Source organism: Stagnimonas sp. FW305-C-60, assembly GCF_058782965.1.
Genome location: NZ_JBYSYF010000001.1, coordinates 1 through 222,343, shown reverse-complemented (window position 1 = coordinate 222,343; position 222,343 = coordinate 1). Strand labels below are relative to the sequence as shown.

Here is a 222,343-nt window from a genome sequence, read left to right as displayed (position 1 = left end):
AGCAGATCGTAGTCGCCGGCCAGCCAGCCGAACTCGTGGATCAAGGGGCCGAGCGCCACCGCGCTGTCGACGCAGCGGCCGGTGAGCACGATATCTGCGCCGCCATCCAGCGCCTGCGCGACGGGAAAGGCGCCGAGGTAGGCATTCATGCTCCACAACTTGGCCGGCATCGCCTCGCCGCTGAACATCTCCCTGGTCTCAGCGAACTCGGCCGCGCGCGGCAGCAGGTCGTCACCGGTGACGATGGAGACCTTCAGTTCGATACCGAGGGCCTTGAGCTTCTCGTCGATGGCTGCCTTGCAGGCCTGCGGATTGACGCCGCCGGCATTGGTCACCACCTTGATGCCGCGTTCTTTCAGCTTGGGCGCCAGTGCCGCGACCACGGCCGGGAAGTCGGTGGCGTAGCCGGCGTTCGCGTCCTTGATCCGCGCGCGCGCCAGCAGGCTCATGGTGATCTCGGCCAGGTAGTCGAGCACCAGGTAGTCGATCTCGCCGGACTCGACCAGCTGCTTGGGCCCTTCGGCGCTGTCGCCCCAGAAGCCGGCGCCGCAGCCGATGCGGACGGCTTCGCGTGAGGTGCGGGGAGTGAGGCGTGAGGCACTCATCTCAAGTCCCCGTGAAATTCGGCGAACGCTTCTCCTGGAAGGCGGCCATGCCCTCCTTGGCGTCGTTGGTGCTGGACATCACCGGCACCATCGCCTGCGCGTACTCCAGCGCCTCGCGCAGACCCATATCGCGCGTCGCATTGAAGGCCTGCTTGCCGAGGCGGATCGCGGTCGGCGACTTGTCGGTGATGCGCGAGAGCAGCCAGTCGAGCTTGCTGTCGAGTTCGGCGCGCGGCACCAGGTAGTTGAGCAGGCCCCAGTCGTAGGCCTCGGCGGCGCTGAACTGCTCGCCGGTGATGCACATCTCCTGCAGCTTGCGCGGCGGCAGCACGCGCAGCATGTAGGGCAGGATCATCATCGGCGTGACGCCGATCTTCGACTCGGTGGTGCCGATGCGGATGTCGTCGGCGGCAATCGCCATGTCGCAGGCGCAGAGCAGGCCGAAGCCGCCGGCCATGGCGTGGCCGTTGACGCGGGCGATCACCGGCAGGGTGCATTCCTGCAGGCGCTTGAACAGATCGACGATGTAGTGCTTGGGCCGGGCGAAGTCGACCGCGAACGCAAAACCTTTGGTGCCCTTGGCGAGATCGGCGCCGGCGCAGAAGGCCTTGTCGCCGGCGCCGGTGATGACGATGGCCTTCACCTCGCCACCCTCGACCGCTTCCTTGATGCCGCGGTCGATCGTGCGGACGACGTCCTCGTTGAGCGCGTTCCGGCGCTCCTCGCGATTGATGATGATCCACTGCACCGCGCCGCGGTGCTCGATCAGGACTTGCTCAGACATTCCCAGGCTCTCCTTGAGGCTAGGGCGCAAGCCTGAGGCAAGCCTGGTGAGTCGGCCTCACCCATTTATGGGAGCCGCCAGTGGCCTGGGTCGGAATGGGCTGGAGTCACGGCTTGGAGTCAGGCCTGGGCGCTTAGCTTCAGGCGGCACTGAGCAAAGACCAAATCGGTCTAGCGGCCTGCATAGGCATTCAGGTTGTTGCGCGCTTAGAGTGCGGCGCTCCCCGAGCTTCGGGGCGGCGGCTCGCGTTCTCGCCGGAGCCGGTTTTTTCCACTACTGCAGGCCTTGTGAAGACCATGTCGAACCCGCACAAGTTTGAAACCCTCGCCGTCCACGCCGGCTACAAGCCGGACCCGACCACGCATGCGGTGGCGGTGCCGATCTACCAGACCGTGGCGTTCTCCTTCGACGACACCCAGCACGGCGCCGATCTCTTCGACCTGAAGGTGGCCGGCAACATCTACAGCCGCATCATGAACCCGACCAACGACGTGCTGGAGCAGCGTCTGGCCGCGCTCGAAGGCGGCATCGCGGCGCTGGCGCTGGCCTCGGGGCAGGCGGCGGTGACCTATGCGATCCAGACCATCGCCCGCGCCGGCGACAACATCGTCTCGGCCAGCACGCTCTACGGCGGCACCTACAACCTGTTTGCGCACACCCTGCCGCAGTTCGGCATCGAGGTGCGCTTCGCCGATCCGCGCGCGCCGGAAAGCTTCGCCGGCCTGATCGATGCGCGCACCAAGGCGCTGTTCGTCGAGTCGATCGGCAACCCGCTGGGCAACATCACCGACATCGCCGCGCTGGCCAAGATCGCGCACGCCGCCGGCGTGCCGCTGATCGTCGACAACACCGTCGCCACGCCCTATCTGCTGCGGCCGTTCGAGCACGGCGCCGACATCGTCGTCCACTCGCTCACCAAATACCTCGGCGGCCACGGCACCAGCCTGGGCGGCGCGATTGTCGATTCCGGCAAGTTCCCCTGGGCCGAGCACGCGGCGCGCTTCCCGCAGCTCAACGAGCCCGACCCCAGCTACCACGGCGTGGTCTACACCCAGGCGCTGGGCCCGGCGGCCTACATCGGCCGGGCGCGGGTGGTGCCGCTGCGCAATACCGGCGCGGCGCTGTCGCCGTTCAACGCCTTCCAGATTCTGACCGGCATCGAGACGCTGGCGCTGCGCATGGAGCGGATCACCGAAAACGCCCTGCGCGTCGCCCGGCACCTCAGGAGCCATCCGCGCGTGCAGTGGGTCAACTACGCCGGCCTGGAGGATCACCCCAGCCACGCACTCGCCCAGCGCTATTTCGGCGGCCGGCCCTCGGGCCTGCTCACCTTCGGGGTGCAGGGTGGCCGCGAGGGTGGCGCCCGCTTCCAGGACGCGCTGCAGCTGTTCACCCGGCTGGTCAACATCGGCGACGCCAAGTCGCTGGCGGCGCACCCGGCCTCCACCACCCACCGCCAGCTCTCGCCCGAGGAGCTGGTGAAGGCCGGCGTCACCGAGGACACCATCCGGCTGTCGATCGGCATCGAGCACATCGACGATCTGATCGCCGACCTCGACCAGGCGCTGGCGGCGGTCTAGCCCGCCGGGGTTTGCTCGGCCTCGCTTCTCCTGCATTTGGAGGGGCGGGGCAGGCCCGGTGACGTGCTAGCGTCGGCGCGTCTTTGGCCAGCGGAGCAACAAGCCCATGAGCGCGTCCCCATCCACGGTAATGATCACCGGCGCCGCCGGCAGCCTGGGCCAGGCGGTGGCCGCGGCCTTCGCCGCCGAAGGTGCGCGGCTGGTGCTGGTGGACGTCAGCACCCAGGCGCTGGCGGCGCGTTATCCGGGCGAGTCGCCGCAGCGGCTGTGCCTGGCGGTGGACCTGCTCGACGAGGCGGCGGTGCAGGCGGCGGTCGCCCAGGCGCAGCAGCGCTTCGGCGGCATCGACGTGCTCTGCAATATCGCCGGCGGCTTCGACATGGGCACGCCGGTGCATGCCACACCGGCGCCGGCCTGGCAGAAGATGCAGGATCTCAACGTCGGCACCCTGCTCAACACCGTGCGCGCGGTGGTGCCGCTGATGCAGGCACAGGGCGGGGGGCGCATCGTCAATGTCGCCGCCGGTGGCGGGCTCAAGGGCCAGGCGCTGATGGGCGCCTACAGCGCCGCCAAGAGCACGGTAATCCGCATCACCGAGGCGATGGCGGCGGAACTGCGCGAGCAGGACATCAACGTCAACGCCGTGCTGCCGAGCATCATCGACACCCCACCCAACCGCGCGGCGATGCCCAAGGCCGATCCCGGCAAATGGGTGGCGCCCGCGGACCTGGCGGCGGTGATCCGCTTCCTCTGTTCAGACGCGGCGCGTGCCATCCATGGCGCGGCGCTGCCGGTGGTGGGCCTGAGTTGAGTGGCCGCTCCTATCCCGCCGCTTGTGAGTGCTTACGGAGCAGACCATGACCATTAAAAGCCGCGAGCAGCAGCTCGACGAGTTGCTCGACAAGCAGGCGATCACCGAGCTGGTGATGGCCTATGCCAATGCCGCCGACCGCCACGACCACGCCAAGATGCGGGCGCTGTACCACCCGGACGCCATCGACGATCACGGCCATTTCGCCAAGGGGCCGGCGATGGATTTCATCGCCAAGCTGCCGGAGATCCAGAAGGCGATGGCGATCCTGCACCACAACGTCACCACCGTGAACCTCAAGCTCGATGGTGACAGGGCCGAGGGCGAGATCTACATCCTCGCCTTTCACCAGGTGCAGGCCGAAGACCGCCTCTACGACGTGCTGATCGGCGGCCGCTACTTCGACAAGTACGAAAAGCGCGACGGCGTCTGGAAATTCAGCCACCGCGCCATCGTCGCCGACTGGGCCTATCCGGCCGATCCCTCGGCGGTGCGGCTGGACCACCCCTTCCTGAGCGGCGCCTATCTGGGCAAACCGGGGCCGGCCGACCCTTCCTACGCGTTCTTCTCACTGTTCCGGCGCGGCGAGCGCTAAGCCCCGGCCGCCGCCGGACCGACGGTCGGCCTTGCGCCGACCGGCGGATATTCGTGTTCGCCTGGGCTGGCCGATACCATGACTCAGGGCGCAGGCCGACTTGGGGCCACGGCTGGTCTGGCGCTGCGTACACCGTCTGCTCCCAGCCGCGTTGCACTCGGCTGCTGAGCCCCACCATCAATGGCAGGAGAACCAGGGTGGCCGATGATCATGGCAAATGAACACCCCGGGCGCGCCTGCCTCCTGGCCCTGTTGCTGATTGCTACGCCCCCGGCGCGGGCCGGCGTAGTCGGCACCGGACAGCTGGCCGACCTGGAGCTGGAGCAGCTGCTGGGGCTGGAGGTCTATGCCGCCTCGCGCTTCCCCCAGCCGCAGGCCGAGGCGCCTTCGGCAATCACGGTCATCACCGGCGAGGACATCCGCCAGTACGGCTACCGCACGCTGGCCGACGTGCTGCGCTCCATCGCTGGCCTGCACATCAGCTCCGATCATGTCTACGACTACCTGGGCGTGCGCGGCATCCGCCGGGCCGGCGACTACAACGCGCCGGTGCTGCTGCTGATCGACGGCCGGCGCCAGAACGACAACGTCTACGAGGCCGCCGCCATCGGCCGCGAGCTGCCGGTGCCGATCGAGCTGATCGACCGCGTCGAGTTTGTGCGCGGGCCGGGCTCCTCGGTATTCGGCAGCAATGCGCTGTTCGGGACCATCAATGTGGTGACCCGCGCGCCGGCCGCGCAGGCCGGGCTGCGGCTGCTGACCGAGGTGGGCAGCGCCGGCCTGCGGCGCGGCTATCTGCAACTGGACCGCCCGCTGGCGCCCGAGACCCGGCTGCAGCTCTCGGCCGCCTACGGCCAGCGCAAGGGCGAGGATCTGCAGCTGCCGGGGCTGGCCGCCTCGCCCGATGGGCAGGGCAATTTCCGGGATGTCGATGGCGAGCTGTTCCAGAACTACGCGGCCAAGCTGGTCTCCGGCCCCTGGACCGTGCAGGCGGTGCACGGCGAGCGCCTCAAGCAATCGCCGCTGCCGATCTATGGCGCCGATCCCGGCGACCCGGGCAATCGCTACCGCGACCGCCAGGGTCATCTTGGCCTCAACTACGAGGGTAGTGCCGGGCGCGACTGGCTGCTGCAGGCGCGCCTGTTTGGCGGCTATTACGACTTTCGCGGCGATCTGGTCTACGACGGCGTGCTCAACCGTGATCGTGCCGAGGGGCGCTGGTGGGGCGGCGAGCTGAACGCGGTCTACGGCGGCATCCGCCGCCACCGCCTGTTGCTGGGCGTCGACTTGCAGCGCGACCAGCGCCAGCGGCAGTACAACTACGACGTCGATCCCTATCTGCTGTACCAGGACACGCAGCAGCGCGGCCTGCGCACCGGGATCTACGTGCAGGACGACTGGCGGCTCAGCCAGCGGCTGAGCCTGGACCTGGGCCTGCGCTACGACAGCTATAGCGACTTCGACGCGGTGACCACGCCGCGGGTGGCGCTGATTCTCAGGCCTTGGTCGCGGCAGACGGTGAAGCTGATCTACGGCCGGGCCTACCGGGTGCCGAGCAGCTACGAGCGCTATTACGAGGTGGAAGGCTATGAAGCCAATCCCGACTTGGTGCCGGAAGTCGCCAGCAACTGGGATCTGATCTGGGAGAACCGGGTCAGCGACAGCCTGCGCGTACAGACCGCCGCGCAGTACCTGCGAGTGCACGACTTCATCGTGCAGAGCAGCGATCCGGCCTCGCCGCAGTTCACCAACCGCGAGCGCGCCGAGGCCTATGGGCTGGACCTGATGCTCGACAAGCACTGGTTCAGCGGTGTGCGCAGCCGCGCCAGCCTGAGCCTGCAGCGCGCCCGCGACGAGACGCGAGATTTCGAGGATGCGCCACGCTGGCTGGCCAAGCTGCACAACAGCCTGCCTCTGGTCGCCGGCTCGCACCTGGGACTGGAGCTGCTTGGCACTGGCCGGCGCCGCACCGCCCTGGGTTCCAGCGCCGGCTACTGGCTGCTCAACCTCACCGCCTCCGGCATCCGCCTGCGACCGGGCCTGGAGCTGGCGGCCTCGGTGGACAACCTGTTCGATGAGCGCTACGCGGATCCCGGCTCGCCGGATCTGGCGGCGGTTGGCATCGACGCGGTGCCAGGCGCCGGCCGGCAATTCCGGTTGCGGCTGGAGGCCGAGTTCTAGCATGGCCAAGACGCTGCTCCTGATCCTGTTGACCAGTCTGCTGGCGCCGCTGTGGGCGGCGCCGGTGCTGGACGATCAGGTGAAGGCGGCGGTGATCTACAAGGTGATGCTGTTCACCCACTGGCAAACGCTGCGGGAGCCGGGCGCGGAACTGGTGCTCTGCGTCATCGGCCGCGACGAGGTGGCCGCGGCGCTGCCGGATCTGCAGGGCCGCAGTGTCGGCGAGCGTCGCCTAGCGGTGCGCAGCGTCAACAACTGGGGCGCGCTGGCGGACTGCGATGTCGCCTACTTCGCCGGTGCCGAGCGGCAACGGCTTGCCGAGCTGGCGGAGCCGGCGCATGTCGATGGCCTGATGACGGTGGCCGATTGCGGCCTGGGGCTCTGTGCCTCCGGCGCGGTGCTGTCGCTGGCGGTGGAGGACGGCCGCCCGGTGTTTGCCCTCGACCGCAGCCGCGCCGAGCGCCAGGGCCTGGCGTTCAGCGCCCAGGTGCTGCGGCTGGCGCGCCCGGTGCCCAGCCCATGAGCCCGGCCGCCCGGCTGTTGCGGCGTCTGGCGCGGATGCCGATCCGGCGCCAGCTGGGTCTGGGCGCGGCGCTGGTGGTGACGGTGACCGCGCTGCTGTCGGGGGCGGTCACGGTGTACAGCGAGTACCGCGCCAGTCGCCGGGCGCTGCTCGCCGATCTTCAGGTACAGGCGCAGATGATCGCCGCCAACAGCAGCGCCGCCCTGGTGTTCGACGACGTCGAGGCGGCGCGCGAGATCCTGCAGGCGCTGCGTGCCTCCGACGATGTGCTGGCGGCGCGCCTGCTGGGCGCCGACGGGCAACTGGTGGCGGAGTATCGCGGGCGCTTGGTGACGCGACCGGGCGCCGAAGTGCTGCGGCTCAGCGAGCCGGTGCGCTATCAGGGTCGCGACTACGGCCGGCTGGTGATCGATGCCCATCTGCACCGCCTGAACCAGCGGCTGCTGACCTATGCGCTGGGCGCGCTCGGGGTGCTGGTTCTGGCGGTGGCGCTGGCGCTGCTGCTGTTCGCGCGGGTGGCGCGCTTCATCACCCGGCCGCTGCAGGAGCTCACCGCGCTGATGCGGCAGGTGGCGCAGGAGGGCGACTACTCGCGCCGCAGCGGCATAGCCTCCGGCAACGAGATCGGCGAGATCGCCCGCAGCTTCGACGCCATGCTGGGCGAGATCGAGTTGCGCCAGCAGGCGCTAACCCACGAATTGCAGGAGCGCAGCCGCACCCAGGCGGCGCTCGATCATCTGGTCCGCCACGATGTGCTGACCCAGCTGGGCAACCGCCATGCCCTGGCCGAGCGCATGAAGGAGGTGGCGGCGCAGAACGACGCCGACGCGACGCCGCACTGCGGTCTGGTGCTGCTCGACCTGGACAACTTCAAGCTGGTCAACGACACCCTGGGCCACCAGGCCGGCGACGAGCTGCTGGTGAAGTTCGCCACCCGCCTGCGGGAGATGATGGAAGAAGACGTGGCGATCTTCCGGCTTGGCGGCGACGAGTTCGCCACCCTGCTGGTCGGCGAGGGGCTGCAATGGCGCTGCCGGCAGCTGTCCGATCGCCTGGTCGAGCGCACCCGCCCGCCGTTTCGCGTCGATGGCCACGAGGTGTATGTGACCGTCTCCGCCGGCTTTGCGCTCTACCCGGAGCATGTCGGCGAGCTGACCCAGCTGTTGCGGCACGCCGACCTGGCGCTGTACGCCGCCAAGAACCAGGGCCGCAACACCTGGCGGCCGTTCACGCCGGATCTGCAGGCGGTTGCCGAGCAGCGGTTGCGCATGGAGGCCGATCTGCGGCGGGCGCTGGAGCGGCAGGAGTTCTATCTGGTCTACGAGCCGCAGCTCGATCTCGCCAGTGGCCGCCTGTGCGGTGTCGAGGCCCTGCTGCGCTGGCGCCATCCGCAGCGCGGCATCGTCGGCCCCAAGGACTTCATCTCGCTGGCGGAGGAAACCGGCCTGATCGTGCCGATCGGCAAATGGGTGCTGCACCAGGCCTGCGCGGACGGCGCGCGGCTGCTGGCGCTGGGGGTGGCCGAGGACTTCCGGCTCGCGGTCAATCTGGCGCCGCGTCAGCTCAGCGAAGTGGAGATCGTGGCGACGGTCGCCAGCGCGCTGGCCGAGACCGGCTTTGCCGCCCGCCACCTGGAGCTGGAGGTCACCGAGAGCGTGATGACCGAGCGCATCGAGCTGGTGGCGGAACGCATGCACGCCATCGCCGGCTCCGGAGTCAGCTTCGCGGTGGACGACTTTGGCGCCGGCGCCTCCTCGCTCAGCTATCTGCGCCGTCTGCCGCTGCGCAAGCTCAAGATCGACCGCAGCTTCGTCGACGATATTCCCGGCTCTGCCAGCGACTGCGAGGTGGCCGCCGCGATCATCGCGATCGGTGCCCGTCTGGGTTTGCAGGTGCTCGCCGAGGGTGTGGAAACCGCCGAGCAGCTGGAGTTTCTGCGCCGCGAGGGCTGTGCGCTGGGGCAGGGCTATCACTTCGCGCGGCCACAGCCGCTGGAAGCCTTCCTTGCCGATTGGCAGCGGCGCCTGAGCGCCGCGGCAGGCCGGAACGAGGCGGCCGCCCCTGACGATTGCGGCGGTCTGGCGGCCTGAACCCAGCAAAGGCGCGCGCCTGCATTAAGCTCGTATGCATGTCTGCCGCCCTCGCCACGCTGCCCACCATTTCCGCCGCCGAGCTGGCGGGTCTGGCGCAAGACCCGGCCGCGCGCAGCCGGTTTTCTGCGCTAGGCGAGTCGCCCTGCCTGCTGTTGGACGTCGCCAGCGCCGCTGGCGCCGAGGTGCGGCCGGCAGTGCTGGCCTGGTTGCGCGCGCTGCCGGCGCCCAGCATCGCCGTCGGTGGCGGGTCTAGTCCGCTGGCGGCGGCCTGCGATGTGCAGCTGGCGACCTTGCCCGAGGCGGCGCCGCTGATCGAGGGCATCCGCCGCACACCGCTGGCGGCCTGTGTGCTGGTGCAGTTGCTGCGCGCCAGCGAGGGCCTGCCGCTGGAGTCGGCGCTGTTCGCCGAGTCGCTGGCCTATTCCAGCCTGCAGACCGGGCCGGAGTTCCGCGCCTGGTTGCAGGCCAACCGCGCGGCGCAGCCCTTGGCGCACCGCGACCAGGGGCCGGCGGTGCGGATCGAGCGCGAGGGCGGGATGCTGCGTCTGCGCCTCAATCGTCCCAGCCTGCGCAATGGCATGAGCGTGGAGATGCGCGACGCCTTGATCGAGGCGCTGCAACTGGTGCTGGCCGATGACAGCCTGGAGGCGGTTTCGCTCGCTGGCGAGGGCAAGTGCTTCTCCACCGGCGGCGATCTCAGCGAGTTCGGTAGCGCGCCGGACCCGGTGACCGCGCACCTGGTGCGCAGCCTGGCGCTGCCGGGGCGGCTGCTCGCCGCCTGCGCGGCGCGCGCGACGGTGCGCTTGCACGGCGCCTGCGTCGGCTCCGGCATCGAGTTCCCGGCCTTCGCCGGGCGCCTGGTCGCCAGCGCCGATGCCTGGTTCCAGTTGCCGGAGCTGAAGTTCGGGCTGATTCCGGGCGCTGGCGGCACGGTGAGCATCGCCCGCCGCATCGGCCGCCAGCGGCTGGCCGGCTGGGTGCTGTCGGGCCGGCGCATCGACGCCGCCACTGCGCTGGCCTGGGGGCTGGTCGATGCCATCGAGTTCTGAGCGGTGAACTTTCTCGCCCACCTCTGGCTCGCCGACCAGACCAAGACCTCGCTGGCCGGCTCGGTGCTGGGCGATGTCGTGCACGGCCCCGATCTCTCCGCCTATCCGCCGGAGATCGTCGAGGGCGTGCGCCTGCACCGGCGCATCGACGCGCTCACCGACCAGCATCCGCGCAGCCTGGCGCTGCGCGCGGCCTGGCCCGACGGCGGCCGCCGCTATGCCGGCATCCTGCTCGATCTGGTCGCCGACTACCGCCTGGTGCAGGACTGGCCGCAGTTTTCCGAGGAGCCGCTGACCGCGTTCTGCCGGCGCGCCGGCCAGGCCATCGAGGACGCCAGCGACTGGTTCCTGCTCGCCGGTGGCCGCAGCAGCAGTGCCGCATCTTTCACCGCGCTGCTGCATTCCTACGGCGAGCCGGCCGGCATCGATCTGGCGATCCGCCGTACCGCCGCGCGTCTGCGCAAGCCGGAGCCGCTGCTGGCGGCGGCGGCGCACTGGCCGCAGGGCGCCGAGGCGCTGCGGCCGCATCTGGCCGAGTTGCTCGGCGACCTGCGGCAGTCGGCATTGCAACTGCTTGCCGCCGGTCTGAGCGAGACCCGCGCCGCTGCCATGGAGATTTCCGCGTGAACCTGTTCGACCCTTTCAAGCTGCGCGGACTGACCCTGCGCAACCGCATCGCGGTGTCGCCGATGTGCATGTATTCCTGCGTCGATGGCCTGGTCAACGACTGGCATCTGGTGCACCTGGGCAGCCGCGCCGTCGGTGGCGCCGGCCTGGTGATCGCCGAGGCCAGCGCGGTGAGCCCCGAGGGCCGTATCTCGCCAGCGGATGCCGGCCTCTACCGCGAGGAGCACGTTGCCGCCTGGGCGCCGGTCACTGCCTTCATCCGCGCCCAGGGCGCGGTACCGGGCGTGCAGTTGGCGCATGCCGGCCGCAAGGCCAGTACCGCGCGGCCCTGGCTGGGCGGCAAGCCGGTGGGGCCCGAGGCCGAGGGCTGGTCGCCGCTGCTGGCGCCCAGCGCCATCGCCTTCAACGAAGCCTCGCAGACGCCGCAGGCGCTGGATCTCGCTGGCATCGAGGCGATCAAGGCGAGCTTCGTGCAGGCGGCGCGACGGGCGCTGGCGGCGGGCTTCGAGCTGGTGGAAGTGCATGCCGCGCACGGCTATCTGCTCCACGAATTCCTGTCGCCGCTGAGCAACGCGCGCGAGGACCACTACGGTGGCAGCTTCGACAACCGCACCCGGCTGCTGCGCGAGATCGTCAGCGTGGTGCGCGCGGTCTGGCCGGAACACCTGCCGCTGCTGGTGCGGATCTCCGCCACTGACTGGGCCGAGTCCGGCGGCTGGGAGATTGAGCAGAGCATCGCGCTGGCGCGGCAGATCAAGGAGCTGGGGGTGGATCTGATCGACGTTTCCACCGGCGGCAACCTGGCGCGCGCGGCGATTCCGGTGGCACCGGGCTTCCAAGTGCCGTTCGCGGCGCGTATCCGCCGCGAGGCGGGCATCGCCACCGCCGCCGTCGGCCTGATCACCGAGCCGGCGCAGGCGCAAGCCATCGTCGCGGCCGGTGAGGCCGATCTGGTGCTGCTGGCGCGCGCGCTGCTGCGCGATCCCTACTGGCCGTATCACGCCGCCAAGGCCCTGGGCCATACGCTGGCGGTGCCGCCGCAGTACCAGCGGGCCTGGTAGGGGTAGGCGGCGACGAAACGTGCAATCTGGTTCAGGTACGTTGAAAATATGCGCAACCGGTACTCGTTCGTGCCGGCTTGTATCGTCGAGAACCCCGATGCGCGCACCCTCCCTGCTGCTGATCCTCATCGCTCTGCTGGCCGCGCCGGTGGCGCAGGCGAGTTCGTCCTGCAAGGCGTCCAGCGTTCTGGGCATCGACATGCTGCGCTGCCAGTACCGTACGCAACAGGTGCCGACCGGTGGCCAGGGCACGCGCACGGTGGAATACCAGTTGCCGGACGGCACGCCGCCTGCCGGTGGCTGGCCGGCGGTGGTCTGGTACCAGACCGGCGTGTTCCCCAACTACTGGAACGGCAACAGCGCCATGCTGGCCGGCTTCCAGTACGAATCAGAGACCTTCGCCAAGCTGCTGGATGCCGGTTACGCGGTGATCGCGCCGACCGTCAATCAGGCGCGGCTGCTCCAGTACTGGGACACCAATGCCTACGGCGTCGATACCACCCAGCCCTATACCGACACCGAGGACTACCGGGTGCTGACCGCAGTGCTCGACGGCCTGGGCGCCGGCCAGTTCGGGCCGATCAACAGCCACCGGCTCTACGCCACCGGCATGTCCAGTGGCGGCTACAACACCTCGCGGATGGCGGTGAGTTTTCCGGGGCGCTTCCGCGCGCTGATCGTCCAGTCCGGCTCCTACGCCACCTGCAACGGCAGCACCTGCACGCTGCCGGCGCAGCTGCCGAGCAATCACCCGCCGACGCTGTTCCTGCACGGTGCCGACGACACCATCGTGCCGCCCGCCACCATGCAGCTCTACCACGACCGGCTGAAGGCAATGGGCGTGGAAGTGGGCTTGTTCCTGGCGCCGGGCGTGCGGCACGCAATCCTGGCGGAGTCGCCGGCGCTGGTCCTGGACTGGGTGCGCCGGCACTGAGTCGCCGGGGCTGCTCGGCGGCCCTCACCAAATCGGACGAAGCCCAGCGGGCGGGCGCTGTCTAAGCTCTTCGGTAAGTCAGACTCACCAAGAGCACCGTCCCATGTCCAGCAGCGAGCGTCCCAGCGTCCTCCAAGCCTTCACCGGCCTCTCCACCGACGAGATGGAGATCCTCAACCAAGCCGACCACTTCGCCCAGAGCGAGATGTACCCGCTGGCGCAGAAGATGGACGACGAGGAATGGTGGCCGAAGGACATCTTTCCCAAGATCGGCGCCACCGGCTACTTCGGCATCACCGCGCCCGAGCAGTACGGCGGCTCGGGGCTGGACGTGTTCACCTCGGGCCTGATCCTGCAGGCCTTCGGCCGCTGGAACCATGCGCTGGCGCTTTCCTGGGTGGCGCACGAGAACTTGTGCCTGCACAACATCCTGCGCAACGCCAACGAGGAGCAGAAGGCCAAGTACGTGCCGGGCCTGGTCAAGGGCACCGCCATCGGCGCGCTGGGCCTCACCGAGCCGGGCGCCGGCTCCGACGCCATCGGCTCGATGCGTACTACCGCGCGCCGCGAGGGTGACAACTACATCCTCAACGGCCGCAAGATCTACATCACCAACGGCCCGGTCGCCGACGTGCTGCTGGTCTATGCCAAGACCGACAAGGACCGTGGCAATCAGGGCGTCTCCGCCTTCATCGTCGAGAAGGATTTCCCCGGCTTCAAGGTGGCGCAGAAGCTGGTGAAGATGGGCTTCCGTGGCAGCCAGACTGCCGAGCTGGTGTTCGACGAATGCAAGGTGCCGGCGGCCAATCTGGTCGGCGGCGAGAACCGTGGCGTGAAGGTGGTGATGTCGGGCCTCGACCTCGAGCGGGCGATGATCTCGCCGATCTGCTTAGGGATAGCCGAGCGCGCCTTCGCGCTGGCCCTGGACTACTCCAAGCAGCGCAAGCAGTTCGGGCGGGCGATCAGCGATTTCCAGATGGTGCAGGCCAAGCTTGCCGACATGTATACCCGCGTCGAGTCGATGCGTCTGTTCACCTACCAGGTGCTGCGCGCGGCGAACGTGATCGGCGAGGAGGACGGCGGCCGTGGCGAGATCCACAAGCTCACCGCCGCCGGCGTGCTCTACGTCGCCGAGACCATGAACCAGGTGCTCAACGATGCCGTGCAGGTGCATGGCGGCACCGGCTACATCTGGGAGAGCGAGATCAACCGCCTGTACCGCTCGATCAAGCTGCTGGAGATCGGGGCCGGCACCAGCGAGGTGCGCAAGATGATCATCAGCAAGGAATTGCTGAGCGCTTGAGAGTGAGTCCCCTCTCCCCTGGTGGGAGAGGGTTAGGGAGTGGGGTGCGCGGCTCAGCCGCGTGCTGGCTGATCACAAGATTGAGGCCCCCTCTCCCCCAGCCCCTCTCCCACCAGGGGAGAGGGGAGCCAGAGGCCACATTCCATGTCCCCCGAAATCGCCGCACTCAACAACCCCGAAAATCTCTGGGCCGCCGAAACCGTGTACCGCCCCGATCTGTTCAAGGGCAAGGTCGCGCTGGTCTCCGGTGCCGGTAGCGGCATCGGCCGCGCCTGCGCGCTGCTGTTCGCGCGCTTGGGCGCCAAGCTGGTGATCTGTGGCCGCACGCCGGAAAAGCTCGACGCCATCGCCGAGTTCGTGCGCGGCAAGGGTGGCGAGGTGCTGTGCGTGCCGACCAATGTCCGTGAGCCGGAGCAGGTCGACGAGCTGTTCAGGAAAGCCCAGGCACACTACGGCCGCATCGACTACACGGTGAACAACGCCGGCGGCCAGTTTCCGCAGAACGCCATCGACTACGCGCCCAAGGGCTGGAACGCGGTCATCAACAACAACCTCAACGGCACTTGGCTGATGATGCAGCGCGCCGCCCAGCACTGGCGCGACCACGGCGGGCCGGGCTCGATCGTCAACATCGTGGTGGTGATCGAGCGCGGCATGCCGGGCGTCGCGCACACCGTCGCGGCGCGCGCCGGGATCATCGGCGCCAGCCGCACGGTGGCGGTGGAATGGGCGCCCTTGGGCGTGCGGGTGAACTGCGTGGCGCCGGGGCTGACCGCCACCGAAGGCCTCGACGTGTATCCACCCGAGGCGCAGAAGGAATTTCCGCTGGCGAACCCGCTCAAGCGGCCGGGCACGCCGATGGAGATCGCGGAATCGGTGATCTACCTCAGCGCCTCGTCCGGTAGCTTCATCACCGGCGAGGTGCTCACCGTCGATGGCGGCGGCAAGCTCTGGGGCGAGCTGTGGACCGCCGGCCGGCCGGACTACTACCGGCACTAGCCCCTAGGCGGCCGCCTTGGCCGCCTGGGCCGTGCAGTCGCCGCAGAGGTCGGGAAACAGCTCGCGGCTGACCCGCAGGATCAGCGCGTCCAGCGCGGCGTCGTCGGCGATGTCCACCAGCGGGTTCCAGCCGTAGCCATTGAGCAGGGTCTGCAGGTGCCGGCAGAACAGCCGGTAGGGATCGCGGACATTGAAGTCGTCCATCACGCCTTCCGCGTGCACCAGGTTGTGGGTGCCGATGGTCAGCGCCCAGACGCCCACCGAAACCTGTTCGGGAGTGAGGCCGCGCAACTCCAGATCGCCGGCGTCCACCGCCTCGCTGATCAGGCCCACCACCAGGGCCCCGATCGGGTCGTTGGCCTCCAGCAGCTCGGCGCGACGCTCGGCGGAGGCGGCGTTCCAGACCACTTCGGTGAACACGTATTGGCCGATGCGGAAATGCTCGGGGTTGCGGCGCACGAACAGCATGTCGGCGACGCCAAAGGCGAACATCCGCTCGCGCGAGGAAGCCTCCCAGCGCGCCACCCGCAAGAACAGCTCGACGTGCTCGCGCACCTGCTCGATGGTCAGCGCCAGCAGCAGGTCTTCCTTGGAAGCGAAATGCAGGTAGAGCGTGCCGACGGCGTACTCAGCGCGTTCGGCGATGCGGCTCATCTGCAATTTGAGCAGACCTTGCTCGCGAATCAGCTCTCGCGCGGCGGCTAAAAAACGCTGTTCGCGCGCCTCGAATTCCCGCTGCTTGCGTTGCTTGGTGCTCAAAGTGCTTCCGGTCTGACCGAGGAGGGCTGAAATTGGAATCCGGTTTTAATCTTGAATCAGATTCACAAACCGGTCAATAATGGCGCCCATCAGCCCTGCTCCGGCCGCCCCTGGCGGCTCTTTTGCCTAGAGAACCCCATGCGTCCGGTCCTCCTGCCCCTACCCGCTGCCGCCCTGGCGCTGGCCTCCCTGTTGTCCGCCTGCGCCCTTGGGCCGGACTACCAGGCGCCGGCTGCGGCTGGCGGCGAGCGCTACGGCGCCGATCCCCTGCCCGCCGAGACCGTGGCCACTCCGGTTCCCGGTGGCGAGGCCCAGAAGTTCCTCGCCGGCAAGGAAGTCCCGGACCGCTGGTGGACGCTGTTCGGCTCCGAAAAGCTCAATGCCCTGGTCAACGAGGCGCTCGCCAACAGCCCCAGCGTCGCCTCGGCGCAGGCGGCATTGCGGGTCGCGCAGGCCAATGCCCAGGCGCGTGGCGCTGACCGCTATCCAAGCGTCGACGCCAGCGCCAGTGGCACCCGCCAGAAGATCGATACCAGCAGCTTCGGCAATCCCGGAGGCGGCAGCACCATCTACAACCTTTACAACGCCTCGGTCGACGTCTCCTACGGCATCGACCTGTTCGGCGGCACCCGCCGCGGCATCGAGGCGGTGCTGGCGCAGGCCGAATTCCAGCGCTACCAGAGCGAGGCGGCCTACCAGACCCTGGTCGCCAATGTGGTGACTGCGGCGGTGCAGGAGGCGCAGTTGCGCGCGCTGGTGCAGGGCCAGGAGGCCATCCTCGCCGACCAGGAAAAGACCCTGAAGGTGAGCGAAACCCAGTTCGACCTGGGCGCCATCGGCAAGGCCGAGCTGCTCAATGCCCGCTCGCTGCTGGCCGCCGAGCGCGCCAAGCTGCCGCCGTTGCGCTTGCAGCTGAGCCAGGTACAGAACCAGCTGGCGGTGTATCTCGGCAAGCTGCCCAGCGAGCGCGTCGCCAGCAACTTCGAGCTGCAGGAGCTGAGCCTGCCGCAGGAGCTGCCGGTGTCGCTGCCCTCGACCCTGGTGCAGCGCCGGCCCGACGTGCTGGCCGCCGAGGCCGCATTGCGCACGGCTTCCGCCAATGTCGGCGTCGCCGCCGCTAACCGCTTTCCCAAGCTCACCTTGAGCGCCAGCTACGGCAGCCAGTCGTCCAAGATCGAGAACCTGTTTGACGGCGACGTCTGGAGCCTGGGCGCCAATCTGAGCGCGCCGATTTTCCACTTCGGTGCACTGTCGGCGCTCTACAAGGGCTCGCAGGCGGCCTACGAGCAGTCGGCCGCCGATTACAAGCTCACCGTGCTCAACGCCTTCCGCAACGTCGCCGACGCCCTCCGCCAGGTGGAAACCGATGCCGAGCGCCTGCAGTCGCAGCACGAGGCCGCTGCCGCTGCCGACGAGGCACTGAAGCTGGCGCAGCTGCAGTACCAACTGGGGGCGGCGAGCTATCTGCAGCTGCTCAGTGCCCAGCAGCAGCAGATCCAGGCCCGCACCGCCTACGTGCAGGCGCAGGCGGCGCGCTACCAGGACAGCGTCGCGCTGTTCCAGGCGCTGGGCGGCGGCTTCACCTCCCGCGATGCCGGAGCGGGCACCGCGACCGCGGTCGCTGCCCCTTAATAAATCAGTTCTCGTTTTCTAAAAACCCTCTTCTTGCCAGGCGCGAAGCCCATGTACAGCCCGAACGGATACAAGACTCAAAACAACGCCAAGCGCTGGATCGTGATGATCGTCGGCGTGGTCGTGCTGGTGGCGGTGATCGCCGGCATCAAGGCCTACAGCGTCAAGCAGATGATCGACGGCTTCGCCGCGATGGGCGAGCCGAAATCGACAGTGTCCACTGCCAAGGTCGCCTATGAGGAATGGCAACCGAACATCTCCGCGGTGGGTTCGCTCCGCGCCGCGCGCGGTGTTGATCTGGCTGCCGAGGTGTCCGGCGTGGTCGAGGCCGTGCAGGTGCGTTCCGGCGAAGACGTCAAGGAAGGCGAGCTGTTGGTGCAGATGGTGATGGACTCCGACTACGCCCGCTTGCGTGCTCTGCAGGCCGATGCCGAGCTGGCGCGCAGTGTCGAGCAGCGCGCCCGCAAGCAGCTGGCCGCGCAGGCGATCAGCCAGGCGCAGGCCGATTCCGAAGCCGCCAAGCTGAAGGCGGCGGAAGCGGCAGTTGCCGAGCAGAACGCACTGATCCGCAAGAAGGCGATCAAGGCGCCGTTCCCTGGCCGCCTGGGCATCACCACTGTCAACCCGGGCCAGTATCTGAATCCGGGCGACAAGCTGGTGACCCTGCAGCAGCTCGATCCCGTCCACGTTGACTTCACGGTGCCGCAGTCCGCGCTGGCGCAGCTCCAGAATGGCTTACAGGTCACCGCCACCACCGATAGCTTCCCGGGCCAGAGCTTCAGCGGCACGGTCACCGCCATCAATCCGGTGGTCGATGCCAGCACCCGCAACGTCAAGGTGCAGGCAACGCTGAAGAACCCCGAGCGCAAGCTGCTGCCGGGCATGTTCACCAATGTGGTGGTCGCCACCGGGGCGCCGCAGCGCTACCTGACCCTGCCCGCCAACGCGGTGGCCTTCAACCCCTATGGCGAGACGGTGTTCATCGTCGTCAAGCGTGGTGAAGAGAGCGCGGTCCCCGACAACAAGCCGGACGACCTGCTGCAGTCGGAAGCGCTGAAGAAGGCCGACGCCGATCTGAAGGCCGCCGCCGAGGCCGCCAGCAAGAAGGACGGCGAACAAGCCCAGCCCGCCGCCGCACCGGCTGCCTCGGCTGAGCCGGTGCTGGTGGCGCGTCAGGTGTTCATCAAGACCGGCCCCAGTCGCGGCGACCAGGTCGCGGTGATCAGCGGCCTCAAGGAAGGCGACGAGGTGGTGACCAGCGGCCAGATCAAGCTCAAGAACGACACCGCCATCGTCATCAACAACGAGCTGCAGCCGTCCAGCAACCCGGACCCGCGTCCGGTCGACGAGTAAGCGCGCTCACCGCGCTCTTGGAAAGCTCATGAACTTCACTGACACCTTTATCAAGAAACCGGTCCTGGCCCTGGTGGTCAGCGCGATGATCCTGGTGCTGGGCCTGCGTGCCGTGGCCCAGCTGCCGGTGCGTGAGTATCCGGAATCGCAGATCGCGGCGGTCACCGTCACCACCACCTACTTTGGTGCGGATGCCGACGTGATCGCCGGCTTCATCACCGCGCCGCTGGAAGCCGCCATTGCCCAGGCCCAGGGCATCGACTACATCTTCTCGACCTCGCTCAACGGCGCCAGTGTCATCACCGTCAACCTGCGGCTGAACTACGACGCCACCAAGGCGCTGTCGGAAATCAGCGCCCAGGTGAACTCGGTGCTGAACCAGTTGCCGGAAGGCGCGCAGCAGCCTTCGCTGAAGATCTCCACCGGCGAGAGCACCGCCTCGATGTATCTGGGGTTCACCAGCGACACGCTGGCGGCCAACCAGATCACCGACTATCTCCTGCGCGTGGTGCAGCCCAAGCTCCAGGGCATTGCCGGTGTGCAGAACGCCGAAATCTTCGGCGCCCGCCAGTTCGCGCTGCGCGTGTGGATGGACCCGCAGCGGCTGGCCGCCTATAGCCTCACCGCCGCCGACGTCTACACCGCGCTGGGCGCCAACAACTACATCTCCGCCATCGGCTCGACCAAGGGCGAGATGGTGACCGTGGATCTGACCGCGCGCACCGATCTGCACTCGCTGGAGGAATTCCGCAAGCTGGTGGTGAAGTCCAATGAGGGCGGCATCGTCCGCCTGGAAGACGTCGCCAATGTCACCCTGGGCGCCGAGCAGTACGACTTCAATGCGCGTTCCGATGGCCGTCGCGCGCTGTTCATCGGTGTTCGCGTCGCGCCCGATGCCAACGTGCTGACCGTGATCGGCGACGTGCGCGAAGCCTTTCCGGGCATCGTCGCGCAGCTGCCCAAGGGCCTCAGCGGCGAGATCGACTACGACGCCACCGACTACATCCGCAGCGCCATCAGTGAGGTGCAGACCACTCTGATCGAGGCGCTGCTGATCGTTTCGGCGGTGATCTTCCTGTTTCTCGGCTCACCGCGTTCGGTGCTGATCCCGGCGGTGGCGATTCCGCTGTCGCTGGTCGGCGGCTTCATCTTCATGCTGGTACTGGGCTATTCGATCAACCTGCTGACCTTGCTGGCGCTGGTGCTCGCGATCGGCCTGGTGGTCGATGACGCGATCATCGTGGTCGAGAATGTCGATCGCCACATGAAGGACGGCATGACGCCGTTCAAGGCGGCCTTGCAGGGCGCGCGCGAACTGGCAGGCCCCATCGTCGCGATGACCGTCGTGCTGATCGCCGTGTACGTGCCGATCGGCTTCCAGGGCGGCCTCACCGGCACCCTGTTTTCGGAGTTCGCGTTCACCCTGGTCGGTGCCGTAGTGGTCTCCGCCATCGTCGCGCTGACGCTGTCACCGATGATGGCCGCTTACTTCCTGAAGCCGGGCGAGCATGAAGGCAACCGCTTCATTCAGATGATCGACCGCAACTTCGAATGGACGCGGGCGCATTACGAGCGTCTGCTTGGCGGCGCACTGAGCAGCTGGAAGACCGTGGTCGCCTTCGGCTTCCTGATCATCGGCCTGATCGCGGTGATGCTGATGATGCCTTCGGCCATCGGCTTCAAGAAGGAGCTGGCGCCGCAGGAGGACCAGGGCTTCGTGATCGGCTTCGGTTACGCCATGCCAAATGCCTCGGTGGAGCAGATGGGCGTCTACTCGCGCAAGATGTACGAGTACGTGAAGGCGACGCCGGAAGTCGAGCAGGCGTTCACGCTGGACGGCGTCAGCACCCCCAATACCACGCTCACCGGCATGATCCTCAAACCCTGGGATCAGCGTACGCGCAGCAGCTTCGATCTCCAGAGGGATTTGCAGGAGAAGTTCAACAGCATCGCCGGCGCCACCATCTACGCCTCGCAACCTCCGCCGCTGCCGACCAGCAGCGGTGGCGCCAACACCTCGGTGGTGTTCGTGATCGGCACCACCGACTCCTTCGCCAATCTCGACGAGGTGGCCAGCGACATGCTCGCGGAGGCGCAGAAGAGCGGCAAGTTCTACTACATCGACACCGATCTGAAGCTCAACAAGCCGCAGGTCTCGGTGCATGTCGACCGTGACAAGGCGGCCGCACTGGGGCTGTCGATGCGCGACATCGGCTCCTCGCTGGGCGCGATGCTGGGCGGCGGCTACGTCAACTACTTCAGCATCGCCGGGCGCTCCTACAAGGTGATCCCGCAGGCGCAGCAGGTGAGCCGGCTGAATGCCGACCAGCTCAACAACTACTACATCCGCACCGCCAGCGGCGAGGTGGTGCCGGCTTCGACGGTGGTGACACTGAAGACGCAGGCGATTCCGACCCGTGTCAGCCGGTTCCAGCAGCTCAACTCCGCGACGTTCAGCGGCGTGCCTTCCGGCACGCTGGGCGACGCGCTCGACTATCTGAAGAAGCTCGCCGACCAGCGGATGCCGGCCGGCTACACCGTCGACTACGGCGGCGAGTCGCGCCAGTTCATGCAGGAGACCTCGGCTTTCGCCCTGACCATGGGCCTGGCCCTGGTGATCATCTTCCTGACCTTGGCGGCGCAGTTCGAGAGCTTCCGCGATCCGTTGATCGTGCTGACTTCGGTGCCGATGGCGATCTTCGGCGCGCTGGTGTTTATCTTCCTCGGCTACAAGAACCTGACGATCAACATCTACACCCAGGTGGGCTTGGTGACCCTGGTGGGCCTGATCGCCAAGCACGGCATCCTGCTGGTGCAGTTCGCCAACGACGAGCAGAAGGCCGGCAGGAGCAAGCTCGAGGCGATACTCGCCGCCGCCGGCGTGCGCCTGCGGCCGATCCTGATGACCACCGCCGCGATGGTGCTGGGCGTGATGCCGCTGGTGATCGCCGAGGGCGCGGGCGCGGTCGGCCGCAACCACATGGGCGTGGTGATCGCCTCCGGCATATTCATCGGCACGGTGTTCACGCTGTTCGTGGTGCCGGCGATGTACATGCTGCTGGCGGCGGACCATCACGCCAAGTCGGCCGCTGCCGAGGACGAGGTGCCGCCGGCCGTGGCCCACTGAGCGGCGATGGCTGCAACAGCGGAGCCCGGGGAATGATCCTCGGGCTCTTTTGTTTGGGTACTGCTTCTTGCGAGCAGTGAGGCCGAGCCCAGTGGCTACGGCTTGTCGTGCGGGTGCCGAGCGCGGAACTCGCTGGTCAGCACCAGCGGAGCCCGTCGGCTCCAGGCCAGCTACAGCGCCGGCGCGATCTCCACCACCAGGCCTTCCAGCTTCTCACTCATCGGAATCTGGCAAGACAGCCGCGAGCCGGACTTGAGCGGCACCAGCTCGCCGATCGCCTCCAGCATCATCTGCTCGTCCTCAGACTTCGGCGGCAGCTTGTCCAGCCAGGCGGCATCGACGTAGACATGGCAGGTGCCGCAGGAGCAGGCGCCACCGCAGGTGCCCTCGACGCCGGTATTGGCATCGCGCAGCGCTTCCATCAAGGGGCAACCCCCCAGGGCTTCGAGCTTGCTTTCGCTGCCATCACGGCCGATCACCTTCACCACTGCCATCTTTCCAACTCCACTCAAAGTGAAGCCTCCGTGCCGACGACCGGCACGGAGGCGTTTTCGCCAACTACTACGTTCGCTCAGATCGAAACGCCGGGCTTAGGCGGCTTCTTCGAGCTTGGGCTTGTCGACGTAGAACTGCTTGAACCACTTGCGGAACTGCAGCACCGGACCGTCGCCGTCGCAGAGCAGCGGGTTGGGGCGGAACTTCTTGTTGTTCCAGACGATGAAGTCGACGCTCTCGAAGCCGGCGCTTTCCTCGCCCTCGGCAGCACCGATCATGTGGTCGATCTGCTTCTTGGAGAAGGCCAGCTCGGTGGTGCCGGCCGGGTAGTCGACGTGACGGAAGCTCATGTTCATCTGCGTCTTGTCGTGGCTGATCGGCACCGAGTACGAGATCATCGTCGAGGTCACCGGCTTGCCGGTGGCCGGGTTGACCTGGTTGAAGCGCATGACGTTCAGGCCCGGCCCATACATCTCACCGAGGATGTAACCCTTGCCGATGTCCAGGTGCATGCGCGCGCCTTCGTAGCTGGCCTCGACCGGCGGAATCATCGGCGCGTTGTGCAGGAACTTCAGGTGGGCGACATCGACGCCGTTCTCGGCGATCTCCTGGATGCAGGTGTTCGCACTCCAGCTGCCGCGGCGCGAGCCGGTGTAACCGGTGGCGTCCTCCATCTCCGGGATGTAGGGCAGCTCGAAGCTCGGCGGCTCGCAAGCCGGGTGGTACCAGCTCCAGATCATCCCGTACTTCTCGACCGTGGGCAGGGTGCGCAGGATCGGGCCCTTCTTGGTGATCGGCGGCATCACCTTGGCGTAGGGGATGGCCTTGCAGTTGCCGTCGGTGTCGTATTCCCAGTGGTGGAAGGGGCAGCGCAGGTGCTCGCCGCAGACCTTGCCGCCGTGGCCCATGTGGGCGCCCAGGTGCGGGCAGTAAGGGTCGGAGACGCCCGGCTTGCCGCCTTCGGTGCGGAACAGCACCCACTCCTGGCCGAATACGAAGATGTTACGCATCTCGCCGGCCTTGAGGTTTTCCACGTGGTCGATGAAGTACCAGCCGACCGGAACCGGAAACGGCGCGCGCTCCAGGGTCTGTGATTCGAGAAGCATCTTCAGATTGATGGCGCCCATGATGTCGGTATCTCCTGTTGCCTGATCTGGGTATGGCCCACGGCTCTTCAGGGCCTGAGGGTGCGTCATGGTGGCCTGCCGGTTTGGGCCGGGCCTCGTCCATTTAGGTTATGAGAAGGCGTTCTCTTTACTCGCCACGCCGGCAGGGTGGAGGCGAGTGTGTTGCTCAATCTGGCTTCGCCAGTCCTAGGTCCAACTGACGCCGGCTTTCAAACCGGCGCGCCTCGCCGCTCAGCGGATCGACAAAGCGCACCGAGCGCGCCAGCAGTTGCAGCGGGTGGCGGTAGTCGTCTTCCAGCTCCGGCCGCAGCTCGGGGTAGAAGCTGTCGTTGACGATGGCCGCGCCCAGAGCCGCCAGATGCACGCGCAGCTGGTGCTTGCGGCCGGTGAGCGGCTGCAGGCGGTAGCGGCTCAGGCCGTCGTCCAGCAGGGTCTGGGATTCGATCAGGGTTTCGCTGTTGGGCTCGCCCTCCACCTCGCGCATGCGGAAGAAAGGCTCGCCATCGACCAGCCGGCTGCGGTGCCGCAGGGGCAGCGTCAGCGCGGGCAGGCTGGGTGCGACGGCCTCATAGATTTTTTCCACGCTGCGGGTGGGGAACAGTTGCTGGTAGCGGCCGCGCGTCTCGGGATTGACCGAAAACAGCACCAGCCCGGCGGTGCCGCGGTCGATGCGGTGCAGCGGCACCAGCGCCTCCAGCCCCAGCTCGCGCTTGAGCCGAACCAGCAGGGTCTGCTGCAGATAGCGGCCGGCCGGCACCACCGGCAGGAAGTGCGGCTTGTCGGCGACCAGCAGGTGGTCATCGCGGTAGATCAGCTCGGCCTGGAAAGGGATCTCCGGCTCCGCTTCCAGCTCACGGTAGTAGTAGAGCGTGCCGCCGGCCTTGTAAGGCTGCTCCGGCCCGGTGGTCTCGCCATTCTGCAAGCGCAGCTCGCCTCGCGCGGCGCGCCCGAGCCAGATCTCGGCGGCGACCTCGGGGAAGCGTTCGCGCAGGAAGTCCGCCAGCCGCGCCCAGGGGCCGGCCGGCAACACGATGCTGCTGGGGCCGACGCCGTCGCGGACGGGCAGGGGAGCGTGCACTTGGGGGCAGAAGGAGGCGGGCGGGGCGCCCAGCCTAGCGGGTTCCGGCGGCGGGTAGCGGCATGAGCATGCGGCGCCGCTCTTGGGATACTCGCATCCGGTCCCCATAGCTGGTATTCCTCCCGCTGCCATTCAAGGACGATCGCCATGGAACACAGACAGCTCGGCCGCTCCGGCCTGAAAGTGCCGGTCCTCAGCCTCGGCACCGGCACCTTCGGCGGCATCGGCAGCATGTTCAGCAAATGGGGCGCGACCGATGTCGCCGGCGCGCGGCGTCTGGTCGATGTCTGCCTGGAAGCCGGCCTCAATTTCTTCGATACCGCCGATGTCTACTCCGGGGGCGCCTCCGAGGAGATCCTCGGGCAGGCGCTGCAAGGCCGGCGCGACCAGGTGCTGATCTCGACCAAGGCTACTTTCAGCATGGGGGCCGGCCCCAACGACAAGGGCTCCTCGCGCCATCACCTGATCCGCGCCTGCGAGGCCAGCCTCAAGCGCCTGGGCACCGACCACATCGACCTCTACTTCATGCACGGCTATGACGCGCTGACGCCGGTGGAGGAAACCCTGCGCGCGCTCGACGACCTGATCACCGCCGGCAAGATCCGCTATCTGGGCTGCTCCAATTTCTCCGGCTGGCAGGTGATGAAGGCGCTGGCCACTTCCGAGCGCTACGGCCTGGGTCGCTACGTCAGCTACCAGGGCTATTACTCGCTGATCGGCCGCGACTACGAGTGGGAGCTGATGCCGCTGGCCCTGGAGCAGGGCCTGGGCACCATGGTCTGGAGCCCGCTCGGCTGGGGCCGGCTCACCGGCAAGATCCGTCGCGGCCAGCCGCCGACGGCCGGACGCATCCAGCAGGGCGGCGCCGAGGGTGGGCCGATTGTCGAGGACGACTACCTGTACCAGGTCGTCGATGCGCTCGACGCCGTCGCCGCCGAAACCGGCAAGACCGTGCCGCAGGTAGCGCTCAACTGGCTGCTGCAACGTCCCAGCGTCGCCAACATCGTCATCGGTGCGCGCAACGAGGAGCAGCTGCGGCAGAACCTCGGCGCCCTGGGCTGGACCTTGAGCGCCGAGCAGGTGACGCGGCTGGACGCCGCCAGCCAGCGCACGCCGATCTACCCCTACTGGCACCAGCGCGGCTTCGACGAGCGCAATCCCAAGCCGACGCAGTGGTGATGACCGCCACCCGATGCCGTCTGGCGGTCATCGGCAGTTGCTAGACTGCGCCCGCCTTTTTCGTCACTCCCTTCTGGCTGCCCAATGTCCTCCCGCGAATCCTATGGCCTCGGCCCGCTGCCGACCCTGATCTTCTCTTCCCGCTGGCTGCAGTTGCCGCTCTACCTGGGCCTGATCGTTGCCCAGGGTGTCTACGTGGTGCTGTTCTGCAAGGAGCTCTGGCATCTGATCCACGGCGCCTTCGAGCTCAACGAGCAGCAGGTGATGCTGATCGTGCTGGCGCTGATCGACGTGGTAATGATCTCCAACCTGCTGATGATGGTGATCGTCGGCGGCTACGAAACCTTCGTGTCGCGCCTGGGGCTGGAAAAGCACCCGGATCAGCCGGAGTGGCTCAGCCATGTGAACGCCTCGGTGCTCAAGGTGAAGCTGGCGATGGCGATCATCGGCATCTCCTCGATCCACCTGCTCAAGACCTTCATCGAGGCCGGCAGCCTCGGCGCCCTGCCGCTGTGCTCGGCGGTGGACCCCGGCGTCAAATGCGCCACCGTCACCGCCACCGGCGTGATGTGGCAGACCATCATCCACATGGCCTTCATCGCCTCGGCGATCGGCATTGCCTGGACCGACCGCATCATGAGCGCCGGTCTGCCCGCGCATCCCAGGGGCGAGGTCAAGCACTGAAGCCTGCCGCAAGACCGGCGCGGAGCGCGCGATGAGCAAGGTGGTGCTGGTCACCGGCGCTTCCTCCGGCCTGGGCCGGGCCTGTGCCGAGGCCTTGGCCGCCGCCGGGCACCGGGTCTATGCCGCCAGCCGGAGGCCGCCGCAGGATCTGCCCGGCTGCAAGCCGCTGGCGCTGGATGTGGACCGCGACGACAGCGTGCAGTCGGCGATCGCCTGGCTGCTGGCCGCCGAGCCGCGCGTCGACGTGCTGATCAATTGCGCCGGCTTTGGTATTGCCGGCGCCATCGAAGACACCAGCAGCGCTGAGGCGCAGCAGCAGTTCGAGACCAATTTCTTCGGCGCGGTGCGAGTCACCCGCGCCTTGCTGCCACAGCTGCGCCAGCAGGGCGGCGGACTGATCGTGCAGGTCGGCTCGCTGGTGACGCAGCTGCCGGTGCCGTTCCAGGCCTACTACTGCGCCAGCAAGGCGGCGCTGGAGTCCTGGGCCGAGGCGCTACGCTTCGAGGTGGCGCCGCATGCGATCCGCGTTGCCTGCATCCAGCCCGGCAACTTCGCCACCGGCTTCACCGCGCAGCGGCGCCGGGTCGTGGGCTGGACCGAGGCCTCCAGCTACCACGCGCGCTGCGAGGCCTCGGTGGGCTGGATGGAGGAGGACGAGCGCAAGGGCCTGGAGCCGGCGCGCTTCGCCCGTCAGATGCTGAACCTGGTCGAACACCCGCAGCCGACCTTCCGCCACCTCGCCATCGCGCCCATCGAGCGCCTGGCCCTCTGGCTGCGCGCAGTGCTCCCTTACCGCTGGTACGAGCGGCTGTTCCGGCATTTCTTCCGCGCCAACTGAGTCGCGCGCCGCCGTTGGAGGCGCCCACGCTGCTGCGTTAAGGTGCGCCCAACTGTTTGGGGGAGAGCATGAAAAGAATCGGCAAGCGCTACCGGCCCGGCCGCGCCGCGCAGGACTACGACGTGATCGTCATCGGCTCCGGCATCGGCGGCCTCAGTTGCGCGGCACTGCTGACGCGCCTGGGCCGCAAGGTCTGCGTACTGGAGCAGCACTACACCGCTGGCGGCTTCACGCATTCCTACGAGCGCGAGGGTTACGAGTGGGATGTCGGCGTGCACTACATCGGCGAGGTGCACAAGCCCTACGCGCCGCTGCGCCGCATCTTTGACGTCATCAGCGATGGCAAGCTCGAATGGGCGCCGATGGACGCCTGCTACGACCGCATCATCATCGGCGACCGGCACTACGACTTCATCGCCGGCAAGGACAATCTCGCCGCCGAGTTGAAGCGCCACTTCCCCGAAGAAGGCGCGGCCATCGATGAGTACTTCCGTCTGGTGCAGAAAGTCAGCGGCAGCATGCAGGCCTACTTCGCCGGCCAGGCCATGCCGCCGCGCATCGCCCGCGTCTACGAGGCGCTGAAGCGCTTCCGGCTGCCGAAGGAATGCTTCATGAGCACCCGCGCGGTGCTGGAGAAGCTCACCAGCAACCAGCAACTGATCGCCGTGCTCACTGGCCAGTGGGGCGACTACGGCCTGCCGCCGGCCGAGGCCGCCTTCATCATGCACGCCGCCGTCACCAAGCATTACTTCGCGGGTGGCAACTATCCGGTGGGCGGCTCCTGGAAGATCGCCGACACCATCGTCCCGGTGATCCGTAGCGGTGGCGGCGAGGTGTTCACCTACGCCAGGGTCAAGGAGCTGTTGATCGAGAACGGCCGCGCGGTCGGCGTGCGGATGGAAGACGGCAGCGAGGTCCGCGCGCCGGCGGTGGTCAGCAGCGCCGGCGCCGAGCTGACCTTCGGCAGCCTGCTGCCGGCAGCCGAGCGCCAGCGCCACGGCTACCCCGCCAAGCTGCGCGAGGTGCATGCCTCCTCGGGGCATCTTTGCCTCTACGCCGGCTTCAAGGGCACGGCGCGGGAGCTGGGTCTGCCCAAGACCAATCTCTGGATCTATCCCAACGCCGATCACGAGGGCAACACCCAGCGCTTTCTCGACGATCCGATCAACAGCCTGCCGATGCTCTACGTCTCCTTCCCGTCCGCGAAGGACCCGGAGTGGGAGAGAAACTACCCCGGCAAGAGCACGGTGGAAGTCATCACCCTGGGCCGCTACGAGTGGTTCGAGAAGTGGGCCAAGGAAACCTGGAACCATCGCGGCGCCGAGTACGAGGCGCTCAAGAAACAGTTCGGCGAACGCATGCTCGAAGGTCTGTACCAGCAGATGCCGCAGTTGCGCGGCGCGATGGACTACTGGGAGCTGTCGACGCCGCTATCGACCGAGTACTTCGGCATGTACGGCAAGGGCGAGATTTACGGGCTCGATCACGACCTGCACCGCTTCGAGCAGAAGTGGCTGCACCCGGTGACGCCGGTGAAGGGCCTCTATCTCACCGGCCAGGACGTGGTCACCGCCGGCGTCGGCGGCGCGCTGATGGGCGGCGTGCTGACCACGGCGGCGATGCTGGGGACGAAGGCGGGGCAGGTGTTCAAGCTGCTCAAGACCTGGAAGCCGACCGAGCCGGCGGCGACCCCGACCTGAGCCGGAACCCGCGAAGCGACGAGAGTGCCGGATGATGAAACGACAAGCTCATGCGCTTGTTCTTCAGCCCCGGCGGCGAGAGCCCAGTGAGCAGGCCCAGCAGGAACATCACAGTGCCCGCCATCAGCAGCAACTGGCCGTGTGCCGGCGGTGCGATGACTTACGAGGTCATCGCCCGCCGGATTCGGTGGCGCTGCAGGAAGACTTGCTGAGTGAGACGGCGATGGGTCGCGTGGCGCCAATAGCGGACGCTCATATCGCCTCATCAGTACTTTCGTCCCGATGACTCGCACATCAACTTGGAGCGAAACATCAGGCAGGTCAGCCTCGTGCTGCCCGCAGCGCGTTGGTCAGGCAAATACCTGTTGCAATCGTGGCCCCGAACACGGCCACGTAGAACGAGCCGTAGCTCAGCAGATTCGGCCAGCTACCTATGGGCTGCAGGCCGCGTTCCGGCGCGTATACGGCGGCTGAGTAGCCGATGGCGTTGCCCCACAGCATCACGATCGCGGCGTAGTAGAACCACCGTGCCTGCCGCACGCTGAATTGCAGGCGTGGGCTCAAGAGCACCATCGCCATCACATACATTGAGTTCACCAAGGGGCCGACGTGGGCGTTGCGCAGCAGCTCCTTCTGGTTGGGCACCATCACGTCGAAGCGCGGCAGGGGGAGTATGTGCAGCACGTTGTCAGCGAGTGCGATCAGCCACACGAAGCCGCCGCAGAAGCCAAGAAACATCATGATGAAGCAATGCACGAGCAGTTTGCCGCCGATGCGACTCGACAGCCCCTGGCCTGCCACCACCCAAGTTTCGTTCTTCACCGTGCTCTCCTGATTGTGTGTGGGTTGTTGTGGTTTTAGGCGACGGCCTTTGCCATCGGTTGGGCATAGGGCACGGGCATCTGCGGCGCGTGGGTGTCCAGCAGGGGGATCTGGTCCAGCGGCGCGGTACCGTGGCCGGCGATCCAGTCCAGCACCCATTGCGGGTCCTTCTCGCGGCGCGGCGAATGGCCAGGCAGTGCTGCCCGCAGCAGATAGGGGCCAACGTGGCAGATGAAGGCGGTGATGTGCCTGGCGAGCCGCAGCCGCGAGCGCAGTTGCCGCCACAGGCCCTCGTGCTGGAGCATCACCTTGTAGGCGCGCATCGAAAACCACATCACCTGCAGCGAGCCGTGGAAGACGCCGTAAGCCCGCGCCAGATAGCCGCCCAGACTGCCGCCGAAGGCCGCCTGGTAGATATCGTAGGCCACGCACTTGTGCTCGGTTTCTTCCACCATGTGCCAGAGCACGAAGGACACCACGCGCGTATCCGCACCCCTGAACAAGCTAACGCGCTGCTCGATGAGCCATTTGGTCACGCCCAGGGTCATTGACTCGAAGCCCGCGGTGTAGGCCATGCGAGTGCGCAGCGTACGCAGGGCGAGGCGCGTGTAGGCCGCCTGCATGTCGCGCTCGATGGCTTCGAGCTGTGGATAGCGCTTGGCCTTGAGCATCTCGTTGAAACGCCGGTGGGCTTGGTAGTGGTGCTGTTCCTGGGTGTTAAAGGCGCGGCCCTGCTCGCTTAAGTGCTCGTTGCCGAGCAGCTGCGTGGTTTCACGTACGGTGCGGATCAGAAACGGTTCGAGATACGGCATGGTCAGCGAGCCACCGTTCATCATCGCTGCAAGCTCGGGCTCGCCCGGGATCCACTGTGGGTCGATGTCGTCGGGAAACTCGAAGGCGATGCGACGCGGAACGGGCGTGGGCTCGGCCGACAGCGGGGCCAGGCCGTGTTGGGCTTCAACCATGACGTTTCTCCTTGGCGGGGGCTTTATCTGCGCTATCGGCGTGCTCCAGGCCTGTGCGTAGCGCGTGGATCAACGTGGGCACCAGCACCTTCACATCGCGACCCATCACGAACTGCCCGGCCACCTGCAGCGACACCAGGCCGTGCGCACCTATCCAGAACAGATGGCTGGCGGTCAGCGGGTCGATGGCCCTTGGAAAGTCGCCGCGCGCCTGGCCGGCGGCAATCACCTGAGTACATACATCCAGCGCGTCGCGCTTGGCGGCCTTGAGCTCTATCGAGCTGCGCGCCACCTCCAGCTGTTCGAGAGCGAAGAACATCAGCGCGTAGCGGTGCGGGTGTGCCATGCCGCTGCGGATGTAAGCGGCCGCCAGTGACTCCAGCTGCTGCTCGGGCTCGCTCAAGCCCACGATGGCCTCGCGCATCTCGGCCTCGATCCAGCGGAAGGCGCGGGCGCGCAAGGCATTCACCAGCTCCTGCTTGTCGGCGAAGTAGCGGTAGGGCGCGGAATAGCTCAAGCCCAGTTCCGTGGCGAGGCGGCGGAAGCTAAGTGCGTCTTCGCCGCCCTCCTTCTCGAACACCGCCATTGCGGCATCCAGAATTTGGTCGCGCTTTTGCGCACGCAGGTCATCGGAGAACTTTGGGCGGGCCATGCAGATCAGTAAACATCATTAACGTAACATCGTCAACATAATTGCCGACGCGCTGTTCGTGCCTATTGATGGCCACCTTTGAGTCGCATCGTCAAGTGATGTTAGAGGGCTGGCAGCGCCGTCCGCTTTGGGCTGGAGCCGGGAGCCCAAGTAGCTCCGGAGGCGTTCGGCGCCCGCACCGAAACCTACACCGGGCAAGCGCGCAGCCTAGCTTTCCCGACTGTCCGCGTAGCTCCGCTGTGGCCCAAGCCGAGCCTGTTCCTCCTCGGTATACAGCCGCGAGCGAGTCAAAAAACGTCGGTCGCTGCCGTTGTCGAGCGAGAACATGCCGCCACGCCCCGGCACCACGTCGATGATTAGTTGGGTGTGCTGCCAATAGGCGAACTGCGGTTCGCTGATGAAGAACTCCGCGCCGCCGATTTCCCCGAGGCGGATGTCGCGGTCGCCGACGATGAAGCCGCCGACCGGATAGCACATGGGCGAGGAGCCGTCGCAGCAGCCGCCGGACTGATGGAACAGCACGGCGCCGTGCTCGGCGCGCAACTCGTCGATCAAGCGCAGGGCGGCTTCGGTCGCGACGACCCTGGGGAAGATGTCTGTGGTCATGACGCCTCCTAAATGACCCCGCGCCGGTCCGGGTTCTTGAGCCGGCGCGGGGGCGTGAGTGCCTCAGAAGCTGAGCTTGATGGTGCCCACGACCCGGCTATCGAGAATTGCGCCGGCCTCGTGCGCGTCGGTATCGTGGTAGCGCAGGTCGGCGGAAACCAGCTTGCTCGCCGCCCAGCCCAGGCCGAGATTCCAGGTGGCGTAGTCGAGCCCGGTGCCGACGTCCTGCTTGCCGTAGGCGCCGGAGACCGACCACTGCGGGTTGAGGTTGTAGCTGGCGTTGAGCTCGGCATAGGTGCCGGAGTCATCGGAGCCGAAGTAGTCGCTGGTGTAGAAGAGCGCGGCGCCGGCATTGACCGGCCCCAGCGGATGGCTCAGCGCCAGCTTGTACTCGAGGGTGTCGATGTCCACGCCGGCGGGCTGGTCGTGGTAGCCGTAGCGGACCAGGCCGAGATCCAGGCCCAGGGCGCCCAGCTTGGTGGTCCAGCCGGCCCAGAGGTCGTACTCGAAGTCGATGCTGTTGCCGAAGTCGACGTTCTCGGCGCCGGCACCCACATAGAAGCCACCGGCGGCGAGATTCACACTGCCGAAGACAAAGGGGTCTTCGTTGGTCTGGCTGACGCCGCGGAACACGTAGTCGCTGGCGGCGCCCAGCGTGTAGGAAATCTGCGGAGCCTCGGCCAGGGCGGGCCCTGCCGTGCAGCTCAGGATGGCGGCCAGCAGCAGGCCTTGCCCTTGGGGGCGGAAATTGGTCATGGTCATCTCCTCGTGGATTTTTTGTAGGTCTGTGGCAATGGGCGGGCGGCTTGTGGGCCGCCCGCCGAACGCGTGGCGCGGTTTAGAAGAAGCCCAGCGCCTTCGGGCTGTAGCTCACCAGCATGTTCTTGGTCTGCTGGTAGTGGTCGAGCATCATCCGGTGCGTCTCGCGGCCGATGCCGGACTGCTTGTAGCCACCGAAGGCGGCATGCGCCGGGTAGGCGTGATAGCAGTTGGTCCACACGCGGCCGGCCTGGATGCCGCGGCCGAAGCGGTAGCAGCGGTTGGCATCGCGGCTCCAGACACCGGCGCCGAGGCCGTAGAGCGTGTCGTTGGCGAGATGCAGGGCCTCCTCTTCGTCCTTGAAGGTGGTGACCGACACCACCGGGCCGAAGATCTCTTCCTGGAAGATGCGCATCTTGTTGTGGCCGGCGAACACCGTCGGCTGCACGTAGTAGCCGCCAGACAGGTCCCCGCCGAGCGCGGCGCGCGCGCCGCCGGTGAGTAGCTTCGCGCCCTCCTGCTTGCCGATGTCGATGTAGCTGAGGATCTTCTCCAACTGTTCGCTGGAGGCCTGGGCGCCGATCATGGTCGCCTCGTCCAGCGGCGAGCCCTGCTTGATCGCCTGCACGCGCTTGACCGCGCGCTCCATGAAGCGGTCGTAGATCTTCTCGTGTACCAGCGCGCGACTCGGGCAGGTGCAGACCTCGCCCTGGTTGAGCGCGAACATCGCGAAGCCTTCGAGCGCCTTGTCGAAGTAGTCGTCGTCTTCGCGCATCACGTCGTCGAAGAAGATGTTGGGCGACTTGCCGCCCAGCTCCAGCGTCACCGGGATCAGGTTCTGGCTGGCGTACTGCATGATCAGCCGGCCGGTGGTGGTCTCGCCGGTGAAGGCGATCTTGGCGATGCGGCTCGAGGATGCCAGCGGCTTGCCGGCTTCCAGGCCAAAGCCGTTGACGATGTTGAGCACGCCGGGCGGCAGCAGGTCGCCGATCAACTCGGCCCAGAGCAGGATGCTGGCCGGCGTCTGCTCGGCCGGCTTGAGCACCACACAGTTGCCGGCGGCCAGCGCCGGGGCGAGCTTCCAGGCCGCCATCAGCAGCGGGAAGTTCCAGGGGATGATCTGCCCGACCACGCCCAGCGGCTCGTGGAAGTGGTAGGCGACGGTGTCGTGGTCGACCTCGCCGATCGAGCCTTCCTGCGCGCGGATGCAGCCTGCGAAGTAGCGGAAGTGGTCGATGGCCAGCGGCACGTCGGCGGCCATGGTTTCGCGGATCGGCTTGCCGTTGTCCCAGGTCTCGGCCAGCGCCAGCAGGCGCAGGTTGTCCTCCATGCGCTGGGCGATGCGGTTGAGCACATTGGCGCGCTCGGTGCTGCTGGCGCGGCCCCAGGCGTCCTTCGCCTTGTGGGCGGCGTCGAGCGCCAGCTCGATGTCGGCGGCGCTGGAGCGCGCCACCTCGCAGATCACCTGCCCGTTGACCGGCGAGAGGTTCTGGAAATAGCGGCCGTCCACCGGTTCGCGCCAGTCGCCGCCGATGAAATTGGCGTAGCGGCTGCGGAATGGCGAGGCGGTGCTGTTGGTTTGCAGCAGGGGCATGTTCATCGGTACGGCTCCTCCGTTGTTGTGGTGTCGGAGCTGGCGAATAAATCTCCTGTGCTGTCCTGCTGCAGCGTCATGCGCTGCTCGCAATCCTCACGCACACAAGTGCGCTGCGGTTGCTGTGCTGGCCGAACCTTTAGTCGGTTCGGCTCCTTGCAGCAGGCCATGCTCGCTACGATTTCTTCACCAGCTCTCGGGCCTTAAGGGGCAGCGCCTGTGCCAGCCTGCGGCCAAGGTCGGGGTGGCCGGGCTAGACGCTTGAATGCGGTCGGAAATTCGGCGGCGCCGGACGCGGCTGGCGAGCCTTCGCGTTTGCGTTTGCGCCGCGTCTATGTAACTTGGGGGAACAGGGTGCGGAGCAGGTGTCGCAGATTGCGACAGTGACCGAGGAGACCCCATGCAAGCCACGAACGATCATCAATCGGTGCTGGCCGCCAGACGCCGCTTCTTCGAGGATGGCCGCACGCCGCGCGGTCTGATCGCAGAACCGATCCTGCGCTCCTGGACGCGTTGCGCGGCGCTGGGCCTGGAAGCTGCCAAGACGCCCGAGGTGGCGACGCTGTCCAGTGGTGGGCTGCGCGAGGCCTGTGAGCGCCACGAGCAATTGCGCCGCCTGTGCCGGCCGGAGATCGAGTCGCTGTATCTCGATGCCCGCGACACCGACAGTGTGGTGATCCTCACCGACCCGCAGGGCCTGGTGCTCGACGCGGTCGGCAGCACCGACTTCGCCGACAAGGCGGCCCGCGTCGCCCTGCGCCCCGGCGTGCAATGGCACGAGGCCGCTACCGGCACCAATGCTATCGGCATGGCGTTGATCGAACGCCGGCCGGTGGCGGTGCGCGGCGCCGAGCACTACTTCGCGCCGCACCGCATCCTGAGCTGCCACGCCGCACCGATTCTGGAACCCGATGGCCGGCTTGCCGGCGCGCTCGATCTCTCCGGCCATGCGGCGATGCCGCATGCCCACGCCCTGGGTCTGCTGCGGGTGGTGGTGGACCAGATCGAGCACCGGCTGTTCGAGGGCCGCTACCCACACTGCCAGGTGCTGCGCCTGCACAGTGAGCGCGGCCATCTGGGCACCGCGCGCGAGGGCGTGCTGGTGTTCGATGGCCCACGTCTGGTCGCCGCCAACCGTCATGCCCTGGCGCTGCTCGGGCTGGACTGGGACAGCCTTGGGGAATGCCGCTACTCCGAGCTGTTCGCCACCACGCTCTCGCAGTTGCGCGACGGCGCGCCGCTGCGTGGCCTGCGCGGTCGCGAATTGCATGGCCGGCTGGACCCGGAGGCGGCGCGGCCTCTGGCCATGAGCCCGACCGCCGCGGCGCCGGCCCGGTTGGCGCCGGCGGCCGAGGCCATCGTGCTCGACGCCGCCGCGCGCAAGGCGCTGGCGCGCGCCAGCCGCATCCTCGACGCCGACCTGCCGGTGCTGCTGCAGGGCGAGACCGGCGCCGGCAAGGAGGTGTTCGCGCAGCAGCTGCACGCCGCCTGCAGCCGCGCCCAAGCGCCGCTGGTGGCGGTGAACTGCGCGGCGCTACCGGAAAACCTGATCGAGTCCGAGCTGTTCGGCTACGAGGAAGGCGCCTTCACCGGCGCGCGCCGGCGCGGCGCCGTCGGCCTGCTGCGCCAGGCCCAGGGTGGCGTGCTGTTCCTCGACGAAATTGGCGACATGCCGCTGGCCTTGCAGTCGCGCCTGCTTCGGGTCTTGCAGCAGCGCGAGGTGACGCCGCTCGGTGGCGGCAAGCCGGTGGCGGTGGACTTCCGCCTGATCTGCGCCACCCACCGCGATCTGCGCCAGGCGGTGGCGCAGGGTACTTTCCGCGCCGATCTCTACTACCGTATCGCGCAGTACACGCTGCCGCTGCCGGCGCTGCGCGAACACGCCGACCTGCCGGGCCTGATCGGCGACCTGTGGCGCCGCCTGCAACAGGGTCCGGCGGCGGAATTGCCAAGTGAACTGAGGGAGCGGCTGGCCGCGCACGACTGGCCGGGCAACTACCGCGAACTGGTTTCCTGCCTGCGCGCGCTGCTGGCGCTGGCCGGCCCCGACTACCGGCTGACTCTGGATGACCTGCCGCCGGCGCTACGCGATCCCCTGCCGCAAGTCGTGCCGCTGGCCACGGACGCCACACTGAGCGGGCTGGCCGAAGAAGCGATGCGCAGTGCGCTGACCGCCGCCGAAGGCAATGTCTCCGCCGCCGCGCGGCGCCTGGGGGTCAGCCGCAGCACCCTGTACCGGCGGCTGTTGCAGAAGCCGCACTGAGCGGCCGTCGCTAGCCGCCCAAGGTCAGGGCGCAGCTCTGGCCGACGTCCAGCACCCGCATGGTTCTGCCGGCGCCGAGCCAGAGCGCGCAGCACAGCGCGAGATCAACGATTTCCGCCTCGCTGAACTGCGCACGGTAGCGCTGCCAGAAGTCGCTGTCGGCGCGCAGCCCGACATGGGCACTGGCGAAGCGCTCGGCGTACTCGGCGGCGAGCTTCTCGCGTGCGCTGTAGATCGACGCGTCGCGCCAGTCCAGTACCTGCGCATAGAAGGCCGCGTCGAGTCCTTCGTTGTTGCCCTCGGCCCAGCGCGCGCCCTGGCAGACGCTGCACTCGTTGGCGAGCGCGATGCGCATGCGGGCGATCTCCTGCACACGTCGCGGCAACTGGCTCTGGCCGTAGACCGCGTTGCTGAAGGCGACCAGGCCCGGTGCCATCTCCGGCCGCAGGCTCATCCAGCTGCCGAGATCGTCAACGACGTTGATATTGGGCATGACGGCTACTCCGGTGCTGACAGGCCGGCGACCCAGGTCTGGGTCTGCTCGTAGAGGCGCGCTGCGACGGCCTGATCGGCGCTGTCCGGGCTGGCGTTCGCCGGCCGGCAGCGCCGGTAGTAGCGGCCGCCCGCCGCGTCGGGGCTGGTGGCGCAGTACAGCGAGGTCTGCGCGCCTTCTTCCGGGCTGAGCAGGAACAGCCGCTCGATGGGCGCCAAGGCGCGGCGCAAGGCCTCCAGGCGCGGGTTGCCGGAAAGGCCGCGGTCGGCGATGTTGGTATAGACCGCGCCCGGATGCAGGCAGTAGCTGCGCAGGCCCTCGGTCGCGCCGTAGCGGCGCTGTAGCTCGAAGCTGGCATGCACCAGCGCCAGCTTGGAATTGCCGTAGGCCTGCCAGGAGTCGTAGGGCCGCTGCCGGCCGAACAGGTCGCTATTGCGGCCGCGGACGTGCAGCTCAGAAACCAGATTGACGATGCGCGCACCGCCCTGGCGGTGCGCGGTCTCGCGCAGCAGCGGCAGCAGGCCCAACGTCAGCTGCAGGGTGCCCAGGTAGTTGGTGCGCCAGTGGATCTCCTGGCCATCGGCGCTGAGCCGCGGCTGCCGCCATTGCGACAGCAGATCGAGATGGATGCCGGCGTTGTTGACCAGCACGTCCAGCCGCGCCGCCGGCCGCGCCAGATACCAGGCGAGGAAGCGCCGCACCGAGCCGGCGTCGGCGAGATCCAGCGGATGGCCTTCGATGGTCCCCGCCGCCGCGTTGCCGGCCAGCTGCCCTTGCAGGCCGGCTGCCACGGCGGCGGCGTTGCCGCGGGTGGTGACCACCAGGTCGGCGCCCCAGGCCGCCAGCTGGCGGGCGGTCGCCTCGCCGATGGAGCCGGGCGCGGTGCCGGTGACGATGATCTGCCGGCCACGCAGGTCCACCGCCGGCGCCAACGGCACCCGCCGCAGCCAGCGGCCCAGACCGCCGCTCATGCGCCGGCCTCGAAGTCGATGACGGTGACCGCCTCGCCCTGGCCGTCCCAGTTGGCGGAGGCCTGCTGGCCGGCGCTGAAGCCCTCGATCACCACCGGCACCGCCTCGATGAATTCGTAGAGCGGCCCGGGCTCCTCCGGGTGCTCCAGATAGGCGACCCGCACCAGGCCATTGCTGGCCTCGAACACTGGCCGCCAGCCGCGCGCCCGGCCTGCGGCGACATCGCGATCGAGATCGGCGGAGTGCCAGGCGAGGTGGTGCATGCCGACGATGGGTCGGCCGTCCGCGTGCTGATAAGGCGAGGGTCGGTCGCTGACGGGCTGGATCAGTTCGATCTGCATCCCGTCCTGGTACGACAGGCCGACATGCAGCTTCACCTCGGTGGTCTCGCCGCGACAGACGCCCTGCATGCGCGCGTTGCGGTAGACCAGCCAGGGACCGACACCGGTGGTGGCGATCCAGCGCGTGATGGCGGCGTCGAGATCCTCGACGACGTAGGCGAGCTGTTTGATCGGGCCCCAGGCCTTGGGATTCATGGGGCCGCGCGGGCTAAGCCGCCTTGTCCTTCAACAAGCCCCGCTCCTTGGCCATGGTCAGCGCGGTGTCTTCGATCATGTCTTCCTGGCCGCCGATCATCTTCTTGCGGCCCAGCTCGACCAGGATGTCGCGCGCCGGCAGGCCGTACTTCTTGCCGGCACGGTCGGCGTGCAGCAAAAAGGTCGAGTAGACGCCAGCGAAGCCCAGCGTCAGCGAGGAGCGATCGACGCGCACGATGTGATCCATCATCGGGAAGATGACGTCCTGGGTCAGATCCATCAGCTTGAACAGGTCGCAACCGGTCTCGATGCCCATGCGGTCGCAGACCGCGATGAAGACTTCCAGCGGCGTGTTGCCGGCGCCGGCGCCGAGGCCGCCGACCGAGGCGTCGATGCGGGAGGCGCCTTCTTCAATCGCCGCGATGGAATTGGCGATGCCCATGCCGAGGTTGTGATGGCCGTGAAAGCCGATCTCGGTTTCCGGCTTGAGCACGGCGCGCAGGGCGCGCACGCGCTCGATCACATCGTTCGGCAGCATGTAGCCGGCCGAGTCGGTGATGTAGACGGTCTGGGCGCCGTAGCTCTCCATCAGCTTGCCCTGCTCGGCGAGCCCCTTGGGGTCGTTGAGATGGGCCATCATCAGAAAGCCGGTGGCGTCCATGCCGAGCTTGCGCGCATAGGCGATGTGCTGCGGGCTGGTATCGGCTTCGGTGCAGTGGGTGGCCACATGCACACTGCGCACGCCGTGGTCATAGGCGCTGTGCAGTTCCTTCATGGTGCCGAGGCCCGGGATCAGCAGGCAGGAAACCTTCGCCCGCTTCATCTTCGGGACGACCGCGTCCCAGTATTCCTCGTTGCTGTGCATGGCAAAGCCGTGCTGCAGCGAGTTGCCGCCAAGCCCCGCACCGTGCGAGACCTGGATCAGCGGCACGCCGGCATCGTCGAGCGCAGTGGCGACCTTGACCATCTGCTCGGTGGAGATCTGCTCGCGCTTGGCATGCATGCCATCGCGCAGCGCCATGTCATGCACCAGAACCCTGCGGCCCTTGAGATTTTTCAGCTCGCTCATGTTATGCGGCCTCCTTCAATGCCTTCAGCTGGTAGCGACCCGCCAGAATCTCGGTGGCGAACATCTCGGCAGTGCGGGCGGCGGCAGCGGTCATGATGTCGAGGTTGCCGGCATAGGTCGGCAGGTAGTCGCCCAGGCCGGCGACCTCCATGAAGCAGGCGACCTTCTTGCCGTCGAACACCGGGCCGTTCACCAGCCGGTAGCCGGGGACGTACTTCTGCACTTCCTTCACCATCTCCAGCACCGATGCACGGATGCGCTCCTGATCCGGCTCATCGTCGGTCAGGCAGTAGATGGTGTTGCGCATGATCATCGGCGGGTCGGCGGGATTGATGATCACCAGCGCCTTGCCGGTACGCGCGCCGCCGACGGCGCAGACCGCATTGGAGGTGGTGTAGGTGAATTCGTCGAGGTTGGCGCGGGTGCCCGGGCCGATGGACTTCGACGACACCGTGGCGATGATCTCGGCATAGCCCACCGACTGGACGCGTGCCACTGCGTTGACCATCGGGATCGTCGCCTGCCCGGCGCAGGAGATCATGTTGACGTTCATCGCCTGCGCCTTGGCGTGGCTGGCGAGATTCACCGGCGGCACGCAGAGGCCGCCGATGGCGGCGGGCGTGAGGTCCACCATCAGCACGCCGAGCGCGTTGAGCTTGTCGGAGTTGGCCTTGTGGACGTAGGCGCTGGTGGCATCGAAGGCGATCTGCACGCCGTCAGCCAGCACATGCGGCAGCAGGCCGTCGACACCCTGGTCGGTGGTCTTGAGGCCCATCTCGCGGGCGCGCTTGAGGCCCTCGGAGGTCGGGTCGATGCCGACCATCCACACCGGATCGAGAACCGGGCTGCGCTTGAGCTTGTAGATCAGGTCGGTGCCGATGTTGCCGGGACCGATGATGGCGCACTTGATCTTGGTCATGACTCTTGTCTTCAGCGTTGGAGGCCTCAGGCCTCGAAGGAAATGGAGGCCGCACCGATTCCGGCCAGCGTCATCTCGAAGCGGTCGCCGGGCAGTGCCGGCAGCAGCGGCGCCAGCGAACCGGAGAGGATCACCTCGCCGGCGAGAAAAGGGATGCCGAAGCGGCCCAGCGTGTTGGCCAGCCAGGCGACGGCCGTGGCCGGATGACCCTGCACGGCGGAGCCTAGGCCCGAGGCGACGTGGGCGCCGTTCTTGGTGATATCCATCTTCACCGCCGCGAGATCGAGTGCCAGCGGCTTGACGCGGTCCGGGCCGATCACGAACACGCCGCAGGAGGCGTTGTCGGCGACGGTGTCCTGGATCTTGATCTTCCAGTCGCGGATGCGGGAATCGACGATCTCGAAGCAGGGCGAGACGTAGTCGGTGGCGTCCAGCACCTGGTCCTCGGTGACGCCCGGGCCTTTGAGGTCCTTCTTCAGCACGAAGGCGATCTCGCCTTCGGCGCGCGGCTGGATCAGGCCGGCCTTGGCGAGCGAGACGCTGCTGCCGTTGCCCATCCACATGCGGTCGGTGAGAAAGCCGAAGTCCGGCTGGTGCACGCCGAGCATGTCCTGCACCGGCTTGCTGGTAACACCGATCTTCTTGCCGACGATCTTCTCGCCTTCGGCGGTGCGCCGCTCGAGGAAGCGCAGCGAGATGCGGTAGGCGTCGTCGATGTCGATGCCGGTTTCGCGGTTGGTGAGTGGCTCCAGCACGGAGCGCGAGCGCAGGGCGGCGAACAGCTCGTCGCCGAGGGCGGTGATGCGGGAAGCGGGGAGTGCCATCGGGCTCAACCGTTGTTCAGGAAGTCGAGCACGGTGCGATTGAACAGCTCGCGGTGTTCGATCATCACCCAGTGCCCGCAGTTGGGCACCGTCAGCAGGCGGCCGTTCTTCAGGCCCTTGGCCAGTCGCAGGATGCCGTTCTCCGGCATCATGTTTTCATTGATGCCCCAGAACGTCAGCGCCGGGCACTGGATCTCGCCCAGGCGCTCGGTGAGGTTGGGCACCTTCATGGTCTTCATCACCTGCGGGTTCTGCAGCTTCATCAGCGCCAGCCGCTCGGCGACTAGCGCGTCGTCCACGCAATCCGGGTTCACCACGAAGGCCTTGATGAAGAAGGCCTTCATCGTCTCGTGGGTGAACGGCTGGCCGGTGGCCATGTGCGCGAACATCGCCGCCATGCCCGGCATCGCCAGGTAGTCCGGCATGTCGCTGACGCCGCCCGGCGCCATCAGCACCAGGCGCTCGACGTTCTGCGGATGGCTCAGCGCAAAGCCCAGCGCCACCGCGCCGCCCAGCGAATTGCCGACCAGCGTGACCTTCTCGACACCGATGGCGTCCAGCGCCTGCTTCACGCATTCGACGAAGAAGGCCAGCGGGTATTCGACATCCGCCGGCTTGTCGGAGTAACCGAAGCCGATCAGGTCGGGCAGGATCACGCGGTAGCCGGCCTGGACCAGCGCCGGATAGTTGCCCTTGAAGTTGCTGTAGCCGCTGGCGCCGTTGCCGGAGCCGTGCAGGAAGACCACCACCGGCCCGCTGCCTTCGTCGAGGTAATGGACGCGGTAGCCATTGGCCAGCGTGACGTAGCGGCCTTCCGGCACCGGCAGATTATGGGTAGGGCTGGACATGCGGCGGGGGACTCCCGGCAAGCGGCTTGTGAGTGCCGCGCATGTTTGCCAAACGGGTGCCCAGCAGCGTCACCCAATCGGACTACGGAAGCCCAGGGCCCTTGGCCTAGCATGTGGCCCAAGACAACCACCGCCAGGCTCGACGCGCTCGCGGGCGCGAAGCGGCGGAAACCGAAGTAAGGAACAGCGTCCAGTGTCGGAAACCAATGTCGTCCTGATCACCGGCGGCGCCAAGGGCGTTGGCCGTGGCATCTCCGAGTGCTTCCTCGCGCGCGGCGCGAAAGTGATCGTCTGCGGTCGCGAGGCGCCAGCGGAGTTGCCGACGGTGGCCGGCAACGTCGCCGAGTTCATTGCCTGCGATGTCCGCGACGCGGGCGCCGTCGAGGCGCTGTTCGCCACCATCGCCGAGCGCCACGGCCGGCTCGATGTGCTGGTCAACAATGCTGGCGGCGCACCCTTCGCGCTGGCCGCCCAGGCCTCGCCGCGCTTTCACGAGAAGATCTTTGCCCTGAACCTGCTGGCGCCCCTGCACCTCGCGCAGAAGGCCAATGCCCTTATGCAGCAGCAGGCCGGCGGCGGCGCCATCGTCTTCATCGCCAGCATCTCGGCGCTGCGGCCCTCGCCGGGCACCGCCGCCTACGGCGCCGCCAAGGCGGCGGTGCTGAGCCTGGTGCAGTCGCTGGCGGTGGAATGGGCGCCCAAGGTGCGTCTCACCGCGATCAGCCCCGGGCCGGTGCTCACCGAGCATGCCGACCTGCACTTCGGCGATGCGCAAGGCGTTGCCGCGGTCGCCGCCACCATCCCGCTCGGCCGCCTGGCCGAGCCGCGTGATATCGGCGAGGCCTGCGTCTGGCTGTCCTCGCCGGCGGCGGCCTATGCCTCCGGGACCAATCTGGTGCTGCACGGCGGCGGCGAGCGGCCGGCGTTTCTGGCGGCGGCCAGCGCCAACAAGAATTAGACCTTCGAGGCCCGCCACCGCGGGCCAGGAAACGGTCTATGCATATCCGTTCCGGCGACGTACCGGAGCGGTTAGAACGTGCTTTTTGGAGAGAGGCGATGGCGAGCGGCGAACGACGGCCGGGGTCGACGGCGGGGGCGGTTTTGTGGGCGCTGTGGACGCTGGGCTTGGCGGCTTGCGGCGATAGCGCCGCGCCGGAATCCAGTGTGCCGCCGCTGGCGGGTGCCAAGTGCGAAAACTATCAGGCGCTGCGTCAGCCGTTCTTCGGTGATCTGCACGTCCACACCAAGTACTCGCTGGACGCCAACACCCAGGGCACCCTGATCGGACCGCACGAGGCCTATCGCTTCGCCCTCGGCGAGCGGCTGGGCATACAGCCCTACAACGAGCAGGGCGAGCCGCTGCGTTACTCGCAACTGGCGCGGCCTCTGGACTTCGCCGCGGTCACCGATCACGGCGAGCTGTTCGGCGAAACCGAGATCTGCACCAATCCCGATCTCGCCGGCTACAACTCGCCGGAGTGCCTGCTCTACCGCGCGGCGCCGGCGCAGTCCTTCATCCTGTTCAACTTTCTCGGCCCCGGCTTAGTCTCGGTGGGTGGCGCGCCGATCCCGCGCCTGCCGTTCTGCGGCCTGGGTGGCGAGCGCTGCCTGGAGGCGGCGAAGACGCCCTGGCGCGACATCCAGCAGGCCGCCGCCGCGTACAACGACGAATGCCGCTTCACCAGCTTCGTCGGCTACGAGTACACCGCCGCGCCCTTGTCCAACAATCTGCACCGCAACGTCATCTTCCGCAGTGAGGTGGTGCCGGAGATTCCGCCGTCCTATCAGGAGTACCCGGCGCCGGAACTGCTCTGGCAGGCCTTGTCCGAGCAATGCCAGAACGCCCAGGGCTGCGACTACCTGACCATCCCGCACAACTCCAATCTCTCCGGCGGGCTGATGTTCCAGACCCGCGATGTCTACGGCCTGCCTTACGACGCCGACCTGGCGCGGCAGCGTCAGCTCAACGAGCCGCTGGCCGAGATCTACCAGCACAAGGGCCAGTCGGAATGCCTGGGCACCACCGGCGCCGGCCTGGCCGACGAGCAGTGCGGCTTCGAGCTGCTGCCTTACCGCAACTTCACCGGCAGCCAGGTTAGCCCGGCCGCCAGCGGTGCGCCGCTGGAGCAGGACTTCCTGCGCGCGGCGCTCAAGGACGGTCTGCGTCTGGAGCGCGAACTGGGTGCCAATCCCTTCAAGTACGGCTTCATCGGCAGCTCCGACACTCACCTGGGCACGCCCGGCAATGTCGCCGAGATCGACTACCCCGGCCACGGCGGCGCTGGCGGCAGTGCCCGGGGTGAACTGCCGGCCGGTCTCACCGACCGCATCGAGAACAGCCCCGGTGGCCTTGCCGTGCTCTGGGCTGAGGAGAACAGCCGCGACTCGCTGTTCGCCGCCATGCGCCGCCGCGAGGCCTATGCCACCAGCGGCACCCGGCCGGTGCTGCGCTTCTTCGGCGGCGCCGAACTGCCCAGCGATCTCTGCGGCCGCCGCGACTTCGTGCAGCAGGGATACGCGCTGGGCGTGCCCATGGGTGGCGATCTCAAGCCGGTGGCGGCCGGCGCGCGGCCGCGTTTCGCGGTGTCGGCACTGCGCGACCCCGGCCAGGGCATCGAAGTGGCAAACCCCTTGCAACGCATCCAGATCGTCAAGGGCTGGCTCAATGCCGATGGCACCAGCCAGGAAAAGGTCTACGAGGTGGCCGGTGAAGCCGACAACGGCGCAAGCGTCGATCTCTCCAACTGCGAGCCCACCGGCAGCGGCCACGCCAGCCTCTGCGCGGTCTGGGAAGACCCGGAGTTCGACGCCGGCCAGTCGGCCTTCTACTACGCCCGCGTGCTGGAGAACCCCAGTTGTCGCTGGGCGACGCGCCAGTGCCTGGCCGCCGGCGTGGATTGCAGCAATCCCGACGCCGTGCCGGAGGCGTTCGCCGACTGCTGCAATGCCGACTATCCCAAGACCATCCAGGAGCGGGCCTGGTCGTCGCCGATTTGGTATCGCCCTGCGAGTCCATGAATAAATCTACTGCGCTGCCCAATCGCTGCGTCATGCGGTGCTCGCAATCCTCACGCACACGAGTGCGCTGCGGTTGCTGCGCTCCTAGTTCCTTGCGCTTGGGCATGCTCGCTACGATTTCTTCAAGGACTCGACGCGCATGCGTCTGAGGACTGTCCTTCGGGCGCCCTGGCTGCACTTCCTGCTGCTGGGCGGGCTGCTGCATCTGGGGCAGGGCCTGCTGCCGAGCGCGGCGGCGGCCTTGCCGGCCGGGGCCGCGGATGTGGAACGCCTGCGTCGCGACTGGCGCGCCGAGACCGGCCGCTGGCCCAACCGGGCGGAACTGCTGGCGAGCACCGAGCGCTGGCTCGACGAGCAGGCGCTGCTCGGCGAGGCCCTGCACCGCGAGCTGGATCTGCGCGACTCGGTGGCGCGTGAGCGTCTGCTCGCCAATCTGCGCTTCGCGCGGCCGGAGCTGGCCGGCGACGAGGCGGCGCTGCTCACCGAGGCACGCCGGCTGGGCATGCCGGCCAGCGATCTGGTGGTGCGCCGGCGCCTGGTGCAGCGCCTGGAGCAGGAGCTGAGCGCCGACCAGACGGTGGACGAGGCCGCGCTGCGCGCCTACGTGGCCGCGCACCCGGAGCGCTACGGGCAGCCGGAGCGCTACCGTCTGCGGCAGGTGTATCTGAATCGCGACCGGCCTGGACGCAGCGCCGCGCAGGCCGAACAACTGCTGGCGCGGCTTGCCGCCAAGCCGGACCTCGATGTCGCGGCCCTGGGCGACCCCTGGCTGCTCGATGGCGAGGAGGCTCCGCTGAGCGAAGAGCAACTACGTCAGCGCTACGGTGCTGGGCTGGTGGCGGCTCTCCGTGCGGCTCCGGCCGGGCAGTGGATCGGGCCGCTGGAGACCGCCTATGGCTGGCATCTGCTGCGCGTACAGGAGCATCAGCCCGCGCAGGCGGCGGACTACCCGGCGGTGCGCCAGCGCGCCGCCTACGCCTGGCTGGCCGAGCAGGAACCGGGCTGGCGGCGCGCGCGCCTGGCTGCGCTGCGCCAGCAACAGGGCCTGCCCAGCGCCGCCGTGCTGCTGGCCGAGGCGGGGCAATGAGAGCGGCGTTTTGGGGGCTGCTCATCGGCCTGCTCCTGGCCGGCGCGACAGGGGCGCATCCGCTGGCGCCGGCGCTGCTGGAACTGAGCCAGACCGGTGTGAGCGACTACGCCCTGCTCTGGCGCAGTCCCTTGACGCGCGCGGCGGGCCGGGAGCCGCAGCCCTTGCTGCCGGAGGGCTGCCGGCGTCTGGGCGAGTTGCGTATCGAGGACGACGCCGTCGCCCGCAGCCAGCGCTGGGCGCTGCACTGCGCCGCGCCCCTGGCCGGGCAGACGCTGCGCATCGAGGGCCTGGCCGGGAGCGGTATCAATGTGATCGTCCGCTACCAGCCCTTGCAGGGGCCGGGCTTGCAGAAGCTGCTCAGCGAGCGCGAGCCGGCCTGGACTTTGCCGGCCGCCAGCGCGCCGCCCTCGGTGTTCGCCAGCTATCTGCGGCTGGGCGTCGAGCATCTGCTGGGTGGCTATGACCACCTCTGCTTCGTCATCGCCCTGGTGCTGTTGCTGCGCCGGTCGCGCCCCTTGCTGCTGGCGGTGACCGCCTTCACCGTCGGCCACAGCCTCACGCTCAGCCTGGCGGTACTGGGGCTGGTGCGGGTCAACCCCGGCTTCACCGAGTTCGCCATTGCCCTGAGCATCCTCCTGCTGGCGCTGGAACTGCTGCGCCCGGACAGCGCCGGCCCTGGCCCGGTGCGGCGCTGGCCCTGGGCGCTGGCGGCTGGTTTCGGACTGCTGCACGGCCTGGGCTTCGCCGGTGCCCTGGCCGAGATCGGCCTGCCAGCAGGCGAGGTTCCGCTGGCGCTGCTGGCCTTCAACCTCGGCATCGAGGCCGGCCAGCTGCTGGTGGTAGCCGGTCTGCTGTTGGCAGGACTTGCCTGGCGGCAAATGCCCACCATCTTGAGTGCGGGTCTGGAGCGGGCGCTGCCGGCCTATCTGATCGGCAGTCTGGCGGCGTACTGGTGCCTGGAACGCGCCGGAAACTGGCTTGCACCCTAGGCTGAAGAAGTCCGGCGTGGATTTATGCTGCAATGCAACATAAAATGGTGATCTGGATTACTGGAGGTCGGTGATGATGAAAATTCTGGCAACGATTCTGGCCCTGGGGCTGATGGGTACCGCGCAGGCGCAGACCTCGGCCGACACCGTGCTCGACTGCATGCGCGCCAACCTGCCGCCCTCGCTGCGCATCCAGGACATCGAGCTGACCACCACCGACCGTGCTGGCGCCAGCCGGGTGCTCAAGGGCCGGGTCTACGGTCAGCAGGAGAAGTCCGCCAGTGGCAACCAGGTGCGCGCCATGCTGCGGGTGACCGCGCCGGACAACCTCGCCGGCGCCTCCTTCCTGATCCGCGAGGCGCGCCAGTACGCCGACGAGGGCCTCTATGTGTGGCTGCCTTCGGTGCGCCGGGTGCGGCGGGTGAGCGGCGAGTTCGCCGACGGCGCCCTGCTCGGCACCGACTTCAGCTACAACGACTTCAAGCAATTGCAGAACGCCTTCGGCGGCTTCAGCGCCGCGCAACTGGACCCGGAAACCGTGGCGCAGCGCCCGGCCTGGGTGCTCAGCTTCAAGCCGGTTCCGGATGCCAAATCGGCCTACACCGAAGTGCGCACCTGGGTGGACCAGAAGACCTGCGTACCGCTGAAGACCGACTTCTACGAGGCCGGCAAGCTGCGCAAGCAGCTGAGCGTCACGGTGGAGGCGATCAAGCGCGTCGACAACTACTGGTATCCGGCGATTGTCGAGATGAACGATCTTGATAGTGGCAGCCGCAGCACCCTGCGGGTGCTCGGTGTGCAGCCCGACGACAAGCTGGCCAGCCGTCACTTCAATCCCAAGCTGTTCTACATGCCGGGCTGAGCACCGGCAGGGCGGCTTTCTCCCTCCAACGGATGAGGTGAGGCGCGCCGGCTGACTCCGACAATGCGGTCACAACGACCGGTCGGAGGAGACAGGCATGACGCAGGCAGCATTCCCGCAAGGGGCGGTGTTGGTGTTCGGTGGCAGCGGCGGTATCGGCCAGGAAGTCGCGAAGAGTTTCGGCAAGGCCGGTTCCGATGTCGCCATCGTCTATCGCTCCAAGCAGGCGGTCGCCGAGAAGGTGGCCGGCGAGATCGCCGCCGGCGGTCGCAAGGCGACCATCCACAACGCCGATGTGCGCGAGGCCGCGCAGGTCAAGGCTGCCGTCGAGGCCGCCATCGCCGCGCACGGCCGCATCCACACCGTGGTCTGGGCCGCCGGCCCGGTGGTCGAGCAGGTGCATCTCGCCGACACCAGCGAAGAACTCTGGCGCAAGTCCATCGACATCGAGGTGCACGGCTTCTTCAATGCCGTGAAGGCGACGCTGCCGCACCTGCGCGCGCAGGGCGGTGGCTCCTATGTGCATCTCGGTTCCGCCGGCCATGTCTGGTGGCCGGCCAAGGACGGTCTCTCGGTGGCGCCGAAAGCCGCCAACGAGGCGCTGGTGCAGGGCATCGCCAAGGAAGAAGGCCGGCACAACATCCGCGCCAACAGCGTGCTGGTCGGCGTGATCGAGGCCGGCATGTTCCTGGAGCTCCTGAAGCGCGGCGTGTTCGACCAGGCCTGGACCGACGAAACCCAGAAGCTGCTTTGCATCAAACGCTGGGGCAAGCCGGAGGAGATCGGCAGCGCCGCCGTGTTCCTCGCCACCAATGGCTATGTCACCGGTCAGCAGATCAATGTCTCCGGCGGCTTCGGCGTCTGAGCCCCGCGAACCCATCCAAGGAGTTGTCCATGACCCTGCAACAACTGGCCGATCTCGAAGCCATCAAGCGCCTGAAGTACGCCTACTGCCGCTGTGTTGACACCGCCAACATCGAGGAGCTGAAGGACCTGTTCACCGAGGACGCCAGCGTCCGCTACGAGGGCGGCTCCTACACCTTCGAGACCGAAGGCCGCGACAAGATCCTGGACGGCATCCGCTACGCCTTCCACGCCGAGGCCATCGCCCAGCATCACGTCAATCATCCGGAGATCGACTTCGTCTCCGACACCGAGGCCAGGGGCACCTGGTACCTCAAGGACTGGTTCCTCGATCTCAACCGCAAGGTGATCACCGACGGCACCGCCTTCTACCGCGACATCTACGTGAAGCAGGACGGCCGCTGGAAGATCAAGCGCGCCACCTACAGCCGCGTCTACGAGATCGTCACCGCCTTCACCGACACCCCCAACATCACCGCCCACTACCTGGCCAAGCACGGCCAGAAGCTGCCGACCGAGAACAACGCGACGCTGCAGTGGAAGTGAGGCGTGGCGGCTGAGCCGACGCTGCGTGGCCGGGTCGCGCTGGTCACTGGTGCCAGCCGCGGCATCGGCCGCGCGATCGCGCGTCGGCTGAGCGCCCACGGCGCGGCGGTCGCGCTCAGCGCCAGCCCGCGTTCGGTCGAGGCGCTGAACGCGGCCCGCGATGAAATCCGCGCGGCCGGCGGCCGTGCCGAAAGCCTGGTCTGCGAACTCGCCGACGCCGAGGCGCGTGGCGCACTGGTGGCCCGCGCCGAGGCGGCGCTGGGGGCGGTGGACATCCTCATCAACAATGCTGCCGGCATCAGCGCCTACGCGCCGCCCAGCAAGATCGACCTCGCCGCACGGCGCGCGATGTTCGAGCTGAATCTGCAGGCGCCGATCGACCTCATCCAGCAGGCGCTGCCGGGCATACGCGCGCGTGGCTGGGGGCGCATCGTCAACCTCAGCAGCGATACCAGCACGCAGCCGCCGATACCGTATGCCGGCGGCGCCAAGTTCGTGCACGCGCTGGCGCTCTATGGTGCCAGCAAGGCGGCGCTGGACCGCTACACCACCGGACTCGCCGCCGAGCTGCATGGCAGCGGCGTCCACGTCAACGCGCTGCTGCCTTACAAGATCGCGCGCAGCGAGAGCGCCGAGCAGATCGCCCGCCAGACCGCCGCCACCCACCCGGACTGGGTGGAGCCGCTGGAGCTGATGGCCGAGGCCGCCTACCTGCTGGTGGCGGGCGCGCACCAGGGCGAGATCGCGGTGAGCCGCGCGCTGTTGCAGCGCTGCCAGCAGCCTCTGCACGCGCTGGATGGCGAGACCGTGATCGGCGACGCCCTGAGTCTGGTCCAATTTTCTTGAGTCGAGAGCGGCCCTCGGAAGACGGGCCGCCGCATGGAGAGCCGTAGCATGAGCAAGCAAGAGCAGCCTGGGTCCGCACACTGGTATTCCGCCGTCGAAGCGCCGGAGGTACTGAGCGATGTGGACGCCGGGCGCTGGGATGAGAGCGCCGACTTCGTGGTGGTGGGCTACGGCGGCGCCGGCGTCGCCGCTGCCATCGAGGCCGCCGAGCGCGGCCTGTCGGTGATTGCGCTGGACCGCTACGAGGGCGGCGGCAGCACCGCCCTCAACGGCGGCATCTACTACGCCGGTGGCGGCACCGCCATCCAGAAGCAGGCCGGGGTGGAGGACAGCGTCGAGGCGATGTTCCAGTACCTGCGCGGCGAGACCCAGGGCGTGGTCAGCGACGCCACGCTGCGTGATTTCTGCGAGGGCAGCGCCGCCTCGCTGGACTGGCTGATCGAGCGCGGCGTGCGCTTCGACGCCACCGTCTACGCGAAGAAGACCTCCTACCCGCCGCCGGGCTATCACCTCTACCACTCCGACAGCTCGCTGTGCGCCGCCCGCGCCGCCGTCGCCAAGCCGGCGCCGCGCGGCCACAAGGTGTATTCGCCGAGCACGGTGAAGGCCGCGACCGGCTTTGGCGTCGCGCTCACCGATCCGCTGCGCGCAGCGGCCGAGAAACTGGGCGTGCGCCTGCATCGCCACAGCGAGGTGCGCAAGCTCATCACCGACGCCAGCGGCCGGGTGGTCGGCGTCTCGCTCTGGCAGATCCCCGCCAGCTCGCCGGCCTATGCCGAGTACGCGCGGCTGCAGGGGCTCGCCAACAAGTACCTGCTGCTGCTGCCGCCGGCCTTCCCCGGCGCCGGCATCACCATGGCGCTGTCGCGCCGCTACGCCGCCAAGGCGCAGAAGCTGGAAGCACAGCACCGCGTCGAGCGGCGCATCCGCGCCAAGAAGGGCGTCTGTCTTTCCGCTGGCGGCTTCGTGTTCAACCGCCAGATGGTCGATCACCACGCACCCAAGTACAGCGCCGGCATGCCGCTGGGCAATCCCGGCGACGACGGCAGCGGCATCCGGCTCGGTCAGAGCGTCGGCGGCGCCACCGACCGCATGCAGCACATGAGCGCCTGGCGCTTCGTCAGCCCGCCCTCGGGCATGTCCTGGGGAATGATGGTGGACGGCCGCGGCAAGCGTTTCAGCGACGAAACCGCCTACGGCGCCGCCATCGGCTACGAGATCATCGAGCACTGCCAGGGCCGCGCCTGGATCGTGTTCGACGCCCGGCTCTACGCCGAGATCCAGAAGCAGCTGAAGTCCGGCGAGCTGTATCCCTTCCAGCGTGACCCCGCCAAGCTGGCGCTGATGTTCGCACGCAAGAAGGCGCCGACGCTGGAGGCGCTGGCGGCGAAATGCGGCCTGGATGCCGCCACGCTGAAAGGCGAGGTCGAGGCCTACAACCGCGCCGCCGAGGGCGCCGCGCCCGATGCCTACGGCAAGAGCGCCAAGGACGCCTGGGCAGTTCAGCAGGGACCGTTCTACGCACTGGATATCTCCATCCACAGCCGGCTGTTCCCGCTGCCGACGCTGTCGTTGGGCGGCCTGGTGGTGGACGAGAAGAGCGGCGCGGTGCAGCGCGCCGACGGCAGCGCTGTTCCTGGTCTCTTTGCCGCCGGCCGCAATGCCGTGGGCATCTGTTCGCACCTCTACGTCAGCGGCCTGTCGGCCGCCGACTGCATCTATTCCGGCCGGCGCGCCGCCGTCGCTGCCGCCAGCGCGGCTTAGGCCCGGTCTGCGTCGTCTCCGCCTCTGCGCGGCCGCGGAGGGGAGCTGGCCGTCGCCGGTTAGGTCGGGACCTCGTCGGCGACGCCGCCTGCACTCGCCCGCAGCGACTGCCGATACGCCTTCGGACCCAGGCCCTGCTGCTTGCGGAAGGCATGGCTGAAGTTGCTCAGCTCGCCATAGCCCAGGCGGTGCGCGATCTGGGCGATGCCGAGGCGGCCTTCGCGCAGCAATGCGCAGGCGCGCTGGTGACGGACCTCGGCGGCCAGTTGCCGGTAACTGCAGCGCTCGGTGCTCAGGCGGCGGGCGAGGCTGTGGGCGCTCATGTTCAGCAGCGCGGCCAGCTCCGCCTGGGTCGGTTGATGCGCATCGGCCTCGCGCAGCATCAGCCGCACCCAGTCGCTCCAACGGCGTGCCTTGCTGACCCCACTTTGCAGCTGCGCCAGTTCGGCACCGCCGATGCCGTCGTCGCCGGTGAGCGCCAGCGGCAAGGCCAGCAGCTCGCGCTTGAGCAGGGTGCGCACCTCGGGCAGCGGGCTTTCCACGAAATGCAGACGCAACTGCCGCAGCTCACGGTAGCGGTCGGCATGGGCCGGCCGTGCCATCGGCAGCCAGCACTCGTAGGCCGGCAGGCGGCTGCCCAGCAAGTCGTGCAGCAGGCGGTACAGCGAGACCACATGGACCTCGTAGAAGGCCCGTAGCGTATCGGCGGACATGCCGGCGGCCGGCCGCCAGAGCAGCTCCGCGTCCTGCGCGCGAGGGCGGTACAGCAGGCTGAAGCTCGGCGACATCAGCCGCGAATAGCGCGAGGCCAGTTGCAGCAGCTCATCGACGTTGGCGCAGCGGCCCAGGGCCTGCCCCAGCGGGCCATGCGTGTCGCGGGTGATGCGCAGGCCCAGCTCAAAGCCCAGATCGCGGCGCCCGCTGAGTCGGCCCAGTGCGCTCAGCAGACGGTCGAACTGCGCGAAGCCGAGCTGCGCCTCGGGATCACTCAGCAGGCTGGCTTCCACACCGGCCTCGCCCAGCGCCGCATCCAGCCAGGCCGGCTGGCCTTCGCGCAGATAGTCGAGCAGCGGCGCGGTGTAGCGCGTCGGCACATAGGGTTCGTAGAGCGGCATGGCTGGCGGCCGGTTTGCGGAAAAATCACAACTATCTTGCACAGAAATCACAAATTTCTGCCGCGGTGGCCGGGAATACTCACCGCCAGTCGCCGGCCATGTACCGGCGCCGCTACCAACCGAGGAGATATGCCATGACCCTGTTCTTCGAGAAGATCGACACCGCCCTGATCGATGTCGAGGCGCTGCCCTGGGCGCCGTTTCTGCCCTATACCGACCGCGCCTTCGTGAAGGCGATCAAGGTGGACCCCATCCGCGGCGAATGGATCACGCTGCTCAAGGCGCCCGCCGACATCGAGCTGCCGCGCCACCATCACTCCGGCACCGTGCATGTCTACACGATCAGCGGAAAGTGGAAGTACAAGGAGCACGACTGGGTGGCGACACCCGGCAGCTTCGTGTTCGAGACCGCCGGCACCGAGCACACCCCGATCGGGTTGGGCGAGGGCGAGGTGATCACCCTCAATATCGTGCAGGGCGACTGGAACCTGATCGACGAGGCCGGCCGGGTGCTGGCGGTGGAAAACTGGCGCACGGTGATGCAGCGCTATCTGGATCACTGCCAGCGTCACGGCCTCACGCCGGTGGACATCTCCAGCTTCACCGCCTGATGGCCGAGGGTGCTGGTGTGACCTACCCGCAGCGGAGCCTCCGGGTCGACGGCCTGAACCTGCGGCTGGTCGACGAGGGGCAGGGCCCGGCCGTGCTGCTGCTGCACGGCTTCCCTGACGACCACCGCGTCTGGCGCCGGCAGATCGCGGCGCTGGTGGCGGAGGGCTATCGGGTGATCGCTCCGGACCTGCGCGGCTGTGGCGAGTCCGACCTGGCGCCACGGGTATCCGACTACCGTCTGTCCCGGCTGTGCGCCGACCTGGATGCCCTGCTCGAAGCCTTGCAAGTGCCGCAGGTGGCGCTGATCGGCCACGACTGGGGCGCGGTGATCGGCTGGCACTTCGCCATGCGCTATCCGCAGCGGGTCAGCCGCTATGCGGCCTTGTCGGTGGGGCATCCGCTGGCCTATGCCCGGGGCGGACTGGAACAGAAGCTGAAGGGCTGGTACGTGCTCGCCTTCCAGTTGCGCGGCCTGATCGAATGGATGCTGCGCGCCCGCAACTGGGCCCTGTTCCGCCGCCTGACCGCGCAGCCCGAGGAAGCCCCGCACTGGATCGAGCGCCTGCGCCGGCCCGGCCGGCTGACCGCGGCGATCAACTACTACCGCGCCAACCTCGGCTTGCTCCTGCTCCGCCGCTACCCTCCGGTACGGATGCCGGTGCTGGGCATCTGGAGCGATGGCGACCGCTTTCTCACCGAGGCGCAGATGCGCGCCAGTGCCTCGCTGGTCGAGGGCCCGTGGCGCTACGAGCGCGTGACTGGCGCCGGCCACTGGCTGCAGTTGGAGGCCCCGGAGCGGGTCAACGCCCTGCTGCTCGGCTTTCTCAGAAACGGAGTCTGAACATGCGCTCTTACCGCTTCGAGCTGATTCTCGGTCTGGTCTTCGTGCTGCTGATCCTCGCGGTCTGGTGCTGGCAGAACCCCGGTGGCCTGCGCCAACCGCTGAGCCGGTCGGAACAGGAACACTTCCTCGCCGAGCTGGAGAAGCTGCCGCTGCCCGAGGCGGAGCGGCAGGCGCTACGGCCGGTGCTGAGCGCCTGGATGCAGGGCGACGACGGCCGGCCGTTCTACATGCTCAACCTGATGCGCTATCACCCGGCCTTGCAGCCGCTTCCCGGTGCCCCGGCGTTTGCCGGTACGCCGCAGCAGAGCAATGCGTATTACGAAGACCGGGTGATGCCTCTGCTGCTGAAGGTCGGTGGTCAGCCCCTCTACGCCGGCACGATTGAGGACGCCAATCTGCTCGAGCACGCGGAGGAGCTGGACCACTGGAGCCGGCTGTTGCTGGTGCGCTATCCCAATCGCCGGGCCTTCCTGAAGCTGCTCACCGATCCGGCCTATGCGCCGATCGAGCCCTACAAGTTCATGGCGCTCAAGGTGATGCTCACCCCCACCATGCCGGAGATGGTGCTGCCGCCGCTGCACGCGCTGCTCGCCGCTCTGCTACTGCCCTTGTATCTCGCCCTCGGCTGGTGGCGTGCCGTCCGCGCGCAACGAGCCTGAACCACGCCGCCGCCAGGGAGACTCCTCGATGAAATCCGTCGTCTGCCAGAACCACGAACTGCGCGTGCTGGACCGCCCGGCGCTGCGCCCCGCCGCCGGCCAGGTCCTGCTCAAGGTGCTGCGTTGCGGGATCTGCGGCTCCGATCTGCACATGCGCCTGCACTGCGACCATATGGATCGCCTGGTGCGCCGGGTCAACTACCAGCGCTTCGCCAATTCCGGGCAGGAGCTGGTGTTCGGCCACGAGTTCTGTGGTGAGGTGCTCGACTACGGTCCTGGCACGCTCGGCAAGCTCAAGCCCGGCAGTACCGTCTGCGCCCTGCCACTGCTGCGCAGCGGCGAGGACATCGACATGATCGGCCTCTCCACGCACGCGCCCGGCGCCTATGCCGAGCAGGTGCTGGTGCAGGAGTCGCTGATGATGCCGGTCCCCAACGGCCTGGCGCCCGATCAGGCCGCGCTGACCGAGCCGATGGCCGTCGCCCTGCACGCGGTGCGCCGCGGCGAAGTCAGCCGCAAGGACGTCGCCATCGTCATCGGCTGCGGCCCGGTGGGCCTGGCGGTGATCTGCATGCTCAAGGCGCTGGGCGTGAAGGCCATCGTCGCCAGCGACTATTCGCCGGGGCGTCGCGAACTGGCGCGTCGCTGCGGCGCCGATCTGGTGGTGAACCCGGCGGAAACCTCGCCCTACGCCGGTTGGCAGCAGCATGGCTTCCTCAACGGCTTGCCCGGCCTGCTCGAACTCGCCGTGGGCACCCGCGAGCAACTGGGTCGCCTGCCGTTCCCCTGGTGGCAGAGCTGGCGGCTGGCGGAGAAGCTGGGCCTGCAACCGAAGCGTCCGGTGATCTTCGAATGCGTGGGCGTGCCCGGCCTCTTGCAGAGCGTCCTCGACGGCGCGCCGATGCTCTCGCGCGTGGTGGTGGTCGGCCTGTGCATGCAGGCCGACACCATCGAACCGGCGATGGCGATCAACAAGGAGATCGAGCTGCGCTTCGTGCTGGGCTACTCGCCGCTGGAATACCGCGATGCCCTGCACATGCTCGCCGAGGGGCGGGTGCGCGGCGAGGCGCTGGTGACCGGCACGGTGGGGCTGGAGGGTGTAGCTGCGGCGTTCGCCGCGCTGGGCGATGCCGAGCGGCACGCCAAGATTCTGATCGACCCCTCTCGCGCTGGCAGCGCCTTGAGCTAGCGGCGGCGGCTAGCTCAGCGCCAGCCGCACGCCGGTCTGCTGCTCGCACATCTCCCACAGGCGCCGCTGCACTTCGGTATCCAGCGCCGCTTTCGAGGGCTGCACCCGCTTGGGATGGCCGGCGAACTGGCCGAAGCCGTCCGGGCCATAGAAGGCGCCGGACTGCGCCTCGGGCGCGGCGGCGGCGTAGATCACCGGCCAGGCGCCTTGGTCCGGATCCTGCCCCAGGAAGCGGAACACCAGCTTCTGGACATGCTCCTCGGCGCGGTCACGCCAGCGGCGCTGGGTGGTCTGCTGCTTGCGGTCGGAGCCCAGCGCGGTGCGGGCGACCCCGGGGTGCGCGGCCAGACTCATCAGCGGTAGACCCGCTGCCTGCGCGCGCCGGTGCAGCTCCAGCGCCAGCATCAGACAGGCGAGCTTGGCCTGGCTGTAGGTGCGCTGCGGTTCATAGCCGCGCTCGGCGTGCAGATCGTCGAAGTCGATGCGGCCATAGGCCTGCACCAGACTGGAGACATTCACCACCCGCGCCGCCGGCGCCTTCAGCAGTGCCGGCATCAGCAGGCCGGTGAGCGCGAAATGACCCAGCACATTGATGCCGAATTTCAGCTCGAAGCCATCGCGGGTGGTGGCGCGCTGCACCGGTGGCAGGATGCCGGCGACATTGGCGAGCACATCCAGCGGCCGGCCGTCTTCGAGCAGTTGATCGGCGAAGCGGCGGATGCCGGCCAGCTCGCCCAGATCCAGCGGCAGGAAGCGCAGCCGCGCGGTCGGCCACTGCGCGCGGATGCGCTGCACCGCGGCGGCGCCGCCAAGCTCGTTGCGGTCGGCGAGCAGCACCTCCGCGCCCCTGGCGGCCAGCGCGGCGGCGGTCTCGTAGCCAATGCCGCTGGCGGCGCCGGTGACCAGGGCGCGGCGGCCGTCGAGGGCGGGGAGTTGGGTAGGCGTCCAGGCGTTCTTGCTCATGCCGCTAGCGTCCATCGCCGGCGCGCGCGGCCGAATACCCGGTTTGGATGAGGTTGCTGCTGCGGGCCTCCGATAAACCAGTTCAAAGCGCATCCATAAAGCGCGGCGGGAGGAGACGATGCGGTATCGGAAGAGGGGGTGCGGACTGCGCGCCAGCGGGCTGCTGCTGGGCTGTCTGTCGGCGTCGCTGGCACTGGCGCAGGAGCCGCCGGCCGCGAGCGCGGACAGCATCCCGGTGCAGGGTCTGGAGTCCGCACCGGCGGCGCCAGCGCCAGCCGAGCGCGCCCTGCCGCCGGCCACGGCGCTGGAAACCGTGGTGGTCACCGCGCAGAAGCGCGAGGCCTCGCTGCAGAAGACGCCGATCTCGCTGCTCGCCTTCGACACTCGCAAGCTGGAAACCCTCGACATCCGTGGCGTCGGCGATCTCGCCAGCCAGGTGCCGGCGATGACCGTCGATCCCTTTCCCACCAACAACGCGCAGTTGCGCCTGTTCATCCGCGGCGTCGGCCTGATCGACGCGCAGGTGACGCAGGACGCGGCGGTGGGCGTCTACATCGACGGCATCTACATCGCCCGTTCCGCCGGTCTGGCGCTGGATGTCGCCGACCTCGCGCGGGTGGAAGTGCTGCGCGGCCCGCAGGGCACGCTCTATGGCCGCAATGCCACCGGCGGCGCGGTCAACCTCATCACCCGGCGGCCGTCCACCCAGGGCTTTGCCAGCACCGAGAGCCTGAGCTACGGCAGCCGCAACACGCTCACTGCGAAGGCGGCGGTGAATCTGCCGCTGAGCGAGACCCTGGCGGTGAAGCTGGCGGCGATCCGCAGCACGCGCGACGGCTATGTCGAAAACCTCGGGCCGGGCGGCGAGTTCGGCGACCACCGCGATCTCGGTCTGCGCTTCGATGCCCGCTGGCGGCCGTGGTCGGCGCTGACCGCCGACTACAGCTACGACTACAGCGATGTCGGCAACTACAACCAGCTGTTCCAGGCGGTGATTCCATCCATCACCACGCACGGCTCGGCGGACCTGTTCAAGGCGCATGCGCAGAGCCAGACGGTCTATTCGCAAAGCCGGCTCGATGCGCTCACCACCAGCGCGCCGCTGGCCGAGTCCGGCACCGAGGTGTCCGGCCACGCGCTGACGTTGGCCTACGACTTCGGCGGCTACGAGCTGAAGTATCTCGGCGCCTACCGCCAGCTCGACGACAGCACCTATTCGGACCTGGGCGGCGGCCTCGGTTCGCAGACCTACCGGCTCGATACCCAGGCCTATAGCGGCCCGGCGGCGACCATGGCCAATGGTGGGCCCACGCCTCTGCAGATTCCGCACGTGTTCCAGGACCAGTGGTCGCACGAGCTGCAACTGAGCGGCAAGTGGTTCGACGAGCAGCTCGATGTGGTTGCCGGCTTCTACGCCTTCGAGGAGAACGGCGGCGAGGACGGCCGGCCGCTGCACCACATCCTGCATTCGGTGATCGACCCTTCCGGCCAGGTGCCGTTGCCGCCGGCCATCGCCCAGGTGCTGGGCGGCCTGACCGGCGCGGTCAATCCGCAACTGGTGGTGTTCCGCGACTACCTGTTCGGCATCCGCAACGAGGCGCAGGCCTTCTACACCCAGGCCACCTGGTCGCCGGACTGGTTCCAGCGCCGCCTGCATCTCACTGCCGGCTTCCGGCATTCCCGCGACCGCCGCTACGCGCTCAAGGACTCGCACAGCCGCCAGTACATCCAGGTCGAGCAGAACGGGCAGGGGCTCGCGGTGGAGCTGCCGGAGAGTTCCGGCACCGATACGTTCGACAATGTGCAGGCCAGCAGCCGCTACAGCGACAACTCACCCTCGTTCAATGTGCAGTACGAGCTGAGCGAGGGCGCCACGGTGTATCTCTCCGCCGCGCGGGCCTACAAGAGCGGTGGCTACAACGTGCGTGATCCGCAGGTGTCCGGCGAGTCCGGCGCGGCCTCGGACGGCACCGACTACGGCTTCGGTTTTATCGAGGGCTTCAAGCCCGAGACGGTGCAGTCCACCGAGCTGGGCATCAAGAGCGAGTGGCTGGGCCGGCGCCTGCGGCTCAATGGCGATGTCTTCCGCAGCGACTACCGCGACCAGCAGATCAACTTCCTGATCCCCGGCACGGTGTCCGACTCCAAAACCCTCAACGCCGGCCGCTCGCGCATCAGCGGCCTGGAGCTGGACCTCACCGCCCTGCTGGCGCCGGGCATGGTGCTGGGCCTTAACTACGCCCTGCTCGATGCCCAGACCATCGAGGTGCTGGACATCGACGGCAACAACGTCGCCGACCGCTATCCCTTCAGCTCCGCGCCGCGCCACTCCGGCAGCGCCTCGCTGGACTGGACCTTCCTGAAGCGTGGCTGGGGCAATCTGCGCGCCTATCTGGGCTACAACTACACCGGCCTGCGTCAGGGCAGCGCCTCGCTGCGCGACTATCGCGACGGCGCCCAGGTGCCGGCCTATGGCCTGCTGACCGGGCAGATCGGCGTCAGCGGCTTCCGGCTTGGCGGCAAGGGGCGGCTGGATGTCGCGCTCTATGGCCGCAATCTGCTGGACGAGGAATACGTCGCCATCGCCATCGACAATACGCCGCAGGCGGATCGCGCGGTGGTGTTCGGGGAGCCTAGGAGCTTGGGCGTGAATCTGATTTATCGGTATCGCTGAAGGGGGGCGCACCTCTTTCCCCTCCCCCTTGTGGGGAGGGGCTAGGGGAGGGGGAAAGCCGTGGCGGAGTGTTGTGCTTTCGCCTAGCTCTGCTGGTGTGCGGTGCTGGTGGGTCGCGCATTCGCGCTCTGCTGAGCTCGCAGGGCCTGATAGCTTTCTTTCGCCCCCTGGCGACTCACTTTTCTTTGCTTGTGCAAAGAAAAGTAAGCAAAAGAAAGCACACCCCTGCGTCGCGCCCCTACGGGGTACCCTGCGATGCTCGTGGTCGGGGGGACGCGCCCGAACTCGGCGCCCTATAGGCGCCTCGGACATGCGGGCGCTTCCATACCCCCCGACCACTGCGCTTCTCGGCGCTTACGAAGGGGAGGGCAAGTCAACAGCACTCAGGCTCGTCGGCTACGCCGACATCGCGCGAGCAAAGCAAGCGCCTGCCGTTGATGTTGCGGCGGGCGAAGACCGCCGTGCTGTAGATGGTCCGGTCCCCTTCGTAGCGCCGAGAAGCGGAGGTCTCCGGGGGTATGGAAGCCGGCGCATGTTTGAGGCGCCTATAGGGCGCCGAGTTCGCCGGCGTCCCCCGGAGACCGAGCATCGCAGGTTTACCCCCGCAGGGGGCGCTACGCAGGGGTGTGCTTTCTTTTGCTTACTTTTCTTTGCACAAGCAAAGAAAAGTGAGTCGCCAGGGGGCGAAAAAAAGCTTGCAGCTACAGCACAGCTAGCAGAGCGCGAACGCGCGAACCACAAACCAGCAGACCAAGACGAAGGCGAAGCACTCCGCTACGGCATTCCCCCTCCCCAACCCCTCCCCACAAGGGGGAGGGGAGCAGTTGCTGCAAGGACATAGCCCCATGCATGGGCGATATGATCGCGACACTGCCCCGCGCTACCCGCCCGCATGACCCACGCCAAAGACTCGCTGTTCAGCCAGGCCCTCTCGTTGCTGCAACTGGGCGCGCCGGCCTCCTACCTGCTGCTGCTGCTGTCCTTGCTGGCGCTGACGCTGATCATCGTCAAGACCTGGGAGTTCTGGGATTTCCGCATCACCGACCGCTCCTACGTTGGCCGGGTGCTGATGCTGTTCCATCGTGGCCAGCCGGAAGAGGCGCTGAGTCTGTTGCAGGCGCAGCGCGGCCCGCTGGCCCAGACCCTCGCGGTCGCGGTGGTGGCGGCCGGCAAGGCCGAGCTCAGCAGTGAGCAGGCGCAGGAGTACGCGCGGGTGTACGCCACCGAGCGGCTGGAAGAAGCGCGTGGTCTGCTGCGCCCCCTGGAAGTGATCGGCCAGTTGGCACCACTGACCGGTCTGCTGGGCACCGTGCTCGGAATGATCTCGGCCTTCCAGGCCCTGCAGATCGCCGGCGAGCGGGTATCGCCGACGCAGCTTTCGGGCGGCATCTGGGAGGCGCTGCTGACCACCGCCGCCGGCCTGGTGGTGGCCATCCCCTGCATCGCCGCGCTGAACACCTTCGAGCGCCTGGTGGAGCGCCTGCACACGGATCTCGAGTCCGCGCTCACCCGGCTGTTCACGCCGCCGGTGCGGCTGCCGGGCAGCACCGAGCCGACGGCGTTGGAGACCCTGTTCGAGAAGGTGCACTGATGCGCCTGACGTCGGCGCAACGGCCGCGCTCGCGGCTGTCGCTGATCCCCTTGATCGACGTGATGTTGGTGCTGCTGTTCTTCTTCATGCTCGCCACCAGCTATGTCGAGGTCGAGCGCACTCGCCTGGAGCTCGCCTCCGGCGGCCGCCCCGGCAGTGGCGGCGGCGACGAGGCGGCGGTGGCGGTGGTGCTGGAGCAGGGCCTGCTGCGCTACGGCGGTGAGGTGCGCCCGCTGGCGGAGTTGCTGCCGCAGCTGCGCGCCCTGCCGGCGGATGCCGAGCTGCGTCTGACTCCGGCACCGGGCCTGTCCCTGCAAGCCCTGTTGGCGGCCTGGCAACAGCTGCGCGCCGAGGGCATCGCCGCCAAGCTTGGGACCAGCGCGCCATGAGGTTGAGCGGCGAGCCGGGCATCCGCCTGCCGCGTGGCCGGCGCTTGCGCAGCCTCGACGACGCGCTGCTGCCGCTGATCAACATCGTGTTTCTGCTGATGGTGTTCTTCCTGTTTGTCGGCCGCCTGGGCGGCAGCCTGGCGCCGGAACAGGCGCCGGTCAGCCAGGGCGCGCGCGGGCCGGTGCTCAGCGCCGCGCCGCAGCGCCTCGAACTGCTGCCCGACGGGCGCCTGCAGATCGGTGCCGAGCGCTTTGCCGAGACCGAGCTGGCGGCACGCATCGCCGCCTGGCAGGGCCTGCCGGTGGACCTGCGCAGTGGCGCCGAGGCGCCGGCCGAGCGGGTGCTGCGGGTGCTGGCTGTGCTGCGCGGAGCCGGGGTGGGCGAGGTGCGCCTGCTGACGGTGCGCTCGCTCGGGGCTGGCTAGCCTGCGACGATCTCGCGCATCTCGGCGGCGCGGATCGCCTTGGGCTTGAGCCGCAGCTCGTCCAGGGCATCGGCCTCGGCCAGGGCCTGCACCCGCTGCAGGTGTTCGCGGATGCGCTCGCTGTAGAGATCGCGGCCGTCGAAGTGCGCGCCCATGTAGCGGTGCATGCCGCCGAAATAGCCGTCCAGGCGCTCCGCCCACATCTTGCGGTTGAACTCGGCGGTGCCGCGCAGCAGCTGCTCCGGCGACTGGTAGCTGCTGCCCGCGGGACCGGCCAGGCCGCAGTAGGTGAACTCGCGGTAGAGATAGTCCCGGCATTTTTCCAGGTAGCAGCGGTCGGCGGTCTGCGCCAGCACGTCGGCGGTGCCGAGGATGAAACCCAGCTGGCGGTCCTTGGGGTCGTGGACGTCGATGGCGTCCAGGGCCAGCTCGTAACCGGTGAAGTGCACCAGCTGGCGCGCCATCGCCGCCTCGCGGTCATAACCGCTCTCGGGCAGGAAGTCGCCGAGGAAATCGGCACTGCGCTGCACATGCACGAAGGTGAATTCGGCGCCGTTCTTGGCGCTGTCGTCCTGGTGGCGGATGTAGCCGGCATCGTGGAACAGTGCGGCAATCACTCCCAGCAGGCCGCGTCGCGCGCCTAGGCGCTCATCGCTGGCGGCACTGCGTTCATGGCCCTCCAGCAGGCGGGCGAAGGCCAGCGCGCAATCCAGCGAATGCTGGGCATCGTGATACCAGGTGTCGCAGCCGGCATAGCCGCGCAGGCTGCCGGAGTAGAGCTGGCCGAACACCCGGAATGCCTGCTGCACGGGGCCAAGATCGGCGCCGGGGTAGAGCGCGGACAACAGGCTGGCAACGGCGTCGTGCACCGCATCGGGGCGGGCGATCTCGACGCGATTGGTTACGTCGTAGTGGTTGCGGCGTCGCACCACCCCTCCTCGCGGGTTGGTTTGCCTAGGCCGATGGTAGGGCGCAGATGCCAGCAGCGATAGCCGCTGGCATGACCGGCATCACAACTCGACCAGGACCGGCGCGTGATCCGAGGGCCGATCCAGGCGGCGCGGCGCGGTATCCACCTTCCAGCTGCGGGCGCTCAGCGGCGCGGACAGCAGCAGATGGTCGATGCGCAGGCCGAGGTTGCGGCGGAAGCCGGCGGCGCGGTAGTCCCACCAGGTAAAGCGGCCTTCCGGCAGGAAGGTCTGGGTGTAGGCATCGGCGAGGCCGAGGTCGAGCAGGGCTTGCAGGGCGGCGCGCTCCGGCGGCGAGCAGAGGATGTTGCCCTCCCAGGTCGCCGGATCGTGGCTGTCTTCCGGCGTCGGCGCGATGTTGTAGTCACCGAGCACCGCCAACTGCGGATGCGCGGCCAGCTCGCCTTGCAGATAGTCGCGCAGCGCGGCGAGGAAGCGCAGCTTGTACTCGTACTTCTCCGAACCCAGCGCCTGGCCGTTGACCACATAGACCGAGACCACCCGCACGCCGCCGATGGTGGCGGCGATCACCCGCTTCTGCGGGTCGTCGAAGCCCGGCAGGTCGCGGCTGACGTCTTCCAGCGCCAGCGGCGCGCGCGCCAGCAGGGCGACGCCGTTATAGGTTTTCTGGCCGTTGCTAACCGCCAGATAGCCAGCCTCCGCCAGTGCCGCGTGCGGAAAAACCTCGTCAACCAGCTTCAATTCTTGCAGTGCCACCACGTCGGGCTGCGCCTCGGCCAGCCAGCCCAAGAGATGCGGCAAGCGGACGTTGAGGGAGTTGACGTTCCAGGTGGCGATTTTCATTGCGAAGGCGAAGGTGCTGACATCAATGATTCTGCATATACAGGCATCCGTTGGTGGCTGCCGGTCCCGGCAGGTTTTCAGCCGGCAGCCAGGCTGTGCAACTCGGCAAGCTTCAGCCGCATCGGCCCGCGCACCAGATCGGCCAGGGTGTAGCCGCGCAGCTCGTTGACGAAGCCGCGCTCGGCCTTGTCGAGGGCGACTTTCAGGGCGCAGGCGCCAAAGAACACGCAGGGGCCGCGCGGGCAGTCGGCCATCTTGCCCAGTCCTTCCAGGGCTTCCACCACATCGCCGATGCGGATCGCGGAAGGAGCCTGCGCGAGCAGGAGGCCACCATCGCGGCCGCTCTTGGCGCGGACGTAGCCGAGCTTGCGCAGCTTTTGCGCGACCTTCTGCATGTGATGGCCCGACACCTTGAAATCGGCCGCGATGCGGCCGACGCCGATCGGCTTGGGGTCGGAGCGTGCGGCCAGATAGGTCAGAAGCCGCAGGGAAAAATCGGTGTACAGAGAGATGCGCATGCTGCCTTTCGAGGCCGATCAGTAGTGCTTTACGCCCAAGTTTATCCAATTGGGGGTGGGGCAATTCCAAAACATGGCATTCCATTTGCTGGATTTAGCGTCAGGTTTCTGCACAGGGAGTTTTTCAGACATGGAAGTTCAGCTGCGGGTGCTGTTGGCGAGCGAGGACGCGTTGCAGACCACGTTCATCGAGACAGCCATTGCCGCGGCCGGGCATGCCGTGGTTGCCCGCTGTGGCACCGGCCACGAGGTGCTGCGGGTACTGCGCGCCAGCAAGGTGGATCTGGTGATCGTCCAAGCGCAGTCTGTCAGTCGCTGCCTGCTGGATGCGCTGGAGCGGATTTATCAGGACTTGCCGCACCCGGTACTGCTGGTCGCCGCGCATGGCGATGGCGCGAGCATACGCCGCGCGATGCGCGTGGGGGTGAGCACCTATGTGCTCGGCGAGCTGCAGCCGCACCGCCTGGACACGATCATCGAGGAATGCCTGATGCGGTTTCAGATGCAGGAAGCGCTCAGAAGCGACCTCAAGGCGGTGTCAGAGCAACTCGCCGATGCACGGGACGTCGAACGTGCGAAAGGCGTGCTGATGAAGCGTCGGCAGGTCGATGAAGAGCAGGCGCTCAATACCCTGCAGAGCATGGCCAATGATCGCCGGCAGCGGCTCGGCGACTTTGCCCGCAGCCTCTTGGCGGTGGCCGAAGCGCTCTGAATTCAGCGTAGCGATATGCCAAGCGCTTGCTGGTCATCGAGCTCGGAATCGGTGATCGCTACTGGCACGGTGTTTGCTGCGTCTTAAGTGTGACCCCTGATTAGGGGCGCGGTCAGCCAAAGTTGCCTGATCTCCTTTTTGAAGTTCTTGTGCATCGGCAAAGTTGCCAATGCCCTTCGACTTCTTCACTAGGGAGTGGCAACGATGAGCAAGTCGGGTGAGGCCGTAATCGGCTGGTTGGAACTGGTGGCGATCATGACTGCCGCCGGAGCGCAGCTTTCGGTTGCGGTGATGTGGTGGCAGACCTTGAGCTGACGCGCCAAGGGCACGCCGCGATGACCTCGCTGAGCAAACGCCGCATTCAGACACTGGGCCTAGGCCTGCTGCTTGCCTTGCAGGCCTCGCGTGCCTATTCGGACTCCGGCCTGCTGGATGCCCTGCGCAGCGATGCGCTCGTACTCGATCAGGCCAGCAAGGCGCTGCTTGCGCCCGCCTATGCCGGTCCGGATGGTTTTACCGTCTATGTCGGCTCCAATGCGAAGAGCGTCTGGCTGCGCGAGATCTGGCTGGGCATCGACAACAAGCCACTGACCCGCTACGTCTATTCGCAACGGGAAGCCGAGGCGCTGGCCGCGCACGGACTGCACCAGCTGCTGGTCGCCGATCTTGCTCCGGGCAGGCATCGCCTGCGGGCGCAGGCCGCGGCGGCGCCGCTCGACGCAGGGCCAAGCGACCCGCGGCAGCGCGCGGCGATTGATCTCGAGTTTGAGAAAACGGTAGGGCCGATCCAGTTTGAACTCAGCTGGACGGAGGCCTCATTCGCCGGGCAGCCCACGCTCAAGCTGCGTGAGTGGCGCGGCTTGTCCAGTCGCCCGTCGGCCTCCCAGGATGACGGGCTGGCGGCGCTCGCCGGCGGCGATGGGCCTGGAGCGCGCGCGGCGGATTTTCTCGACGCCACCGGGCACCGATTCATGGCCGCCGCGCAGCGTCAGTTGCTGGGGATCAACGCGCCAGCTTTTGCGCCGCCGGCGGGTGCCGGAGTACCGATCAGCGCGGCTGGCGACAATTCCGCAGCGCTCTACGAGGCCTATAACGCCCTCGCTGGCGAGGGTGCTGGCAACGACCGCCTGACTGCGCTGGAGGCGCTCGCCAACAGCGAGGAATGCCGAAATAAACCCCGCCTGCTCTGCGATCGCCTCAATGCCGCACTCGGCTACCGACGGCTCGCCAGCCGCGACGGTCTGGCCGCCGCCGCCGCCTTCCGCCGCGTGCGTGATCCCGGCCCCTATGCCAACAGCGCCTTGCTGGGCCTGGGCTGGGCCTTGCTGGCGCCACCAACTGCGGGCGCGGCGGCCAAGGACGATGCCGTAACAGCCGGCCCGCAGCGGCGCGAAGTTCGGTCGATGCAGCCCAAAGAACGGGCTGAGGCGCTACGCGCGGCGATGGTTCCCTGGATAGAACTGACCGGGCGCGACCCCACCGACCCCGCCGTGCAGGAGGGCCAGATCGCCTTGCCCTGGGCGCTGAGCCAGCTCGATGCCCAGGTGCAGGCGCAGGACTACTACAACCGTGCGGTGACGCAGCTGGACGCGATCATCCAGCGCGCCGACAAGGCCGCGGCCGAGGTGAGCGCCGGCAAGCTGCGCGCGACCATCCTCAACCTGCCAGCCAGCGAAGCCTGGCATTGGGGGCTGGCGGATCTGTTGCCGGATTCGCGCTGGTGGCTGTATCCACCGGACGCCGTGCGCGAGACCTTCTACCTCGAGCCTCTGCTCGGCGATAAGCCGTTCCGGGACGCTGCCGAGCATCTGCAGGAGCTGCAGGAGATCGATGCGACACTGGCCATCAACGAGCAAGGCCTGTCGGCGTCGGGCAACGCCGACCTGCTCGCGCGCACACAGCGGCTGCGGGCCAGGCTGGCAACGTTGCGCGATGCCGAATGCCACCAGCTCGAGGTTCTCGCGGCCGAGTCCCTGCAAGGCCTCAAGCGGCAAACGCAGGCCTATCTGGTCGAAGCCCGCTACGCACTTGCGCAGCTGTATGACCGTGCGCCGGAGCTGGCCAGCCGATGAAACTCCGCTTGCCATGGTTGGCGTCGGCGCTGCTGGCTTTCAGCGCCGCCGCCGCACAGCCGGTGACTACCGTAGGCACCACCACCGAGAACAATGGCCTGAGCCGCAATGGCGCCTTCACGGTGAAAACGCCGAGCATCCTGCGGGTGGGGCCGGCGCAGTCGGTGCCGCCCAACCCGCGCGCCGCGATTGCGCAGTACGACCACATCCTCAAGCTGCCGGCCGATGCCGCCACCCGCGCCGATGCCCTGCGTCGTGGCGCCGATCTGCGCGTGCAGCTGGCGGATGTCGACGGCCTGGTCAACATTCCGGTGTTGCGCACTGCCATCGCCCAGTATCAGACACTGCTGGCAGAACAGCCCGGTTACGCCTTGAACGACCGCGTGCTGTATCAGCTGGCGCGTGCACAGCTGGCCGTCGGCGACGCCGAGCTCGCCATCAACAGCCTGCGCGCGCTTGGTGATCGCTACCCGGCCTCCGAGCGCGCCGGCGACGCGGTGTTCCGCGCCGCGGAGCTGCTGTTCCAGCGCAAACGCTACGCCGAGGCGGAGGTGCAATACCGTCGCGTGGTGGCGACCGGTCCGATCAACCCGCTGTTCTCGTCCGCGCAGTACAAGCTGGGCTGGTCGCTGGTGAAGCAGGGAAAGCACGAACAGGCCCTGCCGGTGTTCTTCGCGATTCTCGATCGCGAGCTGCCGCCGGGCGTGCTCGAAGAGCCTGCGGCGGCACTGGCTGCCGTCGCCAAGAGCCGTGCCGACATCACCAGCGAAGTGCTGCGTGTCACCGGCAGCTCGCTGGCAGCGCTGGGCTCCGGCAAGCAGATCAACGCCTACTTCGAGACGGTCGGCGGCGAGCCGCGATTCGCCACGCTGCTCTACGCCGCTCTCGCCAAGCAGCTGCTGGACGAACGGCAGCTCGTGGCCGCAGCGGAGGTCAACCTCGCCTTTGTCGAGCGCCATCCGCAGCACCCGCGCGCCGCTGAGTTCCAGGCCCGCGCGATTGGCATCTACGAGACCAACGGCTACGGCGAGCAGGCGGTGGCTGCCAAAGAGAGTTACGTCAAGCTCTTCACGCCCCAGGCCGGGCAGCCGCCCGCCAGCTCGGCGGTGGTGGCGGAGCTGAAGCGCAGTATCGGCGACCTGGGCCGCTACTACCAGGCGCGCGCGCAAGCCAGAGACGCCACCGAAACCGCCCAGCGCAAGGACGATTTCGCCAAGGCCGCGGACTGGTATCACCGTGCGCTGCAGCTGTTCGCCAACGATCCCGAAGTGGCGGCGCTCTCCCTGCTCTATGCCGACGCGCTCTACGACAGTGGCCAGACCCGTGCCGCCGCGCTGCAGTACGAGAGCGCCGCCTACGAGTCTCTGGCCCAGCCCCGGCGGGCCGAGGCCGCCTACGCCGCTGTGCAGGCCTGGCAGAGCCTGGCCGCGGCAGCGAAGCCCGAGGCGCGCGACGAACTGCTGCGGCAGTCTGTCCGCGCCAGCCGCAGGCTGGCCGATGGCTTCCCGGAGCATCCGCAGTGGGCGCTGGTCATGACCCGTGCGGCCGACGATCTCATCGCGCTGCACGATATCCAGCAGGCCTTGGAGCTGGCCACCCGCATGCTGGCCTCACCCAGACCAGGGGCGCCGGAGCTTCGCAGCGCCATGTTGGGAGTCGTCGCCGACGCGCGCTTCGGGCAGCGCAGCTATGCCGCCGCCGAAAGCGCCTACGAGGAGCTGCTGAAGCTGCTCGACGGCGGTGATCCGCGGCGGGCCATCGCCGCCGAACGCATGGCGAGGTGCATCTACGAACAAGCGGTGACGGCCCGCAGCGAGGGCAATCTGCGCCTGGCGGCGAAGACCTTTGCGCGGGTCGGGGCCTCGGTGCCGCAGTCCAGCATCCGCACGGCGGCGGACTACGACGCGGCCTCGGCGCTGATGGCGCTCGGCGACTGGCCTGGCGCGCAGCTGCTGCTGGAAGGACTGCACCAACGCGCTCCGGACCACGCGCTGGCGGTGGATGCCGAGCGAAAGCTGGCGCAGGCCTACGAGAAAGACAGAAAGCTGAGCGCTGCGGCTGCCGTTTACGCGCGCCTGTCGCAGCGCGGCGAGCTGTCGCCGGAGCAACGGCGCGACGCCAGCTTGTTGTCGGCCCAGGCGTATGAGCTCGCCGGCAATGCGCCGGCGGCGGGCAGGGCCTACGAGGCCTATCTGGGTAGCTATCCGCAGCCACTGGAAGCCGCGCAGCTTGCGCGCCGGCATCTGGCCGATATTTCGCGTGGCGCGCTACGTGATTCGGCGCGGTATCTGTACTGGCTGCGCGAACTGGTTGCGGCCGACGAGTCGGCCCGCGTCGCGCGCGACGCCAGCATCCGCCAGATGGCCGCGCAGGCGAGCCTGGAGATTGGCCAGATCGCCGCCGCCAATGCGCGCCTGGTGCGCCTGAGCCAGCCGGTGGAGATCAGCCTGGCGCAGCGCCGACGCGCCATCGAAGCCGCGGTGCTGATGCTCGACCGTGCGGCGGCCTATGGATTTGCCGAGGTAAGCACTGCGGCGACCTACGAACTGGGCACGGTCTATCGCGATTTTGGTCGCGCGCTGCTGGAGTCCGAGCGGCCAACGGCGCTGCCGGCCGACGCGCTGGCCGAATACAACTTGCTGCTCGAAGAGCAGGCAAACCCCTTTGAGGAAAAGGCCATGCAGGCCTACGAGGCCAATCTGGCGCGCCTGCGTCAGGGTCTGTGGGACCAGTGGATACGCAAGAGCAGCCTGGCGCTCAGCGAGCTGGCGCCGGGCAAGTACGGCAAGAACGAGCAACTGGACGAGCGCTATGAAGCGATCCATTGAAGCTGCGATCGGGCCAGCCCTGCTGGCGGCAATGGTCACGGCATGCAGCAGCGGGCCTGCGCCGCGACCGGTGGCAAAGCTTCCTGCGCCAGCGGTGGCGACGGTGGCGGCGATGCCGGTGAGTCAAGAGGCGGCGGATGCCCGCTTCCGTGCCGCGCTGAAGCTGATGGCGGAGCGCAAGAGCGGCGAAGCGCAGCAGGCCTTCATCGGTTTGTCGAAGGAGTTCCCAACCTTGTCAGGTCCGCTCACCGACCTGGGAATCCTCTATGCCCGTAGCAAGCAGCGCGAGCTGGCACTCGCTGCTTTCGCCAAGGCGATCGCCGCCAATCCGGACAACGCCGTCGCCCTCAACTGGTGCGGCGCGCTGCATCGCGAGGCCGGCAACTATCCGCGCGCCGAGGAGTTCTATCTCAAGGCGCTCGCGGTGCGACCCGACTACGCGGCAGCGGCCTTGAATCTCGGCATTTTGTATGAAGTCTCGATGCGACGGCCGCAGGATGCGCTGGCGCAATACCGGCGCTATAGGCAGCTCAGCGGCAAGGACGATCTCATCGTCGCCGCCTGGATCAAAGACCTCGAAAGCAGCGGCGCCGTGGTGGCGGCCAATCCGGTGGGGGACCGTTCATGAAAGCGGCCGCTCTGCTCGCCGCCACGCTGGTCACGCACCTGACGAGCGCCGGTGCGGATGGTCCGAAGGCGCCGGTGATGGGGACGGTGATCGTGCAGGAGAACGACGTCGCCATCGGCCTGCTTCTCGCGCCCTGGAAAGACGAGACGAAGCCGGCAGGCGAGCATCCGCCGGGCCTGCATGAAGTACCGCTGCAAGCCGCCGACGTGGCGGAGGACCAGGCGCGCACCGCCGCACTTGCAACCGTCGAAAGTTACCAACGCGCGCGCAGGCAGTCGCTGCGCTAATCCCCATCACCACCAGCCACCAACCAGGAAACCCGCCATGAACGTCATCACTCTCATTGTCCAGTTCTTTCACAGCGGCGGCGCATTCATGTATCCCATCGCACTGGTGCTGGTGATGGCCGTCGCGGTGGCCATCGAGCGCCTGATATTTCTGCTGCGCTCGGAGCGCGATAGCCGTCGGCTTTGGGCGGAGATCTCACCGCTCATCGTCAGCGGCGACTATGCCGCCATGGAGAAGGTTCTAGCCGACTCGCCGGCGGCCTTGGCGCGGGTGCTGGAGTCGGCCATCAAGCAATCGCGCGTCGACAGCCGCCGCAGCGAGCTGGAAATTGCCACCGAACAAGGCTTGATGGACGTGATGCCCGCCATCGAACGACGCACGCACTATCTCGCCACGTTCTCCAACATGTCCACGCTGCTGGGCCTGCTCGGCACCGTGCTGGGTCTGATCGGCGCGTTTGCCGCGCTCGGCAGCGCCGACCCGGCGACCAAGGCCGACCTGCTGTCCTCCGGCATCTCGGAGGCGATGAACTGCACGGCGTTCGGGCTCATGGTCGCCATTCCCTCGCTGTTCGTGCATTCCTACATGCAGAGCCGCACCACCGAGCTGGTCGACAGCATCGAGGCGGTGTGCTCGCGCTTTGTCAGCAGTGTCTGCGGCAAGGCCCGCGCGGCGGCGACGGCGGCGACGGCCTGATGCGCTACGACCTCACCATGGAGGATGCCGAGGGCGATGACGCGCCGCCGCGTCGCAGCCGTCGCGCGCGCCGTGTGCAGCGGCAGCTGCGGCAGATGAAGGACGGCGAGCTCAACATCGTGTCGATGATCGACGTGTTCGCCGTGCTGGTGTTCTTCCTGCTGGTGAGTTCGTCGATCGCGGCCGCGCGCCTCAACATCCTGGCGCTGGATCTGCCAGGCAAGTCGGCAGCGGCCAGCGCCGCGCCGCCGCTGACGCATCCGGAAATTGAGCTGTTGCCGGATGCGCTGCGGGTGAATGTCGGTGACGGCAGATCGCAGCGCCTGGCAAGGACCAAGGCGGGCTATGACCTGGCGACTCTTTCCAGCCTGCTGCTCGCCGCCAAGCAGGCCGCGCCGGAGCAGGACAGAGCCAATCTCCTGGTCGCTCCCGATGTGGCCTATGAAGAGCTGGTGGCGGTGATGGATGCGGTGCGGCAAGGGCCCGGGCAGCGCGACCTGTACCCGCGCATCGCCATCGGTGCCGTCGCCATGGAGGAACGGCCATGAACACACGTCTGCGGGAACGCCGCAATCAACGCGCGCTGCGTCGCGGTCCGGCGACGGCACTCAACATCGTTTCGCTGATCGATGTGTTTGCGATCCTGGTCTTCTACCTGTTGTTCAACGCGCTCTCTCCAGAGGTGCTACCGCTGCCGCGCGACATCAAGCTGCCGGCATCGGTGGCGCAGACGCCGCCGCGCGTCACCGTCGCGGTGCTGGTCACCGGCGAGAAGATCTTTGTCGACGATCGAGCGGTCATGGATACCGCGCAGGCGCTCGCCGACGGTCCGGAATCGCTGGCGGCGCTCAAGGCCGCGCTGCAAGCGCGACCGGGCAACCAGGAAAATCCCGGCGAGGTCAGCATCATGGCGGACAAGCGCATCCCCTATCGCCTGCTGAAGCGGGTCATGGCCGCGTGCGCCGAGGCCGAATATGGCCACATCTCGCTGGCGGTGGTGGAGAAGCCGCTGGGGCGTGGCGCATGAGTCCGGCCCTCGCCAACTCGCTGAACATGAGTGATGCCTGGGGCATCGCGGCGGCGAGTGACCGCCGCTTTCGCCGGCTGTGCCTGCATCTCGGCGTGCCGGCGATTGTTTTGGCGATCCTGATGCCATGGCTGCAGTCATGGTTGCCGTCCACTGCGCCGGTGCTGCCGCCGCCGATACGTATCGAGTTGCTGCCGGAGCCGCCCAAGCGCGAGCCGGTGAAAGTCGCGGCGGTAGTACCGCCGCAGCCACCGCCGCCGGTGCCGAAGAAAGCGCCAGCAGCTGCCACCCCGCAACCGGCGGCGAAGCTCAGCGCCCACGCTGCGCCGGCCCCGACCGCGCGCGAGTTGGCGCAGGCAGCGGGCCTGATGCGTCTGCGCGACCAGCTGGCCTCGATGAGCGACCGCAATCTGGTGGCGGTCAACAGTCCACAGGCCCTGATGGTGTCGACGCACCCGGGGCGTGGTGGCCTGACCGGCGAGAGCCTGACGGCGGGAGCCGCGGCCACCAGCGGCGGCGCCGGTGGCGCTGGGCTCAGCGGAGTGTCCGGCAGCCGTGTTGGCGGTGGACTTGGTGCGCGGCGCACAGGATCTGTGCAGTCGAGCCTCGGTTCGGGCGCGCGGCCGTCCGGAGACGGCACAAGTCCGCGCGCATCCGGACGCGGGCTGGAGGAAATACAGCTGGCATTTGACCGCAGCAAATCCGCGTTCAACGCCATCTTCAGCCGCGCGGCGCGCGAGACGCCCGGTATGGGTGCAGGCCGCGTGGTGGTGAGCCTCACTATCGCGCCAGATGGCTCGGTGACGCGCTGCGAACTGGTGTCTGGTGGATTCGACAACCCGGATCTGGTGCAGAAAATCCTCCAGCGCGTGCGCCTGCTCAACTTTGGTGCCAAGGATGTACCGCCTTACACCTATCCCAACTATCCGATTGATTTTCTGCCCTCGTAGTGTTGAGTGCGGCTTGGCACGCCGGTTGCTATTAAATAGGTAGTGAAAATACCAAGATCGGCCAACGATGCCTGATCTTACGGACATCGAAGTCCACGTCTGCGCGGGAGGCTCGCCGCAGGCGTGGACTTTTTTTTGGCTGATCGACATCGAACCAAGGGGAGTTTTATGAAACGTTATTGCCTTAGCCTGACTCCGTTAGTAGCTACGGTGAGCTTCTGCTCTCAGGCAGCGCTGGCGGCGGACTCGGTGCCGCCTTATTACCTGGCTCCCATGGCCTCCTACGTCCTTGCCGATGACGGCCGCGGCTCTGGCGACGCCCTTGGTGGCGTGCTGGCTCTCGGCGCACACCTGACTCCGCTGGTGGACGTGGAACTGCTCGGCAGCTACCTCAGCTACAAGGGCAAGGGCGCGACGCAGAAGTTCGCACGCGAAGCCGGCGGCGTCGGCGTCAACGTCTATCTTTACCGCGCCGATGACGGCAGCGGCCCGTTCATCCACGGCGACGTGATGGGAGTCGATCGCAGCTATTTCAACTACGGTCTCGGCTACGACTTCATGTTCGGCAAGGGTGGCTTTGGTCTGCGCGCGGAAGCGCTGCTGCACAACGACGGCTTCCAGTATCACGAAGGGCAGTTCAACCTCGGTCTGCGCATCCCCTTTGGCAAGCAGCCGGTCGCCGCCGCGATGCCGCCACCGCCACCGCCGCCGCCGCCGGCAGAAGTGGCGGTGATCGAGCCGCCAGCCCCGCCGCCACCGCCGCCGCCGGCCCCCTGCGTGGGGTCGGGAAGCGGCCAGACCATCGACCTCACCGGTTGCAAGACGGGCGACAACATCGTGTTGCGTGGCGTGAACTTCGACTTCGACAAGGACGCGCTGACAGTCAACGCCAAGGTCATTCTCGACCAGGTGGTCGATGCTCTGAAGCGGCGCCCGGACATCAAGGTCGAGATCGGCGGGCACACCGACGCGAAAGGCACGGTCCCCTATAACAGGGAGCTTTCCGAGCGCCGCGCGGCCTCAGTCAAGAACTACCTGATCGCCCAGGGTATCGAGGCGGATCGCATGAGTGCCGTGGGTTACGGCAAGGTGGTTGCCATTGCCGACAACGACACCGACGAAGGCCGCGAGCTGAACCGCCGTGTCGAGCTGACGGTGACTGCCGCCGATCCGGCCGCGGGTGGCGTGGTGACCGAGCAGGCGGGCATGCCGGATGCGGTTGCCGTCGCTCCGGTTGCCGTTGCGGAAGCTCCGGCGGAAACCCACGCTCCGGCAGCCGCTCCCGCCGTGGCGGTATCGGCAAGCAGCGCGGTGTCGATCAGCAACTACCTGTATGTGCCCGGCAAGCAAACGGTGGCGGTGGGTGGCACGGTGACCTGGACCAACAACGATCCCATCACTCATACGGTCAAGTTCGACGATGGCGACATCAAGATCAAGTCCGGGCAAACCTACACACGCAGCTTCTCCAGCCCCGGCACCGTGACCTACCGCTGCGGCATCCACCCGGACATGAGCGGGTCCATCGAGGTCATTGCCCCCTGATCCACACAAGTCCCAGGCCAGCCACCGGCGCACCGCACGCGCCGGTGGCTACCCAGGCACCACAGTTGGTGTGAACAAGAGGTCGCCATGAATGCAATCGCAGAAGAAGTGTCACCGGGCGCTGTGGGTATGAGCCGGCGCGGTGGCACCCGTGGCCAAACGCATGGCAGGCATGCGGTCAAGGGCCTGCGCATCATGCTGGTTGACGACAATCCCGAGCGGCTGGAAATGCTCAGCCGAGCGCTGACCTCGGAGGGCCACATGGTGGCAGCGCGACTGGACACCAGCGCTGATCTCATCCAGGCGGTATCGATCCACCAGCCCGATGTGATCTTTATCGACGTCGATGCGCCAGGGCGCGACACGCTGGAGTCCTTGGGTCAGCTGAGTCGTGAGCAGCCTCGCCCGATCGTCTTGTTCGCGGCGCGCAGCGACAGCGATACCACCCGGCGCGCCGTGCGTGCGGGGGTGAGTGCCTATGTCGTCGATGGCATGCACCCGGCGCGCCTGAGTGCGCTGCTCGAAGTGGCGATCGCGCGCTTTGAGATTCATCAGTCGATGAGCCGCAAGCTGGAGCAAGCCAACGTCCGCCTCGCCGACATGCGCGACATCGAAAAAGCCAAGGGCCTGGTGATGAAGCGCCGCGGCCTCGATGAGGAGGCGGCCTACGCCCTGATGCGAAAAATGGCGATGGACCGCAAGCAGCGGATCGGCGAGCTCGCGCGTTCGCTGATCTCCGCCGCCGACGTGCTGTAGCGCCAGAGTCGGTCATGCGAACCAGTTTGGAAAAATCAGTGATCCGGCTGGGGCTGCTGCCGCTCGCCGACGCAGCGCCACTGGTGATTGCCAAGTTGCGCGGCGCATTTCTCCGTCACGGCTTGCAGGTGGAGTTGCGGGTCGAGCGCTCCTGGTCGGCGATCCGCGACAAGGTAGCCGCCGGCCTGCTCGACGGTGGCCAGATGCTGGCGCCGATGCCAGTCGCGGCAACGCTGGGTCTGGATGGCTTGGCGGTGCCGATGGTCACGGCAATGACCCTGAGCCTGAACGGCAATGCCATCACCGTATCCACCGCGCTGTACGAGCGCATGCGGGCGCTGATGCCGGATGCGACCGATGCCGAGAAGTGCGCCATCGCACTGGCGAGATTGCTGGAGGCCGATCGCAAGAGTGGCCGCCCGCCGCTGGTGTTTGCGCATGTGTTCCCGTTCTCGACGCATCACTACGAGTTGCGCACCTGGCTTTCGAGCGCGGGCATCAACCCCGATGAAGACGTGCGGCTGTGCGTGGTGCCGCCGGCGCAGATGGTGGCGGAGCTTGAAGCCGGTCGCGTCGACGGCATCTGCGTCGGCGGTCCCTGGGGTGAGGTGGCGGAACAAAAGGGTAGTGGTGTGGTGGTGGCCACCAAGTTCGAAATCTGGAACAACAGCCCAGAGAAGGTCCTGGGCGTCACCCGCGATTGGGCCGAGGCCAATCCAAACACCCACCGCGCCATGATCGCGGCGCTGATCGAAACCGCACGCTGGCTGGATGAGCCAGACAACCGCATCGAAGCCGCACGGCTGATGTCGCGCAATGGCTGGGTCGAGGCGCCGGCCAAGGCGGTGCAATCGGCGCTGAAGATGTCCACCGGCGGGATCGTGTTCCACCTTGGTGCAGCAACCTTCCCCTGGCGTTCGCACGCGGTCTGGTTTGCGGTGCAGATGCTGCGCTGGCGGCAGTGCTGGTTGGCGCCCAACCTGATGGAGGTTGCCCACGACGCCTATTGGTGCGAGACCTATCGCGAAGCGGCGGCGATGGTGAACGAGCCTTGTCCGCTGACCGATTTCAAGACCGAAGGCACTCGCAATGCGCAGTGGACCTTGCCCACCACCACCGGTTCGATGCTGAAGCTGGCACCCGATCTGATGCTGGGTGGAACCACGTTCGATGCCACGCAGGCGCTACGCTGGCTGAGAAGCCAGATGCTTGGCGTGCCGAAAGTGGACGATGCAATTTTGGAATTGGCGAACAGCTTGTCGCCATGATGGTTGTTGGTATTGGCATGCAGCTTGCTTTAATTGTTTTGTAATTTTTTTCTAGCAGTGCACATAGAGAACCGGCCAACGATGCCTGGTTCTGCGGACACAGACGTCCACGTTGCTGGCAGCCAACTGCCAGGCAACGTGGGCGTTTTTTTTGGCCTTTTTTCGGCGCGATGCTGTGGAGCATCCGGGCTATTTGTTCACAACCAGGGATTTTCAATGAAACGTAACGAATGGAAAAAACCATCTCTCTCTTCGCTCGTCGTATTGGCCGGCGTACTCGCACTGGCCAGCACCACAGCCCAGGCCGGCTTGTACGACAACGGCAAGGTGCTGGCGACCAGCGGCGTGAGCATGACCGACGGCGCTGCCGGTGGCGGCATCACCCCCTGGGCGGTGATTGCCGGCTATGAAACCAATCAGGGCATCAACGGTTCGATGCACTACACCTACACCTACCTGCCCAACTACACCTTGAGCTCGCTGGGTGCGGCGATCGGTTTCTATGATCGCTTCGAACTCTCCTACGCCTACGACATCCTGCCTACCGGCAGCACCTTCGACACGGTCGGCCTGCTGACCAATACCCTGTCTACGGCAGGGGTGGTCCCCGATACCGGCATTGATCCTTTCAATACCGCAATCCGCATGGATATCTTCGGTGCCAAGCTGCGTTTGTTCGGCGAGTCGATCTACGACTCCGACAGCCTGATTCCGCAGGTTTCGCTGGGCGGTTTCTACAAGGTCAACCACAACAAGGCGCTGCTCAACACCTTGCTGGCCAACAAGGCCAAGGACTACGAGGCCTACCTGGTTGCCACCAAGATCTTCTTCCCGCTCGATCTGTTGGTGAACGTCACCGTGCGCTACACCTCTGCCAACCAGACCGGCCTCACCGGCTTTGGCGGGCCGACCGAGAACAAGAAGGAGTTCCGGCCGGAAGTGTCCCTGGCCTACCTGTTGGCCAAGAACACCGCCATCGGTGCCGAGTGGGCCAAGCACGGCAACAACGTGTCGGGTCGCGGTGTGAAGCTGGGCGGCATCGACACCACCCAGGTTGGCGCCATCAGCGACGCGCTCGATGACGTCCTCGGCGGCGTCGGCTTGCCCAATCCGGTGGCCGGCTTACTGAGCTCCTCCAACGGCACGCTCACCCAGCACGAGAGCGATTGGTACGACGTGTTCTTCGCGTACTTCCCCAACAAGAACATCTCGTTTGTCTTCGCCTACGCCAATCTCGGAAACATCACGCTGACCCCCAACCAGACGGGCGCCTATTTCTCCGTGCAGGCCAACTTCTAGTGCATCCGCACCACGCCGACGCATCGGGTAACAACGCCCCCAATCCAGGAGTAGTTTCATGAAATTTATTCGTAACACCTTCATCGCCGCCGCGGCCATGTTGTGCGCGGCTACTCTGCCGGCCTTCGCCAAGGGCTCCGAGACCCCCGAGGGCAAGGTGCAGGCCACCTATCCGGCGATCTCGGCCGACACCTACGAGAAGTTTGGCGGCAAGGTCGGTGTCGATAACTGGGTGGTCGCCTTGTTCAGGAACATCATGAACGACAACCGCATCAACTACATCTTCGCCGCGCACGGCAAGGTCGATCGCCAGATCCGGCTCAACCAGGAACTGGTGGCGGTGATGCTCGGTGCGCCAGGCGTGGAGTACCACGGTGCCAGCATGAGCGCGGCGCACGGCGAAATGGGCATCACGCTGACCCAGTTCAACGCGGTGGTGGAAGACGCCTATCTCGCTTGCGACGACGCTCGTACCCCGTACCACATCTGCAATCAGTTGATTGCCGCACTGGCTCCGTTCAAGCGATCCATCGTCACCAAGTAGTCCGAAATTTTGTCTGACGGTGGTGTCGGGGGCCGCCCAAGCCCCCGACACCTAGTCATTACGACTTACCAATTCCATGGCAATGAAAATCCCCCCCACACTAAGTCCGCCACTCTTGCCTGCTGATGCGGCTGCTCAGGTCATCTCCAGCCGCCGTGCGGTCTTGAGGGGCGCGCTGTCGCTGATGCTGGGCGCTGCCCTGCCGCGCTTCGCCCGCGCCAGCGTCGACGACGGCAATGGTTTGTGGACGGTATTCCAGACCCCCGATGCCTTTCTGGCTGAAGCCTTTGGCGCCGCACCGCCACCCAAGCTGATGGTGCTCGATGCTGCCACCCAGGCGCGCGTCGCCGCCGTATTCGGCCGCGCCTACCCGCAGACCCAGATCCGCTACTGGCGGGCCAATGGCCGCAGCGCGTGGATACTGGACGACCTCGGCAAGGCGGGCTACCAGCTCACCACGTCCGGCTTCGTGGTCAAGGACCAGGCCATCGATTTCGCCCGCGTGCTGATCTACCGCGAGTCGCGCGGCGAGCAGGTGGGCGAGCCCTCATTCCTCAAGAAGCTCGCGGGCGCGAAGCTGGCCGGCGCCAAGATCGACCGTTCGGTCGACAATATTTCCGGCGCCACGCTGTCGGTGAAGATGATGGAGCGGATGGCCGCCGCCGCACTCGTGCTCGATGCGATGGCGCCGACATGACCGCCGCTGTGAAACCGCCTGCCACGCCGCCGGCGAGCAAGCCCAAGGCCCCCAAGAAGACACTGACCGCCCAGCTGCGCAACTGGCATCAGAAGGTGGGGCTGGGCTCCGCCGCGTTCGTGGTCTGGCTCGCCATCAGTGGCACGCTCCTGAGCCGGAGCAACGAGCTGGGCTTCGACACGCAGCGCCTGCAATGGCCCTGGCTCACCTCGATGTACGGCCTGCACGCGGAGTCGCCGCGCATGGGCTTCACCGCCGCGGACAACTGGGTGGCCTCCACCAAGGAAGCCACGCTGCTCAATGCGCAAGAACTTTCTCCGAGAGTGCAGGCGCCGCTGGGTCTGGTGGCCGGCGGCGACGACAAGTCACCGCTGCTGTTCATCGCAACCAGTGACAGCCTGGTCCTGGTAAAGCCCGATGGCTCGCGGGTGGACGAGCTGCGATCGCCGGTGCTGCCGGTTTCGTCGCTGCGCCGTATCGGCAGGACCGAGGCGGGCGGCATTGCCGTGCAGGACTACGACGCCTACGAGAGCCTGGACAGCGGCACCACCTGGACGCCCATCGTTGCGGCGAAAGTGCAATGGTCGGAGCCTAGGCCGCTGCCGGCGGCCGAGCGCGAAAAGATCGCCAGCTTCGCCAAGCCCAGCGTTCTTCTTGAGCAGGTGCTGATCGATCTGCACACCGGGCGTCTGTTTGGCGCATTGGGCTCCTGGCTGATCACCATCATCGGTTTCATGGCGCTATGGCTCGCGGTCAGCGGCTTCTGGACCTGGTGGCGCATCAACGCCAGTCGCAAGCGACAGGGACGTTGACCCGCTCAACAGGCCATGCTTTTCCGCCGCTTGCTGGCGCCCAGGGCGTATCGCCGTCGCTTCATGGCGATGGGGACCAGCATCACCGTCACGCTCAATGCCGGGCGAAGCAGCCTGGCCGACATCGCCATCGGAGAAGTGCGGCAGCAGCTCATAGCCTTCGGACGTGATGCCTGGGCTTGGGGGCCAGGGGCGCTGGCCGACTTCAACCGGCGGCTGAGCGCCGGCGAGCGGGCGACGATTCCTCCGCCGCTGCTGCCCTTGTTCCGCCGGGCCTGGTCGATACACCAGGCCACGCAGGGGCGCTTTGAGCCGCGGCTGGCGGCGCTGGTGCGGCTATGGGGATTTGACGACCCCGCCCGCGTTCGGACAGCGCCGCCGGATGCCGGGGAGATCGCCCGCTTGCTGGCCGCGATCCAACGTGCGCCGGCCTACGACGGGGGTGAGCACTATGGCCCGGCGCCGGGCCTGGGTTGGGACTTTGGCGCCATCGGCAAGGGCTATATCGTCGACCTGATTCTGGATCGCCTCGTCGGCCTGGGATTCAAGCAGGTGAGCGTGGATGCCGGCGGCCATGTCGGCGTCCGTGGCCTGAACGGTGATCGCCCCTGGCGAATCGGTATTCGTGATCCGCGCGCCGTGGATGAAGGCGCGTTACCCCTGGTCAGTCTCAATGCCCGCGACGAGGCGGTAGTGACCCATGCCGACGACCAGCGCTATTTCGAGCATGGCGGCCGCCGCTATGCGCATCTGCTCGACGCAAATAGCGGCTGGCCGGTGCACGGCCTGCAATCCCTGACGGTGGTGCACCGCGACGGTTGTCTCGCGGACGCCGCCGGCGCCGCGTTGTTCGTGGCCGGCCCCTCGGGCTGGCAGGCGCTGGCGCGGGAACTGGGCATCAGCCGCGTGCTGGCGGTGCTGGCCGATGGCAGCGTGCAGGTCAGCCACGAGATGGAGAAGAAGCTGCGGACCCGCCCCGGCCTCCGCCTGCAGCGGCTGGGTCCGCTTTAAGGACGCCGGCAGCCAGCAGGAAACAGCCGCAAGGCGCGGCTCATTGGCGGAGGCTCAGCCCTTGCGCGCCAGCGCGCGCCAGCCGATGTCACTGCGGTGGAACTCGCCGCGCCAGGAAATCTTCGCCACCGCCGCATAGGCCGCCGCCTGCGCGGCGCGGATGTCGGCACCACGGCCGACCACGCAGAGCACGCGGCCGCCGGTGCTCACCACCGCGCCATCCTTCTCGCTGGTGCCGGCATGGAAGACCTTGGCGTGGGCGCCGAAGTCGGCATCCAGGCCCAGGATCGCATCGCCCTTGGCGATGGGGCCGGGGTAGCCCTCGGCGGCCATCACCACGCCCAGGGTGGCGTCGGCCGCCCACACCGGCGGATGCTCACTCAGGCGGTTGTCGATGGAGGCTTCCAGCAGTTCCAGCAGGTCGGAGTCCAGACGCATCAGGATCGGCTGGGTTTCCGGATCGCCCATGCGCACATTGAATTCGATCACGTAGGGCGCGCCGGACTGGTCGATCATCAGGCCGGCGTAGAGAAAGCCGCTGAACGGCGTGCGCTCGGCAGCCATGCCGGCCAGGGTCGGCTCGATCACCTCGCGGCAGGCGCGGGCATGCACCTCGGGCGTCACCACCGGCGCCGGCGAATAGGCGCCCATGCCGCCGGTGTTGGGGCCGGTGTCGCCATCGCCGACCCGCTTGTGGTCCTGCGCCGAGGCCATCACCGCGTACTCGCCGTTCTTGCCGGCGACGACGATGAAGCTGGCCTCCTCGCCTTCGAGGAAGTCCTCGATCACCACCCGCGCGCCGGCCTTGCCGAGCATCTCGCCGCTGAGCATGTCGCGGATCGCGGTCTCGGCCTCGGCCAGCGTCATCGCTACCACCACGCCCTTGCCGGCGGCGAGGCCGTCGGCCTTGATGACGATGGGGGCGCCGCGCTCGCGCACATAGGCGCAGGCGGCGTCGGCCTCGGTAAACACCCGGTACTGGGCGGTGGGGATGCGGTGGCGCTCCAGAAAGCCCTTGGTGAAGGCCTTGCTGGCCTCCAACTGCGCCGCCGCCTTGCTAGGGCCGAAGATGCGCCGGCCGGCCGCCTCGAAGGCATCGACCACACCCAGCGACAGCGGCAGTTCCGGACCGACCACGGTGAAGCCCACGCCCTCGTCGGCCGCCAGCCGGAGCAGACCGGCGATGTCGTCGGCCGCCACCGGCACGTTGCGGCAACCGGCCTCGCGGGCGGTGCCGGCATTGCCCGGCGCCACCAGCACCTCGCTCACTTTCGGGGAGGCGGCGAGCTTGTAGGCGAGCGCGTGTTCGCGGCCGCCGGAGCCGATGACCAGGACTTTCATGGGAATCGTTGGGCTTCAACAGGAAGGAAGGCCGGCTATTTTACGGGCATCGTCCGGGCCGGCCGCCGGCCACAAAAAAGCCCGCCTTGCGGGCGGGCTTCTTGCGAGCGGCAACAGCGCGGGTCTTAGCCCTTGTAGGCCTTGATGCCGGCCTCGATCTCGCCGCGGGCGCCGGCGGCATCGCGCCAGCCGGTGATCTTCACCCACTTGCCCTTCTCCAGCGCCTTGTAGGAGCTGTAGAAGTGGTGGATCTCGTTCTTGACGCGCTCCGGCACGTCGGCGAGGTCCTGCAGATGCGGGTAGGCGCCGTTGCTGACCTTGTCCACCGGCACCGCCAGCAGCTTGGCGTCGGTGCCCTTCTCGTCCTCGGTGTCGAGCACGGCGACCGCGCGGCACTTGATCACCGAACCCGCCACCACCGGATGCGGAGTGATCACCAGCACGTCGACCGGATCGCCGTCGCCGGCCAGGGTCTTGGGGATGTAGCCGTAGTTGGCCGGGTAGCTCATCGCCACGTTCATGAAACGGTCGACCATCAACAGGCCGGTTTCCTTGTCCACCTCGTACTTCACCGGCGGGCCGTAGGCGGGGATTTCGATGACGACGTAAAACTCGTTCGGCGCTTTTTCGCCGGGGCCAAGGGCTTCAAATCCCATTGCAGTGTTCTCTCTTTAGTGGGTGGAGCAGCAGGTTCGGGGCCGGGATTATACGAAAGGAGCTGTCCGCGTTCGTTGACGCTCTCTGCCGCCGGACGGTACTGTTACAGGCCAGACGGATCGGCAATTCACGCCGCCAGCCGCTGGCCCCCATTCGAGAAGGCTTGAGAGATCATGAGAATCGTTCTGCTAGGCGCGCCCGGCTCCGGTAAAGGCACGCAAGGCGAAAAGCTGGTTGCGCACCTGGGCATCCCGAAGATTTCCACCGGTGACGCCCTGCGCGCCGCGGTGGCCGCCGGCACTGAGTTGGGCAAGAAGGCCAAGGCGACCATGGACGCCGGCCAGCTGGTTGCCAACGAGATCGTGATCGGCATCGTCGAGGAGCGTCTGGCCCAGCCCGATGCCCAGAAGGGCTTCATCCTCGACGGCTTTCCGCGCAATACCGCGCAGGCCGAGGTGCTGGAAGGCATCTTGAAGCGCCTGGGCAAGGACGGCATCAGCAAGGCCGTGCACCTGCACGTCGACGACGAGGAGATCGTCAAGCGCCTGCTGCTGCGCGCCGAGAAGGAAGGCCGCGCCGACGACAAGGAAGACGTGATCCGCCACCGCATCGGCGTCTACAACGCCGAGACCAAGCCGCTGCTCGATTTCTACGGCAAGCAGGGCAAGCTGGTGACGGTGGAAGGCGTGGGCTCGCTGGAAGACATCTTCAGCCGCATTCTCGGCGTGCTCTAGACCTCTCCCTGCCGCGTCGGTGGAAAAAAGCCCGCTGGTTGCGGGCTTTTTTTGTGGGCCGTGGACCAGCAGCAGCCTCTAAAGGCCGTGCGACTCCAGCCAGCCGACCGGGTCGCTGGATTCGCCGGAGGCGGATACCCGTTCCTCCAGGCCAAAATCCTCGCGCTGGGCGTCGAGCGCGCCGCTCAGGTCTTCCGGCGGGGCGCAGGGGCGGGCTTCCAGCTCGGCCCAGCTGTCAAAGTCGTATTCGTCGAGCGCGCCGTCGTAGTACTGCACCAGCACGATCTCGGCCTTGGTATCGACCCCGACGATCTCAAAGCGCTGCCCGGCCGACTCATACCAGTCGCCAACGGACACCTCGCGCAACCATTCGGCCATCTGTTGCTCCTTGCGATCGCGCTTAGGAGACGACCGCAAAACCCTTGTACGCCGGGGTATCAGGAGCGGCAACCGCCTTTCGTCATGTGACCAGCGGTGCGGCTGCCGCAGGCTCGGCCAGGGCTTGCAGCAGGCTTTCGCCTACCACCGCGCGCCGCCAGCCGCTCAGTACCCGCACCGGCGCCGACGCGCCCTGGAACAGCAGCGCCTCCAGTTCGGCGCGCGGTGCCAGCAGGCCTGGCGGCAGCTGCAGGGTTTCGGCGGCCTTGCGGCAGGCGTCCTGCAGACGCTGCAGGCGGCGCTTCTGCTCGGGCGCCAGGCGTTCGTCCTGCGCCAGTACCGGCACCGGCTCGGGCAGGGGCTCGGCCAGCAGCGCGAGCAGGCGGCTGCCGTGGCGCTCCAGAGTTTTGGGCGGCAGCACTTTCAGCGCCGCCATCGCCTCCAGGCTGCTCGGCCGGCGTTCGGCCAGGCGGTACAGGGCTTCGTCGTCGAGTATCCAGCCGCGCGGCCGGTTGCGCTGCTGTGCCTCGGCCTCGCGCCAGCCGGCCAGGCGCGCCGCCAGCTGCTGACCGATCGGGGCCAGGCGGGCGAGGCCGCGCAGACGCTTCCAGGCGTCCTCGGGGCGGGTCTCGTAGGTGGCCGGGTCTTCCATGCGGCGGGCGTCTTCCAGCAGCCAGGGCTCGCGGCCGGCGGCGACCAGCGCCTCGTGCAAGGGCGGGTAGAGCGTCGCCAGATGGGTGACATCGGCGGCGGCGTAGTCGATCTCCGGCTGGCTCAGCGGCCGCCGCGACCAGTCGGTGCGCGTCAGGCTCTTGTCGATGACGATGCCCAGTCGCTTTTCCACCAGTGCCGCGTAGCCTAGCTGATCGCCCAGACCCAGCAGCGAGGCCGCCAACTGGGTGTCGTAGACCGGCGCCGGGCAGCGGCCGGTGAGCTGGCTGAAGATCTCCAGATCCTGCGAGGCGGCATGGAACACCTTGACCGTCGCGGGATCGTTGAGCCGCTCGAACAGCGGGCCCAAGTCGGCGATGGCGATGGCGTCGATCACCCAGGCGTCCTCACCGTCGCCGATCTGCACCAGGCAGAGCTTGGGGCGGTAGGTGTCGATGCGCAGGAATTCGGTATCGACGGTCAGCCAGGCGCGGCCCTGCCAGCGGGCGATGGCGGCGGCGAGGCCGGCGGGGGTGTCGATCCAGTGGGTATGGCTCATGGTCTTGCTGTCGTGCGTAGGCCGATACGGTAGCATCGCGCCACCCAATTACCGGCTTTTGATCGATGTTTGCCCACGCCCTCCGCGTGACGCTGGCCCTGCTGCTGTTCCGTGGCGGGCCGCAGGATTTTCCCTATTCCATCCCCTTGAGCCGGGCCTGTGCGGCCATGGCGGTGGCCAGCAGTCTGCTGCTGATGGCGCCGCTGGTGCCCCTGCCGCTGGCCCTGGCCGCCGCGCTCGGTGGCGCCGGCGGTCTCGCCTTCTTCACCCGCAGCCTGCTGCGCGCGCGCGGCATGGAAAACCGCCTGGCCCAGGCCCTGGGCGCCCAGTACCTGGCCGGCAGCCTGTTCGCGCTGGCGATGTGGCCGCCGTTCCAGGCGATGGCGCCCTCGTTCCTGGCGCTGATGCAGGACCCGGACGCGATGGCCAAGCTCAGCCAGGGCACGCCGCCGGCGGTGGAGGCCCCGGCCTGGGCCGCCCTGCTGTCCGACCTGCTGTTCTTCTGGAGCATCGCGGTGAGCGTGCGCATCAACCGTCTGGCCGCCGACCTGTCGATGACCGCCAGCGTGCTGCTGACCCTGGTCGGCCTGTTCGTGATGCTCAGTTTCGTGGTGTTCGCCCAGCTGCTGGCGATGCCGCTGCTGGCGATCTTCGGCGCCCTGCCGGCGACCGTGCCCACCGCCACGCCTCCGGTCTAACAGCCCATGCACCTGCACATCCTCGGCATCTGCGGCACCTTCATGGGCGGCATCGCTGCCATTGCCCGCGAGGCGGGCCATCAGGTCAGCGGCAGCGATGCCAATGCCTGGCCGCCGATGTCCACCCAGCTGGAGCAGCTCGGCATCGCCCTGCAGTCCGGTTACGCCGCCGAGCATCTGCAGCCGGCACCGGACGTGGTGGTGGTCGGCAATGTGGTGACCCGCGGCGCGAAGTTCCCGGCCATGGAATACGCGCTCAACCAGGGCCTGCCCTATGTCTCCGGCCCGCAGTGGCTGGCCGAGAACGTGCTGCGTGGCCGCCACGTGCTGGCGGTGGCCGGCACCCATGGCAAGACCACCACCACCTCGATGCTGGCCTGGATTCTCGACTACGCGGGTTTGAAGCCGGGTTTCCTGATCGGCGGTGTGCCGGCCAACTTCGGCATCTCGGCGCGGCTGGGCGATTCGAAGTACTTCGTGATCGAGGCCGACGAGTACGACACCGCGTTCTTCGACAAGCGCAGCAAGTTCGTCCACTACCGGCCGCGCACCGCGATCCTCAACAACCTCGAGTACGACCACGCCGACATCTTCGAGAACCTCGCCGCCATCGAGAAGCAGTTCCACCACCTGATCCGCACCGTGCCCGGTGAAGGCCGCCTGGTGGTGAACGGCGGCGACGCGAACCTAGCGCGGGTGCTGGAGATGGGCTGCTGGAGCACGGTGCAGCGCTTCGGCACGCCGGACGGCTGGCAGGCCGAGCCGCGCCCAGCGATCGCGCCCGGCGCCTTCGAGGTCTATCGCGCCGGCGTCTCGCTGGGCGTGGCGACGCTGGCGATGCCCGGTGCCCACAACCGCGCCAATGCCCTGGCGGCGATCGCCGCCGCCGAACATGTCGGCGTCGATCCCAAGCTGGCGATGGCGGCACTGGCCAGTTTCAAGGGCATCAAGCGCCGGCTGGAAGTGTTCGGCGAGGCGCGTGGCGTCACCGTCTACGACGACTTCGCGCACCATCCCACCGCTATCGCGGTGACCCTCGCCGCCCTGCGCGAGCGGGCGCCGGGCGCGCGCATCCTGGCGGTGCTGGAGCCGCGCTCCAACACCATGCGGCTCGGCACCCACAAGGACGAGCTGGCGCACAGCCTGGAAGGCGCCGACCGCTGTCACGTCTACGCGCCGCCTAGCCTGAAGTGGGACGCCGCCGCCGCGCTGGCGCCGGTCGGCTCGCGGCTGGCGGTGCACGCCGATCTCGCCGCCCTGGTCGCCGCCGTTGTCGCCGAGGCGCGGCCTGGCGACCAGGTGCTGGTGATGAGCAATGGCGATTTCGGTGGCGTCCACGGCCGCCTGCTGAGCGCACTGGGCCAGGGCAGCTAGGCCCGGCTCCGGGCGGCGGCTGTCGTTCCGCCGCCGCCCGCCTCCCTCCGGCGACGGCGGGTCTGAAAATTTTTCGTGAATTTCCTGCATCCGCAGGGCGAATACCGGGCGTATCCCTCGGGCGTGTGTTGCTGCGCGCTAGCGGTCGATAGGGTGCTGCAAACCGGGTCCATCCTGTGTTGACGGCACTCGCCAGGTCACCCCACTGACGAGGAAAATTCATGAACTTCAAGATCCTGCCGTTCCCCCTGGCCGCCATGGCGCTGGTCGCCGGCCTGGCCGCCTGCAGCAATGACGACAGCACCGCGCTGGCGCCGGTGGCTGCCGACACCTATGTGCTGACCAGCGGCAACCAGCTGCTCGGCTTCGCCGCCGCCGACCCCAGCCGCCAGAACCGCGTGACGCTGCAGGTTCCGGCCGGCGAAACCCTGCTTGGCGGTGACTTCCGCCCCGCCGACGGCCTGCTCTACGTGCTGACCAAGGCCGGCACGGCGGGCAAGCTCTACACCGTCGACACCGGCACCGGCGCGCTCACCGCCGCCACCGCCGCCAGCCTGAGCAATGCCTCCGGCGGCGCCACCATCGAACTGAGCGGCGTCAAGTTCGGCGTCGATTTCAACCCGGTTGCCGACCGCCTGCGCGTGGTCTCCGACACCGGCCAGAACCTGCGCATCAACGTCACTGCCGCCGCCAGCAACACCATCGTCGACGGCGCGATCTCCGGCGGCCTCGCCGAGGCGGCCTACACCAACAGCTTTACGACCGCCTGCCAGACCGATCTCTACTATCTGAGCGGCAGCCAGTTGTTCCTGTCCGCCGCCCCCAACGGCCTGGCGACCAATGCCGCGACGCCGCGCGCGGTCGGCAGCCTGGGTGTCGCCGCCGATGCCGACAGCGGCTTTGACGTGCGCACCAGCGCCAGTGGCAACAGCCTGGTCGCCGCCCTAAAGGTCGGCGGTGCCTACGGCTACTACGAGATCGATCCCGCGACCGGCGCCGCCACCAGCCGTGGCAGCCTCGCGGTGCCGACCGGTAGCACCGTGGTCGGCCTGGTCGCCAAGCTGCCGGCCACCGGTGCCACCCCCGCGCTCCAGCCCGGCAACACCCTGGCGGTGCTCGGCGGCGCCGCGCCCAGCCTGGTCAGCTTCAACCGCGCGCCCAGCGGCTCGCCGGCCAAGGCCTGCAGCTCGGTGGCGATCACCGGCATCGGCGCCGGCGAGATCATCGTCGGCGGCGACACCCGCCCGGCCAACGGCCAGCTCTACCTGCTGACCCAGACCGGCAGCACCGGCAAGCTCTACAGCCTGGCCAGCAGCGGCACTGCCACCGTGGTCGCCACCCTCACCGCCGACGCCGCCGATACCACCGCCGCCTACGCCGGCCTCGAAGGCAGCAACTTCGGCGTCGACTTCAATCCGGTGCCGGACCGCCTGCGCGTGGTCTCCGACAGCGGCCAGAACCTGCGCATCAATGTCGACACCGGCGCCACCACTACCGACACCGGCCTGACCACCGCTGGCGGTGTCGATGGCCGCACTGGCGTTAGCGCCGCGGCCTACACCAACAGCCTGGCGGGCGGTAACGCCGCCTCGCTGGCCACCACGCTGTACGCGCTCGACAGCAGCAGCGACGCCCTGGTGCGCGTCGGCAACGATCCCGCCAACGGCCTCGCTGGCGATCCGGGCAACCCCAACAGCGGCGTGGTCGTGCCGGTGGCGGCGCTGACCAGCGGCGGCGCGGCCTTCGACCTCGCCGCCAGCAATGCCTTCGAGATCGTCGGCAGCACCGGCGGCGCCCTGGTCACCTCTGGCAGCACGCTCTACAGCCTGAGCCTGACCGACGGCGTGCTGAGTTCGGCGGGCAGCTTCGGCGCGCCGGTGCTGGCGCTGTCGGCCAGCGGCGCACAGACCGCGACGGTGTATGGCGTCACCACCGGCAACAAGCTGGTCAGCTTCGCACCCTCGGCGCCGGGCACGGTGGTCGCTATCGGCACCATCGGCGTACCGGCCGGCGAGACCGTGCTGGGCATCGACTTCCGTCCCAGCGTCGGCCCGCGCAACAACGAGCTGTGGGCGCTGACCAGCGCCGGCAAGCTCTACACGGTGAACACCAGCACGGCGGCGGCGACCGCGGTCTCCAGCCTGACGGCGACGGGCCTGACGTTCGCTGGCACCGGTGAACACGGCGTGGACTTCAACCCGCTGCCGGACCGCCTGCGGGTGGTGAACGCCGGCCAGCAGAACCTGCGGATCAACCCGGAAACCGGCGCGACCACGGTCGACGGCAACCTGAGCACCGCCAACGTGTTCGGCGCCGGCTACAGCAACAGCTTCGGCAGCGCCGCCGCCACCAAGCTGTACTACCTGGCCGAGGGCGGCAGCACCGATACCTTGCAGACCACCACCGCCCCCAACGACGGCGCGCTGACCACGGTCGGCGCCGGCCTGGGTGTGGACGTGAGTGCCATCGGTGATCTCGACCTCGCCGGTGGCCACAACGGTTTCGCCCTCGCGGCCCTGCAGCCGACCGCCGGCGGCGTCTCCGGCCTGTACCGGCTGAGCCTGAGCGCCGGCACCGCGACCCGCATTGGCGACATCACCACCGCCGGCGACGAAGCCATCCGTGGCATCGCAATCCAATTGAAGTGAGGTGAGCGTTGTACTTCGGGCCGGCTCTGCCGGCCCTTTTTTGTGGCGGATTGCGGCATGCATGCGGCCTGCCTTTGCGAGCCCCCCATGTCGCTACCCGCCGCCACCGAACTTGAAGCCTGGGCCGTCCGCGCCCTGGAAGCCGCCGGCCGGGCCGGCGCCACGCAGGCGGAAGTGAGTGTTTCCACCAGCCGCGCGCTCACCGTCAACGTGCGCATGCGCGAACTGGAGTCGGTGGAGTTCCAGCGCGACCGCGATCTCAATCTGACCGTCTACTTCGGCCACCGCATGGGCGCGGCCAGCACCGCCGATCTTTCCGACGCCGGCTTGCGCGACAGCGTGCAGGCAGCCTGCGACATTGCCCGCGCCGCTGGCGAGGATCCCTGCCTGGGTCTGGCCGACGCCGCGCTGATGGCCGATCCCGCAAGCCTGCCGGAGCTCGATCTCCACCGGCCCCGGCGCCGGCGTCGACAGCCGCGAGGGCGTGGGCGTCTACGCCAATACCCATGGGTTCATCGGCCACCGCCGCTCCAGCGATCACTCGGTCTCCTGCGGCGTGATCGCCCGCGCCGGCGAGGACATGCAGACCGGCCATCACTACAGCAGCGCTCGTGCGCCCGGTGACCTCTGGAGCCCGGAAGTGATCGGCGCCGAAGCCGGCCGCCCTGCCGCCGCCCGCAAGCTCGGCCAAGTCAGCATCGGCAAGGCCAGCGACGCCTACACCGTGCTGGCGCCCCCCGGCCCGCTGGGCTTCGAGGCGCTGTTCAAGGGGATGGGCACCGGGCTTCTGGTCACCGGCCTGATGGGGCAGGGCGTCAACGCCGTTGCCGGCGATTGTTCGCGGCGCCCAGGGCACGCATCCTGGCGGCGCATGCCGATCTGGCCGCGCTGGTCGCGGCGATCGCCGCCGAGGCGCGGTCTGGCGATCGGGTTCTGATGATGAGCAAGGCCGATTTCCGGCGATCCGGGTCGCCTCCAACTACGCCGCATTTCTCCCAAAAAAAAGGCCAGGCTGTTTGGGCCTGGCCGAATTCGCTCACACTCAAGGGGAGGGAAGAAGAGTGAGCGCTTGGAGCTGTTGCTCTCAGAAGGCGTACTTGATCGCGGCCTCGATGTTGTCGCGATCCCGGAGCAGGTTCTGCTGCCCCGCACCCATGTAGAGCGTGTAGCCAATTTCGCCGGAAAGCCCGGACAAATACGTAAAGCCCAGACTGGCGGTCAGCTGGCGCCGACCAGCGACAAAGTTGCCGACCGGAGTCGGACTGATGCCGTGCAGGTCGTGGTCCCAGCGCAGGGTGGGCTTCAGCGCGATGGGGCCGATGGCGTTGTTGTAGTCGAAGCGCATCAGTAGCTTGTAGCCATAGCTGGTCGCGGTGGCATAGCCGCTCACCTGCTGCGGCACGCCCTGGCTGGCGGCAGTGGCGGCGTCGCCCGGCGTGTAAGTGCCCGGCCCGTCGTAGCGCAGCACGCTTTGAGCCTCCATGTCATGCACATGGCTGACCGCCATTTCCAGCACGGCGATGGTCTGGTCGCTCTTGAGCAGGTTGGAGGGGCCGAACAAGCGAGTCAGGCCGACGTCCACCTGGCTCACGTCCTTGCGGCGCCAGCCGCGCAGGTATTGGCCGCCCAGGGTCGCGCCGGCCACCGGATTGAGCTGGCTGGGCGCGCCCAGGCCGGCCAGCAGCAGCTCGACGTCGTCGATCTGCAGAGGCTGGCCCTGCTTGTAGCTGTACTCACCCTGGATCGACAGATCCCAGGGAATGGTGGTGTTGAACGACAGGCCGTAGAGCTTGATGTCCTTCGGGTATTCGCTGAAATAGCTCGCCGTGGTGGCGGGCGTGAGCCCGGCGCCGGCGCGCGAGGTGCCGGAGTACAGCGGCAGCCGCGAGTGGTAGTTGGCACCGTAGAAGGCCAGTTCCATGTCGTTGAGCGCGGCGATGTTGAAGCGCAGCGCTGCGCCGTACTGGCCCTGGTTCTCCGGAGTGACGTCGGCGGCGCGCGGCACATAGCTGCCTACCGGCACGCACTGATTGCCCGGGAACGGTGGGGCGCTGCAAGGCGTGCCCGCCACGGTGTTCTCGTCGGCGCGGCCGAAGCCGAGATTGGCGGCGGTGCCGCCGATGCCGGCGAAGTCATTGGTCGACAGATAGGTGCCGGAGGCGTCGATGATGGTCCGCTCCCAGCGCAGCTGGTAGAAGGCCTCCAGATTGACGTTGTCGGCGACGCTCATCGAGGCCCAGACCTGGTTGGTCGGGATGATCACCTCGTCCAGCTCGAAGCCCGGTACCCGCAGGCGGTTGGCGTCAAACGCCAGCAGGCTGTTCAGGCCGTGCAGCACCAGGGTGCTCTCGCCCCAGTTCACCACCTGGCGACCGACGCGCAGGGACAGCGAACGGTTGGCGATCTGCTGGGTGGTGTAGGCGTAGAGATCCAGCAGTTCGGCGTAGCGGCCGACGTGGGCGGCGACATCACTTTCCTTCCGCTCACGGTCGGCCTGGGTATAGCCGCGGGTGGTGCGGCTGTCGTCGTAGTCGGCCGGATCGAAGCGGTCGCCATAGGCCAGGGTCGGGTTCCAGCCGAAGTTGCCGCGGGTGAACAGGCCGTAGTCGCCATAGGTGAGCGAGAGGTCGGAGGTGAGCTTGATGCCGCTCGACACCACGTCACCATCGTCGGCCGCGAGGTTGCCGTCGTCGCCGTTGGTGGAATAGGCCTTGCCGCCGTTGGCGATGCCGATCAGATTGGGGTCGCGCTGCTCGGCGCGCCACTGGCTGTAGACGGTGACCTTGCTGTCGAGCTGGGCGTGGACGCCCTGCCAGTCGTAGTCGAGCGCCTGGCTGTTGCGGCTGGCCATCAGCGCCAAGGCCACGGCAGTGAGCGTGAAGGCATGGCGCAGGGCTTGCCGCCGACGCGCCGTGAGCTGGTTGTGCTTGTGCATGATCTGATCTCCTCGATTCATTAATCGGCGCTGCAGTTGCCGCCGGTGGGCAGGCAGGTGCCGTTGCTCTTCAGGAAGTTGGCGGTCTGCCGCTGCATTTCCTGGGTGGTGGCGGCGTTGATGTCAGACCCGCTGGGATCAAGGATGGAACCGTGGTTGCCGGTGGTGAACAGCGTCGCCACCGCCAGCTTGGCGCCGGTCTTGAGCGTGGTGCTGGTCAGCGGCGGGGTCAGCGGGCCGACCACATCCAGGCCCAGGGTGGCGATCAGCGGATCGGTGCCGGACAGGTAGCCGGTGATGGTCACCAGGTCGTTGCTGGCGCTGGCGGCGCCGGCATTGGCGGCATTGGGCACCACGGTGTCGCCCAGCACCTCGATCAAGTGCAGTGGATGATTGGCCTTGGCGCTGGCGGCGAAGTTGAGCGGATCGGCCGAGTCCACCAGCATCTGCGCGAAACGCAGGAAGGTCTCGTAGGTATCGGTCCCTTCCACCACGCCGCTCGCTGCCAGTCCGGCGGAGATGCGTGGGCCGAAGGCCTTGGAGGCATCAAGCAGCTTGGCGATGCCACCACCGGGCATCGCCAGGGTGGCGGCGCCCACCGAGGTATCCACGCCCAGGAAACTGCCACCGACGATGCCGCCCAGCGAGTGGCCGACGAAGCGCAGTTGGCTGCCGTCGATGTCCGGCGTGCCGTCGTGATCGAGGTCCAGATTGACCACTGACTTCGTCAGCGTCAGCAGGTCCGAGCTCGCCTGCCGCAGGTTGTCGCGGCTGGTGATCAGGCTGCTGAGGTTGATGAAGTGCGTGCCGCTGCTGTCGGTGACGCCGTCGGGGCCTGCCGCACCGCTGGTGTTGCTGACCAGGTCGAGATCAAACGTGCGCTCCCCGGTCATCAGCCCGGCCGCCGGCGAGCCGGCGAACAGCTGGTTGCGGTAGAAGGGGCTGCTCGATGCCAGGCCGTGCAGCGGCAGGTCGATGGCGACGGTGACGAAGCCGGCGGCGGCGAGCGCCGGTGCGATGGCCAGCATCTGGGTGCGATTGCCGGTAATGCCGTGCTGGAAAATCACCACCGGCCAGCCGCCTTCCGGCTTGCTCTGGCCGCTGTTGGCATTGGGTACCGCCACCAGCAGGGGCAGGGTTTCGTCGCTCTTCTTGACCGGCAGCGGATAGCAGACGGTGGTCGAGACGCTGGGGGTGGCGGTCTGACCGTCGGGCAGGGTGGCACCGCTGGCGAAGGCGCCACAGGGCACCTGGCCGAGGAAGCTCGCCGCGAGATCAGGCTTGGTCGGGTCGGCGGCCCAGTAGCCGGTCAACGGTGCGGTGGACTGCGCGCTACCGCCACTGTTGGGCAGGTAGTAAGGCACCGCGACGATGCCGGCGTAGATGTCGGCCACCGGCGGGGCGCCGATCGCCGAGGTGTTCTGCCCGGTATTCTGCACGGCGATGGTGCTGGCGGTCGCCGCAGCGGCCAGCGCCTTCAGGGTTTTTTCGGTGGACTGGGTGGTGAAGCTCCAGGCCAGCACGATCTGATCTTCGGGGACGCCGGCGAGCTGGCCGAAGGCGGCGACCACCGGGCGGATCAGCTGGCTGCGCAGCTGCTCCAGGCCGGCTTTCTGTGCGCTGCTATAGCTGGCAAGGATGGGTTCGGTCTGCTGCGAGACCGGCGTGCCCGAGCGGGCGACCCGGAACTGCGGGCTGGCGAACACGCCCTTGCCCTGGGTGGTCTTGACGCCGTTCTTGAGCGCCACCAGGTAGCGGGTCGAGGGCGCCAGCGGCCGCAGCGGTTCGATCAGTACGCGCGAGCGCTGGGAGCTGATCGGCAGGCCGGTACCGTCCTTCGCGGGCGAGGGCTGGATGGTGAAATCCACGCCGGCCTGCAGCAGCTGGCCGGTGGCGCTGTTGACGATCAACAGGTTCTGGCTCACCGAGGCAAAGTCGACGAAGCCGAGGATGTCCAGAAACAGCGAGGCGGTGGTCGAGAAACCGTCCTGCAGGTTCGCCGCGGTCACGAACGGCGCGTTGGAGCCGTTGGGGATGTTCAGCGTCGGGTCCTTGAAGCCGGAGAAGAAGCCGTCGAAGGGAAACGGCACGGTGGCGCTATCGGTGGACTTGATCGGGATCGGGTCGAACAGCACCATCGAGTCGAAGGTCTGCGGCGTATCGCCGGAATCGCCGGAAAGCTGGTTCTGGTTGCCATTGCCGCCGCCGCAGGCGCTCAATAGCGCCAGGGCCAGCGCGTACCCCGCGCATCGCGCAAACCTTGTCACTCGCATGGAAATCTCCTTTCGCACCGGTCCAGCCGGCCTTGTTATGGCGCGCCCACCGCGAAGACGGCGGCGAGCACTGCACTTTTAGGAGTCTCGGGATTGTGCGGATGCACAACCAGCGGGCCTTGAACCGCTGGCACGCACCAAAATGTACCGCTGGTCAGTTGGTCGGTGACCTGTGCGTCAGCTTTAGGACCGGCGGCGGCCTGAGGCAGATCGGCGGTAGAACGAAGGCTAGTGGCCGGCGGTGGCGATCAGCGCCTGCACACGCTCGACCCAGGCCCCTGGCCGGGCAATCAGGCGCAGCGGCAGGCGCCGGCGGATCACGTCTTCCAGCTGCCGCGCGCCCTCTTCGCGTACCGCCAGAACTACCTCGGCCTCGATGAACGGCGCATCCGGTAGCAGCCGCGCCGACCAGGCGGGCTGCTCTTCCAACAGCGCCAGCACGCGCGCCACCCGGGTGCCGTGGCGCAGGCTTAGGGAGCGGGCAATGTCTTCCGCCAGGCCACGCTCGCGCAGCGCCGACATCGCCTCGGCCTGCCAGCCGGTGAAATCGCCGAGCAGGGCGGAATGCCTGGCCGAGTCCTCGTGCAGGCCGCCCGGTGCGCCAGGCAGCGGGTAGCGGTGGGTCAGGCTTTCCCGGTGCGGGCGCCCGAGCATGGTCAGTACGTGGTCGACGATTTCCGCCGCGTCGCAGCGGCCGGTGGTGTACTTGCCGCCGATCGGCCAGATCAAGCCCGGACGCGGCTGGCTGACCAGGAACTCGCGGGTCTGCGCCGACAGGCTTTCGGCTTCTTCCGCCTGCAGGGTGCGGGCGCCGGCGAAGGCGCCGAGCACGTCGTCCTCGCTCCAGCCCAGGCCGGGCAGCAGGGCGTTCACCGCATCCAGCAGATAACGGGTCTCGGCTTCGGTCACCTGCGCCTGTGCCGGATCGGCGATGGCCGATTCGGTGGTGCCGACCAGGGTGCGCCCCTGCCAGGGAATCACGAAGAACACCCGGCCGTCCTGCGGCGCGGTGAGCAGGAAGGCGTCCTCCAGGCCGGCGATCGCCGGCAGCACCAGATGAATGCCCTTGACCAGCTTCACCTTCGGCGCGTCGGCGCCCAGGGCGGCGGTACTGAGCGCGGCCGCCCAGGGTCCGGCGGCGTTCACGGTGACCCCGGCTTCCAGATCGAAACGCTCGCCGTTGTCGCCATCGACCAGGCGGGCGCCGCGGATGCGCCCGTCCTGCTCCAGCAGCGCCTCGGCGGCGACGCCGTTGGCGCAGACCGCGCCAGCGGCCTGTGCAGCGGCCACCACCACCATGGTCATGCGCGCATCGTCTTCCTGGCAGTCGCCATAGCGCAGGCCGCCCTTCAGATCCTCGGCGGCCAGGTAGGGATGGTCGGCGAGCATCTGCGCGCGGCCGAAGGACTTGTAGCGCGGCACCGGCTGTTTGCCGGTGGCGAGAAAGTCGTAGAGCGTCAGCCCGGCCAGCAGCTGCAGACGGCCGACCCGCGAATGCGCCCAGACCGGCACCCGGAAGTTGAGTGGTCGCACCAGATGCGGTGCGATTTCCGACAGCACCCGCCGCTCGGCCAGCGCGTGGCGCACCAGCTTGAATTCGTAGTGCTCCAGGTAGCGCAGACCACCGTGGATCAGCTTCGAGGACGACTGCGAGGTGCCGCAGCCCCAGTCGTTTTTCTCCACCAGTGCCACTCTGAGCCCGCGCAGCGCCGCGTCGTAGGCGGTCCAGGCGCCGTAGATGCCGCCGCCGATCACCAGGAGGTCGAAACGGCCGGACTTCAGGTCGGCGAGATTGCGGACCAGCGGAAAGGCAGCGGGCATGGTGTCGGGTCTGCGGAAAGGGTTTAGCGGTACACCAGTTCGATGTCGAAGCGCCCGCGCGGCTGCCGGTGCAGCTTGATGAAGCTCTGGGCGATCAGGTGCGGATCGAAATGGGTGCCCGGCTGCACGAAGCCGTGCACGGTCACGGTGGCGACGTGGATGCCACTGACGCCGAGATCCTGCGCCAGCGTCTGGGTGAGGTTGCGCAGCGCCGCCTTTCCCAGCGACAGCGAGGCGAAGTCGGTGGATGGCTGGTCGGCGATGCCGCCGCCGGTGAACAGCAGGCTGCCGCCGCCGCGCACCCGCATCTCCGGGGCCAGCGCCTGCACGCAGACCAGGGCGCCGGCGACGTTGGCGCGGAACTCGCGCACCAGCTGTTCGACATCGAGCGCGCTGGGGCGTGCGCGCTGTACGTCGGCGACGTTGTAGATCAGTACCCGTGCCGGCCCGAGTTCGAGCTGGGCCGCACGCAGGGTGCTGCGCAAGGCCTCGGCATCGCTGGCATCGGCACCGTAGGCGCGCGCCTCGCGGCCGGTGGTCCAGGCGATCTCGGTGGTCTGCGCCACCAGCCGCTCTGGCCGGCGCGCCACCAGGGCGATGTTATAGCCCTCGCGGGCAAAGGCCAGGGCGCAGGCCTGACCGATGCCGCGACCGGCGCCGACCACGATGCAGGATTCGTTCATGAGCGATCCGGGTTCAGTTGGGTGTGGGCAAAGTCCAGGGCTTCCCGGAGGATGCCGGCCTCGGCTCCGGAAAGCAGCCCCAGGCGCTCGGCGCTGGCGATGCGCGCCGCCTCGTCGGCCGGGGCCGGCTCCATCTGGGCCAGTTGCAGGCGGCGCAGGCTGGGCTCCAGTTGCTGGAGCGCGACCATACGCTCCTCCAGGGCTTGCAGGCCGGGGTGTGCCGGCAACCCGCTGAGCAGGCGCGCGCGCAGCATCGGCTCACGCAGCAGGGCCAGCGCCGCCGCCTGGGTTTCGGCGGCGCTGGCCTCGACACTCCGACTGCCGGGCGGCAGGACCAGCCACAGCAGCAGCGGTCGCAGCAGGGCTTGCGGCAGGCTGCGCACCGCCGCGGTCAGGCTTTGTTCCAGACGGCAGTGCTGCTGGCGGCTCAACACCCGCAGCAGCGGCCGCTCGAGCTGGGGCGAGCGCGCACTCTCGTGCCAGGCCAGCGCTGCATGCAGGCCAGCCAGCTGCAGGGCGGCCTGTGCATAGGCGGCGTCGAAGCCGGGTGGCAGTCGGTCGGCGAGCTGCAGGGCCAGGCGCAGGTCGGCGAGCACCGCCAGCCGGCTGCTGGCCAGGCCGGCGCGCTGGCGGTCACGGCGCCGATCTTCCTCACCCGGCGCCGGGATCAGCAGGCCCAGGCTTAAGCCACCGACCAGAGCGCGGGTCAGTTGGCTGAGCGTGTGGCCGACAAACTGCCAGAAGGCTTCGTCAAAGCGGATCAGCCGCTGCGCCGGTGCCGCCTCGCGCGCCGCCGACCAGAGCGCGACGCTGGGGCCGTGCGCCTGGGCGCAGCGCTCGGCGAGGCCGGCAATATCGGCGCTGGCGGCGGCGGTCCAGTCCAGGCTGGCCTCGGGCGCGCGGCCGCGCAGCGCGCAGGCGGCCTGGGCCAGCGGCCAGGCCTGGGCGGCGCGCAGGCGCTCGGCGCTGCAGTCCAGGCCATCGCTGAGCAGGCGCGGCTCGTGGTGGGTCAGGGCCGCACTGCTGTAGAGCAGGGCCGCGATCTCGGCCTGCTCTGGCTGGGTGCTCAGCGGCCGGCAGGGCTGGCGCAGACGCTGCGCCAGGGCCGCGCCCAGCGCCTCGATGCGTAGTTCGGCATCGGCGGCCGGCAGCGCCGGCGAGGCTGGCAGGCGCAGCTCCCACTGGCCCTCCAGCAGGCCAGCCGCCGGGCCGGGGCCGTTGTGTGGCATCGCCGCCGGCAGCCGGGACAGCAGGCGATCCAGCAGCGGCCGGCTGATCCATTCCTGCCGCAGGGCCGGCAGGTTGAGCGGCACGAACAGCAGCAGATAGAACAGCAGCAGCAGCACGAAGCGGCCGGAAGACTCGCCCAGCCAGCCGTAGAGCAGCACCGTTACCCCGAGCAGGCCGGTGGCGGTCGGCAGTGGCACGGCCCGGTAGGCGAGCACGCCAGCAAGGCTAAGGAAGACGATCAGCCAGAACATTTCTAGAGGTGCTGGACTCTGTGGGCGGGGCCGTAAGCCGTAAACTGCGGTCGTTAGGTATTGTCGCCGATCAACGCCGGGCTGCTGCTGTATGACCGAATCCACTCGCCATTATTCCCCCGCCGACCGCCTGATCCAGCGCTTTGCCGACGGCCTGCGCGCCTTGAGCCCGGCCGCGGCACGGCCGCTGCCCTCGGCTCCCTCGGCGCCGCTCTCCGACAGCGAGCGGCAGGCCGCCGCCAGCCTGATGCGGATCAACCATGCCGGCGAAGTCGCTGCCCAGGGCCTGTACCACGGCCAGGCGCTGGTGGCGCGCGATCCGGAGCTGCGCCGGCACCTGCTCGACGCCGCCCGCGAGGAGCAGGACCATCTGCAATGGTGCGCCGAGCGGCTCCAGCAGTTGCAGGACCACCCCAGCCGGCTGTCGCCGTTCTGGTACGCCGGCTCGGTGGCCATCGGCGCGCTGGCGGGCTTGAGCGGCGACCGCAAGAGCCTGGGCTTTGTCGCCGAGACCGAGCGCCAGGTGAGCGCACACCTGCAAGACCACCTGCAACGGCTGCCGGAAGCGGACCGCGCCTCGCGCGCGGTGGTGCAGGCGATGAAGACCGACGAGGAGCGCCACGGTGCCGAAGCCCTGGCCGCCGGCGGCGCGCTGCCACCGGCGCCGGTGCGTGGCCTGATGCGGGCGGTGGCCGGGGTGATGAAGTTCGGGGCAACGCGCTTCTAGCCGCGCCCCAGGCGCAAAAAAGCCGCCCTGGAGGCGGCTTCTGCTTTGCGGCCGGTAGGCCCTCAGGCCTGGATGTTCTTGCCGTAGAAGATTTCCATGATCTCGTGGTTGACGCGATCGCGGATGCGCTTGGCCTCGCGCGGCGGCAACTCGCTCACACCCTCGCCGAACAGATAGGTGTCGAGGTCCAGCTCCTTGAGCTTCATCTTGGTGTGGAACAGGTTCTCCTGGTAGACGTTGACGTCGACCATGTCGTACTTGTCCTTGACGTCGCGGGCGATGAAGTTCTGGATCGAGTCGACGTTGTGGTCGATGAAGTGCTTCATGCCACGCACGTTGCGGGTGAAGCCGCGCACCCGGTAGTCCATCACCACGATGTCGCTCTCGAAGGACTTGATCAGGTAGTTGAGCGCCTTCAGCGGGCTGATCTTGCCGCAGGTGGAGACGTCGATGTCGGCGCGAAAGGTGGAAATGCCGGCGTCCGGGTGGTTTTCCGGATAGGTGTGGACGGTGATGTGGCTCTTGTCCAGATGGCTGACCACGCTCTTCTTCTTGCTGGTCGGCGCCGCGTTCGGAACCGGCGTCGGCAGGCCGTCGAGGTGGCCTTCCGAGATCAGCATGGTCACCGAGGCGCCCTGCGGATCGTAGTCCTGGCGGGCGACGTTGAGGATGTTGGCGCCGATGATGTGCGCCACTTCGGTGAGGATCGCGGTCAGGCGCTCGGCGTTGTAGGCCTCGTCGATGTACTCGACGTATTCCTGCTGGTGCTCGCGGGTGCGGGCATAGCAGATGTCGTAGATGTTGAACGACAGCGTCTTGGTCAGGTTGTTGAAACCAAGCAGCTTCAGCTTGGGATTGCTGGTGGGTTTGATCTTGGCCAAGGCGGTAATCCCCCGTGAAGGCGGCAAACGAAAATCCCCGCGGTTCTAAGCGCGGGGACAGGCTCCGCCTTTGGGTGGCGGAGAACACTATTATCCCCCAAATTTCCGCCCTTTGCGCGTGAAGCTTTCATGACGCCAATGGGCGGACCTCGACGAAAGCCTCAGGAAGGCTCGCGAATCTCGAAATCGTGGCTGATCTTCACGCCAGCATTGGCGAGCATGATGCTGGCCGAGCAGTATTTCTCGGCGGAAAGCTTCACCGCCCGCTCGACTTGTGCGGGATTCAGGCCGCTGCCGCTGACCACGAAGCGCAAATGGATGCTGGTGAACACTTTCGGCTCGGTTTCGGCGCGCTCGGCGTTGAGCTCGCAATAGCAGTCGCTGACCGGCTGCCGGGCCTTTTTCAGAATCATCACCACATCGACGCTGGAGCAGGCGCCGACGCCCATCAGCAGCAGCTCCATGGGCCGCGCGCCCAGGTTGCGGCCGCCGATTTCCGGCGGGCCGTCGATCACCACCGCGTGACCGGAGCCGCTCTCGGCGACAAAGGCCATGTTTTCCACCCACTTGATGCGTGCCTGCACGTTGGTTCCTCAGGTAACCGGGGCCTCCGGTAGGCCCTAGAAGCTATGGTATGGTCGCGAAAATGCAAGGAAGTCGGGTCTCCGACCGCACTAGTTTTCCGGGATGCTCATGTTCGACAAGCCGGCTTTCCAGGCCTTTATCGCTCAGGCCACCAAACGCTCCTACCCGCCCAAGAACGCCATCATCCACGCGGGTGACGAGCCGCAGACGGTGTACCTGATCCTCGAGGGTTCGGTGAGCGTCTCGGTGCATGACGACGAGGAGCGGGAGATGGTGCTGGCCTACCTGAATCCTGGCGAGTTCTTCGGCGAGATGTGCCTGTTCCCCGAGCAGAAGACCCGCAGCGCCGAGGTCCGCACCCGCAGCCATGCGCTGATCGCCGAGATCGGCTTCGAGGCCTTCCGCCGCTTCATCCGCGAGCAGCCGGAGATTCTCCTGGAGCTGGCCGGGCAGCTGGCTAGGCGCCTGCGCGCTACCACGCAAAGGCTCAGCGACCTGGCCTTTCTCGATGTGCAGGGGCGGGTCGCCCACGAGATTCTCAACCTCTGTCGTCAGCCCGACGCCCAGCCGCATGCCAAGGGCACTCTGGTGCGGATCAGCCGCCAGGAACTGGCGCGCATCGTCGGCTGCTCGCGCGAGATGGCCGGCCGGGTGCTGAAGAAGCTGCAGGACGATGGCACGGTCACCGTCCAGGGCCGCAGCATCGTGGTTCTGGGCGTGCAGACCACCAATCCGGTGCGCCCCGCGCGGCTAGGCCGTTAGGGCCTTCAGGGCCGCGCCGGGGGAGTCCTGGCGCATCAGCGATTCACCGACCAGGAAGCGCTGCACGCCCGCGGCGCGCATGCGTCGCACATCGGCATTGCTGGCGATGCCGGACTCGGTAACCACGTCCATGCCCGCCGGCAGGCGGGGCAGCAGGTCCAGGGTAGTTTCCAGGCCCACCGCGAAGGTGCGGAGATTGCGGTTGTTGATGCCCAGCAGGCAGTTGGCGGGCAGTCTGGCGCCCAGCACCACGTCCAGCTCGGCGCCGTCGTGGATCTCGATCAGCACGTCCATCCCGCGGCCGCTGGCCTCGGCCGCCAGGTCTTCCAGCTGGCGGATGCTCAGCGCGGCAACGATCAGCAGCACGCAGTCGGCGCCGATGGCGCGCGCTTCGGCGATCTGCAGGGGGGCGATCAGAAAATCCTTGCGGATCGCCGGCAGCGCACAGGCGGCGCGCGCCTGCACCAGAAAGGCATTGTGGCCCTGGAAGTACTGCTCGTCGGTGAGCACCGACAGGCAGGCGGCGCCACCGGCGGCGTATTCGCGCGCGATCCAGGCCGGGTCGAAATCGGCGCGGATCAGACCCTTGCTGGGGCTGGCCTTCTTGATCTCGGCGATCACCCCGGCCTCGCCGGCGGCGACCTTGGCGGCGAGAGCGGCAATGAAGCCGCGCGGGGCCGACTGCTCCGCGCCCAATGCGTCCAGCGCCGCCAGCGAATAGCGCTTGCGCAGGCGCGCGATTTCTTCGTGCTTGGTGGCGAGAATCTTGTCGAGGATGTCGCTCATGGCGGCTACAGGCCCTTGATCTTGCGGGTGCCGGCGACGAAGGCGTCCAGCTTGGCGCGCGCGGCGCCGCTGGCCAGCACCGCCCGGGCGCGGGCGATGCCGTCGGCGATGTCGCTGGCGACCCCGGCGGCGTAGAGCGCGGCACCGGCGTTGAGCGCGACGATCTCGCGCGCCACGCCGGGGCTGTTGTCGAGCGCGGCCAGCAGCAGCGCCTTCGAGGCGGCGGCGTCGGCCACCGCCAGGTTGCGGGTGGCGGACATGGCGATGCCGTAGTCCTCCGGATGAATCTCGTATTCGCGCACCACGCCGTCGCGCAGCTCGCCGACCAGGGTCGAGCCGCCGAGGGTGATCTCGTCCAGGCCATCCTTGCCCCAGACCACCAGGGCGCGCCTAGCGCCCAGGCGCTGCAGCACACGCACCTGGATGCCGACCAGGTCGGCATGGAACACGCCCATCAGGATGTTCGGCGCGTCAGCGGGATTGGTCAGCGGCCCGAGGATGTTGAACATGGTGCGCACGCCCATCTCCTTGCGCACTGCCGCCACCGCCTTCATCGCCGGATGATGATTGGGCGCGAACATGAAGCCGATGCCGGTCGCCGCCAGGCTTTCCGCCACCTGCGCCGGTTGCAGGTCGATGGCCGCGCCCAGGGCTTCGAGCACGTCGGCGCTGCCGGACTTCGAGGACACGCTGCGGTTGCCGTGCTTGGCGATGGTGGCGCCGGCGGCGGCGGCCACGAACATCGAGGCAGTGGAGATGTTGAAGCTGTGGGCGCCGTCACCGCCGGTGCCGACGATGTCGAGCAGCGCCTCGCCGGGGCTGGCCTGGTAGGGCACCTTCAACGCGAACTCGCGCATCACCAGGGCAGCGGCGGTGATCTCGCCGACGGTTTCCTTCTTCACCCTGAGGCCGGTGAGGATGGCGGCGGTCATCACCGGCGAGACCTCGCCGCGCATGATCGCGCGGAACAGCTCCACCATCTCGTCCTGGAAGATCTCGCGGTGCTCGATGGCGCGTTGCAGCGCTTCCTGCGGAGTCAGGCTCATGGGTGCTGGTCCAGGAAATTCTTGAGCATCGCGTGGCCGTGCTCGGTCAGGATCGACTCGGGGTGAAACTGCACGCCCTCGATCGCCAGGGTCTTGTGGCGCAGGCCCATGATCTCGTCGATGGTGCCGTCTTCGTGCTGGGTCCAGGCGGTGATCTCGAAGCAGTCGGGCAGGCCGACGGTATCGACGATCAGCGAGTGGTAGCGCGTTGCGGTGAACGGTGAGGGCAGGCCGGTGAACACCCCCTGGCCGGCGTGGTACACCGGCGAGGTCTTGCCGTGCATCACCTGCCGTGCGCGCCTCACGGTGCCGCCGAAGGCCTGGCCGATGCTCTGGTGACCCAGGCAGACGCCGAGGATGGGGAACTGCCCCTGCAGGCGCTCGATCAGCTCCAGGCAGATGCCCGCCTCATTGGGCGTGCAGGGGCCGGGCGAGAGCACGATCTGGCTGGGCTTGAGCGCGGCCACCGCGTCGACCGTGATCTGGTCGTTGCGGTGTACCTGGACCTCCGCCCCGAGCTCGCCGAAGTACTGCACGAGGTTGTAGGTGAAGGAGTCGTAGTTGTCGATCATCAGGAGCATGTGGGTCCCAATCGGTAGTAGTGAAACGGTGGGCGCGCTGCCGCGCCGATGGGGGCGTCCCCGAGTGCGGGACGCCGGTGAGGCCGTTTCAGTGACGCCAACGATCCATGATGGAATGCTCGGTGCCGGGAGGGGCGAAGTCGGCGATTTTACCGATCAGCGCCGGTCGGGGATACGCACCCGGCATGCTGCGCGGGATATGCCGGCTTCAGGGCACCCAGCGCTTGGCCAGTTTGCGGGCCAGGGTGCGGCGGTGCATGCCCAGGCGGCGGGCGGTTTCCGAGATGTTGAAGCCGGTCTCCGCCAGTACCTCGTGGATGCGCTCCATCTCCAGGGTCTTGATCGAAGTGGCGCGGGCGGTCACCGGCGTTTCCGCCGGCTCTGGCAGTGACTCTCCGCCGAAGGCCGCTTCGATGTCGTCGGTGTTGGCCGGCTTCACCAGGTAGTTGCAGGCCCCCAGCTTGATCGCCTCCACCGCGGTGGCGATGCTGGCGAAGCCGGTGAGCACCACGATCAGCAGGTCGGGATCCTGCTCGTGGAGGTGACGGACCACGGTCAGGCCCGACTCGCCGCCGAGTTTGAGATCGACGACCGCGTGGGTCGGTCTGGCGGTAGGCAGCAGGGCGGTCACCGCCTCCAGGCTGGCGGCGCTGCTGACCAGGTAGCCACGACGCTCGAAGGAGCGCCGCAGGGTGCGGGCGAAGGCCTCGTCATCCTCGACGATCAGCAGCCGGCGAGCCTCATCCGCGGTGTTCATCACCGTCTCCCAGTTGCAGCGAGGCCAGCGGCAGTTCCAGGCTCACTTCCGCACCGCCGCCTGGAACGTTGATGGCGTGGACCCGGCCGCCGAGCTTGCGCAGCACATTGACGACCAGGAACAGCCCCAGCCCGCCGCCGGCGCGTCCCTTGCTGGACTGGTAGGGCTTGCCGAGGTTGGCCAGCATCTCCGGCGGGAAGCCAGGGCCCTGGTCCGCCACCGTCAGGCTCAGCCAGTCGTTGATGCAGCGCACGGTCAGCCCGATGCCCGACGGCGAGGCTTCGCGGGCGTTTTCCAGCACGCTGAAGATGACCTGTCGCAGCGCCGAATCGGAGACGATGGGCGTGCGCCGGCAGGCCGTCGCGTCCAGGGGCTCCACGAGTCGGTAATCGAAGGGGACCTGCGGATGCAGACGCCGCCACTCGGCGACCAGCTCGTCGAGAAAGCCGGCGACGGTGGTCAGACTCACCGCCTCGCCGCGCGCCTCGCCGGCGGAGAGCAGGATGCCGCTGACGATGCTCTTGCAGCGCTGCAGCGCGGTGTTCATCTCCTCCAGCTCCTGCAGACGCTCCGGGTGGTCGCGGAACTCCGGCAGGTGGCGCCAGTCGCCGAGGATCACCGCCAGGGTGGCCAGTGGCGTGCCCAGTTCGTGGGCCGCGCCGGAGGCGAGCAGGCCCATGCGCACGATGTGGTCTTCCTCCGCTGCCTGCTGGCGCAGGTCGGCGAGGCCGGCGTCGCGGCGGCGCAGATTGGCGTTGATGCGGCCGAGGAACAGCACCAGCAGCAGCACGTCGAGCACGAAGCAGACCAGCATGCCGTAGACATGTAGTTGGAACAGACGGCCGGGATCGCTGCTGGCGAGATTCAGGGGAACGTAGAACCGGGTCAGCAGTGCGAAGCACAGGCAGGCATAGCCGACCAGCAGCCAGGTCGACCGGGCTTCGAGCAGGATCGCCGCCAGCGTCAATTGCAGCAGGTAGAGAAAGACGAAGGGGTTGGTGGCGCCGCCACTGAAGTAGAGCAGGGCGGTGAGGGCGCTGATGTCGAGCATCAGGCCCAGCATCAGGTCGCCGTTGCGCACCTCGCCGGCCTGGCGAGGCCGCAGCATGCTGAACAGGTTGAGCAGCACCAGGCCGCCGATCACCGCGAACATCGGCGGCATCGGCAACTCCAGGCCGAATTGCAGGGTGCTGAAGACGATGGTGCAGGCCTGGCCGAACACCGCCAGCCAGCGCAACTGGATCAGCAGTATCGCGTTCTGCTGACTGGCGGTCTCGCCTAGCGAATCGAGCAGCGAGAAGCGGCGGGAGGAAGGCCGGGCCGTGGACATGGCGCGCATCCTAGCAGCGATGCCGCGAGCGCCCCTGGGCTGGCTTCGCGGACTCAAGCCTGGCGTCGGCGCAGGCGCCATTCCTGCCGCAGCAGCAGTCCAAGGCCCCCCAGCACGAGGGCTGCGAGTCCGTACCAGGTCAGCGCGTAGACCAGATGGCTGTTGCGGAAATTCAGCACCGTCAGGCCACCGACAGGACCGCCGGCGACCGAGGCTTCCGCGTCGATGAAATAGGGGGCGATGGGCGTGTCCCGCAATCCCCGGGCGTCGGCAATGGCGGCGACATCGCGCGAATACCAGCGATTCTCGGCCGGGACGTTCTTGCGCAGGAAGCCGCCGCCGGGTTCGCTCAGGCGCAGCAGTCCGGTCAAGCGCATCTGGCCCGGAGACTGGCCTTCCGGCCGGGTCGCGGGATCGCGGTGCTCGGCGTCGACATAGCCGCGGTTGATCAAAACCACACAGCCCGTCGGGGTACGCAGTGGCGTCAGCACCCAGCAGCCGGGGCCACGCACGGTCACCGCCAGGGTGCAGGTTTCGCGCTCGTGCAGGAACTCGCCCTCGATCTCGACGCGGCGGTATTCGTCCTGCCGAGTCAGGCCGGGCCAGTCGGCCGGCGTGGGCGCCGGCACCGGTGCCGCCGCCAGTTGCCGCTGGACCCGCTCGATGAGGTCCAGCTTCCAGACCCGGCGTTCGAGCTGCCATTGCCCCAGGGCCAGCAGGCCGAGGAAGGCGGCGACGGCGAGCAGCACCAGCAGCGCCAGTGGCCCCGCCGGGAGCGGCCTGCCGTGGCCGTCGCCGGACATCAGGGCAGGTTGCGCATTTCGTGCACCGAGGCCGGCATCATGTTGGCGTTCATGTGGAACATGACCCACAGCGAGCCGGCGAGGGTGATGACCACCAGCACCAGGGTGAAGATCAGCGCCAGCATGTTCCAGCCGCCCTCGGAGCTGGTGTTCATGTGCAGGAAGAACACCATGTGCACGATGATCTGCACCAGCGCGAAGGCGAGGATGATCGCGGTGGTGGCCAGCTTGCTGGGCAGCACCTCGCCCATCACCAGCCAGAACGGGATCGCGGTCAGCACCACCGACAGCAGGAAGCCGATCATGTAGCTCTTGAAGCTGCCATGGGCGGCGCCGTCGTCGTGGTGCTCGTCGTGGCCGTGGACCAGGGCTTCGTGGTGGGGCTGGGCGTTCACGGAGCTCATCGGAGCACTCCCATCAGGTAGACGTAGGTGAAGACGCCGATCCAGATGACGTCGAGGAAATGCCAGAACAGCGACAGGCAGGACAGGCGGCGGCGATTGACCACCGTCAGGCCGTGCTTCCTGACCTGCGCCATCAGCACCACCAGCCAGACAATGCCGAAGCTGACGTGCAGGCCGTGGGTGCCGACCAGGGTGAAGAAGGCCGACAGAAAGGCGCTGCGCTGCGGTCCCGCCCCTTCGTGGATCAAGTGGTGGAACTCGTACAGCTCGATGCCGAGGAAGGCGAGGCCGAACAGGCCGGTGATCGCCAGCCAGATCAGCGTCGCGCGCTTGCGATTGCGCGCCATCTCCAGCATCGCGAAGCCGTAGGTGATCGAGGAGAACAGCAGCATCGCGGTGTTGAGCGCGACAAGTTCGAGATCGAACAGATCCTTTGGTGCCGGGCCGGCGGCGTAGTTGTGGCCGACCACGCCGTACATCGCGAACAGCACGGCGAAGACGAGGCAGTCGCTCATCAGGTACAGCCAGAAGCCGAGCAGGGTCCCGTTCTGCGGGTGGTGCTCTTCCTTGAGGTAGAAACGGCTGGCGTCGCCGGCCAGCGCCGGCGCGTGTGCGGTGGCGCTCATGGATCAGGCCTCCTGGGCCGCGAGTTCGCGGGCATGGGCATCTTCGGTGCGAGTCACCTCATCCGCGGGGATGTGGTAGTCACGGTCGTAGTTGAAGCTGTGGCTGATCGCCGCACCGATCAGACCGGCGAAGGACAACCCCGCGAGCCACCAGATGTGCCAGATCATCGCGAAGCCGAACACCAGGCTGATGCCCGCCAGGGTGATCCCGGCCGCTGTGCCCTTGGGCATGTGGATCGCCAGGAAACCGCTGGTGGGGCGCACGTAGCCGTTGCGCTTCATGTCCCACCAGGCGTCGACCTCGTGCACGCGCGGCGTGAAGGCAAAGTTGTATTCCGGCGGCGGGGAGGAAGTGGACCACTCCAGCGTGCGGGCATTCCAGGGGTCGCCACCCACCACGCGCAGCGACGCACGGCGCTTGTAGCTGACGTAGAACTGGATCAGCGAGGCGAGGATGCCGGCACCGATCAGCACCGCGCCGAAGGCGGCGGTGATGAACCAGGGTTGCAGGCTCGCGTCCTCGAAGTGGCTGACGCGGCGGGTGACGCCCATCAGGCCCAGCACGTAGAGCGGCATGAAGGCGAACAGGAAGCCGATCTGCCAGCACCAGAAGCTGACCTTGCCCCAGAACTTGTCGAGGTGATAGCCGAACACCTTCGGGAACCAGTAGCTGATGCCGGCGAACACCCCGAACACCACGCCGCCGATGATGACGTTGTGGAAGTGCGCGATCAGGAACAGCGAGTTGTGCAGCACGAAATCGGCCGGTGGCACCGCCAGCAGCACACCGGTCATGCCGCCGATGACGAAGGTGAACATGAAGCCCATGGTCCACAGCATCGGCAGCTCGAAGCGGATGCGGCCGCGGTACATGGTGAACAGCCAGTTGAACATCTTCGCCCCGGTGGGTATGGAGATGATCATGGTGGTGATGCCGAAGAAGGAGTTGACGCTCGCCCCGGAGCCCATGGTGAAGAAGTGGTGCAGCCACACCAGGTAGGAGAGGATGGTGATGACCACCGTCGCGTAGACCATTGAGGTGTAGCCGAACAGGCGTTTGCCGCTGAAGGTGGAGACCACCTCGGAGAACACGCCGAACAGCGGCAGGATCAGGATGTAGACCTCCGGGTGGCCCCAGATCCAGATCAGGTTCACGTACATCATCGGGTTGCCGCCGAAGTCATTCGTGAAGAAGTTGGTGTCGGCGTAGCGGTCCAGCGACAGCAGCACCAGCACCGCCGTCAGCACCGGGAAGGCGGCGACGATCAGCACGTTGGTGCACAGCGAGGTCCAGGTGAACACCGGCATCTTCATCAGCGTCATGCCCGGCGCGCGCATCTTGACGATGGTGACGATCAGGTTGACGCCCGACAGCAGGGTGCCGACACCGGCGATCTGTAATGCCCAGATGTAGTAGTCCATGCCCACGCCGGGGCTGTAGTCCGCTCCCGATAGCGGTGGGTAGGCCAGCCAGCCGGCGGTGGAGAACTCGCCGATGAACAGCGAGGTCATCACCAGCACCGCGCCGACCACGGTCATCCAGAAGCTGAAGTTGTTGAGGAAGGGAAAGGCCACGTCGCGGGCGCCGATCTGCAGCGGCACCACGTAGTTCATCAGGCCGGTGACGAAGGGCATGGCCACGAAGAAGATCATGATCACGCCATGGGCGGTGAAGATCTGGTCGTAGTGGTGAGGTGGCAGGTAGCCCATGGCGTCGCCGAAGGCCATCGCCTGCTGCAGGCGCATCATGATCGCGTCGGCGAAGCCGCGCAGCAGCATCACCAGCGCCAGGATCATGTACATCACGCCGATCTTCTTGTGGTCGATCGAGCAGAACCAGTCGCGCCACAGCCAGCCCCAGGCGCGCGCCCGGGTGATCCAGGCGATCACTGCAAGGCCCAGCAGGGCAGTGGCCGCGAAGGTGCCGATCAGGATCGGCTCGTGGTAGGGGATGGCGTCCAGGCTCAGGCGACCAAACAGGGTCTGCATCAGCTCGGAGCGTTCTGGCGTCGGGGTTTGCATGGTCGTCTCGGCGCTTCAGGAATCAGGGAGCGAGGCGGCTCAGGCCGTAGCTCGGCGGCGCGGCCGGCGACAGCATGACCTCGGGGGCAACCGCGCATAGCGCGGTGACGTATTCGGCGGGCGGTTGCGGCAGGCTGCCGCGCCGGCGCTCGGCGTCGTAGCTCAGGCGCGACAGGTTGTAGACGCCGGCAAGGCCGAGGCCACCCTTGGCGTCGATGGCCATCATGTCGCGCATGCACATCTTGGTCGGCTCGACGCAGAGGTTGAGGATGGCGTCGTAGAGGCCGGCCATGGTCTGGCCGTAGTGACGCACCGGCTCGCGCTCGCTGGGCCGCTCCAGCTTCTGGTATTCCTCGCGGCCGAGCGTGGTCGGGCTGGAGCGCACGCCGGCGACCCACTGGTCGAAGCCGGCCCCGTCCAGACCCTTGAAGGTGAAGCGCATGTGCGAGAAGCCGGCGCCGCTGTAGTTGGCGGAAAAGCCCTCATAGTCGCCGGCCTTGTTGATGACGGCGTGGAGCTGGGTCTGCATGCCCGGCATGGCGTAGATCATTCCGGCCAGCGCCGGCACGTAGAAGGCGTTCATCACCGTCGAGGCGGTGATCTGGAACTCGATCGGCACGTCCACCGGTGCCGCCATCTCGTTGACGCTGGCGACGCCGTAGTCGGGGTAGATGAACAGCCACTTCCAGTCCAGCGCCACCACCTGCACCTTCAGCGGCTGCACATCCGCCGGGATCGGCCGGCTGGCGTCCAGGCGGTCGAGCTTGCGGTAGGGGTCGAGGGTGTGGGTAGTGATCCACGTCACCGCGCCGAGCGCGATGATGATCAGCAGCGGCGCCGACCAGATCACCAGTTCCAACTGCGTGGAGTGATGCCATTCGGGTTCGTAGGCCGCCTTCTTGTTGGACTGGCGGTAGTGCCAGGCGAAGAAGCCGGTGAGCAGCATCACTGGCACCACGATCAGCAGCATCAGCACGGTGGAGACGACGATCAGGTCGCGCTGCTGCATGGCGATATCGCCGGAGGGCGACATCACCACCGCGTCGCAGCCAGCGAGCAGGAAGGTCAGCGGCAGCAGCAGGAGGCTGTAGGGGATGCGGGCGGACATGGCGGAATTCAGGCGCTCGGAGAGGCTCCGCCGGGGACTTTAGGCGCCGGATCTGCGCGGCGCGATTGGACGTTTTGTCCCACCCCGCCTGCCGCCGTGGTGCTGGCCCTAAAATGCCGCCAGCCTCCTCCGGTAACCGGTACGTTCCCATGTCCACCGCCGCCTCGCACAACCTGGATGTTCCGGGCTCTGCCGTTCACGGAGCGGATCACCGTGTCGCGCCCGGCGAGATCGCCATCGGCGTGGTCATCGGCCGGCTGTCGGAGATGTTCGACTTCTTCGTGTTCGGCATCGCCGCCGTGCTGGTGTTCCCCTCGGTGTTCTTTCCCTTCGTGGACGCCCAGACCGGCACCTTCTACGCCTTCGCGGTGTTCTCCCTGGCCTTCGTCGCCCGCCCGCTGGGTTCGCTGCTGTTCCGGGTGCTGCACACCCGCTATGGGCGCGGCACGCGGCTGACCGTGGCGCTGTTCATCCTCGGCACCGCCACCGCCGGCATCGCCTTCCTGCCCGGCTACGCGACGCTGGGCGAGTACTCGATCCTGCTGCTCGGCCTGTTCCGCATGGCGCAGGGCGTCGGCATCGCCGGTAGCTGGGACGGCCTGCCTTCGCTGCTGGCGCTCAATGCGCCGGAGAACCGCCGCGGCTGGTACGCGATGATCCCTCAGCTCGGTGGCCCGATCGGCTTCTTCATCGCCGCCGGCCTGTTCGCCTATTTGATCTCGGCGCTGTCGCCCAAGGACTTCCTGGAATGGGGCTGGCGCTATCCCTTCTGCGTGGCCTTCGCCATCAACGTGGTGGCGCTGTTTGCCCGCCTGCGGCTGGTGGTGACGCCGGAGTTCACCGCCCTGCTCCAGACCCGCGAGCTGGAGCCCTCGCCGCTGGCGGATCTGTTCCGCACGCAGCGCGCCAGCATCCTGCTCGGCGCCTTCGCGCCGCTGGCCAGCTTCGCGCTGTTCCACTTGGTCACCGTGTTCCCCTTGTCCTGGGTGACGCTGTTCAGCGATCAGTCGGTGATCGACTGCCTGATCGTGCAGATGTTCGGCGCGGTGCTGTGCATGGTCAGCATGCTGCTCTCCGGCCAGATCGCCGACCGCATCGGCCGGCGCGCGACGCTGGCGGTCGGCGCCGGGCTGATCGCGCTGTTCAGCCTGGCCGGCCTGCTGCCGGCCTTCCTGCACGGCAGCGTGCTTGGCGCCCTGCTGTTCGTGCTCGGCGGTTTCGTACTGCTGGGCTTCTCGCACGCGCAGGCGGCGGGCGCGATCAACTCCACCTTCCCCAGCCGCTACCGCTACAGCGGCGCGGTGGTGACCTCCGATCTCGCCTGGCTGGTGGGTGCGGCTTTCGCGCCGCTGGTGGCCTTGTTCATCGCCGCCCACTACGGCGTCGGCTATGTCGGGCTCTACCTGCTCTCCGGCGCGGTCGGCACCCTGCTGGCGCTGGGCATCAACCGCAACCTGGAAATGCGCGACGACTAGTGGTCGGGGCCGAGTTCGCGAGCCCCTCCGGCAGCTTCGGCCCACCTCCCCTACTTGCCTAGGGGAGGCAAGCAGCGGTGTCTAGGTTGAGGCCGCCTGCGCCGCGGCGCGCATCATCGCCCGCGCCTTGTTCATGGTCTCTTCCCATTCCGATTGCGGATCGGAGTCGGCGACCACGCCGGCGCCGGCCTGGATGTGGATCTGGCCGTCCTTGATCACTGCGGTGCGGATGGCGATGGCCATGTCCATGTTGCCGCACCAGCCGAGATAGCCGACCGCGCCGCCGTAGATGCCGCGCTTGTGCGGTTCGAGCTCCTGGATGATCTCCATTGCCCGCACCTTGGGGGCGCCGCTGAGCGTGCCGGCCGGGAAGGTCGCCGCCAGCGCGTCGAGCGCGTCGACGCTGGCTTTCAGCTGGCCGGTGACATTGCTGACGATGTGCATGACGTGGCTGTAGCGCTCGATCGCCATCTTGTCGGTGAGCTTGACGCTGCCGGTCTCGGCGACGCGGCCGACGTCGTTGCGACCGAGGTCGATCAGCATCAGGTGCTCGGCGATCTCCTTGGGGTCGGCGAGCAGCTCGGCTTCCAGCGCGCGGTCCTGCTCCGGCGTGGCGCCGCGCTTGCGGGTGCCGGCGATGGGGCGCACGGTGGCGAGGCCGTCCTGCACCCGCACCAGGATCTCCGGGCTCGATCCGACCACCTGGTGGTCGCCGAGATTGAGGCAGTAGAGATAGGGCGAGGGGTTGAGGCGGCGGATGGCGCGGTAGAGCTGCACCGGATCGGTGGAAAACGGCGCCGACAGCCGGTGCGCCGGCACCACCTGCATCACATCGCCGGCGGCGGTGTAGTCCTTGATCCGTTGCACGGCGGCCTTGAACGCGGCCTCGCCCATGGTCGAGACAAAGGGCAACTCTTCGGCCGGTCCGTTCACCGGCGCCCGGCTGGCGAGCAGCGGCGTGGCCAGACGCGCCTGCAACTGGTCGAGCCGGCGTTCGCCGGCGGCGCGCGCCTCGGCGCTGTCGGCTACATGGACCACCAGGGTGATGCTGGCGCGCAGGGTGTCGAATACCACCACCTCGTCGGAGCGCATCAGCAGGATGTCCGGCGTGCCGACCGGGTCGGGCAGGTCGTGGTCGAGCTTGGGCTCGACATAGCGCACGGTCTCGAAGCCGAAGTAGCCGACCCAGCCGCCGGTGAAGCGCAGCGCACCGGGCAGCGGTGCGCGTACAGAAGCGACCTGCTCGCGGATGAAGGTGAGTGGATCAGCGACCTCGTCCTCGAACACCGTCTCGCCGTCGCGCTGGATGCTGACCCGGCGGTTGTAGACGCGGATCACTTCGCGGCAGGCGAGCCCGATGAAGGAGTAGCGGCCCCATTGCTCGCCGCCCTGCATGGATTCCAGCAGGTAGCTGTAGGGCTCGTTGGCGAGCTTGAGGTAGGCGCCGACCGGCGTGTCGAGGTCGCCGGGCAGTTCCCGGGTGAGGGCGATCAGGTGTTGGGTAGGCATGTTTCTCTGGGCGGCGCGCAGATTGGCGCGCGGTGAACGGGCGGATCGGATCAGTCGGAGATCGGACGCAGGTTCACCATCGCCAGCAAAGGCGCGCGGCACGCGGGGGCGGGCGCGGGTTCATGTTCAGGCCTTGGCGATCTCTTCACGCATGGCGCGGATGGTAGCAGCGTAGTCGCCAGCGCCGAAAATCGCCGAACCGGCGACGAAGGTGTCGGCGCCGGCGGCGGCGATCTCGCGGATGTTGTCGATCTTCACGCCGCCGTCGATCTCCAGGCGGATCTCGCGGCCGCTGGCGTCGATCAGCGCGCGCGCCGCGCGCAGCTTGTTGAGCGCCTCGGGGATGAAGCTCTGGCCGCCGAAACCGGGGTTGACCGACATGATCAGCACCAGATCGACCTTGTCGAGCACGTGCTTGAGGCAGTCCAGCGGCGTCGCCGGGTTGAACACCAGGCCGCTCAGGCAGCCGGCGGCCTTGATCGCTTGCAGACTGCGGTCGATGTGACGGGTGGCTTCCGGGTGGAAGCTAATGAGACTGGCGCCGGCCTTGGCGAAAGACTGCGCCAGCGCATCGACCGGCTCCACCATCAGGTGCACGTCCAGCGGTGCCTTGACGCCGTACTTGCGCAGGGCTTCGGCGATCGCCGGCCCGAAGGTGAGGTTGGGGACGTAGTGGTTGTCCATCACGTCGAAATGCACCCAGTCGGCGCCGTCGCCGAGGACGCGCTGCACGTCCTCACCCAGGCGGGCGAGGTCGGCGGAGAGGATGGAGGGAGCGATGACGGGAGAGAGCTTGGCCATGGCGCATTATCCCAAAGTTCGCCCCGCGCTTGGCGGCAGGGCGCTTAGCACCGACAATCGCCCGATTCCGCACTCCTTAAGACCCGTATCCGAATGACCGCGCCCCTGCACACCTCCACCATCACCAGCCTGCCCAAGATCCACGCCGGCAAGGTGCGCGACATCTATGCGGTCGGCGACAAGCACATGTTGCTGGTGACCACCGACCGGTTGTCCGCCTTCGACGTGATCCTGCCGCGGCCCATCCCCGGCAAGGGCGAGGTGCTGACCACGCTGACCACCTTCTGGATGCAGCGCTTCGCTGGCCTGTTGCCCAACCAGATGGCGCCGGAGATGCGCCTGGAAGACTGGCTCACGCCGCGCGAGCTGGCCGAATGCGAAGGCCGTGCGGTGATCGTCAAGAAGCTCAAGGCCTTGCCGGTGGAATGCGTGGCGCGCGGTTACTTGATCGGTTCCGGCTGGAAGGACTACCAGGCCACCGGCGCGGTCTGCGGCATCAGCCTGCCGCGCGGCCTGCGCCAGGCCGATCAACTGCCGGAGCCGATCTTCACTCCGGCCTGGAAGGCGCCGGCCGGCCAGCACGACGAGAACATCGACTACGCCCGCGTAGTCGAGCTGGTGGGCGCCGATCTCGCCGCTCAGCTCAAGCACTACACGCTGACCATCTACCGGCAGGCCGCGGAATTCGCTGCCCGGCGCGGCATCCTGATCGCCGACACCAAGTTCGAATTCGGCACCGACGAGAACGGACGAGTGCATCTGATCGACGAGGTACTCACCCCCGATTCCTCGCGCTTCTGGCCGGCGAGCACCTGGCAGCCGGGCACCAGCCCGCCCAGTTTCGACAAGCAGTTCGTGCGCGACTATCTGGAAAAGCTGGACTGGGACAAGAAGGCGCCCGGCCCCGATCTGCCCGACGAGGTGGTGGAAAAGACCGCCGCCAAGTACCGCGAAGCCATGCGGCTGCTGACGGCCTAACCCATGACGCCCGCGCTCTGGTGTGTGCTGCTGGCGGCCTTCCTGCCGTTTCCCTACACCCTGGCCGCGAAGGCGAGCCGGCGCTACGACAACGCCAATCCGCGCGAATATCTGCAGGGCTTGCAGGGTTGGCGGCAGCGCGCGCACTGGGTGCAGCTCAACAGCTTCGAGGCCTTTCCGGCGTTCGCGGCGGCGGTGATCGTCAATCATCTGGTGCTCGGCGCCAATGCCCGGGCCGATGCCCTGGCGCTGGCCTGGGTGGCCTGCCGCCTGCTCTACGGGGCCTGCTATCTGGCGGATCTGGCGGCCCTGCGCTCGATGCTGTGGATAGTCGCCAGCGCCTGTGTCGTCGCCCTTTTCGTTTCCGCTGCCTAGGAGTCGCTCATGCAGATCAAGGTCGAGATTGACGTCAAGCCGGAAGAGCTGCGCCGCTTCCTTGGCCTGCCGGACGTGGCCGGACTGCAGGAGGACATCGTCGCCTTCCTGCGCGACAAGATGGGGCAGGCCAGTGAGAACCTGAGCCCCGCCGCCGAATTCGTGCGTGACAATCTGGGCTCACTGAAGGACACCGGCTCGGCGGCCGTGCAGCGTCTGCTGTCGAGTGTGAAAGTGCGGGTGACCGAGCCCGAGCCTCCGGTGTCACCACCACCGCGCAAGACGCGCGGCAAGCCCACGGCGCCGGTGAGCAAGACGAAGCCGCGTCGGCGGCGCGCCGCCAAGACCGCTGGCTAGGGAGCCCCTAGCGGCTCACCGAGCGGCGCAATTCCTGGCTCAGGCCGGACAGCAGCTGGCGGCGTCGGTCGTGGTCGCGGTTGAGGCGCGCCCGGGTGTCGGGCAGCAAGTCGATCTGGTCGCGCAGCAATTCGCCCAGCGAGCGCGCCTTGCGGGCGACGGCCAGGCGGCGGTTGAGCGCCTGCAAGTGGTCGCCCAGGGCATTGGTTTCGTGCTCCGCCAGCAGGCTCAAGCTCTGGCGAGCGGTGATCAGTGTGTGTTTCGGGTTCATTGATCCGACTCCTGCAAATGCCGGTCTCCCTGGTGGGTTCCGGGTGGGATTCGGTGGAGCAGGCAAGGGCTGCAAAAACAAAACAGGGCCGGGGTAAGCCGGCCCTGCGGAGCGTCTCTCATCGGCGACCAAGGGAGGGGAAGCCTCCGACGAGATGGCTTTCTGATTTAGGCCTTCGCCTTCTTGGCGGCAGCCTTGACCGTCTTCACGGTGGTCTTGGCGGCGGCTTCGGTCTTCTTGGCGGCAGCCTTGACCACCTTCTTCACCGCCGGCTTGCCGTTGATGCTGGCCTTGATGTTGCTGTAGCCGCCTTCAAAGGTCTTGACCAGCTCGACGCGGGTGGCGCCCAGGGTCTTCAGCGAGGCGTTGAAGGCTTCGACCGCCGGGGTGGTGGCGGGCAGGTAGGCCACCGGGTCGGCGATCACCGCCTGCACGCCGGCCTTGCTGGCCTTCTCGAAGCTGGTCTTGGCTTCGCCGAACAGGGCAACGGCGGCATCGCCATTGGTCTTGGCCAGGGTCTGCACGGTCTCGACGACGATGCCGTTGGCGGTCTTCAGGGTGTCGAAGCCGATGGTGGCAACTTCCTGGCCCTGCGCGGCGATCTTCTCGGCGCGGCCGGTGACTTCGGTGATCAGTGACTGGACGTCCATTGAGTTAACTCCAAGCAAATGGTTTTAGATAGAAGGAATGAAACTGGGACCGCGCGCTGCCGTGTTGCAATGCAGCATTTGTTGCAGCGCATCATATTTTCGCCCCCAGACCCTGTCAAGCGCCGTTCGTCGTGGCCAGTTCGTGCAAAAGATCAGGCACTTAAGTGCGCTGCCGGCATCGGCTAGGATGCGTTGATGATCGCCGACCGATTGCAGTCCCTGCGCCTGAAGCTCTGGCGCATCCAGCCCCGCACGCGTCTGGAGCGTCAGGGGCTGGCGATCTTGCGTGGTGCCGATGCGCTGCTGGAAGTGCTCTGGCAGGGGCAGCTGTCCTTGCGGGCGATGAGCCTGGTCTACACCACCCTGCTGTCGCTGACGCCGCTGCTGGCGCTGGGTTTTTCACTGCTGAAGGCCCTGGGTGTGCACAACAGCCTGGAGCCCTTCCTGCTGGAGTCGCTCAAGGGCCTGGGCCCGGAGCAGGCCCGCGAGGTAGCGGGCAACGTCATCCGCTTCGTCGAGAACATCAAGGTCGGCGTGCTTGGCTCGCTGGGCGTGGCGCTCCTGCTTTACTCGGCGATGTCGCTGATCCAGAAGGTGGAAGAGGCCTTCAACCACATCTGGCACGTCGAGCGGGTGCGCGGGCTGTCGCAGCGCTTTGGTGAATACCTGGCGGTGCTGATGGTGGGGCCGGTGATGGTGTTCGCGGCGCTGGGCGTGACCGCCAGCCTGCTCAACAATCAGGTCATGGCCTGGCTGGCGCAGATTCCCGGCTTTGGTTTTCTGCTGTACCTGGTTTCTGTGCTGCTGCCCTATGCGCTGATGGTAGGCATGTTCACCTTTCTCTACGCCTTCATCCCCAACACCCGGGTGGCGATACGGCCGGCCTTCGCGGGCGGGCTGTTCGCCGGGCTGATGTGGCAAAGCGCCAGCTATGCCTTCGCCGCCTTCGTCGCCGGCGCTACCAACTACAACGCCATCTACTCAGGCTTTGCCATCGTCATCTTCGTGCTGATCTGGCTCTATATGGGCTGGCTGATCCTGCTCTGTGGCTGTCAGGTCGCCTATTTCGCGCAGTGTCCGCAGCGCTTTGGCCCGTTCGCCGACTGTGCTCCCCAGGGCTCGCGCGCTCGCGAACAGGCCTCGCTGGCGCTGGTCGCCGCCGTGGCGCGTGCCTTCGTCGCAGGCGAGCCGCCGGTTTCTCCGGAGCGCTTGTCGCGGCTGCTGGGGGTTTCCGAACAGACTCTGCCGTTGCTGGCCGAACCGCTGGTGCTGGCCGGTGTGCTGGCCGAGACCGGCAATCGCTGGGTGCCGGCCCGCGATCCGGGCAGCATCAGCTTGCACAGCCTCTGGTGCCTGCTGCGCGGAGCAGCCCCCTCTGGCGGCGAAGGTCTGCGGCCGGCGGCGCAATGGCTACAGCAAGCCGAGGCCGCCGCCGCCGCGGTCGGCGCGCTGAGCCTGCGTGATTGGGTGCAGGCCCAGAACACGGAAGCGCTGGCGCGGTAAGCGGATTTTCCTAATAATGCCGCGCAATCACGGCGGGTGGCCCGACTACCCCGCGCAAGCCCTGGCAGTGCCGGGCTGACGAGTTTCTTTACTAACGCCCGTACACGGGGAGCAACATGGCAAAGCGAGGAGCCGCCGAGGCGGAGAAGGTCTGGCTGAACGAGTACGGCAGCGATGTGCCGGTGGAGATTGACCCATCGACGTTCGGCTCGGTGGCGGATCTGATCGAGCGGAGCTGCGAGAAGTTCCGCTCGCGCACCGCCTACGAGTGCATGGGCGACCAGCTCAGCTACGACGATGTCGACCGGCTGTCGCAGGATTTCGCCAGCTATCTGCAGAACGTGCTGGGCTTCCACAAGGGCGACCGCGTGGCGGTGATGATGCCCAACCTGCTGCAGTACCCGGTGGCCATTTTCGGCATCCTGCGTGCCGGCATGGTGGTGGTGAACGTCAACCCGCTCTACACCCCGCGCGAACTGGAGCATCAGCTCAAGGATGCCGGTGCCCGCGGCATCGTCATCGTCGAGAACTTCTGCACCACGCTGCAGGAGGTCATCGCCCGCACGCCGATCGAGAGGGTGATCACCACCCAGGTCGGCGACATGGCCGGCTTCCCCAAGAGCCTGATCACCAACTTCGTGGTCAAGCGCGTGAAGAAGATGGTGCCGGCCTGGAGCATCCCGGGCGCGGTTCCCTTTCGCACCGCGCTGGCGCGCGGCAAGGCGCAGCCCATGCATCGAGTGGCCTTGGGCCACGAGGATGTCGCCTTCCTGCAGTACACCGGCGGCACCACCGGCCTCTCCAAAGGCGCGACGCTGACCCATGGCAACATCATTTCCAACCTCATGCAGATGCGCGCCTGGATGGGCGGCCATCTGGTCGAGGGCGAAGATCTGGTGGTTACCGCGCTGCCGCTGTACCACGTGTTTGCGCTGACCGTGAACTGCCTGCTGTTCCTGAGCGTCGGCGGCAAGAACGTACTGATCACCAATCCGCGCGACATGCCTGGTTTCGTCAAGGAACTGGGCAAGCACCGCTTCACCGCCTTCACCGGCGTCAACACCTTGTTCAACGGCCTGCTCAATACGCCGGGCTTCGCCGAGATCGACTTCTCGTCGCTCAAGTTCACCGTGGGTGGCGGTGCCGCCGTGCAGCAGGCGGTCGCGACTCGCTGGCGCGAAGTGACCGGCCGTGGCCTGACCGAGGGCTATGGTCTTTCGGAGACCTCGCCGGGCGTCTGCTTCGGGCCGCTGCACCAGCCGGACTGGAACGGCACCATCGGCCTGCCGCTGCCTTCCACCGATGTCAGCCTGCGTGACGACGATCATCAGCCGGTGCCGGTTGGCATGCCAGGCGAGCTGTGCGTGAAGGGGCCGCAGGTGATGCGCGGTTATTGGAACAAGCCGGACGAGAACGCCAAGGTGTTCACGCCGGATGGCTATCTGAAGACCGGCGACGTCGCGGTGATGGACGAGCGCGGCTACTTCAAGATCGTTGATCGCAAGAAGGACATGATCCTGGTCAGCGGTTTCAATGTGTATCCCAACGAAATCGAGGATGTCGTCGCCCGCCATGCCGGCGTGCTCGAATGTGCCTGCATCGGCATGTCCGACGCCAAAACCGGCGAGGCCGTGAAGGTGTTCGTGGTCAAGAAAGACCCCGCGGTGAGTGCCGAGGCGCTACGCGAACACTGCAAGGAGTTGCTCACCGGTTACAAGGTGCCCAAGGCCTTCGAGTTCATCGAGGCGCTGCCGAAGAGCAATGTCGGCAAGATCCTGCGCAAGGAGTTGCGCGGCAAGTAGCGGCGACCTTGCTCTAAGCAGCAAGAAAAAAGCCCTCGCATGCGAGGGCTTTTTTTGTGCGGGTTGTCGCGGCTGTGTCAGGCGCCGGTCTTGGCGTCCGGCAGCGCGATGTTCATCTCCAGCACTTCCAGGCCGTCCTCGCGCTGCACGTTCACCTGCACCGCGCCGTCGGCGACCTGCACGTACTTGCGCACCACCGCCAGCAGCTCCTCGCGCAGCTGCGGCAGATAGCTGGGGCCGGCGTTGCGCCGGCCATCGTTGTCGCGCTGCCAGGCCACCGCGACCATCAGCCGGTCACGGGCCAGCTGCGCGGTGGCCGGCTTCTTGGCGCGGAAGAAACTCATCAAGTCCATGGCCATGTCCTCAACCGCCGAAGAGCTTGTTGAACAGTCCCTTCTTCTCGACGGTCATGAAACGCATCGGTCGGTCTTCGCCGAGGAAACGTGCCACCAGATCCTGATAGGCCTGGCCGGCGTCGCTCAAGGGGTCGGCGATCACCGGGGCGCCGGCGTTGGAGCTGGTCAGCACCGAGGGGCTTTCCGGAATCACGCCGAGCAGCGGAATGGCGAGGATGTCCTGCACATCCTTCACCGACAGCATCTCGCCCTTTTCCACCCGCGCCGGGTTGTAGCGGGTCAGCACCAGATGCTCGCGCAGCTTCTCGCCACGCTCGGCGCGGCGGGTCTTGCTGGACAGCAGGCCGATCACGCGGTCGGAGTCGCGCACCGAGCTGACTTCCGGGTTGGTCACCACCAGTGCCTCGTCGGCGAAGTACATCGCGTGGTGGGCGCCGCGCTCGATGCCGGCCGGGGAGTCGCAGACGATGTAGTCGAAGCCCTGGTCGGCAAGATCGTTGAGCACCTTCTCGACGCCTTCGAGCGAGAGGGCGTCCTTGTCCCGGGTCTGGCTGGCCGCGAGGATGTAGAGGTTTTCATTGCCCTTGTCGCGGATCAGGGCCTGCTTGAGGTTGGCCTCGCCCTGGATCACGTTGACGAAGTCGAACACCACGCGGCGCTCGCAGCCCATGATGAGGTCGAGGTTGCGCAGGCCGACATCGAAGTCGATGACCGCGACCTTCTTGCCGCGCTGGGCAAGGCCGGTGGAGAAGCTGGCGCTGGTGGTGGTCTTGCCGACGCCGCCCTTGCCGGAGGTGGTGACGATGATCTTGGCCACGGTAGTTTCCTAATGAGTGCTGATGGGTGTTGCGAATCAACTGCCCAGGGTTTCGATGCAAAGCTTGCCGTCACGCAGCAGCGCCTGGGCGGGTTCGCCGCGTGGACTGCCCTTGATCTGCTCGGCGACGGTATAGATGCCCGCCACCGCGACCAGCTCGGCTTCGAAGCGGCGGGCGAACACCCGCGCGCTCTGGTCGCCGCGAGCGCCGGCGATGGCGCGGCCACGCAGCGGTCCGTAAACGTGCACGCAGCCGTCGGCAATCACTTCAGCGCCGGGGCTCACCGCCGCCAGCACGATCAGGTCGCCATCCTCGGCGTAGATCTGCTGGCCGGAGCGTACCGGTTCGGTGACGATGCGGGTGCTGCGCTTTACCGGCGCGGGAGTGGCCGTCGTCGGTGCGGGCACCGGTTCGGCGCGGGCGCCACGACTGTCGCGCGGCAGCACCGCCAGCCCCAGAGCCGTGGCGGCGCTGTTGAGCACGCCATCACTGACGCCCAGCGGTTGGATGCCGTGGCGGCGCAATGTCGCCAGCAGGGCTTCGAGGTCCAGCGGCTCTTCGCTTTCCAGCACGACCGGCATGCCCTTGACCGCCTGCGGCATCTGCCGGGCGAGTTCAGACAGCTGGGTTTCGATGGCGGCAAGGTCGGCCTTCAGCACCCGCAGCCGGGTAGTGGAGAGCAGGCGGCCTTTGAGTTCCAGTGCGGGGGCGGTGCGGGCCATCGTGAGCAAGTGCGGTTTCGGGCAGTTTAGCACCGCCGGCCGGCGGTGCCGGTTCGAGGAAGGCATATCCGCAGAGCGGTCGCGGCAAGACCCTTGCGGCCAGCGGCCCTTGCTCCTTTCGGAGAACTGGCCTGCGTTTTGCGAGTGAGCATGCTAGCTTTGAACCCACACGCAAACAAAAGGCCCCCGGACCGCATATATGGCCGTTGAGTGGCGCGATTACCGCAACCATGAACACTACGATGAGCTCATTGACGCCTCGGGCGCGCCACGGGAAGGTGCCCGTCAGCTGATCGATTATCTCGTCAACCTCTCACCCAAGGAGCTGGCCGAGCGCCAGCTGGCCGCCGATCTGGCGATCAAGGTGATGGGGGTGACCTTCACGGTGTACTCCGAGGGCAAGAACGTCGACCGCGCCTGGCCGTTCGACATCATCCCGCGGGTCATCACCTCGAAGGAATGGGAGCGTGCCGAGGCCGGCCTGAAGCAGCGCACCCGCGCGCTCAATCATTTCATTCAGGATGTCTATGGCGCGCAGAAGATCGTCAAGGACGGGGTGTTCCCAGGCGACGTGCTCACCGAGAGCGTCAACTTCCGTCCCCAGTGCGTGGGGGTGAAGCCGCGCGGCGGCATCTGGGCGCACATCTGCGGCACCGATCTGGTCCGCGACGGCGACGGCACGCTCTACGTGCTGGAAGACAACCTGCGGGTGCCCAGCGGCGTCAGCTACATGCTGGAGAACCGCCTGGTCACCAAGCGGGTCTGGCCGGAGCTGTTCGAGACCACCACCATCCGCCCGGTCGATGATTACCCGGCGCAGCTCTACGACATGCTGGCCGCGCTGTCGCCGCGTCCGCTCGATAGCCCGACCGTGGTGCTGCTGACGCCGGGCATCTACAACAGCGCCTACTTCGAGCACGCCTATCTCGCCCAGCAGATGGGCGTGGAGCTGGTCGAGGGCAGCGATCTGGTGGTCGGCGACGACGACTGCGTGCACATGCGCACCATCTACGGCCTGAAGCGGGTGGACGTGATCTACCGCCGGGTCGATGACCTGTTCCTCGACCCCGAGGCCTTCCGCCCCGATTCCATGCTGGGCGCGCCGGGCCTGATGCGGGCCTGGATGCGCGGCAAGGTGGCGCTGGCCAATGCGCCTGGCGCTGGCGTGGCCGACGACAAGGTGGTCTACGCCTACGTGCCGCAGATGATCAAGTACTACCTGGGCGAGGATCCGATCCTGCCCAATGTGCCCAGCTATCTGTGCATGGACGAGAAGCAGCGTAGCTATGTGCTCGCCAATCTGGACAAGCTGGTGGTGAAGCCGGCCAACGAGTCCGGCGGCTACGGCATGCTGATCGGTCCGCGCGCCAGCAAGGCCGAGCTCGACAAGTTCCGCGACCTGATCCTGAAAAACCCCCGCAACTACATGGCGCAGCCGACGCTGTCCCTTTCCACCGCGCCGACCATCACCAGTGAGGGCGTGCAGCCACGGCATCTGGATCTGCGGCCGTTCATCCTCTCGCGTCCCGATGGCACTGCATATGTGACCACCGGCGGGCTGACCCGGGTGGCGATGGTCAAGGGCTCGCTGGTGGTCAACAGCTCCCAGGGCGGCGGCTCCAAGGACACCTGGATCGTCGATGTCGAGGCCGACAAGGACGAGGTCCAGGCGCAGACCCAGAGCAGCGCGGCGCCGCCGAAAGCGGATGCCGCCAAGGCGGGGGGGCACTGACATGCTGTCGCGTGTTGCTGACAACCTCTACTGGTTCGGCCGCTATGTGCAGCGCGCCGAAAACACCGCGCGCCTGATCAACGTCCACGCCAATCTGCTGCTGGACCTGCCGCGCAACGTCACCGTCGGCTGGGCGCCGCTGCTGGAAATCACCGGTGCCGATGCCGCCTTCCGTGCCGCCGGCGGCCAGGCGACGGAAGACAACGTGGTGCGCTTCACCCTGATGGACGAGCGCAATTCCGGCTCGATCTTCTCCAGCCTCAATTACGCCCGCGAGATCGCCCGGGTGTCGCGCGACTGCCTGCCGCGCGAGGCCTGGGAGCGCCTGAACGACCTCTATCTGTTCGTGCAGGAACGTGGCGAGCGTAGCGTCACCCGCGCTCGCCGGCAGGAGTTCCTGCAAGGGGTGATCAACGGAGCGATGACTACGGTGGGCGTGCTCACCTCGAACATGAGTCGCGATGTCGGCTTCCAGTTTCTGCGCATGGGCACCAATCTCGAGCAGGCGGACATGACCACGCGCATCCTCGATGTGCGTTCCTCGCGGCTGTTCCAGCCCGATGCCAGCCTCACGCCGTTCGACAACATCCAGTGGATGAGTGTGCTGAAGTCGCTCACCGCCTACCAGATGTATCGGCGGCATGTGCGCGCGCGGGTCAATGGTCCCGGCGTGCTGCGCTTCCTGCTGCAGGACCGGCAGTTCCCGCGCAGCGTCAGCTTCGCGCTGTCGACCATCGGTTCCACCATGCCCTTCCTGCCACCCAGCCGCAAGGTCGAGCGCGCTATCGAGCGCACCAAGGCGCTGATCGCCGATGCCAACATCGGCTCGCTGTCGTCGCAGCCGGATGGCCTGGCCTTGTTCATGGACGAGATCCAGGTCGGCCTAGGCCAGCTCGACGACGCCATCGCCGAGTCTTATTTCCGCAGCTGATTGCCGGTCCGCCCGCTCCGGGTTTAATCGTTCGGGCAAAAAGAAGCCCCCGGCCAAAAGGTGGCCGGGGGCGGGCAGGTAAGGCGGCGCTCCGCTTAGCGGGTGCCCTTGGTGCGCAGGGCGTCTGGCGTGAAGTCGGCCGGGCTACGGACGATGGGCTCGTACACTTTGGTTTCTTCGTTGCGCAGGCCCATGGCGATGTAGCGGCCGGACTGCAGGTCGTAGTGCAGCTCCAGACCCGGCGCCACGAACGGCACGTCGTAGTAGTTGAGGCTGTGCAGCTCATCCACGCGCCAGAGCTGATCGCGGTTGTCGTACTTGTCGGCGACATGGATCACCCAGCTGTCTTCATCCAGATAGAAGCTGCGGCGCTTGTAGACATGCGAAGTGCCGGATTTCAGATTGGCTTCCACCACCCAGACCCGGTGCAGCTCGTAGCGGGCGTGCTCGGGATTGATGTGGCCGGGCATCAGCACATCTTTCACCTTGATCGTCGGACCATTGATCTTGTAGGCGTTGTAGGGGATGTACATCTCCTTCTTGCCCACCAGCTTCCAGTCGTAACGGTCGGTGGCGCCGTTGTACATGAAGAAGTCATCGTTGGTGCGCAGGCCGTCCGCCGCGGTGCCGGGGTTGTCGTAGGACACCGTCGGCGCCAGACGAACGCGGCGCTGGCCGGGGTTGTAGGTCCAGGCCTTGCGCGGCGTCTTCACCTGATCGATGAAGTCATCCACCAGTAGGATCGAACCGGCCAGACGCGGCGGCTCTTTGATGATCTGCAGGAAGTAGAACAGCAGGTTGGCGTCGCGCTGCTCGGGCGTCTTCTTCTGGTTGCCGTAGGAAAAGTCGTACTCGTAGTCGAACTTCACCAGGTTGTAGTCGCCGCCCGCGGTCACCGGCGCCTGTGCCCAGGAAGTGGCGTAGGTGTCGCCCTTGTAGACGGTCAGGTGGTTCCAGATCGCTTCCAGGCCGCTTTGCGGAATCGGGAATGGCACGCCGCCGGTGGTGCCCTCGATGCCGTTGCCGCCCTGCACCAGCTTCACCTTGGTGGCATTGGCCTTGGTCTCGGCGTAGATGCCGGCCGGGTAGGCGGCGCTGCGCCGGGTCGGATAGACCTTCATCTTGAAGGTCGGATAACGCTTGAACATCGCCATCTGTCCGGGCGAGAGGTTGTCCTTGTATTTGTCGGCGCTGGCGGCGTCGATGGTGAACAGCGGCTTGTCGTCGGCGAACGGATCGAGGTAGTGGCTACCGGTCTTGAAGCCGGCGACTACCGTGGTCTGGCCGCCGGTCCAGGCCGGGATGGTGCCGGCGGCGTTGCCGGCTTTCTCGGCGCCGATCGGGGTGAGGGTGGTGCCGAGCTTGTCGGCTTCGGCGGCTGGGACGGCGGCGATCGCCGTCATCGAACTCAGGGCTGCCGCGAACAACGCGGTCAGTTTTGTGTGGGTGCGCATGGGATTACTCTCCAGTTAGAACGCGTAGGAGACGCTGATGGCGAGGAAGTCGCGGTCCTTGTTGGGATTTGCGCTGGTCGCGAAGGATTGCGACTGGGTGGAATCGCCCGGGCTTAGGGTGGTCACCGCCGGATCGGGGTTGATGTCGACGCCCGGCGGCACCGGATCGGTGCCAGAGTAGGTGCGACCGCCGAAGAAGGTGGTGTAGCCGATGTCCGCCTGCCAGCGTTGCAGGTAGTTCAGCGCCAAGCCGAGGGTGATGGCCTTGCTGTCCTTGTTGAAGGTCGGGCCCACGCCGTTGACGTCGTGCGCCCAGACCAGTCGCGGCGACATCTGCATCGAGCCGATCACGCTTTCGAAGTCGAAGCGGCTGACGATGCGATAGCCCCAGGAGGTGTTGGTGGCGAAGCCTTCCGACTGGCAGGAGCCATTGGAGACCGCCGCCAGCGTTGCCGCCGAGGCGAAGCCGCAGGCCGGAAGGCCGGCGCCAGGGCCGTTGAAGCGCAACTCCTCGGGGAGATCAGTCTGGGTCACGCCCACCTCGCCCAGCACCAGGAACTGCTGCGCGCCCAGCGTAGGGCCGAAGGCCTTGGTCGCGGTCATCTGCGCCTGGTGCATCGCCACCTCACGCCAGCCCTGGATGTAGGTGCCGGCGGCCAGAGGGGTGGGGCTGATGCTGCTGGGCACGCCCAGCGAGGCGAGCAGTACCTCGGTGCCGGACAGCTGCAGCGGCTGGTTCGGGCGGTAGGAGTACTCGCCCTGCAAAGCCACGCCCCAGGGGCCGACGGTATTGAAGCTCAGGCCGTAGAGGTCGATGTTGGCGGGGAACTCCGCGAAGTAGCTGGCGCGGCAGTTTGCGGTGGGGGTCGCCTGGGTCGAGCACAGCGGATTGGCCAGGTTGCCGGCATTGGTCGCATTGCCGCCTGCCGCCGTGGAGCCGCCGCGTATGGCGGAAACCAGTGGTGTGCGGCTGTGGTAGGTCAGGTAATAGAGGCCGAATTCGGTGCTGCCCAGCGCCTCTGAGAAATAGCGGATGGCGGCGCCGAACTGCTTGGTGGCGTCGTCGACTTCTGGCCCACCCTGGCGTGGTACCCAGACGCTGGCGGAGCCCGGATTGGTCGCGGATGGCGCCGGGGAGCGTACGACCTTGTTGTCGTCCTCGCGGCGGCCAAAGCTGACAATCGCCTTGTTGCCGTCGTCGGAGACGAAGTCGTTGCTGGAAAAGAAGCTGCCGCGCGGGTCGATCTCGGTCTTGTCGTAGGCGTTGAGCCAGACACCTTCCAGGCTGACCGAGTCGCTGAGCTGCAAGGAGCTCCACAGCATGGCGGTGGGGATCAAGGCCTCTTTCAGTTCGGCGCCGGGAGTACGGATCTTGGCGACATCGATCGGATTGATGGAGTTGATGCTGTTGCCGATGAAGGTGCTCTCGCCCCAGCTCACCACCTGGCGGCCGACCCGGGCCGAGAGGTTGTGGCCGGCGAGGTCGAAGCGGCCATAGGCGAACAGGTCGAGCATGTCGATGCGCGAGCCCAGCCGCTCGCGGCCGCGCTTGCCCAGCTCGTAGTCATAGGCTGCGCGATTTTTCACAGGCAGCCCGGCGGCATTGAAGCGGTCTTCGCGATGGCTGGCGTCCGAGGCGACGGCGTCGTAGAAGTAATTGACGCGGGTGAAGACGCCATAGTCCCGGTATTTCAGTTCCAGGTCATGGGTCGCCTTCAGCACGCCGGAGACTAGGTCGCCCTGGTCGAAGCCGATGTTGCCGTCGTCGTCATTCACCGAACGGGAAGTGCCGCCGTTGGTGATACCGACCAGGCTGGGATCGGGAGATTCCGTGCGCATGGTGACGCCGGCGGAAACCGTGGTGTCGAAGCTGCCTTTGATCTCGCCGTAGCTGAATGGGAAGGCCATCGCGCCCAGCGGAATCGCCAGTAGCGAACAACCGACGCCGAGACGCAGCCTGCCGCTGCTTTTCTTGCTCATCGTCCATCTCCTCTAGCTGTAGATGTTTTTGTTTGAAACCGGCTGCGAGGCCGATTTGCAAAGCGCAGCAATTTTTTGCCTGCGACCGCCGGATGGGATTCCGACAGCTAACCGGAGTATGGGAAGACGGACTCGTGACCGCTACTGGTCAAACGACGGGCGGCACTGTGGATACACACAACGGTTTTTTGACGCCACCGATTTTGCTGCACTGCGGCAGCGGTCTTGCTGCGGCTTGCGCCGCGCCCGCGGACCCTAGCCCGGGTCGGTCTTGTTGTGCAGTCGCCGCAGGCGCAACGCGGCGTGCAGGCGCGAATGCCAATTCACCTCGTCGAGCCGCGCGCCGAGGATGGTCTCGATGCGCTCCAGTCGATAGCTCAAGGTGTTGGGGTGAATGTCGAGTGCGCCGGCCACCGCCTTGCGGTGCTGGCGATGCTCGAAGTAGGCCTCCAGGGTGCGCGTCAGATGTGCCTCGCGCGACAGGCGCTCGATCAGGCATTCGTGGAAACGCCAGACATTGTCGGACTGGCTCAGGGCGTCATACAGCGCGAAGTCGAAATAGCGGTGCAGCACCTGCTGCGGCTCCAACCGCGCGCCGAGATCGAGCGCCTTCAGGGCCTGTTCCGCACTCAACTGCCAACCGCGCGGGCCGGAGTCGGGCAGCCCCAGGCCGATGGCGGCGACGCCGGCGTTGGCGCGCAGCAGGGCCTGCATCTGTGTCGCCAGCCGCGCCTCGCCCTCGATCAGCGACTCGCCGGCCAGTAGCGGCGCCCAGATCAGCAAATGGCCGTGGCGCACCGTGCGCAGCAGCGCCTCGCTGTCGGCCTCCAGCAGCCGCCGGAGGGCAGCGAACAGGAGATTGAGGCGCGAGTCCGGAAACGCCAGGCCGTCGCCAGACTGCAGGCGTAACGCCAGGCCGACATGCAGAGCGCTGCTGTCCATGCCCAAGGCGCTCATCCGGGTGCGGAAGCCGTCGACGTCCTCGGGATTGCTGAACACCAGCCGGCAGAGCTCATAGCGCAAGCGGTCGCGCCAAGACAGCCGTTCGCGGCGCTCCTCGGCATAGGCGCTGGCCAGGGTCTGGCCGACCAGGTCGAAGTAGGCCAGCAGCCGCGGCGAGATGCGGAATAGCAGCTCCTGCATCAAGCCCGGACTGGACTCGGCGCGGCTCAGGGTTTCCTCCCAGAGCATGCGCGCGCCCGAGCGCGCGGCCTGCATCAGGCTTTCCATGGAAATGCCCTGGTGCACGCGTCTGCGGCCGTAGGCCACTAGGGGTTCGAGGTCGAGCGCGCTGGGCCAGCGGTCGTCCAGCAGGCCGCGCAACCAGAGTTGCAGCACGTAATCCAGCGAGTCCTGGATGTCGACCTTGATGGCCGGGTCGCTGAGCTGACGGTAGTCGTCGATCTGCGCATCCATGCACTGCACCATGCGCTGGACGATGGCCTGGTGCTCGGCGAGCTGGGCTTCGACCAGACGGCGCAGTGGTGTCGACAGGGAGCCGGGGTAGGGGGGCTGTTGTTGGACGGACACGGCCGGTTTCGCACTCCATTGCGCACGGGTTTGCCGGTACAGCTGGCGGGGCCGCTTGAAGTCGGCCTTCTTTCAACCCAGGCAGCGTACCTGCATCCGCCGGTCTTGGCAGCCGGCTGCGCTGAAAGTCGATGGCGCAGGGATGCCGCGGCTACAGGAGCTGCGTCTGGGCCTGGCTCTGCGCTTCCCAGTCGAAGCGTGGCAGCTCGGTGAACGAGCGCATCAGCAGATCGCCCCAGGACTTGCGCAGATTGGCGTAGAACGGAGTGTCGAGGTCGAAGCGTTCCTTGTGGGTGATGCGCAGGGCATCGCGCGGCAGGATCGCGAGATCCAGCGGCGGCCCGACCGTGAGGTTGGACTTCATCGTCGAGTCCATCGACACCAGGGCGCAGCGCGCGGCGTCTTCCAGCGAGAGCGGCGGGCGGATCACGCGGTCGAGGATGGGCTTGCCGTACTTGCTTTCGCCGATCTGGATGTAGGGGGTTTCCGGCGAGGCGGAGATGCAGTTGCCTTCCGGGTAGATCAGATATAGGGCCGGGTCTTCGCCCTGGATCTGCCCGCCAAGGATCAGCGTGGCGCGGAAATCGACGTTGCTGGCGTACTGGGTATGGGCGCCGGCTTCCTTCTGCGAGCGCACCGACAGGCCGCCGAGGTAGTCGGCGGCGTCGAACATGTGGCGGACCTTGTTGAGGTTGACCGGCTTATCCTCGGCCATGTCGCGGCGCAGATGGGTCAGCACCGTCTGGGTGGTCGCTAGGTTGCCGGACGACAGCACCACGAATACCCGCTCTCCCGGAGTCTCGAAGACGTGCATCTTGTTATAGGTGCGCACGTCATCAACGCCGGCGGAGGTTCGCGTATCACCCACGAACACCAGTCCGTCATCGACCTTCACCGCTACGCAGTACGTCATCGTTGCACCGAAAGATTACCGAAAGCCGCCCGCGGCGGCCGCCGATTGTAGGGCCCTGATGCCGTAACGTCAGCCGCAGGCTGTTTGCGTTTGCCCCCGATCCTGTTTGCAGGATTCGTGCCGCTTGCCGCCTGGCGTCCGGGTCATGATACTGGCTGGTATGTGAGGAGACCACAGGTAAAACCATCATGAGCAAGACCGTTGATTTTTTCTGGGACCCGGCCAGCACCTACAGTTATCTGGCCGCCACGCAGATCGAAGACCTGGCGCGGCGCTGCGACGCCCAGATCAACTGGAAGCCCTTTCTGCTCGGCAAGGTGTTCGAGGCCACCGGCAACAAGATGCCGGCGGCGCTGCCCAGCAAGGGCAAATATCTGTTCCGTGACGCCCGGATGTGGGCCAAGCTCTACGGCGTCCCGTTCCGGTTTCCAAAAATCTTCCCGCTCAACAGCGTGCTCGCTAGCCGCGCCTGCCTGGCGGCGGCGAACCAGGGCAAGGGCGTGGAGTTCAGCCTGGCCCTGCTCAAGGCCTACTGGGCTGACGGTCAGGATCCCAGCCAGCCGGAGGTGGTCAGCGCCATCGCCGGGAGCGTCGGCCTCGACGGCGCCGCCCTGCTGGCCGCCACCCAGGAGCCGGCGGTGAAGGACGCGCTGCGCGCCAACACCGAGGAGGCCATCCGGCGTGGCGCCTTCGGGGCGCCGACCTTCTACGTTGATGAGGAGATGTTCTGGGGCAATGATCGCCTGGGCTTGCTCGAGGCCTATCTGAAGGGAGAGTTGTCATGAGCCTCATCAATCGCCAGTTCACTCTCGCTGCCCGCCCGCAGGGCCTGGTCAAGCGCAGCGACTTCGCCTATGCCGAAACGCCGGTGCCGGAGCCCAAGGACGGCGAGCTGCTGGTGAAGACGCTCTATATCTCGCTGGACCCGGCGATGCGTGGCTGGATGAACGAGGGCAAGAGCTATATCCGCCCGGTGGCGATCGGCGAGGTGATGCGCGCCGGCACCCTGGGCGAGGTGCTGGTCAGCAAGACCCCGGCGTTCAAGGCCGGTGACCATGTGGTCGGCAACTGGGGCGTGCAGGACTACGCCGCCCTGCAGCCGGAGGGCCTGAGCAAGGTCGATCCCCGCCTGGCGCCACTGCCCAAGTATCTGGGCGTGCTCGGCATGCCCGGGCTCACCGCCTACTTCGGCCTGCTGGAGATTGGTCAGCCGAAGCCAGGCGAGGTGGTGGTGGTCTCCGGTGCTGCCGGCGCCGTCGGTCAGGTCGTGGGCCAGATCGCCAAGCTCAAGGGCTGCACGGTGATCGGCATCGCCGGCGGTGCCGACAAGTGCGCCTACGTGGTGCGCGACCTCGGCTTCGATGCCTGCATCGACTACAAGTCGCAGGACGTCAAGAAAGCGCTGCGCGAGCTGGCGCCCAAGGGCGTGGATGTCTACTTCGACAATGTCGGCGGCGACATCCTCGACGCGGTGCTCACCCAGATCCGCATGAAGGCGCGCATCGTCATCTGCGGCGCGATCTCGCAGTACAACAACACCACGCCTATGAAGGGGCCGTCCAACTACATGTCGCTGCTGGTCAATCGCGCGCGCATGGAGGGCATGGTGGTGTTCGACTGGGCGCCGCGCTATGGCGAGGCGATCCAGGCCATGGGCACCTGGCTGGCCGAGGGCAAGCTGAAGTCGCGCGAGGACATCGTGCAGGGCCTGGAGACCTTTCCGGAGACGCTCAACAAGCTGTTCACCGGCGAGAATTTCGGCAAGCTGCTGATCCAGGTCTGAACGCATGAGCGGCGAGTCCCGGCATGTGCGCCTGCGCGGCCTGCGTTTCCATCTGCGCTGCTGGGGTGAGGAGCCGCGCCTGGCGAGCACGGCTCGCCGCGACTCCGAACGCCCGGCCACGGATGGCCGGGCAGGGGTCAGCACCGGAGCGCAGAGTCTCGCCACGGACGGCAGTGAAAAACCCCTGCTGATCTACTGCCACGGCTGGCTCGACACCACGGCCACCTTCGCCGATGTCGGCGAGCGGCTAGGGCAGCGCTTCCGCGTCGTGGCGCTCGATCAGCGTGGCTACGGCTACAGCGAATGGCCGGCCGACGGCTACTGGTTTCAGGACTATGTCGCCGATCTCGACGCCCTGGTCGATTACCTCTCGCCAGCGGCGCCGGTGCGTCTGGCCGGGCACAGCATGGGTGCCCAGGTCGCCAGCCTCTACGCCGGCCTGCGGCCGGAACGGGTCAGCCGCCTGGCGATTCTCGACGGCCTGTTCCTGCCCGACATGCCGGCCGAGAGCGCGCCGCGCCGCTTCGGCCGCTGGCTCGACCAGTTGAAGGCGCCAGCGCGCGGCAAGACCTATGCGAGCTTCGAGGAACTGGCGGAACGGGTGCAGAAGCAGCATCCGCAGCTGAGTGCCGAGCGCGCTCTGTTTGTCGCCCGTGGCTGGGGTGCGGCCGATGGCGCCGGCCGCATCCACCTGCTCGCCGACCCCCGGCATCGGCTGGACATGCCGACGCTCTACCGCAATGCCGAGAGCGAGGCGATCTGGCGCCAGATCCAGGCGCCGACCTTGTTCGTCGATGCCGGTGGCTCGGCCTTCGGGCAGACACTGAAGGCAGAGGAGAAGGCCACGCGGCGCGCCTGCTTCCGCGATAGCCGGGAAGTCAGTATTCCCGACGCCGGCCACATGCTGCATTTCGATGCGCCGGAAGCCACCGCCGACGCCCTGCTGCGGTTCTTCTAGCGCCGGCAGGCGATAATGGCCGCATGCAACTGCGCCCCGCCCAAGTCGCCGCCCATGTGAAGAAAGGCCTGCCGCCGGTCGTGGTGCTCGCCGGCGAGGAGCCGCTGCTGATCCAGGAAGCGCTGGACGAGCTGCGTGCCGCCGCCCGTGCCCAGGGCTATAGCGAGCGGGTGTCGTTGACGGTCGAGCCCGGCTTTCGCTGGCAGCAGCTGTTCGACGAATGCGCCTCGCTGTCGCTGTTCGCCAGCCGGCGGATGATCGAGGTGCACCTGCCCAAGGGCCCGAATGGCCACCGCCGCGGCAAGGGCGAGGAGGGTGGCGAGAGCGAGGCCGGCGGCAAGTCGGAAGACGGCGCCAAGGCCCTGGTGCAGCTCGCTGAGAAGCCCTCGCCGGACATCCTGCTGGCGGTGGTGGCAGGCGCACTCGACAAGCGCGGCCGCGAGTCCGGCTGGTTCTCGGCGCTGGAGGCGGCCGGCTTCGCCGTCTATGCCTGGCCGGTGAAGCCCGAGGAACTGCTGGCCTGGATCGAACAGCGCGCCCGCGCCCTCAATCTGCGCCTGGAGCCGGAGGCCGCGCGCCTGTTGGCCGAGCGCACCGAAGGCAATCTGCTGGCCTGTGCGCAGGATCTCGCCAAGCTGGCACTGCTGTTCCCCGACAGGCCGGTGGATGCCGAAGCCCTGCTACAGGCGGTGGCCGACTCGGCGCGCTATGAGGCCTTCGATCTGGTCGACAAGATGCTGGCCGGCGACGGCCTGTCGGCCCTGCGCTCGCTGGAGCGGCTGCGCGAAGAGGGCGTCTCGGCGCTGGAGCTGGTCGGCGCCCTGGCCTATGCCCTGCGCAGTTGGGGCGCCGTCAACGCCGCCTACGCGCGCAGCCGCGACGTCGCCAGCGCGCTCGCCCAGGCCAAGTTGTTTGGTGCCCGCGCCAAGCCTTACGAGGCCCTGCTACGCCGCGGTGCGCGCTATTCGCCGGCCGCCGGCCTGGTATTGCTGGCCAGGGTCGACCAGGCGGTGAAGACCGGCCGCGAGTCGGCCGCCTGGGAGGACTTGCTAACATTGGTCTTGGCGGCCAGTGGGGCCGCGCCCCCGGCGACCAAGGTCGCCGCCTGAGTGCAACGTGGCGAAAGCAAAAACCGAAACCGCAGCGGCCCTGAAGGCCTACATGCAGGACGTGGGCGCCAAGGCCCGCGCCGCCGGCCGTGAGCTGGCCAAGGCCGACACCGGCGCCAAGAACGCCGCCCTGTTCACCCTCGCCGAGCGCCTGGTCGAAGAGGCCGAGGCCATCCTCGAAGCCAACCGCGAGGACATGCGCCGCGCCCGCGACAACCAGCTCGATGCCGCCCTGCTCGACCGCCTGGAGCTGAGCCCGGCGCGCATCGAGGCGATGGCCGACGGCGTGCGCCAGGTCGCGGCGCTGCCCGATCCGGTCGGCACCATGACCGATCTCGCCCTCCGCCCCTCCGGCATCCAGGTCGGCAAGATGCGGGTGCCGCTGGGCGTGGTCGGCATCATTTACGAGTCGCGGCCCAACGTCACCGCCGATGCCGCCGCGCTGTGCCTGAAGAGCGGCAACGCCACCATCCTGCGTGGTGGCTCCGAGGCGCACCAGTCCAATCAGGCGATCGCCCTGTGCATCCGCCGCGCCCTGCAGCGCGCCGGCCTGCCGGGCGACGCGGTGCAGGTGCTGTCCACCACCGATCGCGCCGCGGTCGGCGAGCTGCTGACCATGCCGCAGTTCGTCGACGTGGTGATTCCGCGCGGCGGCAAGGGCCTGGTGGCCTTCGTCGCCGAGCACGCACGGGTGCCGGTGATCAAGCATCTGGACGGCATCTGCCACGTCTATATCGACGTCGAGGCCGACCTGGAAAAGGCCATCGCCATCGCGGTCAACGCCAAGACCCAGCGCTACGGCACCTGCAACACCATGGAGACCCTGCTGGTCGATGCCAGCATGGCGCCGCGCGCGCTGCCCGAGCTGGGCCGCATCTACCGCGAGCTGAAGGTGGAGCTGCGTGGCTGCGAGCGCACCCGCAAGTATCTGCCGGAAGCCAAGCCGGCGACCGAGGAAGACTGGCGCACCGAGTACCTGGCGCCGATCCTGGCGATCCGCGTCGTCGATGGCCTCGACGAGGCGATCCGCCACATCAACGACTACAGCAGCCAGCACACTGACAGCATCGTCACCGAGAACTACACGCGCGCGCGCCGTTTCCTGCGCGAGGTGGACTCGGCTTCGGTGATGGTCAATGCCTCCACCCGTTTCGCCGATGGCTACGAGTACGGACTCGGCGCCGAGATCGGCATCAGCACCGACAAGTTCCACGCCCGCGGGCCGGTGGGGCTGGAAGGGCTCACTTCGCAGAAGTGGGTGGTGCTGGGCGACGGGCAGGTGCGCTGATGACCGCCGCCCGCGCGGCCCTGGTCTGAACCGTGGCCGGCGCTCCCATCGGCATCTTCGGCGGCGCCTTCGCGCCTTTCCACAACGGCCATCTGCGCCTGGCGCTGGAGGCGATGGATCGTCTGCAGCTCTCGCAGGTGCGACTGATCCCCACCGCGCACCCGGCCCACCGGCCGGACTCGCGGGTGTCGCCGCAGAAGCGCCTGGAATGGGTCCGGCTGGCGGTGGCCAAGGAAAAGAGCCTGGTTGCCGACGACCGCGAGATCAAGCGCGAAGGCCCCAGCTACACCATCGACACGCTCACCGAGCTGAAGAAATGGCGGCCGCGCACGCCGCTGGTGCTGCTGCTCGGCGCCGATGCCTTCGCGCACTTCCACACCTGGCACCGCTGGCGCGAGATCCTCGACCTCGCCCATCTGGCGGTGGTGTCGCGGCCCGGTTCGGCGCTGCTGCCGCCGCTGGAGGCCGACATCCTCGCCGAGCGCCATGCCGACAGCGTCGAAGCGCTGCGCGCGGTGCCGGCCGGCCTCTGGCTGGAACTGCCGCTGCCGCTGCTGGAAATCTCTTCTTCGCGCATCCGTCGCCTGCTGCGCACCGGACATTCGGTGCGCGGACTGGTGCCCGACGCCATTCTCGACGCGCTGACGCCGCAGGATCTGCAAGCCCTCACCGACCAGGACGACCAATCCAAACACTGATGAATACCAACCAGCTCACCAAGCTCGCCGTCGCCGCCCTCGAAGACGTCAAGGGCATCGACATCCAGGTCATCGACGTGAGTTCGCTCACCAGCGTCACCGACCATCTGGTGATCGCCACCGGCACCTCCAGCCGTCACGTCAAGGCGCTGGCCCAGAGCGTGATCGAGAAAGCCCTGGAAGCCGGCGTACGGCCGCTTTCCTCCCAGGGGCTGGAGCAGGGCGAGTGGGCGCTGGTGGACCTCAACGGCGTGGTGGTCCACACCCTGCAGGCCTCGGCGCGCGCTCACTATCAGCTGGAAAAGCTCTGGGATCTGGGCCAGCCCAAGCCGGTGCTGGACGAACCCAAGTCTGCGAAGAAAAAGGCCAAGAGCAAGGCCAAGACCAAGGCGGTCGCGCCGGTAAAGAAGGCGGTGCCCGCCAAGAAGGTGGCGGCGGACAAGAAGCCTGGTCCGGCCGCGAAGAAGGCCCCCGCGACCAAGAAGCTGGCGCCCGCCGCCAAGGCCGCGCCCCGCAAGGTCACGGCCAAGCCGGTAGCGAAGCCGCTGAGCAAGCTGGTCGCGAAGAAAGCCCCCGCGAAGAAGGCTGTCGCCAAGAAGCCGGCCGCGAAGAAGGCGCGCTGACAGCAGCCGGCGGCGAAAGGCATGAAGCTGCGCCTGATCGCCGTCGGCACTCGCATGCCGGGCTGGGTGGAAGAGGCCTTTGCCGACTACAGCCGCCGCCTGCCGCCGGAATACGGGTTTGCCTTGAGCGAGATCGCGGTGACGCCACGCGGCAAAAACCCCGACCTCGCGCGGCTCAAGCGTGACGAGGGCGAAAAGATACTGAAGGCGCTGCCGCGCGAGGCGCGGCTGGTGACGCTGGACGAACGCGGCGGCCAGTGGACCACCGAGCAGCTGGCGCTACGCCTGCAGCGCTGGCAGCAGGACGGCCGCGATGTCGCGCTCGCCATCGGCGGCCCGGACGGTCATGCGCCGGAAGTGCTGGCGCGCGCCGAGGAGAGCTGGGGCCTGTCGAAGCTGGTGCTGCCGCATGCCCTGGTGCGGGTGCTGGTCGCCGAGGCGCTGTACCGGGCCTGGAGCCTGAACGCCAACCACCCCTACCACCGGGCCTGAAGGCTAGGTGGCGCCTCAGTGCGCCTTGATGAGGGTGCCGATGCCCTCGTCGGTAAACAGTTCCAGCAACACCGAATGGTCCAGCTCGCCGTTGATGATGACGGCGGTCTTCACCCCGGAGTTCACCGCGTCGAGCGCGCACTGGATCTTCGGCAGCATGCCGCCGTAGATGGTGCCGTCGGCGATCAGCCCCTGCACCTGCGGCACGGTGAGGCCGGTGAGCACATTGCCTTCTTTGTCCTTCACGCCCATCACATTGGTGAGCAGGATCAGCTTCTCGGCCTTGAGCACGCTGGCCAGCTTGCCGGCGACCAGATCGGCATTGATGTTGTAGGCCTCGCCCTCGCTGCCGACGCCGACCGGCGCGATCACCGGGATGAAGCCGCCGGCCTCCAGATGGGTGACCACCCGCGGGTCGATTGCCTCCACCTCGCCAACCTGGCCGAGGTCCTGGCCCTTGATGGTCAGCTTCCGGGCGCGGATCAGGCCGCCGTCCTTGCCGGTGAGACCGACCGCCTGGCCGCCCTGCTGGTTGATCGCCGAGACGATCGCCTTGTTGACCAGGCCGCCGAGCATCATCTCGACCACGTCCATGGTCTCGCCGTCGGTGACGCGCATGCCCTCGATGAACTCGCTCTTCTTGCCGAGCTTTTCCAGGTGCTTGCCGATCTGCGGGCCACCGCCGTGCACCACCACCGGGTTCATGCCCACCCGCTTCATCAGTACGATGTCGCGCGCGAAGGACTGGATCATGTCGTCGCCCTTCATGGCGTTGCCGCCGTACTTGACCACGAAGGTCTTGCCGGAAAAGCGCCGGATGTAGGGCAGGGCCTCGGTCAGGACCCGGGCGATGTTCTGGGCGTTGCTGATGTCGATGGGCATTTGCTTGCGGATGTTGCTGACGTTGAGCAGTCCGTCCCGGGCCATGGGTTTCCCTCGCGGTGTGACGACGATGGCCGGCGTTCTACGCCGCGGGGATCAACTCGGGATGAAGGTTCTGCGACGGGATGATGACGGAGTGTGACGCTCAGGCGCTGCCGGTGGAGCCGAAGCCGCCGGCGCCACGGTCGGAAATCGCGTGGAATTCGCTCACCAGCTCGAAGGCCGCCTGCACCACCGGCACCAGCACCAGCTGGGCGATGCGCTCGCCGGGCTGGATCACGAAAGGCGTGGTTCCAGGCGGATTGCGGTTCCAGCAGCTCACCATCAGCTCGCCCTGGTAGTCGGAGTCGATCAGACCGACCAGATTGCCGAGCACGATGCCGCTCTTATGGCCCAGGCCGGAGCGCGGCAGGATCACTGCCGCCAGGCCGGGATCGCCGATGTAGATCGACAGCCCGGTCTTGATCAGCGTGGTCTGGCCCGGCGCCAGTTCCAGCGGCGCGTCGAGGATGGCGCGCAGGTCCAGGCCGGCGGAACCGGGCGTGGCGTAGGCGGGTTGCGCGGCGCGCGGGTCGAGAATCTTGAGCTGGATGTTCTTCATGGTCGGCGCGTGGGACGCGCGGTTAGGGGATTAGCGGGCCTGGTAGAGCGAGACGATGCGGTCCACGAGCTGACGGGCGACCTCGGCCTTGCTGGCGGCAGGGATTTCCTGCTCGCCGCCCGGCCAGTAAAGCTGCAGGGCGTTGTCCTCGGCATCGAAGGCCTTGCCGTTGCCGACCCAGTTGGCGGCGATCAGGTCGAGCTTTTTGTTTTGCAGCTTGCCGCGCGCGTGCTCGGCGAGCTTCTCGGTTTCCGCCGCGAAGCCGACCACGAACAGCTTGGGCTGGGCAGCGCGCACGGTGGCGAGGATGTCGGGGTTCTTGCTCAGCACCAGGGTCAGCGATTCGCCAGATTTCTTGATCTTCTCGCTGGCGACTTCGCTGGCGCGGTAGTCGGCCACCGCAGCGGCGCCGACGAAGATCTGCGCCTCGGCGGCGGCGGCCAGGCTGATGCCCAGCATCTGCTCGGCGCTTTCGACGTCGATGCGGGTGACGCCGCGCGGCGTCGGCAGCTGGGTTGGGCCGGAGATCAGGGTCACCCGCGCGCCGCGCGCTGCCAGCGCCTCGGCCACTGCGTAGCCCTGCTTGCCGGAGGAGCGGTTGGTGATGAAGCGCACCGGGTCCAGCGGTTCGCGGGTAGGGCCGGCGGTGACCACCGCGTGCAGGCCGGCAAGATCGGCCGGCGCGGCGGCGCCGACCTGCGCGACCACCGCTTCGAAGATCTGCTCGGGTTCCCACATGCGGCCCTCGCCGGTCTCGCCGCAGGCCTGGGAGCCGGAGCCGGGGCCGAGCAGGCGCAGGCCGCGCTGCCGCAGCCGGTCGATATTGGCCTGGGTGGCGGCATTGGCCCACATCAGGCGGTTCATCGCCGGCGCCGCGAAGATCGGCTTGTCACTGGCCAGGCATAGGGTGGAGAGCAGGTCGTCGGCCAGGCCCTGGGCCAGCTTCGCCAGGCTGTTGGCGGAGGCGGGCGCGATCAGGATCGCGTCCGGCCAGCGTGCCAGCTCGATATGGCCCATGGCCGCCTCGTGCTGGGGGTCGAACAGCGCGCCACGGGTTTCCCGGCCGGTGAGGGCCTGGAAGGTGAGCGGGGTGACGAATTCGCCGGCGTGGGCGGTCATCACCACCTGCACCTGCCAGCCGGCCTTGACGAACAGGCGCGTCAGTTCCGCCGCCTTGTAGGCGGCGATGCCACCGGTGACGCCCAGCAGCAGCTTGCGAGGAGGGGCAGTAGTCATGACGCGCATTGTAAGGCCCGCTATGCTCTGGGCTGGGTCGCATCGACATCAATATCTAAGGGAGCGCACGATGTCCGCCGTCATTTTTCTGGTGATTCTCGGCCTCTTGGCCTTCTTCCTGGTCGGCGTCTACAACGGGCTGGTGACGCTGCGCAACGGCTACAAGAACGCCTTTTCGCAGATCGAGGTGCAGCTGCAGCGCCGCTACGATCTGATCCCCAACCTGGTGGAAACCGCCAAGGCCTATCTGGCCCACGAGCGCGGCACGCTGGAGGCGGTGATCGCCGCCCGCGGCGGCGCGCTGAGCGCGCTCAAGGCGGCCCACGCCAACCCCGGCGATCCGGTGGCGATGACCAAGCTCTCCGGCGCCGAGAGCGCGCTGGGCAGCGCGCTGGGGCGCTTCAGCGTCAGCGTCGAGGCCTATCCGGAACTCAAGGCCAGCGCCAACATGCAGCAGCTCAGCGAGGAGCTGGCCTCCACCGAAAACCGCATCGCCTTCGCCCGCCAGGCCTACAACGACGGCGTGCTGAGCTACAACAACAAGCGCGAGGTGTTCCCCAACAACTTCGTCGCCGGCCTGTTCGGCTTTGTCGCCGCGCAGGCGCTGGAGCTGGAAACCCCGGAAGCCCGGCAGGCGCCGAAAGTCAGCTTCTAGGCCGATAAACGCGGTCCGGCACCGCCGCAGCGACGATGAACTTCTTCGAGCACCAGGCGCGTGCGCGTGCGCAGTCGCGCTGGATGCTCTGTGCCTTCGTGCTGGCGGTGCTGATCGTCTCCCTGCTGGTGGGCAGCGTGCTAGCGCTGACGGTATCGACGGCCAGCAGCCAGAACCCGGCCTACGCCGACCTGCGCCTGCCAGACCCGTCCATGGTGGCGGCGGGTGCTGCGCTGGTGCTGCTGGTGATCACGCTCGCCAGCCTGTTCAAGATCAGCCAGCTGAAGGCCGGCGGCGGAGCGGTGGCGCGGGCGCTGGGCGGCGTGCGGGTAGACCCGGCGACCCGCGACCCACGCCTGCGCCGGCTGCGCAATGTCGTGGAGGAAATCGCCATCGCCTCCGGCCTGCCGGTGCCCGAGGTCTATGTGCTGGAACAGGAGGCCGGCATCAACGCCTTCGCCGCCGGTTATGCGCCGGCCGATGCCGCCATCGCGGTGACCCGCGGCAGTCTGGAGAAGCTCAACCGCGACGAGTTGCAGGGCGTGATCGCCCACGAGTTCAGCCATGTGCTGAACGGCGACATGCGGCTCAACATCCGCCTGATGGGCCTGGTGTTCGGCCTCCTGGTGATCTACGTGATCGGCCGCGAGCTGCTGGAGGCCACCCCCAGGCGTGGCAGGCGTGGCGGCACGTTGACGGTGCTGGGTTTCGGCCTGGTGGCGGCGGGCGCGGTCGGCTTGCTGTTCGGGCGTCTCATCAAGGCGCGCATCTCGCGCCAGCGGGAGTTTCTGGCCGATGCCTCGGCGGTGCAGTTCACCCGCCAGACCCTGGGGCTGGCCACCGCACTGAAGAAGATCGCCGGCTACGACCTGGGCTCGCATCTGAGCCGTGGTCGTGGCGAGGAAGTCAGCCACATGCTGTTTGGCGATGGCTTCGGTCTGCACTTCCTGTTCGCCACTCATCCGCCGGTGCTGGAGCGCATCCGCCGCCTGGAGCCGGGCTTCAAGCCGGAGTCCCTGCGCGGTCTGGCCGAGCAGATCAACGATCCCGGCTACTACGTTCCGGAGGGCGAGGAGGAGCTGCCGCTCAGCCGTCTGCGCGCGGCGGGCGGCGCGGTGAGCCCGGAGCAGGTGGTGGCGCAGGTGGCGCATCCGGGCGCCGACGACTACCGCTACGCCGAGCAGCTGCACGCCACCCTGCCGGCCGACCTCATCGCCGGTGTGCAGGACGCACAGGAGGCGCCGGCCTTGCTGCTGGCCCTGTTGCTCAATGCCCGCGACGAGGCGCTCGCTGCCGAGCAGCTGCGGGTGATCGGCGCCAGCCTGGGCGCGCCGCTGGCCGCGAAAGTCGCGTACTGGCGGCGGCGGCAGGGCAATCTGCATGCCGCCCAGCGGCTGCCGCTGGCGGCGCTGGTGTTCCCGATCCTGCGGACGCGTCCGGCCGCCGAGCTGCGCCGCTACATGGAGCTGGTCGCCGCCGTGAGCCGAGCCGACGGTCGGGTCTGCGCCTTCGAGTTTGTGCTCGGCCGCATGCTGCGGGTGCAGTTGGCCGATCTGCTGGCACCGGCACTGGCGCACGACAGCGGCCGGCGCCGCCTGGCCCACTGTGAGGACGCGGTCGCCCTGCTGCTGGCAGCAATGGCCGATGCGGGCAATCCCGATCCCGAGGCGGCCCGCCGCGCCTTCCAGGAAGGCTGGAACCACCTGTATCCGCGTCTGGCGCGCCGCTACCTGGGCGGGCCGAGCTGGCCGCAGTTGGACACTGCCCTCGATCAGCTCGACGAGCTGGCCGCGCCGGCCAAGCAGCTGCTGGTCGAAGCGCTGGTGCGCACCCTGGCCCACAACGGCCGGGTCACGGTCGGCGAGGCAGAGCTGCTGCGGGTGGCCTGCGCCAGCCTGCACTGCCCGTTGCCGGCCGGCCTGGGTAGCGGCGGATGAGCATCCGCGACTGGCCGGAGGGCGAGCGTCCGCGCGAGAAGCTGCTGGCGCGCGGCGCGGCCGGCCTGTCGGACGCCGAGCTGCTGGCGATCTTCCTGCGCACCGGCCTGCCGGGCTTGAGCGCGGTTGATCTCGCCCGCGAGCTGCTCGCCCGGTTCGGCGGCCTGCGTGGCCTGCTGGGCGCCGAGCGCGCCGCCTTCTGCGCCGCCAAGGGCCTGGGCGAGGCCAAGTACGCCCAGCTGCAGGCGGTGCTGGAGCTGGCGCGGCGCCATCTCGGCGAGACCCTGGCCGAGCGCGACCTGCTGCGCGAGCCGGCGCTGGTGCGCCGCTATCTGGCCAGCCGTCTGCGCGACCGCGACCGCGAACTGTTCTGCGGGCTGTTCCTCGATGCCCAGAACCGCCTGCTGGCCTGCGAGCTGCTGGCCGAGGGCACGCTCAGCGAGGCCAGCGTCTACCCGCGCGAGGTGGTCAAGGTGGCGCTGCGCCTGGGCGCCGCCGCGGTAATCTTTGCCCACAACCACCCGTCTGGCACGCCCGATCCCAGCGAGGCCGACCGCCGGCTCACCGAGCGTCTGCGCCAGGCGCTGGCGACGATCGAGGTGCGGGTTCTGGACCATTTCGTGGTCGGCGAGGGCGCGCCGCTGTCGTTCGCGGAACGCGGGCTGTTGTGAGCCTCGCTGCAGGGTGCTTGCTTAATCTTTGGCCGGCCGGCATACTTCGCGCCCTTTTTGTCAGGTTTCCGCGTTTGCGGGAGCCTGGATAACCCCTCCCGTAGAGGTCTTTCAGCCATGTCCCGAGTCTGCCAAGTCACTGGCAAGAAGCCGATGGTGGGAAACACCGTTTCCCACTCCAACGTCAAGAAGAAGACCCGCTTCCTGCCCAACCTGCACACGCACCGGTTCTGGGTGGAAAGCGAAAAGCGCTTCGTGAAGCTGCGCGTGTCCAACCACGGACTGCGCATCATCGACAAGCAGGGCATCGAGCCGGTGCTCGCTGACCTCCGCGCCCGCGGCGAAGTGGCCTAAGGAGAAGAGCAATGGCTGGCAAGAAGAAGGATAACGAGAAGATCAAGCTCGTCTCCACCGCTGACACGGGCTACTACTACACCACCAAGAAGAACCGCAAGAACACGCCGGAAAAGTTCGAGTTCAAGAAGTACGACCCGGTGGTTCGCAAGCACGTCGTGTTCAAGGAAGCCAAGATCAAGTGATCTCGCGCTAAGGCGCAAGATCGTTCCCGCCCAGGCGGGAAGCGGTTTCGATGAAAGCCCGCTTCATGCGGGCTTTTTCATTTTTCCGGGCTACCATTCGCGGCCATGAGTGAATCCCAGGAACGCCTCCACCACCGCCACCTCGAGCAGGCGCGCGAGCAGATCATCGATCTGCTGACGCGTCAGGCCGTCGAGCGCGAGCTGGTGAGCCGCTCCGAGGGCACCAGCCGCCAGGACGTGGTGGCGCAGCTGGTCGCCCGCCAGCAGCAGGCGCAGCTGGAGCAGAAACTGGCGCTGCTGCACCCGGCCGACGTCGCCTTCATTCTTGAAAGCCTGCCGCCCGATGCCCGCGAGGCGGCCTGGGGGCTGGTGCGGCCGGAACGGCGCGGCGCCGTGCTGCTGGAGATCAACGAGGCGGTGCTGCGCGCCCTGCTGGGCGACATGCGGCCGGAGGAAATCGCCGCTGTGGTGCGGCACCTGGATTCCGACGACATCGCCGAGCTGCTCGCAGAGCTGCCGGAGGAGCTGAGCCAGGAGGTTCTGGTGCGCCTGGACCGCGACGACCAGGCCGAAGTGCGTTCGGTGCTGTCCTTCCCGGAGAGCAGCGTCGGCTCGATGATGGATCTCGACTTCCTGTCGGTGCGCGAAGACGCCTCGCTGGAGGCGGTACTGCGCCTGCTGCGCCGGCAGAAATCGCTGCCGCCGGAAATCAACCAGCTGATTGTCATGGACCGCGGCGGCCATCTGCGCGGGGTGCTGTCGCTGGAGCAGTTGCTGCTCTCGGAGCCGGAGCGCGAGGTCAGGGACGTGATGACCGCCGAGCCCACCTATTTCTATACCGGCGACGCCATCGCCGACGCGGTCACCGCCTTCGAGAAATACGACCTGATCTCGGCGCCGGTGGTGAACCTGCACAAGCAGGTGGTAGGCCGCATCACCGTCGATGCGGTGGTCGACGCCATCAAGGAGCGCGCGCAGAGCGAGAGCCTGCGCCAGGTCGGTCTGTCCGGCGAGGAAGACCTGTTCGCGCCAGCGATAGAAAGTGCCAAGAACCGCTGGCCCTGGTTGGCGCTCAACCTCTTGACCGCCTTCATCGCCTCGCGGGTGATCGGGGCCTTCGAGGGCGTCATCGTCCAGTTGGTGGCGCTGGCGGCCTTGATGCCCATCGTCGCCTCCATTGGCGGCAATACCGGCAACCAGACCGTGGCGCTGGTGATCCGCGGTCTGGCGCTCAATCAGCTGGGCCCGACCCAGCTGCGCAAGATGTTCAGCAAGGAATTTGCCGTTGCCAGCGTCAATGGCGTGCTCTGGGGTTCGGTGCTGGGTCTGGCGACTCTGGCGCTGTATCACCAATGGCCGCTGGCGCTGGTGATCGCCGTGGCGGTGATGCTCAACCTCTGGGTGGCCGCCGCTGCCGGCGTGCTGATTCCACTTACCCTGCAACGCTTCGGCCGCGACCCGGTGATGGGCTCCTCGGTACTGCTCACCGCCTGCACCGACAGCATGGGCTTCTTCATCTTCCTCGCCTTGGCGGCGGTGTTCCTCGTCTAGTCGATGGCCACGTTCGACACCCGTTTCCGCCGCGTCGATCCCCCCGTTTCCCCCGGAGCCATTCCCATGCGCACGTCCTTCATCAAGTGGATCGTCCTGGCCATCGTCGCTGTCCTGTTCTTCGCGCGCTTCTCGCCGTTCTCGGTGGTGCCGGCCGGCCATCGTGGCGTGGTGACCCTGTTCGGCAAGGTCGATCCGGTGCCGCTGGATGAGGGCCTGCACCTGGTCAATCCGCTGTCGCAGGTGGTGAAGATCGACGTGCGGGTGGCGCGTGCCGACTCCGAGGGTGAGGCCGCCAGCCGCGATCTGCAGACGGTGCACACCGCCATCACCCTCAACTACCGCATCAATCCGGCGCTCACCGCCACGCTCTACCGCGACGTCGGCCCCGGTTTCGAGCAGAAGGTGATCGACCCGGCGGTGCAGGAGACCTTCAAGGCGATCACCGCCAAGTACACCGCCGAGGAGCTGATCACCAAGCGCGAGGAGGTTCGCAGCAATATCCGCGCGCTGCTCACCGAGAAGATCAACGCCCGCGCCGAGAACTCCCTGGCGCTGGACGAGGTGTCGATCACCAACTTCCGCTTCTCCGACCAGTTCCGCCAGGCCATCGAGTCCAAGCAGGAGGCCGAGCAGCTGGCGCTGAAGGCGCAGCGCGATCTGGAGCGCATCCAGATCGAGGCCAAGCAGCGCATCGCCACTGCCGAGGCCGAGGCGGCCGGCCTGCGGGCGCAGAAGCAGGAGATCACGCCCGACCTGCTCAAGCTGCGCGAGATCGAGGTGCAGAGCAAGGCCATCGACAAGTGGAACGGCGTGCTGCCGCAGACCATGGCCGGCGGTGCACTGCCCTTCATCGGCTTGCAGCCGGGCACGGATCGCCCGCGCTGAAGGGCTGCCGCTCGGTTCCCGTCATTGAAGCGCCATCCGCCCAGCCCTATCCTGCGCGCCCCATGACCGACACCGCCCGCATCGCTGACCAAGCCCGCCAGATGATTGCGGCCGGAAACCTGTTCCATGCCCGCGGCTGGGTGCCGGCTACCGGCGGCAATTTCTCCGCGCGGCTGGATGCGGAGCGGGTGCTGATCACCGCCAGCGGCAATCACAAGGGCGAACTCGCGGAAGCCGATTTCCTGATCGCCGACCTCGACGGCCGGCCGCTGGAGGCCGGACGCAAGGCGAGTTACGAGACGCTGCTGCACATGCAGATCTACCGCCGCCACCCGGACGCCGGCGCGGTGCTGCACACGCACTCCACCGCCAACACGGTGCTGTCGCGGCGCCATGCGCAAATCGTCCTGAGCAACTACGAATTGCTGAAGGTGCTGCCCGGCGCGCCCGATCCGCAGTCCAAGGTGGCGATCCCGGTGTTCGCCAACGACCAGGACATCGCCCGCTTGAGCGCGGCGGTGGATGCCCACATGGTGCAGTCACCGGCGACGCCGGCCTATCTGATCGCCGGCCACGGCCTCTACGCCTGGGGCGCCACGGTGGCGCAGGCGCGGCACCGGGTCGAGGCGATCGAATTCATGCTTGAATGCCATCTGCGGGAGGCAATGCTGTGACTACCCTGACCATCACCCCCGACAACCGTCCCGATCAGGTGCTGCTGCACAGCGGCGATTTCGCCACCATCCAGCGCGAGCTGGCGGCGGTCGGCGTGCCGATGGAGCGCTGGCGCGCCGATGCGCAACTGGCCCCCGACGCCGACCCGGAGACGGTGCTCAAGGCCTACCAGGCCTCGGTGGACGCGCTCAACGCCAAGTACGGCTTCCAGTCGGTGGATGTGGTGTCCATGCATCCGGCGCACGAGCAGGCCCAGGCGGCGCGCGGCAAGTTTCTCGCCGAGCACACCCATGCCGATTTCGAGATCCGCTTCTTCGTCGATGGCGCCGGGGTGTTCTACATCCGCACCGGCGGCAAGGTCTATCAGATCCTGTGCACCGCCGGTGATCTGATCGAGGTGCCGGCGGGCGCCACCCACTGGTTCGACATGGGGCCCAAGCCGCTGTTCAAGGCGATCCGCTTCTTCACCAAGCCGGACGGCTGGGTCGGCAATTTCACCGGCGACCCGATCGCCAAGAGCTTCCCGGAATACGCGGGAGCCGGAGCGTGAGCATTCGGGCGATCGTGACCGATATCGAAGGCACCACCTCCTCGATCGATTTCGTCCACCAGACGCTGTTTCCCTATGCCAAGGCGCATCTGCGCGGCTTTCTGCGCGCCCATGCGCGGCGGCCGGAGATCGCGGTGCATGTCCATGCCGTCGCCGAGGCCGAAGGGCGGCAGCTCACGCTGGAAGACGCCGCCGACGTGCTGGAGCGCTGGATCGCCGAGGACCGCAAGGCGACGCCGCTCAAGGCGCTGCAGGGCATGATCTGGGCCGAGGGCTATGCCGCTGGCGAATTGCAGGGCCACGTCTACCCCGACACCCCGGAATATCTGCGTCGCTGGCATGCGCAGGGACTGGGGCTTTACGTCTATTCCTCCGGCTCGGTGGAAGCGCAGCAGTTGATTTTTGGCCACACCGAATACGGCGATCTCACGCCGCTGTTCTCCGGCTATTTCGACACCCGCGTCGGCGGCAAGCGCGAGGCGGCCTCCTACCGGCACATCCTCGCGGAGATCGGCTTGCCGGCCGATCAGGTTCTGTTCCTTTCCGACATCGGTGAGGAACTCGATGCCGCGCGCGAGGCCGGCCTGGCCACCACCCAGTTGCTGCGCGACGCCCAGGCCAAGGCCTTTCCGCAACATCCGGCGGCGCGGGATTTTTCCGAAGTCCGCGTCTAGGGCTTGCCCGTTCCGGAGCCGCCCTGGTGGAACCAGTGCCAGGGCTCGTAGAGATAGCCCTGGCGGTTCCCGCGCGGATATGACATCCGGAAGCCGTGCTCCGCCGCGTGCCGGCATAGCCATTCGTAGGCGGGCGTGGTTTCGAAAGCCTCGTCCAGCGCCGCTACTCCGGCGCAGCCGATGTCCACCGCGCGGCCGCTGTGGTGCTCGCTATAGCCAGGCGGGGCGTTGATGCGCAGCACTTCCTCCGCGCTCAGGCCGCGCGCCAGCTTGGCGCGGATCAGGGCGGCCTGGTAGTCCACGCTGCGGAAGCCGGAGATCAGCAGCAAGCCGACGCCATCGCGCGCCGCCGCCTGGCGCAGCGCGAGCCAGGCTTGGGCGGCGCCGGGGGTCAGCAGCTTGTCGCGGCCATCGGTGCCGAGGCCGACCGGCGCTAGTCGCCGTGCCTCTGGAATCAGGCGCAGCGGGCGTCCGGCGAGCAGGCTGGCCGGCAGTCCCAGCTCCGCCAGCAGCACCTTAATGCGCTCGCGGTAGGCGGTGCCGGCCTGCCGGCGGTTCATCCGAACAGGGCGCGCCAGTCGGCGCTGCGGTCGCCGACGGCGATGAACTCCGGGTTGAGGATCGAGTCCTTGCCGTTGTAGTCCAGAGGTTGCAGGTCGGGCAGGCGCAGCACCGCGCCGCCCGCCACTTCCAGCACGCACTGGCCGGCGGCGGTATCCCATTCGCTGGTCGGCCCCAGGCGCGGATACAGATCGGCGATGCCTTCGGCGACGCGGCAGAACTTTAGCGAAGAGCCGACGCTGTCGGCATCGTGCGCCGGCGCGCGCGCCAGGAAGGCGTCCAGACGCGGGTCACGGTGCGAGCGGCTGACCAGAAACACCGGTCGCGCCGGTAGCGGTCGCGTGCGCAGGGCCACGCGTTCGCTGCCCAGGCCCTTGTAGCTGCCGAGGCCGCGGGCCGCGCTGTAGGTGACATCCAGCGCCGGTGCGTGCACCACGCCCAGCACCGGCTGGCCGGCTTCGATCAGCGCGATGTTGACGGTGAACTCGCCATTGCGCTTGACGAACTCGCGGGTGCCATCCAGCGGGTCGATCAGCCAGTAGCGTGGCCACAGCCGGCGTTCTGCATGTGGGGCCAGCGGGCTCTCCTCGGAGATCAGCGGCATTCCTGGAGTCAGCGTTGCCAAGCCGGCTGCGATGCAGTGCTGGGCGGCGAGGTCGGCCTCGGTGAGCGGCGAGTCGTCGTCCTTGCTCTGCACCGCGAAGTCGGACTCGTAGATGCGCGAAATCTCGCGGCCGGCGTCCAGCGCGATGCGGGTGACGGCGTCGAGCAGGTCGTGGCTGTTCATGTCCGTATCATAGGCAGGATGAAAGCCAAACTCGTGGACTGGATGAGGATTGACTGGGTGCTGCTGGATATGGACGGCACCCTGCTCGATCTCGCCTACGACAACTACTTCTGGCGCGAACATGTGCCGCAGGCCTATGCCGCCGCGCAGGGCTTGAGCGTGGAGGCCGCACGCGCCGCGCTGGAGCCGCATTTCACCGGCTTGCAGCACACGCTGCCCTGGTACTGCACCGACCACTGGAGTCGCCTGACCGGCCTCAACATGGCCGCGCTCAAGCGCGCCACCCGGGAGCGGATCGGCGCGCTGGAGGGCACCGAGGACTTTCTGCGTGCGCTACGCGCGGCTGGCAAGCAGGTCTGGCTGGCCACCAACGCCCACCGCGACAGCTGGTCGCTGAAACTGGAGCACACCGGCCTGACCGGCTATTTCGACCACATCGTCTGCTCGCACGACTTCGGCGCGCCCAAGGAGACGCCGGAGTTCTGGAGCGGCCTGATGGCACGCCATCCGTTTCCGCGCGAGCGGGCGCTGTTTGTCGATGACAGCCTGCCGGTGCTGCGTGCAGCGCGCGAATTCGGCATCGGCCAGGTGCTGGCCATCGCCCATCCGGACAGCAGCCAGCCGCCGCGCGACATCACCGAATTTCCGGCAGTCAACCGACTGCCGGAGTTGCTGCCGCTTTAGCGACGGCGCGGGCCGCCGCGACCGCCACCGGGCCGGCCACCACTGCCGCTGCGGCGCGGGCCGCCACGGAAGTCGCGGCTGGGGCGCGGCGGCGCGACGTAGTCGGGTACGCCGGCCTTGAGCTGCTCGACGGTTTCCGGCAGCGGCGGAATGCGCATGCCGATGTAGGTCTCGATGTCCGGCAGCGAGTAGACATAGCTCTCGCAGCAGAAGGAGATCGCGTCGCCCTGGGCGCCGGCGCGGGCGGTGCGGCCGATGCGGTGCACGTAGTCGGCGGCGTCCTGCGGCAGGTCGAAGTTGATGACGTGGGTGACGCCGCTGATGTGCAGGCCACGGGCGGCGACGTCGGTGGCGACCAGGATCGGCAGCTTGCCGTCCTTGAAGTCCTGCAGCAGCTTCAAGCGCCGGGTCTGGGCGACGTCGCCGGACAGCGTGGCGGCCTCAAAGCCATTGAGGTTGAGCGCGTTCTCCACCTGCTCGCAGTCGCGCTTGGTGTTGACGAACACCAGGGTGCGCACCGGATCGTGCTGGCGCAGCAGGCCGACCAGGGCCTGCAGCTTGTCGCTATTGGAGATGTGCAGCAACGCCTGCTTGACCCGCTCGGCGGTGACTTGCTCGGGCTCGATCTCGATCTTCTGCACATCGGGCTTCATGTGCTCGAAGGCCAGCTCCAGTACCCGGTGGCTGAGTGTGGCCGAGAACAGATAGCTCCTGCGCTCGGCTGGCGGCGGCATCTTGCGCAGCAGATAGCGGATGTCGTCGATGAAGCCCAGGTCGAACATGCGATCGGCTTCGTCCAGCACCATGATCTCGACATAGTCCAGGGTGTAGAGCTTCTGCTTGTAGAAGTCGATCAGGCGGCCAGGGGTGCCGATCAGGATGTCGACACCGCGCTCGATCTCGGCGCGTTGCTGCTCATAACCGGCGCCGCCATAGCAGACCGTCATCGACAGGCCGGTGTCGGCGCCCAGTGCCTTGGCGTCGTTGTAGATCTGCACCGCCAGTTCGCGGGTCGGCGCCAGCATGAAGGCGCCGGGGGCAACCACGCCTTCCGGCGAGCGCGGCGGGGTGGTCAGCAGGTGCTGCATGGTGGCAAGCAGAAAGGCCGCGGTCTTGCCGGTGCCGGTCTGCGCCTGGCCAGCGAGATCCTGGCCGGCGAGCGCACGCGGCAGGCAGGCGGCCTGGATCGGCGTGCAATGGTTGTAGCCCAGCTTCTCCAGCCCGGAGAGCAGGCGCGGATGGAGGTTGAGTGAGGTGAAGGTGACGTCGCTTAAGTGATCGGGTTTCATCGAGTTGGAGTGCTGCGCCAGCCGACAGCAGGGGCGCATGAGGCGGGTATGAGGCTTAGGCAATGCCGGCTGGCGGCTTGCAAATGGCTTCGGGATCAATTCAAATACTTCGTAACTATACGGCTCTCGCGTGGCAAGTCCCAAACCGACGCCCGCTGTGGCACCGAGCCCATCAAGCCAATCAATCCCACTCGCTGAAAGATTCAATCGCGATTCGCGCTGGCTAGCGTTGCGTTTGAAGCGCGCGATCCCCACTCTGGGTCCGCGCCTAAAAACCCTCTCCCCGCGCGCCCCATCCACCGGAGTTTTTGCCATGAGCGAACACATCAGCGCTGTTACCGACACCTCCTTCGAGCAGGACGTCCTGAAGTCCGACCTGCCGGTCCTGGTCGATTTCTGGGCCGAATGGTGCGGTCCCTGCCGCATGATCGCGCCGATCCTGGAGCAGGTCGCCGCCGAGAATGCCGGCAAGCTCAAGGTCGTCAAGCTCAACGTCGACGAAAACCCGGGAACGCCGCCGAAGTTTGGCATTCGCGGCATCCCCACCCTGATTTTGTTCAAGAACGGCGCTCCCGCCGGCACCCAGGTAGGCGCGGTCGCCAAGGCCCAGCTTGCCGCTTTCGTGACCCCACACCTTGTCTAAACAACCTCCGAAACCGCCGTCTTCCTCGATGAAAAATCGTCGTCGCTTCCACGGGCATCGCAACAAGGGCCGCGGACCTGGCCAAGGCTCAGGTTCGCATCAGCAGCAAGGCCTGCCCATGGACGTCGAGGATTTCCTCGCCGAGGAAGAGGCTCAGGCGCAGTTGCTGGCCCAGCAGGCCGCCGCCGCTGCACAGGCGCCGGTCTTTCTCGATGAGAACGGCCAGCCGCTGCCGCCGGGAGCCATCCCGCCCGGCTACGACGCGCCGATCCCGCCGCCGCCGCAGATGAGCGACGAGCCGGGCGACTACGACGACCAGCCGCAGCGTCGTCAGCCGCGCCCGAATGGCAACGGTCCTGTGCCCGGCACTCCCGGTCAGCCGGTCAGCCTGGAGCCGCCGAAGATCGTGCATATCGCCGACCTCAAGAAGAAGTCGGCGGCGGAACTGCTGGAGATGGCCGAGCAGCTGGGCCTGGAAAACATCGCCCGCACCAAGAAGCAGGACCTCATCTTTGCCCTGCTCAAGGCGGCGGCGAAGCGCGGCGACCACATCATGGCCGACGGCGTGATGGAGGTGATGCCGGACGGCCAGTACGGCTTCCTACGCACCCCGGATTCCAGCTACCAGGCCGGTCCGGATGACGTGTTTGTCTCGCCCAGCCAGGTGCGCCGCTTCAACCTGCGCACCGGCGATACCATCCACGGCCGGGTGCGCTCGCCCAAGGAGGGCGAACGCTACTTCGCGCTGCTGCGGGTGGACTCGATCAACTACGAGCCGCCGGAAGCCAGTCGCAAGAAGGTCAGCTTCGAGAACCTGACGCCGCTGTTCGCCAACGAGCAGTACAAGATGGAGCGTGGCAATGGCACCACCGAGGACATCACCGCTCGCGTGGTCGATATCGTGGCGCCGTTCGGCAAGGGCCAGCGTGGCCTGATCGTCTCGCCGCCCAAGGCCGGCAAGACCATCCTGATGCAGAACATCGCGCAGTCGCTGGCGGCCAACTACCCCGACGCCTACCTGATCGTGCTGCTGATCGACGAGCGTCCGGAAGAAGTCACCGACATGCAGCGCACGGTGCGCGGCGAGGTGGTAGCTAGTACTTTCGACGAGCCGGCATCCCGCCATGTGCAGGTCGCCGAGATGGTGATCGAAAAGGCCAAGCGTCTGGTCGAGCACAAGCGCGACGTGGTGATCCTGCTCGACTCCATCACCCGTCTGGCGCGCGCCTACAACACCGTGGCGCCCAGCTCCGGCAAGGTGCTGTCCGGCGGTGTCGATGCCAACGCCCTGCAAAAGCCCAAGCGTTTCTTCGGTGCCGCCCGCAATATCGAAGAAGGCGGCAGCCTCACCATCATCGCGACCGCCTTGGTTGATACCGGCAGCAAGATGGACGAGGTGATTTACGAGGAGTTCAAGGGCACCGGCAATATGGAAATCCACCTGGAGCGCCGTATCGCCGAAAAGCGGGTGTTCCCGGCCATCAATATCAATCGTTCCGGCACCCGCAAGGAAGAATTGATGATGAATCCACAGGATCTCAACAAGGTCTGGATACTCCGCAAGCTCCTGCATTCCATGGACGAACTGGCGGCGATGGAGTTGCTGTTTGATCGTCTGCGCCACACCAAGACCAATGCCGACTTCTTTGATTCGATGAAGCGCAATTGATCCTGGGCTAGCAGTTGAGCCAATAAAAAACCGCGCCTAGGCGCGGTTTTTTATTGCCTGCTCGCGGAAGAACCAAGTCCGACCGGTGGCATCGCTGTGATCGCGAGCCAGGGTCGTGAAGGGTTCACTCGCCTATTTGATGGTGATGCCGTCCAGCGAGCCATGCTTGGTCTTCCACTCGGCGACCCAGACCGGCGAGCGGCCGCGGCCGGTCCAGGTCAGCGACGCGTCCTGCGGGTGGCGGTACTTGGGCGCCACGGTGCCGCTGCTCTTGGGCTTGGCGGCTTTGGTGGCAGCGCTGCCCCCCGCGAACTGGACGGCGAGGCCGTAACGACTGGCCAGAGCCAGGATTTCCTGCTGGGCCTTGGCTTTCTCGGCCGAACGGCGGCTGTCGATTTCCGTGGCAACCCGCTGCTGCAGGCTCAGTAATTCTTCAAGAGAGAGTTTTTCGAGTTCGTTCATGGCCGAATTCAATAATTTGGTGAGCGCCGCGGCTTGCGACAGCTCATTTTGCGGCAATTTGAATGAAATTGAAACGGGAGTTTACAAGCGGGCTATTCGCTGGGTTCCAAAAGGCCGGAATGCCGCAATAGCGGTTCCACCACCGGCTTGCGGCCTCGGAATTCGATGAAATTGCCCATGGCCGGCCGCGAACCGCCGGCGGCGAGGATGGCGTCGCGGAAGCGATGCCCAACTTCCTGAGTAAATCCGGCCTCCTCGAATGCCGCGAATGCGTCGGAGGAGAGAACTTCGGCCCATTTATAGCTGTAATAACCCGCTGCATAACCGCCGGCAAAGATATGGCCGAAACTCCAGGGCATGCGATTGAGTGCTGGAGGTTTCAGCACTGAAACCTCGTCGCGGATGGTATTCAGCAGTTCCAGCAGACGCTGGCTACTGGGCGTCTGCGCGTCACGATGCAGGCTCAGGTCAAACAGCGCGAACTCCACCTGCCGCAGCGTGGCCAGACCCGACTGGAAGCGACGATCGGCACGCAGTTGCTCGATCATCGCGTCCGGCATGGGCTCGCCAGTTTGCCAGTGGCGGGCAAACAGCTTGAGCGTGGTCGGCTCGTAGCACCAGTTCTCCATGAACTGGCTGGGCAACTCGACCGCGTCCCATTCGACGCCGCGGATGCCGGCCAGGGCGCCTTCCTCGACGCGGGTCAGCAGGTGGTGCAGGCCGTGGCCGAATTCGTGGAACAGGGTCAGCACTTCGTCATGGGTCAGCAGCGCTGGCTGGCCGGGCTGGGGCGGGGTGAAGTTGCAGACCAGATAGGCCACCGGCAGCTGCAGACCGCCGACTGCCAGCCGACGCCGGCCGATGCACTCGTCCATCCAGGCGCCGCCGCGCTTGGTCTCCGGGCGCGAATAGGGGTCCAGGTAGAAGGCGCCGATCCACTCGCCGTCGGCGTGGGCCAGGGAGTAGACGCTGACGTCCGGGTGCCAGGTGGCGACGCCAGCCAGCGGCGCGATGCGCACCGCGAACAGGCGCTCGACCAGATCGAACATGCCGCGCAGCACCTGCGGGAAGGGGAAGTAGGGACGCAGTGCCTCGTCGGACAGGCCCAGGGTCTTTTCCCTGAGCTGCTCCGAGTAATAGGCGGTATCCCAGGCCTGCAGCTCGCTGACGCCGTCGGCCGCCGCGAGCTGGCGCAGTTCATCCAGCTCCTGCAGGGCGCGGGGGCGCGCTTTGCGCGCCAGTTCGTGCAGAAACTGCTCGACCTCCTCCGGCGAGTCCGCCATCTTGGTGGCCAGCGACAGCGCCGCGTAGTCCGGATAGCCGAGCAGCTCTGCCTCTTCCCGCCGCAGTGCCAGGATCTCGCTCATCAGCGCGCTGTTGTCGTAGCGGGGCTCGTGTGGGCCGACCTCGCTGGCACGGGTGGCATAAGCCTCGTAGAGCTTCTGGCGCAGGGCGCGGTTGCGGCACTTGGTGGTCACCGCGTCGTAGCTGGGGAAGTCGAGCGTCAGCAACCAGCCGTCCAGCCCCTTGTCCTGCGCCTTGGCGCGGGCGGCGGCCTTGGCGGCCTCGGTCATGCCGTCCAGCTCAGCCTCGTCGCCAATCAATAGCTGCCAGGCCTGCACACAGTCCATGACGTTTTCTTCGAACTTGGCCTGTAGCTCGGAGAGACGCAGGCTGATGGCCTTGTAGCGGTCCTTTTGTGCCGGCGGCAGGGCAATGCCGGAGAGCTTGAAGTCGCGCAGTGCGTCTTCCACCAGCTTGCGGCGGGTGGGGGAATAGCCGGCAAATGCCGGGCTTTCGGCCAGGGCGCGGTAGGCCTGATAGAGCGCCTCGTTCTGCGAGACCTCGACGCCGTATTCGGTGATCTTGGGCAGGCCGGCGTTATAAGCCGCGCGCCATTCCGGCGTGCTCCAGACGCCGAACAGGTGGGAAATCGGCCCCCAGATTCGCGACAGCCGGTCGCCCATCTCCTCCAGTGGCTCCACCAGGGTTTCCCAGCGAGGTTGGTCCTGGTTCAGCAGCTGGCTCAGTTCCTGACGATTTCGGGACAGCCCTTCGTCCAGATTCCGGGCGGCATCTTCCGGGCGCAGGCGGTCAAAGGCGGGGAATTCTTGTGCGAAGGGCACGGCAGGCGCTCACAGGTGATGAAAGTAAGGAAGAAAACGATGGAGACGGCCGGCCTGCTTGCAAGGCAGGCGGGCCTGCCGGAGCTTGAATTCAGTAATTATGAACGGTGTGTGCAAAAATTTTTATTGGCTGCGGAGCCAGATGTGAATTTCTCGACAGGTTTCAGGTCTGCATATAAGCGTATGAAAAACAAACAGAAACAAGCCATTGAAAATTGCCTGTCGGGCTTCAGCTTGCACTGACCCGGCCACCGCCGTTGGGCGGCAGACAGAAGGATTTGTCAGCGAATGAACTTTTCTGCGACCATTTGGTTCTGAGCAGCATCGTAAAAACACGACATAGTGTGCGACGCGCCCAACCATCAACGTTCCCTTCGGAACGGTCTTGACGCCCTCCCCAAGGCAATTCATCCCTACCGTCCTTCCCAGACGGTTTGACCGTTCCGCTTAGGCCCTCCCACAAGGAGGGCCTTCTTTTTTGCCTCCATCCGCCATTGCCGCGCGTAAGCAGGCATAGTGCGCGTTGCCGCTTTTGTGAACCGTTGCTGGAGTGATCGCCTGTGTTTCGGAGATTTTGGATGCGAATCGGCCTATTGTCGGCTCTTGCCGGTCTGCTCGGCGGCTGCTCCGGGCAGCGCCTGCTCAATGGCCTGACGGTGGAGCGTGGCTATAGCCGCTCCACCAACATCGTCTATGCCCCGGCCCAGAACCTGAAGCTGGATGTCTACACCCCCTATGGCAGCCAGAACGCGCCGGTGGTGGTGTTCTTCTACGGCGGCCGCTGGAGCGAGGGCAGCAAGGAGCTGTACGAGTTCGTTGGCGCCGCGTTGGCCAAGCAGGGCTTCGTTGCCGTGCTGCCCGACTACCGGCTATATCCGCAGGTGAAGTTCCCGGCCTTTGTCGAGGACTCCGCACAGGCGGTGCGCTGGGTGCATGAAAACGTCGCGCGCTACGGCGGCGATATCGGGCGGGTGTTCGTGATGGGGCATTCTGCCGGCGCGTACAACGCCGCGATGCTGGCTAGCGACGAGTCCTATCTGTCGGCGGTGGGCGGTTCCCGGCTCTGGCTGTCGGGCATGATCGGCCTGGCCGGCCCCTACGACTTCATGCCCTTCACCGATGCCGACATCAAGGACATGTTCGGCCCGCCGGAGCGCTACGCCAGCACCCAGCCGATCAACCATGTCGACGGCCGCAATCCGCCGCTGCTGCTGCTGCACGGCGAGAACGACGAGTCGGTGTGGCCGAAGAACACCCGCAACTTCGCCGCCAAGGTCCGCGCTGCCGGCGGGCCGGTGGAGACGGTGATCTACCCGAAGATGACCCACGGCTGGATCGTCGCCACCCTCAGCCAGCCGCTGCAAGGGCAGTCGGACGTGATGAGCTATGTGAAGGACTTCGTGCTGCGCAAGAGCGGCCTGAAGCCGGACCCGCTGCCGCCGACCTTGCCCGCCGCGGAGCCGCGGCCTTGATCCGCGCCTTCGAGGGCATCCGCCCGCAACTGGCCGAGGGCGCCTGGGTGGATGAGTCCGCGCAGCTGATCGGCGACGTGCAGTTGGGCGAGGACAGCAGCATCTGGCCGCTGGCCACCGTGCGCGGCGACGTCAACCGCATCCGCATCGGCGCCCGCAGTAATGTCCAGGACAACGCCTGCCTGCACGTCACCCACGACGGTCCCTACACGCCCGGCGGCATCGGGCTGGAGATCGGCGAAGACGTGACCGTCGGTCACGGCGTGATCCTGCACGCCTGCACCATCGGCAACCGCGTGCTGATCGGCATGGGCAGCATCGTCATGGACCAGGCGGTGATCGAGGACGAGGTGCTGCTCGCCGCCGGCTCGCTGGTGCCACCGGGCAAGCGCCTGGAGTCGGGTCATCTCTACCGTGGCAGTCCGCTGGCCAAGGTGCGGCCCTTGAGCGAGGACGAACGCGCCTCGCTGAAGTACTCCGCCGAGCATTACGTGCGGGTCAAGAACCGACACGCCGCCAGCGGCGGCTGAGTCCCGGCGCCACGCCCCCCGCAGGGTCAGCAGGCCCTAGACTGACAAGATAACTAGCGGGAGGAGAGAGAAATGCGTGGAGCCTGGTTGCTGGGCGTGGCCGTGCTGTCTGGACTACTGGCGGCCTGTGCGCAATCCGCCGATCCCGCTACGGCTGCTGGCTCCAACTCGAACCCGCCGCAGGCCAGCGCTGCCGAGCTGCCGCGCGACTGCGTCTGGCTGCTGCGCAGCGATGCCAACCTGCTCAACATTCTCTACCCCGATCACGCCGCGACCTATTGGGTCGCTGCGCTGCCGATCCCGCCGGGCGGCGAACTGTGGCTGGAAGGCCGCTACCCGCACGCCCGCTACGCCTCCTTCAATCTCTACAACCCGCGCCTGGAGCCGATCGACGCGCTCGCCGACGTCGAGATCGCGCCGCAGCCGGGCTCGGTGCAGCCGTTCGCGGTCGGCGCCCGCCGCGATGCCGAGGCGCGCGACTACCGCGTGCGGGTAATCGCCGCCGTGCCGCCGGAAGACCCCGCACAGCGCGAGCCCAACACGCTCTACAGCTTTCTCGCGGCGGGCGAGCAGCGTCTGCCCTCGCCGCTGGCGGTGGTGATCTACCGCGTCTACGTCGAGGACACCGGGTATGACCTGAGCGGCGGCGTCGGCCTGCCGCAGGTGGCGCTGCCGCTGGCCGGCGGCGCGGTGCTGCGCGGCAGCGAAGCCTGCTCGGCGCTGGAGCGGCTGCCGACGGTGCCGGCGGCGGAACTGCTCAATGGCCTCGATCCCGCTATCGAGACCCAGCCCAATCTCGCGGCGTTTTCGGAGCTGCGCTGGCTGAAGTTCTTTGATCTGCTCAGCTCGCAGTCGCACCGTCTCGACGCCGTGCCGGGCTTAGGCCCGCTGCTCTCCGGCGCGCTGGGACAGAGCACCAGCAACAGCGGCGGTTTCGCCAGCAATGTCCACAACAGCTACATGACCGCCAGCCTCAGCCAGAGCCTGGGTGAGGTCGGGGTGCTGGTGGCGCGCATGCCGACCACGCCGCAGACCCGCGCCGGCGAGTCGGTGATGGGCGACGGCCAGCTGCGCTACTGGAGCCTGTGCAGCAACGAGGTCAACAGCCAGCGCTACATCGACTGCCTCTACGACGAGCAGGTGCAGCGCGTGCAGGGCGAGCGCGCGATCATCCTGGTCAGCCGCGCGCAGGACCGCCCCGCGAATGCCATCGCCGAGTGCGGGGTGAACTGGCTCAACTGGGGGCCGTTCAGCAACAGCCTGTTGATCTATCGGCACATGCTGCCGCGCGGCGATTTCGCCGAGGCGATCCAGAACATTCCCGGCCCTTCTGGCGCGCACGAGCGCGAGGTGCTGGGCGTCTACTACCCCGAAGGCCGGCACTACGGCAGGGCGGAGTTCGAGCGGCTGGGCTGCCCGGTGAATCCGGACGCCGTACTTGCTGCCACCAGCGCGCCCTGAGGCGCGGCGAGCACCGCCGTCTTGCGGCACACTGCGAGCCGCAAACCAAGAATCCAGCCGCTGAGGAGACAGCATGAAGCTAGGAGTGGCCGCCGCCGTGGCCCTGTTGAGTCTGACCGCCTGTGGCAAGCCCAAGCCGGCCGCCGCGCCGCCGGTGGCCACGCCCAAGGCCCTGGCCGAGCACAGCCAGGAATTCCGCCGCTCGGTGATCGAGGCGGCGCCCGGCGTCTGGGTGGCGGTGGGCTTCGGCATCGCCAACTCCATCCTCATCGAAGGCGAGGACGGCGCCATCGTGGTCGACACCATGGAGTCGGTGGAATCGGCCAAGGCAGTGGCGACGGAATTCGCGAAAGTCTCGGACAAGCCGGTCAAGGCCATCGTCTACACCCACTCGCACCCGGACCACATCGGCGGCGCCTCGGCCTTCATTCCGGCGGGCGCGACGGTGCCGATCTATGCCCAGGAAGACGTCGCGCGCAACATGGACAAGATCAGCTCCGAGTTGCAGCCGATCATCACCCAGCGCTCGCTGCGGATGTACGGCTGGGGCCTGAGCCCGGACGAGCTGCTCAACGTCGGCATCGGTGGCGCGCTGGACATCCACGAGGGCAGCACGGTCAACATCCTGCGGCCGACCAAGACCTTCCGCGACATGCTGGACGACAGCGTTGCCGGCATCCACTTCCAGTTGGTGCACGCGCCGGGCGAGACCGACGACCAGATCTACCTCTGGCTGCCGGAGCGCAAAATCCTGCTGCCCGGCGACAACCTCTACCACGCCTTCCCCAACCTCTACACCATTCGTGGCACCGGCTTCCGCGATCCCAAGAAGTGGGCGGCGAGCCTGGACCGCATGCGCGCGCTGCGGCCGGCGGTGCTGGTGCCCAGCCATACCCGGCCACTGTCTGGCGAGCAGGCGATCTACGACACGCTCACCGATTACCGGGACGCCATCCGCTACGTCCACGACCAGACCATCCGGCTGATGAACATCGGTCTGTTGCCGGACGAGATCGCCGAGCGCATCAAGCTGCCGGCGCATCTCGCCGCCTCGCCGTTCCTGCAGGAGTTCTACGGCAAGCCGGGCTGGAGCGCGAAGAGCCTCTATGGCGGCAATCTCGGCTGGTTCGACGGCCGCCCGGAGCAATTGCATCCGCTGCCGCCGACCCAGCAGGCCGAGCGCCTGCAGGCGCTGGCGGGTGGCGCCGCCGCGATGGACGCGGCGATTGCCGCCGCCGCCGCCAACCGAGACTGGCAATGGGTGCTGGAGCTGAGCGGCGCGGCCCTGCGCCTGAGGCCCGAGGCGGCCCAGGTGAAGGAGGCGCGACTGGCGGCGCTCAAGGCGCTGGGCGAGGCCGAGAGCAATCCCAATGCCCGGCACTGGTATCTGGTGGCCTGGCACGAGCTGCGCGGCGACTACCCCTTGCCGGATCGCGCGCTGACGCCGACGCCGGAGATGCTGGCCAACATGCCGCTGTCGACCTTCTTCGACGGCATGGCGGTCAACCTCGACGCCGAGGCGGCCGGCGAACGCGTCACCACCGTGCGCTTCGAGTTCACCGATGTCGCCGAGAGCTGGACCTACATCGTCCGCCGCGGCGCCAGCGAGATTCTGCCGCCCGGCGCGGCGGCGCCGGACGCCGATCTGGTGGTGCGGGTGCCAGCGCAGGTGTTCAAGGAGATGCTCGCCAAGCTGCGCAACCCCGGCCTCACCATCGCCCGCGAGTTCGAGATGAGCAGCGGCAACAAGCTCGCCTTCATTGCCTTCATGCGGCTGTTCGTGCCGCTGGAAGCCGAGTCCGCGTCCTGATCCTTCCCTTCCCACACGACCCTACGCCCGCATGAACAGCAAACCTTTCTGGATCGCCCAGAACCTCACCCTCCTGGCGGTCTACGCCGCCGGCTTCGCACTCATCCTGATGGGCCATCCGAAACATTTCCTGGTGCTGCTGTCGGCGGTGCTGCTCGGTGCCCATGCGCTGGAAATCCCGGTGGCGTTCAAGGTGCTCAAGCATCTGAATCCCTCGCCGCTGCGGCTGGTGATCGGCACGCTGCTGTTTGGCTTCACCTGGTGGTTGCCGGTCAAGCGCGGCGTCTACGCCCCGCGCTGAGCTTTAGACTGGCGAAATGAGCACGCCCGAATTCATCAAGATCGTCGAGGTCGGTCCCCGCGACGGCCTGCAGAACGAGAAGCAGCTGGTCCCCGCCGCCACCAAGATCGCGCTGATCGAGAAGCTCGCCGCCTGTGGCCTGCCGGTGGTGGAGGCGACCAGCTTCGTCAGCCCCAAGTGGGTGCCGCAGATGGCCGATGCCGGCGAAGTGCTGGCCGGCCTGCGGCGGCAGCCCGGCGTGAGCTATCCGGTGCTGGTGCCCAATCTGCAGGGCCTGGAACGGGCGCTGGCGGCGGGCGTGCAGGAGATCGCGCTGTTCACCGCCGCCTCCGAGGCCTTCAACCGCAAGAACATCAACGCCGGCATCGACGAATCCCTGGCGCGCCTGGCGCCGGTGGCCGAGCAGGCCCTGGCGCAGGGGCTGAAGGTGCGTGCTTACGTCTCTACCGTGCTCGGCTGCCCCTACCAGGGCGAGGTCGCGGTGGCGGAGGTGGTGCGGGTGGCCAAGGCGGTGGCGGCGATGGGCTGCTACGAGGTCTCGCTGGGCGACACCATCGGCGTCGGCACGCCGCGCCAGGCGGCGGCGATGCTGAAAGCAGTCGCCGCCGAAGTGCCAATGGCACAGCTCGCCGTGCACTTCCACGATACCCGCGGCACCGCGCTCGCCAACGTCTACGCCTGCCTGGAAGCCGGTGTACGCGTGGTCGATGCCAGCGTCGGTGGCCTGGGCGGCTGCCCCTATGCGAAGGGGGCGACCGGCAATGTTGCCACCGAGGATCTGGTCTATCTGCTGCACGGTCTGGGTTTCGCGACTGGCGTCGATCTCGCCGCGCTCTGCGCAACCGCGCGCTGGATCAGCGCCGAACTGGGCCGGGAGCCTGCCAGCCGGCTGGCGCGCATCCCGCCACGCGAGGCGGCTTGAGTCGCCGGTATTCCGGCCCCAGGCGCGGACACCGCTAAAATCCAGCGAAGGAATCGAAAGGGAAAACATGGACAAGCTCTACCCCAGCGCCCAGGCGGCGCTGGCCGGCCTGGTGGCGGATGGGCAGACGCTGGCGGTCGGCGGCTTCGGCCTTTGCGGCATTCCCGAGGCGCTGATCGCCGCCTTGCGCGACAGTGGCGTGAAGAACCTGACCGCGATCAGCAACAATGCCGGTGTCGATAACTTCGGCCTGGGCCTGCTGTTGGCGACCCGGCAGATCAGGAAGATGATTTCCAGCTATGTCGGCGAGAACAAGGAGTTCGAGCGGCAATTCCTGTCCGGCGAGCTGGAAGTGGAATTCACGCCGCAGGGGACCCTCGCCGAGAAGCTGCGCGCCGGCGGCGCCGGCATCCCCGCCTTCTTCACCAAGACCGGCGTCGGCACCGTCGTCGCCGAGGGCAAGGAGCTGCGTGAATTCGACGGCGAGACCTATGTGATGGAGCGGGCGCTCAAGGCCGATATCTCACTGGTCAAGGCCTGGAAGGCCGACCGTGCCGGCAACCTGGTGTTCCGCAAGACCGCGCGCAACTTCAATCCGATGATGGCGACCGCCGGCAAGGTCTGTGTCGCCGAAGTCGAGGAGTTGGTCGAGATTGGCGCGCTGGATCCGGATCAGATCCACACCCCCGGCATCTACGTCGACCGCATCGTGGTCAATGCCACGCCCGAGAAGCGCATTGAACAGCGCACTGTGAGCAAGTAATGGCCTGGACCAAGGAACAGATGGCGCAACGTGCCGCCCAGGAACTGCAGGACGGCTTTTACGTGAACCTGGGCATCGGCCTGCCGACCCTGGTCGCCAACTACATTCCCGCCGGCATGGATGTCTGGCTGCAGAGCGAGAACGGCCTCCTGGGCATCGGCCCCTATCCCACCGAGGCCGAAGTCGACGCCGACCTCATCAACGCCGGCAAGCAGACCATCACCGCGCTGCCGGGCAGCGCCTTTTTCAGCGGCGCTGACAGTTTTGCGATGATCCGTGGCGGCCACATCAATCTCTCCATCCTCGGCGCCATGCAGGTGAGTGCGCAGGGCGATCTCGCCAACTGGATGATCCCCGGCAAGATGGTGAAGGGCATGGGCGGCGCGATGGACCTGGTCGCCGGCGTGCAGCGGGTGGTGGTGCTGATGGAGCACACCGCCAAGGGCGAGGCCAAGATTCTGCCCAGCTGCACCCTGCCGCTCACCGGGGTGAAGGTGGTGGACCGCATCATCACCGAGCTGGGCGTGCTCGACGTAACCCCGGAGGGCCTGAAGCTGGTCGAGTTGGCCCCCGGCGTGAGCGCCGAGGAAGTGCGCGCAAAGACCGCCTGCCCGGTTCTGGGATAATCCCCTTCCGCAATCCGCAATCCGCAATCCGCAATCGCTATGACCACTCGCAAGCTCGTTCTCCTTCGTCACGGCCAGTCACAATGGAATCTCGATAACCGCTTCACCGGCTGGGTGGACGTGGACATCACCGAGGCCGGTCGCCAGGAGGCGATCAAGGCCGGCGAGCTGATGAAGGCCGAGGGCCTGAAGTTCGATTGCGCGCACACCAGTGTTTTGAAGCGCGCCATCCGCACCAACTTCACCGCGCTCGACGTGATGGATCAGTTGTGGATTCCGGTACACAAGACCTGGCGCCTCAACGAGCGCCACTACGGCGCCCTGCAGGGCCTGGACAAGGCCGAGACCACCGCCAAGCACGGCGAGGCGCAGGTGAAGATCTGGCGCCGCAGCTATGACGTGCCGCCGCCGGCGATGGCGTCTGATGATCCCGGCCACCCGGCCAACGATCCCCGCTACGCCAAGCTCGACGCGGCGGTGCTGCCGGGTACCGAGTCGCTGGCCACCACCCTAGTGCGCGTGCTGCCCTACTGGCACGACCAGATCGCGCCGCAGCTCAAGGCCGGCCAGACGCTCTTGGTGACCGCGCACGGCAATTCGCTGCGTGCGCTCTACAAGTACCTGAACAACGTCAGCGAGTCCGAGATCCTCGAACTCAACATCCCCACCGCCATCCCGCTGCTGTTCGAGCTGGACGGCGAGCTGAAGGTGAAGAGTTACCGCTACCTGGGTGATCCGGAGGCCGCCAAGCGCGCCGCCGAGGCCGTGGCCAACCAGGCCAAGGCGCGCTGAAGAGGCGCTATGCCGCCCGCAGGCTCCTCGCAGGGCCTGCGCGCGGCTGCTGCTAAGTCAGCCGGCGTGCGGCGGTATCCACTCGTTCAGAAAGTCCTCGCTGGACAAGCCCAGCAGCCGGTCTTCGTCGATCTCGTAGGGGTCGGCGTCGTAGCCGATGGCGCGGATCAGATAGCGCCGCTGGCCGGGGATGGGTTCCAGCTCGCAGCCGCACTCGGCGGCGCGGCGGATGGCTTCGCTCAGGCCCATCACACCGTCTCCGGTGGGTCGACCGCGTGGCGCAGCAGCGCCGCCCTGGAGACATAGCGGGTCACCGCCGCGTGGGTGGCGGAGAGCTTCACCGGCGGCGCCACGCCGGCTTCCAGGGCCTCGCTCCAGCGCAGGGCGCACAGGCACCACCAGTCGCCGGGCTTCAGGCCCGGGAACAGGTGCTCGGCGCGCGGCGTCACCAGATCGTTGCCGCGCTCCAGGCTGAAGCGCAGAAACTCGATGGTCATCCGCGCGCAGACCAGATGCCGGCCCTGGTCGTTGCCATCGGTCTTGCAGCAGCCGTCGCGGTAGAAGCCGGTGAGCGGCGCGTAGGAGCAGGGCAGCAGGCGGCCGCCCAGCAGATTGAGGTGCGTATCAGCCAGTGGCGGTTCAGTCATGCGGCACACTCTACGCCGCCCTCAAAGGAACCGACACGCCATGATTCGCCTGCAAGTCCGGCATCGGACCACCTACCGTTACGCCAATCCGGTCCGGCTCAACCCGCATCGGTTTGTTTGCCGTCCGCGGGATACCCATGAGCTGCGCATCCTCGACGCGCGACTGCACATCTCGCCCAGCGCGGAAACCCGCTGGACCAGCGATGTGTTCGGTAACTCGGTGCTCTGGCTGCATTTCAGCGCGCCGACCTCCGAGCTGGTGGTGGAGTCCGATCTCGATCTCGAGCACTACCCCGGTGACCCCGCGCAACTGCTGCTCGACGCGCCCGCCACACGGCTGCCGTTTGCCTACAGCGAATCCGATCAGATTGATCTGGCGCCCTATCTGCGGCGGCACTCCCCGGATCCCGAGAAGGTGTTGGCGAGCTGGACCAACGGCTATCTGAGCGCCAATGGCAACGACACCCTGGCGAGCCTGGCGGCCATCAACAGCGCCATCCACACGCGCTTTCGCTACCAGCGCCGCGTCGAGACCGGCACCTGGGCGCCGGCGACGACCCTGCGCGCGGGCTGCGGCAGCTGCCGCGACTTCGCCTTGCTGATGATGGAAGCGGCGCGCAGCCTGGGGCTGGCCGCGCGCTTTGTCTCCGGCTACCTCTACGACGCCGCCGAGGCCGGCGTCGCTGGCGCGCTGCTTGGGGGCGGCGAAACCCATGCCTGGTTGCAGATCTACCTGCCCGGCGCCGGCTGGGTGGCCTACGACCCCACCAATGGCCGGGTCGCCGGCAACAACCTCATCGAAGTGGCGGTGACCCGCGACCCCGAGCAGGCGGTGCCACTGGCCGGCAGCTTCGTCGGCCGGCCGGACGATAGTCTGGGCATGAGCGTCGAGGTGACGGTCACCGAGCTTTAGTGGCTGTCCACCGAGGATGGCGAGTCACGTTGATCTTGCTCGGCCAGGCCCGGGTTGCGATCCTGCGGCCGTGGGGTCGATTCATGGCGGCGCCGGGATGCGCCGCTACGACAACAAGCGAGTTGGGGAAATCATGAAGAAGAAATGGAGCGCGCTGCTGGCGGCCTGGCTGCTGATGGCGCAGGTGGGTGCCGCCGAAGTGGGCAGCCTGCCGGTCAAGCGATTGCCTTCGGGTACGGCGCCGACCACGTCGAGGACGCTGGCTGCCGAGCCTGCGTTCTGGCTGTCCGGCATGGCTGGCTATCAGGTGGTCGAAGAGGCCAATCTGACGGTGCAGGGCTGGGGCGCCTATCTGCGCGGCGAGCCTGGGCTGGTCGGTCTGCGTGCGCGCTACGCCAGCGGGCTGAGCGGGTTGCGGCATGGCCGCGAGCTGGGCTTGCTGCTCGGCCGGCCGCTCACCTCCGGCGGACGGGTCTGGGCGGCGCTCGGGGTTTCCCGCTACGAGCTGGAGCGGCGTCAGGACAGCTCCGGCAGCGCGCCGGTCCAAGAGCAGGCGATCGGCGTGCCGCTGGAGCTGGTCTGGGCGCCGCACGGGCGCCATCTCGGCCTGGAGCTGCGTGCCGAGGCCAATCTCAACAGCGTCAGCAACGGGCTGCTCATCGGCCTGGGTTTGCAGATCGGCAAGCTCTAGCTCGCCGCGTCCACCGCCGGCAGCCAGCCGCGCTCGCGCAGCAGCGCCTGGGCGTCGGCGCTATCGCCGGCGAACCAGGCGGCGGCGCTGCCGAGGATGAAGTGGTAGCCCCAGGCGTCCATGTCGGCGAAGCAGCGCGCCCGCGAATAGCCGTCCAGGCGTTCGGCCAGCAGGCATTGCAGGTAACAGACCGCGTTCTCCTCGGTGTCGGTGCCACCGGCGTCGGTGTGCAGGCCGGCGCGCCGCTGCTCGTCGGCCAACAGCCAGTGGCAGGCCTCGTGCAGGGCCGAGTGCACCGGCGTATCGGCGCGCAGGTACAGGCAGTTGCCGATCAGTCCGGCCTCGGAGTCGCCCCAGTAGCTGCCGGGAATCTCGGCGCCGTCCGCTACCGGCTGCCAGCGCAGACCCAGCGGCGTCAGCAGGGCTTCCAGCGCGCCGGCCGGCAGTGCCGAGACCGGGAGGACCGGCGCTGCGGGAATATTTTTCTCTGCCGACATGACAACCGGTTCCATTACCATCCCGTTATGAGTTTCGAGGCGCGGCAACGTACCGCGCCCTGCTGGAGGAGCTGGAAATGATGAACCACAACGCCCGTCGGCGGCTGCCGGCGCTGTCCCTGATTCTCGGTTGCGGGCTGCTGCTGAGTGCCTGCGGGCGCAGCAGCGCGCCGGCGGCGGGTGCGCCCCCTGGGGGCAATCCGCCCGGTTCGGGGGATGGCGCGAACGTCTTCCTTGCCATTGTCCCGCCCGGCTCCAACGGCAACTCGGCCGGCGCGGTCGGTGGTCCACTACCGGGCCAGCCGCAAGTGGTCTACCCCGACAACTATCGCGACCAGCTCGATATGTACGGCAACCTGGCCTACGCGAAGTCGCCGCTGAAGTCCGACACCTGCGCGCCGCCGGCCAACATCGACGCCCATGTGAAGTCCTCGGACCAGGCCTGCAACTACTTCAAGAAGGCCGGTCTGGAGCTGTCCGAGGCCGAGGCGGTGTCCACCACCACGCTGACCGCCCCCAATGGCAAGACCGTGGTGATCCGCCGCGACGGTTGGGGCGTGCCCTATGTCGACGGCCAGGACCGCGCCAGCGCCGAATATGGCCTGGGTTACGCTGCGGCCGAAGACCGGCTGTGGCTGTTCGACCTGCTGCGCGATGTCGGCCGTGGCCGCGCCTCGGAGAAGCTCGGACCTTCGCCGACCACCTACGAGCTGGACCTGGAATTCGGCTCCGCCTCGGCCTATAGCGAAGACGAGATCAGCGGCATCATCGACAACGCGGTCGCCAAGCTCGGCGCGCTGGGGCCGATGTTTCTCAACGACACCCAGATGTTCGTGGCCGGCATGAACGCCTACGTCGACTTCCTGCAGACGCCGGCCGGCCTGCCGAAGCTGCCGTTGGAGTACGCGACCCTCGGCCTGCGCCTGGGCGGCGAGCCGCTGTTTCCGCCGCGGCCGTTCACGGTCGAGGACATCGTCGCCAACGCCGTGCTGATCCAGTCGGCGCTCGGGCTCGGTGGCGGTGGCGAAGCGCGCAACCTCAACCTGCTGCAAAAGCTCGACGCCAGCATCACCGGTGGCACTACGGTGTTGCCGGAAGCCGCCTGCAAGCTCTGGCGCGACCTGCGCCACGCCAACGCGCCGGACAGCTACCACACCGCCAGCGGCAGCTTCGCCACCCAGTCGCCGCCGAGCGTCAACGAGAACTGCCCGCAGACCCTGCCGGCAGGGACGGCGATCTGGGATGTGGGCAGCTTCGTCGGCCACACGCTGCAGAGTCACGGCGCCGGGCTGCCGACCCTGCCGTTGCCGCTCGCGGTGCCGGCTGCCACGGGTGGGCTAGGGAGCCTCGGCGCGCTGGGCAAGCTGAAGCTCTCCGGGGCGCCGGCCGATGTCGCGGCGATGGCCACGCGACCGCCGTTGCGGCACGGTCTGGGCACGCCGGCGCCGACCGCCCGCGCCGTGCAGCGGACCAGCGAGGACCCAGGCGCGAGCCTGCACGCGCTGCTGAATCGGTACGGCTTCCCGATGACCACCTCGAACTGGATCGCCGCCGCCGGCAGCGAAACCGAGAGCGGCCACCCGATCATCGTCGCCGGCCCGCAGACCAGCTACTTCGCGCCGCAGTTGCTGTGGGAGGCGGCGGTGGTGTCGAAGGGCGGCACCCCCTACGAGCTGGCGGCGCGCGGCATCTCGACGGTGAACCTGCCCTACATCGTCATCGGCCGCGGTCTCGACTTTGCCTGGAGCCCGACCTCGGCCGGCTCCGACTTCACCGATGTGCGGGTGTCGAAGCTCTGCAACACCAACGGCACGCCGGCCTCGCGCGAGGACGCCGATGCGGATGGCTACCCGGACAGCGACGGCTACCTCTACAAGGGCCAGTGCGTGCGGCTGTACAAACGCCTCGACACCTGGACCGCCAACCTCACCGCAGCCAGCCTGGCGCTCGGCGGCCCGCAGAATCCGGAAACGGTGAACCGCTACGTGTTGCGCACCCACTACGGCCCAGTGATCGGCACCGCGACGGTGCAGGGCGAGCCGGTGGTGATCTCCACGCAGCGCAGCACCTTTCTCGCCGACGTCGATACCGCCGCGCCGTTCGCGCTGCTGACCACCACCGGCATCAAGATGGATCACACGCGGTTCAAGAAGCTGTTCAACAGCATGACCGCGACCTTCAACTGGCTCTACGCCGACAAGAACGACATCGCCTACATCCAGTCCGGCCTGTATCCGCAGCGGGCCAGCGGCGCGCCTGCCGAGCTGCCGGTGTGGGGCGATGGCAACTACGAGTGGGTCGCCGATCAGAGCCTGCCGGCGGACTTCTTCAGCACCTACGGCGGCGAAGTTCCTTATCCGAGTCGCGCCCGGGCGACGCTGATGGACGACCAGGGCTACTACGAGTGGCCGGGCTTCCTGCCGCTGTCGGCGCACATCCAGGATGTGAATCCGCCCAAGGGCTACATGGCCAACTGGAACAACTCCGGCGCTGCTGGCTGGTGGGCGGCGGATGCCAACGGCACCTATGGGCCGACCCATCGCGTCGAGATGCTGGCCGACCGCCTGGCCGCCTTCAAGGCCAGCGGCCGCAAGCACACGCTGGCGACCATGGTCGAGGTGATGGCCGACGCTGCGTACACGGATCATCGTGGCCAGGATCTGCTGCCGCTGCTGCTGCAGTTGATGCATCAGGGCGAGCTGAGCGCCGACCAGCAGGCGGTAGCGAGCCTGATGCAGGACTGGATCGACGACGGCTCGCGCCAGTGGATCGACAACAGCAAGGGCCTGGGCAGCTTCCGCCGCGATCGCGACGCCAGCGGCACTTACGATCATCGCGCCGCCGTGGTGTTCATGGACGCCTGGTATCTGCGGCTGATGGAGACCGTCACGCCGCAGATGGCCGCGATCGAGGCCAAGGGCGCCTCGCTGCTCAGCGCCCGGCTCGACGCGCCGCGCGCGCAGGGTTCGGCTTTCCAGGAAGGCTGGTACCAGCACATGCGGCGCATGCTGCAGACAGTGCTGAACACGCCCGGCCATGCCAGCTACCGGGCGCTGAAGTGCGCCAACTCCGACGATCCCACGGCCTGCCGCGCGGCGGTGCTGAGCGCACTCGATCAGGCGCTGACCGATCTCGGCGGTTTGTCGAACCAGGCGGCTTGGGATGGCTCCCAACTGCTCTACCCCAAGGCTGCCGATTGCGGGAAGGTCGAGGACTGCGACGCGGTCGAACACACCTCCTTCGCCTACCAGCCGGTGCCGGCGATCCACTGGATCAACCGCCCGACCTTCCAGCAGGCGGCGGAGATCGTGAAGGACCGCGACGGCAAGTAGTCGGGCGGGGGGCAAACAAGCCGCGAGCCTCCGCTTGGCGCCGGCCTGTTTGTTCGCGCCCTAGTACTTGTCAGCGGCCAGGGGCGCGGGTTAGCCGGATGCCGTCGGCGTTTCCACCACCAGGGCGGTCAACCGCCGTACCAGCGGCAGCACCATCAGCAGGGTGGGGAAGGCGATCAACCAGGACAACCCCCAGGAGCTGAGCCAGATCGACAGGAAGTGCTCGGCCAGGCCGATGCCGCGCAGCGTGCTGACCAGCGAGACGATGCAGGTCATGAATAGCGAGAGGAACAGCGGCATGACTAGGCCGGCGTAGCGCGCCGGCAACTTGCGTAGACCGGCAGCGCGGGCGGAGGAGGGTGAGGGCATGGTGGCGTGGTGACGGCGTGGAGCTTGAGCGGAGGCCGCGAATGCTAACGCCTGCCGCGACCAGTGAGCCCTATGCCGCCGGTTTGTGGCAGACCGCCTCGATGTTGTGTCCATCGGGGCCGATCACAAAGGCGCCGTAGTAATTGGCGTGGTAGTGCGGGCGCAGGCCCGGCGGGCCGTTGTCCTTGCCGCCCGCGGCGATGGCGGCCTGGTAGAAGGCATCGACTTGCGGCCGTGTCGCCGCCGCAAAGGCGAGATGCAGATGCGCCGGGCGCTCGGTGCTCTCGTAGAGCCAGAGCGAGGGTTTGCCGTTTTGTCCCAGGCCAATCCCGTGGGGCCCCTCCATGGCCACCGCGACACCCAGCGGTTGCAGCGCCTTGAGGAAAAACGCCTTGCTCTCGCCGAGATTGCTGACGCCAAAACCGAGGTGATCGAACATGGCTGTCTCCTATTCCTGGTCGCCGTTGGGCCGCAGCTGCGCAGCGATTGCCTCGAAGGGGCGTCGAGCCTGCACAGCCAGCTTGGGTGGCGAGCAATACTTGGGCAGAACGGACCCGCCGTCCAGTCAGCGTCGCGCCCGGCCTCGGCCTTGGCCGCCGCCACGCTCATGGTTGGCGCGCCGGCGACTGCCATGGCGAGCCCGTCGCCCGTACAGTGGCCGCTCCCCGACTCGGAGCGGTGCCGCATGCCCCTGGAACACGTTGATGTGCTGATCGTCGGTGCCGGCCTGTCCGGCATCGGCGCCGCCGTGCATTTGCAGCAGCACTGTCCCGGCCGGACCTACGCCATTCTCGAAAGCCGCGACACGCTGGGCGGCACCTGGGATCTGTTCCGCTATCCCGGCATCCGCTCCGACTCCGACATGTACACGCTGGGCTATTCCTTCCGCCCCTGGAAGGCGGCCAAGGCGATTGCCGACGGGCCCTCGATCCTCGCCTACATGCGCGATGCCGCCCGCGAGCACGGCGTCGATAGCCACATCCGCTACCAGCATCGCGTGGTGGGCGCCGAGTGGTCGACTCCGGAGGCGCGCTGGACGGTGAAGGTGGAGCGCGGGCCGCAGCGCGAGCCGGCGCAACTGAGCTGCCGGTTCCTTTACCTCTGCGCCGGCTACTACGACTACGCCTCGGGCTACACGCCCGGCTATCCGGGCCTGGAGCAGTACCGTGGCCGCTTCGTGCATCCGCAGCAGTGGCCCGCCGATCTCGACTACCGCGGCAAGCGGGTGGTGGTGATCGGCAGCGGTGCCACCGCGGTGACCCTGGTGCCGTCGATGGCGCAGGACGCCGCCAAGGTCACCATGCTGCAGCGCTCGCCGACCTACATCCTGGCCTTGCCAGGGCAGGACGCCATCGCCAACGGCCTGCGCCGCGTCCTGCCGACCAAGCTCGCCTACGCGATCACCCGCTGGAAGAACGTGCTGATGCAGATGTTCTTCTTCAATCTCTGCCGCCGGGCGCCGGAGCTGGCGAAGAAGCTGATCCGCGCCGGCGTGCGCCAGCAGCTGCCCAAGGGTTTCGACGTCGACAAGCACTTTGCGCCCAGCTACAACCCCTGGGACCAGCGCGTCTGCCTGGTGCCGGACGGTGATCTGTTCCAGGCGCTGCGCTCGGGCAAGGCGGAGATCGTCACCGACCATATCGAGACTTTCACCGAGCAGGGCATCCGCCTGAAGTCCGGCCAGGAGCTGGCGGCCGACGTGGTGGTGAGCGCCACCGGGCTGAAGATGCTGGCGCTCGGCGGTGTGCGCTTCGTGGTCGATGGCGAGCCCATCGAGTTGTCCAAGAAGCTCAGCTACAAGGGCATGATGATCAGCGACGTCCCCAACATGGCGCTGGCGATCGGCTACACCAATGCCTCCTGGACGCTGAAGGTCGATCTCAGCTCGGCCTATCTCTGCCGGCTGCTGAACCACATGGAGCGCCACGGCTATCGCCAGTGCACGCCGCGCCGCAACGACCCTTCGGTGCGGGAGCTGCCGCTGCTGGATTTCTCTTCCGGCTATGTGCAGCGCGCCATCGACGCCTTTCCCAAGCAGGGCTCGAAAGCGCCCTGGAAGCTCCACCAGAACTACCTCTTCGATCTGCTGGGCCTGCGCTTCGGCAAGCTGGACGATGGTGCCCTGGTGTTTTCCGGTGTGGAGGCAAAATAGCGCCATGCGCATCGGCATCGATCTCGGCGGCACCAAGACGGAAGCGGTATTGATGGGGCCAGGCTCGGCGATCCTGGCGCGCGAGCGGCTGGCGACGCCGCACGAGGACTACCAGGGCCAGATCGTCACCATCGCCGAGCTGGTGCGGCGCATGGAAGCCGCCGCAGGTCAGGTCGGTCTGCCGGTGGGCATCGGCCATCCGGGCGCGATCTCGCCGGCCACCGGCCTGATGAAGAACGCCAATTCCATCTGCCTCAACGGCCGCCCGCTCAAGCAGGACATTGAGGCAGCACTAGGGCGGGTGGTGCGCATGGCCAACGATGCCGACTGCCTGGCGGTGTCGGAAGCCGCCGACGGCGCGGCGGCGGGTGCCAAGACGATGTTCGCGGCGATCCTCGGCACCGGCGCCGGTGGCGGCATCGTCATCCACGGCCGTTTGCTCGCGGGCCCCAATGCCATCGCCGGCGAGTGGGGCCACAACCCGCTGCCCTGGCCGCGCGCCGACTGGGGCGAGGTGCCGGGGCCGGAACACTGGGACGGCCAGCGCGGCAGCATCGAGGCCTGGCTGTCCGGCACCGGCTTCGCCCGCGACCATGCGCAGCGCTTCGGTGGCGCGTTGCGCAGCGAGGAAATCCTGCAAGGCGCGGCGGCCGGCGACGGCGCCTGCGTCGAGAGCTGGGAGCGCTACCAGGACCGGCTGGCGCGGGCGCTGGCCAGCGTCATCAATCTGCTCGATCCGGAGGTGATCGTGCTCGGTGGCGGCCTGTCGAAAGTGGCGGCGCTCTACCAGAGCATTCCGCGGCGCTGGGGCGCCTGGGTATTCAGTGATCGCGTCGACACCCAGCTGAAGCCGGCGCTGCACGGCGACTCCAGCGGCGTGCGCGGCGCTGCCTGGCTGTGGCCGGAGACTGCCGCGCGATAGCGGCGGCGCGCTCAGGTGATCGGCGGTGTAGGCGTGGCGGCGGACAGCCGCGCGTTGGACATCGTCAGCCGGTAGATCAGCGTCTGGGTGAAGGTCTTGTAGAAGCGCAACTGGCTTTCCGGCGCGACGTTGTCGAGCAGGGTGGCATTGATGCGCAGCGCCAGCACGGTGGAAACCGCCTGCACCGATGCCGTCCGGCGCATGCCGGAGAGCAGCGCGATCTCGCCGAAGCAATCGCCCTTGCCGAGCACGTGGATCGGCTTGCCGCCCTTGCGGACCAGCGCCTGGCCCATGGCGATGATGTAGAAGGCGCTCTCGATGTCGCCCTCTTCCACCATCATGCTGTTGGCGGCGAAGGTCTTGAGCTGGCTAGCGCTGAGGATGCCGTCGATTTCATCTTCGGTGAAGGCATTGAAGAAGGCCAGGCCGCGCAGCGAGTCGCGGTTCTCGCGGCGGCTGGAGTGGGCATCGCTCTCGCGCAGGCGTTCCTGCTCGCGCAGCAGGTCGGAGGCGAGGTCGAGCCCCTTCTGGTAGCGCTCGCCCGGCTTCTTGGCGAGCAGCTTGGCGATGATCTGGCAGAGGTCGCGCGAGAGTTCGGGGCGCTTCTTGTCGAGCGCCGGCACCGGCTGGTTGCGGATCGCCGCGAACAGGCCGGGCAGATGCGGCGAGTAGAACGGGGGCTCGCCGGTGAGCAACTGGTAGAGCACCGCGCCCAGGGCATAGAGGTCGGAGGTGGCGCCCACCGGCTGACGCATCACCTGCTCGGGCGACATGTACAGCGGCGAGCCCACCGCGGTGCTGCTGGTGCCTTCGCGCGGTTCGTTCAGTTCGGCGATCGAGAAGTCCATGATCTTCGGGACGCCGTCCTTGGTGATCATGATGTTGCTGGGCTTGATGTCCCGGTGCAGCACGCCCTTGGAATGCGAGTAGTCGAGGCCGCGCGCGCACTTGATGCCGACGTCGAGCACCTTGTCCAGCGCCATGCGCGGGCCGTTGCGCCGGCACCAGGGCAGCAGGGTGTCGCCGTCGACGTACTCCATGACGATGTAGCAGAGGTCGGCCTCCATGCCGGCGTCGTAGAGCGCGATGATGTTGGGGTGATTGAGCATGCCGGCGGCGCGCGCTTCCACGAAGAAGTTGCGCGCCTGCATCTCGAAGTTGCCGCCCTGCCGGTCTTCGCTGAGATGCAGGGCGATCTTCACCGCCACCTCGCGCTGCACGAAGGGATCGAAGCCCTTGTAGACCAGGCCGCTGGCGCCCTTGCCGAGCACGCCGCGTATCTCGTACTTGCCGATCCGGCTGGGCGCGTCAGCCGGCAGTTGGCCGCGCTCGTCGTTGCGGCGCGGCGCTACGGTAGGCTCGCTGCTCACGACGGCGCCAGCTCCACTAGCGGCCCGTCAGCCGGGCGTGGATGAAATCGGCGATGGCGGCGATCGCCGCATCGGATTCCGGCATCAGGCCGCCGTGCAGCTGCCACACATGCCAGAGCTGCGGCCAGATCTGCAGGGTCACCGGTACGCCCTGGGCACTGGCGCGTTGCGCCAGGCGGGTGGAGTCGTCGTGCAGAATCTCCCGGCCGCCGACCTGGATCAGCAGCGGCGCCAGGCCGCTGAGATCGGCGTACAGCGGCGAGGCTAGCGGCTGCTTGAGATCCTGCCCGGCCAGATACTGGGCGGCGCTATCCACGCCCAGCTGGCGCGACAGCATCACCTCCTGCCGGGCGCGCGAAGTCACCGACTCGCCGGACATGGTCAGGTCGGTCCAGGGCGACAGGCAGACGATGCCGGCCGGTTGCGGCAGCGGCTCGGTCTTCAGGCGCAGCGCCAGCGCCAGCGCCAGGCCGCCGCCGGCGGAGTCGCCGGCGATGATGATCTTGTTGGCCGAGATGTCCTGGTCGAGCAGGCCGCGGTAGGCGGCCAGCGCGTCATCGACGGCGGCGGGGTAGGGGTGCTCCGGCGCCAGCCGGTAGTCCGGCGCGGCCACGCAGACGCGCGCGCTCTTGGCCAGCCGCGAGGTGAGCGCGCGGTGGCTGCGCGGCGAGCCGGTGACATAGGCGCCGCCGTGCAGGTAGAGCACAAAGCCGCGCGCGCCGCTGGCCGGATGCGCCACCCACTCAACCGGCACCTCGCCGAGCTGGCCGGCGGTGTAGGTGGCGCCGCTGGCGGGCCAGGTGAGCTTGGCGAGCTTGTCCACCCGCAGGCGCTTGCGCGCCATGTCGGGGTCGTGCAGAGCCGACTTCACGACGAGGCCCGCAAACAGCTTGGTGAGGTGGCCGCGCAGGGACAGGGGAGCGTTGGGGTCGATGCCTTTGGTCATGACTCGCAAGCCTAGCCGTTTTCACCGGGCTTCGGTGTCATTTGCCGGCCGTGGGCGTTGACTAGACTGCGCCGATGAAAGCTCTGATCGCATTCCCCTGCTGCCTGTTCCTGCTGGCCGGCTGTGGTCGTTCGCAGGCTCCGGTATCCGAGGTGGCCCCGCCGTCGCCGCCGGGGCAGGCGGTCTGCGCGCCGGGCGCGCCGGCCCTGGAATTCACCGGCAGCGCCAGCGCCGCCGAGGCCAAGAGCTACCGCCTGCTGCCGTTCACGGTCGCCGCCGGTACCGGGCGCGTGGAGCTGAGCTACGAGTGGAGCGACAAGCCCGGCAATCCGCCGTCGACGCCACTCACCGCCACCACCTTCGATCTTGGCCTTTGGGATCAGCACGGCTACCGCAGCGCCCAGGGTTTCCGTGGCTGGGGCGGCTCGCGTCAGGGTCGTATCGACCAGCAGCAGGCGCCGATCTACGTCCAGCGCGACAGCGCCGATCGCGGCTTTGTGCCCGGCGCCGTCGAACCCGGCACCTGGTATGCCGATCTCGGCATCGCCGCGGTGGCGCCGGCCGGCGCCGACTACCGGGTGAAAGTGGAGTGCAAGAGCGTCTCCGCCGGTGCCAGCTCGGCGCCGGACCCGGTGGACAGCCAGCATGTCGCCCGACGTCTGCCCGGCTGGTATCGCGGCGACTTCCACATGCACGCCTACCACTCCAACCCGAACGCGCCGGACTGGCCCGACTTCATCGCCCAGGCGCGCGCGGCGCAGCTCGACTTCCTGATGGTCACCGAGTACGTCACCGGTCAGCACTGGCGCACGCTGGGCGCGGTACAGCGCGCCAATCCCGACCTCCTGATCTGGCCGGGCCGCGAGATCATCACCTACCACGGCCACATGATGGCCTTCGGCGAGACGCCCTCGGTGCTCGAATACCGGCATGGGTTCGAGGACGTCGGCGCCGGCGAGATCCAGCGTCTGAGCAAGGCCGATGGCGCGCTGTTCGGCGTCAACCATCCCACCACCTTTCCGCCGCCGCTGTTCAGCAATTTCTGCCGTGGCTGCTACTTCGAGCTCGACGACGCGATCGACTGGACGCAAGTCGACACCATTGAAGTGGTCAACGGGCCGATGCTGGCGACGCCGGACGATCTCGGTATTCCGCTGCCGGTGGGCTCCATCGAAAATCCCTTCGTCGGCACCGCCATCCAGAAATGGGAGGGCCTGCTCCAGCAGGGCTACAAGATCACCGCCGTCAGCGGCTCCGACAGCAAGGGCGTCGACGCCGAAGACCAGCGTGCCCGCAAGGGTTATGGCTCCAGCCTCACCGCGGTCTATGCCAGCGAACTGTCGCGGCCGGCCTTGCAGGCGGCGATCCGGGCCGGCCATGCCTACATCCGCACCCGGGGTGCGGCCGGCTCGCCGGAAGTGCTGTTCGAGGCCAGCGGGCCTGCGCAGCAGCAGGGCATCTACGGCGACAGGCTGGTGCTCGCCGAGGGCGAGAGCGCGACGCTCACCACCACCGTCACCGGCGGCGCCGGGCAGTGGCTCAGCTACTACGCCAACGGCGTTCCAGTGCTGACCCTGCCGGTAATCACCGATCCCTTCGTCCATCAGTTGCCGGCGACGCGCTTGCCGGTCAACGAAGGTCGCTTAGGCACGTTCTGGCGCATCGAGCTGCGCGACCTGCAGACCCGCACCGTGATCGGCAATCCCATTTTTTTGCGCGGGCCCTGAATCGGACTGGCGGGAATTAACGATGGATTGACGTGGCGCGGGCTAATTTTGACCTGAACCGTTAATCAACTCTCTTCAGGCTCCCCATGTTCAGGCCAAGTTTTCTTGCCGCCGCTGCGGCTCTGTTGTCCGCTCCCGTCCTTGCCGATGCCGATCCGGTGCTGTTGACGCCGGTACAAGCCACCGCGACCCGACTACCGGAGTCGGTGAATCTGGTACCGGCCACGGTGTCGGTGGTGTCTGGCGAAGAGCTGCGTGCTCGCGGTGCCAGCGACCTGCGCACGGCGCTGTCGTTGGTTTCCGGCGTCGAGATCGCCCCCGGCGGCGACGCCGGCCCGGCCGGCAGCGTGCCGGCCTTCTATGGCTTTCGGGAGTTCGACGCCTTCCTGCTGGTGGTCGATGGCGTGCCGGCGGGCGGGGCCTTCAACCCGACGCTGTCGATGCTCGATCTGCACAACATCAAGCAGATCGAGGTGATGCGCGGCGCGGCGCCGGTCATGTACGGCGCCACCAGTTTCGTCGGCGTCATCCAGGTCATCCACTATCCGGCCGGTGAATCGGAAAACCGCGTCACTGCCACGCTGGGTGACCCGCTGAGCGTCGGCGCCTCCGGAGCCACGGTGCTGTCCAGCGGCGTCTACAAGCAGTCGATTGAGGCCAACGGCAGCCGCGACCGCTACAGCGACGACCGCACCGCGGTGAACCGTGGCCACCTGATGTACCGCTTCGCGACCGCCGCCGCCGGTGGTCAGGTGCGCGCCGACGTCGAGCTCTTGCAGCAGCACCAGATTCCCGCCGGCCTCACCCGCCGCCGCAGTATCGGCGGCGTGCAGCGCCTGTGGCCGGAGACCTCGCCGGACGACAATCAGAATCCCTCCGACGCCCACATCAACGAAGGGCGCCGGCAGTTGACGCTGGGTTACGACCGCCACGAGACCCTGCTCGGCGCACTGGGCACGACGCTGGCCGTCACCCACACCGACACCTCCTACATTCGCGGCTTTCTGGCCAGCAGTGGCCTGAGCGCGCCAGAATCCTCATTGCCGGCCACTACCGACGCCGACGGCTTCAACCAGAGCCGCAACGTGCTCGACGTCTACTACGACGCGCACTTCAGCAAGGCGCTGGGGCCGGTGGGCCTGACCTATGGTGTCGACGTACTGCACGGCAATGCCGATGTCCGCACCGGCAACTACGCCTACCGGGTCAGCCAGGACGGCACGGTCGCCGAAGCCTCCACCGACAATCCGGTGGACGAGGTCTTCGCGGTGCAGGACCGCCGGGACTTTCTCGGCGCCTACCTGCAGGGCAACTGGAAGCCGCTGCCGACCGTGGAGCTGGTCGCCGGCCTGCGCCTGAACAACACCCACGAGAAGCTGGAAGTCACCGAAGACCCCAACGGCGTGCCGGACAGTGGCAGCGATACCCACCACCAGACCCGATTCAGCGGCACCGTCGGCGCTAGTTGGCAGGCCTATACCGTCGGCGCCAACACGGTGGTGCTTTATGCCGACTACCGCAACAGCTTCAAACCGCTGGCCTTCGAGTTCGCGCCGGCGATGGAGCCCGATGAAGAGATTCTGCCGGCGGAAACCGCGCGCACCTACGAGGCCGGTTTAAAGGGCGCCTGGTTCGACGGCCGCCTGAAATACGACCTCTCTGGCTTCTACGTCAATTTCGACAACGCCAAGCACTACACCGCCACCGGCGAGGAAACCTGCGGTGGCCGCCTGCGCTTTGCCGGCGGTGAAGCCGAGACCCGCTACACCCTGGTCAAGGACCTCGATCTGGCGGTGAACTACGCCTACCACGAGCAGCGCTTCGTGTTCGCGCGTACCGACGATGGCAGCGATGTCTCCGGCAATCGCCCGGAAATGTCGCCGCATGTCACCGCCGGCCTGGGCCTGCTGTATCTGCCGGCCACCGGCTTCAACGCCGCGCTGATCGACAGCTTCACCGGTGGCCGCTTCCTCAACAAGAAGAACACCGGTCCGCTGCACAGCTACCAGACGCTGGACGCGCACCTGGGCTGGAACGGCGCCAAGGGCATCAGCCTGTCGCTGGATGGCAGCAACCTCACCGACGCCCGCGACGCGGTCTCCGAAAGCGAGTATTCGGAGGAGATCAACGGCGCCGCCTACACCCGCATGCAGGGCCGTCGGGTGCTGCTGAGCGTTTCCAAAACCCTGTAAGACGAACATAGCCCATGGCCATTTCCAGCCGTCTGCCCAGACACCTGCTCGCCGCCGCCTTCGTGGTGGCGAGTCCGATGGATGCCTTCGCCGAGGATGGCGAGGACAGCCGCCAGCACAAGTCGGCGCCGGTGCAGCTCGATCCCGTGCAGGTCACTGCCACCCGCGGCAGCGCTGGCAGCTTCGAGGTGACGCAGCCGGTGACCGTGCTCAGCGCCGAAGACATCGGCAATCGGAGTCCGCAGGTGATGGGCGAGCTGCTGCGCGGCGAGTCCGGCGTGTACTTCCAGCAGACCGGGCCCGGCCAGGGCATGGCCATCGTCCGTGGCCTCAAGGGCTCGGGCGTGCTGCATCTGGTCGATGGCTTCCGACTCAACAACGCCTTCTTCCGCTCGGCGCCCAGCCAGTACATCGCCCTGCTCGATCCCTGGAACATCGACCAGATCGAAGTGGTGCGCGGCCCCAGCTCCACGCTCTACGGTTCCGACGCGATGGGCGGCGTGATCCAGGTGCGCACGCCGGAAACCCGCTTCAGCGGCAGCCAGATCGCTACCGCCGCCGAGACCCGTCTGCACTACGGCAGCGCCGACTCCGCGAAGGTGGGCCGGGTGAAGCTCGCCGCCGGCAACGAGAAGCTCTCGCTCACCGCCGGCTACACCATCGCCAACTACGGCGATCGCCAGATCGGCGGCATCGGCCAGAGCGCCGACGGCGCCGGCAATATCAGCCTGGGCGACACCGTCGGGCCGGGCGAGTACACCTCCCGCGCCTACGACTTCAAGGCGATCTGGGCGGCGACGCCGGCGGACGAACTCAGCTTCGCGGTGCAGTACTTCGAGGTGCCGCAGATGTTCCGCTACAACGAGATGGTGCCGGGCTCCAATCCGCCGCCGGCCTCGCGCATCCAGGCGCTCTACGACAACAACCGCGCCTTCTATCACTTGCGCTGGCGGCACAGCGCGCCGCTGGGTTTCGTCGATAGCCTCGATGTGCACCTGGGCCGGCAGATCATCAACGACGACCGTTTCGACAACCCTTCCGCCAACCCGAGCCGCTACGACCGCGAACAGAACCGTTCGACGCTGGACGGCCTCACCGTCGCGGCGCAGACCGCGCTGAATCCGCAGCACACGCTGCGCTACGGCACCGAGCTGTACCGCGACGCGGTGGACAGCACCAAGCAGCGCAGCGGCAACAGCGGCGCGACCTACACCGAGAGCTCGGGCAGCACCAGCTTCAAGAGCCGCTTCCCGAACGGCGCCAGCACCGACAACTACGGCGTCTATCTGGAAGACCTCTGGGCCTACTCGCCGGCCTGGCGGGCCAACCTCGGCGGTCGCCTCAACTACACCGCTACCACCTTGCCGGCGGCACCGGAGTCCGACCGGACCATCGCCGGCGAGGTGGACAACACCGACTACAGCGCCCAGCTCGGTCTGCGCTACGCGATCTCGCCGACGCTGGCCTGGACCAGCAACCTCGGTCGCGGCTACCGCGCGCCGAACATCTTCGACTTAGCGCTGGTCGGCGACCGTGGCGGCAGCCCGGCGCGGCCCTTTGTCGCCAACACCAGCCTGAAGCCGGAGAGCCTGCTGTCGCTCGACACCGGCCTCAAGTACCGGTCGGGCGGCACGGTCGGCGAGTTCAGCGTCTTCTACTTCGGCTACCGCGACCAGATCTCCACCGACAACCCCAGCCGCGTGGTGCCGCAGGGCGAGCAGGGCTGCACCGAGGCGGCCGGCTGCTACCAGGCCGAGAACCTGCCCAGCGCGACCTACTACGGTTTCGAAGGCTCGCTGCGCCAGCCGCTGCCGGCCCGACTCACTGTGCGTGCCACGCTCAACTACACCTGGGCGGAGAAGGAACTGGCCGACGGCAGCCAGGAGCCGGGCAACCGCATACCGCCGCTCAACGGCGTGCTCGGTCTCGACTGGCAGGCGCTACCCAAGCTGGTGGTCGCACCCAGCGTCTGGTTCAACGACAGCCAGCACCGTCTCGATGGCCTGGACCAGACCGATGCCCGCATCGCCGACGGCGGCACGCCGGGTTTCGCGGTGGTCGACCTCGCTCTGCGCTGGAGCCCCAGCGAACGGCTGCGCCTGCAACTGGTGGGCGAGAACCTGCTCGACAAGAGCTATCGCGAGCACGCCTCCGGTATCGACGGCCGCGGCCGGGGCGTCGGCCTGACCCTGGAGGCTGCGTTATAAAAAATTCCCTGGGTGGTTTTTTTGGGGCCGCGAGTGCATCGCGGCCCCTTTTTTGTCCGCCACCTGTCATGCCGGCTGGCTAGCATGGAGCGGTGAACTCCCGCGCCGCGCCGCCCGAAGCTCTGAACGACCTGCTGCACCGGGCCGATCAGGCGGCGCGCGCCGGGCAGCCCGGTGCGCAGTTCGAGGCGCTGCTGTCCAGCCTGGACTGCACCGTGCGGCCGCATGCCGGCTGCGACCGTCTGCTCGACTTCCTGCTCGCGCACCGACCGCGCGCGCGCCACGCCGATATCGACCGCGTCTGGTGCCTGGCGCTGGACGAGGTCTGGGCGCGCCCCACCGAACTGGCCTCGCCGCTGGCCGACTACCTGGCGCTGAGCCCGGTGGTCGCTGCGGCTCTCGACGATCCTGATCCACCCCCGGCGGCCTTGCTGGAAGTGCTCGAAGCCGATGCGTTGCTACACCGCCTGCTGGCGCTCAGCCCGCTGCCGCAGCCGCGCTGGGAGGCGCTGCTGGTGGCCGTGACCGGACAGTTGCTGGCCGCTGCGGCGCTGGCCTGCCAGCGCTATCCGCGCCTGCTGCGGGCGCTGGCTGTTTGGGCGCAGCAGACTGGGCGTATCGCGTTGCCATCCTCCGACGCCGCCCTGCGCGCTGCCGCCCATGCGCCGCTGATCGCCGCCGCCGCGCTCGGTCAGCCGCCTTCCGAATCTGTGCTCGCCTGGGCCTTTCTGGCCGCCGCGCCCGAGCCCGGCGAGTGGGCTGCGGTGCTGTCTTTGCTGCCGGCTGGCGTACTGCTGCGCCGGCTGCTGGCCGAGCCGCTGGAGGAGGCGCGCCTGGCGCGGCAATGGCCGCCCGCCGTCACCGCCGATGCCGGACTGGCCGCCCAGTACGAGAGCGATCCCTATCCGCGCTGGCAGGCCGAGCCACGCCGGCCCTGGCCGCCGCCCGCCGCCGTCGCCCGCCTTCTGCCGGCGCGGCCAAGAGTGCTGATCGCCGGCTGCGGCAGTGGCCAGCAATTGCTGCGCGCCGCCGACCGCTATCCGGGTGCGCGCCTGCACGCGCTGGATTTTTCCCGCAGCAGCCTGGCCTACGCGCAGCGCGCCTGCGCCGCCGCCGGATTGCGTGAGCTGGACTGGCGCTGCGCCGATCTGCTCAGCCTGGTCGGCAGCGGCGAGCGCTACGAGTTGGCCGAATGCATCGGCGTGCTGCACCACCTGCCGGACCCGGCCGCAGGTCTCGCGGCGCTGGCCGCGGTGCTGGCGCCCGGCGGCCTGCTCTGCGCGGTGGTGTATAGCGCCCGCGCGCGCGCCGAGATTCGCCGCCTGCGCGCACTCTGGCCGGCGGCGGCGTTCGAAGGCGATGGCGAAGCGCTGCGACAGGGCCGCGCCGCCTATCTGCGCGGCGACTATGGGCTGCCCGATCCGGCCATCGTCGGCGCCATCGATTTCTACTCGCGCGCCGGCTGCCGCGACCTGCTGTTCAACCGCCGTGAGCGGCACTACCGCTTGCCGGAATTCCTCGCCGAGGCCGAGGCGGCCGGCTTCGAGTGGCTGCAACTGGAAGCGCCGCCGGCGGCGGCCGAGCAGGCCGCGCGGCGCCTGGGTCTGCCGGCCGAGCGTCTCAATGCCAGGCAGTGGGACGCCTACGAGGCCGAAGCGCCACGCAGCTTCGGCGGCATGTACCAGGTCTGGCTGCGCCGTCGCGGCTGAGCGCCGGATCGCGGACAAAAAAATAGGGCCCGCTCGCGCGGGCCCCAGTGACCACGGGGTTAACCGGGGAATCAGAAGCCGATCACGCCGCCGTCCTTCTTGGTGATGACCAGGGTGGCCGAGCGCGGCCGACCGGCCTTGGTGCCGGCCTTGGTCGCATCGCTGCGGTCGTAGGGCCAGGCGCTGGTGTACTTGGTGGCGGTATTGCTGTCGGCGGCGTTGACATCGCCGGCCAGCGTCTCCTCGCCCGGATGCTGGATGTTGACGAACATGGTCTTGCCGTCCGGGGTGATGTCGATGCCGGTCAGCTCGCACTGGCTGGGGCCGACCAGGAAGCGCTTGATCACCGGCTTCACATCGAAGGCGCTCGGCGGGATGGTGACCAGCATCTGGTTGTTGCAGAGCTTGCCCATGTCGTTGCCGTGCGGATTGTCGGTCTGGATCCAGAGCAGGCCGCGCGGGTCGGCCCAGAGACCGTCCGGCGAGCCGAAGTCGTTGTCGGCGCTCAGCTCGGAGAGATTGTTGGCGGTGCTGCTGGCCGGCGAACCGAACACGAAGATGGTCCAGGTGAAGCTGGTGGCGGCGGGGTCGTTGCCGGCTTCACGCATGCGCAGCACCTCGCCGAACTCGTTCTTCACGCGCGGATTGACCGCGTCCACGCCGGGGTTGGTGCCGACGCCACGGTTGGTGTTGTTGGTGAGGGTGATGAACACGTCGCCGGTGCCGTGATCGACGGTGCACCACTCCGGGCGGTCCATCTTGGTCGCACCCACCGCATCGGCAGCGGCGCGGGTCTTCACCAGCACCTCGGCCTGGTCGGCGAAGCCATTGGCGGCGGTCAGCGCGCCGGTGCCGGCGACCAGCGGAATCCAGCTGCCGCTGCCGTCGGCGTTGTACTTGGCGACATAGAGCACGCCGTCGTTCAGGTACTTGTCACCAGAGGCGATGCCGCCGTTGGCGTCGGCCGCGTTCCAGGCCTGGTTGGGCACGAACTTGTAGACGTATTCGAAGCGCGCGTCGTCGCCCATGTAGAAAGCGAACTTCTTGCCGGCGGCAATCACCGAGGGATAGGCGCACTCGTGGGCCATGCGGCCGAAGGTGCTGCGCTTGACCGGGGTGACCGCAGCATTGATCGGGTCGATCTCCACCACCCAGCCGAAGGTGTTGGCCTCATTGCGGTAGTCGGCGCTGGCGTCGGCGCCAACGGTGTTGAGCTGCCAGCGCGCGAAGCGGTCGGCGCTGCCGGCGGTGGCCCAGCGGTAGCTGCCCTTCTGGCCCTTGTTGATGCCGTAGCGGCTGTACTCGACGCCCGTGGCGGCTTCGCTGGCGTTGTCGAAGTAGCCAGCCCAGTTCTCCTCGCAGGTCAGGTAGGTGCCCCAAGGGGTGTAGCCGTAGGCGCAGTTGTTGAGCGTGCCGCGGCTCTTCAGACCGTCGGTGGAGAACTTGGTCTTCACCCACTTGGAGCCGGCCACCGGACCAGCGAACTTGGCCTCGGTTTCCGGAGTGATGCGGCGCGACAGCGCCGAGCCAGCAACTACTTCGAACTTGCCGGCGTTCTTCTTCACCTCGATCAGGCCAACACCGTGGGCGTTGATCTCTTTCACTACTTCGTCGGCGACGGTGCGGTTGCCGCTGGCGTCAACCGTGGGGCCGGCCGCATGCAGGAACTGCTGGTTGATGTTCTCGAAGTTGATGGCGATGACGCCGCGGTCGCTGCTGTTGGGGTCCAGGGCTCCGGCGGCGCTTAGGCCGAAGAAGTACATGCCGTCGTGGTGGTCGCCGGCGCGGCTGGCCATCTCGTCGCCGGTGATGTCCTGCAGCTTCTTGTCGCCTCCGGCGGCGTTGATGAGGTCGCCGGTGGCAAACAGCACCGAGGCGCTGTAATCGGAGGGAATCACCACGCGGTCTTCGAGGCTGCGGGCGACGTTCTTGGTGGCGACCACCGGGCCGCCGTCGGGGCCGTCGCCGCCGCAGGCGCTGAGCGCGCTGCCGGCAAAGCCGGCGGCAACCGCAGCGGAGAGGCCGCCGCGCATCACTTCGCGGCGGTTCATGGTCGCGGCGAGCACATTGCCGAAATAGTTGGGGGAATTCAGTACGTCGCCGTGGTCGACGTTCTCGGTATCGTGTTCGTGCCGGTCGAGAGACATGGGGGTTCCTTGCTGGTGTGGTGCTGGGATCTGGGCGGCGTCTAGGCGCAGCGGACGGACTCTAGAAAGCCCGTGTGAAGGCCCGGCTACGGTTTGGTTACAGCCCCGTCATCGGACTGATGGAAGGGGCTGCCCGGCGCCACGGCGCGGGAGTAAACTGCGCACCTTTTCGCCAACCCGATCACACTTTTGGCCGTCTCCCTTCCGGTCGTGCAGGTCGCCGTCAGAGCCGATCCACGTGCCCATCAGTACCAGGTTCGCCTGCGCGTCTCGGCGGCTGCGGGCGCGCTCGAATTCCGGCTGCCGGCCTGGATCCGCGGCAGCTATCTGGTGCGCGACTTCGCCAAGCATGTGTTCGACCTCAAGGCTTTCCGTGGCGGCCTGCCGGTGGTGTTTGAGCGACTCGACAAGTCGCGGTTCCGGGTGGCTGCTGGCGAGGGCGAGATCGAGCTGGACTACCGGGTGCACGCGCTGGACGACTCGGTGCGCAAGGCCTGGCTGGACGTGCGCCGCGGCTTCTTCAACGCCTCCTCCCTGGTCTACTGCCCGCAGGGCTACGAGCGCGCCGGCTTCGAGCTAGAGATCGCCCGCCCGGACGATGCCGACTGCGCCGACTGGCGGCTCGCCACCGCGCTGACGCCCCTGGCCGTCGATGCCGCCGGCTTCGGCCGCTATGCCGCGCCCGACTACGAGACCCTGATCGACAGCCCGGTGGAGATGGCAGCGTTCCGGCGCATCGACTTCGTCGCCGCCGGCCTGCCGCACACGCTCACGCTCTCTGGCCGCTGCGAGCCCGACGAGGCGCGGCTGGCGGCGGATCTCGGCAAAATCTGCGCCGCGCAGCGCGAGATGTTCGGCCGCGAGCCGGCGATGCCACGCTACTGGTTTCTGACCAATGTCACCGCCGGCGGCTATGGCGGCCTGGAACACCGCGAGTCCACCGCCCTGGTCTGCGCCCGCAACGACCTGCCGCGTTCCGGCGACAGCGCCCTAAGCAAGGAGTACCGGGCCTTCCTCGGGCTGGTGAGCCACGAGTATTTCCACCTCTGGAACGTCAAGCGCATCACCCCGGCGCCGTTCGCCGAGAGCGATCTCTCCGGCCCCGCGTACTCGCGCGACCTCTGGCACTACGAGGGCGTCACCAGCTATTACGACGATCTGTTCCTGCTGCGCGCCGGGCTGATCGAGGCGCCGGTGTATCTCGATCTGCTCGCCGAGGCCGCCACCCGTCTGGAGCGCACTCCGTCGCGCCGGGTGCATACGCTCGCCGATGCCAGCTTCGAGGCCTGGATCAAGTACTACCAGCCCGACGACAACAGCCCCAACGCCAGCACCAGCTACTACGTGAAGGGCGCGCTGGCGGCGCTGTGTCTGGACCTGCGCCTGCGCCGCGACTCCGCGATCAGCCTTGATACGGTTCTGCAAACCCTCTGGAGCCGCTACGGCCGTCTCGAGAAGCCGGCGCCGGAAGGCGCGCTGGAGGCGGTGGCTGCCGAGCTTTCCGGCCTGCCGCTGCAAGCGTTCTTCGATGCCGCCCTGCGCAGTACCGAGGAGCTGCCGCTGGCGGAGAGCTTGGCCGATTTCGGCGTGCGCGCCGAGCGCCGCGCCGCCTGCGGTGAGCAGGACCAAGGTGGCCGCAGCAGCGGCGGCAGTCCACAGCAGCAGACTCTCGGCCTGAAGCTGAAAAGCGACGGCAGCGTCGCGCAGGTGCTGGCCGGCTCTGCCGCTCAGCGGGCGGGGCTCGCCGTTGGCGACCAGCTGCTGGCACTCGACGGCCTGAAGCTCACCGCCGGTCAGTTTTCGCGTCGCATCGACGCGCTGAAGAGCAATGTGCCGGCCGAACTGTGCTGGTTTCGTGGCGACGAATTGATGCGCGCCGCGATCTGTCCGGAGCCGGCTCCCGCCGACACCTGGACGCTGAGTTTGATCGAGGTCATGGACCCGGCCGTCGCTGCCCGACGTAAAAGCTGGCTCGGAGTCTAGAAGGAGTTTTGCCTATGGCGATTGCCCGCGAAAGTTTGCCCTTGAACGCACCGCCGTTTCCGGGCATTGCCGAAGCCGAGGTTGCCAGCCTTGCCGAGCTGTTCGACGCCCGCGTGCGGCTGACGCCGCAAGGCGCGGCCTGCCGCTGGTTCGACGCCGCCGCGCGGGACTGGCGCAGTCTCGACTGGGCCGGCCTCGATGCCCGCGTCGAGGCTTTTGCCCGTGGTCTCGCGACCCTGGCGCTGGAGCCGGGCGCGCGGGTCGCGATCCAGCTCGACAACGGCCCCGACTGGGTGGCCGCCGAGCAGGCCATCCACCGCCTGGGCCTGGTCGCAGTCGGTATCTACGTGCAGGACACCGCCGGCAGCGTTGCTCACATCCTGGAAGATTCCGGCGCCAGCCTGGTGTTCCTGCGCGAGGCTGCGGCCTGGGAGGCGGTGCGTGGCCTGGCACCCCTGCCGGCGCTGCGTCAGGTGGTGATCCAGCGCGGTGCCGCCGGCGCCGAGCGCAGCACGACGCTGGCCGATTTTCTTGCCGCTGGCCGCGACTACACGCGCCCGGCTGCCGATCGCGAGGCGCTGGCCAGCCTGGTCTATACCTCGGGCACCACCGGCCGTGCGCGCGGCGCGATGCTGACGCACGGCGCGCTGCTGGCCAACGTCTTCGCCTGCGGCCGCGCGTTGCGCATGCGCGCCGACGACCGCCTGCTGTCGTTGCTGCCGCTGTCGCATTCCTTCGAGCGCACCGCCGGTTGGCACGGCGCGGTGCTCGCGGGTGCCGAGACGGCGTATTCCCGCGGGCCTGAGCACCTGGCTGAGGATCTGCGCCTGGTGCAGCCCACCGGCCTGCTGGCGGTGCCGCGTGTCTACGAGCGCCTGTACGCGCGCTTGCTGCGCAATGTCGATGACGGCCCGCTGCACCGGCGCGCGCTGTTCCATCTGGCGGTGCAGTCGGCCGAGAGCCCCAAGGGCAGTGCCCGCCAGCGCTTCTCGCGGCGGCTCACCGGCGGCGTGGTCGAGGCGGTCCGCGTCGGCCTCGGCGGTCGGCTGCGCATGGCCATTTCCGGCGGCGCGCCGCTGTCTGCGCACATCGCCCGCAGCTTCGCGGCGCTGGGCCTGCCGGTGCTGCAGGGCTATGGCCTCACCGAGGCTGGGCCAGTGGTCAGCGTCAATCGCCCAGGCGATGCCGATCCGGAGTCCGCCGGCCCGCCGCTGGACAATGTCGAAACCCGTATCGGGCCCGACGGCGAGCTCTGGGTGCGCGGTCCCGCACTGATGCGCGGCTATTGGAAAGACGAGGCGGCGACCCGCGCGGTGCTCGACGAGGCCGGCTGGCTGCACACCGGCGACAAGGTCAGCCGCCTGTGCTGCGACAAGCTCTACCTCACCGGCCGCATCAAGGACATTCTGGTGATGAGCACCGGGGTCAAGGCCGCCCCTTGCGAGATCGAGGCCAGGCTCACCGCCGAGCCGATGTTCGAGCAGGCGGTGGTGCTGGGCGAGTCCCGGCCCTATCTGATCGCCCTGGTGGTGCCCGACGCCAACCGCTTCGCGGCGCTGCGCCAGAGCCTGGGCCTGCCGGCCGGCTTCGAGGATGCCGAAACCCGCGCGGCGTTGGAAAAAGCCCTATTCAGCCTGTGCCGGGAAAAACTCGCCGATCTGCCGGCCAGTCACCAGATACTGCGCTTGGCCTGGGTGCCGCCGTTCACGCTTGCCAACGGCCAGCTCACCAGCACTCACAAGCCGCGCCGGGCGGTGATCGCCAAGGCGCATGGGGCGGAGATCGAACGGCTCTACGCCGGCCACTGTGGCAGTCACGCCACCGACTGCTCGCGCAACGCCGAGGTGCGTTGACTGGCGCCCGGCCGCCGTGCCGGGTTAGGGTTTCGGAGTGCTCCACCGGCGAGGCCTCCGATGCGTTCCCTGTTCGCACTGCTGCTCCTGCTCGCCGCCGCGGGCGCTAACGCCCAGACCGGCTCTGCCTGCAGCGAAAACCTGTTCGGTCGCATTACCTGCGACTACCAGACGCTGGCGGTCGGCAGCCCCTCGCGGGAAGTGCGCTACCAGTTGCCGGCCGGGAGCGCGCCCGTCGGCGGTTGGCCGGTGGTTCTTCTGTTCCACGGCACTGGCGGCCTGATTTCCTGGGCGGCGCCGGCCAGCTCCACCGGGGCGCTGACTTTCGGCAACTACTATCAGGTGCAGGCTCTGCGCGATCTGCTCGCGTCGGGCTACGCGGTTCTGGCGCCGCCGGCGACCAGCGTCAGCACGGCCTGGCAGACCAACAACATGTCGGCCTGCCCGGCGAGCGGCTGTACCCAGAACAAGGGTCCGACCGCCGAGCAGTACCTGGGCACGGCGGACGATCAGTTCTTCCAGGCCTTGTTCTCGGCGATCGACGCCAGTCAGGCGGGTAGCGGCTTCGGCGCCAAACTGGACGGCAGCCGGCTCTACGCGGCGGGCATTTCCAGCGGCGGTTACAACAGCAGTCGCATGGCGATCAACTACGCCAGCCGGTTCCGGGCGCTGGCGGTGCAGTCGGCGTCCTACGCCAATTGCTCCGGCCCCGGCTGCGTGGTGCCGGCGCTACCTTCAGACCATCCGCCGACGCTCTTCCTGCACGGCGCGGGGGATGACATCGTGCCGCTTTCCACCATGCTGCCCTACGCCGCCTTGCTGGGGAGCAAGGCCTATACGGTGGTGGACTACAGCCGCGGCACGAAGCTGCTGGGCGACACCCGCTGCGATGCCGACAGCCAGGCCAACTGCAAGGTCGGCCACCAGTGGATCCAGATGGCGCCGGTGGAAATCCTCAACTGGTTCAACGGCCACCCCTAGAAGAGGGCCTCTGCCCCCCTAGAACGTCCCTGCGTTGCCGGCTAATAGCGCGTCAGGCCAGCAGCTTGGTCATGCAGGCCGCCGTGGACGGACAGACGCTGGTGAACTCGGTGAGCAGGCGCAGCGCCTTGGGTGCGGTTTCGCGCTCGGCGCGGGCGTAGCCGGCGCGGGCGAAGAAGGGCTCGGCGGTGGTGGTCAACAGCCACAGGCGGTTGGCGCCCTGCTCGCGGGCGCTGGCTTCCGCCGCCGCCAGCAGGCGATGGCCCAGGCCATGTCCTTGGGCGCGCTCGGCGACCGCCAGCGAGCGCAGCAGCCGCGCCTCGCCTTCGCCCTCTAGCCCGACCACGCCCTCCAGTTCCTCGTCGCGTTCGGCGAGCAGGAAGTGATCGAGATGTTCGGCGGTGAGATCGCTGTGCGGCAGGTGGGCCGCGCTCAGCAGCGCCAGCACCGCCGGATAGTCCTCGCGAGTGGCGGCACGGATGGTCAGGCTGGAGTTGCGGCGGCGCGCGCCGCGGGCCGGCGAACCGGTCGGCGTAGCGTGGCGCGGATTGGGAGTCTGGTGATGATTCATCGGTCGGCGGTGGGCCGGAAAGCACGATCAAGGGCGCGGATTTTACGCTGCCCCAAAAAGGGGCGCGGACGGTTCGTTTAATTCCCAGGGACCGCGGAATGCTGATACCAGTTCCGGCTGCGGTTGACCACCGCCACCACCGCCAGCATCGCCGGCACCTCCACCAGCACGCCGACCACGGTGGCCAGCGCCGCGCCGGAATTCAGGCCGTAGAGGGCGATGGCGGTGGCCACCGCCAGCTCGAAGAAATTGCTGGCGCCGATCAGGCAGCTGGGGCCGGCAATGGCATGCGGCTCGCCGACCGCGCGGTTGGCGAAATAGGCGACGGCCGAGGAGATCGCGACCTGCAGGGCGATCGGCAGCGCCAGCAGCAGCACGATCAGCGGCTGCGCCAGCAGAGCTCGGCCCTGGAAGCCGAACAGCAGCACCAGCGTCGCCAGCAGGGCCAGCATCGAGACCGGCCCCAGCCGCGCCAGCCGGCGTTCCAGCTCCGCCGGGCCGCGCCGCAGCCAGTGCCGGCGCAGGGCCTGGGCCAGCGCCAGCGGCAGCAGGATGTAGAGCGCGACGCTGAGCAGCAGGGTGGCCCAGGGCACCGGCACCGCCGCCACGCCCAGCAGCAGCGCCACCAGCGGCGCGAACAGCAGCAGCATCAGGGCGTCGTTGAGCGCGACCTGGCTGAGCGTGTAGTTGGCGTCGCCGCCGACCAGCCGGCTCCAGACGAAGACCATCGCCGTACAGGGCGCGGCGGCGAGCAGGATCAGGCCGGCGACATAGCTGTCCTGCTGGTCGGCCGGCAGCCAGTCGGCGAACCAGTGGCGGATGAACAGGCCGGCCAGGGCCGCCATCAGCAGCGGCTTGAGCAGCCAGTTGACCGCCAGCGTCACCCCGAAGCCGCGCCAGTGCCGGCGCAGCCGGCCCAAGGTGGAAAAATCCACCCGCACCAGCATGGGCACGATCATCAGCCAGATCAGCGCGCCGACCGGCAGGTTGACCTGGGCCAGCTCCAGCCGGCCGATGGCGGCGAAGGCGTCCGGCAGCCACTGGCCGAGCAGGGTGCCGGCGAGCATGCACAGCGCCACCCAGAGCGTGAGTCCGCGCTCGAACAGGTTCATGGCGCGGGCCTTCAGGCCGGCTGCTGGCCGATCTGCCGCGCCTGTTCGCCGAGCTTGAGCTGATCAAGCTTGTCGAAGGGCAGGGCGGCGAACAGCTCGATGCGGCGCTTCAGCGTGAAGAAGGCATCGCGGAAGGCGCGGCGCTGGGCCGCCTCGTCACCGGCGGCCGGCGGGTCGGGCAGGCCCCAGTGCGCGGTCACCGGTTGGCCCGGCCAGTAGGGGCATTGCTCGCCGGCGGCGCTGTCGCAGACGGTGAACACGAAATCCATCACCGGCGCGCCGGGCGCCGCGAACTCGTCCCAGCTCTTGCTGCGCAGGCCGGCGGTGCTGACGCCGTGGGCGGCCAGGGTTTCCAGCGCCAGCGGATGCGGCTGGCCCTTGGGCCGGCTGCCGGCGGAGTAGCCGACGAACTTGCCGGCGCCGATGGCGGGATCGTTGATTAGCGCCTCGGCGAGCAGCGAGCGGGCGGAGTTGCCGGTGCAGAGAAACAGGACGTTGAGCTTGCGGGGTTCCATAGGAAGGGCCGGTCGAGGGCTGGATCGGAGTGTTCAGCAGCAGCCGCTGCGCGGGGCGCAGCCGCCCTTGTCGAGTTTCGGTTTGCCGCCGCCGGGCATGGCGACCAGGGTTTCGGTCGGCGCCGGGCAGCAGGCGCTGGCGGCGGGCTCGGTGGTGCCGCCATTGAAGGTCGGCGCTTCGCCCAGGGTCTGGAAGGTCTCCCAGGCGATGCCCTGCGGATCGGTGCTCCAGTGCTTGTCGGAGCGCGCGTAGCAGCAGGTGGTTTCGCCTTCCACCTCCAGCGCCAGTTCGGCGCCCTGCAGGCGTTCGCGCTGGGCGGCGAGTTCCTCGGGGCTCGTCACCTGCAGGCCCAGATGATCGAGGCCGGGTTTGGCGCCGCGGGCGGAGATCGCGAAGTTCAGGCGGGGGTCGTCGAGCATCCACTTGGCGTAGTCGGGCTTGACCACCGTCGGCGCAGCGCCGAACAGGGCGCTGTAGTAGCGGATGTTGCCGGCGAGATCGGCGACCGAGACGTGGACGTGAAAGCGCTTGCCAGCGCTGGGCGGGGTGGTGGTCATGACGGGGCTCCGGTGGATTTCGGCGGGCAGCAGGCGGTGTTGGCGGCGTCCGGGCCGGCGCCGGCGCAGCAGTTCTCGCTGAGGTAGGCGAGCAGGGCGGTCATCTGCTCGAAGTGGGCGCTGTAGATGATGTAGCGGCCGTCCTGCCGGGCCTGGATCAGGCCGGCATAGGCCATTTCCTTGAGGTGAAACGACAGGCTGGCCGGCGAGACCGACAGCGCCTCGGCGATGCGCCCGGCAGCCAGGCCGGCCGGGCCGGCCTGCACCAGCAGGCGGTAGGCGGCCAGACGGGTTTCCTGGGCCAGGGCGGCGAGGGCGGCGACGGCGGTCTTTATTTCCATATTTAAATTGTGGTTTAAGTGTTTAATTAATGCAAGCGCCTTTGATCCCGCCACATAGGGCTGTTCGTCCTCGGTTCGCGGGAACCTGGCCCCGGCCTTGCTAGGGTGGCGTCCATGTTCAAACGCTGGCTGGCCAAGCCCCCGGGCACCTTCAACTACTACTTCGACGACGGTCTGCGCGTTCAGGTCTCGCCGATCCGGCCCGAGCACGCGCCGCGCTTCGAGGCCGGCTACCAGCAGCTCTCCGAAGCCTCCCGGCGGATGCGCTTCTTTGGCCAGCTCAGCGGCCTGTCGTCCAAGCAGCTGGAATTCCTCACCCGCCCCGACGGCCGTCTGCACATCGCCTATGGCGCGCTGAACCTCGCGCAGCCGGAGGAGCCGGGCGTGGGCGTGGCGCGCTGCATCCGACTGGATGGCGACTCCCGCATCGCGGAGATCGGCATCACCATCCTCGACCAGTACCAGGGGCGCGGTGTCGGCCAGTTGCTGCACGCCTGTCTGCACCGGGCCGGCTACGTGGCCGGACTCAAGCAGTTTCTCTACGACGTCTCGGCCGACAACGAGCGCTTCATCCGCCATCTGCTGGCGCTGGGCGCGCGCCAGGTGTCGCGCGACCGCGATGTGGTGCGGCTGATGATGCCGGTCTACGGCAACGCGCGGTCGGTCAGCACCGCCACGCCGGCCGCCGCGCGCTTCAGGGTGCTGCTGGCCGCGGTGACCGCCGCCGAGCCGGCGCTGCCGCTGGCCTGAAGTTTTTGGGCCGCGGCTGCGGCGCGGTTTCCGGCTAGCATGGGGCGCATGACCACTGCGCTTTCCCGCCTGCGCGACCGCCTGCCGGCCTCGCTGCGCCCCTATTTCGAATCCGCTCCGCTGGCCGCCCTGCTGCTGGGTATTTCCTCGGGCTTTCCCTACGCGATGATCGGCGCCACGCTGACCACCCGCCTGGCGCAGGACGGCATCAGCAAGAAGAGCGTCACCGCCTTCTCGCTGGCCTTCCTGGTCTACAACTTCAAGTTCCTGTGGGCGCCGCTGGTGGACCGCGCGCGCCTGCCGCTGCTTGGCCGCTACGGCCAGCGCCGCTCCTGGCTGTGGCTGTCGGCGGCCGGCGTGGCGGCGGCAGTGAGTTTCCTGGGCTTTGCCGACCCCGGCGCCAGCCTGGGCACGGTGGCGCTGGCGGCGATCCTGGTCGGGGTCGCCGGCGCGACCTTCGACATCGTCATCGACGCCTACCGCATCGAGCTGCTGGAGCCGCACCAGCTGGGCATAGGCTCGGGCATGTCGCAATACGGCTGGCGCATCGGCTCAGTGTCGGCCGGCGCGCTGGCGCTGCTGGTGGCGGATCGTGGCGGCTGGGCCCTGGCCTATGCGCTCTGCGCCGCCTTTGCCTTGCCGGCGGTGCTGGCCGGCCTGTTCATGGGCGAGCCAGCGCGCCATCACCAGCCGCCGGGGCGGCGGCGCGGCCTGGGCGAGGCGCTGGATGCGGTCATCACCCCGCTGACCGAGTTCTTCCGCCGGCGCGGTGCCTGGCTGGTGCTGCTGTTCGTGCTGCTGCACAAGATCGGCGACACCCTGGCCAATCTCACCGTGCGACTGTTGCTGGACGATCTCGGCTTCAGCAACGAGGAGATTGCCACCTACGACGTCGGTTTCGGCTTCATCGCCTATCTGGTCGGCATCTTCATCGGCGGCGTGCTTTACGCGCGGCTGGGCATGAAGCGCGCGGTGCTGCTGAGCCTGGTGCTGATGGCGGTGTCCAATCTTTCCTTTGCGGCGTTGGCGGCCATCGGCCATAGCAACGAGTTTCTGGCCTTCACCATCGGCTTCGAAAACATCGCCAGCGGCATCGGCGGCGTGGTGGTGGTCGCCTATCTCTCCGCGCTCTGCAACCTGGCCTTCACCGCCACCCAGTTCGCGCTGCTGTCGGCGGCGGCGTCCATCGTCGGCCGCTTCCTCACCGGCACTAGCGCCGGGGCCTTGATCGAGAGCTTCGGCTATGTCGACTTCTACCTGCTGACCACCCTGGTGGCGCTGCCGGGCGTGCTGCTCTACGCCTGGCTGTGGCGCTCGGGGGTGGTGGAGCAGTCGATCGTGGAGGCGGACGTGCGCCGCGAGGCCTGATCGCGGGTGCGGCGGGGCTGGCGGCGAAGGCACAAGTTCCAGGCGCCGTCAAGCCGTAATCCGGGTATTCGGGGCCGGGACTTTTGGGAGAGAGTTCTCGAAATTCCGGAACCATGCCCGCCAGGGCCCAGAGGAGAGTCTGTATGTCGTCCGTCGCCGCCCCCGTCACCCTGCGCGAAACCCCGGTGGTTCCTGGCCTGCCTCTGCTGGGCAGCGTGCTCAGCATGGCCAAGGATCCGGCCCAGTTCTTCCTCCACTGCTACCGCAAGTACGGGCCGGTCTGCCGGCTCTCGGTGCTGGGCCATCAGTACGTGCTGATGTCGGGCATCGAGGCCGCGAATTTCATGGGCACCCGCGAGGGCAAGGAATCGCTGCGCTCCAAGGAGTTCTGGGCTGGCCTGGCCAACGAGTACGGCGCCAGCCGCATGCTCACCGGCGAAGACGGCGAGAGCCACAAGCAGCTGCGCGACATCATGCGCAACGGCTACTCCAAGGAGTCGATCAAGGGCCGCTACAACGAGCTGGTGCAGATCACCGATGGCTCGCTCCGGCGCGACTGGCCGGTGGGCAAGGAAGTGCCGGTGGTGGAGGCCATGCAGTACATGGTGGTCGACCAGCTCGGCACCATCCTGACCGGCGCTGCGCCGCTGGAATACGTCAAGCCGATCCGCACCGCGATCCTCTACATCCTCAACGTGCTGGTCACCCGCCAGCGCCCGACGATTCTGCTCAAGCGTCCGCAGTACAAGAAGGCCAAGGCCAAGGTCTTTGAGCTGGGCAACAAGATGATCGCCGACGCCCGGGCGCGCTACGGCAAGATCAAGGTGGAAGACCGCAATCTCATCGACGACATCTTCGCCGCGCACATGGAAACGCCGGAGATCATGCCGGCCAGCGATCTCATCGTCTCGCTCACCGGCCCCTACGTCGCCGGGCTCGATACCGTCGCCAACACCACCGCCGCCATCGTCTACACCGTGCTCAAGTACCCGGAGGTGAAGAAGCGGGTGCTGGCCGAGGTCGACGCCCTGTTCGACGCCGGCGAGGTGGATGAAGAAGGTCTGCTCAAGAAGCTGCCGGCCCTGCAGGGCGCGATCATGGAAACCATGCGCCTGTACCCGATCGCGGTGGCGCAGATGCGCACCGCGACCAAGGACTTCGTGTTCGAGGGCCATCTCATCAAGGAAGGCGAGATGATCTACATCGGCACCAGCGTCACGCACTTCATGGACGAGTACTACCCCGACGCGATGAAGTTCGACATCGACCGCTACCAGAAGCCGCGCGCCGAGCATCTGCGCCCGGGCGCCTACTCGCCCTACGGCCGCGGCCCGCACACCTGCCTGGGCAAGAGCCTGGCCGAGGTGCAGATCGCGCTGTCGATGGCACGGGTGTTCTACAAGCTCGATCTGGAGCTGGAATCGCCCAACTACGAGCTCAAGACCAAGACCGCGCCGACGCCCGGCCCGGCGATGGACTTCAAGGTACGGGTCAAGGGTCTGCGGCACTAAAGAAGCCTGGCTGGCGCCACCGTCGCGGTGGCGCCCCGACCACAGGGCAGGGGGAGCGCGATGCTGTCGGCAACTGAAGTGTTTTATGTGCTGATCGGCCTCGCTTCCATCGGCCTGCTGTACTGGCCCAACCGGCCGCTGTACCGCGCGGGCAGCGCCGCCGCCGGCACCAGCGCTCTGGAATGGCTGTACTACCTCACCGCCCTGGTGGCGCTGCTGGTGGGCTGGTACTTCAATTTTCAGTACTTCCGCGACTACGGCGCCCAGGCCGGCTGGTGGCACTGGACCACCCTGCTGTTCGTGAATCCGGCCTCCGCGTCCGGCGGGCAGGACTTGATCATCGCCAACCTCCTGCTGTTCCCGCTCTGGACCATCAGCGACGGCCGCCGCCACGGCATGAAGCTGAGCTGGTGGTATTTCCCGATGAGCCTGCTGACCAGCTATGCCTTCGGTCTTGCCCTGTATCTGGCGGTGCGCGAGCGGCAGCTGCGCTGGAACCGCGGTCGCTAGCCACTTCTGGCTCTGGCCCAGGTGGCGGCGAGTGCCGCCGGACATGGCAAATCCGACCTTGTGGTGGCAGTGGGACTAAGGCCCGCCGGCCGTGGCACGACCATTGCTGCGCTGGCTGACAGTCTGTTCCGTATCCGCCCCATGCGCGCCCTCCGGGTTCAGCAAGAACTCCCCTCCAGTCTGGTCCGTGGCTCGCGACAGCGGGGCCACCCACTGGCGACGCTGCTGTCGAATCTCGACGGCATGGTCTACCGCGCCCGCTACGACGGCCGCTGGACGCTGGACTTCGTCAGCGAGGGCTGCCTGGCGCTCACCGGCCATCCGCCGCAGGCGCTGAGCGAACCGGGCGGCCTGTCCTTTCATGACCTGCGGCACCCGGACGACCGCGCGGCGGTCAGCCTCGCCATCACCGATGCGCTGGAGCGCCGCAGCCGCTACGAGGTGGAGTACCGCATCGTCCGCGCCGACGGCGAGCAGAGCTGGGTGCTGGAGCGCGGCGCCGGCGCTTACTCCGAGGACGGCTCGGTGATCGCCGTCGAGGCCATCGTCCAGGACAACTCCCGGCGCCGGCAGGTGGAGCAGTCGCTGGCCGAGGCCGAGCGCCGCTACCGCAGCATCTTCGAGAACGCCATCGAGGGTATCTTCCAGTCCACCGCGCGCGACGGCTATGTCACCGTCAATCCGGCTCTGGCGCGCATGTATGGCTACGACTCGCCGGCGGAGCTGATCGCCAGCCTGCGCGACATTGACCACCAGCTCTATGTCGAGCCGCGCCGGCGCGCCGATTTCATCGCGGCGCTGGAAGGCCAGGGCCATGTCACCAACTTCGAGTCCGAGATCTACCGCCGCGACGGCAGCGTGATCTGGATCTCCGAGAACGCCCGCGAGGTGCGCGGCGCCGACGGCCAGCTGCTGTTCTACGAAGGCACGGTGGAGGACATCACCGAGCGCAAGCGCCACGACCTGCAGATGCGCCACCAGGCCACCCACGACGCGGTGACCGGCCTGCCCAATCGCCTGCTGCTGCACGAGCGGGTCAGCCATGTGCTGGCGCAGCCCTCGGCGGGCGAGGGGCCGGCGCTGGTGTTCATCGACCTCGACCAGTTCAAGCTGGTCAACGACAGCCTGGGCCACGAGGCCGGCGATCACCTGCTGCAGATCGTCGCCCGCCGGCTGCAACAGGCGGTACGCGAGCGCGACCTGGTGTCGCGCCTGGGCGGCGACGAGTTCGTGGTGCTGCTGGCCGCACCCATGTGCCGGGCGCAGGCCGAGCACATCGCCGGCCGTCTGCGCCTGGCGGTGGCCCAGCCCTGCCGAGTCGCGGGGCGCGAGCTGAGCCTCACCTGCAGCATCGGCGTCAGCCTGTTCCCGCAGGATGGCGCCGACCTCAAGGGCTTGTTGCGCAATGCCGACGCGGCCATGTACCGGGCCAAGGAATTCGGCCGCAACAACGTGCAGTTCTTTTCCTCGGAAATGGCGCCACAGGGCACCGGCGGTCTGGATCTGCTGATGCGCCTGCACCAGGCGGTGGAGCGCCGGGAGTTCGTGCTGCACTACGAGCCCAAGTACGAGCTGGCCAGCGGCCGCATCGTCGGGGTCGAGGCGCTGGTGCGCTGGCAGAGTCCCGAAGGTCTGATTCCGCCCGGTCGCTTCATCCCGCTCGCCGAGGAGACCGGCCTGATCGTGCCGATCGGCGAGTGGGTGCTGCGCACCGCCTGTGCGCAGGCGCGCGCCTGGCAGCAGCAGGGCCTGCCGTCGCTGCCGGTGTCGGTGAATCTCTCGCCCCGGCAACTGGCGCGCGGCGACATCGCCGAGCTGGTATCCGAGGTGCTCGCCGAAACCGGTCTGGCGCCGGAGTGCCTGGAGCTGGAGATCACCGAAAGCGCGGTGATGCAGGACGGCGAGAAGGCGGCCTCGATGCTGGCGCAATTACGTGATCTTGGGGTGCTGATCTCGATGGACGATTTCGGCACCGGCTATTCCAGCCTGAGCTATCTGCAGCGCTTCCGCGTGCACTGCCTGAAGATCGACCGCAGCTTTTTGCTGGCCGCGCCGCGCGATCCCGATTCCGCCACCATCGTCCGCGCGGTGATTTCCCTGGCGCACAGTCTGGGGTTACGGGTGCTGGCAGAGGGGATCGAGACCGCTGCGCACTTCGAGTTTCTGCGCAGCACCCGCTGCGATGAGTTCCAGGGCTATTACCTGTGCAAGCCGGTGGTGGCCTCGGCATTTGCGCAGATGTTGCGGTCGCAGCAGATGCGCGAGGAGCGGATCAGCGCGTTTGTGTAGGTCTCGCTGTGGTTCGCGCGTTCAAACCAACGCGAAGGTGAAGCACTCCGCCACGGCTCCCCCTCTCACCTGGCGGCCATAGCCACCTGCATGGGCAATGACATTCGGTGGGGAATTACTGGCGCGGCCTCAGACCAGTCTCTGGTACTCCACCATCAGACAGCGGTCTTGCACCACCGCGATGCCCGCTGCCGCCAGCCGCATCGCAACCGCGTCGTGGCGGATGCCCAGCTGAAACCACACCGCTTTCGGCGCCTTGGTCAGCAGATCGTCGAGATGCGCGGGGATATCCGCCGGGCGGCGGAACACGTCGACCAGATCGACCGGGCCGGGGATGTCCACCAGCCGCCGGTACACCGGCCGGCCGAGTATTTCCTGTGCCTCCGGGTAGTAGACCGGCACCGGCACGATCTCCAGGCCGCGCGCGGCCAGATCGGCGGGCACGTAGTAGGCCGGCTGCTCGCGCTGCTGCTCGGTCTTGATGCCCAGCACCGCCACCCGGCTGAGGCCACGCAGCAGGCTGCGCAGGGCGGTGTCACTTTCGATCAGCAGCGGATGGCTCATGCCTGGACTCCGGGGGCAGCCTAAGGATGGCGGCGGGCCATCCTCGCACGAGCCCCGCAAAGCTGAAGCCTGGCGCGTTTATGCGGCGCGCGCCTGCTCGTGCTGCTCCAGCAAGGCCGGCTTGCGCGACGGCGGTTCCGGCGCCAGGCAGCGACGGATCGCTTCCTCGGCACGGCGCGCCAGGGCGTGACGGTCTTCGTGTTCCCCAAGCGGTATCGGCGGGCAGTAATGCAGCTCTGCGCTCAGGCCGGGTGCGCGCAGCAGCCGGACGATGTGATCGACCAGGGTGTCGTCGCCGATGAAGGGCGCCAGCTCGCGACCGTCCGGCGCCGGGCCATAGCGCAGCGCCACCGGTTGCACCGGACAGCGGGCGTCCATAGCCGCTTGGAACAGGCGGGGATGGAAGGGCAGCACCTCGCGGCCGTCGGTGGTGGTGCCTTCCGGGAAGATCACCACCGAGCCACCGGCGTGCAGGTGCGGACGCAGCTTTTCCAGCAGTGGCCGGCTGCCGCCGGGGCCGCGGCGGATGTAGAAGGTGCCGATGCACTTCGCCAGCCAGCCGGCCACCGGCCAGTGCTGGATCTCGCTCTTGGCGACGAAGCGGTTGCACAGCGCCGCGCCGACCAGCGGGATGTCCAGCCAGGAGACGTGGTTGCAGACGATCATCTGGCCGCCTTCGACCGGCGTGCCGTGGATGCTGAAGCGGATGCCGAGGATGCGCATCAGCCGCTTGAGCCAGCGCCGCGCCCAGTCGTCGGCGTCGATGCGGCGGCTGAAATCGAGATTGATCAAAGTCGCTAGTGTCAGGCCCACCGAGATATGCACCAGCAGACGCAGGCTGCGAAGCAGGAAGAGCATGTTTTTGTGGATGGCTGAGTCGACCGAGGCCCGCGCGCCCGCTGGCGTCGGCTGGCGCATGGCAAAACGGCGGCCTGTGGGGCCGCCGTCGAAGAATGCCGTCAGGAGGTTACGCAAGCGCGACAGCCTCGCTGGCCTCGCTGCGGCCCTTGCCCAGGAAGTGGCGGGCATAGCGCGGATTGAGGTCGCTGACGTTGAGCAGCATGAACACGTCGGCGCAGTTGAAGTCGCGGTCCCAGTAAGCCTCGCCGCAGGCCTTCGCGCCCAGGCTGACATAGGCCTTGAGCAGCGGCGGCATGCGCACCGAGACTTCCTGTCGGCGGTCGGCGACCGGCAGCGGGTAGTAGGGCCGCACCCGCTGCGAGACGGCGGTCATGTACTTGCCGCGCAGGGTTTCGAGGATGCTGTGCGCGGCGGCGCCGCCATCTTCCAGGCCGATCGAGGCGCAGCCGAACAGGTAGTCATAGCCCTCGCGGGTGATGGTTTCGGCGATGCCCTGCCAGAGCGTGGCGATCACCGCGCCGCTGCGGTGTTCGGCGGCGACGCAGGTGCGGCCGATCTCCATCACCCGGCCAGGCAGGGCGCGGATCATTTCCAGATCGAACTCGCTCTCGGAATAGAAACCGCCAGCGCGCTCGGCGGCGGCGTCGGTGAGGATGCGGGTGCAGGCGACGATTTCGCCGCTGTCGGCGTCGCGCACCATCAGGTGGCGGCAGTGGGCGTCGTACTGGTCGGCGTCGATGCCGGCTTCGCCGCCATCGATCTGCGCGCCGAGTTCGCCGGCGAAGATGCGGTAGCGCAACTGCTGGGTGGCCAGGATCTCGGCCTCGGTTTCCGCGAAGCGCACTTCAAAGCGCGGCGTGCGGGCCTGCGGGAGCAACTGGATCATCTCGGTCATGGTCAGCATCCGGTTTCAGGATGCTGCGCAATCTATGACCAGTTTCTTGCTCGCTTCTTACTGCCCGATGAAATCTCCATGACAGTCCCCCGGGATTACCGGTGGTCCTGGATTCAGCGAGCCCAGACCTTCTCGTGCATCGCCGCCAGCGCCGCGCGGTCGCTGAGCAGGCGGTTGCGGGCGTAGGCATCGAGGGTGTCGAGCCGGTCCAGCGAAGCGGCCTGGGCGGGCTCCTTGGCGGGCCGCTGGCCGCTCAGGCGCGTCGAGGCCAGCGCCAGCACCAGGGCATTGGTGAGCGGCGAACGGATCGCACGGCGGAAGCCCTGCGAGTAGTCCTCGGAGCTGTGCAGCAGCACCTTCAGGCGGCGCAGCTCGCGCGGCGGTGAGGCTTCCTCGGGAATCAGGAACAGCCGCGCGCTACGGGCCGCGCGGCCCCAGCTCACCCGGCTGCTGAACACCGAAGCCGGGATCGAGATCAGCAGTGCACCGGCCACCGGCAGCAGCCAGGTGATGAATTCCGGATTCAGACGGTACACCGCATACAGCCAGACGCCGCCCAGCAGCGTGCCCCAGCCGTGGCGCAGCAGGGCCTCGCTCCAGGGGGTCTGGGAGTCCTCGCGCGGCGGCGATTTCCACTGGATGGCGATGCCGAGCAGGGCGCTGACGACGAAGCGGGTATGGAAAAGCATGCGCACCGGCGCCAGCAGCGCGGAGAACAGCATCTCCAGCAGCAGACTGGCGGACAGCGCCAGGCCGCCGCCGAACCAGCGCCGCTCGGCGGGCTTGAGCAGCAGTAATAGGGCGGCCAGCACCTTGGGCAGGAACAAGAGGCCGGCGGTGATGCCGAACAGCCGCATCGCCCATTCCGGATGCCATTCCGGCCAGGTCGGGAACAGTTGGTAGGGCTGGCTGAAGTACACCGGCTCGGCGGTGACGTTGACGTAGAGCAGGGCGGTGGACAGGGCCAGGAACAGGAACCACAGCGGCGCCGACAGGTAGGCCATGACGCCGGTCATGAACACTGCCCGGTGCGCCGGGTGCAGGCCGCGGGTGAAGAACAGCCGGAAGTTCTGCAGATTGCCCTGGCACCAGCGACGGTCGCGCTTCAACTCGTCGAGCAGGTTGGGCGGCATTTCCTCGTAGCTGCCCTGGAGGTCGTAGGCGATCCACACGCTCCAGCCGGCGCGCCGCATCAGCGCTGCCTCGACGAAGTCGTGACTCAGGATCTCGCCCGACAGCGCGCCGCGTCCGGGCAGGCGGCCGAGCGCGCAGTGCTTCATGAACGGCGCGACCCGGATGATGGCGTTGTGGCCCCAGTAGTGGCTTTCGCCCAGCTGCCAGTAATGCAGGCCGGCGGTGAACAGCGGGCCGTAGACGCGGGTGGCGAACTGCTGGATGCGCGAATACAGGGTCTCGCGGCCGGAGGCGCGCGGCGCGGTCTGGATGATGCCGGCGTCGGGGCGGGCTTCCATCAGTTGCACCAGGCGCTTCAGGCAGGCGCCGGACATCACGCTGTCGGCGTCCATCACCACCATGTACTGGTAGCGGCTGCCCCAGCGCCGGCACCAGTCGGCGACGTTGCCGCTCTTGCGCTTGATGCGGTGGGTGCGGCGCCGGTAGAAGATCCGGCCGTAGCCCCGCACCGCCTGGCAGAGATCGCGCCAGGCCTCGAGTTCGGCGACCCGGATGTCCGGATCGCCGGTGTCGGAGAGGATGAAGTAGTCGAACTGCCGCGCCGCGTCGGTACGGTCGGTGGACTCGACGGTGGCGCGCAGGCCGGCGAACACCCGCGCCACGTCCTCGTTGCAGATCGGCAGCAGGATCGCGCAGCGGTGTTCGGGATTGATCGCCTGGTCGGCGGCGGTGCCGCTGTCGATGGCGTGCTTGTCGCCGCCCCGGAGCAGCACCATGAAGCCCATCAATGCGGTCCAGAAACCCAGGCCGACCCACATGAACAGGATCAGGTACAGGGCGAGGATGGCGCCGACCAGCCAGTTCTCGATCAGCAGCGTGCCCTTGTAGGGCAGGATCGAGCGCATGTAGTAGGTCGCCGCCAGCGCCTGCCCGACGGTGAGCATTGCGAGCACGAAGCGCCGGTTGCGGCCGGCGCTGCGCCAGCGCGAGCGGCGCCCCTGGGGCTCGCTCGGAGCATGGTCGGGCGTGGGGTCGCCGGTGGGTTGCAGGCCGCGCCGGCCCAAGAGCCAGGCGCGCGCCGCCTCGATCAGCCGTCGCAGCGGATTGGCCGACCAGGGCGTGGGCGACATGCTGGCGCGCGCCAGCGGTGGGGTGGTGATCAGCCGGGTGGTGCCGCGGCGGTCGTGCTGGATCGGCTCCCGGCTGCCCAGAGCCAGCTGCAGCCGCGCTTCCAGGGCATCGTGGGCGCCGGTCTGCTCCACCAGGCCCTGTTGCAGGGCGGGCAGGGCCTGGGCCTCGTCGGCGCTGCGGATACGCTCGGCCAGCTGCCGGGTCTCGGCGGCCAGCAGCGGCAGCTCGTTCAGGTAGTCGCGCGCGACGGAACGGGGGTCTGGGGCGGCCATTGCAGGGTCGCTGAGCTCAGCTCGGCGGGTAGACATAGCTCCAGGTCTCGGAGACCTGGGCATTGCCGCGCTTCAAGTAGGCGCGCATCTCCACCGGCTTGTCGTTGTCCCGGCGGCGGAAGCGGAAGCTCATCCGCCAGCCCCCGGTCACCTCGTTGCGATAGGTCTGCCGTTCCAGCAGCTCGGCGTTGTCGTCCAGCCAGAGCACGCCAGCGACCGGTTCAGGTGCCGGCGCCGGTTCCGGCTTGGCTTTCTTGCCCTTGGCGGCCTTGGCCTTGCTGTCCTTGACCGCCACCGGTGCCGGTGGCGCATCGAAGTCGACGATCAGCCGCTGGCTGTCGTCGGCGGTCTTGATATAGCCATGGCCGCGACGGGTCTGCAGCACCCGCGCGATGCCGGGATTGACCGGGTCGTGCAGCTGCCAGCGCAGCTGGTATTGCAGGTCCAGCGCCTGACCCGGCACCGGCGGTGCGTTGGGCACCCAGTAGGCGACGATGTTGTCATTGGTCTCGTCCGGGCTGGGGATCAGCACCAGCTCCACCCGGCCGGCGCCCCAGGCGCCCTTGGGCTCGACCCAGGCGCTGGGCCGGAGGTCGTAGCGGGACTCGAGATCCTCGTAGTGGTCGAAGTCGCGGCGGCGCTGCAGCAGGCCAAAGCCCTTGGGGTTGGTCAGGCCGAAGCTGGTGACGATCAGCCGGCGCGGATTGACCAGCGGCCGCCAGATCCACTCGCCGTTGGAATTGGCGACCAGCAGCCCGTCGGAATCGTGCACCTCGGGGCGGTAATCCTCGGCCACCCGGGTCTGGTTGGAGCCGTGGTAGAACATGCTGGTGAGCGGCGCCAGGCCCAACTTGCCGACGCCGTCGCGCAGGAACAGCCGTGCCTGCACGTCCATCACCGTGTCGGTGCCGGGCCTGACGACGAACTTGTAGGCGCCGGTGACCCGCCGGGAGTTCAGCAGGGCGTAGATGGTCAGGCTCTGCGCCTTGGCGCTCGGCACTTCGATCCAGAAGTCGGTGAAGCTGGGGAATTCCTCGCCGGTATTGAGCCCGGTATCCACCGCCAGCCCACGCGCCGACAGGCCGTAGCGCTGCTTCTCGCCCAGAGCCCGGAAGTAGCTGGCGCCCTGGAATACCAGCAACTCGTCCTTGTACTGCGTCGAGTTGAGCGGGTAGTGCACGCGAAAGCCGGCGTAACTGACGCCCTTGAGCCGGGTTTTGTCGAGGTTGTTCTTGCCGTAGTCGAAGTAGCTGGGGTCGAACTGCAAGGGCCGGGCGACGCCGCCGGAGATCATCGAGATCTTGACCGGCGTGGTGTAGTAGAGGCCGGGATGGAACAGCTGCAGCTCGAACGGCAGCTTGTTGCCGCGCCAGATCGAGCGCTCCGGCTTGAAGCGGATGTCGCGGTACTGGTCGTAACTCAGCTCGCGCAGTTCCTTGGGCAGCTCGGTGTTGGGCGGCGAGTAGCTGGCCTGCGACAACCGCTGCGCGCGCTTGGCGACATCCTCAAAACCAAAACCGGCCGCCTGCGCCATCGGCGCGCACAGCGCCGCCAACAGGGGTAGCAGCGCAAGAGCGCGGCGCGGCGCGGCAAACAGCGAGGCTGACGGCATGGGGATGGGCGCGGCGAGGGCGATGATGCAACGCACTATTTTATGGAGCCTGCCACACAAAGTCTTGGGGCCGTGGCCACCGGAGGAGGCGCGGCGCTCAGATCGCCGGGCTGGCCGGGTCGGATTCGGCGCCCTGGGCCGCCTGACCCAGCAGTTGCAGGCGGACTTCGCGGGCGCTGTTGTAGAGCAGGCAGAACAGGTCGGCGGTCTTCTCGGCGTCGTAGATCGCCGAGTGCGCCTCGCGGCTGTCGTGGCCCAGGCCGGTGGCTTCCAGGGCCTTGGCCAGCACGGTCTGGCCGAGCAGCACGCCGCCCAGGGTGGCAGTGTCGAACACCGAGAACGGGTGGAAGGGGTTGCGCTTGATGCCGCTGCGCTCCACCGCGGCATTGACGAAGCCCAAGTCGAAATGGGCGTTGTGGCCGACCAGCACCGCCCGGCTGCAGCCATTTTCCGACACCGCGTTGCGGATCGGCCGGAACAGCTTGTCCAGCGCCTCCCGCTCCGGCACCGCCATGCGCAGCGGGTTGTCGATCTTGATGCCGTTGACCTCCAGCGCCGCCTTCTCGATGTTGGCGCCGGGGAAGGGTTCGACCTGGGCGAACACCGTCTGCCGCCGCACCAGCCGGCCGTCGTCTTCGGCGCCGAGGATCACCGCCGCCACCTCCAGCAGCGCATCGGTGCGGGCATTGAAGCCGCCGGTTTCGACATCCACCACCACCGGCAGAAAGCCGCGGAAGGTGTGCTTGAGCTGCTGCATGGGAGAGGCGGGTGGGAGTCGGGGCGCGACATGATACGGGAGGGGCGGATTTACCGGCGGCCGCTGGCTGGCGGTGGCGCGCTCTTTGTATGGTGTCGGCACCCCTTTTCCACGGATGGTCCTGTCATGTTTCCGCTGTCCACGCGCCGTGCTCGCGGTCGCCGCCCTTGGTGGTTTGCTCTGACCCTATCCCTGCTGGCGACCGAGTTGTTCGCGCAGGCGGCGGCTCCCGAGCCGCCGCTGACTGACATCCCGGTGCAGGCCCTGCCCGAGACTCCGGCGCCGCCCGCCCGTGAAGCCGTGGCCGAGAACACCCGGCTGCAGGACGTGGTGGTCACCGCCCAGAAGAAAAAGCAGAGTCTGCAGAAGGTGCCGGTCTCGGTCGGCGTGGTCAGCGGCGATACCCTGGCGCAGGCCGGCAGCTTCGACGCCAGCGGGCTGGAGAACTTCGTCGCCAACGTCGAGATCGACAGCGACCCGCAGGCGCCGGTGATCGGCATCCGCGGCTTCTTCACCGAAACCGACAATGTCGGCTTCGAGCCCTCGGTGGGCCTGGTGTTCGACGATCTCTCGCTGGGCCGGCCGGAGTTCATCCCCGATGGCCTGTTCGATCTCGACCGGGTCGAGGTGCTGCGCGGCGCCCAGGGCACCCTGTTCGGCAAGAACACCATCGCCGGCGTCATCAACTTCCAGACCGCCGAACCGGTCGGCCAGCCGCAGGCCAGCGTCACGCTGACCGGCGCCCGGCCGCTTCAGCGCCGGGTGGAGACGATGTTCAACCTGCCGTTCGACGAGGACTACGCCAGCCGCCTGGCCGCGGTGAACTGGCTGCAGAACGGCGAGATCTACAACTCGACGCTGAACCGCGACGAGGGCAGCTCGCAGCAGACCGCCGGCCGTCTGAAGTTCCTGGCGCGCCCCAGTGAGGATTGGCGCCTGAGCCTGTCCACCCAGTTGTCCAAGACCGACGTGGACTACGCGACCTGGCAGCTCTATGACATCGACCAGGACGCCCTCGACTACGCCCGTGGTTTCGACGCCAGCACCGAGGACAACCCGCTGGATCGCCACACCGCCTTCAATCTGCCGGGCTATGTGAACCGCGATTCCAATGTTTCGCGCCTGCTGGTTGCCTACGAGCCACAGCAGGTTCCGGGTGGGCTCGACGATTTCAGCCTGACCCTGATCGGCGGCCATGCCGGCACCAAGTTCCAGGCCCTGATCGACTCCGACGTCACCGCCGCCGACATCATCAGCACCTATTTCAGCCTTGACTACCAGCAGGATTCGGTGGAGCTGCGCACCGCCCTCGGTAGCAAGTCGCTGTTCGGGCTGGGCGGCGCGGTGGACGCGGTGTTCGGCGTCTACGGCCTCCGGGCGCGCCTGCACAGCAGCCTCGACAACTACGCCGGCGACGACCTGATCAACTTCGCGCTTAGCCCGGCCGGCTTCGAGGTGCTGGGCCTGCCAGCGCCGGACGTCCTCGACCCCATCCTTGCCGCCATTCCCGATTTCAGCCTGCCGCTCAACGACGGCGTGCTGCGCGGCTTCCGCCAGGACGCCAACAGCGAGGCCTTGTTCGGCCAGATGAGCTGGCACTTCACCGAGCGCTACGCCGCCATCATCGGCGGCCGCCTGGGCCAGGAAACCAAGAAGGCCGACTTCAACACCGAGCAAGTGGGGCCGGGCCTGGTGGTCCTGGTGGTCGGCGCCGACCCCTTCACCGCGCGGCGCGAGCGCAAGGAAAAGGACTTCTCGCCCAAGCTGGGCCTGGAGGCGCAGTGGACGCCGGACCTGATGAGCTACCTGAGCTGGACGCGGGGCTTCAAGGGCGGCGGCTTCAACGGCGCGGCCGACACCGACGAGAAACTGGAGTTCGAGCCCGAGCACGCCACCAGCTGGGAGGCCGGCCTCAAGAGCCGCTGGCTGGGCCGCAGCCTGACGCTCAACCTGGCGCTGTACCGCACCGACATCAAGAACCTGCAGGTGGTCGATCTCACCGACTTCTCCTATGTGATCGACAACGCCGCCGAGGCGCGTCTGCAAGGCCTGGAACTGGAAGCGCGCTGGCGGCCGAAGCGGGCGCGCTGGTTCGAGTTCAATGCCTCGGCGGCGTTCTCCGAGGCCGAGTACCTGAGCTATCCGGAGGCGCCTCTGTCGCAGACCGAGGCCGCCGAGCGCAGCCAGCGCAGCGAATGCCGGGGCTCCTCGCAGAACCAGCCGGCGAGCTGCCGTTCCCAGGACCTGAGCGGCCGTACCCTGGCGAACGCGCCGACGATGACGCTGAGTGCTTCGCCGACCCTGCTGTTCCCGGTGCCCTACAGCAAGTCGCTGGGCCTGGCCTGGTCGGTGGATGTCAGCTACCGCGGCGACCAGTACTCGGCGACCGATCTCGATCCGCACAGCCATCAGTCCGGCTACACCCTGCTCGGCTCGCGGTTGGTGCTGGCGCCCAAGAGCCGGCGCTGGGCGATTGTCGCCAGCGGCGGCAACCTCACCGACGAGCGCAAGCTCGACCTGGTGTTCGACCACAGCGTGTTCAACAACAGCTTCGTCGGCCAGCAGATTACCGGCCGCAGCCTGCTGCTGTCGTTCCAGGCCAGCTGGAAATAGGGCGCGGGGGCGGGGCGGCGCCCCTATAATCCGCGCGCCGTCCCCTCCAACGCTCTTACAGACATGGCCTCCAACAAGAACACCGTCCGCAAGGTCGCGCTCGCCTACTCGGGCGGCCTGGACACCTCCGTCATCCTCAAGTGGTTGCAGGACACCTACAACTGCGAGGTGGTGACCTTCACCGCCGACATCGGCCAGGGCGAGGAGCTGGACCATGTGCGCCCGAAGGCGAAGGCGCTGGGCGTGAAGGAAATCTTCATCGACGACCTGCGCGAGGAGTTCGTCCGCGACTTCGTGTTCCCGATGTTCCGCGCCAACGCCATCTACGAGGGCGAATACCTGCTCGGCACCTCGATCGCGCGGCCGCTGATCGCCAAGCGGCTGATGGAGATCGCCGCCGCCACCGGCTGCGACGCCATCGCCCACGGTGCCACCGGCAAGGGCAACGACCAGGTGCGCTTCGAGCTGGGCGCCTACCACTTCAACCCCAATATCAAGGTCATCGCGCCCTGGCGCGAGTGGGACCTGACCAGCCGCGAGACGCTCTTGGCTTACGCCGCCAAGCACAAGATTCCGATCACCAAGAAGAAGGGCGGCGGCTCGCCCTATTCGATGGACGCCAACGCCCTGCACATCTCCTACGAGGGTGGCGGTCTGGAAGACCCCTGGTGGGTGCCGGACGACAGCATCTGGCGCTGGACCAAGAACCCGGAGGATGCGCCCAACACGCCGGAGTACATCACCATCAAGTTCGAAAAGGGCGATGCGGTGGCCATCAACGGCAAGCGCATGAAGGCCTACAAGATCCTGGCGACGCTCAACGAGCTGGGCGGCAAGCACGGCATCGGCCGCCTGGACATCGTCGAGAACCGCTACGTCGGCATGAAGTCGCGCGGCTGCTACGAGACGCCCGGCGGCAGCATCCTGCTCAAGGCCCACCGTGCCATCGAGAGCATCACCCTCGATCGCGAGCAGGCCCATCTGAAGGACGAGCTGATGCCCAAGTACGCCAGCCTGGTCTACAACGGCTACTGGTTCAGCCCCGAGCGCCGCGCGCTGCAGGCGCTGATCGACGACACCCAGCAGAAGGTCAACGGCGAAGTGCGGCTGAAGCTCTACAAGGGCAATGTCTACAACGCCGGCCGCCGCTCCAAGGACTCGCTGTTCGACGCCCGCGTCGCCACCTTCGAGGACGACAAGGGTGCTTACAACCAGAAGGATGCCGAAGGCTTCATCCGCCTCAACGCCCTGCGTCTGCGCACCGGCGCCAAGCGCGACCGGCGCAGCTAAGTCCGCAGGCGGCTGTCGATGAGCGGCCAGCCCGCTGCCGGGCTGTTTCGTTTCCAGGCCGCCAACGGCCTGGAATTCGGATTGCTGGAGGCCGGTCCCGCCGACGGTCCGCTGGTGCTGTGCCTGCACGGCTTTCCCGATAGTGCGCACAGCTTCCGGCCTTTGCTGACGGCGCTGGCCGCCGAGGGTTATCGGGCGGTGGCGGTGAGCATGCGCGGCTATCTGCCGTCCTCGCGGCCGGCCGATGGCGACTATTCGCCGCTGGCGCTGGCGCGCGACGCCATCGCCCTCATCGACCATCTGGGCGCCGAGCGCGCGGTGCTGGTTGGGCATGACTGGGGCGCGGTCGCCACCTATGTCGCGGCGGCGCTGCGGCCGGACCGCTTGCGCGGAGTGGTCACGGCCGCGATCCCGCATCTGCGCCGCTTCCTGCTGCGGCCGACCGCTGCGCAGCTCTGGCGCTCGCGCTACATGCTGCAGTTCCAGTGGCGCGGCACTGAATCCCGGCTGCTGGCCGAGCACTTGCGCCCGCTGCAGGCGCTGGCCCGCGAGTGGTCGCCGAAGCTGGAGGTGGTCAGCGCGCTGGCGCCAGTCTGGGCCGGATTCGCCGAGCGCGAACGACTGACTGCGGCGCTCTCCTACTACCGCGCCCTGCCCGGCGCGCTGCTGACATCCGAGACTTGGCGCCTGCTGTTAGCGCCAACCCCGGTGCCGGCCTGCGTGATCCACGGCAGTGAGGACGGCTGCATCGGCGCGGAGATGTTCACCGGGCTGTCGCACCTGTTTGCCGCTGGTCTACACGAGGTTGCCGTCGCCGGAGCTGGTCATTTCATGCATCTGGAGCAGCCGCAGCGTTTCAACACCGCGGTGCTCGATTTCCTGCGGACGCTGCCCTAGTCGCGATAGCGACGCACCAGATCGCCGTAGGCGTCGATCCGGCGGTCGCGCAGGAACGGCCACCAGCGCCGTACGTTCTCGCTGCGGGCGAGATCGACATCCACCACCAGCACGTCGGCCGATTCATCGGCCTTGGCCAGGAACTCGCCCTGCGGGCCGGCGACGAAGCTGTGGCCCCAGAACTGCGAGCCGGACAGCTGGCCGCTGGGGTCGGGCTCGAAGCCGACGCGGTTGGCGACCAGCACCGGCAGGCCGTTGGCGACCGCATGGGCGCGCTGGATGGTCACCCAGGCCTCGCGCTGGCGCTGCTGCTCCTCGTGCGGGTCTTCGGGGTTCCAGCCGATGGCGGTGGGGTAGAGCAGCAAGTCGGCGCCGGCCAGCGCCATCAGCCGCGCCGCTTCCGGATACCACTGGTCCCAGCAGACCAACAGGCCCAGCTTGCCGACGCTGGTCGCAATCGGCGTGAAGCCCAAGTCGCCGGGGGTGAAATAGAACTTTTCGTAATAGCCGGGATCGTCGGGGATGTGCATCTTGCGGTAGATGCCGGCCAGCGAGCCGTCGGTTTCCAGCACCACGGCGGTGTTGTGGTAGAGGCCGGGCGCGCGGCGCTCGAACAGGCTGCCGACCAGGACGATGCCCAGCTCCTTCGCCAGCGCGCCCAGGAACTGGGTGGATGGGCCGGGAATCGGCTCGGCCAGGTCGCACAGCGCGGTGGCCTCGTGCTGGCAGAAGTACAGGGAGGTGTGCAGCTCTTGCAGCAGCACCAGCTTGGCGCCTCCGGCCGCGGCGGCGCGGATGCCTTCCTCCGACATCTTCAGATTCAACTCGCGGTCGGCGGTGCAGGGCTGCTGGATCAGGCCGACACGCAGGGTCTTGCTGGACATGTTCGGGCTCCTATCGGGGCGCGGTGGCGGCGGGAATCTGCATGGTGACGCAATGCAGGCTGCCGTACTGGTTGATCAGGGCGCGGCAGTCGAGGCCGATCACCTCGCGGTCGGGGAAGTGCGGGCGCAGCCGGCGCAGCGCCTCGGCGTCGTTGACCGGATCGCCGTAGGTGGGCACCAGCACCGCGCCGTTCAGGATCAGGAAGTTGGGATAGCCGGCCGGCAGGCGGCGGCCGTCCTCGTCGTAAATCGCCTGGGGCAGGGGTAGCGGCACCAGGGTGTAGGGCGCCCCCTCGGGTGCGCGCAGGGCCTGCAGCTCCTGCTCCAGCGCCTTGAGGTCTTCGTAGTGAGCGTCCTTGCGGTCCTCGCAGGCCTGGTAGGCGATGGTGCGGTCGTCGCAGAAACGGGCGATGGTGTCGACGTGGCCGTCGGTGTCGTCGCCGATCAGGTCGCCGTGCGTTAGCCAGAGGATGCGCTTGACGCCCAGCTTTTCCTTCAGCAAATCCTCGATCTGCGTCTGGGACAGTTGCGGGTTGCGGGTGGGCGCGAGCAGGCAGCGACGGGTGGTGAGCAGGCTGCCCTGGGAATCGACGTCGATGCCGCCGCCTTCCAGCACGAAGTCGATGGTCTCCACCGGCGCGTTCAGCGCGCCCTGCTCGGCCAGCTGGCGGGTGAGAGTGTTGTCCAGGCGGGCGTCGAACTTGCCGCCCCAGCCATTGAACTGGAAGTCCAGGTGCAGCGGCTGGCCGTCACGCAGCACGGTGATCGGGCCGTGGTCGCGAGCCCAGACATCATTGCTGCGCACCGGATAGATCTTGAGCCGTTCCGGCAGGGCGCCGGCGGCGATCAGCCGCTCGCGCAAGGCCTTGGGATCTTGCTCGGTGCCGATCAGCACCGCCTGGTAGCGGCTGATAGCGACTGCCAGGCGAACGAAATTGTCCTCCACCGCCTCGAACCAGTCGGCGAAATCGCCGTCGGGCCTTGGCCAGGTGAGCTGGATGGCGGTTTGGGGCGCCCACTCGGGCGGCAGCAGACGGTTGGTCATGGGATGAACGGGGCAGGCGGGTTGACCGGCCGGCGCGCGCGGGCTCCGGCCTGATAGGCAGGCGAGGTGGCCTACCTATTTAAGGTGCGGGTGTTTGCAATTCGTCGCTGTGCTGGATTGCCGGCGGCTGGCCGGGGATCACCGCATCCACCACATGGTCGTGCTCGAAGAACACGGTAAAACCAGCGTAGTCCCAGCGTGTGATCGGCGGCTGCTGCGGATGGCCACCGCCCACCGCAGGGTATTTCTTCAGCGGTGCGCCATAATGCCGCTCGACCGCGGTCATGGTGCTGCCCTTGGCAGGCTTGTCGATGGTGGCGGCGGCTTCGGCGGGCGACGGTATATTGAGTACATCGGCGCGGGCCAAGTGGGGCATCAGGCCGGTCAACAGCAAGAAAGTTGCCGGTAAGAGGTGCGGTGTGAGGCGCATGGACTGCTCCAGCAATGATGCGGATGCCTTTGAATGCCCTCTACTTTAACAGCGCTTGCCGGCCGCTCAGGGCCGCCCCCGGCGACAAATTTTGTTGGCCCTCTGCTTGTTGACACTGTCAAGGAGCGCCCGTAAGATTCGCGACCTCCAAAAAACGGGCCGGCCTGTCGGCCCGTTGCTGTCTTTGCCAAGCCGACCTCGCGGAATCGCGGGAGATAAACGAACGTGCCGACGATCAACCAACTTGTGCGCACTGGGCGCACCAGCAAAGTCTACAAGAGCAAGGCTCCCGCCCTTGCTGGTAGCCCTCAGAAGCGTGGTGTCTGCACGCGCGTCTACACGACGACCCCGAAGAAGCCGAACTCGGCACTTCGCAAGGTCTGCCGTGTGCGCCTGACTAATGGCTTTGAAGTCACCAGCTACATCGGTGGTGAAGGCCATAACCTGCAGGAACACTCGGTGGTGATGATTCGCGGCGGTCGCGTGAAAGACTTGCCGGGTGTCCGTTACCACACCGTGCGCGGTGCGCTCGACGCCTCTGGCGTTGATAAGCGCCGCCAGAGCCGTTCGAAGTACGGCGCCAAGCGTCCGAAAGACGGTGGCAAGGGTGCCGCGGCTGCCCCCGGCAAGAAGAAGTAATTAGGAAACCGTCATGTCCCGTCGTCGCACCCCCGAAAAGCGCGAAGTCCTGCCCGACCCGAAGTTCAAGAGCGTCACGCTCTCGAAGTTCATGGCGATGATCATGGAGGATGGCAAGAAGGCCGTCGCCGAGAAGATCATCTATGGCGCCCTCGACCAGATCGCCACCAAGAAGAAGACCGACGATCCGGTCGCCGTGCTGCAGACCGCCTTCGACAACGTCGCTCCGAGCGTCGAGGTCAAGTCTCGCCGCGTCGGTGGTGCCACCTACCAGGTGCCGGTGGAAGTGCGCGCCGTGCGCCGCACCACGCTGGCCATGCGTTGGCTGATCGATGCCGCCCGCAAGCGTGGCGAGAAGGGCATGATGGATCGCCTCGCTGGCGAGCTGCTGGATGCCTCCGAGAACCGTGGCGCGGCCGTCAAGAAGCGCGAAGACACGCACAAGATGGCCGAAGCCAACAAGGCCTTTGCCCACTTCCGCTGGTAAATCCGGGGCTCGCCCCCAGATTGCCCGCTGTCCCGACGATCCGCAGCCCAAAAAGCTGCGGATTGTCGTTTTTCCCGATCACTCCCTGATCACTTTACAAAGAGGTTACCGCCGTGGCCCGCACTACCCCGATTGAGCGCTACCGCAACATCGGCATCTCCGCCCACATTGATGCCGGCAAGACCACCACGACCGAGCGCGTGCTGTTCTACACGGGCATCAACCACAAGCTGGGCGAAGTGCACGACGGCGCTGCGACCACCGACTGGATGGAGCAGGAGCAGGAGCGTGGCATCACCATCACCTCCGCGGCCGTGACCACCTTCTGGGCGGGCATGGGCAAGCAGTTCGACCAGCACCGCATCAACATCATCGACACCCCCGGGCACGTGGACTTCACCATTGAAGTCGAGCGTTCCATGCGCGTGCTCGACGGCGCCTGCATGCTGTACTGCGCGGTCGGTGGCGTGCAGCCGCAGTCCGAGACCGTGTGGCGCCAGGCCACCAAGTACAAGGTTCCGCGCCTCGCGTTCGTCAACAAGATGGACCGCACCGGCGCCGACTTCTTCAAAGTCGTCAAGCAGATGAAGGAGAAGCTGCGGACCAATCCGGTGCCGATCCAGATCCCGATCGGCGCCGAAGAGAAGTTCCAGGGCGTGGTCGACCTCGTGAAGATGAAGGCGATCATCTGGAACGAGGCCGACAAGGGCATCACCTTCACCTATGGCGAGATCCCCGCCGACCTGCTCGAGACCGCCAAGGAGTGGCGCGAGAAGATGGTCGAGTCGGCCGCCGAGGCCAGCGAAGAGCTGATGAACAAGTACCTGAACGAGGGCGACCTCTCCGAGCAGGAGATCAAGGCCGCGCTGCGTCAGCGTACGCTCGCGCTCGAGATCTTCCCGATGCTCTGTGGCTCGGCGTTCAAGAACAAGGGTGTGCAGGCCATGCTCGACGCGGTTGTCGAGTACCTGCCGGCGCCGACCGACGTGCCGGCCACCGAGGCCCACGACGTCGACGACTACGAGAAGATCATTCTGCGCAAGGCCGACGACTCCGAGCCGTTCTCGGCGGTCGCCTTCAAGATCATGACCGACAAGTACGTCGGCGCGCTGACCTTCATCCGCGTCTACTCGGGCGTGCTCAAGCAGGGCGATTCGGTTTACAACTCGCGTAACGGCAAGACCGAGCGTATCGGCCGTCTGGTGCAGATGCATGCCAACGAGCAGAAAGGCATCGACGAAGTGCGCGCCGGCGACATCGCCGCCTGCGTCGGCCTGAAGGACGTCTACACCGGTACCACCCTGGCCGATCAGAACAAGCCGGTGGTGCTGGAGCGCATGACCTTCCCGGAGCCGGTGATCAGCCAGGCCGTGGAGCCCAAGACCAAGGCCGACCAGGAAAAGATGGGCCTTGCGCTGTCCAAGCTGGCCCAGGAAGATCCCTCGTTCCGCGTCCGTACCGACGAAGAAACTGGCCAGACCATCATGTCCGGCATGGGTGAGTTGCACCTCGAAATCCTCGTCGACCGCATGAAGCGTGAGTACAGCGTGGAAGCCAACGTCGGCGCGCCGCAGGTGGCCTACCGCGAGACCATCCGCAAGAGCGTCGAGCAGGAAGGCAAGTACGCCAAGCAGTCCGGCGGTAAGGGCCAGTTCGGCCACGTCTGGCTCCGCATCGAGCCGAACGAGGTGGGCAAGGGCTACGAGTTCGTCAACGAGATCGTTGGCGGCGTGGTGCCGAAGGAATTCATCCCGGCGGTCGACAAGGGCCTGAAGGACGCGATCAAGAACGGCGTGCTCGCCGGCTACCCGGTGGTCGACGTCAAGATCAGCCTGTTCGACGGCAGCTACCACGAGGTCGACTCTTCGGAAATCGCCTTCAAGGTCGCCGCCTCCATGGCGTTCAAGGAGGGCTGCCAGAAGGCCAGTCCGGTGATCCTGGAGCCGATCATGGCGGTGGACGTCGAAACCCCCGAGGACTACACCGGCGACGTGATGGGTGACCTCAACCGTCGTCGCGGCATGATCCTGGGCATGGAAGACAACTACGGCGCCAAGATGATCCGCGCCGAGGTGCCGCTGTCCGAGATGTTCGGCTACTCCACGACGCTGCGCTCGATGAGCCAGGGCCGCGCCACCTATTCGATGGAATTCAAGAAGTACCAGGAAGCGCCGCGTAACGTCATCGAGCAGCTTGCGAAGGCGGCCAAGTCTTAATTTCTGTACTCCTATTTACTGACCTGACAAACGACCTGAGGACGCCAACATGGCCAAGGAAAAGTTTTCCCGTAACAAGCCGCACGTAAACGTGGGCACGATTGGTCACGTTGACCATGGCAAGACCACGACGACGGCGGCGCTGACCAAGGTGTCGTCGGACAAGTACGGCAACACCAAGTACGTGGCGTATGACGAAGTGGCGAAGGCTTCTGAGAGCCAGGGCCGTCGTGACTCGACCAAGATTCTGACGATTGCGACCTCGCACGTGGAATACGAAACCGAGAACCGTCACTACGCGCATGTGGACTGCCCTGGGCACGCCGACTACGTCAAGAACATGATCACCGGTGCTGCGCAGATGGACGGCGCGATTCTGGTGGTGTCCGCGACCGACGGCCCGATGCCGCAGACCCGCGAGCACGTGCTGCTGGCCAAGCAGGTGAACGTTCCCAAGATCGTCGTCTGGCTGAACAAGTGCGACCTGGTGGACGACGTCGAACTGCTCGACCTGGTCGAGATGGAAGTGCGCGATCTGCTCGCCAAGTACGGCTTTGATGGCGACAACACCCCGGTGATCCGTGGCTCCGCCACCCAGGCCATCAAGGGCGATCCCGAAGGCATTGCCAACCTCCA

The 222,343-nt window shown here is 67.5% G+C and carries 210 protein-coding genes and 1 pseudogene (1 of these 211 cut by a window edge); 125 read left to right on the top strand and 86 right to left on the bottom strand.

Annotation, left to right across the window (positions count from 1 at the left end):
* Both AC3WT6_RS01055 and AC3WT6_RS01050 read right to left on the bottom strand, forming a co-directional pair.
* Window positions 1–605, bottom strand: the beginning of a protein-coding gene (locus AC3WT6_RS01055; RefSeq protein WP_492651694.1) for an acyclic terpene utilization AtuA family protein. 1,204 nt of this gene lie to the left of the window's left edge; 605 of the gene's 1,809 nt are visible here — the first part of the coding sequence; its start codon is at window positions 603–605; the stop codon falls past the left edge of the window.
* 1 nt (window position 606) lies between these two features.
* On the bottom strand, window positions 607–1,389 hold the full coding sequence (locus tag AC3WT6_RS01050; protein ID WP_492651693.1) for an enoyl-CoA hydratase-related protein: 783 nt from the start codon (window positions 1,387–1,389) through the stop codon (window positions 607–609).
* A 296-nt stretch (window positions 1,390–1,685) separates the two neighbouring features.
* Here AC3WT6_RS01050 and AC3WT6_RS01045 point away from each other — a divergent pair, with 296 nt between their 5' ends.
* The 12 genes from AC3WT6_RS01045 to AC3WT6_RS00990 all read left to right on the top strand — a co-directional run bounded on the left by AC3WT6_RS01045 (window position 1,686) and on the right by AC3WT6_RS00990 (window position 15,145).
* Complete coding sequence (locus AC3WT6_RS01045) at window positions 1,686–2,969, top strand: O-acetylhomoserine aminocarboxypropyltransferase/cysteine synthase family protein (protein WP_492651692.1); 1,284 nt, start codon at window positions 1,686–1,688, stop codon at window positions 2,967–2,969.
* Between the two features lie 106 nt (window positions 2,970–3,075).
* Window positions 3,076–3,780, top strand: a complete 705-nt coding sequence (locus tag AC3WT6_RS01040; RefSeq protein ID WP_492651691.1) for an SDR family NAD(P)-dependent oxidoreductase — start codon at window positions 3,076–3,078, stop codon at window positions 3,778–3,780.
* Window positions 3,781–3,826: 46 nt separating this feature from the next.
* The gene (locus tag AC3WT6_RS01035) at window positions 3,827–4,375 is read left to right on the top strand and encodes a nuclear transport factor 2 family protein (RefSeq protein ID WP_492651690.1); all 549 of its coding nucleotides are present in this window, start codon (window positions 3,827–3,829) and stop codon (window positions 4,373–4,375) included.
* Between the two features lie 204 nt (window positions 4,376–4,579).
* Entirely contained in the window at window positions 4,580–6,556 is a 1,977-nt protein-coding gene (locus tag AC3WT6_RS01030; protein ID WP_492651689.1) for a TonB-dependent receptor plug domain-containing protein, read from the top strand.
* Between the two features lies 1 nt (window position 6,557).
* Complete coding sequence (locus AC3WT6_RS01025) at window positions 6,558–7,079, top strand: YfiR family protein (RefSeq protein ID WP_492651688.1); 522 nt, start codon at window positions 6,558–6,560, stop codon at window positions 7,077–7,079.
* Window positions 7,076–9,169 carry a putative bifunctional diguanylate cyclase/phosphodiesterase gene (locus tag AC3WT6_RS01020; RefSeq protein WP_492651687.1) on the top strand — a complete coding sequence of 698 codons (2,094 nt, stop codon included), beginning with the start codon at window positions 7,076–7,078 and terminating at the stop codon, window positions 9,167–9,169. Before AC3WT6_RS01025 ends, AC3WT6_RS01020 begins: the two co-directional genes overlap by 4 nt.
* Window positions 9,170–9,207: 38 nt before the next feature.
* Entirely contained in the window at window positions 9,208–10,221 is a 1,014-nt protein-coding gene (locus AC3WT6_RS01015; RefSeq protein WP_492651686.1) for an enoyl-CoA hydratase/isomerase family protein, read from the top strand.
* A 3-nt stretch (window positions 10,222–10,224) separates the two neighbouring features.
* A complete protein-coding gene (locus AC3WT6_RS01010) occupies window positions 10,225–10,848 on the top strand; it encodes an acyl carrier protein phosphodiesterase (protein WP_492651685.1) in 624 nt (207 codons plus the stop codon).
* A complete protein-coding gene (locus AC3WT6_RS01005) occupies window positions 10,845–11,909 on the top strand; it encodes an NADH:flavin oxidoreductase/NADH oxidase (protein WP_492651684.1) in 1,065 nt (354 codons plus the stop codon). Before AC3WT6_RS01010 ends, AC3WT6_RS01005 begins: the two co-directional genes overlap by 4 nt.
* A 97-nt stretch (window positions 11,910–12,006) precedes the next feature.
* Complete coding sequence (locus tag AC3WT6_RS01000; protein ID WP_492651683.1) at window positions 12,007–12,843, top strand: extracellular medium-chain-length polyhydroxyalkanoate depolymerase; 837 nt, start codon at window positions 12,007–12,009, stop codon at window positions 12,841–12,843.
* Window positions 12,844–12,946: 103 nt separating this feature from the next.
* Entirely contained in the window at window positions 12,947–14,146 is a 1,200-nt protein-coding gene (locus tag AC3WT6_RS00995; protein WP_492651682.1) for an acyl-CoA dehydrogenase family protein, read from the top strand.
* Window positions 14,147–14,290: 144 nt separating this feature from the next.
* Complete coding sequence (locus AC3WT6_RS00990; protein ID WP_492651681.1) at window positions 14,291–15,145, top strand: SDR family NAD(P)-dependent oxidoreductase; 855 nt, start codon at window positions 14,291–14,293, stop codon at window positions 15,143–15,145.
* Window positions 15,146–15,148: 3 nt separating this feature from the next.
* Here AC3WT6_RS00990 and AC3WT6_RS00985 read toward each other — a convergent pair whose 3' ends face one another.
* Window positions 15,149–15,904 carry a TetR/AcrR family transcriptional regulator gene (locus AC3WT6_RS00985; protein ID WP_492651680.1) on the bottom strand — a complete coding sequence of 252 codons (756 nt, stop codon included), beginning with the start codon at window positions 15,902–15,904 and terminating at the stop codon, window positions 15,149–15,151.
* A 138-nt stretch (window positions 15,905–16,042) separates the two neighbouring features.
* Here AC3WT6_RS00985 and AC3WT6_RS00980 point away from each other — a divergent pair, with 138 nt between their 5' ends.
* From AC3WT6_RS00980 to AC3WT6_RS00970, 3 genes are read left to right on the top strand one after another with little or no spacing between them, the layout of a single operon-like run.
* Entirely contained in the window at window positions 16,043–17,536 is a 1,494-nt protein-coding gene (locus tag AC3WT6_RS00980; RefSeq protein WP_492651679.1) for an efflux transporter outer membrane subunit, read from the top strand.
* A 51-nt stretch (window positions 17,537–17,587) separates the two neighbouring features.
* The gene (locus AC3WT6_RS00975) at window positions 17,588–18,889 is read left to right on the top strand and encodes an efflux RND transporter periplasmic adaptor subunit (RefSeq protein ID WP_492651678.1); all 1,302 of its coding nucleotides are present in this window, start codon (window positions 17,588–17,590) and stop codon (window positions 18,887–18,889) included.
* Window positions 18,890–18,917: 28 nt separating this feature from the next.
* Window positions 18,918–22,016 carry an efflux RND transporter permease subunit gene (locus AC3WT6_RS00970; RefSeq protein WP_492651677.1) on the top strand — a complete coding sequence of 1,033 codons (3,099 nt, stop codon included), beginning with the start codon at window positions 18,918–18,920 and terminating at the stop codon, window positions 22,014–22,016.
* A gap of 170 nt (window positions 22,017–22,186) precedes the next feature.
* Here AC3WT6_RS00970 and AC3WT6_RS00965 read toward each other — a convergent pair whose 3' ends face one another.
* From AC3WT6_RS00965 to AC3WT6_RS00955, 3 genes are all read right to left on the bottom strand, one after another.
* Window positions 22,187–22,510, bottom strand: coding sequence for a 2Fe-2S iron-sulfur cluster-binding protein (locus AC3WT6_RS00965; protein ID WP_492651676.1), 324 nt, complete (start codon window positions 22,508–22,510; stop codon window positions 22,187–22,189).
* A 96-nt stretch (window positions 22,511–22,606) separates the two neighbouring features.
* The gene (locus tag AC3WT6_RS00960) at window positions 22,607–23,638 is read right to left on the bottom strand and encodes a Rieske 2Fe-2S domain-containing protein (protein WP_492651675.1); all 1,032 of its coding nucleotides are present in this window, start codon (window positions 23,636–23,638) and stop codon (window positions 22,607–22,609) included.
* 166 nt (window positions 23,639–23,804) lie between these two features.
* Window positions 23,805–24,716, bottom strand: coding sequence for a pseudouridine synthase (locus AC3WT6_RS00955; RefSeq protein WP_492651674.1), 912 nt, complete (start codon window positions 24,714–24,716; stop codon window positions 23,805–23,807).
* 147 nt (window positions 24,717–24,863) lie between these two features.
* Between AC3WT6_RS00955 and AC3WT6_RS00950 the strand changes: the two genes are divergently transcribed.
* The 4 genes from AC3WT6_RS00950 to AC3WT6_RS00935 all read left to right on the top strand — a co-directional run bounded on the left by AC3WT6_RS00950 (window position 24,864) and on the right by AC3WT6_RS00935 (window position 29,117).
* Window positions 24,864–25,895, top strand: a complete 1,032-nt coding sequence (locus AC3WT6_RS00950; protein WP_492651673.1) for an aldo/keto reductase — start codon at window positions 24,864–24,866, stop codon at window positions 25,893–25,895.
* A gap of 84 nt (window positions 25,896–25,979) precedes the next feature.
* The gene (locus tag AC3WT6_RS00945) at window positions 25,980–26,579 is read left to right on the top strand and encodes a TIGR00645 family protein (RefSeq protein ID WP_492651672.1); all 600 of its coding nucleotides are present in this window, start codon (window positions 25,980–25,982) and stop codon (window positions 26,577–26,579) included.
* 31 nt (window positions 26,580–26,610) lie between these two features.
* Complete coding sequence (locus AC3WT6_RS00940; protein ID WP_492651671.1) at window positions 26,611–27,417, top strand: SDR family oxidoreductase; 807 nt, start codon at window positions 26,611–26,613, stop codon at window positions 27,415–27,417.
* Between the two features lie 68 nt (window positions 27,418–27,485).
* The gene (locus tag AC3WT6_RS00935; RefSeq protein ID WP_492651670.1) at window positions 27,486–29,117 is read left to right on the top strand and encodes a phytoene desaturase family protein; all 1,632 of its coding nucleotides are present in this window, start codon (window positions 27,486–27,488) and stop codon (window positions 29,115–29,117) included.
* A 321-nt stretch (window positions 29,118–29,438) separates the two neighbouring features.
* Here the strand turns inward: AC3WT6_RS00935 and AC3WT6_RS00930 are convergent, their stop codons facing one another.
* From AC3WT6_RS00930 to adh, 6 genes are all read right to left on the bottom strand, one after another.
* A complete protein-coding gene (locus AC3WT6_RS00930) occupies window positions 29,439–29,939 on the bottom strand; it encodes a styrene oxide isomerase (protein WP_492651669.1) in 501 nt (166 codons plus the stop codon).
* A 35-nt stretch (window positions 29,940–29,974) separates the two neighbouring features.
* Complete coding sequence (locus tag AC3WT6_RS00925; RefSeq protein ID WP_492651668.1) at window positions 29,975–30,904, bottom strand: metal-dependent hydrolase; 930 nt, start codon at window positions 30,902–30,904, stop codon at window positions 29,975–29,977.
* Window positions 30,897–31,556, bottom strand: coding sequence for a TetR/AcrR family transcriptional regulator (locus tag AC3WT6_RS00920; RefSeq protein ID WP_492651667.1), 660 nt, complete (start codon window positions 31,554–31,556; stop codon window positions 30,897–30,899). The genes AC3WT6_RS00925 and AC3WT6_RS00920 overlap by 8 nt, the downstream gene beginning before the upstream one ends.
* Before the next feature lie 207 nt (window positions 31,557–31,763).
* Window positions 31,764–32,162, bottom strand: a complete 399-nt coding sequence (locus AC3WT6_RS00915; protein WP_492651666.1) for a DUF779 domain-containing protein — start codon at window positions 32,160–32,162, stop codon at window positions 31,764–31,766.
* Window positions 32,163–32,225: 63 nt separating this feature from the next.
* Window positions 32,226–32,918, bottom strand: coding sequence for a TorF family putative porin (locus AC3WT6_RS00910; RefSeq protein ID WP_492651665.1), 693 nt, complete (start codon window positions 32,916–32,918; stop codon window positions 32,226–32,228).
* Between the two features lie 82 nt (window positions 32,919–33,000).
* A complete protein-coding gene (adh, locus tag AC3WT6_RS00905) occupies window positions 33,001–34,521 on the bottom strand; it encodes an aldehyde dehydrogenase (protein WP_492651664.1) in 1,521 nt (506 codons plus the stop codon).
* A 394-nt stretch (window positions 34,522–34,915) separates the two neighbouring features.
* On the opposite strand from adh, the gene AC3WT6_RS00900 reads away from it, so the two are divergent.
* The gene (locus tag AC3WT6_RS00900; RefSeq protein WP_492651663.1) at window positions 34,916–36,778 is read left to right on the top strand and encodes a sigma-54-dependent Fis family transcriptional regulator; all 1,863 of its coding nucleotides are present in this window, start codon (window positions 34,916–34,918) and stop codon (window positions 36,776–36,778) included.
* Between the two features lie 10 nt (window positions 36,779–36,788).
* Here AC3WT6_RS00900 and AC3WT6_RS00895 read toward each other — a convergent pair whose 3' ends face one another.
* From AC3WT6_RS00895 to AC3WT6_RS00865, 7 genes are read right to left on the bottom strand one after another with little or no spacing between them, the layout of a single operon-like run.
* On the bottom strand, window positions 36,789–37,271 hold the full coding sequence (locus AC3WT6_RS00895) for a carboxymuconolactone decarboxylase family protein (RefSeq protein ID WP_492651662.1): 483 nt from the start codon (window positions 37,269–37,271) through the stop codon (window positions 36,789–36,791).
* Between the two features lie 5 nt (window positions 37,272–37,276).
* The gene (locus AC3WT6_RS00890) at window positions 37,277–38,242 is read right to left on the bottom strand and encodes an SDR family NAD(P)-dependent oxidoreductase (RefSeq protein ID WP_492651661.1); all 966 of its coding nucleotides are present in this window, start codon (window positions 38,240–38,242) and stop codon (window positions 37,277–37,279) included.
* On the bottom strand, window positions 38,239–38,778 hold the full coding sequence (locus tag AC3WT6_RS00885) for a VOC family protein (RefSeq protein WP_492651660.1): 540 nt from the start codon (window positions 38,776–38,778) through the stop codon (window positions 38,239–38,241). Before AC3WT6_RS00885 ends, AC3WT6_RS00890 begins: the two co-directional genes overlap by 4 nt.
* Before the next feature lie 13 nt (window positions 38,779–38,791).
* On the bottom strand, window positions 38,792–39,847 hold the full coding sequence (gene dmpG / locus AC3WT6_RS00880; protein ID WP_492651659.1) for a 4-hydroxy-2-oxovalerate aldolase: 1,056 nt from the start codon (window positions 39,845–39,847) through the stop codon (window positions 38,792–38,794).
* A 1-nt stretch (window position 39,848) separates the two neighbouring features.
* On the bottom strand, window positions 39,849–40,766 hold the full coding sequence (locus tag AC3WT6_RS00875) for an acetaldehyde dehydrogenase (acetylating) (RefSeq protein ID WP_492651658.1): 918 nt from the start codon (window positions 40,764–40,766) through the stop codon (window positions 39,849–39,851).
* Between the two features lie 26 nt (window positions 40,767–40,792).
* Window positions 40,793–41,590, bottom strand: a complete 798-nt coding sequence (locus AC3WT6_RS00870; RefSeq protein ID WP_492651657.1) for a fumarylacetoacetate hydrolase family protein — start codon at window positions 41,588–41,590, stop codon at window positions 40,793–40,795.
* Window positions 41,591–41,595: 5 nt separating this feature from the next.
* On the bottom strand, window positions 41,596–42,438 hold the full coding sequence (locus AC3WT6_RS00865; RefSeq protein ID WP_492651656.1) for an alpha/beta fold hydrolase: 843 nt from the start codon (window positions 42,436–42,438) through the stop codon (window positions 41,596–41,598).
* A 193-nt stretch (window positions 42,439–42,631) separates the two neighbouring features.
* Here AC3WT6_RS00865 and AC3WT6_RS00860 point away from each other — a divergent pair, with 193 nt between their 5' ends.
* From AC3WT6_RS00860 to AC3WT6_RS00820, 9 genes are all read left to right on the top strand, one after another.
* Window positions 42,632–43,396, top strand: coding sequence for an SDR family oxidoreductase (locus tag AC3WT6_RS00860; protein WP_492651655.1), 765 nt, complete (start codon window positions 42,632–42,634; stop codon window positions 43,394–43,396).
* 98 nt (window positions 43,397–43,494) lie between these two features.
* Entirely contained in the window at window positions 43,495–45,456 is a 1,962-nt protein-coding gene (locus tag AC3WT6_RS00855; protein WP_492651654.1) for a DUF3604 domain-containing protein, read from the top strand.
* A 139-nt stretch (window positions 45,457–45,595) separates the two neighbouring features.
* Window positions 45,596–46,543: a peptidyl-prolyl cis-trans isomerase gene (locus tag AC3WT6_RS00850; RefSeq protein ID WP_492651653.1), complete on the top strand. Its 948-nt coding sequence runs from the start codon at window positions 45,596–45,598 to the stop codon at window positions 46,541–46,543.
* Window positions 46,540–47,535, top strand: coding sequence for a HupE/UreJ family protein (locus AC3WT6_RS00845; RefSeq protein ID WP_492651652.1), 996 nt, complete (start codon window positions 46,540–46,542; stop codon window positions 47,533–47,535). The genes AC3WT6_RS00850 and AC3WT6_RS00845 overlap by 4 nt, the downstream gene beginning before the upstream one ends.
* A gap of 73 nt (window positions 47,536–47,608) precedes the next feature.
* Window positions 47,609–48,397, top strand: a complete 789-nt coding sequence (locus AC3WT6_RS00840) for an outer membrane lipoprotein-sorting protein (protein ID WP_492651651.1) — start codon at window positions 47,609–47,611, stop codon at window positions 48,395–48,397.
* A 97-nt stretch (window positions 48,398–48,494) separates the two neighbouring features.
* On the top strand, window positions 48,495–49,262 hold the full coding sequence (locus AC3WT6_RS00835; protein WP_492651650.1) for an SDR family NAD(P)-dependent oxidoreductase: 768 nt from the start codon (window positions 48,495–48,497) through the stop codon (window positions 49,260–49,262).
* A gap of 29 nt (window positions 49,263–49,291) precedes the next feature.
* Window positions 49,292–49,807, top strand: coding sequence for a nuclear transport factor 2 family protein (locus AC3WT6_RS00830; RefSeq protein ID WP_492651649.1), 516 nt, complete (start codon window positions 49,292–49,294; stop codon window positions 49,805–49,807).
* A gap of 3 nt (window positions 49,808–49,810) precedes the next feature.
* Window positions 49,811–50,653 carry an SDR family NAD(P)-dependent oxidoreductase gene (locus AC3WT6_RS00825; RefSeq protein ID WP_492651648.1) on the top strand — a complete coding sequence of 281 codons (843 nt, stop codon included), beginning with the start codon at window positions 49,811–49,813 and terminating at the stop codon, window positions 50,651–50,653.
* Between the two features lie 48 nt (window positions 50,654–50,701).
* The gene (locus AC3WT6_RS00820) at window positions 50,702–52,417 is read left to right on the top strand and encodes an FAD-binding protein (protein ID WP_492651647.1); all 1,716 of its coding nucleotides are present in this window, start codon (window positions 50,702–50,704) and stop codon (window positions 52,415–52,417) included.
* A 59-nt stretch (window positions 52,418–52,476) separates the two neighbouring features.
* Here AC3WT6_RS00820 and AC3WT6_RS00815 read toward each other — a convergent pair whose 3' ends face one another.
* On the bottom strand, window positions 52,477–53,532 hold the full coding sequence (locus AC3WT6_RS00815; RefSeq protein ID WP_492651646.1) for an AraC family transcriptional regulator: 1,056 nt from the start codon (window positions 53,530–53,532) through the stop codon (window positions 52,477–52,479).
* A 140-nt stretch (window positions 53,533–53,672) separates the two neighbouring features.
* Between AC3WT6_RS00815 and AC3WT6_RS00810 the strand changes: the two genes are divergently transcribed.
* The 4 genes from AC3WT6_RS00810 to AC3WT6_RS00795 are packed head-to-tail and all read left to right on the top strand — an operon-like array spanning window position 53,673 to window position 56,836.
* Window positions 53,673–54,143, top strand: coding sequence for a 2,4'-dihydroxyacetophenone dioxygenase family protein (locus AC3WT6_RS00810; protein ID WP_492652833.1), 471 nt, complete (start codon window positions 53,673–53,675; stop codon window positions 54,141–54,143).
* 17 nt (window positions 54,144–54,160) lie between these two features.
* A complete protein-coding gene (locus AC3WT6_RS00805; RefSeq protein WP_492651645.1) occupies window positions 54,161–54,985 on the top strand; it encodes an alpha/beta fold hydrolase in 825 nt (274 codons plus the stop codon).
* A gap of 2 nt (window positions 54,986–54,987) precedes the next feature.
* Window positions 54,988–55,647 (top strand): DUF1330 domain-containing protein, encoded by a 660-nt coding sequence (locus AC3WT6_RS00800; RefSeq protein WP_492651644.1) that lies wholly within the window; start codon window positions 54,988–54,990, stop codon window positions 55,645–55,647.
* A gap of 28 nt (window positions 55,648–55,675) precedes the next feature.
* A complete protein-coding gene (locus AC3WT6_RS00795; RefSeq protein WP_492651643.1) occupies window positions 55,676–56,836 on the top strand; it encodes a zinc-binding dehydrogenase in 1,161 nt (386 codons plus the stop codon).
* A gap of 9 nt (window positions 56,837–56,845) precedes the next feature.
* On the opposite strand, the gene AC3WT6_RS00790 is transcribed toward AC3WT6_RS00795, so the two are convergent.
* Complete coding sequence (locus AC3WT6_RS00790) at window positions 56,846–57,799, bottom strand: SDR family oxidoreductase (RefSeq protein WP_492651642.1); 954 nt, start codon at window positions 57,797–57,799, stop codon at window positions 56,846–56,848.
* A 118-nt stretch (window positions 57,800–57,917) separates the two neighbouring features.
* Here AC3WT6_RS00790 and AC3WT6_RS00785 point away from each other — a divergent pair, with 118 nt between their 5' ends.
* The 4 genes from AC3WT6_RS00785 to AC3WT6_RS00770 all read left to right on the top strand — a co-directional run bounded on the left by AC3WT6_RS00785 (window position 57,918) and on the right by AC3WT6_RS00770 (window position 62,878).
* The gene (locus AC3WT6_RS00785) at window positions 57,918–60,473 is read left to right on the top strand and encodes a TonB-dependent receptor (protein ID WP_492651641.1); all 2,556 of its coding nucleotides are present in this window, start codon (window positions 57,918–57,920) and stop codon (window positions 60,471–60,473) included.
* An 892-nt stretch (window positions 60,474–61,365) separates the two neighbouring features.
* The gene (locus AC3WT6_RS00780; protein WP_492651640.1) at window positions 61,366–62,064 is read left to right on the top strand and encodes a MotA/TolQ/ExbB proton channel family protein; all 699 of its coding nucleotides are present in this window, start codon (window positions 61,366–61,368) and stop codon (window positions 62,062–62,064) included.
* On the top strand, window positions 62,064–62,453 hold the full coding sequence (locus tag AC3WT6_RS00775) for an ExbD/TolR family protein (RefSeq protein WP_492651639.1): 390 nt from the start codon (window positions 62,064–62,066) through the stop codon (window positions 62,451–62,453). The genes AC3WT6_RS00780 and AC3WT6_RS00775 overlap by 1 nt, the downstream gene beginning before the upstream one ends.
* Window positions 62,450–62,878, top strand: coding sequence for an ExbD/TolR family protein (locus tag AC3WT6_RS00770; RefSeq protein WP_492651638.1), 429 nt, complete (start codon window positions 62,450–62,452; stop codon window positions 62,876–62,878). The genes AC3WT6_RS00775 and AC3WT6_RS00770 overlap by 4 nt, the downstream gene beginning before the upstream one ends.
* On the opposite strand, the gene AC3WT6_RS00765 is transcribed toward AC3WT6_RS00770, so the two are convergent.
* The 3 genes from AC3WT6_RS00765 to AC3WT6_RS00755 form a co-directional block, all read right to left on the bottom strand.
* Window positions 62,875–63,807, bottom strand: coding sequence for a hypothetical protein (locus tag AC3WT6_RS00765; protein WP_492651637.1), 933 nt, complete (start codon window positions 63,805–63,807; stop codon window positions 62,875–62,877). The two genes, AC3WT6_RS00770 and AC3WT6_RS00765, sit on opposite strands and share 4 nt — an antisense overlap.
* Before the next feature lie 81 nt (window positions 63,808–63,888).
* Complete coding sequence (locus tag AC3WT6_RS00760; protein WP_492651636.1) at window positions 63,889–64,650, bottom strand: exodeoxyribonuclease III; 762 nt, start codon at window positions 64,648–64,650, stop codon at window positions 63,889–63,891.
* A 77-nt stretch (window positions 64,651–64,727) separates the two neighbouring features.
* A complete protein-coding gene (locus AC3WT6_RS00755) occupies window positions 64,728–65,168 on the bottom strand; it encodes an RrF2 family transcriptional regulator (protein WP_492651635.1) in 441 nt (146 codons plus the stop codon).
* Window positions 65,169–65,241: 73 nt separating this feature from the next.
* Between AC3WT6_RS00755 and AC3WT6_RS00750 the strand changes: the two genes are divergently transcribed.
* From AC3WT6_RS00750 to AC3WT6_RS00670, 17 genes are all read left to right on the top strand, one after another.
* Window positions 65,242–65,880: an ANTAR domain-containing response regulator gene (locus tag AC3WT6_RS00750; RefSeq protein ID WP_492651634.1), complete on the top strand. Its 639-nt coding sequence runs from the start codon at window positions 65,242–65,244 to the stop codon at window positions 65,878–65,880.
* 335 nt (window positions 65,881–66,215) lie between these two features.
* The gene (locus AC3WT6_RS00745) at window positions 66,216–67,952 is read left to right on the top strand and encodes a hypothetical protein (RefSeq protein ID WP_492651633.1); all 1,737 of its coding nucleotides are present in this window, start codon (window positions 66,216–66,218) and stop codon (window positions 67,950–67,952) included.
* Window positions 67,949–70,780 (top strand): tetratricopeptide repeat protein, encoded by a 2,832-nt coding sequence (locus AC3WT6_RS00740; protein ID WP_492651632.1) that lies wholly within the window; start codon window positions 67,949–67,951, stop codon window positions 70,778–70,780. The genes AC3WT6_RS00745 and AC3WT6_RS00740 overlap by 4 nt, the downstream gene beginning before the upstream one ends.
* Window positions 70,764–71,408, top strand: coding sequence for a tetratricopeptide repeat protein (locus tag AC3WT6_RS00735; protein ID WP_492651631.1), 645 nt, complete (start codon window positions 70,764–70,766; stop codon window positions 71,406–71,408). The genes AC3WT6_RS00740 and AC3WT6_RS00735 overlap by 17 nt, the downstream gene beginning before the upstream one ends.
* Window positions 71,405–71,695, top strand: a complete 291-nt coding sequence (locus tag AC3WT6_RS00730; RefSeq protein ID WP_492651630.1) for a hypothetical protein — start codon at window positions 71,405–71,407, stop codon at window positions 71,693–71,695. The genes AC3WT6_RS00735 and AC3WT6_RS00730 overlap by 4 nt, the downstream gene beginning before the upstream one ends.
* A 37-nt stretch (window positions 71,696–71,732) precedes the next feature.
* A complete protein-coding gene (locus AC3WT6_RS00725; RefSeq protein WP_492651629.1) occupies window positions 71,733–72,392 on the top strand; it encodes a MotA/TolQ/ExbB proton channel family protein in 660 nt (219 codons plus the stop codon).
* A complete protein-coding gene (locus AC3WT6_RS00720; protein ID WP_492651628.1) occupies window positions 72,392–72,940 on the top strand; it encodes a biopolymer transporter ExbD in 549 nt (182 codons plus the stop codon). The genes AC3WT6_RS00725 and AC3WT6_RS00720 overlap by 1 nt, the downstream gene beginning before the upstream one ends.
* On the top strand, window positions 72,937–73,419 hold the full coding sequence (locus tag AC3WT6_RS00715; protein WP_492651627.1) for an ExbD/TolR family protein: 483 nt from the start codon (window positions 72,937–72,939) through the stop codon (window positions 73,417–73,419). The genes AC3WT6_RS00720 and AC3WT6_RS00715 overlap by 4 nt, the downstream gene beginning before the upstream one ends.
* Window positions 73,416–74,369: an AgmX/PglI C-terminal domain-containing protein gene (locus tag AC3WT6_RS00710; protein WP_492651626.1), complete on the top strand. Its 954-nt coding sequence runs from the start codon at window positions 73,416–73,418 to the stop codon at window positions 74,367–74,369. Before AC3WT6_RS00715 ends, AC3WT6_RS00710 begins: the two co-directional genes overlap by 4 nt.
* 273 nt (window positions 74,370–74,642) lie before the next feature.
* Window positions 74,643–75,914 (top strand): OmpA family protein, encoded by a 1,272-nt coding sequence (locus tag AC3WT6_RS00705; RefSeq protein WP_492651625.1) that lies wholly within the window; start codon window positions 74,643–74,645, stop codon window positions 75,912–75,914.
* A gap of 87 nt (window positions 75,915–76,001) precedes the next feature.
* A complete protein-coding gene (locus tag AC3WT6_RS00700) occupies window positions 76,002–76,670 on the top strand; it encodes an ANTAR domain-containing response regulator (protein WP_492651624.1) in 669 nt (222 codons plus the stop codon).
* Window positions 76,671–76,708: 38 nt separating this feature from the next.
* On the top strand, window positions 76,709–77,938 hold the full coding sequence (locus AC3WT6_RS00695; RefSeq protein ID WP_492651623.1) for a CmpA/NrtA family ABC transporter substrate-binding protein: 1,230 nt from the start codon (window positions 76,709–76,711) through the stop codon (window positions 77,936–77,938).
* 264 nt (window positions 77,939–78,202) lie between these two features.
* Complete coding sequence (locus tag AC3WT6_RS00690; RefSeq protein WP_492651622.1) at window positions 78,203–79,237, top strand: DUF3034 family protein; 1,035 nt, start codon at window positions 78,203–78,205, stop codon at window positions 79,235–79,237.
* 58 nt (window positions 79,238–79,295) lie between these two features.
* A complete protein-coding gene (locus AC3WT6_RS00685; protein ID WP_492651621.1) occupies window positions 79,296–79,781 on the top strand; it encodes a group I truncated hemoglobin in 486 nt (161 codons plus the stop codon).
* Between the two features lie 115 nt (window positions 79,782–79,896).
* Complete coding sequence (locus AC3WT6_RS00680) at window positions 79,897–80,478, top strand: FMN-binding protein (RefSeq protein WP_492651620.1); 582 nt, start codon at window positions 79,897–79,899, stop codon at window positions 80,476–80,478.
* Window positions 80,475–81,290 carry a PepSY-associated TM helix domain-containing protein gene (locus AC3WT6_RS00675; protein ID WP_492651619.1) on the top strand — a complete coding sequence of 272 codons (816 nt, stop codon included), beginning with the start codon at window positions 80,475–80,477 and terminating at the stop codon, window positions 81,288–81,290. Before AC3WT6_RS00680 ends, AC3WT6_RS00675 begins: the two co-directional genes overlap by 4 nt.
* Before the next feature lie 15 nt (window positions 81,291–81,305).
* Window positions 81,306–82,301, top strand: coding sequence for an FAD:protein FMN transferase (locus AC3WT6_RS00670; protein ID WP_492651618.1), 996 nt, complete (start codon window positions 81,306–81,308; stop codon window positions 82,299–82,301).
* A gap of 54 nt (window positions 82,302–82,355) precedes the next feature.
* Here AC3WT6_RS00670 and purD read toward each other — a convergent pair whose 3' ends face one another.
* A complete protein-coding gene (gene purD / locus AC3WT6_RS00665; protein ID WP_492651617.1) occupies window positions 82,356–83,642 on the bottom strand; it encodes a phosphoribosylamine--glycine ligase in 1,287 nt (428 codons plus the stop codon).
* 125 nt (window positions 83,643–83,767) lie between these two features.
* Window positions 83,768–84,298 (bottom strand): inorganic diphosphatase, encoded by a 531-nt coding sequence (gene ppa, locus AC3WT6_RS00660; protein ID WP_492651616.1) that lies wholly within the window; start codon window positions 84,296–84,298, stop codon window positions 83,768–83,770.
* A gap of 174 nt (window positions 84,299–84,472) precedes the next feature.
* On the opposite strand from ppa, the gene AC3WT6_RS00655 reads away from it, so the two are divergent.
* On the top strand, window positions 84,473–85,033 hold the full coding sequence (locus AC3WT6_RS00655; RefSeq protein WP_492651615.1) for an adenylate kinase: 561 nt from the start codon (window positions 84,473–84,475) through the stop codon (window positions 85,031–85,033).
* 78 nt (window positions 85,034–85,111) lie between these two features.
* Here AC3WT6_RS00655 and AC3WT6_RS00650 read toward each other — a convergent pair whose 3' ends face one another.
* Entirely contained in the window at window positions 85,112–85,411 is a 300-nt protein-coding gene (locus tag AC3WT6_RS00650) for a DUF6763 family protein (RefSeq protein WP_492651614.1), read from the bottom strand.
* Between the two features lie 82 nt (window positions 85,412–85,493).
* Entirely contained in the window at window positions 85,494–86,621 is a 1,128-nt protein-coding gene (gene rnd / locus AC3WT6_RS00645) for a ribonuclease D (RefSeq protein WP_492651613.1), read from the bottom strand.
* 65 nt (window positions 86,622–86,686) lie between these two features.
* Between rnd and AC3WT6_RS00640 the strand changes: the two genes are divergently transcribed.
* The 5 genes and pseudogenes from AC3WT6_RS00640 (at window position 86,687) to AC3WT6_RS00620 (ending at window position 92,278) form a co-directional block, all read left to right on the top strand.
* The gene (locus tag AC3WT6_RS00640) at window positions 86,687–87,319 is read left to right on the top strand and encodes a hypothetical protein (RefSeq protein ID WP_492651612.1); all 633 of its coding nucleotides are present in this window, start codon (window positions 86,687–86,689) and stop codon (window positions 87,317–87,319) included.
* A 6-nt stretch (window positions 87,320–87,325) separates the two neighbouring features.
* Window positions 87,326–88,693, top strand: a complete 1,368-nt coding sequence (gene mpl / locus AC3WT6_RS00635; protein WP_492651611.1) for a UDP-N-acetylmuramate:L-alanyl-gamma-D-glutamyl-meso-diaminopimelate ligase — start codon at window positions 87,326–87,328, stop codon at window positions 88,691–88,693.
* Between the two features lie 221 nt (window positions 88,694–88,914).
* On the top strand, window positions 88,915–91,341 hold the full coding sequence (locus tag AC3WT6_RS00630; protein ID WP_492651610.1) for a DUF4394 domain-containing protein: 2,427 nt from the start codon (window positions 88,915–88,917) through the stop codon (window positions 91,339–91,341).
* 57 nt (window positions 91,342–91,398) lie between these two features.
* Window positions 91,399–91,644, top strand: a pseudogene (locus AC3WT6_RS00625) (PmbA/TldA family metallopeptidase); the annotation flags it as partial.
* Between the two features lie 115 nt (window positions 91,645–91,759).
* Window positions 91,760–92,278, top strand: a complete 519-nt coding sequence (locus tag AC3WT6_RS00620; protein ID WP_492652832.1) for a metallopeptidase TldD-related protein — start codon at window positions 91,760–91,762, stop codon at window positions 92,276–92,278.
* A gap of 147 nt (window positions 92,279–92,425) precedes the next feature.
* On the opposite strand, the gene AC3WT6_RS00615 is transcribed toward AC3WT6_RS00620, so the two are convergent.
* The 5 genes from AC3WT6_RS00615 to AC3WT6_RS00595 all read right to left on the bottom strand — a co-directional run bounded on the left by AC3WT6_RS00615 (window position 92,426) and on the right by AC3WT6_RS00595 (window position 100,534).
* Entirely contained in the window at window positions 92,426–94,276 is a 1,851-nt protein-coding gene (locus AC3WT6_RS00615; RefSeq protein ID WP_492651609.1) for a DUF1302 domain-containing protein, read from the bottom strand.
* Window positions 94,277–94,296: 20 nt separating this feature from the next.
* Entirely contained in the window at window positions 94,297–96,549 is a 2,253-nt protein-coding gene (locus AC3WT6_RS00610; RefSeq protein ID WP_492651608.1) for an alpha/beta hydrolase, read from the bottom strand.
* 228 nt (window positions 96,550–96,777) lie between these two features.
* Window positions 96,778–98,370: a glycerol-3-phosphate dehydrogenase/oxidase gene (locus AC3WT6_RS00605; RefSeq protein ID WP_492651607.1), complete on the bottom strand. Its 1,593-nt coding sequence runs from the start codon at window positions 98,368–98,370 to the stop codon at window positions 96,778–96,780.
* A 23-nt stretch (window positions 98,371–98,393) separates the two neighbouring features.
* Window positions 98,394–99,053 (bottom strand): SDR family NAD(P)-dependent oxidoreductase, encoded by a 660-nt coding sequence (locus AC3WT6_RS00600; protein ID WP_492651606.1) that lies wholly within the window; start codon window positions 99,051–99,053, stop codon window positions 98,394–98,396.
* A complete protein-coding gene (locus AC3WT6_RS00595) occupies window positions 99,050–100,534 on the bottom strand; it encodes an acyl-CoA dehydrogenase domain-containing protein (RefSeq protein WP_492651605.1) in 1,485 nt (494 codons plus the stop codon). Before AC3WT6_RS00595 ends, AC3WT6_RS00600 begins: the two co-directional genes overlap by 4 nt.
* Before the next feature lie 91 nt (window positions 100,535–100,625).
* On the opposite strand from AC3WT6_RS00595, the gene coq7 reads away from it, so the two are divergent.
* On the top strand, window positions 100,626–101,261 hold the full coding sequence (gene coq7 / locus AC3WT6_RS00590) for a 2-polyprenyl-3-methyl-6-methoxy-1,4-benzoquinone monooxygenase (protein ID WP_492651604.1): 636 nt from the start codon (window positions 100,626–100,628) through the stop codon (window positions 101,259–101,261).
* Between the two features lie 62 nt (window positions 101,262–101,323).
* Here coq7 and speD read toward each other — a convergent pair whose 3' ends face one another.
* The gene (speD, locus tag AC3WT6_RS00585; protein ID WP_492652831.1) at window positions 101,324–102,133 is read right to left on the bottom strand and encodes an adenosylmethionine decarboxylase; all 810 of its coding nucleotides are present in this window, start codon (window positions 102,131–102,133) and stop codon (window positions 101,324–101,326) included.
* 170 nt (window positions 102,134–102,303) lie between these two features.
* Window positions 102,304–102,726: an OsmC family protein gene (locus AC3WT6_RS00580; RefSeq protein WP_123210153.1), complete on the bottom strand. Its 423-nt coding sequence runs from the start codon at window positions 102,724–102,726 to the stop codon at window positions 102,304–102,306.
* Between the two features lie 103 nt (window positions 102,727–102,829).
* Between AC3WT6_RS00580 and crp the strand changes: the two genes are divergently transcribed.
* Window positions 102,830–103,489 carry a cAMP-activated global transcriptional regulator CRP gene (crp, locus tag AC3WT6_RS00575; protein ID WP_492651603.1) on the top strand — a complete coding sequence of 220 codons (660 nt, stop codon included), beginning with the start codon at window positions 102,830–102,832 and terminating at the stop codon, window positions 103,487–103,489.
* On the opposite strand, the gene trpC is transcribed toward crp, so the two are convergent.
* The 10 genes from trpC to cyoA form a co-directional block, all read right to left on the bottom strand.
* Window positions 103,478–104,275 (bottom strand): indole-3-glycerol phosphate synthase TrpC, encoded by a 798-nt coding sequence (gene trpC, locus AC3WT6_RS00570; RefSeq protein ID WP_492651602.1) that lies wholly within the window; start codon window positions 104,273–104,275, stop codon window positions 103,478–103,480. The two genes, crp and trpC, sit on opposite strands and share 12 nt — an antisense overlap.
* A gap of 5 nt (window positions 104,276–104,280) precedes the next feature.
* Window positions 104,281–105,321, bottom strand: coding sequence for an anthranilate phosphoribosyltransferase (trpD, locus tag AC3WT6_RS00565; RefSeq protein WP_492651601.1), 1,041 nt, complete (start codon window positions 105,319–105,321; stop codon window positions 104,281–104,283).
* Window positions 105,318–105,902: an anthranilate synthase component II gene (locus tag AC3WT6_RS00560; protein ID WP_492651600.1), complete on the bottom strand. Its 585-nt coding sequence runs from the start codon at window positions 105,900–105,902 to the stop codon at window positions 105,318–105,320. The genes trpD and AC3WT6_RS00560 overlap by 4 nt, the downstream gene beginning before the upstream one ends.
* A 208-nt stretch (window positions 105,903–106,110) precedes the next feature.
* Window positions 106,111–106,659: a response regulator transcription factor gene (locus AC3WT6_RS00555; protein ID WP_492651599.1), complete on the bottom strand. Its 549-nt coding sequence runs from the start codon at window positions 106,657–106,659 to the stop codon at window positions 106,111–106,113.
* On the bottom strand, window positions 106,643–107,989 hold the full coding sequence (locus AC3WT6_RS00550; protein ID WP_492651598.1) for an ATP-binding protein: 1,347 nt from the start codon (window positions 107,987–107,989) through the stop codon (window positions 106,643–106,645). The genes AC3WT6_RS00555 and AC3WT6_RS00550 overlap by 17 nt, the downstream gene beginning before the upstream one ends.
* Window positions 107,990–108,042: 53 nt before the next feature.
* Window positions 108,043–108,792 (bottom strand): SURF1 family protein, encoded by a 750-nt coding sequence (locus AC3WT6_RS00545; RefSeq protein ID WP_492651597.1) that lies wholly within the window; start codon window positions 108,790–108,792, stop codon window positions 108,043–108,045.
* The gene (cyoD, locus tag AC3WT6_RS00540; protein ID WP_492651596.1) at window positions 108,792–109,196 is read right to left on the bottom strand and encodes a cytochrome o ubiquinol oxidase subunit IV; all 405 of its coding nucleotides are present in this window, start codon (window positions 109,194–109,196) and stop codon (window positions 108,792–108,794) included. Before cyoD ends, AC3WT6_RS00545 begins: the two co-directional genes overlap by 1 nt.
* On the bottom strand, window positions 109,193–109,822 hold the full coding sequence (cyoC, locus tag AC3WT6_RS00535; RefSeq protein WP_492651595.1) for a cytochrome o ubiquinol oxidase subunit III: 630 nt from the start codon (window positions 109,820–109,822) through the stop codon (window positions 109,193–109,195). The genes cyoD and cyoC overlap by 4 nt, the downstream gene beginning before the upstream one ends.
* Window positions 109,823–109,825: 3 nt before the next feature.
* Entirely contained in the window at window positions 109,826–111,844 is a 2,019-nt protein-coding gene (cyoB, locus tag AC3WT6_RS00530) for a cytochrome o ubiquinol oxidase subunit I (protein ID WP_492651594.1), read from the bottom strand.
* Window positions 111,845–111,866: 22 nt separating this feature from the next.
* Complete coding sequence (gene cyoA, locus AC3WT6_RS00525; RefSeq protein WP_492651593.1) at window positions 111,867–112,952, bottom strand: ubiquinol oxidase subunit II; 1,086 nt, start codon at window positions 112,950–112,952, stop codon at window positions 111,867–111,869.
* Between the two features lie 149 nt (window positions 112,953–113,101).
* On the opposite strand from cyoA, the gene AC3WT6_RS00520 reads away from it, so the two are divergent.
* Window positions 113,102–114,427, top strand: a complete 1,326-nt coding sequence (locus tag AC3WT6_RS00520; RefSeq protein ID WP_492651592.1) for an MFS transporter — start codon at window positions 113,102–113,104, stop codon at window positions 114,425–114,427.
* An 81-nt stretch (window positions 114,428–114,508) separates the two neighbouring features.
* Here AC3WT6_RS00520 and trpE read toward each other — a convergent pair whose 3' ends face one another.
* Both trpE and rpe read right to left on the bottom strand, forming a co-directional pair.
* Window positions 114,509–115,936: an anthranilate synthase component I gene (gene trpE, locus AC3WT6_RS00515; RefSeq protein ID WP_492651591.1), complete on the bottom strand. Its 1,428-nt coding sequence runs from the start codon at window positions 115,934–115,936 to the stop codon at window positions 114,509–114,511.
* Between the two features lie 126 nt (window positions 115,937–116,062).
* Window positions 116,063–116,737, bottom strand: a complete 675-nt coding sequence (rpe, locus tag AC3WT6_RS00510; RefSeq protein ID WP_492651590.1) for a ribulose-phosphate 3-epimerase — start codon at window positions 116,735–116,737, stop codon at window positions 116,063–116,065.
* Window positions 116,738–116,830: 93 nt separating this feature from the next.
* Here rpe and AC3WT6_RS00505 point away from each other — a divergent pair, with 93 nt between their 5' ends.
* The 3 genes from AC3WT6_RS00505 to AC3WT6_RS00495 are packed head-to-tail and all read left to right on the top strand — an operon-like array spanning window position 116,831 to window position 118,447.
* Window positions 116,831–117,715 (top strand): phosphoribosylaminoimidazolesuccinocarboxamide synthase, encoded by an 885-nt coding sequence (locus AC3WT6_RS00505; protein ID WP_492651589.1) that lies wholly within the window; start codon window positions 116,831–116,833, stop codon window positions 117,713–117,715.
* Between the two features lie 3 nt (window positions 117,716–117,718).
* On the top strand, window positions 117,719–118,090 hold the full coding sequence (locus AC3WT6_RS00500) for an MAPEG family protein (protein ID WP_492651588.1): 372 nt from the start codon (window positions 117,719–117,721) through the stop codon (window positions 118,088–118,090).
* Window positions 118,091–118,099: 9 nt separating this feature from the next.
* On the top strand, window positions 118,100–118,447 hold the full coding sequence (locus tag AC3WT6_RS00495) for a DUF6489 family protein (RefSeq protein ID WP_492651587.1): 348 nt from the start codon (window positions 118,100–118,102) through the stop codon (window positions 118,445–118,447).
* Between the two features lie 7 nt (window positions 118,448–118,454).
* Here the strand turns inward: AC3WT6_RS00495 and AC3WT6_RS00490 are convergent, their stop codons facing one another.
* Window positions 118,455–118,718, bottom strand: coding sequence for a hypothetical protein (locus tag AC3WT6_RS00490; RefSeq protein WP_492651586.1), 264 nt, complete (start codon window positions 118,716–118,718; stop codon window positions 118,455–118,457).
* Between the two features lie 167 nt (window positions 118,719–118,885).
* Window positions 118,886–119,368: a hypothetical protein gene (locus tag AC3WT6_RS00485; protein ID WP_492651585.1), complete on the bottom strand. Its 483-nt coding sequence runs from the start codon at window positions 119,366–119,368 to the stop codon at window positions 118,886–118,888.
* Between the two features lie 195 nt (window positions 119,369–119,563).
* On the opposite strand from AC3WT6_RS00485, the gene AC3WT6_RS00480 reads away from it, so the two are divergent.
* Both AC3WT6_RS00480 and AC3WT6_RS00475 read left to right on the top strand, forming a co-directional pair.
* The gene (locus AC3WT6_RS00480) at window positions 119,564–120,871 is read left to right on the top strand and encodes a YihY/virulence factor BrkB family protein (protein ID WP_492651584.1); all 1,308 of its coding nucleotides are present in this window, start codon (window positions 119,564–119,566) and stop codon (window positions 120,869–120,871) included.
* A 116-nt stretch (window positions 120,872–120,987) separates the two neighbouring features.
* Window positions 120,988–122,673, top strand: coding sequence for an AMP-binding protein (locus tag AC3WT6_RS00475; protein WP_492651583.1), 1,686 nt, complete (start codon window positions 120,988–120,990; stop codon window positions 122,671–122,673).
* 77 nt (window positions 122,674–122,750) lie between these two features.
* On the opposite strand, the gene minE is transcribed toward AC3WT6_RS00475, so the two are convergent.
* The 3 genes from minE to minC are packed head-to-tail and all read right to left on the bottom strand — an operon-like array spanning window position 122,751 to window position 124,569.
* Complete coding sequence (minE, locus tag AC3WT6_RS00470) at window positions 122,751–123,026, bottom strand: cell division topological specificity factor MinE (RefSeq protein ID WP_492651582.1); 276 nt, start codon at window positions 123,024–123,026, stop codon at window positions 122,751–122,753.
* Between the two features lie 10 nt (window positions 123,027–123,036).
* Window positions 123,037–123,846 (bottom strand): septum site-determining protein MinD, encoded by an 810-nt coding sequence (gene minD / locus AC3WT6_RS00465; RefSeq protein WP_492651581.1) that lies wholly within the window; start codon window positions 123,844–123,846, stop codon window positions 123,037–123,039.
* A 36-nt stretch (window positions 123,847–123,882) separates the two neighbouring features.
* Window positions 123,883–124,569 (bottom strand): septum site-determining protein MinC, encoded by a 687-nt coding sequence (minC, locus tag AC3WT6_RS00460; RefSeq protein WP_492651580.1) that lies wholly within the window; start codon window positions 124,567–124,569, stop codon window positions 123,883–123,885.
* A gap of 199 nt (window positions 124,570–124,768) precedes the next feature.
* On the opposite strand from minC, the gene AC3WT6_RS00455 reads away from it, so the two are divergent.
* Window positions 124,769–126,301 (top strand): circularly permuted type 2 ATP-grasp protein, encoded by a 1,533-nt coding sequence (locus tag AC3WT6_RS00455; RefSeq protein ID WP_492651579.1) that lies wholly within the window; start codon window positions 124,769–124,771, stop codon window positions 126,299–126,301.
* Window position 126,302: 1 nt separating this feature from the next.
* The gene (locus tag AC3WT6_RS00450; RefSeq protein WP_492651578.1) at window positions 126,303–127,232 is read left to right on the top strand and encodes an alpha-E domain-containing protein; all 930 of its coding nucleotides are present in this window, start codon (window positions 126,303–126,305) and stop codon (window positions 127,230–127,232) included.
* 95 nt (window positions 127,233–127,327) lie between these two features.
* On the opposite strand, the gene AC3WT6_RS00445 is transcribed toward AC3WT6_RS00450, so the two are convergent.
* From AC3WT6_RS00445 to AC3WT6_RS00430, 4 genes are all read right to left on the bottom strand, one after another.
* A complete protein-coding gene (locus tag AC3WT6_RS00445; RefSeq protein ID WP_492651577.1) occupies window positions 127,328–128,686 on the bottom strand; it encodes a DUF1329 domain-containing protein in 1,359 nt (452 codons plus the stop codon).
* A gap of 15 nt (window positions 128,687–128,701) precedes the next feature.
* The gene (locus tag AC3WT6_RS00440; RefSeq protein ID WP_492651576.1) at window positions 128,702–130,666 is read right to left on the bottom strand and encodes a DUF1302 domain-containing protein; all 1,965 of its coding nucleotides are present in this window, start codon (window positions 130,664–130,666) and stop codon (window positions 128,702–128,704) included.
* A gap of 255 nt (window positions 130,667–130,921) precedes the next feature.
* Complete coding sequence (locus tag AC3WT6_RS00435; protein WP_492651575.1) at window positions 130,922–132,196, bottom strand: PucR family transcriptional regulator; 1,275 nt, start codon at window positions 132,194–132,196, stop codon at window positions 130,922–130,924.
* Window positions 132,197–132,347: 151 nt separating this feature from the next.
* Window positions 132,348–133,109 carry a proteasome-type protease gene (locus tag AC3WT6_RS00430; protein WP_492651574.1) on the bottom strand — a complete coding sequence of 254 codons (762 nt, stop codon included), beginning with the start codon at window positions 133,107–133,109 and terminating at the stop codon, window positions 132,348–132,350.
* Between the two features lie 188 nt (window positions 133,110–133,297).
* On the opposite strand from AC3WT6_RS00430, the gene AC3WT6_RS00425 reads away from it, so the two are divergent.
* From AC3WT6_RS00425 to rlmH, 8 genes are read left to right on the top strand one after another with little or no spacing between them, the layout of a single operon-like run.
* Complete coding sequence (locus tag AC3WT6_RS00425; RefSeq protein ID WP_492651573.1) at window positions 133,298–133,894, top strand: 2-hydroxychromene-2-carboxylate isomerase; 597 nt, start codon at window positions 133,298–133,300, stop codon at window positions 133,892–133,894.
* Window positions 133,891–134,892, top strand: coding sequence for an NADP-dependent oxidoreductase (locus tag AC3WT6_RS00420; protein ID WP_492651572.1), 1,002 nt, complete (start codon window positions 133,891–133,893; stop codon window positions 134,890–134,892). Before AC3WT6_RS00425 ends, AC3WT6_RS00420 begins: the two co-directional genes overlap by 4 nt.
* A gap of 4 nt (window positions 134,893–134,896) precedes the next feature.
* Window positions 134,897–135,850 carry an alpha/beta fold hydrolase gene (locus tag AC3WT6_RS00415; protein WP_492651571.1) on the top strand — a complete coding sequence of 318 codons (954 nt, stop codon included), beginning with the start codon at window positions 134,897–134,899 and terminating at the stop codon, window positions 135,848–135,850.
* 23 nt (window positions 135,851–135,873) lie between these two features.
* Window positions 135,874–136,959, top strand: a complete 1,086-nt coding sequence (holA, locus tag AC3WT6_RS00410) for a DNA polymerase III subunit delta (RefSeq protein ID WP_492651570.1) — start codon at window positions 135,874–135,876, stop codon at window positions 136,957–136,959.
* A gap of 52 nt (window positions 136,960–137,011) precedes the next feature.
* Entirely contained in the window at window positions 137,012–138,247 is a 1,236-nt protein-coding gene (locus AC3WT6_RS00405) for a glutamate-5-semialdehyde dehydrogenase (RefSeq protein ID WP_492652830.1), read from the top strand.
* A 32-nt stretch (window positions 138,248–138,279) separates the two neighbouring features.
* On the top strand, window positions 138,280–138,945 hold the full coding sequence (gene nadD / locus AC3WT6_RS00400) for a nicotinate-nucleotide adenylyltransferase (protein WP_492651569.1): 666 nt from the start codon (window positions 138,280–138,282) through the stop codon (window positions 138,943–138,945).
* Window positions 138,945–139,568 (top strand): ribosome silencing factor, encoded by a 624-nt coding sequence (gene rsfS / locus AC3WT6_RS00395; RefSeq protein WP_492651568.1) that lies wholly within the window; start codon window positions 138,945–138,947, stop codon window positions 139,566–139,568. Before nadD ends, rsfS begins: the two co-directional genes overlap by 1 nt.
* A 21-nt stretch (window positions 139,569–139,589) precedes the next feature.
* On the top strand, window positions 139,590–140,060 hold the full coding sequence (gene rlmH, locus AC3WT6_RS00390; RefSeq protein ID WP_492651567.1) for a 23S rRNA (pseudouridine(1915)-N(3))-methyltransferase RlmH: 471 nt from the start codon (window positions 139,590–139,592) through the stop codon (window positions 140,058–140,060).
* A 15-nt stretch (window positions 140,061–140,075) separates the two neighbouring features.
* Here rlmH and argB read toward each other — a convergent pair whose 3' ends face one another.
* From argB to coaBC, 3 genes are all read right to left on the bottom strand, one after another.
* Window positions 140,076–140,942, bottom strand: coding sequence for an acetylglutamate kinase (gene argB, locus AC3WT6_RS00385; protein ID WP_492652829.1), 867 nt, complete (start codon window positions 140,940–140,942; stop codon window positions 140,076–140,078).
* A 145-nt stretch (window positions 140,943–141,087) separates the two neighbouring features.
* Window positions 141,088–141,543 (bottom strand): dUTP diphosphatase, encoded by a 456-nt coding sequence (gene dut, locus AC3WT6_RS00380; protein ID WP_492651566.1) that lies wholly within the window; start codon window positions 141,541–141,543, stop codon window positions 141,088–141,090.
* A gap of 30 nt (window positions 141,544–141,573) precedes the next feature.
* Window positions 141,574–142,779 carry a bifunctional phosphopantothenoylcysteine decarboxylase/phosphopantothenate--cysteine ligase CoaBC gene (coaBC, locus tag AC3WT6_RS00375; protein ID WP_492651565.1) on the bottom strand — a complete coding sequence of 402 codons (1,206 nt, stop codon included), beginning with the start codon at window positions 142,777–142,779 and terminating at the stop codon, window positions 141,574–141,576.
* Between the two features lie 70 nt (window positions 142,780–142,849).
* Here coaBC and AC3WT6_RS00370 point away from each other — a divergent pair, with 70 nt between their 5' ends.
* The 10 genes from AC3WT6_RS00370 (at window position 142,850) to mtnC (ending at window position 150,919) form a co-directional block, all read left to right on the top strand.
* Window positions 142,850–143,434 carry a LemA family protein gene (locus AC3WT6_RS00370; RefSeq protein WP_492651564.1) on the top strand — a complete coding sequence of 195 codons (585 nt, stop codon included), beginning with the start codon at window positions 142,850–142,852 and terminating at the stop codon, window positions 143,432–143,434.
* Window positions 143,435–143,469: 35 nt separating this feature from the next.
* Window positions 143,470–145,371 carry a M48 family metallopeptidase gene (locus tag AC3WT6_RS00365; protein WP_492651563.1) on the top strand — a complete coding sequence of 634 codons (1,902 nt, stop codon included), beginning with the start codon at window positions 143,470–143,472 and terminating at the stop codon, window positions 145,369–145,371.
* A complete protein-coding gene (gene radC, locus AC3WT6_RS00360) occupies window positions 145,368–146,042 on the top strand; it encodes a RadC family protein (protein WP_492651562.1) in 675 nt (224 codons plus the stop codon). The genes AC3WT6_RS00365 and radC overlap by 4 nt, the downstream gene beginning before the upstream one ends.
* Before the next feature lie 117 nt (window positions 146,043–146,159).
* Window positions 146,160–146,396 carry a 50S ribosomal protein L28 gene (rpmB, locus tag AC3WT6_RS00355; protein ID WP_492651561.1) on the top strand — a complete coding sequence of 79 codons (237 nt, stop codon included), beginning with the start codon at window positions 146,160–146,162 and terminating at the stop codon, window positions 146,394–146,396.
* 11 nt (window positions 146,397–146,407) lie between these two features.
* Window positions 146,408–146,581 (top strand): 50S ribosomal protein L33, encoded by a 174-nt coding sequence (rpmG, locus tag AC3WT6_RS00350; protein ID WP_492651560.1) that lies wholly within the window; start codon window positions 146,408–146,410, stop codon window positions 146,579–146,581.
* A gap of 105 nt (window positions 146,582–146,686) precedes the next feature.
* Window positions 146,687–148,132, top strand: coding sequence for a magnesium transporter (mgtE, locus tag AC3WT6_RS00345; protein WP_492651559.1), 1,446 nt, complete (start codon window positions 146,687–146,689; stop codon window positions 148,130–148,132).
* Between the two features lie 66 nt (window positions 148,133–148,198).
* Window positions 148,199–149,020, top strand: coding sequence for a prohibitin family protein (locus tag AC3WT6_RS00340; protein WP_492651558.1), 822 nt, complete (start codon window positions 148,199–148,201; stop codon window positions 149,018–149,020).
* Between the two features lie 62 nt (window positions 149,021–149,082).
* Window positions 149,083–149,694 carry a methylthioribulose 1-phosphate dehydratase gene (locus tag AC3WT6_RS00335; protein ID WP_492651557.1) on the top strand — a complete coding sequence of 204 codons (612 nt, stop codon included), beginning with the start codon at window positions 149,083–149,085 and terminating at the stop codon, window positions 149,692–149,694.
* A complete protein-coding gene (locus AC3WT6_RS00330; RefSeq protein ID WP_492651556.1) occupies window positions 149,691–150,245 on the top strand; it encodes a 1,2-dihydroxy-3-keto-5-methylthiopentene dioxygenase in 555 nt (184 codons plus the stop codon). The genes AC3WT6_RS00335 and AC3WT6_RS00330 overlap by 4 nt, the downstream gene beginning before the upstream one ends.
* Entirely contained in the window at window positions 150,242–150,919 is a 678-nt protein-coding gene (gene mtnC / locus AC3WT6_RS00325; protein ID WP_492651555.1) for an acireductone synthase, read from the top strand. The genes AC3WT6_RS00330 and mtnC overlap by 4 nt, the downstream gene beginning before the upstream one ends.
* Here the strand turns inward: mtnC and AC3WT6_RS00320 are convergent.
* On the bottom strand, window positions 150,916–151,479 hold the full coding sequence (locus AC3WT6_RS00320; RefSeq protein WP_492651554.1) for a M15 family metallopeptidase: 564 nt from the start codon (window positions 151,477–151,479) through the stop codon (window positions 150,916–150,918). The genes mtnC and AC3WT6_RS00320 overlap by 4 nt on opposite strands.
* Complete coding sequence (gene cysQ, locus AC3WT6_RS00315) at window positions 151,476–152,267, bottom strand: 3'(2'),5'-bisphosphate nucleotidase CysQ (RefSeq protein WP_492651553.1); 792 nt, start codon at window positions 152,265–152,267, stop codon at window positions 151,476–151,478. The genes AC3WT6_RS00320 and cysQ overlap by 4 nt, the downstream gene beginning before the upstream one ends.
* 18 nt (window positions 152,268–152,285) lie before the next feature.
* On the opposite strand from cysQ, the gene yrfG reads away from it, so the two are divergent.
* Window positions 152,286–152,951 carry a GMP/IMP nucleotidase gene (yrfG, locus tag AC3WT6_RS00310; protein ID WP_492651552.1) on the top strand — a complete coding sequence of 222 codons (666 nt, stop codon included), beginning with the start codon at window positions 152,286–152,288 and terminating at the stop codon, window positions 152,949–152,951.
* Here yrfG and AC3WT6_RS00305 read toward each other — a convergent pair.
* Entirely contained in the window at window positions 152,948–154,279 is a 1,332-nt protein-coding gene (locus tag AC3WT6_RS00305; RefSeq protein ID WP_492651551.1) for a DEAD/DEAH box helicase, read from the bottom strand. The two genes, yrfG and AC3WT6_RS00305, sit on opposite strands and share 4 nt — an antisense overlap.
* Before the next feature lie 274 nt (window positions 154,280–154,553).
* On the opposite strand from AC3WT6_RS00305, the gene trxA reads away from it, so the two are divergent.
* On the top strand, window positions 154,554–154,883 hold the full coding sequence (gene trxA / locus AC3WT6_RS00300) for a thioredoxin TrxA (RefSeq protein WP_492651550.1): 330 nt from the start codon (window positions 154,554–154,556) through the stop codon (window positions 154,881–154,883).
* Between the two features lie 406 nt (window positions 154,884–155,289).
* Complete coding sequence (rho, locus tag AC3WT6_RS00295) at window positions 155,290–156,552, top strand: transcription termination factor Rho (RefSeq protein ID WP_492652828.1); 1,263 nt, start codon at window positions 155,290–155,292, stop codon at window positions 156,550–156,552.
* 132 nt (window positions 156,553–156,684) lie between these two features.
* On the opposite strand, the gene AC3WT6_RS00290 is transcribed toward rho, so the two are convergent.
* Window positions 156,685–157,014, bottom strand: a complete 330-nt coding sequence (locus tag AC3WT6_RS00290; RefSeq protein WP_492651549.1) for an H-NS histone family protein — start codon at window positions 157,012–157,014, stop codon at window positions 156,685–156,687.
* A 92-nt stretch (window positions 157,015–157,106) separates the two neighbouring features.
* Window positions 157,107–159,140: a M3 family metallopeptidase gene (locus tag AC3WT6_RS00285; protein ID WP_492651548.1), complete on the bottom strand. Its 2,034-nt coding sequence runs from the start codon at window positions 159,138–159,140 to the stop codon at window positions 157,107–157,109.
* A gap of 39 nt (window positions 159,141–159,179) precedes the next feature.
* On the opposite strand from AC3WT6_RS00285, the gene AC3WT6_RS00280 reads away from it, so the two are divergent.
* The 10 genes from AC3WT6_RS00280 to gpmA all read left to right on the top strand — a co-directional run bounded on the left by AC3WT6_RS00280 (window position 159,180) and on the right by gpmA (window position 167,817).
* Window positions 159,180–159,383 (top strand): hypothetical protein, encoded by a 204-nt coding sequence (locus AC3WT6_RS00280; protein ID WP_492651547.1) that lies wholly within the window; start codon window positions 159,180–159,182, stop codon window positions 159,381–159,383.
* A gap of 335 nt (window positions 159,384–159,718) precedes the next feature.
* Complete coding sequence (locus AC3WT6_RS00275) at window positions 159,719–160,612, top strand: alpha/beta hydrolase (RefSeq protein WP_492651546.1); 894 nt, start codon at window positions 159,719–159,721, stop codon at window positions 160,610–160,612.
* The gene (locus AC3WT6_RS00270; protein WP_492651545.1) at window positions 160,609–161,142 is read left to right on the top strand and encodes a gamma carbonic anhydrase family protein; all 534 of its coding nucleotides are present in this window, start codon (window positions 160,609–160,611) and stop codon (window positions 161,140–161,142) included. The genes AC3WT6_RS00275 and AC3WT6_RS00270 overlap by 4 nt, the downstream gene beginning before the upstream one ends.
* A 72-nt stretch (window positions 161,143–161,214) precedes the next feature.
* Window positions 161,215–162,603 carry a hypothetical protein gene (locus tag AC3WT6_RS00265; protein ID WP_492651544.1) on the top strand — a complete coding sequence of 463 codons (1,389 nt, stop codon included), beginning with the start codon at window positions 161,215–161,217 and terminating at the stop codon, window positions 162,601–162,603.
* Between the two features lie 73 nt (window positions 162,604–162,676).
* Window positions 162,677–164,413, top strand: a complete 1,737-nt coding sequence (locus AC3WT6_RS00260) for an alkyl sulfatase dimerization domain-containing protein (RefSeq protein WP_492651543.1) — start codon at window positions 162,677–162,679, stop codon at window positions 164,411–164,413.
* 31 nt (window positions 164,414–164,444) lie between these two features.
* A complete protein-coding gene (locus AC3WT6_RS00255) occupies window positions 164,445–164,714 on the top strand; it encodes a hypothetical protein (RefSeq protein WP_492651542.1) in 270 nt (89 codons plus the stop codon).
* A 16-nt stretch (window positions 164,715–164,730) separates the two neighbouring features.
* The gene (locus tag AC3WT6_RS00250) at window positions 164,731–165,636 is read left to right on the top strand and encodes a hydroxymethylglutaryl-CoA lyase (RefSeq protein ID WP_492651541.1); all 906 of its coding nucleotides are present in this window, start codon (window positions 164,731–164,733) and stop codon (window positions 165,634–165,636) included.
* 67 nt (window positions 165,637–165,703) lie between these two features.
* Window positions 165,704–166,399 (top strand): CoA transferase subunit A, encoded by a 696-nt coding sequence (locus AC3WT6_RS00245; RefSeq protein WP_492651540.1) that lies wholly within the window; start codon window positions 165,704–165,706, stop codon window positions 166,397–166,399.
* Window positions 166,399–167,025 (top strand): CoA transferase subunit B, encoded by a 627-nt coding sequence (locus tag AC3WT6_RS00240; RefSeq protein ID WP_492651539.1) that lies wholly within the window; start codon window positions 166,399–166,401, stop codon window positions 167,023–167,025. Before AC3WT6_RS00245 ends, AC3WT6_RS00240 begins: the two co-directional genes overlap by 1 nt.
* Before the next feature lie 39 nt (window positions 167,026–167,064).
* Window positions 167,065–167,817 (top strand): 2,3-diphosphoglycerate-dependent phosphoglycerate mutase, encoded by a 753-nt coding sequence (gene gpmA, locus AC3WT6_RS00235; protein ID WP_492651538.1) that lies wholly within the window; start codon window positions 167,065–167,067, stop codon window positions 167,815–167,817.
* Between the two features lie 57 nt (window positions 167,818–167,874).
* On the opposite strand, the gene AC3WT6_RS00230 is transcribed toward gpmA, so the two are convergent.
* Together AC3WT6_RS00230 and AC3WT6_RS00225 are read right to left on the bottom strand one after the other, a co-directional pair.
* Entirely contained in the window at window positions 167,875–168,066 is a 192-nt protein-coding gene (locus AC3WT6_RS00230) for a hypothetical protein (RefSeq protein ID WP_492651537.1), read from the bottom strand.
* Entirely contained in the window at window positions 168,066–168,464 is a 399-nt protein-coding gene (locus AC3WT6_RS00225; protein WP_492651536.1) for a DUF2237 family protein, read from the bottom strand. Before AC3WT6_RS00225 ends, AC3WT6_RS00230 begins: the two co-directional genes overlap by 1 nt.
* A gap of 40 nt (window positions 168,465–168,504) precedes the next feature.
* On the opposite strand from AC3WT6_RS00225, the gene AC3WT6_RS00220 reads away from it, so the two are divergent.
* Window positions 168,505–169,377, top strand: a complete 873-nt coding sequence (locus AC3WT6_RS00220) for a transglutaminase family protein (protein WP_492651535.1) — start codon at window positions 168,505–168,507, stop codon at window positions 169,375–169,377.
* 133 nt (window positions 169,378–169,510) lie between these two features.
* The gene (locus AC3WT6_RS00215) at window positions 169,511–170,068 is read left to right on the top strand and encodes a hypothetical protein (RefSeq protein ID WP_492651534.1); all 558 of its coding nucleotides are present in this window, start codon (window positions 169,511–169,513) and stop codon (window positions 170,066–170,068) included.
* On the opposite strand, the gene AC3WT6_RS00210 is transcribed toward AC3WT6_RS00215, so the two are convergent.
* Window positions 170,065–170,565, bottom strand: a complete 501-nt coding sequence (locus AC3WT6_RS00210; RefSeq protein ID WP_492651533.1) for a hypothetical protein — start codon at window positions 170,563–170,565, stop codon at window positions 170,065–170,067. The genes AC3WT6_RS00215 and AC3WT6_RS00210 overlap by 4 nt on opposite strands.
* Window positions 170,566–170,642: 77 nt before the next feature.
* On the opposite strand from AC3WT6_RS00210, the gene AC3WT6_RS00205 reads away from it, so the two are divergent.
* Window positions 170,643–173,897: a penicillin acylase family protein gene (locus tag AC3WT6_RS00205; RefSeq protein ID WP_492651532.1), complete on the top strand. Its 3,255-nt coding sequence runs from the start codon at window positions 170,643–170,645 to the stop codon at window positions 173,895–173,897.
* 90 nt (window positions 173,898–173,987) lie between these two features.
* Here the strand turns inward: AC3WT6_RS00205 and AC3WT6_RS00200 are convergent, their stop codons facing one another.
* Together AC3WT6_RS00200 and AC3WT6_RS00195 are read right to left on the bottom strand one after the other, a co-directional pair.
* Window positions 173,988–174,266, bottom strand: a complete 279-nt coding sequence (locus tag AC3WT6_RS00200; protein WP_492651531.1) for a DUF2798 domain-containing protein — start codon at window positions 174,264–174,266, stop codon at window positions 173,988–173,990.
* A 70-nt stretch (window positions 174,267–174,336) separates the two neighbouring features.
* Window positions 174,337–174,705 (bottom strand): VOC family protein, encoded by a 369-nt coding sequence (locus tag AC3WT6_RS00195; RefSeq protein ID WP_492651530.1) that lies wholly within the window; start codon window positions 174,703–174,705, stop codon window positions 174,337–174,339.
* Window positions 174,706–174,951: 246 nt separating this feature from the next.
* Between AC3WT6_RS00195 and AC3WT6_RS00190 the strand changes: the two genes are divergently transcribed.
* Window positions 174,952–176,418 carry a flavin-containing monooxygenase gene (locus AC3WT6_RS00190; protein WP_492651529.1) on the top strand — a complete coding sequence of 489 codons (1,467 nt, stop codon included), beginning with the start codon at window positions 174,952–174,954 and terminating at the stop codon, window positions 176,416–176,418.
* Between the two features lie 4 nt (window positions 176,419–176,422).
* Window positions 176,423–177,340: an ROK family protein gene (locus AC3WT6_RS00185; RefSeq protein WP_492651528.1), complete on the top strand. Its 918-nt coding sequence runs from the start codon at window positions 176,423–176,425 to the stop codon at window positions 177,338–177,340.
* Between the two features lie 11 nt (window positions 177,341–177,351).
* Here AC3WT6_RS00185 and AC3WT6_RS00180 read toward each other — a convergent pair whose 3' ends face one another.
* A complete protein-coding gene (locus AC3WT6_RS00180; RefSeq protein WP_492651527.1) occupies window positions 177,352–178,710 on the bottom strand; it encodes a protein kinase domain-containing protein in 1,359 nt (452 codons plus the stop codon).
* Between the two features lie 16 nt (window positions 178,711–178,726).
* On the bottom strand, window positions 178,727–179,656 hold the full coding sequence (locus AC3WT6_RS00175) for an alpha/beta hydrolase (RefSeq protein WP_492651526.1): 930 nt from the start codon (window positions 179,654–179,656) through the stop codon (window positions 178,727–178,729).
* A gap of 74 nt (window positions 179,657–179,730) precedes the next feature.
* Between AC3WT6_RS00175 and AC3WT6_RS00170 the strand changes: the two genes are divergently transcribed.
* From AC3WT6_RS00170 to AC3WT6_RS00155, 4 genes are all read left to right on the top strand, one after another.
* Window positions 179,731–181,383, top strand: coding sequence for a CehA/McbA family metallohydrolase (locus AC3WT6_RS00170; RefSeq protein ID WP_492651525.1), 1,653 nt, complete (start codon window positions 179,731–179,733; stop codon window positions 181,381–181,383).
* A 125-nt stretch (window positions 181,384–181,508) separates the two neighbouring features.
* Complete coding sequence (locus AC3WT6_RS00165; protein WP_492651524.1) at window positions 181,509–183,575, top strand: TonB-dependent receptor; 2,067 nt, start codon at window positions 181,509–181,511, stop codon at window positions 183,573–183,575.
* Window positions 183,576–183,589: 14 nt separating this feature from the next.
* Window positions 183,590–185,782 carry a TonB-dependent receptor plug domain-containing protein gene (locus tag AC3WT6_RS00160; protein WP_492651523.1) on the top strand — a complete coding sequence of 731 codons (2,193 nt, stop codon included), beginning with the start codon at window positions 183,590–183,592 and terminating at the stop codon, window positions 185,780–185,782.
* A gap of 92 nt (window positions 185,783–185,874) precedes the next feature.
* The gene (locus AC3WT6_RS00155) at window positions 185,875–187,491 is read left to right on the top strand and encodes a methyltransferase domain-containing protein (RefSeq protein WP_492651522.1); all 1,617 of its coding nucleotides are present in this window, start codon (window positions 185,875–185,877) and stop codon (window positions 187,489–187,491) included.
* 71 nt (window positions 187,492–187,562) lie between these two features.
* Here the strand turns inward: AC3WT6_RS00155 and AC3WT6_RS00150 are convergent, their stop codons facing one another.
* A complete protein-coding gene (locus tag AC3WT6_RS00150; RefSeq protein ID WP_492651521.1) occupies window positions 187,563–189,638 on the bottom strand; it encodes a PhoX family protein in 2,076 nt (691 codons plus the stop codon).
* 210 nt (window positions 189,639–189,848) lie between these two features.
* On the opposite strand from AC3WT6_RS00150, the gene AC3WT6_RS00145 reads away from it, so the two are divergent.
* From AC3WT6_RS00145 to AC3WT6_RS00135, 3 genes are read left to right on the top strand one after another with little or no spacing between them, the layout of a single operon-like run.
* Window positions 189,849–191,621, top strand: coding sequence for a M61 family metallopeptidase (locus AC3WT6_RS00145; RefSeq protein ID WP_492651520.1), 1,773 nt, complete (start codon window positions 189,849–189,851; stop codon window positions 191,619–191,621).
* A gap of 41 nt (window positions 191,622–191,662) precedes the next feature.
* Window positions 191,663–193,474: an AMP-dependent synthetase/ligase gene (locus AC3WT6_RS00140; RefSeq protein ID WP_492651519.1), complete on the top strand. Its 1,812-nt coding sequence runs from the start codon at window positions 191,663–191,665 to the stop codon at window positions 193,472–193,474.
* Between the two features lie 60 nt (window positions 193,475–193,534).
* Entirely contained in the window at window positions 193,535–194,455 is a 921-nt protein-coding gene (locus tag AC3WT6_RS00135; protein WP_492651518.1) for an extracellular medium-chain-length polyhydroxyalkanoate depolymerase, read from the top strand.
* Window positions 194,456–194,507: 52 nt separating this feature from the next.
* On the opposite strand, the gene arsN2 is transcribed toward AC3WT6_RS00135, so the two are convergent.
* The 5 genes from arsN2 to AC3WT6_RS00110 all read right to left on the bottom strand — a co-directional run bounded on the left by arsN2 (window position 194,508) and on the right by AC3WT6_RS00110 (window position 197,552).
* Window positions 194,508–195,026 carry an arsenic resistance N-acetyltransferase ArsN2 gene (gene arsN2, locus AC3WT6_RS00130; RefSeq protein WP_492651517.1) on the bottom strand — a complete coding sequence of 173 codons (519 nt, stop codon included), beginning with the start codon at window positions 195,024–195,026 and terminating at the stop codon, window positions 194,508–194,510.
* Window positions 195,027–195,103: 77 nt separating this feature from the next.
* On the bottom strand, window positions 195,104–196,138 hold the full coding sequence (arsB, locus tag AC3WT6_RS00125) for an ACR3 family arsenite efflux transporter (RefSeq protein ID WP_492651516.1): 1,035 nt from the start codon (window positions 196,136–196,138) through the stop codon (window positions 195,104–195,106).
* An 11-nt stretch (window positions 196,139–196,149) separates the two neighbouring features.
* A complete protein-coding gene (locus AC3WT6_RS00120) occupies window positions 196,150–196,653 on the bottom strand; it encodes an arsenate reductase ArsC (protein ID WP_492651515.1) in 504 nt (167 codons plus the stop codon).
* A gap of 33 nt (window positions 196,654–196,686) precedes the next feature.
* On the bottom strand, window positions 196,687–197,211 hold the full coding sequence (locus tag AC3WT6_RS00115; protein WP_492651514.1) for an ArsI/CadI family heavy metal resistance metalloenzyme: 525 nt from the start codon (window positions 197,209–197,211) through the stop codon (window positions 196,687–196,689).
* Entirely contained in the window at window positions 197,208–197,552 is a 345-nt protein-coding gene (locus AC3WT6_RS00110) for an ArsR/SmtB family transcription factor (protein ID WP_492651513.1), read from the bottom strand. Before AC3WT6_RS00110 ends, AC3WT6_RS00115 begins: the two co-directional genes overlap by 4 nt.
* Window positions 197,553–197,666: 114 nt before the next feature.
* Here AC3WT6_RS00110 and AC3WT6_RS00105 point away from each other — a divergent pair, with 114 nt between their 5' ends.
* The 5 genes from AC3WT6_RS00105 to AC3WT6_RS00085 all read left to right on the top strand — a co-directional run bounded on the left by AC3WT6_RS00105 (window position 197,667) and on the right by AC3WT6_RS00085 (window position 203,980).
* A complete protein-coding gene (locus AC3WT6_RS00105) occupies window positions 197,667–198,302 on the top strand; it encodes a GNAT family N-acetyltransferase (RefSeq protein WP_492651512.1) in 636 nt (211 codons plus the stop codon).
* Between the two features lie 48 nt (window positions 198,303–198,350).
* Complete coding sequence (locus tag AC3WT6_RS00100; RefSeq protein ID WP_492651511.1) at window positions 198,351–199,670, top strand: AmpG family muropeptide MFS transporter; 1,320 nt, start codon at window positions 198,351–198,353, stop codon at window positions 199,668–199,670.
* A gap of 143 nt (window positions 199,671–199,813) precedes the next feature.
* Window positions 199,814–201,181 carry a cytochrome P450 gene (locus AC3WT6_RS00095; RefSeq protein ID WP_492651510.1) on the top strand — a complete coding sequence of 456 codons (1,368 nt, stop codon included), beginning with the start codon at window positions 199,814–199,816 and terminating at the stop codon, window positions 201,179–201,181.
* 60 nt (window positions 201,182–201,241) lie between these two features.
* Window positions 201,242–201,691 (top strand): DUF2834 domain-containing protein, encoded by a 450-nt coding sequence (locus AC3WT6_RS00090; protein WP_492651509.1) that lies wholly within the window; start codon window positions 201,242–201,244, stop codon window positions 201,689–201,691.
* A 141-nt stretch (window positions 201,692–201,832) separates the two neighbouring features.
* Complete coding sequence (locus AC3WT6_RS00085; protein WP_492651508.1) at window positions 201,833–203,980, top strand: sensor domain-containing protein; 2,148 nt, start codon at window positions 201,833–201,835, stop codon at window positions 203,978–203,980.
* A gap of 129 nt (window positions 203,981–204,109) precedes the next feature.
* On the opposite strand, the gene AC3WT6_RS00080 is transcribed toward AC3WT6_RS00085, so the two are convergent.
* The 6 genes from AC3WT6_RS00080 to rnt form a co-directional block, all read right to left on the bottom strand.
* Window positions 204,110–204,544 carry a CoA-binding protein gene (locus AC3WT6_RS00080; protein WP_492651507.1) on the bottom strand — a complete coding sequence of 145 codons (435 nt, stop codon included), beginning with the start codon at window positions 204,542–204,544 and terminating at the stop codon, window positions 204,110–204,112.
* A 78-nt stretch (window positions 204,545–204,622) separates the two neighbouring features.
* Window positions 204,623–205,402, bottom strand: a complete 780-nt coding sequence (locus tag AC3WT6_RS00075; RefSeq protein WP_492651506.1) for a lysophospholipid acyltransferase family protein — start codon at window positions 205,400–205,402, stop codon at window positions 204,623–204,625.
* 109 nt (window positions 205,403–205,511) lie between these two features.
* The gene (locus AC3WT6_RS00070) at window positions 205,512–206,300 is read right to left on the bottom strand and encodes a GNAT family N-acetyltransferase (RefSeq protein WP_492651505.1); all 789 of its coding nucleotides are present in this window, start codon (window positions 206,298–206,300) and stop codon (window positions 205,512–205,514) included.
* A gap of 113 nt (window positions 206,301–206,413) precedes the next feature.
* Entirely contained in the window at window positions 206,414–208,837 is a 2,424-nt protein-coding gene (mdoH, locus tag AC3WT6_RS00065) for a glucans biosynthesis glucosyltransferase MdoH (RefSeq protein WP_492651504.1), read from the bottom strand.
* A 16-nt stretch (window positions 208,838–208,853) separates the two neighbouring features.
* Window positions 208,854–210,449 carry a glucan biosynthesis protein G gene (locus AC3WT6_RS00060; RefSeq protein WP_492651503.1) on the bottom strand — a complete coding sequence of 532 codons (1,596 nt, stop codon included), beginning with the start codon at window positions 210,447–210,449 and terminating at the stop codon, window positions 208,854–208,856.
* Between the two features lie 97 nt (window positions 210,450–210,546).
* The gene (rnt, locus tag AC3WT6_RS00055) at window positions 210,547–211,206 is read right to left on the bottom strand and encodes a ribonuclease T (protein ID WP_492651502.1); all 660 of its coding nucleotides are present in this window, start codon (window positions 211,204–211,206) and stop codon (window positions 210,547–210,549) included.
* Window positions 211,207–211,332: 126 nt separating this feature from the next.
* Here rnt and AC3WT6_RS00050 point away from each other — a divergent pair, with 126 nt between their 5' ends.
* From AC3WT6_RS00050 to AC3WT6_RS00040, 3 genes are all read left to right on the top strand, one after another.
* Entirely contained in the window at window positions 211,333–213,819 is a 2,487-nt protein-coding gene (locus AC3WT6_RS00050) for a TonB-dependent receptor (RefSeq protein WP_492651501.1), read from the top strand.
* Window positions 213,820–213,882: 63 nt separating this feature from the next.
* Window positions 213,883–215,109, top strand: coding sequence for an argininosuccinate synthase (locus tag AC3WT6_RS00045; RefSeq protein ID WP_492651500.1), 1,227 nt, complete (start codon window positions 213,883–213,885; stop codon window positions 215,107–215,109).
* Window positions 215,110–215,127: 18 nt separating this feature from the next.
* On the top strand, window positions 215,128–216,006 hold the full coding sequence (locus AC3WT6_RS00040; protein WP_492651499.1) for an alpha/beta fold hydrolase: 879 nt from the start codon (window positions 215,128–215,130) through the stop codon (window positions 216,004–216,006).
* On the opposite strand, the gene AC3WT6_RS00035 is transcribed toward AC3WT6_RS00040, so the two are convergent.
* From AC3WT6_RS00035 to AC3WT6_RS00025, 3 genes are all read right to left on the bottom strand, one after another.
* The gene (locus tag AC3WT6_RS00035; protein ID WP_492651498.1) at window positions 216,003–216,890 is read right to left on the bottom strand and encodes a carbon-nitrogen hydrolase; all 888 of its coding nucleotides are present in this window, start codon (window positions 216,888–216,890) and stop codon (window positions 216,003–216,005) included. The two genes, AC3WT6_RS00040 and AC3WT6_RS00035, sit on opposite strands and share 4 nt — an antisense overlap.
* A 10-nt stretch (window positions 216,891–216,900) precedes the next feature.
* Entirely contained in the window at window positions 216,901–217,935 is a 1,035-nt protein-coding gene (locus AC3WT6_RS00030; protein WP_492651497.1) for an agmatine deiminase family protein, read from the bottom strand.
* Window positions 217,936–218,014: 79 nt separating this feature from the next.
* The gene (locus AC3WT6_RS00025; protein WP_492651496.1) at window positions 218,015–218,365 is read right to left on the bottom strand and encodes a phosphodiesterase; all 351 of its coding nucleotides are present in this window, start codon (window positions 218,363–218,365) and stop codon (window positions 218,015–218,017) included.
* 225 nt (window positions 218,366–218,590) lie between these two features.
* On the opposite strand from AC3WT6_RS00025, the gene rpsL reads away from it, so the two are divergent.
* From rpsL to AC3WT6_RS00005, 4 genes are all read left to right on the top strand, one after another.
* Window positions 218,591–219,004 (top strand): 30S ribosomal protein S12, encoded by a 414-nt coding sequence (gene rpsL, locus AC3WT6_RS00020; protein ID WP_492651495.1) that lies wholly within the window; start codon window positions 218,591–218,593, stop codon window positions 219,002–219,004.
* A gap of 13 nt (window positions 219,005–219,017) precedes the next feature.
* Window positions 219,018–219,491 carry a 30S ribosomal protein S7 gene (gene rpsG, locus AC3WT6_RS00015; RefSeq protein ID WP_492651494.1) on the top strand — a complete coding sequence of 158 codons (474 nt, stop codon included), beginning with the start codon at window positions 219,018–219,020 and terminating at the stop codon, window positions 219,489–219,491.
* 113 nt (window positions 219,492–219,604) lie between these two features.
* The gene (fusA, locus tag AC3WT6_RS00010) at window positions 219,605–221,707 is read left to right on the top strand and encodes an elongation factor G (protein WP_492651493.1); all 2,103 of its coding nucleotides are present in this window, start codon (window positions 219,605–219,607) and stop codon (window positions 221,705–221,707) included.
* 49 nt (window positions 221,708–221,756) lie between these two features.
* The coding region (locus AC3WT6_RS00005; RefSeq protein ID WP_492651492.1) for a GTP-binding protein at window positions 221,757–222,343 on the top strand (587 nt) is incomplete at its 3' end.

What these genes read in the sequence shown, in the direction of transcription:
- AC3WT6_RS00850 (WP_492651653.1), top strand. Translation starts at nt 45,596, where the DNA reads ATGCGTCTGAGGACTGTCCTTCGGGCGCCCTGGCTGCACTTCCTGCTG.
- AC3WT6_RS00080 (WP_492651507.1), bottom strand. Translation starts at nt 204,544, where the DNA reads ATGAGCCATCCGCTGCTGATCGAAAGTGACACCGCCCTGCGCAGCCTG.
- cysQ (WP_492651553.1), bottom strand. Translation starts at nt 152,267, where the DNA reads ATGAACAGCCACGACCTGCTCGACGCCGTCACCCGCATCGCGCTGGAC.
- purD (WP_492651617.1), bottom strand. Translation starts at nt 83,642, where the DNA reads ATGAAAGTCCTGGTCATCGGCTCCGGCGGCCGCGAACACGCGCTCGCC.
- AC3WT6_RS00095 (WP_492651510.1), top strand. Translation starts at nt 199,814, where the DNA reads ATGTCGTCCGTCGCCGCCCCCGTCACCCTGCGCGAAACCCCGGTGGTT.
- AC3WT6_RS00720 (WP_492651628.1), top strand. Translation starts at nt 72,392, where the DNA reads ATGCGCTACGACCTCACCATGGAGGATGCCGAGGGCGATGACGCGCCG.
- AC3WT6_RS01030 (WP_492651689.1), top strand. Translation starts at nt 4,580, where the DNA reads ATGATCATGGCAAATGAACACCCCGGGCGCGCCTGCCTCCTGGCCCTG.
- AC3WT6_RS00655 (WP_492651615.1), top strand. Translation starts at nt 84,473, where the DNA reads ATGAGAATCGTTCTGCTAGGCGCGCCCGGCTCCGGTAAAGGCACGCAA.
- AC3WT6_RS00745 (WP_492651633.1), top strand. Translation starts at nt 66,216, where the DNA reads ATGACCTCGCTGAGCAAACGCCGCATTCAGACACTGGGCCTAGGCCTG.
- rnd (WP_492651613.1), bottom strand. Translation starts at nt 86,621, where the DNA reads ATGAGCCATACCCACTGGATCGACACCCCCGCCGGCCTCGCCGCCGCC.
- AC3WT6_RS00970 (WP_492651677.1), top strand. Translation starts at nt 18,918, where the DNA reads ATGAACTTCACTGACACCTTTATCAAGAAACCGGTCCTGGCCCTGGTG.
- cyoA (WP_492651593.1), bottom strand. Translation starts at nt 112,952, where the DNA reads ATGTCCGCCCGCATCCCCTACAGCCTCCTGCTGCTGCCGCTGACCTTC.
- AC3WT6_RS00485 (WP_492651585.1), bottom strand. Translation starts at nt 119,368, where the DNA reads ATGGACGTCCAGTCACTGATCACCGAAGTCACCGGCCGCGCCGAGAAG.
- AC3WT6_RS00605 (WP_492651607.1), bottom strand. Translation starts at nt 98,370, where the DNA reads ATGCCCGCTGCCTTTCCGCTGGTCCGCAATCTCGCCGACCTGAAGTCC.
- rpmG (WP_492651560.1), top strand. Translation starts at nt 146,408, where the DNA reads ATGGCTGGCAAGAAGAAGGATAACGAGAAGATCAAGCTCGTCTCCACC.
- trpC (WP_492651602.1), bottom strand. Translation starts at nt 104,275, where the DNA reads ATGAGCGACATCCTCGACAAGATTCTCGCCACCAAGCACGAAGAAATC.
- AC3WT6_RS00450 (WP_492651578.1), top strand. Translation starts at nt 126,303, where the DNA reads ATGCTGTCGCGTGTTGCTGACAACCTCTACTGGTTCGGCCGCTATGTG.
- AC3WT6_RS00980 (WP_492651679.1), top strand. Translation starts at nt 16,043, where the DNA reads ATGCGTCCGGTCCTCCTGCCCCTACCCGCTGCCGCCCTGGCGCTGGCC.
- AC3WT6_RS00895 (WP_492651662.1), bottom strand. Translation starts at nt 37,271, where the DNA reads ATGCCCAATATCAACGTCGTTGACGATCTCGGCAGCTGGATGAGCCTG.
- AC3WT6_RS00105 (WP_492651512.1), top strand. Translation starts at nt 197,667, where the DNA reads ATGTTCAAACGCTGGCTGGCCAAGCCCCCGGGCACCTTCAACTACTAC.
- mdoH (WP_492651504.1), bottom strand. Translation starts at nt 208,837, where the DNA reads ATGGCCGCCCCAGACCCCCGTTCCGTCGCGCGCGACTACCTGAACGAG.
- AC3WT6_RS00115 (WP_492651514.1), bottom strand. Translation starts at nt 197,211, where the DNA reads ATGACCACCACCCCGCCCAGCGCTGGCAAGCGCTTTCACGTCCACGTC.
- radC (WP_492651562.1), top strand. Translation starts at nt 145,368, where the DNA reads ATGAGCATCCGCGACTGGCCGGAGGGCGAGCGTCCGCGCGAGAAGCTG.
- AC3WT6_RS00685 (WP_492651621.1), top strand. Translation starts at nt 79,296, where the DNA reads ATGAAATTTATTCGTAACACCTTCATCGCCGCCGCGGCCATGTTGTGC.
- AC3WT6_RS00340 (WP_492651558.1), top strand. Translation starts at nt 148,199, where the DNA reads ATGCGCACGTCCTTCATCAAGTGGATCGTCCTGGCCATCGTCGCTGTC.
- AC3WT6_RS00710 (WP_492651626.1), top strand. Translation starts at nt 73,416, where the DNA reads ATGAGTCCGGCCCTCGCCAACTCGCTGAACATGAGTGATGCCTGGGGC.
- AC3WT6_RS00240 (WP_492651539.1), top strand. Translation starts at nt 166,399, where the DNA reads ATGGCCTGGACCAAGGAACAGATGGCGCAACGTGCCGCCCAGGAACTG.
- AC3WT6_RS00865 (WP_492651656.1), bottom strand. Translation starts at nt 42,438, where the DNA reads ATGTCCAGCCCTACCCATAATCTGCCGGTGCCGGAAGGCCGCTACGTC.
- AC3WT6_RS00405 (WP_492652830.1), top strand. Translation starts at nt 137,012, where the DNA reads ATGCAGGACGTGGGCGCCAAGGCCCGCGCCGCCGGCCGTGAGCTGGCC.
- rlmH (WP_492651567.1), top strand. Translation starts at nt 139,590, where the DNA reads ATGAAGCTGCGCCTGATCGCCGTCGGCACTCGCATGCCGGGCTGGGTG.
- AC3WT6_RS00160 (WP_492651523.1), top strand. Translation starts at nt 183,590, where the DNA reads ATGGCCATTTCCAGCCGTCTGCCCAGACACCTGCTCGCCGCCGCCTTC.
- AC3WT6_RS00545 (WP_492651597.1), bottom strand. Translation starts at nt 108,792, where the DNA reads ATGTCCGGCGACGGCCACGGCAGGCCGCTCCCGGCGGGGCCACTGGCG.
- AC3WT6_RS00150 (WP_492651521.1), bottom strand. Translation starts at nt 189,638, where the DNA reads ATGTCTCTCGACCGGCACGAACACGATACCGAGAACGTCGACCACGGC.
- rpmB (WP_492651561.1), top strand. Translation starts at nt 146,160, where the DNA reads ATGTCCCGAGTCTGCCAAGTCACTGGCAAGAAGCCGATGGTGGGAAAC.
- AC3WT6_RS00280 (WP_492651547.1), top strand. Translation starts at nt 159,180, where the DNA reads ATGGAGACGGCCGGCCTGCTTGCAAGGCAGGCGGGCCTGCCGGAGCTT.
- AC3WT6_RS01035 (WP_492651690.1), top strand. Translation starts at nt 3,827, where the DNA reads ATGACCATTAAAAGCCGCGAGCAGCAGCTCGACGAGTTGCTCGACAAG.
- AC3WT6_RS00060 (WP_492651503.1), bottom strand. Translation starts at nt 210,449, where the DNA reads ATGCCGTCAGCCTCGCTGTTTGCCGCGCCGCGCCGCGCTCTTGCGCTG.
- AC3WT6_RS00415 (WP_492651571.1), top strand. Translation starts at nt 134,897, where the DNA reads ATGAGCGGCGAGTCCCGGCATGTGCGCCTGCGCGGCCTGCGTTTCCAT.
- AC3WT6_RS00910 (WP_492651665.1), bottom strand. Translation starts at nt 32,918, where the DNA reads ATGACCAATTTCCGCCCCCAAGGGCAAGGCCTGCTGCTGGCCGCCATC.
- AC3WT6_RS00815 (WP_492651646.1), bottom strand. Translation starts at nt 53,532, where the DNA reads ATGCCGCTCTACGAACCCTATGTGCCGACGCGCTACACCGCGCCGCTG.
- coq7 (WP_492651604.1), top strand. Translation starts at nt 100,626, where the DNA reads ATGACCGAATCCACTCGCCATTATTCCCCCGCCGACCGCCTGATCCAG.
- AC3WT6_RS00305 (WP_492651551.1), bottom strand. Translation starts at nt 154,279, where the DNA reads ATGCGCCCCTGCTGTCGGCTGGCGCAGCACTCCAACTCGATGAAACCC.
- rsfS (WP_492651568.1), top strand. Translation starts at nt 138,945, where the DNA reads ATGAATACCAACCAGCTCACCAAGCTCGCCGTCGCCGCCCTCGAAGAC.
- AC3WT6_RS00520 (WP_492651592.1), top strand. Translation starts at nt 113,102, where the DNA reads ATGTCCACCGCCGCCTCGCACAACCTGGATGTTCCGGGCTCTGCCGTT.
- AC3WT6_RS00445 (WP_492651577.1), bottom strand. Translation starts at nt 128,686, where the DNA reads ATGCGCACCCACACAAAACTGACCGCGTTGTTCGCGGCAGCCCTGAGT.
- AC3WT6_RS00475 (WP_492651583.1), top strand. Translation starts at nt 120,988, where the DNA reads ATGGCAAAGCGAGGAGCCGCCGAGGCGGAGAAGGTCTGGCTGAACGAG.
- AC3WT6_RS00820 (WP_492651647.1), top strand. Translation starts at nt 50,702, where the DNA reads ATGAGCAAGCAAGAGCAGCCTGGGTCCGCACACTGGTATTCCGCCGTC.
- AC3WT6_RS00675 (WP_492651619.1), top strand. Translation starts at nt 80,475, where the DNA reads ATGACCGCCGCTGTGAAACCGCCTGCCACGCCGCCGGCGAGCAAGCCC.
- adh (WP_492651664.1), bottom strand. Translation starts at nt 34,521, where the DNA reads ATGAACATGCCCCTGCTGCAAACCAACAGCACCGCCTCGCCATTCCGC.
- minE (WP_492651582.1), bottom strand. Translation starts at nt 123,026, where the DNA reads ATGGACTTGATGAGTTTCTTCCGCGCCAAGAAGCCGGCCACCGCGCAG.
- crp (WP_492651603.1), top strand. Translation starts at nt 102,830, where the DNA reads ATGCTCATGTTCGACAAGCCGGCTTTCCAGGCCTTTATCGCTCAGGCC.
- rpe (WP_492651590.1), bottom strand. Translation starts at nt 116,737, where the DNA reads ATGGCCAAGCTCTCTCCCGTCATCGCTCCCTCCATCCTCTCCGCCGAC.
- trxA (WP_492651550.1), top strand. Translation starts at nt 154,554, where the DNA reads ATGAGCGAACACATCAGCGCTGTTACCGACACCTCCTTCGAGCAGGAC.
- AC3WT6_RS00070 (WP_492651505.1), bottom strand. Translation starts at nt 206,300, where the DNA reads ATGACCGAGATGATCCAGTTGCTCCCGCAGGCCCGCACGCCGCGCTTT.
- AC3WT6_RS00175 (WP_492651526.1), bottom strand. Translation starts at nt 179,656, where the DNA reads ATGACCAAAGGCATCGACCCCAACGCTCCCCTGTCCCTGCGCGGCCAC.
- AC3WT6_RS00215 (WP_492651534.1), top strand. Translation starts at nt 169,511, where the DNA reads ATGAAGAAGAAATGGAGCGCGCTGCTGGCGGCCTGGCTGCTGATGGCG.
- AC3WT6_RS01045 (WP_492651692.1), top strand. Translation starts at nt 1,686, where the DNA reads ATGTCGAACCCGCACAAGTTTGAAACCCTCGCCGTCCACGCCGGCTAC.
- AC3WT6_RS00500 (WP_492651588.1), top strand. Translation starts at nt 117,719, where the DNA reads ATGACGCCCGCGCTCTGGTGTGTGCTGCTGGCGGCCTTCCTGCCGTTT.
- AC3WT6_RS00290 (WP_492651549.1), bottom strand. Translation starts at nt 157,014, where the DNA reads ATGAACGAACTCGAAAAACTCTCTCTTGAAGAATTACTGAGCCTGCAG.
- AC3WT6_RS00595 (WP_492651605.1), bottom strand. Translation starts at nt 100,534, where the DNA reads ATGTTCTGGCTGATCGTCTTCCTTAGCCTTGCTGGCGTGCTCGCCTAC.
- AC3WT6_RS00220 (WP_492651535.1), top strand. Translation starts at nt 168,505, where the DNA reads ATGATTCGCCTGCAAGTCCGGCATCGGACCACCTACCGTTACGCCAAT.
- AC3WT6_RS00250 (WP_492651541.1), top strand. Translation starts at nt 164,731, where the DNA reads ATGAGCACGCCCGAATTCATCAAGATCGTCGAGGTCGGTCCCCGCGAC.
- AC3WT6_RS00755 (WP_492651635.1), bottom strand. Translation starts at nt 65,168, where the DNA reads ATGCGCATCTCTCTGTACACCGATTTTTCCCTGCGGCTTCTGACCTAT.
- AC3WT6_RS00785 (WP_492651641.1), top strand. Translation starts at nt 57,918, where the DNA reads ATGCGGTATCGGAAGAGGGGGTGCGGACTGCGCGCCAGCGGGCTGCTG.
- argB (WP_492652829.1), bottom strand. Translation starts at nt 140,942, where the DNA reads ATGCCCATCGACATCAGCAACGCCCAGAACATCGCCCGGGTCCTGACC.
- AC3WT6_RS00045 (WP_492651500.1), top strand. Translation starts at nt 213,883, where the DNA reads ATGGCCTCCAACAAGAACACCGTCCGCAAGGTCGCGCTCGCCTACTCG.
- AC3WT6_RS00950 (WP_492651673.1), top strand. Translation starts at nt 24,864, where the DNA reads ATGGAACACAGACAGCTCGGCCGCTCCGGCCTGAAAGTGCCGGTCCTC.
- AC3WT6_RS00600 (WP_492651606.1), bottom strand. Translation starts at nt 99,053, where the DNA reads ATGAACGAATCCTGCATCGTGGTCGGCGCCGGTCGCGGCATCGGTCAG.
- AC3WT6_RS00205 (WP_492651532.1), top strand. Translation starts at nt 170,643, where the DNA reads ATGATGAACCACAACGCCCGTCGGCGGCTGCCGGCGCTGTCCCTGATT.
- AC3WT6_RS00840 (WP_492651651.1), top strand. Translation starts at nt 47,609, where the DNA reads ATGATGAAAATTCTGGCAACGATTCTGGCCCTGGGGCTGATGGGTACC.
- AC3WT6_RS00715 (WP_492651627.1), top strand. Translation starts at nt 72,937, where the DNA reads ATGAACACACGTCTGCGGGAACGCCGCAATCAACGCGCGCTGCGTCGC.
- AC3WT6_RS00025 (WP_492651496.1), bottom strand. Translation starts at nt 218,365, where the DNA reads ATGCGCCTCACACCGCACCTCTTACCGGCAACTTTCTTGCTGTTGACC.
- AC3WT6_RS00650 (WP_492651614.1), bottom strand. Translation starts at nt 85,411, where the DNA reads ATGGCCGAATGGTTGCGCGAGGTGTCCGTTGGCGACTGGTATGAGTCG.
- AC3WT6_RS00225 (WP_492651536.1), bottom strand. Translation starts at nt 168,464, where the DNA reads ATGACTGAACCGCCACTGGCTGATACGCACCTCAATCTGCTGGGCGGC.
- AC3WT6_RS00800 (WP_492651644.1), top strand. Translation starts at nt 54,988, where the DNA reads ATGCGCTCTTACCGCTTCGAGCTGATTCTCGGTCTGGTCTTCGTGCTG.
- AC3WT6_RS00855 (WP_492651654.1), top strand. Translation starts at nt 43,495, where the DNA reads ATGGCGAGCGGCGAACGACGGCCGGGGTCGACGGCGGGGGCGGTTTTG.
- AC3WT6_RS00260 (WP_492651543.1), top strand. Translation starts at nt 162,677, where the DNA reads ATGAAGCTAGGAGTGGCCGCCGCCGTGGCCCTGTTGAGTCTGACCGCC.
- AC3WT6_RS00075 (WP_492651506.1), bottom strand. Translation starts at nt 205,402, where the DNA reads ATGCTCTTCCTGCTTCGCAGCCTGCGTCTGCTGGTGCATATCTCGGTG.
- AC3WT6_RS00195 (WP_492651530.1), bottom strand. Translation starts at nt 174,705, where the DNA reads ATGTTCGATCACCTCGGTTTTGGCGTCAGCAATCTCGGCGAGAGCAAG.
- AC3WT6_RS00030 (WP_492651497.1), bottom strand. Translation starts at nt 217,935, where the DNA reads ATGACCAACCGTCTGCTGCCGCCCGAGTGGGCGCCCCAAACCGCCATC.
- AC3WT6_RS00900 (WP_492651663.1), top strand. Translation starts at nt 34,916, where the DNA reads ATGCAAGCCACGAACGATCATCAATCGGTGCTGGCCGCCAGACGCCGC.
- AC3WT6_RS00845 (WP_492651652.1), top strand. Translation starts at nt 46,540, where the DNA reads ATGAGAGCGGCGTTTTGGGGGCTGCTCATCGGCCTGCTCCTGGCCGGC.
- AC3WT6_RS00365 (WP_492651563.1), top strand. Translation starts at nt 143,470, where the DNA reads ATGAACTTCTTCGAGCACCAGGCGCGTGCGCGTGCGCAGTCGCGCTGG.
- AC3WT6_RS00255 (WP_492651542.1), top strand. Translation starts at nt 164,445, where the DNA reads ATGAACAGCAAACCTTTCTGGATCGCCCAGAACCTCACCCTCCTGGCG.
- AC3WT6_RS00935 (WP_492651670.1), top strand. Translation starts at nt 27,486, where the DNA reads ATGAAAAGAATCGGCAAGCGCTACCGGCCCGGCCGCGCCGCGCAGGAC.
- AC3WT6_RS00170 (WP_492651525.1), top strand. Translation starts at nt 179,731, where the DNA reads ATGAAAGCTCTGATCGCATTCCCCTGCTGCCTGTTCCTGCTGGCCGGC.
- AC3WT6_RS00085 (WP_492651508.1), top strand. Translation starts at nt 201,833, where the DNA reads ATGCGCGCCCTCCGGGTTCAGCAAGAACTCCCCTCCAGTCTGGTCCGT.
- AC3WT6_RS00770 (WP_492651638.1), top strand. Translation starts at nt 62,450, where the DNA reads ATGAGGTTGAGCGGCGAGCCGGGCATCCGCCTGCCGCGTGGCCGGCGC.
- dut (WP_492651566.1), bottom strand. Translation starts at nt 141,543, where the DNA reads ATGAAGAACATCCAGCTCAAGATTCTCGACCCGCGCGCCGCGCAACCC.
- AC3WT6_RS00455 (WP_492651579.1), top strand. Translation starts at nt 124,769, where the DNA reads ATGGCCGTTGAGTGGCGCGATTACCGCAACCATGAACACTACGATGAG.
- arsB (WP_492651516.1), bottom strand. Translation starts at nt 196,138, where the DNA reads ATGAACCTGTTCGAGCGCGGACTCACGCTCTGGGTGGCGCTGTGCATG.
- AC3WT6_RS00555 (WP_492651599.1), bottom strand. Translation starts at nt 106,659, where the DNA reads ATGAACACCGCGGATGAGGCTCGCCGGCTGCTGATCGTCGAGGATGAC.
- yrfG (WP_492651552.1), top strand. Translation starts at nt 152,286, where the DNA reads ATGAAAGCCAAACTCGTGGACTGGATGAGGATTGACTGGGTGCTGCTG.
- AC3WT6_RS01015 (WP_492651686.1), top strand. Translation starts at nt 9,208, where the DNA reads ATGTCTGCCGCCCTCGCCACGCTGCCCACCATTTCCGCCGCCGAGCTG.
- AC3WT6_RS00775 (WP_492651639.1), top strand. Translation starts at nt 62,064, where the DNA reads ATGCGCCTGACGTCGGCGCAACGGCCGCGCTCGCGGCTGTCGCTGATC.
- cyoB (WP_492651594.1), bottom strand. Translation starts at nt 111,844, where the DNA reads ATGCAAACCCCGACGCCAGAACGCTCCGAGCTGATGCAGACCCTGTTT.
- AC3WT6_RS00875 (WP_492651658.1), bottom strand. Translation starts at nt 40,766, where the DNA reads ATGACCAAGATCAAGTGCGCCATCATCGGTCCCGGCAACATCGGCACC.
- ppa (WP_492651616.1), bottom strand. Translation starts at nt 84,298, where the DNA reads ATGGGATTTGAAGCCCTTGGCCCCGGCGAAAAAGCGCCGAACGAGTTT.
- AC3WT6_RS00440 (WP_492651576.1), bottom strand. Translation starts at nt 130,666, where the DNA reads ATGAGCAAGAAAAGCAGCGGCAGGCTGCGTCTCGGCGTCGGTTGTTCG.
- AC3WT6_RS00040 (WP_492651499.1), top strand. Translation starts at nt 215,128, where the DNA reads ATGAGCGGCCAGCCCGCTGCCGGGCTGTTTCGTTTCCAGGCCGCCAAC.
- AC3WT6_RS00760 (WP_492651636.1), bottom strand. Translation starts at nt 64,650, where the DNA reads ATGAAAATCGCCACCTGGAACGTCAACTCCCTCAACGTCCGCTTGCCG.
- AC3WT6_RS00420 (WP_492651572.1), top strand. Translation starts at nt 133,891, where the DNA reads ATGAGCCTCATCAATCGCCAGTTCACTCTCGCTGCCCGCCCGCAGGGC.
- AC3WT6_RS00505 (WP_492651589.1), top strand. Translation starts at nt 116,831, where the DNA reads ATGACCGCGCCCCTGCACACCTCCACCATCACCAGCCTGCCCAAGATC.
- AC3WT6_RS00480 (WP_492651584.1), top strand. Translation starts at nt 119,564, where the DNA reads ATGATCGCCGACCGATTGCAGTCCCTGCGCCTGAAGCTCTGGCGCATC.
- trpD (WP_492651601.1), bottom strand. Translation starts at nt 105,321, where the DNA reads ATGAGCCTGACTCCGCAGGAAGCGCTGCAACGCGCCATCGAGCACCGC.
- AC3WT6_RS00700 (WP_492651624.1), top strand. Translation starts at nt 76,002, where the DNA reads ATGAATGCAATCGCAGAAGAAGTGTCACCGGGCGCTGTGGGTATGAGC.
- AC3WT6_RS01050 (WP_492651693.1), bottom strand. Translation starts at nt 1,389, where the DNA reads ATGTCTGAGCAAGTCCTGATCGAGCACCGCGGCGCGGTGCAGTGGATC.
- AC3WT6_RS00100 (WP_492651511.1), top strand. Translation starts at nt 198,351, where the DNA reads ATGACCACTGCGCTTTCCCGCCTGCGCGACCGCCTGCCGGCCTCGCTG.
- AC3WT6_RS00275 (WP_492651546.1), top strand. Translation starts at nt 159,719, where the DNA reads ATGCGAATCGGCCTATTGTCGGCTCTTGCCGGTCTGCTCGGCGGCTGC.
- AC3WT6_RS01020 (WP_492651687.1), top strand. Translation starts at nt 7,076, where the DNA reads ATGAGCCCGGCCGCCCGGCTGTTGCGGCGTCTGGCGCGGATGCCGATC.
- gpmA (WP_492651538.1), top strand. Translation starts at nt 167,065, where the DNA reads ATGACCACTCGCAAGCTCGTTCTCCTTCGTCACGGCCAGTCACAATGG.
- arsN2 (WP_492651517.1), bottom strand. Translation starts at nt 195,026, where the DNA reads ATGAATCATCACCAGACTCCCAATCCGCGCCACGCTACGCCGACCGGT.
- AC3WT6_RS00830 (WP_492651649.1), top strand. Translation starts at nt 49,292, where the DNA reads ATGACCCTGCAACAACTGGCCGATCTCGAAGCCATCAAGCGCCTGAAG.
- AC3WT6_RS00110 (WP_492651513.1), bottom strand. Translation starts at nt 197,552, where the DNA reads ATGGAAATAAAGACCGCCGTCGCCGCCCTCGCCGCCCTGGCCCAGGAA.
- AC3WT6_RS00190 (WP_492651529.1), top strand. Translation starts at nt 174,952, where the DNA reads ATGCCCCTGGAACACGTTGATGTGCTGATCGTCGGTGCCGGCCTGTCC.
- rpsG (WP_492651494.1), top strand. Translation starts at nt 219,018, where the DNA reads ATGTCCCGTCGTCGCACCCCCGAAAAGCGCGAAGTCCTGCCCGACCCG.
- AC3WT6_RS01025 (WP_492651688.1), top strand. Translation starts at nt 6,558, where the DNA reads ATGGCCAAGACGCTGCTCCTGATCCTGTTGACCAGTCTGCTGGCGCCG.
- AC3WT6_RS00630 (WP_492651610.1), top strand. Translation starts at nt 88,915, where the DNA reads ATGAACTTCAAGATCCTGCCGTTCCCCCTGGCCGCCATGGCGCTGGTC.
- AC3WT6_RS00885 (WP_492651660.1), bottom strand. Translation starts at nt 38,778, where the DNA reads ATGAATCCCAAGGCCTGGGGCCCGATCAAACAGCTCGCCTACGTCGTC.
- AC3WT6_RS00725 (WP_492651629.1), top strand. Translation starts at nt 71,733, where the DNA reads ATGAACGTCATCACTCTCATTGTCCAGTTCTTTCACAGCGGCGGCGCA.
- AC3WT6_RS00945 (WP_492651672.1), top strand. Translation starts at nt 25,980, where the DNA reads ATGTCCTCCCGCGAATCCTATGGCCTCGGCCCGCTGCCGACCCTGATC.
- AC3WT6_RS01000 (WP_492651683.1), top strand. Translation starts at nt 12,007, where the DNA reads ATGCGCGCACCCTCCCTGCTGCTGATCCTCATCGCTCTGCTGGCCGCG.
- AC3WT6_RS00550 (WP_492651598.1), bottom strand. Translation starts at nt 107,989, where the DNA reads ATGTCCACGGCCCGGCCTTCCTCCCGCCGCTTCTCGCTGCTCGATTCG.
- AC3WT6_RS00230 (WP_492651537.1), bottom strand. Translation starts at nt 168,066, where the DNA reads ATGGGCCTGAGCGAAGCCATCCGCCGCGCCGCCGAGTGCGGCTGCGAG.
- AC3WT6_RS00965 (WP_492651676.1), bottom strand. Translation starts at nt 22,510, where the DNA reads ATGGCAGTGGTGAAGGTGATCGGCCGTGATGGCAGCGAAAGCAAGCTC.
- holA (WP_492651570.1), top strand. Translation starts at nt 135,874, where the DNA reads ATGCAACTGCGCCCCGCCCAAGTCGCCGCCCATGTGAAGAAAGGCCTG.
- AC3WT6_RS00640 (WP_492651612.1), top strand. Translation starts at nt 86,687, where the DNA reads ATGTTTGCCCACGCCCTCCGCGTGACGCTGGCCCTGCTGCTGTTCCGT.
- AC3WT6_RS00035 (WP_492651498.1), bottom strand. Translation starts at nt 216,890, where the DNA reads ATGTCCAGCAAGACCCTGCGTGTCGGCCTGATCCAGCAGCCCTGCACC.
- AC3WT6_RS00430 (WP_492651574.1), bottom strand. Translation starts at nt 133,109, where the DNA reads ATGACGTACTGCGTAGCGGTGAAGGTCGATGACGGACTGGTGTTCGTG.
- AC3WT6_RS01040 (WP_492651691.1), top strand. Translation starts at nt 3,076, where the DNA reads ATGAGCGCGTCCCCATCCACGGTAATGATCACCGGCGCCGCCGGCAGC.
- AC3WT6_RS00735 (WP_492651631.1), top strand. Translation starts at nt 70,764, where the DNA reads ATGAAGCGATCCATTGAAGCTGCGATCGGGCCAGCCCTGCTGGCGGCA.
- AC3WT6_RS00940 (WP_492651671.1), top strand. Translation starts at nt 26,611, where the DNA reads ATGAGCAAGGTGGTGCTGGTCACCGGCGCTTCCTCCGGCCTGGGCCGG.
- AC3WT6_RS00740 (WP_492651632.1), top strand. Translation starts at nt 67,949, where the DNA reads ATGAAACTCCGCTTGCCATGGTTGGCGTCGGCGCTGCTGGCTTTCAGC.
- cyoC (WP_492651595.1), bottom strand. Translation starts at nt 109,822, where the DNA reads ATGAGCGCCACCGCACACGCGCCGGCGCTGGCCGGCGACGCCAGCCGT.
- AC3WT6_RS00705 (WP_492651625.1), top strand. Translation starts at nt 74,643, where the DNA reads ATGGCCTCCTACGTCCTTGCCGATGACGGCCGCGGCTCTGGCGACGCC.
- AC3WT6_RS00960 (WP_492651675.1), bottom strand. Translation starts at nt 23,638, where the DNA reads ATGGGCGCCATCAATCTGAAGATGCTTCTCGAATCACAGACCCTGGAG.
- minC (WP_492651580.1), bottom strand. Translation starts at nt 124,569, where the DNA reads ATGGCCCGCACCGCCCCCGCACTGGAACTCAAAGGCCGCCTGCTCTCC.
- AC3WT6_RS00780 (WP_492651640.1), top strand. Translation starts at nt 61,366, where the DNA reads ATGACCCACGCCAAAGACTCGCTGTTCAGCCAGGCCCTCTCGTTGCTG.
- AC3WT6_RS00975 (WP_492651678.1), top strand. Translation starts at nt 17,588, where the DNA reads ATGTACAGCCCGAACGGATACAAGACTCAAAACAACGCCAAGCGCTGG.
- AC3WT6_RS00870 (WP_492651657.1), bottom strand. Translation starts at nt 41,590, where the DNA reads ATGGCACTCCCCGCTTCCCGCATCACCGCCCTCGGCGACGAGCTGTTC.
- dmpG (WP_492651659.1), bottom strand. Translation starts at nt 39,847, where the DNA reads ATGAGCGAGCTGAAAAATCTCAAGGGCCGCAGGGTTCTGGTGCATGAC.
- AC3WT6_RS00490 (WP_492651586.1), bottom strand. Translation starts at nt 118,718, where the DNA reads ATGAACCCGAAACACACACTGATCACCGCTCGCCAGAGCTTGAGCCTG.
- AC3WT6_RS00200 (WP_492651531.1), bottom strand. Translation starts at nt 174,266, where the DNA reads ATGCCCTCACCCTCCTCCGCCCGCGCTGCCGGTCTACGCAAGTTGCCG.
- AC3WT6_RS00925 (WP_492651668.1), bottom strand. Translation starts at nt 30,904, where the DNA reads ATGGTTGAAGCCCAACACGGCCTGGCCCCGCTGTCGGCCGAGCCCACG.
- AC3WT6_RS00245 (WP_492651540.1), top strand. Translation starts at nt 165,704, where the DNA reads ATGGACAAGCTCTACCCCAGCGCCCAGGCGGCGCTGGCCGGCCTGGTG.
- AC3WT6_RS00990 (WP_492651681.1), top strand. Translation starts at nt 14,291, where the DNA reads ATGTCCCCCGAAATCGCCGCACTCAACAACCCCGAAAATCTCTGGGCC.
- AC3WT6_RS00320 (WP_492651554.1), bottom strand. Translation starts at nt 151,479, where the DNA reads ATGAACCGCCGGCAGGCCGGCACCGCCTACCGCGAGCGCATTAAGGTG.
- AC3WT6_RS00920 (WP_492651667.1), bottom strand. Translation starts at nt 31,556, where the DNA reads ATGGCCCGCCCAAAGTTCTCCGATGACCTGCGTGCGCAAAAGCGCGAC.
- AC3WT6_RS00335 (WP_492651557.1), top strand. Translation starts at nt 149,083, where the DNA reads ATGACCGACACCGCCCGCATCGCTGACCAAGCCCGCCAGATGATTGCG.
- rnt (WP_492651502.1), bottom strand. Translation starts at nt 211,206, where the DNA reads ATGCAGCAGCTCAAGCACACCTTCCGCGGCTTTCTGCCGGTGGTGGTG.
- AC3WT6_RS00370 (WP_492651564.1), top strand. Translation starts at nt 142,850, where the DNA reads ATGTCCGCCGTCATTTTTCTGGTGATTCTCGGCCTCTTGGCCTTCTTC.
- trpE (WP_492651591.1), bottom strand. Translation starts at nt 115,936, where the DNA reads ATGCCTACCCAACACCTGATCGCCCTCACCCGGGAACTGCCCGGCGAC.
- AC3WT6_RS00120 (WP_492651515.1), bottom strand. Translation starts at nt 196,653, where the DNA reads ATGGAACCCCGCAAGCTCAACGTCCTGTTTCTCTGCACCGGCAACTCC.
- AC3WT6_RS00835 (WP_492651650.1), top strand. Translation starts at nt 48,495, where the DNA reads ATGACGCAGGCAGCATTCCCGCAAGGGGCGGTGTTGGTGTTCGGTGGC.
- AC3WT6_RS00425 (WP_492651573.1), top strand. Translation starts at nt 133,298, where the DNA reads ATGAGCAAGACCGTTGATTTTTTCTGGGACCCGGCCAGCACCTACAGT.
- AC3WT6_RS00265 (WP_492651544.1), top strand. Translation starts at nt 161,215, where the DNA reads ATGCGTGGAGCCTGGTTGCTGGGCGTGGCCGTGCTGTCTGGACTACTG.
- AC3WT6_RS00795 (WP_492651643.1), top strand. Translation starts at nt 55,676, where the DNA reads ATGAAATCCGTCGTCTGCCAGAACCACGAACTGCGCGTGCTGGACCGC.
- AC3WT6_RS00790 (WP_492651642.1), bottom strand. Translation starts at nt 57,799, where the DNA reads ATGAGCAAGAACGCCTGGACGCCTACCCAACTCCCCGCCCTCGACGGC.
- AC3WT6_RS00730 (WP_492651630.1), top strand. Translation starts at nt 71,405, where the DNA reads ATGAAAGCGGCCGCTCTGCTCGCCGCCACGCTGGTCACGCACCTGACG.
- AC3WT6_RS00995 (WP_492651682.1), top strand. Translation starts at nt 12,947, where the DNA reads ATGTCCAGCAGCGAGCGTCCCAGCGTCCTCCAAGCCTTCACCGGCCTC.
- AC3WT6_RS00560 (WP_492651600.1), bottom strand. Translation starts at nt 105,902, where the DNA reads ATGCTCCTGATGATCGACAACTACGACTCCTTCACCTACAACCTCGTG.
- AC3WT6_RS00185 (WP_492651528.1), top strand. Translation starts at nt 176,423, where the DNA reads ATGCGCATCGGCATCGATCTCGGCGGCACCAAGACGGAAGCGGTATTG.
- AC3WT6_RS00050 (WP_492651501.1), top strand. Translation starts at nt 211,333, where the DNA reads ATGTTTCCGCTGTCCACGCGCCGTGCTCGCGGTCGCCGCCCTTGGTGG.
- mpl (WP_492651611.1), top strand. Translation starts at nt 87,326, where the DNA reads ATGCACCTGCACATCCTCGGCATCTGCGGCACCTTCATGGGCGGCATC.
- AC3WT6_RS00670 (WP_492651618.1), top strand. Translation starts at nt 81,306, where the DNA reads ATGCTTTTCCGCCGCTTGCTGGCGCCCAGGGCGTATCGCCGTCGCTTC.
- AC3WT6_RS00495 (WP_492651587.1), top strand. Translation starts at nt 118,100, where the DNA reads ATGCAGATCAAGGTCGAGATTGACGTCAAGCCGGAAGAGCTGCGCCGC.
- AC3WT6_RS00135 (WP_492651518.1), top strand. Translation starts at nt 193,535, where the DNA reads ATGCGTTCCCTGTTCGCACTGCTGCTCCTGCTCGCCGCCGCGGGCGCT.
- AC3WT6_RS00615 (WP_492651609.1), bottom strand. Translation starts at nt 94,276, where the DNA reads ATGCACAAGCACAACCAGCTCACGGCGCGTCGGCGGCAAGCCCTGCGC.
- AC3WT6_RS00890 (WP_492651661.1), bottom strand. Translation starts at nt 38,242, where the DNA reads ATGAGCGGCGGTCTGGGCCGCTGGCTGCGGCGGGTGCCGTTGGCGCCG.
- AC3WT6_RS00090 (WP_492651509.1), top strand. Translation starts at nt 201,242, where the DNA reads ATGCTGTCGGCAACTGAAGTGTTTTATGTGCTGATCGGCCTCGCTTCC.
- cyoD (WP_492651596.1), bottom strand. Translation starts at nt 109,196, where the DNA reads ATGAGCTCCGTGAACGCCCAGCCCCACCACGAAGCCCTGGTCCACGGC.
- mgtE (WP_492651559.1), top strand. Translation starts at nt 146,687, where the DNA reads ATGAGTGAATCCCAGGAACGCCTCCACCACCGCCACCTCGAGCAGGCG.
- coaBC (WP_492651565.1), bottom strand. Translation starts at nt 142,779, where the DNA reads ATGACTACTGCCCCTCCTCGCAAGCTGCTGCTGGGCGTCACCGGTGGC.
- AC3WT6_RS00915 (WP_492651666.1), bottom strand. Translation starts at nt 32,162, where the DNA reads ATGACCACAGACATCTTCCCCAGGGTCGTCGCGACCGAAGCCGCCCTG.
- AC3WT6_RS00210 (WP_492651533.1), bottom strand. Translation starts at nt 170,565, where the DNA reads ATGTCGGCAGAGAAAAATATTCCCGCAGCGCCGGTCCTCCCGGTCTCG.
- AC3WT6_RS00750 (WP_492651634.1), top strand. Translation starts at nt 65,242, where the DNA reads ATGGCATTCCATTTGCTGGATTTAGCGTCAGGTTTCTGCACAGGGAGT.
- AC3WT6_RS00610 (WP_492651608.1), bottom strand. Translation starts at nt 96,549, where the DNA reads ATGCGAGTGACAAGGTTTGCGCGATGCGCGGGGTACGCGCTGGCCCTG.